Origin of the sequence: Curtobacterium sp. MCSS17_005 (genome assembly GCF_003234225.2) — a bacterium.
Lineage (GTDB): Bacteria > Actinomycetota > Actinomycetes > Actinomycetales > Microbacteriaceae > Curtobacterium > Curtobacterium flaccumfaciens.
The window spans coordinates 2326384-2557069 of the sequence record NZ_CP126258.1 but is presented as its reverse complement, the minus strand read 5'-3'; the positions used below and the strand labels follow the sequence as shown (position 1 = coordinate 2557069).

Sequence of the window (230686 nt, the reverse complement as noted above, 5' to 3'; positions counted from 1 at the left end):
TGCCGGCGCTGCACGCCCTGGCGGCGGCGGGTTCGGTCGCGCAGGCCCGGGTGCGGATGCCGGACGGCATGCTCCGCTCCGGTGCCCGGCTGCTGCGCCCCGGCGCCCTGCCGTGGTCGGACGACCGCGTCGACGCCGTGACCGGCGTCGACACCGTCTTCGCGGCGGACCAGCCGGTGCTCTCGGTGCCGGGGGCGGCACTGGTGCCGGCACCGTGCCTCCCGGACGAACGCATGACCCTGACGGCCTGGAGCCGCGCGGTCGCCGATGCCGACGGCGGAGCGGTGCGCGTCGTCGGCGAGGCGACCCGCTCGGTCGAGGCCGGTCGGACCGTCGACGCCGCGACCGTCGACGCGTTCACCGCCTGGCGCGACCGCGCGTCCGAGGGCGACGGTGTCGTCGCCGGACCGCCCCTGCCTCCCTGGGGCGCCCGGCCGGTGGCCCCGGCCGCGCGCGAGACCGGCGGTGACGCCGAACAGCTCACCTGGTCGCTCAAGATCGCTGCGCCCGCCGGGCCGGAGGGTGACGGCTGGGGCGACGTGCACTTCGCCGCCGAGCTCGCCGGAGCACTCGAGCGGCTGGGGCAGCGCGTCCGGATCGACCGACGCGACGCGCACGTGCGGGCCGACGATGCCTCGGACGACGTCACGCTGGTGATCCGGGGCCTCGACCGGGTGCCGCCGAACCCGGCGTCGGTGAACCTGCTCTGGGTGATCAGCCATCCCGACGACGTCGCCGACACGGAACTGCGGTCGTTCGACGCGGTGTTCGCGGCCGGGCCGGTGTGGGCAGCCGCGGCCGCTGCGCGTGCGGGTGTGCCGGTCCGGACCCTGCTGCAGGCGACCGAGCCGGCCGTGTTCGACCCGGGCGCACGCACGGCGACGAGCCCCGATGCCGACCACGTGGTGTTCGTCGGCTCGACCCGCGGCGCCGCGCGACCCATCGTGTCCGACGCGGTCGCGCTCGGTGCCGACCTGCGCGTGCACGGTCCGGGCTGGGGAGAGGTCGTCCCCGCGGAGTCGCTCGGCGAACCGTCGCTGACTCGGGCCGAGGTCGCGGCGGCCTACGCCTCGGCGCGTGTGGTGCTCAACGACCACTGGCCCGACATGGCCGCCGGAGGGTTCGTGTCGAACCGGGTGTTCGACGTGCTGGCGTCCGGGGGAGTCGTCGTGACCGACCCGGTGGCCGGACTGTCCGACGTGCTGGACGTGCCGACCCTCGAGGTGGCGGGCTCCCGCGACGCGCTGGCCGACCTGCTCGACCCGGCGCGCCCGTGGCCGTCGGCTGCCGAGCGGGCCGCCGTGGCCGAGCGCATCGCCGCCGAGCACTCCTTCGACGCCCGCGCCGCCGTGCTGCTGGCGGCGGCCCGCGCCGAGCGCGCGCTCCGACGCCGCAGGAACCAGCTTTCGGACACCGCACCGTGAAGATCCGTGGTGCTGTGTCCGGAACCTGGTTCCCGCGAGCGGGAGCTACTTGCGCGTCACCCAGCGGGCTCGGAGCGACAGGCCCGCGTGCAGGACCACGCGCAGGGGCCAGAGCCACCACGCCCGGTACTTCCGCGAGAGGAACCGGTACGCGCTGCGGTGGTGCTCGATCTCCATCCGGCGCCGGTTGGACGACGTCGAGTGGGCTCCGGTGTGGGTGACGACCGCCGAGGGCACGTACACGTTCGCCCGACCCGACCGACCGACGCGCTGCCCGAGGTCGACGTCCTCGAAGTACATGAAGTACGACTCGTCGAACCCGTCGAGCTCGCGGAAGAGCGACGTCCGGATGAGGAAGCACGCGCCGGAGAGCCATCCGGCCTCGCGCTCGACGACCTTCGTGGTGGACCAGTACCGCTGGCTCCACGGGTTCGCCGGCCAGAACCGCGAGAACGCCGCGTGGCCGAGGCCGGTCCGGAGCGAGGGGAGCTGCCGGGCGGACGGGTAGGTCTCGCCCTGGTCGTCGAGGATCCGGGGGCCGAACGACCCACCCGACGGCAACCGGTCGGCGGCGGCCACGAGTTCGTCGATCGAGCCCTCGCCGAGCACGACGTCGGGGTTCGTCACGAGCAGGAACTCCGGGCGCACGTCCGGCAGCACGTCGTCGAGGGCGCTCAGGGCCGCGTCGATCCCACCGCCGTAGCCGCGGTTGCCACCGGAGGACACCACGACGGCGCCGTACGACTCACCGATCGCCCGGAGTGCGTCGAGGTCGGCCGAGCCGTTGTCCGCGATGACGACGGCGACCGGGTCCTTCGAGGCGCCGGCGACGCTCGCCAGGAACGGCCGGATGGTCTCGCCGGTGTTGTAGGTGACCGTCAGCACCGCGACCCGGATCACCGCGCACCCCCGCCAACGGACTCGTAGGCCTCGACGTGCACGGCGGCGGTGGCGTCCCAGGTGAACTCGTCCGCCCGCGCCAGCGCTGCCGCACGGTGCGAGGCCACGAGTGCGGGATCGTCCAGCAGCGCCGTCATCGCGGACGCCAGCGCGGTCGCGTCGGGCTCGCTGTAGACGGCCGCGTCGCCGCCGACCTCGGGCAGGGACAGCCGCCGGGTGGTCAGGACGCACGCGCCGGAGGCCATCGCCTCGACCACGGGCAGCCCGAAGCCCTCGCCGAGGGACGGGTAGACGACGAACTCGGCACCGCCGAGGAACCCGGCGAGGTCCTCGAGCGGCAGGTAGCCGGCCTCGATGACGTGGTCGGTGGGCTGCAGGGCGTCGAGCCGCGCGATGGCCGACTCGTCCCAGCCGCGGGCCCCGGACAGCACGAGCCACGGGGTGTCCGAACCCGGACCACCGTCCGACCCGGCGGCCGCACGCGCGGTGCGCACGGACGCGTACGCGTCGAGCAGCGCCGTGACGTTCTTCCGCGGTTCGATGGTGCCGAGGAACGCGATCCACGGAGCACCCTCGGGCAGGGTGGCGGCGAGCCGGGCGTCCTCGATCGCTGCGACGTCCGGCTCGTGGAACACCGTGCGGTCGACGCCGAGCGGGGCGACCCGGACGTCGGCGCGGATGCCCCGCACGACCCGGGCGGCCTCGGTCGCGGTGGCGGCGCTCGGCACGATGACGACGGGACGGGTGCGCAGGGACCGGCGGCTCCACCAGGTGAAGAAGGTGCGCTTCAGGCGCGAGTGCCACTCCGGGTTCGAGAAGAACGTGGCGTCGTGCAGCGTGACGACGGACCCGCCGCGCCAGCCGAACGGGAACGTGTAGTGCGGGGAGTGCAGCACCTGCGCCCCGAGCCGACGGCCGAGCGCCGGCAGCCCGGTCTGCTCCCACAGGAACCGCAGCGGCACCGAATCGGTCCAGCCCGGCGCCGTGTGCACGGTCGCGTGCGGCGCGACGGCGGCGAAGTGCGGAGCGTGCACGGGGCGGACGACCAGGTGGACGTCGAGCGACGGGTCGGTCAGGTGCGACACGACCCCCTCGACGTAGCGTCCGACGCCGCCGAGCGCCTGCGGTACCGCGGTCCCGTCGACGAGGACGGTGAGCTGCGGCACGCGTGGTTCCTTCCGGGCGGGGACGTCGTGGCCGGGGCCGTCGACGGGGGAGTGTCCAGGATAGCCCGCTGCACTCATGCGCCCGGGTCCACGCTGCGGCGCGGGACGGACGCGCGCCGGGTCTCGCGCAGCCGCCTGGCGAGGTGGACCGGCAGGGTCCCCGCGACGTCCGCGAACGCCGTCAGGACGAGCCGCGCCTCCCGGCGGGTGCGACCGGAGGCCAGCCCGCGCAGGCCGCGCACCAGGGTGCGGGCGCTCGCCCGCGCGACGGTCAGCCACGGGGCGTGCCAGAGCGCGACGACGATGCGGTTGCGGGCGTTCCGGAAGACGAACAGCTCGCTCTGCACGCCGGACGACGCCGAGTGGTCGTGCTCGACGACCGCGTCGGCCGCGTGCTCGACGCGCCATCCGCGTCGGCGCAGCCGCCAGGCGAGCTCGGTGTCCTCGTAGTACATGAACAGGGACTCGTCGAGCAGGCCGACGTCGTCCAGGGCCGTGCGGCGCAGCGCGGACGCGCCGCCGGAGAACCCGAAGACGTCGACGTCGGCGACCCGGTCGACGGGCGCGAACCAGTCGCGGTCCATCCCGTTGCCGTCGCGGTCGACACGGACGCCGGTCGAGTTGAGCCGCACCTCGCCGTCCGCTGACGGCGTCCAGCGACGACCGTCGTGGTCGCGCAGCACGCGCTGGCCGGGTGCTGGCTCCACCCCGGCCGGGAGGCCCGTCCAGCGTCCGGCGAGCACGATGCGGCCCGTCACCGCGGCGACCTCGGGCCCGGCGTGCGCCAGGTGGTCGCGGAGCGCCGCGACGAAGCCCGGTGCGGGCACGGCGTCGTTGTTCAGGAGCACGACGACGTCGGCGTCCGTGTGCCGGATGCCGGTGTTGGCACCGGCCGCGAAGCCCCCGTTGTCGGCGCGTGCGATGACGGTCGCGTCCGGCAGGGCACGGCGGAGCACCGCGACGGAGTCGTCGGACGACCCGTTGTCGACGACGATGACGTCGTCGGCCGTGCCCTCGTCGAGCACGGCGCGGACGGCCGCGGTGGTCAGGTCGGCGCGGTTCCAGTTGACGACGACGACCGCGGTGCGGAGCGTGCCGTCGGCCCGGGGCGTCGCATCGGCACGGGACGTGCCGTCGGCGCGGGCCCCGGTGTCGCCGTCGTCCGGGGTCAGTCGAGCTCCTCGATCGAGGGTTCGGCGTAGACCGTGCCCACGGCGTGCTCGAACCCGGGGACCTCGAACGAGTCGCACTCCGGCATGTCGTGCAGGTGGCGGCCGGCCGAGTCCATCATCGACACGTTGATGAAGTACTTGCCGGTGCCGAACGCGGTGTCGGCGATCCGAAGGCGGAGCTTCCGGCGACCGTGCAGCGGCTGCAGTTCGAGGCCCATGATGCCGGTGGTGGTGCCGTAGACGACCTGGCCACCGGCGTTGTTGATCTGGACCGCGGCCTCCCAGTCGGCGATGCCGTCCAGGTGCTCGAACTCCATGTCCACGACGAGGTCGTCGCCCGGCATGACCTCGGCGCGGGGCTCCTTGCCGTCGACGTGCACGCTCGCGCCGATGACCTTGCCGCGGCCGACGGCGACGTCGGTGCTGAGCTCGCCCTGACGGCGTTCCTCGAGCACCTCGCGGAACATGCTCACGGCCTGGACGGGGTCACCGTCGTGCAGCACCTTGCCCTTGTTGAGCAGGACGACACGGTCGCACATCTCCTGCACCTGGCTGAGGGAGTGCGTGACGATGATGATCGTCTTGCCGGCCTCTTGGAAGGTGCGGATGCGGTCGAGGCACTTGCGCTGGAACGCCTCGTCGCCGACGGCCAGGACCTCGTCGACGAGCAGGACGTCGGGGTCGGTGTGCACGGCGACGGCGAACGCGAGCCGCACGTACATGCCCGATGAGTAGAACTTCACCTGGGTGTCGATGAAGTCCCCGATGCCCGAGAACGCCAGGATGTCGTCGAACTTCTCGTCGGTCTGCTTGCGGCTGAGGCCGAGCAGGCTCGCGTTGAGGTAGACGTTCTCGCGACCGGACAGGTCGGGGTGGAACCCGGCGCCGAGCTCGAGCAGCGCGGCGAGGCGACCGCGGCGGGACACCGTGCCGGAGGTCGGCTGGATGATGCCGCCGATCGCCTTGAGCAGGGTCGACTTGCCGGAGCCGTTCTGGCCGATGAGCCCGACGGTCGAGCCGGCCTGGATCGACACCGTGACGTCGTCGAGGGCCCAGAAGTCCTGACGGTGCTTCCGCCCGGCGCGGCCGAGCGTGACGATGCGCTCGCGCAGGGTGTTGTCCTTGCGGACCGTGAAGCGCTTGCGGACGTGGTCGATGACGATGACGTCGGGACGCTCGGCGGTCTCGTCGGTGGTCGTCGGGGCGACGGGGGTGCTGATGGCCATGGTCTAGAGCTCCTGCGCGAAGTTGCCCTGCAGGCGGGAGAAGATCCGCTGCGCACCGATGAGGCAGAGGAGGCCGATCACGAACGCGATCCCCAGCCGGAGCATCAGGTGGTCGGGGTACGTGACGTCGGCCGGGTCGTGCAGCCAGATCGCGTTCTGCAGGCCGAGCACCGACAGGGTCAGCGGGTTGTTCGTGTAGACGGTGAGGAGCCAGTCGGCGTTCACGGTGGCGACCACCCGCGAGTACGAGTAGACGATCGGCGAGGCCCAGAGCAGGACCATCAGGCCGACGTCGATGACGAACTGCACGTCGCGCAGGTACACGTTGAGCGCGGACAGCACCAGACCGATGGCCGCGCCGTAGACCAGGATCACGGCGAGCGACGGGATCAGGTAGACCAGGCCCTCGTGCCACGGGAAGACGCCGATGACGACCGTCGCGGCCAGCAGGATCGCGAACTGGATGGTGAAGTTCACCAGGGCCGCGCCCACGCTGGCGAGCGGGAAGACCTCGCGCGGGACGTACACCTTCTTGATCAGCCCGGAGTTGCCGACGATCGACCCGGTCGACCCGGCGACGATCTCGCTGAAGAGCGTGTAGGCGGTCAGGCCGGTGAAGACGTAGATCGCGAAGTTGTCGATGCCGTTGGCGGCGCCGAGGACCTTGCCGATGACGAAGTAGTAGATGAGCAGCTGGGTCAGCGGGCGCACGAGCGTCCACACGAACCCGAGTGCCGAGTCCTTGTACCGGGCCTTCAGGTCACGCCGGACGAGCATGCCGAGCATCTCGCGCTGCCGGAAGACGTCGCGCAGCTCACGGAAGGTCCCGCGGAAGGCGCTCGTCGGAGCGCCGATCACGACGAGGGGTTCCTTCGCGAGCGCGGTCATGCGGGCTTGGTCGACCATACGTCTCTTCGTTCGTGGGGGCAGGACCGGAACAGCATACTCACCGGGCCCGCGGGACGGGGTTGGGCGACGGTCGTCGTGCACCCCGAGTGGGGGTGATTCCGGCCGATCCAACCCTCAACCTTCACTTTCGAGTTACCGTTGTTGCAACCCGGACCCTTGTCAACATCCACAGGACGGCCCGTCAGCATGCTCCTCGCATCCAGGCCGATCGCTGCGTTCGCGGTGGTCGGTGCACTCAGTCTCCTCTTGGCCGGTTGTTCCGGTGGTGGCGACGACGCCACCCCGTCGCCGTCCGCGTCCGTCTCGCGCACCCCGAGTGCGACCCCGACGGACGACGACTCGGCGACCACGGCCCCCACCGACACGGCCTCGACGCCGACCGACGGTGCGTCTGACGACGGAGGCGACGACGCCGGCGCCTCCGACGACGACACCCCCGGTGCGTTCCCGGGCAGCGGCGCGACGAACCAGCCGGACACCGACCCGTCGGAGTACCCGGCCACGGCCGTCGTGACCTTCGCCGGCTGGGACACCGGGTCGAAGACCCTCCAGGCCGGCGGCCTGGTCTCCGGCACGACCGACTCGAGCGGGAAGTGCACCTTCACCGCGACGAAGGACGGCGTCACGCGCACCGCCACGAGCACCGCACAGGCGAGTGCCTCGTCGGTGAACTGCGCGCAGGTGTCGTTCCCCGCGGCGAAGGTGTCGAGCGGCACCTGGTCCGTCACCCTGACCTACGCCGTCGGCTCCGCGTCGACGACGTCCGACCCCCTGACCGCCGAGGTCCCGTGATGCGCAACCCCCGCACCCCCCGCACCACCCGTTCCCCCCGAGCAGTTCGCTCCCGTCGTTCCCTCCGGAGCTCCCTCGCCCTGGTGGCGGCCTTCGCCGTCGCGGTGAGCGGCCTGACCTTCGGCACGGTGCTCGCGGAGCAGACCACGACCCAGTCGGCCTCGGCCGCGGTCGCCTCGGACTTCGACCCGGGCAACATCATCAGCGACGCGAACTTCTACAACGGCTCGGCGATGAACGCCGCCGCCGTGCAGTCGTTCCTGACGAGCGTCGCGCCGAACTGCCGCAAGGCCTCCGGCGGCCCCGCCTGCCTCAAGGACTTCTCGCAGAAGATGAGCTCGATCGGCGCCGTCTCCGGGCGGTGCAGCGCGATCGCCGGCGGCACCAAGTCGGCCGCGACGATGATCGCCCAGGTCGGTGCCGCGTGCGGCATCAGCCAGAAGGTGCTCCTCGTGCTCCTGCAGAAGGAGCAGGGCATCGTCACGACGTCCTCGCCGACGTCCTACATGTACCTGCACGCCACCGGCTTCGCGTGCCCGGACACCGCCCCGTGCGACCCCGCCTACTTCGGCTTCGGCCAGCAGGTCTACGCCGCGGCGCTCCAGTTCAAGCGGTACCAGGCGTCACCGACCTCGTGGGCGTACCAGGCGGGCCGGACGAACTCGATCCTGCTCAACCCGAACGCGGCCTGCGGTCGGAAGTCCGTCTACATCCAGAACCAGGCCACCGCGAGCCTGTACATCTACACCCCGTACACCCCGAACGCCGCGGCCATGTCGAACCTCTACGGCTCCGGTGACAGCTGCTCGGCCTACGGCAACCGCAACTTCTGGCGCATGTACACCGACTGGTTCGGTGCTGCGGCCGGCGGTGGCAACCCCTACGGCGACGTCGACTCCGTGACCGCGACCTCCACCTCGTCGATCACGGTCACCGGCTGGGCGGCCGACCCGGACACCACCAACGCCCTGCGCGTCGCGTTCTACGTCGACGGCGCCGGCGCGAAGACCGTCACGGCGGACAAGACCCGGAGCGATCTCGCCGGCACGCTCGGCGCGAACAACACCAAGCACGGGTTCTCGGCCGAGCTGACCGGGCTGAGTCTCGGCAAGCACTCCGTCTGCAGCTACGCCATCAACCAGGGCCGCGGGGCGAACACCCTGCTCGGCTGCTACACCCGGACCATCACGAGCGCGGCACCCAAGGGCGTCCTCGACTCGGTGACCGGTGGCGTCGGCACGATCTCGGCGACCGGCTGGGTCCTCGATCCCGACTCGTCCAAGCCCGGCTCGTGGAAGATCCTCGTCGACGGCGTGAGCAAGGCGACCGGCACGGCGGACAAGACCCGCACCGACGTGGCGAAGGTCTACCCGGGCGTCGGCAGCACCCTCGGCTTCTCGAAGACGATCGGCGGCATCAGTGCGGGCACGCGCGCCGTGACGCTGTACGTGATGGACAAGCCCGGCACGAAGTACGTGAAGGTCGCGTCGAAGTCGGTCGTCGTGGACGCCCCGACCACCGGCAAGACCGGCAAGACCGGTGCCGTGCGCGGCTCGTACGACTCCGTCACCGGCGGCGTCGGCACCGCCACCGTGCGGGGCTGGGCGATCGACCCGGACGTCTGGGACCCCGTCAAGTACAAGATCCACGTCGACGGCGTGAGCACGGACAGCGGGGTCGCGGACGCCACCCGCACCGACGTCGAGGCGACGCACCCCACGTGGGGCTCCGACGTCGGCCTGACGCTCCGGCTCACCGGCCTGAAGGCCGGCAAGCACACCGTGCGCGTCTACTTCCAGGACCTGCAGGGCGGCAAGTACGTCAGCTTCGGCACCAAGTCCGTGACCGTGAGCGCTGCATCGACCGCCGAACCCGACGCGTCGGGGACGACCGGCAAGACGGGCAAGACCGGCTCGCTCAAGGGTGCGTTCGAGTCCGTCATCGGCGGCGTCAACAGCGCCACGGTGCGCGGCTGGGCGATCGACCCCGACGTCTGGGACCCCGTCGCCTACAAGATCCACGTCGACGGTGTCGCCATCGCACCCGGGACCGCGAACGCGAAGCGGACCGACGTCGAGGCCGTGCACCCGGCGTGGGGCTCCGACGTGGGGCTCGCCCTGAAGATCCCCGGGCTGACCGCCGGCACCCACACCGTGCGCGTCTACTTCCGGGAGCTGCCGAGCGGCACGTACAAGAGCTTCGGCACGAAGAGCGTGACGGTCACCGACCCGCCGACCACCGGCAAGACGGGCAAGACCGGCTCGGTCAAGGGCCTGTACGAGTCCGTCACCGGCGGCACGGGCACCATCACCGTGGCCGGCTGGGCGATCGACCCGGACGTCTGGGACCCGGTCAAGTACAAGATCCACCTGGACGGCGTGGCCGTCTCGCCCGGAACGGTCAACGCGACCCGCACCGACGTGCAGGCCGTGCACCCGGACTGGGGTTCGGACGTCGGGCTGTCGCGGAAGCTCACCGGGGTGAAGAAGGGCACGCACACCGTGCGCGTCTACTTCCAGGACCTGCCGAGCGGCACCTACAAGAGCTTCGGCACGAAGACCGTCACCGTGCAGTAGACGGTCACCACACGACGGACGGGAGGCCTGGTACCAGCTGGTACCGGGCCTCCCGTCCGTCTTGGGTCGCGTCGACAGCCGTCAGCGGCGCACGCGCCGCGCCATCAGGCCCACGCCGTGCAGCAGCCGGTACTCGGGGGAGCGCGTGAGGCCCTCGAAGCGGGCCGCGATCTGGTCGCGCTCCGCCTCGGCCAGGCGACGGGCAGTGTCGTACGCGCCGACCTTCTGCTCCGACTCGACCAGGCGCGCGTTGATGTCGTGCACGCCGGCCAGGTGGACGTCGCGGTCGTGCTCGGCCTGCCGGAGCGTCTCGCGCTGGGCGGTGGCCCACCGCAGGAACGCGCCACGCTCGCCGCTCCGGCCCGAGGCGGCCGCGACGGCGGCGTCGAGCGACGGACCGACCTGCTCGGCGCGGCTGCGGAACGAGTGCCGCTCGACCACGACGGCGCGGAGCCGGGCGACCAGGGCGGTGCGCTCGTCGCGGGGCATCGCGAGCACGCGCTCGAGCGAGTCGGCGTCGTCGAACACCGGCACGTCGGACAGGCCGAGCTCGTCGAGCCCGAGCGCGCAGTCGGTGACGGGCAGCGCCCCGGACGCGAGCGACTCGTACAGGCGGGAGTTCAGGGTGCCGAACTCGGCGGCCGGCTCGATGACGTCGTCGACGACGAAACCGGCGGCGCGGTAGACCTCGGGCAGGGCGAAGTAGGACACGGCCGGGCGGAGCTCGACGCCCGCGGAGGCCTCGACGTGGTCGACGTTCGCGGCGAACCAGACGATCGGTTCGGCCGGGGCGACCTCGGCCAGGACGTCCTGCACCCGGCGGCGGACGCCCCAGAAGTTGACCGTGGTCACGGCGCGGTCCGTGCGCTCGCGCGGTGCGGGGGCATCGGTGGTGAAGAGCTCGGTGTCGACGCCGATCGGCACCACCTCGACGGGGCCGGAGTACGCGGCCGCGATCGCGTCGCGGGCGATCCCGGACGACGTCCAGACCGCGTCGAACTCGTCGAGGTACGGCAGGGCTGCCCACTTGGCGGTCCAGTTCCGCACCCACGCCACCAGGGCGGTGCCGGCTGGGACGTACCCGGGCACGAAGGACTCGATCATGCTGACCACGACGGCGGTGTCGGCGGGGAGCTCCTCGCCCCAGCGCTCGAGCGGCCACATCGCGACGCCCCAGCCCTCGGCTCGGAGCGCCCGTGCCAGCCCGAGCGCGACGAACAGGTCGCCCTTGCCCTCGGCCGGGTCGGCGGTCGACACCGCGAAGCGGATCGTGCCGCGGGGGCCCTCGGCGTGCTCGTCGGCCGCGAGGGCCGCGTAGTCCTCGCGGAGGGGAGAGGACATGGGGGTGCTCGGGATCACTGCGGTCACGCACGCCATTCTGCACGAATCCGCAGCGGCGGCAGGGAGTCCCTGGGCGCGCCTTGTAGGGTGTCATCGGCCCGCGGCACCCCGTTGGCCAACCCATCGACCCGCGCCCGGTGCGCGGCAGCTGCTGGAGGAACTCGCGTGACAGAGCGCAAGCCGGGAGTCGTGTCCGTCATCCTCGTGAACTACAAGGGCACGGACGACACCCTGACGAGCATCGCGGAACTCCGCAAGCAGGACTGGCCGCAGGACAAGCTCGAGGTGATCGTCGTCGAGAACGGTTCGGGCCCCGAACACCTCGGGCGTCTGAAGGCCTCGAGCCTCGACTTCACCCTGATCGACGCGGGTGCGAACCTCGGGTTCACCGGGGGGTGCAACCTCGGCGTCGAGAAGTCCTCCGGCGAGGTCGTGGCGTTCCTCAACAACGACGCCCGCCCGGACACCGGTTGGGTGCGCGAGGCGATGGCCACCTTCGCCTCCGGTGCCGACATCGGCGCCGTCGCCTCGAAGGTCCTCGACTGGGAAGGCGTCAACGTCGACTTCACCGAGGCCGCGATGACCTGGTACGGCATGGGCTACAAGCCCTTCGCCGGGTCGCCGGACACCGGCCGGTGGGAGAGCGAGACCGACGTCCTGTTCGGCACCGGCGCCGCGATGTTCATCCGCGCGGAGCTCTTCGAGCAGCTCGACGGCTTCGACGACCGCTACTTCATGTTCTACGAGGACGTCGACCTCGGCTGGCGGCTCAACCTGCTCGGCTGGCGCTTCCGGTACCAGCCGAAGTCGGTCGCGTTCCACAAGCACCACGCGTCGATGAACAAGTTCGGCGACTTCCGCGAGACCTACCTGCTCGAGCGGAACGCGCTGTTCACGCTCTACAAGAACCTCGGTGACGAGCAGCTCGCCGCGGCGCTGCCCGGTTCCCTGGCGCTCGCCGTCCGCCGTGCCGTGGGCCGCGGGGAGCTCGACTCCACCGAGCTCGACCTGCGCAACCCCGGCGACGACAGCGTCCCGACGATCCCGGTGCCGAAGACGAGCATGGCGGGCATCTACGGCGTCGACCAGTTCGTCGAGCAGCTGCCGTCGATGACCGAGTCGCGCCGCCAGATCCAGGCGACCCGCGTCCGGTCCGACCGTGAGCTCCTCCGCCTGTTCGGCAACCGCGACGAGCCCGCGTACCCGATCGAGAACTACCTGGCCGGCTACGACAAGATCGTGCACTCCCTCGGCGTGCTCGAGGTCGGCACTCGTCGCCGCGTCCTCATCATCACGGGCGACTCGATCGGCGCGAAGATGGCCGGTCCGGCGATCCGGGCCACCCAGATGGCCAAGCAGCTGGCGTCCGAGCACGACGTCCGCGTGGTCAGCCTGACCCGTTCGTCGCCGATCGACCCGTCGTACGAGGTCGTCACGGTCCCGCACCGCCACCCGCGCCAGATGGTCGAGCACGAGGGCTGGGCCGACGTCATCATCGTGCAGGGCCACGCGCTCCGGCTGTTCCCGGTGCTCGAGTCGACCAGCAAGATCCTGGTCGTCGACGTCTACGACCCGCTGCACCTCGAGCAGCTCGAACAGGGCCGCAGCGACGACGTCGACAAGTGGAACCGCCAGATCCTCGACGCCTCGGACACGCTGAACCACCAGCTCGAGCTCGGCGACTACTTCATCTGCGCCTCGGAGCGCCAGCGGATGTTCTGGCTCGGGCAGCTCGCCGGCTCCGGCCGCGTGAACGCCCGCACGTACTCGCGTGACGCCGACCTGCGCTCGCTCATCGGCGTCGTGCCGTTCGGCCTGTCCTCGACGCCGCCGGTGCACGACCAGCAGCGCGTCAAGGGCGTCGTGCCGGGCATCGGCAAGAACGACAAGCTCGTCGTCTGGGGCGGTGGGATCTACGACTGGTTCGACCCGATCACCCTGGTCCGCTCGATCGCCCAGCTCGCCGAGCGCCGCCCGTCGGTGAAGCTCTTCTTCATGGGCGTGCAGCACCCGAACCCCGACGTCCCCGAGATGGACATCGTCGCGAAGGTCCGCGCCGAGGCCGACGCCCTCGGCCTCACCGGCAAGCACGTGTTCTTCAACGACCAGTGGATCCCGTACGAGGAGCGCGGCGCCTACCTGCTCGAGGCCGACGCCGGCGTCTCGACGCACTACGAGCACCTCGAGACCACCTTCTCGTTCCGGACCCGCATCCTCGACTACCTGTGGGCACGCCTGCCGATCGTCACGACGGCCGGCGACTCGTTCGGTGACCTCGTCGCAGAAGAGAAGCTCGGCATCACGGTGCACGAGCAGGACATCGACGGCCTGGCCACTGCGCTCGAGACGGCGCTCTTCGACAAGAAGGCCCGCACCGAGTTCATCGGCAACGTCGACCGCGTGCGCGAGCAGTTCACGTGGGAGAACGTCCTCGCCCCGCTCGTCGAGTTCTGCCGGAACCCGATCCGCGCTGCGGACAAGTCGGTGCGCGACACCACGGCGACGATCGAGCCGCACAAGATGCGCGTCCGCGTCCCGGAGCGCAAGAAGCTCTCCGGCGTCCGCTATGACCTCGGCCGTGCCGTGCACTACCTGCGCACCGAGGGTCCCCGCAGCGTCGCCGGCAAGGTGAAGCGGCGCCTGAACCGGTGACCCCGGCGGAGACCACCGCCCTCGTCATCGTCCCGACGTACGACGAGGCCGAGAACATCCGTGCGATCACCGCCGCCGTGCTGGCGGCGGTGCCCGGTGCCCACGTGCTCGTCGTCGACGACGGCAGCCCCGACGGCACCGGGGACATCGTGCGGTCCCTCGCGGCCGCGGACGACCGCGTGCACCTGCTCCAGCGCTCCGGCAAGCTCGGGCTCGGCACGGCGTACGTCGCCGGGTTCCGGTGGGGTCTGGAGCGCGGGTACCCGCTGCTGGTCGAGATGGACGCCGACGGCTCGCACCCCGCCGACCGGTTGCCGGCCCTGGTCGACGCCGTGACCGCGTCCGACGACGTCCTGCTCGCCATCGGGTCCCGCTGGGTCCCCGGTGGGTCGGTCGTCGACTGGCCGCTCCGGCGCCAGGCGCTCAGCCGCGGGGCCAACACCTACGCCCGCCTGGTGCTCGGGCTCGACGTGCGGGACATCACGGCCGGCTACCGCGTGTACCGCTCGTCGGCGATCGCGCGGATGGACCTCGGGTCGGTGGACTCGAAGGGGTACTGCTTCCAGGTGGACATGACGCTGCGCGTGGACGCCCTCGGCGGCCGCATCGTCGAGGTGCCCATCCGCTTCCGTGACCGCGTGCACGGGGTCTCCAAGATGAGCAGGTCCATCGTCCTCGAGGCGATGCTCCGCGTCACCCAGTGGGGCGTGCAGCGCCGCCTCGGTCGCCGCACGCGCCCGTAGCGCGCGCTCGCTCGCTTCGTGAGCAGGAACGGTCGGGTCGCCTCCGCGGAGGCGACCTTTCCTGCTCACGATGCGCGCGCCCGGAACGCTGGGCGTGACGGCCTGGAGGCGCGGTGCGCGGCCGCCACGGGCCTCCCGTCCGTCGGCGGGTCGCGCCGCACCGCGGCTACACGCGCGGCAGGTGCCGGCGCCACGAGCGGCGCCGCGCGGCGATCACGAGGACCGTCACGAAGAACATCAGCCCCGCACCGTGCAGCAGGTAGCTCTCCGCCGTGCTGGTGACGGCGAGCAGCACGAGCACGGCGGCCGGCCACACGTACGCCACCCCGGGGAACGTCGTCGCCGTCACCCAGGCACGCGCGAACGCGAGCAACGCGGTGATGCCCAGGATGAGCGTGCCCGCGAACCCGATCTGCAGCCAGGCGTCCACGAAGGCGTTCAGGCCCGAGGTGAACCGGACGCCGGCGGGGTCGATGAGCGTGACGTAGGGCACGACGGGCTCGGTCGGCCACGTGCCCACCCAGCCCCAGCCCTGGATCGGGTAGCGCTCCACCAGGACCCGGATCTGCGACCACAGGTCCGTCCGGGTGGCCGTGCCGCCGGCCGCCCCGATCTCGGCGAGCAGACGGTGCCGGGCGAGCACCCCGACGGCGAGCGTCAGCAGGACGACCGCACCGAGGACGCCGTTGACCACCGGTCTGGTCGCCGGTCGTGCGTGCCGGAGTGACCAGAGCGCCAGCGCGGTGACGGCGAGCGCGATCATCGCGAGCCCGGTGATGGGGGACTGCACGAGCATCAGGGCGATGACGGCGAGCGAGGTCGAGGCGATCGCGCGCCAGACCGTGACCGACCGGGTGAGGAACTCGACCACGAAGGTGACCAGGGCCATCGCGGCGATGAAGCCCATGAAGTTGCGCGTGCCGCCGATGCCCTGGATCGGGCCGCCGTACGCGATGTCGCCGCGGATGCCGAACGCCGGGAACGGGACGTCGAGGACCAGGCCGGACAGGACCTCGAGTCCGAGGGCCGTCACGAGCAGGATCCGGAAGGCGTCGCCCGAGGCCCGGATCACCTGCACCAGGTCGCGGCCGAGGGCCAGGTACAGCCCGAGGCCGATGAAGCACACGGTCTGCACCAGTCCGCGGAGCGCCACCCAGGAGTACTCGCTCCAGAGCACGCTCAACGCGCAGTAGCCGACGAAGGCCAGCAGCGAGAGGGGGAGGACCCCGTGCCACTCGATCCGGTAGCGCTGGCCGAGCAGGCTCAGCCCCGCGAGCACGAACAGCGTCACGAGCACCGCCCAGGTCCCCGCCCGGCCGACCAGGGCCTCGACGGTGGGCTGGCCGAACCCGAACAGCACGATGACCGTCGCGAGCGCCTGGCTGAACCGTCCACCGGCCGAGAAGCCGATCCAGGCGGAGAGGTACCGGCGCCCGAGCACCTGTCTGCTCACCCGGCCGTCCGTCACGCGTCCATCTTGGCGCACGACCTTGTGACGAGCACACCGCATCGCGGTGTGGCTGTATCGACGATGCGCGATGACCGAACTATCCTCACCGGATGGACCTCGCGCGCAGGGTCGCCGGCGTCCCCCTCGTCGCGGTCGTCCTTGGCCTGCTCACGACCGCCCTGGCCTGGTACCGGCTCGGCCCGGTGCCGCGGAACACCGTCTGGGCCGAGGACGGCGGCGTGTTCCTGCGCGAACGGATCGCGATGGGTCCCGTCGACACCCTGCTGCACCCCTACGCCGGGTACGTGCACCTGCTGCCCCGCCTCATCGTCGACCTCGGGTACGCGCTGCCGCCCGAGCGGTACGCGCAGGTGGTGGCGCTCGCCGCGTGCACGGTCGTCGGCGGGGTCTGCGCCCTGGTGTTCGTGCTGTCACGTGACGTCGTGCGACCGTGGCCCTTGCGGCTGGTGCTCGCCGCCGTCCCCGTCGTCCTGCCGCTCGCCCCGTACGAGATCAGCGGCAACGCGGCGAACCTGCACTGGTTCCTGCTCGTCCTGGTGCCGTGGGTCTTCGCGTGGCGTGCTCGGTCGTGGTGGGCGGCCGGGGCGCTCGCCGTGGTCGCGGGGGCGGCCGTGCTCACCGAACCGCTCACCGCCCTGTTCGCGCCCCTGCTGCTCCTCTCCTGGACGCCCCGTGGCCGTGCGCCCGGGCCCGCCGGCCGGTGGACCGCGCTGCCCGTCACAGTCGTCGCGGTCGTCGCCCTGGTGGTGCAGGGCGTGACGACCCTGACGAGCCCGCGGGTCCTCGCCACGGGGTCGCCGGCGGTGCGCGACGTGCTCGCGGGGTACCTGCTGCGCCCCGTGGCGGGTGCCTGGGACCCGGACCTCGGCGCGGTCCTGACGGCGGTGGTCGAGCACGGGTGGGCGGTGGTCGTGGTGCCCGCCGCCCTGCTGGTCGTCGTTCTGCTGGCGGCCGTCGTCGTCGGGCCTGCCCGCACCCGGTGGATGGTCGCAGCACTCACCGTCGGCTCGCTCGCGGTCTGGTGGGCGGCCGTGCTCGCCAACGACGGTGACGGCCTCCGCTGGTCGGCCCCGGTCGCCGCGCTGGCCGCCGTGCCGCCGCAGCGCTACGCCGCGGCCGCCGGACTGCTGCTGGTGAGCGCCACGGTGGTCGCCGCCGCCACGCTCGTGGACGCCCGCAGCTGGTCGCGGACGGCAGGACGGACGGGAGGCCCGGGTCGCCTGGTCGGCGCGCTGGCCGGCTGGTGCGTGGTCACCGCCGTCGTCGCGTCGGCCGTGCTGCACGTCGCGCCGACGGTCACGCGACGGAGCGACGGGCCGGTGTGGGCGGGACAGCTGCCGGCGGCGGTGGTGGCGTGCGACGCGGACCCGACGCTCCAGGTCGCCCGGGTGAAGTCGAACCCGTGGTCGTCCCCGGTGTCGTGCTCGTGGCTGTCGCGCTGAGGGAGCGTCCGGGTCAGCGCGTGCCGGCCCAGCGGAACTCGCGCTTGGCGGGCGGCGTGCGCGGACCGTCGCCGGTGGACACCGGTTCCTCGCCGGTCAGCACGATGCGCGTCTTGACGGCGAGCAGGGCGAAGAGCACCCAGTTCCCCTGGTAGAGCAGGCGGGACTCGGCGACGGACTGCACGAGCAGGGCGACGACGACCAGGAGCGGCAGGAGCGACACCGGGTCGAACGCCCGCGGACGCAGCGCGGCGTCGTACCCGATGCGGGTCGCGCAGGCCCACGAGCGGGACAGCGTCGTGACCACGTAGATCGCGAAGAGCACCAGGCCGATGATGCCGGTCTGCATCCAGACGTCTAGGTAGGCGTCGTGGGCCTGCAGGTACGTGACGCCCTTGCGCTGCGCCAGGTCGGCGAGCGTCGGGATGCCCGGCCACCAGTACCCGATCCAGCCCCAGCCGCCCACGGGGTGCTGGTCGATCAGGCCGAGCACCTTGGCCCAGATCTCGCCGCGCCCGGTGGCGTCCGAGCCCTTGCCGAGCATCTCGGACACCGGGCCGCGCAGCACGAACGCGGCGACGGCGACGACGACGGCACCCACCGCCAGCAGCAGGTAGCGCGGGGTTCGGCGCTCCGTCGGCACACGGCGCATCCAGACGGCGGCCAGTGCGACCACGGCGACCACGAGTGCGGCGGCGATGACCGTCGACGAGCGGGTGAGGACGAAGCCGACTGCCGCGACGACGAGCCAGCCGATCGCCTGGTTCCGGCGGATCCGACCCTCGGCGAACTGCACGGCGACCACGATCGCGACCAGCAGGGCCACCATCGCGAGCAGGTTGGCGTTGCCGGGCAGCCCCTGGATCCTGCCACCGGTGAAGAGCTCGGCGCGCGAGAAGTAGAAGGCGTCGGGGACGTCGCGGTCGCCGTAGTCCGTCCAGATCGGGGCGATCGGGTGCCGGACGAACACCGCGACGGCGGCCTCGAACAGGAGCGAGAGCATGAGGACCCAGCGGAGCGCGAGGCTCAGGGCATCGGTGATCCGGCGCCACGTCAGGGTCGAGGCGATCGTGAACGCCACGGCCGCGCAGATCACCTGCACGGTCAGGCTCGAGATCGTCGCGAAGCGCCAGTGCGACCACACCAGGGTCACCAGGCACCAGCCGAGGAACGCCCAGAGCGCCCAGGGGGTGCGGACGAGCGGTGGCTTCGCCCGGACCAGGATCGTGATGCCCCACGCCGCGACGAGGGCCCAGAGGACACCGGCCCCGACCCAGGTCAGGGTGTTCGGCACGGCGTCACCCGCGAACAGCACGAACAGGGTCGTCGCCCCGAAGGCGAACGCCTCGCGCTCCGGTACGGTCCCGCGCGCCAATGGCCAGGTGTTCGTCACGACGCCAGGCTACCGGCCGGTCGCCGTCCGCAGGACTCCACCGGCAGCGCCGGTAGGCTCTGGCCCATGTTCCTCGGCATCACGAACACCCCCCGCGACTACGCCTGGGGCTCGGTCACCGCGATCCCGGAGCTCCTCGGCCGCACCGTCACGGGTGCCCCGCAGGCGGAGCTCTGGCTCGGCGCCCACGCCGGCAGCCCCAGTGTCGTCGTCAACCCGGCCATGGTCGGCGGGGCCGACACGCTCAGCGACTGGATCGCCGACGAGCCGGAGACCGCTCTCGGTCCGGACCGCACCGGCCTGCCCTTCCTGCTCAAGGTGCTCGCGGCGGCGGCACCGCTCTCGCTGCAGGCACACCCGACCCCGGAGCAGGCAGAAGAGGGCTTCTCCCGCGAGGAGCGCGAGGGGATCCCGCTCGACGACCCGGCCCGCAACTACAAGGACCCGTTCCCGAAGCCCGAGCTCGTCGTCGCGCTGAGCGAGCGGTTCGAGGCGCTGAGCGGCTTCCGCCCGGTCGAGGAGACCCTGGCCGAGGTCCGCGTGCTCGACGCCGGCACCGGACGCCTCGGTCCGCTCGAGGTGCACCTGCTGCACGGGCTCGAGGACACCGTCCGCTGGCTCGAGACCGCCGACGAGTCCGCGCTCGCCGTGGTGCAGGCCGCCAGTGACCTGGCCGTCGCCCTCGACGACGACCTGCTCACCCCGAACACCGCGACCGTCCGCGACCTGGCGACCAGCTGGCCCGGCGACCCCGGCATCGTCGTCTCCCTGCTCATGCACCGGGTGACGCTCACCGCCGGGCAGGCCATGTACCTGCCCGCAGGCAACATCCACGCCTACCTCGACGGACTCGGCATCGAGCTGATGGCGCCGTCGGACAACGTGCTGCGCGGCGGGCTCACGCCGAAGCACGTCGACGTGCCGGAGCTCCTGCGGGTGCTCGACTTCACCGCGTACCCGGCACCGGTCCTCGAGCCCGAGCGCATCGCCCCGGGCGTCGACCGGTTCGCGCCGGACGGCGTCGGCTTCGCGCTGCTGCGGGTGGACGGCGACGGTCGCCCGGTGGGACTGAGCACCGGCGGGGTCGCCCCGCTCGTGGGGCCGTCGATCGCGATCTGCACCGAGGGCGTCGTCACGCTCGTCGGCGCGCAGTCGGCGACCCTGCTCCGCAAGGGCGAGTCGTGCTTCATCACCCCGGACGAGGGCGACGTGACGGTCGAGGCGGACTCCTCCGACGGCATCACGTCGACCGTGTTCATCGCCACCGGCGCCTAGGGGCGCGGACCGGCACCGGGAACGGCGCAGGGCCGCACGCCGTGGCGTGGACCCGCACACCGCCACCGGGGTGTCGCCGACGTCCGCTAGCGTGGCGAGCATGAGTTGGCTGGTCACCGGCGGTGCCGGGTACATCGGGTCCCACGTCGTCCGAGCACTGCGCTCGGCCGGCATCGACACGGTCGCGTTCGACGATCTGTCGAGCGGTTTCCGCGCGTTCGTCCCGGACGACGTGCCGTTCGTCGAGGGCACGATCCTCGACGGCGAGCTCGTCGCACGCACCCTGCGCGAGCACGAGGTCACCGGCGTGGTCCACGTCGCGGGGTTCAAGTACGCCGGCGTCTCGGTCGAGCGTCCGCTGCACACCTACGAGCAGAACGTCACCGGCATGGCGACCCTGCTGCGCGCGATGGCCGAGACCGGCGTCACCAAGGCGGTCTTCTCGTCCAGCGCGGCGGTCTACGGCACGCCGGACGTCGAGACCGTGGTCGAGTCCACCCCGAAGAACCCGGAGTCGCCGTACGGCGAGTCGAAGCTCATCGGCGAGTGGCTGCTGCGCGACATGGAGGTCGCCGCGGGCTTCACCACCACGTCGCTCCGGTACTTCAACGTCGTCGGCTCAGGGGAGCCCGACCTGTACGACGCCAGCCCGCACAACCTGTTCCCGCTGGTCTTCGACGCGCTGCTCGCCGGCCGGACCCCGCGGATCAACGGCGACGACTACGCCACCCCGGACGGCACCTGCGTGCGCGACTACGTGCACGTGGCCGACCTGGCGCACTCGCACGCGGTGGCCGCGCGGAAGCTCGAGGCGGGGGAGCCGCTCGAGCGTGCCTACAACCTCGGCAGCGGCGACGGCGTGAGCGTCCGGCAGATCATGGACGCCATGGCGGCGGGCACCGGGATCGCCTTCGATCCCGAGATCGCACCGCGGCGCCCCGGCGACCCGGCCCGCATCGTCGCGACCGGCGAAGCCGCCGCCCGTGACCTCGAGTGGGCCATGCGGCACTCCCTGGACGAGATGGTGTCGAGCGCCTGGGAGGCCCGTCGCAGCGCTTCCTGATCGCCTGAGGACGAGTCAGTTGTCCCCCGGAAGGCCCACCCGAGCGGTGCGACACGCCCAAACGGGGGACATGACACGCTGGAGCGGTCAGTGCCTTCTATGATCCGCGACTTGACTCAGGCGAATGACACCGCTGTAATTACAGGCAACGGCCGCAAGAGTTGGGGTTCGTTGTCGAGGCGGCAGGGGTGATCAGGGTGAACGGTTCCGAGTTCCACGCCGGAGTTCCGGAGGACTGGCACGTCGATCCCGTGGCGCTCGGCGTCCCGGGTGTCCGACGTCCGGAGACCGACGACGAGGAGAACCCGCTCGCCTGGCAGGTCGACTCGCTCTGCGCGCAGACCGACCCCGAGGCGTTCTTCCCCGAGAAGGGCGGCTCCACGCGGGAGGCGAAGAAGATCTGCACCTCGTGCGAGGTCCGGGCGCAGTGCCTCGAGTACGCGCTCGAGAACGACGAACGCTTCGGCATCTGGGGTGGCCTCTCCGAGCGTGAACGCCGCAAGTTGCGGAAAAGGGCGTAGCCGCCCCACCCCGTCCGGGAGGCGCGTGGAGCGCCTGTCCCGCACCGCGCAGTGAGCGCATCCAAAGGTTCACGGCGCGCCGCCGTCCGCACCCGACACCGCGCCTCCAGACCGTAGAGTGACGCCCGTCATGCAGCCCAGAGTCACCGCGATCCTCGTCGCCGCCAACGGGGCGGCCCACCTCGACCGGACCCTGGACGCGCTCGCCGCCCAGACCCGCCACCCCGAGAACCTGGTGGTCGTCGACGTCGGCACGACCGACGGATCGACCGCCGAACTGTCCTTCGGCGGGTCCGCGCAGCTCGTCCGGCTGCCCGCCGGCACCGCGTTCGGTGACGCCGTCCGCCAGGGCGAGCGCAGCGCGCCGCCCGCGGCGACCGACGAGCCGGTCGACGAGTGGCTGTGGATCCTCGGCCACGACAACGCGCCGGCACCGACCGCGCTCGCCGACCTGCTCTCCGCCGTCGAGATCGCGCCGTCGGTCGTCGTCGCCGGTCCGAAGCTCGTCGCCGACGACGACCCCTCGGTCATCCGCGACTTCGGCGAGAGCATGACCCGCTTCGGCCGGTCGATCGTGCTGGTGCAGGACGAGCTCGACCAGGGCCAGCACGACCGCAACACCGACGTGCTCGGTGTCGCCGCGGGCGGCATGCTCGTGCGCCGCTCCGTCTGGAACGAACTCGGCGGCTTCGACCCGGCGCTGCCGGACGTCGACGCGGCCCTCGACTTCTCGGTGCGGGTCCGCCTCGCCGGACACCGCGTCGCCCTCGTGCCGGGGGCCAAGGTCACCAGCGCCGGACCGATCGAGGAGTTCGGTCGCAAGCGCGTGTCCGAGGCGCGGCGCGTCCGGATGCACCGGCAGGCGCAGCTGCACCGCCGGATGACGTACGCGCCCGCCGCGCTGGTCTGGCTGCACTGGCTCACGCTCGTGCCGTTCGCGATCGGCCGCGCGCTCGGTCACCTGGTCGCGAAGCACCCCGCCGCCGTGGTCCCCGAGCTCTCCGCCGCGTTCGCCGTCGCGTTCGGCGGCGGCACGGGGCGCGCGCGCAAGAACCTCGCCCGCACGAAGAACCTCGGCTGGGCGGCCGTCGAACCGCTCCGCGTGAGCTGGCGTCGGGTGCACGAGCACCGCACCACCTCGCGGGACGTCGAACTCGCCCGGGCGGAGGACGCCCCGATCGCCCGGGCGTCGTTCCTGAGCGACGGCGGCATCTGGGTGGTCCTGGCCGCCGCGGTCCTGAGCGTCGTGACGCTCTACCCGCTGCTCGGGTCGCCGGCCCTGACCGGCGGGGGACTCCTGCCGCTCTCCGCGACCCCGGGACAGCTCTGGCAGAACGTCGGGTACGGCTTCCACTCACTCGGCACGGGCTTCACCGGCCCGTCCGACCCCTTCGCCGCGGTGCTCGCCGTGCTCGGCTCGATCGTGTTCTGGTCGCCGTCCACCGCGGTCGTGCTCGTCATGCTCGTCGCGTTCCCGCTGTCCGCACTGGGCGCCTGGTTCGCGGTCCGCAAGGTCACGACCCGCACCTGGGTGCCGGTCATCGGTGCGTCGCTGTACGCGATCGCCCCGTCGCTCGTCGGCGCGGTGACGACCGGGCACCTCGGCGCCGTGATCGCGCACCTGGTGCTGCCGTGGCTGTTCGTCGCCGTGCTCGAGGCGCACCGCTCATGGGCCTGGGCCTCGGGTGCGTCGCTCCTGTTCGCCGTCGTCGCCGCCTCGGCGCCGTCGCTGCTGCCGGTCCTGCTGGTCGGCTGGCTCGTGGCGCTCCTGGTCGGCTGGCGCCGGGCCCACCGTCGTCTGTTCATCCCGGTGCCGACCGCGGTGCTCTTCCTGCCGCTGATCCTGGCGCAGGCGGCACGCGGCAACCTGCTCGCCGTGTTCGCCGACCCGGGTGCGCCGTCCGCGACCCGGGCGCCGTCCGCGCTCCAGCTGGCCATCGGACAGCCCCTGCCCGACTGGAGCGGTTGGCTCCCCGCGACGTCCGGACTCGCGCTGGTCGCCACGGTCCTGCCGATCGTGATGGCCGTCCTCGCGCTCCCCGTGGCGGCCGCCGCGATCGGGGCGATGCTCGGCCACCGCTGGGCGGTCGCGGGCTCGGCGCTCGTCATCGCGCTCCTCGGCTTCGCCACGGCCTTCGCCGCCACCCACGTCACGGTCACCGGTGTCGGTTCGACCACCACCATCGTCTGGCCCGGCAGCGGTCTGTCCGTGTACTGGCTCGCCCTCGTGGTCGCGGCCTGCATCGGCATCGACGTGCTGCCGAAGGCCGCCCCGGTCACCGGGCTCGTCGCGACCGTGCTCGCCGGCGTGGCCGTGGCTCCGGCCTTCGCGGCGTTCTACCTCGGCACCGCCACGATCGAGCCGACCACCGGCCGGGTGCTCAGCGCGTACGTGAACGCCGAGGCCCAGGCGAACCCCGACGTCGGCACGCTCGTGGTCGTCCCGCAGGACGACGGTTCGCTCGCCGTCACGCTCGAGCGCGGGCAGGGCTCCACCCTCGACGACCAGTCGACGCTCGACGCGACCGCACTCCGGCTGAGCGAGTCCGGCGCACGGTTGACGACGCTCGCCGGCAACCTGGCGAGCCGCAGTGGGTACGACCCCCGGCCGGCGCTCCGCGAGCTCGGCGTGAGCTTCGTGCTCATCGACGACGCCGGTGACGACCCCGAGGCGCAGACGGTGCACGACCGGGCCGCCGGTGCGATCGGCCAGAACGCGCTCTTCACGAGCATCGGCGAGACCACCAACGGGCAGCTGTTCCACTACGAGGGCGAGGTCGACCGCACCCGCTCCGGCTCCGCGGCGACCCAGGCCACCCACGTGCTGTACCTCGTCGTGCTCGGCGTGGTCTTCGGTGCCGCAGCACTCCTCGCGGTCCCGACGGCCCCGCGCCGCCGCCGTGCCACCTCGAACGTCATCGAGGCCGAGGAACCCGCCACCACCTTCGACGAGGAGCGCGACGAATGAGCACCAACCCCTCCTCGGTCCGGCGCTGGATCGTCCGCGGCACCGCCACGGCCGTCGCCGTCGTCGTCGCCGCGGGTGCCGTCACCGCCGCCCACGCCATCGGCACCGAGTCCGAACCGGGTCGACCGGCCGGGCGCACCGTCACGCCGGTCCCCGCGGCCGCCGAGCGTGTCTGCGCCGGCAGTGCGCTGCGACTGTCCGACGACGCCGGCAACGACGCGACGCAGGCGAGCACCGTCGGCACCGCGACCGTCGCGACGGCGACGACCGGTTCGACGGTCGAGCGGTCCTCGCTCGACGCCTCGACCACCGGCGGCAGCGACCCCCGGCTCCTGACGGCCCCCGCTGGCGAGACGACGCCGCAGGTCGCGGGCAGCAGCTTCCAGAGCGTCTCGAGCGGCGACCTGGTGGGGGCGGGCGCTGCCTCGTGCGACGACCCGACCCAGTCCACGTGGCTCGTCGGCGGCTCGACGGAGACCGGTCGGACGAGCCTCGTCACGCTCTCGAACCCGACCGACGTGAACGCCACGGTCGACTTGACGATCTTCGACGGCTCGGGGACGGTCAGTGCGCCCGGGACCACCGGCATCGTCGTCGCGCCGAACACGCAGAAGGTCGTCCCGCTGTCGGGCTTCGTGTCCGACGCCGCCTCGACCGTCGTGCACGTCACGTCGTCCGGCGGGCAGATCGTCGCGCACATGCAGGAGTCCGTCGTCCGCACCCTCACCCCGGGCGGCTACGACATCGTCTCCGGTGGGGCCGCGCCGTCCCGCTCGCAGGTCATCCCCGCCGTCGCCCTCGCCGACGCGCAGGCCGCCCAGCGCGGCGACGACACGGCCGACGCGGCGCCGATCGTCCGGCTGTTCGTCCCCGGCACGAAGTCGGCCCGCGTCACCCTCGGCATCAGCACGGCCGACGGCGGCGGCACGACCGTCAACGCCACCGCCGAGCCCGGGGTCGTCACCGACGTCGCACTCGACGACTTCCCGGACGGCCGGTACTCGTTCACCGTCACCTCGACCGAGCCGGTCGTCACCGGTGCACGCACCACGACGCCGACCGACGGTGCCAGCAGCGGCACCGACCTCGGGTGGTTCGCCTCGGCCGAGCCGCTGGGGGACCGGACGATCACCGCCATCGCCCCGGGTGAGGGCGTGCGCCTGAACTTCGTGAACCCGACCCGTCAGGACCGCTCCGTCACGGTGCGGTCGGGCGACGAACGTCGGACGCTGAAGGTCCTGTCCGGTGCGACCGTGACGCTCCCGGTGCAGACCGCGAAGCAGCTCACGCTGACCGGCACGGAGGGCATCGTCGCGGGCGTGACCTACCGAGGGGCCGACGGCATCGCCGGGTTCCCGGTGCGGCCGGCGACCGACGTCTCCACCCCGGTCCGCGTCTACCCCTGACGCCAGGCGCGATCGGCCCGGCTCACCAGTGTCGGTAGCGGTCCGGTGCCAGGTCCCAGGGGTCCTTGCCGATCAGCTCGCCGACCGCGCGGAACACCGCGGTCTCGATGATGATGCGGCGGTCCGAGTCGTCCTTCTCGGGGCTCCGGTTCACCCGCTCGACGGGGATCCGGAAGACGGTCACGCGGCGGGTGTCGCGGTCGATCCGCCAGCGCGGCATCTCGTCCGGCAGGGTCGTGTCGCTCGGCATGTCCGCGACCTGGAACACGACGCCGGAGAGCTCCTCGGGCCAGAGACCGAGCAGGTAGTGCGCGCTGTCACCGACGATCCGGTCGAACGCCTCGGCGCGGGTGGTGATCGGCGCGAGCTCGGGCCCGGTCACGCTCGAACGCCCACCGCGGCCGTGCCGGGAGCGCCCCCGACCGCGGTCGACCGGGGTGACGAGGCGAGGCTTCCGACGCATCCCCACATCGTACGCGGGGACGGGTGCGCGCCGGACGCTCCGCTAGGCTCCCTGACGAGATGGACGTGCGGATCTGCAGCAAGGTGGCGTGTGCCAACAGCGCTTCGTCGACCCTGACGTACGACTACGGCGACTCCATGGTCGTCGTCGGGCCGCTGTCGACCCGGGTCGAGCCGCACGGCTACGATCTCTGCGCCCGGCACGCCGCCGCCCTGCGCGTCCCGCGCGGCTGGCAGGTGGTGCGGCGTGAGCCGCTGCGGCGCGACGCCGACTGACGGCTCGCGTCCGCGACGTGCCGCGGTGGTCGGACCGGAGGCCCGCGAGACGTGACCCGGATCTGCTGGTGATCCGCGCCTCCCGGCATGGAAGACTGGTGGGCATGCCCACCGAAACCCGCACCGCTGCTGCGTTCCGCGTCGCCGACCTGTCCCTCGCCGAGGCGGGCCGGCACCAGATCCGCCTCGCCGAGAACGAGATGCCGGGCCTGATGTCCCTGCGTGACGAGTTCGCCGCGTCGCAGCCGCTCGCCGGCGCACGCATCGCCGGGTCCCTGCACATGACGGTGCAGACCGCGGTGCTCATCGAGACGCTCGTCGCCCTCGGCGCGCAGGTGCGCTGGGCCAGCTGCAACATCTTCTCCACCCAGGACGAGGCCGCGGCCGCCGTCGCCGTCGGACCCACCGGCACCCCGGACGCCCCCGCCGGCGTCCCGGTGTTCGCGTGGAAGGGCGAGACGCTCGAGGAGTACTGGTGGTGCACCAGCCGCATCTTCGACTGGAGCGACGAGGCCGCCGCCGCGGGTGCCGACTGGACCGGGCCGAACCTGATCCTCGACGACGGCGGCGACGCCACGATGCTCGTGCACACCGGCGCCGACGCCGAGGCGGCCGGTGCCGCTCCGGTCGCCGAGCCGGACGCCAGCACCGAGTGGAAGATCGTGCTCGACACCGTCGCGAGGTCGCTCGAGACCTCGTCGGACCGCTGGACCCGCATCGCCGCCGACATCCAGGGCGTCACCGAGGAGACCACCACGGGCGTCCACCGCCTGTACGAGCTGTTCCGGAACGGCGAGCTGAAGTTCCCGGCGATCAACGTCAACGACTCCGTGACGAAGTCGAAGTTCGACAACAAGTACGGCATCCGGCACTCGCTGCCCGACGGCCTGAACCGGGCCACCGACGTGCTCATCGGCGGCAAGGTCGCCTTCGTCGTCGGCTACGGCGACGTCGGCAAGGGTGCGGCCGAGGCGCTCCGCGGGCAGGGTGCCCGTGTCATCGTCAGCGAGGTCGACCCGATCTGCGCGCTGCAGGCGGCGATGGACGGCTACCAGGTCGCGCGCTTGGCGGACGTCGTCGACACCGTCGACATGGTGATCACGTGCACCGGCAACCTGGGCGTCGTCGGGGTCGACGAGATGCTCGGGCTGAAGCACCTGGCGATCGTGGCGAACGTGGGGCACTTCGACAACGAGATCGACATGGCGGGACTCGAGGCGCTGCCCGGCGTCTCGAAGGTCGAGATCAAGCCGCAGGTGCACGAGTGGCGGCTGCCGACCGGGCGATCGATCCTGGTGCTGTCCGAGGGCCGGCTCATGAACCTCGGCAACGCGACCGGGCACCCGTCGTTCGTGATGAGCAACTCGTTCACGAACCAGGTGCTCGCGCAGATCGAGCTGCACACCCGGCGCGAGGAGTACCCGACCGGCGTGTACGTGCTCCCGAAGCACCTGGACGAGAAGGTCGCGCGCCTGCACCTCGACGCCCTCGGGGTGCAGCTGACGTCGCTGCGTCCGGAGCAGGCGGCGTACATCGGTGTGCCGGTCGAGGGGCCCTTCAAGCCGGACCACTACCGCTACTGAGCGCGGCGGGGCGGCCCGGGGCCGGCGGAGCCTGGTTCCGGACACAGCACCGTGGATCTCCGCGGTGCTGTGTCCGTTCCGCAGTGTTGCGCGGGGGCAGTCAGCGCGGCGCCGCGGTGCGCGTCAGCGCGGGAAGCCCGGCGGGGGCGCCGCCGCCGTCGCCCCCGCCGCGGTCAGCAGCTCCGCGCGGGCACCCAGCGCCCGGACGTCCCGACGACGCCGCAGCACGACGACCCCGGCCAGGAAGACCTCCGGCGGGACGGGCGGCACCGGGTGCGCGAATGCGGACACCTCGGCCGCCAGGGTCTGCGCCGCCGCCTCGCGCAGTTCGGGGCGCATCAGTGCAGCCCCGCGGAAGAACGCACCCAGGCGGTTCTCCAACCGCTGCGGCAGCGCCGACACGTCCGCGACGCCGGCCCAGGCCGTCAGCTCCGGGGGCAGCAGCACCTCGGGGTCCCGCTGCTTCGGCAGGCGTTCGTGCTGCACGATCGTGCCGGCGAGCAGGTCCCCGAGGCGCCGAGGCCGACTGCCGAACAGCGCGACGAGCAGGGCGACCGAGCCGAACGTCATCCAGAGCTCGAACAGGCCGACGAGCGACCGGGTGAAGGCGTGCCGGAACCCGATCGCGCCGCCGTCGAGCCGGACGACGCGGGTGCCGGTGGCGAACCGTCCGACGCTCCGCCCCTTCGTCACGGTCTCGACCGCCGCGGGGACCAGCACCAGCACGACGACGAGCAGCACGATGTTGAGCGCAGCACCCCAGGCTGGCTCGAGCCCCCTCGGCCAGAGCCGCCAGACGCCGAACAGCGCGAGCACGAACAGGACGAGGATGCACAGGCCGTCCAGCAGCGCGGCCGCGAGCCGCAGCACGAGTCCGGCGGGTTGGACGTCGAGCGCGACGCCCTCGCCCACCACCAGCTCGTCGGCGGTCTCGTCGAGGTCACGCGAGAACCGGGCGTCGGCGAGGTCACGCGGCGTGCGGGGCTTCGGCATGGGATCATTCTGTCGGAGATCGCGCGACCTGAGGGGGAACACGTGGACCTGGATGCCTACACCGAGGTGCACCGTGACCGGTGGCAGGAGCTCGACCGTCTGGCGCGTGCCCGGCACCGGTCCGGCGCGGACGTCGACCGGCTCGTCGCCGGCTACCAGGAGGCCGCGACCGACCTCGCCCGCATCCGGGGCGCCGCACCGCGCACCGTGACCGGTGACCGGCTCTCGCTGACGCTGTTCCGCGCCCGCCTGCGGTTCACGGGCACCCCCGTCGATCCACTGACCGCCGTCGCCCTGTTCTTCACGCGGCAGCTGCCCGCGGCGCTCTACCGGATCCGCTGGGTGACCATCTGGGTCGCGCTCGCGACGGTGGCGATCGCGGCGATCGTCGCCGTCTGGATCACCACCACCCCCGGTGCGACGGCGACGTTCGGCAGCGACGAGGCCCTGCGTCGGTACGCCACGCAGGACTTCGTCGACTACTACTCCGACCGTGGCCTCGGGGCCTTCACCGCGCAGGTCTGGACGAACAACGCCTACATCGCCGCGACGATGGTGGCGTTCGGCATCACCGGGGTCTTCGTGCCGTTCTCGATCATGCAGAACGCCGTCAGCCTCGGGGTCTCCGCGGCGATCATGCACTCCCAGGGCCGCTTGGCCGACTTCTTCCTCTACATCTCCCCGCACGGGCAGCTCGAGCTCTACTCGGTGTTCCTCGCGGGCGGTGCGGGGCTGATGATCTTCTGGTCGTGGGTGGCACCGGGGCCCGGACGCACGCGCGCCCAGGCCCTCGCCGAGGACGGCCGCGCACTCATCACCATCGCGATCGGCCTGGCCCTGACCCTGCTGCTGTCCGGCATCGTCGAGGGCGTGGTGACGCGGCAGGACTGGCCGTGGCCGATCAAGATCGGCATCGGCACGGTCGCCCTGGTCGCGGTGCTCACCTACCAGTGGGTGCTCGGCGGCCGCGCGTACCGAGCCGGGGAGCGCGGCGACCTCGAGGAGTTCGAGCGCGGTTCCACCGCCCTGGTGGCCGGCTGACGTCCGTCCCGGTTCAGAGCCGGCCGGTGGCCTTCGCCCGGATGTAGGCGTCGGCGACGAGCGGCGGGACCTCCGCCGGTGCGCCGCGCACGACCTCGGCGCCGGAGCGCCGTGCGACGTCGGCTGCACCGTCCGCGTCGAGCAGGGTGCGTTCGGCGGCCGCGCGTCGGTAGACGTCGCGCTCCGCGCCGGTCGGGAGGCCCGGCACCCGTCCGCCCCGTGCGGTGCGGATCGCCGTGGTCGGGTCCACCCCGCCGCGCGCCATCCGCTGGACGTCCGGGTCCTCGATGCTCGTCACGACGACCGCGTGCCGTCGGGACAGTCGGGGGAGCACGGCGAGCAGGTCGCCCGAGGCGCCGACGGAGTCGAGGCTCGAGGCGAGGACGACCAGGGCGCGCGAGGTCGTGATCGAGTCGACGAGCGCGGGGACGGATGCCCAGTCGGTCGCGGCGAGCCCGGGTTCGGCCATCGCGAGTGCCTCGCCGAAGCGCTGCACGACGTCGGTGCGGGTGGCGCCGTGCACGCGGTCGTGTGCGGTGTCGTCGAGGACCACCAGGTCGACGCGGTCACCGGCGGCGGCAGCGAGGGCCCCGAGGAGCAGCGCCGACTCGATGAAGGTGTCGAGTCGGGGTTCGTCGGCGACGCGGCCGGCACCCGCCCGGCCCGCGTCGACCACGACGACGACGCGTCGGTCGCGTTCCGGACGCCAGGTGCGGACGACGAGGTCCTGCCGCCGCGCGGTGGCGCGCCAGTCGATGGACCGCACGTCGTCGCCGCGCACGTAGTCGCGCAGCGAGTCGAACTCGGTCCCGTGCCCGCGGAGCTGCAGCGTGGTCTCGCCGTCGAGCTCGCGGAGCCGTGCCAACCGTGACGGCAGGTGCCGCCGGGAGCGGAACGGCGGCGTCACGACGAGTTCGCCCGGTGCCGCGACGACCCGCTGCCGTGCGGCGAGGCCCAGGGGACCGAAGGACCGCACGGCGACCCCGGTGGTGCGGCGTCGACCACGACGGAACGGTGTGAAGCGCATCCGGGCCGTCCGTCGCTCCCCGGCGGGTACCGTCATCCGGATCCGACGGGGACGGTGGCCGGCCGACGGCTCCCACATGTCACGGACCACACCGCGGACCGTCCGGGAGCCGTCGTTGGCGAGCACGAGGGTGCCGTCCGCGGTGCTGTCGCGTCGAGCGAGCCGGGGCATCCGCCGCTCCACGCGCACCCGTCGCAGGTCGGCGGCGAGCACGACGTCGAGCGCCGCGGCGAGCAGCACCACCCCGACCCACGCCAGACCGGCCCACCCGCTGCCGAGCAGCACGGTGGGCACGAGGGCGACGGCGAGGAGCGCGACGAACCGGCCGGAGACCGCCACTAGATCGGCACCCGCACCTGCTCGAGCACCTGCTGGAGCACGCCGTCGGCACCGACGCCCTCGAGCTCGGCGTCGGCGGCGACCCGCAGGCGGTGCCGCCAGACCGGCAGGGCCATGGCCTGCACGTGGTCCGGGGTGATCGCGTCGTAGCCGGTGAGCCAGGCCCAGGCCTTGGCGGCCGCGAGCAGTGCCGTCGCTCCGCGGGGGCTCACCCCGACGCGGACGGACGGTGCCTGCCGGGTGGCCCGGGCGAGGTCGACGATGTACGCGAGCACGTCGTCGCGGGCCCCGACGCCGCGGACGGCACGCTGCGCACGGACGACCTCGTCGACGCCGACCACCGGGGTGATGCCGGCCGACCGGACGTCGCGCGGGACGAACCCGTCGGCGTGGCGCCGGAGCACCTGCCACTCGACGTCGCGCGGCGGGATGTCGAGCGTCAGCTTCATCAGGAACCGGTCGAGCTGCGCCTCGGGCAGCGTGTACGTGCCCTCGAACTCGATCGGGTTCATCGTCGCGGCGACGAAGAAGGGGTCGGGCAGGGCCCGGGCGTCGCCGTCGACGCTCACCTGGCGTTCCTCCATGGCCTCGAGCAGCGCCGACTGGGTCTTCGGCGGCGTCCGGTTGACCTCGTCGGCGAGCAGGACGTTCGTGAAGACGGGGCCCTCGCGGAACGGGAACGTGCCGGTCGAGGCGTCGTAGACGAGCGACCCGGTGACGTCGCCGGGCATCAGGTCCGGTGTGAACTGGATGCGCTTCGTGTCGAGCGTCATCGCGGCGGCGAGGCTGCGGACGAGCAGGGTCTTCGCGACACCGGGGACGCCCTCGAGCAGCACGTGCCCCTGTGCGAGGAGTCCGACGATCATGCCGGAGACCGCGCCCTCCTGGCCGACGACGGCCTTGGCGACCTCGGTGCGGACCCGGCCGAACGCGTCGCGCAGGTCGGAGCCGGCCGCGGTCGCCGGGTCGTGCTCCGGTGCGGTGTGCTCGGTGGTGGCAGGGGGCAGGTCGGTCACGGTCGTGCTCCTGGTCGGTCGGGGTCGGAGGTCGGTCGGTCACCGGAGGTCGCCCGGCGGACGGCGCGTTCGAGGTCGTCGAGCGCGGCGGTGCCGTCGACGAGTGCACGGTCGTCGTCGGTGGTCCCGCCGACGAGCACGGCGCCGACACGGGTGTGCGGGATGCCGGTGGCCTGGGCCGCGGTCCGGACGACCTCGTCGACGTGGGCCGATCGGGGAAGTCCGAGCATCCGGCCGATGCGGCGGACGGCGGCGACGCGCAGGGTGTCGAGGGCGTGGGTGCGGTCACGGGTGCGGGCGTACATGCGGGCGCGACCCTCGGTGGTCTCGGCAGCACGGACGACGACGGGCAACCGCTCGACGACGAGCGGGCCGAGCCGTCGGCCCCGCCAGACGCCGGCTGCGACGGCGACGAGGGCGAGCAGTGCGAGGGCGCTCGGGACCCACGGCGGGGCGAGCTCGCCGAGGGTCGGTGCGGCGTCGGGGGTGCCGACGGCCGGGGTGTACCAGACGAGTAGCTCGTCGGCGCCGAGCAGCCCGAGGGCGAGTGCGGCGTTCCCGGCGGTGGCGATCGTGTCGTTCCGGAACGTCGAGGTCGTGCCGAGCAGTGTGACGTCGCCGCCCGGGGTCGTGGTGCGCACGAGGCCCCAGACCCGGGAGCCGCCCTCGCCGGTCGGCGCACACCGTTCGGCGTCGTCGTCGTCCACGGTGTACCCGGAGCCGGCGGTCGTCACCCGCGCCGCCGAGGCCGCCGCCGGGATCCCGCACGAGGCCGTCGAGACGGTGGCGTCACCGTCGATCTGGGCGGGCGGGTCGACCGGGAACCCGAGCAGCGCGTCGAGGCCGGCGCCGCTCGCGCTGACGACCACGACGTGCCGGGCCGTGCGGGCGATGCGTTCCGCGACGGCGGGGTCGAGCGCCCCGTCGGCGTCGTCGATGAACACCGTGCCGCCGTCGATCCCGCCGACGCCGTCGACGGTGTCGGTGACGGAGACCGCGGTGCCCCGCTGCTCGAGCACCCGGACCAGCGCGGCAGAACCACTGGCCGTCGTCGAGGTCGGGTCGAGTGCGCGCGGTGCGTCCGGGTCGGTGCCCTGCACGACGGCGGTCAGCGCGGCGAGCAGGACGCCGACCAGGACGATCGCGACCCAGAACCCGATGCGGAACCGGCGTCCCTCGGCCGGAGCCGGAGCCCGAGCAGGAGCCGGCCCGGCGCTCGTCCGCGTGGCGGTGTCGGTCGTCATGCCGGCACCACCGGTCCCTCGGCCCGGGCGGGCCGGGCCTGCCGGACGGTCCGCTCGGTGTCGAGCACGCGCAGGGCCGCGGCTTCGTCGGCGTCGGCACCGAGGTACCGGACCGCGTCGAAGGCGGTCGCTGCCGCGTCGAGTGCACCGGCCGACGCGGGGAACGGCAAGGTGCCCCGTGCGGCGATCGTCCGCGCGGTGGCTCCGGGCACGTCGGGCACCAGGTCGCGCTCGCCGAGACCCCTGGCGATCGCGCGGAACCCGTCGAGCACCGCTGCCGACCAATCGGCGCGACGGACGGCGGCCTGGGCCGCTTCGAGGAGTTCCCGGGCGGAGCGCAGGTCGTCGGCGTCGAACACCCCGCCGGTGTCACCGTCACCGGCCCGCGCGCGCCGGCGGGGGAGTCCGCGGGCGACGACGACGAGCACGACGACCGCGACGAGCACCACGATCGCGATCACCAGCGCGGTGCGGGCCGCCGCGGGGGAGTCGATGCCGTCGGCGCGGAGCGACCCGAGCCAGTCGAGGAAGGAGCGCGAGGCACGGTCCCACCACGTCGGCCGGGCAGCGTCGTAGGCGGACCGTTCGAGCTCGCGCTCGAGCAGGCGACGCGCCTCGTCCGGGTCGACCGCCGTCACGCGGAGCCGTTCGGCGGTGCCTGGCCCGGACCCTGCTGCCAGGGTTGCTGCTGCTGGCCGGGCTGCCAGGGTTGCTGCTGGTGACCGGGCTGCCACGGTTGCTCCTGCTGGCCGGGCTGCCACTGCTGCTGCCCGGGCCACGGCTGCTGCTGCGCCTGCCACTGCTGGCCAGCCCACTGCTGCTGCGGCGGCCACGGCGGGCGTGCGACGGGCTCGGACGGGGCGAACGGGTCGGTCGGCTGCCCGGAGTCCAGGTGCGATGCGATCCGCTGGTCGAGGGCCTCGGTGCGGATCCGCCGGTCGATGGCGAGGAACGTGGTGATCGAGGCGCTCAGCACGTCGGTGATGCACTGCACCGCGATCGCGAGCAGGCTGCCGACGACGATGGCGATGACCGCACCGGTGCCGGCTCCCGACGTGCCGCCCGTCTGCCCGAGGGGGTCGAAGGTGCCCCCGACGAGCACGGCGCCGATGGTGAGCGGGATCGACGCGATGGACGCCGCGAACCCGAACACGAGCTGCACGAGCAGCAGGATGCCGAAGGTCCGCCAAAAGGCCCCGCGGGTCAGGCGCCACGACTGTGCGGCTGCGGCGAAGACCGGTCGGCCCTCGAGCGCGATGGTCGGGACGGTGAGCACGAAGCGCGTGGCGAGCCACACGACGACGACACCGATGCCGAGCACGAACAGCACCAGCGCCAGCACGAACCACCAGGTGCCGGAGTCGGCGGCGCCCATGGCCGCGAACACCCCGAAGAACACGAGTCCGGCCAGGATCGCGAGGACCGCACCGGCCCCGATCTGCACGAGCATCCACGCGACGACGGACCACCGGCGGCCGGCGAGCAGCGCCCACAGCCCCCGGAACGTGGCGCGACGGCCGAGCACCCGCTGCCCGGTGTCGGCGGCGACCGGCGCCACCAGGAACCCGCGACCGAGGTAGGCGAGGAACGGCAGCACGACCGAGAGCAGTGCCGTGAGCGTCAGCGTGCCAGCGACCACCGAGTCGGCACCGCTGCCGCCGTCGAGGGCCGAGAACATCCGCGACTGCAACGCCTGCTGCCCGAAGGTGCTGGCAAGCGTCGAGAGCAGGCCGAGCACACCGCTCAGCAGCACGCTCCAGAGCAGCAGCACGCGGGCGTTCCGGCGGAAGACCGTGAACGCCCCGGCCAGGATGTCCCCGAGACCGAGCGGGCGCAGCGGGATCACCGGACGCGAGCCACCGGACGGACCGCCCGGTCGCCCCGGACCCGGCCCCGGGGCGGGCTGCGGCGGCACGGAGAAGCGGGGCGGGCCTCCAGGCTGGGGTCCTGGTCCCTGCGCCGGTCCGGACGCCGGCGGCGTCGGCGCACCCTGCTGCCCACCGCCCGGTGTGTGCCAATCGGACATGACTCCAGCCCCCTCGTCGTGTCGGACCGAGCCAGCGATGCACGGTCCACCCCCATCCTGGCGGAAAACCCGGCGCGGCGGGGCCTCGGCTATCGTGTGGGGACACGTGCCGACCACGGCACCCGCACGCCACCCGGAGTCCAGATCACATGACACCGCGCATCCTCGTCGTCGACGACGACCAGGCCCTCTCCGAGATGATCGGCATCGTGCTCCGCTCCGAGGGGTACGAACCCGAGTTCAGCGCCGACGGCAACGACGCCGTCGACGCGTTCCACGCCACCAAGCCGGACCTCGTCCTGCTCGACGTCATGCTGCCCGGCATCGACGGCATCGAGGTGTGCAAGCGCATCCGTGCCGAGAGCGGCACGCCGATCATCATGCTCACGGCGAAGAGCGACACCGCCGACGTCGTCCTCGGGCTCGAGAACGGTGCCGACGACTACGTCGTGAAGCCCTTCAACCCGAAGGAGCTCGTCGCGCGCATCCGGACCCGCCTGCGACCGAGCGCGTCCGACGCCACCGTCCTGCACGTCGGCGACGTCACGGTCGACGTCGCCGGGCACGAGGTGCGCCGCGGTGACACCGTGATCGCGCTCACGCCGCTCGAGTTCGACCTGCTCCGGGCGCTCGCCGAGAAGCCGAACCAGGTGTTCACCCGCGAGATGCTGCTCGAACAGGTCTGGGGCTACCACTACAAGGCGGACACCCGTCTGGTGAACGTGCACGTGCAGCGGCTCCGCGCGAAGATCGAGCACGACCCGGACAACCCGAAGACCGTCACCACGGTCCGCGGCGTCGGGTACCGCGCCGGAGGAGCCTGAGCACCGTGCCGCCCTCGACGCGCCCGTCGGGCTCGGCACGCTCCGGCCGGGCCGGCGGCGCCGGTGGGGCCGGCAGCACCACCGTCTCGATCGGCGTCGTCGACCGTAGCCGTCGCCGGATGCGGCGCTGGCTCCGACGCGCCTGGCGTCCGATCGCCTACCTGTGGCGGCGCTCGCTCATGTTCCGCTCGGTCGCCATCACCGTGATGACGACGGGGCTCGCGGTGGGGATCATCGGCACCGCGGTCATGGTGAGCATCTCGACGAACGTCTACTCGCAGCGCCGCGACCAGATCGAGTCGGAGTCCGCACGGGCCACCATCGTCGCCCAGGGGATCTTCGACGCGGCGACCGCGGCCGAGGACAACAACCAGTCCGAGCTCGAGACCCTGCAGAACGAGGCACAGCAGGCGATCCTGTCGAACACGACGAGTCCGGGCGGCACGAGCATCGCGATCGAGCGGAGCCCGGACCAGTCCACCCCGCAGACGCTGCAGACCATCGCCAGCCAGGACTTCCCGGACGCGGTGATCACCGATGCCCTGCGCAAGGAGGTCGCGCAGAACACCGGTCGGCTCAGCCTGCAGCCCGTCGAACTCGACGACGACGGGCGCCGGGTGCCGGGGCTCGCCGTCGGGTCCACGCTGCAGATCCCGAGCGCCGGCCAGTACGAGCTCTACCTGGTCTACGACCTCTCCGACGCGCAGCAGACCCTGGACTTCGTCTCCCAGACCCTCTCGATCGGCGGTGTGGCCCTGATGGTGCTCATCGCCCTGGTCACCTCGCTCGTCGTCCGGCTCGTCGTCGTGCCGATCCGCGGTGCCGCCGAGACGAGCCGGAAGATCGCCGCGGGGCGCCTCGACGAGCGCATCCCGGTGCGCGGCCAGGACGACCTGGCGACCCTGGCGCGGAGCTTCAACGGGATGGCCGAGGCGGTCAGCCGCCAGATCACCCAGCTCGCCGAGCTCTCCCGCGTGCAGCAGCGGTTCGTCTCCGACGTGTCGCACGAGCTCCGTACCCCGCTCACCACGATCCGGCTCGCCGGCGACATGCTCTACGACTCCCGGCACGCGTTCGAACCGTCGGTCGGCCGGTCCGCCGAGCTCCTGCACGCCCAGGTGGAGCGCTTCGAGATGCTCCTCGCCGACCTGCTGGAGATCTCCCGGTACGACGCCCAGGCGGTGCAGCTCGACACCGCACCCGTCGTCCCGGCCTCCCTCGCCGCGGACATCGTCGATGAGTTCCGCCCGCTCGCCGAACGCGCCGGCGTCGAGCTGCAGCTCGCGACCCCCGGCGGCCACACCACGATGCGGCTCGACGCCAAGCGGGTCCGCCGGATCCTGCGCAACCTCGTCGGCAACGCCATCGAGCACGGCGACGCGAAGCCCGTGCAGGTCGTCGTCGACAGCGACGCACGCACCGTCGCCATCGCCGTCCGCGACCAGGGCGTCGGCATGCCCCCGGAGGACGCCGCACGGGTCTTCGACCGCTTCTGGCGGGCCGACCCGAGCCGGAAGCGCACCATCGGCGGCACCGGCCTCGGCCTCGCGATCAGCCTCGGCGACGCGAAGCTCCACGGCGGGCGCATCGACGTGTGGTCCCGACCGGGCGAGGGCTCGACCTTCGTGCTCACCCTGCCCCGCAACGAGCAGAGCACCACCGCCACCTCGGCCATCCCGCTGCCCGAGCTCGACGAGTCGTACGACGGCCCCCGCGCCGTGCGAGAGGAGTCCTGATGCGCCACCGGATCCGCCACGTCCTCGCCGTCGTGCTCGCCGCGGTCAGCCTGCTCGCGGTCACCGCCTGCGCGGCCATCCCGACCGACGGTGCCGTGCGCACCGGGCAGACGATCAAGGACGAGTCGCTCTCGGGCGTCGACTTCCGGCCGGACAAGCCGATCACCGGGTCCGACCAGACGGCGATCCTCCGCGGGTTCATCGCCGCCGCCACCGGTGCCCAGGACAACTACGCGATCGCCCGGCAGTTCCTGGCCGCCGACTTCGCCCAGCAGTGGAACCCGCGGCAGGGCGTCACGATCCGGGACGGCAGCGGCACCGTCGAGCGAGCCGACGACCGCGAGCTGACCTACACGATGACGGCCAGCGCCACGGTCGACTCCGACGGGGAGTACACCCAGGCCGTCCGCCCGACCTCGTCGACGCTGACGTTCCAGTTCGTCCGCGAGGACGGCGAGTGGCGAATCGCCTACGCCCCGGACGGCATCATCCTGTCGCCGGTCAGCTTCGAGTCGGTGTTCCAGCCGCACGCGCTGTACTTCTACGACCCGACCTACCGCTTCCTCGTGCCCGACCAGCGCTGGTTCCTCGCACGCTCCTCCACGAGCACCCGCATCGCCAGCGCCCTGCTGGCCGGCCCCGCCGACTGGCTGAAGGGCGCCGTCGTCTCGTCGTTCCCGGAGGGCACCCAGCTGTCCCTCAACGCGGTGACGATCGACAGCGGCACCGCCCTGGTCGACCTGTCGAGCGACGCCCTGCGTGCGAGCACCGTCGACAAGGTCCGGATGCGCGAACAGCTCAGCAAGTCCCTCGCCTCGGTCGCCACCATCTCGTCGGTCTCGATGACCATCGAGGGCGCGACGCTGTCGGTGCCGGACTCCGGGGGAGCGGACGCCCAGCTGAACCCCGACGTCGACCCCCGACCCCTCGTCGACGAGGACGGCGTCGTCGGCTACGCCGCCTCGGGCACCGGCAAGGTCGCCGAGCTCGGCAGCGGCGTCGGGGCAGCGATCGCCGGCCTCGACCCGACCTCGATCGCCCTGTCGGCGTCCGGCACCACCGCGGCCGTCGGCAACCGGGACGGCGTCGTCGTCGTGCGCGGCAAGGACCGCCTGCGCGTCGATGCCCGCGACGACCTCGTCGCCCCCGCCGTCGACGACCTCGGCTTCGTCTGGGCGGGGCAGCAGTCCGACACCCGCCGCATCACGGCCTACGGCCTCGGCGGTGACCCCCACCAGGTGCGCACGACCCTGCCGCGCGGCGACCTCGTGTCGTTCCAGGTGTCCCGCGACTCCACCAGGGCACTCGCGCTCATCGAGACCGCGGACGGGCCCGGCCTGTACGTGATGGCGATCATCCGCGGGTCCGACCGGTCGCCGACCTCGTTCGGCGCCCCGGTCCGGGTGCAGGCCGCCAGCGGCACCGCGGTCGACGCCACGTGGGTGAACGACACCGACGTCGCCTCGGTCGGACAGACCACTTCCGGTCCGAACATCGTGCGCACCACCATCGGCGGCAAGTCGAGCACCCTGCCGAAGCCCGACGGGCGCGCCACCGCCATCAGCGGCGGCAGCGGCGGCGCGCTGCTGCTCCGGATGTCGAACGGCGACGTCCTGCAGTCCACCGGGGGTGGCTGGGACACGACGGGCGTCACCGCCGACGTGCTCGGCGTCCAGCGCTGACCCAACGGTCCTCCACACCCCACCCGGCCTGGAGGCCCGTCCACCGTCCGGCGCACCGGCCCACCGCCACCGCCCGGTCACCACCACAGTCGTGGCATGCCCCTTGATGACGCCCCCACCCCCTGGCGTGACTCCCTGCTCGCCGTGCTCGGGCTCTTCCTGCCCGTCGCCTGCCTGGGCTGCGGCCGCCAGGACCACGCGCTCTGCCCACCGTGCCGCGCGGCGCTCGCAGCACGGCCGGGGCGGGTCCGGCTGGTCGCCGGCGTCCGGCTCGACGCGGCCTTCGAGTACGAGGGGCTGGTCCGCACCCTGGTCCTCGAACTCAAGCTCCGCGGGCGGGTCGACGTCGCCCGTCCGCTCGGCGTCCGCTTCGGTGCACTCGTCCGTGCGGCGCTCGCCGCGGCCCCGGACGGCACCGTGGTGCTCCGGGTGCCGCCGTCCCGGGCGGGTGCCCGACGGCGTGGGTTCGACCCGGTGGTGCTGCTGCTCGCCCGTGGTGGTGTCCGGCACACGGGGCGCCTCGTCCGTACCCCGGCCGGACGCCGGCGATCCGGACCGGGGCAGAAGGAGCGGTCGGCGGTGGAACGCGTCGCCGCGACCGTCGGGACCCTGCGCGCGACCGGCGTCGACGGCCGCGACGTCGTGCTCGTCGACGACGTCGTCACGACCGGCGTGACGATGGCCGAGGGTGTCCGTGCCGTGCGCGCGGCGGGCGGGTGGGTGGTGCGCTGCGTCGCCGTGGCGAGCGTCGACGACTGACGCTCCGTGAACACCCGGTGGCCGCTGTGTGTCCGGTGAGCGTCCGGCGGACTCGCCGCCTCCCCGTGACGCCGACAGTGCACCGGGTCTAGCCTCGCGACAAGGCGTTCGGGTCGCCGGACGGAGGCGACGCGCCGACACTGGATGGGAGCCGCCACATGGACGTGACGATCACGGGCCGGAACGTCGGGGTCACCGACCGTTTCCGCACCTACGTCGAACAGAAGTCCGAGAAGATCGACGTGCTCGCCGACCGCGCCCTCGCCTTCGAGGTGCGCATCAGCCGCCACCACGAGAAGTCGAGCGGCAGCCAGGGCGAGGACCGCGTGGAGCTCACGCTGATCGGACCGGGGCCGCTCGTGCGGGCCGAGTCCGCGGCGTCGGACAAGTACGCCGCCTTCGACCTCGCCTTCGCGCGGATCATGGAACGCCTCCGTCGGGCGCGTGACCGCCGCAAGGTGCACCACGGTCGGCACCGCCCCACCTCGGTGGCCGAGGCCGCCGGCAGCGGCTTCGACGGCATGGGTGTCGTCCCGGCCGACGGCAAGCTCATCGAGGACGTCGCGACCGGTGCCGTCCCGGTCGTCGACCAAGAGACCGCCGAGGACGAGAACGAGGTCTACAGCCCGGTCGTCATCCGGCACAAGGTCTTCGAGGCCGCCCCGATGACGGTCGACGACGCCCTGTACTACATGGAGCTCGTCGGGCACGACTTCTACCTGTTCCTCGACGCCGAGACCCGCCGTCCGAGTGTCGTGTACCGACGCAAGGGCTGGGACTACGGCGTGATCGGCATCGACGAGGTGCCCGCCGGCCAGACGCCGGCCGCGGTCGACACCGACGCGGAGCGCGCAGCCGCGATCGCCTGATCCGACTCGGGGCCTCCGGTCCCGTACCGTGTGCGCGGTCCGTTCGCGGGCCGCGCACACCCGTGTCCGCGACAGCCGCGCCGCTCACAGCGCCGTGCGTTCGCGGGTTGCTAGCATGACTGGTCGATCGGGCGCGCAGGTCGCGCGCGACGACCTCGTAAGGAGTTCACGTGGCAAACGTGTTGGAGAAGGTCCTCCGCATCGGCGAAGGACGAACCCTCCGTCGGCTGAAGGCGTACGCCTCGGCCATCAACGACCTCGAGGACGACTTCTCGAGCCTCACCGACGAGGAACTCCACGACGAGACCAAGGAGCTGCGCGAGCGGTACGCCAACGGCGAGACCCTCGACGACCTCCTGCCCGAGGCGTTCGCCGCCGTGCGTGAAGCCGCCAAGCGGACCCTGGGCATGCGGCACTTCGACGTGCAGCTCATGGGTGGCGCTGCACTGCACCTCGGCAACATCGCCGAGATGAAGACCGGTGAGGGCAAGACCCTCGTCGCGACGACCGCCGCCTACCTCAACGCGATCCCGTCGCGCGGTGTGCACGTCATCACGGTCAACGACTACCTGGCGTCGTACCAGTCCGAGATCATGGGCCGCGTCTTCCGCGCGCTCGGCATGACCACCGGCTGCATCATCGCGAACCAGACCCCGGCCGAGCGCCGCGAGCAGTACGCCGCCGACATCACGTACGGCACCAACAACGAGTTCGGCTTCGACTACCTGCGCGACAACATGGCGTGGCAGGCGTCCGACATGGTCCAGCGCGGTCACTTCTTCGCCGTCGTGGACGAGGTCGACTCGATCCTCATCGACGAGGCCCGCACGCCGCTCATCATCTCCGGTCCGTCCTCGGGCGAGGCCAACCGCTGGTTCACCGAGTTCGCCTCGATCGCCAAGCGCCTCACCCCGGGCGAGGACTACGAGGTCGACGAGAAGAAGCGCACCGTCGGTGTCCTCGAGCCCGGCATCGAGAAGGTCGAGGACTACCTCGGCATCGAGAACCTGTACGAGTCGGCGAACACCCCGCTCATCTCGTTCCTGAACAACTCCATCAAGGCCGTCGCCCTGTTCAAGAAGGACAAGGACTACGTCGTGATGAACGGCGAGGTGCTCATCGTCGACGAGCACACCGGCCGCATCCTGATGGGCCGCCGCTACAACGAGGGCATCCACCAGGCGATCGAGGCGAAGGAGGGCGTCGAGGTCAAGGCCGAGAACCAGACCCTCGCCACCGTCACGCTGCAGAACTACTTCCGCCTCTACCAGAAGCTCTCCGGCATGACCGGTACCGCCGAGACCGAGGCGGCCGAGTTCATGTCGACCTACAAGCTCGGCGTCGTCCCCATCCCGACGAACAAGCCGATGCAGCGCATCGACCAGACCGACCTCGTCTACAAGAACGAGAAGGCGAAGTTCGAGCAGGTCGCCGAGGACATCGCGGAGCGCCACGAGAAGGGCCAGCCCGTCCTCGTCGGCACCACGAGCGTCGAGAAGTCCGAGTACCTGTCGAAGCTCCTCGCCAAGCAGGGCGTCAAGCACGAGGTCCTCAACGCGAAGAACCACGCACGTGAAGCCGCGATCGTCGCCCAGGCCGGCCGCTTCGGCGCCGTGACCGTCGCGACGAACATGGCCGGCCGTGGTACCGACATCATGCTCGGCGGCAACGCGGAGTTCCTCGCCGTGCAGGAGATGCACGCCAAGGGCCTGTCGCCGACCGAGACCCCCGACGAGTACGAGGCCGAGTGGGACGACGTGTTCGCCCGCGTCAAGGCCGAGGTCGAGGAAGAGGGCGACAAGGTCCGCGCCGTCGGCGGCCTGTACGTGCTCGGCACCGAGCGCCACGAGTCGCGCCGCATCGACAACCAGCTGCGTGGTCGTTCCGGCCGCCAGGGTGACCCGGGCGAGAGCCGCTTCTACCTGTCGCTGACCGACGACCTGATGCGCCTGTTCAACTCCGGTGCCGCCGAGAGCCTGATGGGCCGCTCGAACGTCCCGGACGACCTGGCGATCGAGAACAAGCTCGTCGGTCGTGCGATCCGGTCCGCCCAGGCGCAGGTCGAGGGCCGCAACGCCGAGATCCGCAAGAACGTCCTGAAGTACGACGACGTCCTGAACCGCCAGCGCGAGGCGATCTACAGCGACCGCCGCCACATCCTCGAGGGCGACGACCTGCACGACCGCGCGCAGTCGTTCCTCAAGGCCGTCATCGACGACGTGATCGACAGCCACACCGGCGAAGGCTCCCCGGACGACTGGGACCTCGACGCCATGTGGACCGAGCTCGGCACGCTCTACCCGATCTCGATCTCCATCGACGAGGTCATCACCGAGGCCGGCTCGAAGGGCAAGGCGTCGCGTGACTTCCTGGCCCGCGAGATCCTCTCCGACGCCAAGCTGGCCTACCAGCAGCGTGAGGAGCTCCTCGGCGACGAGGCGATGCGTGAGCTCGAGCGTCGCGTGGTGCTCTCGGTGATCGACCGCCGCTGGCGCGACCACCTGTACGAGATGGACTACCTGAAGGACGGCATCGGCCTCCGCGCGATGGCGCAGCGTGACCCGCTGGTCGAGTACCAGCGCGAGGGCTACGCCCTGTTCCAGACGATGATGGGGCAGATCCGCGAAGAGTCCGTGGGCTACCTGTTCAACCTCGAGGTCCAGGTGCAGTCCGACGGCGAGAACGCGGTCATCGAGGCCAAGGGTCTCGGCGAGGACGAGGTCTCCGGCCTCGAGTACTCGGCACCGTCGATCGACGGCGAGGTCGAGGTCCGCGACGAGAAGGGTCGCCTCGAGCAGGCCGCGACCGCCCGCGCGCAGCGCGCCCAGGCCGAGGCCGAAGCGGCCGCCGAGCCGGAGCAGGGTTCCGCGTTCGGCAACGCGGCCACGGCCTCCGGTCAGGCCGCGGCGAGCAACCGCGCCGAGCGTCGTCAGGCCGCCAAGAAGAACTAGCGTCGGCGCGCGAGCGCATCGTGAGTAGGAATGGTCGGGTCCCACCTCGGGACCCGACCATTCCTGCTCACCGAGCGTGACCGCCGACGGACGGGAGGACCGGTGGCAGCTGGCACCGGGCCTCCCGTCCGTCCGCACCCCGGCTACAGGACCCCGATCGCGGTCGCCTGCCACCGTCCGTGTCGCTCTTCGAGCCGCATGGCGACCGCCCGGGCGTGACTGCGCGCGTGCACGACCACCGTCGCCTCGGCGACGCCTGCCGCGGGGCGGCAGACGAGGACGCTGCCGACCCGGAGCACCGGGCGCCCGCGTGCCCGCCGACCGGAACCCCGGGCGTGCGCTGCCACCGCGGCTCGCTGCTGCAGGTGGCGCTGCACGTCGTCGCTGATCCAGCGGGCGATGCTGTCGACCTCCCGCGCGCCGGTGAGCACCTCGGCGACGCAGAGCCCGAGCGCCCGCGCGGTCGTCGCCGGGTCCGGGAGGCCGGTCGCCGCGGCGGGTTCCGGTGGCGGTTCGACGATCCGCAGCGGCGGTGGGTGCGCCGTCGTCGTCTCGTGATCGATGCGGCGTGCCTGCTCTGCCACCCCTGCCCCTTCCGTCGTTGGAGCGAGCGTATGGGGCGTGCGACATACGAAATACACACCGGTCCACCCTGTGGAGAGGGCGACGTTCTCCACAAGGCAGCGGACCTAGACTGGCTGGGTGTCGACCCTCAGTGACCTCGTCCTCGCGCAAGGCCGTTCCTCGGAAGCAGACGTGGAGTGGCTCCACCTGCTCGTGGGGGACTGGCAGCTCCTCGCCGACCTGTCCTTCGCCGACATGGTGCTCTGGGTCCCGACCGCCGAGGACGGCTCGTTCGTGGCCGTCGCGCACGCCCGGCCGAGCTCCGCGGCGACGCTGTTCTACCGCGACATCGTCGGCCAGGAGATCCGCGAGGAGTGGCGCGGCCAGGTGACCGAGAGCTTCGCCGGATCGCGCGTCGTCGACTCCGCCGAGCCGGACTGGTACGAGGACACCCCGACCCGCGTCCGCGCGATCCCGGTGCTCCGCCGCCTGAGCGCGAAGAGCGCCGAGACCACCGAGCGGCCGATCGCCGTCGTCACCCGGCACTCCAACCAGGACGAGATGCGGACCCCGAGCCGCCAGGAGCTCAACTTCACCGCGAGCGCGAACGACCTGTTCGGCATGATCGCCACCGGTGACTTCCCCGACCTCGGTGCACCGGCTGGTCCCCGTCGTGGTGCGCCCCGTGCCAGCGACGGCCTGCTGCGCCTCGACACCGCCGGCATCGTCACGTTCGCGAGCCCGAACGGCCTGAGCGCGTTCAACCGGATGGGCTTCGAAGGCGAGCTCGAGCGGAAGTCCCTCGCCGAGGTCACCACCGAGCTCATCGGCGCCCAGCTCGACGTCGACGAGTCCCTGCCGCTCGTCGTCACCGGCCGCGCGCCGTGGCGGGCGGACATCGAGTCGAAGGGCGTCACGGTGTCGCTCCGCTCGATCCCGCTCCGCGACCACGGTGAGCGCATCGGTGCCATCGTGCTCTGCCGGGACGTGTCCGAGCTGCGGCACCAGGAGCGCGAGCTCATCACCAAGGACGCCACGATCCGCGAGATCCACCACCGCGTGAAGAACAACCTGCAGACGGTGGCCTCCCTGCTGCGGATCCAGGCGCGTCGCACGCACTCGGACGAGGCGCGGACCTCGCTGCAGAACGCCATGCGCCGCGTCGCCGCCATCGCCGTCGTGCACGACACCCTGTCGAGCGGCCTCAGTCAGACGGTGGACTTCGACGAGGTGTTCGACTCGGTGCTCAAGCTCGTGACCGAGGTCGCCGCGTCGCACAACACCACCGTGCACCCGAAGAAGACCGGCGAGTTCGGGGTGCTGCCCTCCGAGGCCGCGACGCCGCTCGCCCTCGGACTCACCGAGCTCGTGACGAACGCCGTCGAGCACGGGCTGGACGGCCGTGACGGCGAGGTCGAGATCGTCGCCCGCCGCTTCGACGACCACCTGGAGATCGAGGTCCGCGACAACGGCGTGGGGCTCCCCGAGGGCAAGGTCGGCTCGGGGCTCGGCACGCAGATCGTCCGCACGCTCATCCAGGGCGAGCTCGGCGGCACCATCGACTGGCACACCCTGACGGGCAGCGGCACCGAGGTGACGATCACCATCCCGTTCCGCTGGTTGACCGCCCCCGCCTAGCCTCTGCACCGCCGAAACCAGGTTCCGGACACAGCACCACGGAGATCCACGGTGTTGTGTCCGGAACCTGGTTCCTCCGGTCGCAGCCGCCCCGCGCGCACGACGACGCCCGCCGCCCCCGAGGGGACGACGGGCGTCGTGGTGTCAGACGACCGGGGTCAGGACGCGCGGCGAGCGCGGGCGGCGCGACGCTTCAGCGCACGACGCTCGTCCTCGCTGAGACCACCCCAGACACCCGAGTCCTGGTTGTTCTCGAGTGCGTACTGCAGGCACATCTCGGTGACCGTGCAACGCGCACAGACCGACTTGGCCTTCTCGATCTGGTCGACGGCGGGCCCGGTGTTCCCGACGGGGAAGAAGAGCTCGGGGTCTGCGGTGAGGCAGGCAGCCTTGTCACGCCAGTCCATGTGTGGTGCTCCTTGATGTCGATGCTCGAACGGCAGGCCGGGGCCGTGGTTCGGGGGATCGGACCGCTGACCATGCATGCGGCATGGAGGGGACAACTGTGGGGAGGAGTCCGCAGGAAGCGTGTCTGACGCCCGCGAGACGCTCGGGGGAGGAGCGATGAACCACGGGAGACGCACACCACATCGTGCCGTCCAAACGACCTCCAATATCGTTCCATACTGGTAGGGCCAAATCAAGGGTTCCGATGCTGGAGGATCACTGTGCACGACGACACCCCGAACGACACTGAACCCTCCGCACCCGTCGCGCGCCGGTCGCCGGCGATGCTGGGGCTGCTCGCGGTGGTCGGCCTCGAGTTCCTCGCGCTGGTGGTCGTGACGGTCGTCCTGGTCGTCGAACTGGTCGTCGCCCCGGCCACGAGCATCGCCTCCGGCATCGCCCTCACCGTCCTCGTCGCCATCGCTGCGCTCTGGCTCGGTGCGCTCCTGAACGGTCTGTGGCAGGGCCGGCCGTGGGTGCGCTCCGGGATCATCGTCTGGCAGGTCCTGCAGGGCGCCATCGCGATCGGTGCATTCCAGGGCGTCTTCCGGGTCGCCGCGGTCGGCTGGGTGCTGCTCGTCCCGGCCCTGCTCGGCATCACGCTGGTGCTGTCGCGGTCGGTGACGGCCGCGCTCGCGCGTCCGGCCGAGTAGCGCGCGCCCCGCACTGGCCGACGCGCCAGCGGCGCGCGGCGCCAGCGCCGGCCGAGCCTGCGAGGCCGGTCTGCAGACCGGACACACTGGAGGCCCGGTGCCGGTTCTCGGAACGGGCACCGGGCCTCCGGTGCGTGGCCGGTCCTCAGACCAGGCCGAGCTTCTTCCGCAGGCTCGCCACGTGACCGGTCGCCTTGACGTTGTAGAGCGGCAGCTGCACGGTGCCGTCCTCGTCGACCACGATCGTGGACCGGATCGTGCCGGTGACGATCTTGCCGTAGTTGTTCTTCTCGCCCCAGGCCGCGTACGCCTTATGCACGGCGAGGTCGGGGTCGCTCAGCAGCGGGAAGGTCAGCGCCTGCTCGTGCTGGAACGTCTTGAGCTTCGCCTGCTCGTCCTTCGAGACGCCGAGGACCTCGTAGCCGGCGGCCTGCAGCGAGGACATGTTGTCGCGGAAGTCGCAGGCCTCGGTGGTGCAGCCCGGGGTGGACGCCGCCGGGTAGAAGTACACGATGACCTTCTTGCCACGAAGGGCAGCGAGGGAGTGCCGGGCGCCGTCCTGGTCGGGCAGTGTGAAGTCGGGGGCGGTGTCGCCGGGGACGAGACGGTCGGTCATGGTGCTCCTGTTCGCGTCGTGCGCCCACGAGTGGTCGTGGGCGCGCGAAACCCATGCTATTGTTGATTCCCGTTGCGGCACGGAAGCCGGAACATGCACCTCTAGCTCAATTGGCAGAGCAACTGACTCTTAATCAGTGGGTTCTCGGTTCAAGTCCGAGGGGGTGCACCGCAGGACGAACGCCCCGGCTCATCGAGTCGGGGCGTTCGTGCGTTCGCGGCAGGTTTCCACGCCGACGCGGAGACACGCCCGAGGTGTGCAGGAACCGCGAATTCAGTCGGCGGGCACGTCAACCGGCGCGGACGTCGACGATCCGCTCCTCGCCGACGACGGGTTGGAGCGAACCGGCCGACGCGGCGGCGAGGTCAGCCGTCAGGGCGCCGAGCGCCTCGTGGGGGACCCACACCTCGAAGGTCGCCGCCTGCCCGTACTCGGGCTGGCCGAGCGTCGCGTGGTGGTGCCGGACCCAGTCGCGCAGCACGTTGTCGAGGCGACCGGCGTCGCCGTGGGAGACGTCGAAGCGCACCTGCGTCAGGGCCTCGCGACGGACGAGGACCGCCGTGTCGAGCGCCTCGGACACCGAGGTCGAGTAGGCCCGGACCAGTCCGCCGGCACCGAGCTTCACCCCACCGAAGTACCGCGTGACGACCGCGACGACGTCGGTCAGCCCGCGGCGTCGCAGGACCTCGAGCATCGGGACGCCCGCGGTGCCGGAGGGCTCGCCGTCGTCCGAGGAACGGGCCTGGTCGCCGAGCACGCCGGTGACCATCGCCGTGCAGTTGTGCCGGGCGTCCCAGTACCGCCGGCGGACCTCGGCGATCACGCGGTCGGCGTCCTCGACCCCGGAGACCGGTGCCACGGTCGTGATGAACCGCGACTTCGTGATGACGATCTCGTGCTCGACCGGTGCCGCGACGGTGGCGGGGAAGCGGCGGGGCATGCCCACGAGGGTAGCGGCGCGCGTGCCGGGCGCCCGCGCTAGCATGGCGTCCACGCGCCGGACCCACAGGTCGCGCGGACACGGCTGGGGAGGAGTCCGGGATGGACACGGGTGATCTGAAGGGCGGGGCGCTCGACGCCGCCGAGCTCGCGCGCCGCCTCAACCTGCTCCTCGACTTCGAGGAGTCCCAGCGTGGCGCCCCGGTGCCGTTCTCCTCGATCGAGGAGTACGTCGCGGCCCACGGTGGGTCGCTGTCGCGGGCGAAGTGGACCTACATGCTCTCCGGCGACGGCCGCCGCAACCGCGACACCGAGCTCCTGCGCCTGCTGGCCGGGTACTTCGAGGTCGACGAGCGCTTCCTGCTCGAGGACAGCGAGGTACCGGAACGGATCGGTGCCCAGCTCGCCCTCGTCCGGTCCCTGCGCTCCGCCCGCGTGAGCGGATTCGCGGCCCGGACCTTCCCCGGTGAACTCTCACCCGACGCGCTGCGGCGCATCGCCGAGGTGCTCGAGGAGGAATCGCAGCGGGGGAGCGTCGCATGACCGACGCCCTCGTCGAGGCGTTCTGGGCTCGTGGTACTGCCGAGGGGTGGTCGGACGTCGACCAGGCCGTCGCCGCCGCCGCGGACGTCGTCGGCAAGCCGATCGTGGTGCGCGAGGAGTCGTTCCTGGCCGCCGAGCCCGTGTGCGGCTTCGTGGCCACCCTCGAGCACGCGCACCTCGTGATGATCTCACCGACGGCCTCGCCGACGTTCCGGTCGTTCGTCATCGGCCACGAGCTCGGGCACGTCCTGCACCGGCACCAGGAGCACGCCCCGCAGAGCGCATACATCCGCGACGTCATCCCCGACCTGCCCGAGTACAAGGTCGAGCGTGCGCTGGCCCGGGGCATGTTCTCGAACACCTACGAGCACGAGGCCGAGGTCTTCGCCGACCGCCTGGCCACCGTGATCCGCCAGCACCGCGGCCGCCCGAGCGCCTTCCGCGGGGTCTTCGGGTGATCATCGCCGTCGTCCAGGCGGTGCTCCTCATCGTCGGGACGATCGTGCTGTTGGTCCTGCAACGCGGGCAGGACCGCACGCTGGCGTTCACGTTCCTGCTCTTCGCCGCCACCATCGTGACGAACGTCGACCCGCTGTACCGGTGGCTCGACCCACGGCTCGGTGGGTTCAACGTCGTGACCGTCATCAGCGACTGCCTCATGGTGGCCGGCACGAGCACGCTGCTGTGGGGCGTGGCGAAGGCGGTCGGCGCGGCGCGGCCCTGGCTCCGGAACGCGGTCGTGGTGTCGTTCGCCGTGGTCGTCGTGGTGGTCGTCGTCGCGTTCACCGTGCTCGACAAGCCCGCGACGACGACGACCTTCATGCTCGACGCCGGCTCGCACCCGGCTGCCACCGTCTACTCGATCGCGCAGACCGTGTACCTCGGAGTGGCCCTCGGCGCCACGGGGTTCATCTGCGTGCTCCGGCTGCGCGAAGCCCGGACGACCACCGACCTGGTGGGGCTGTGGGTCCTGGTCCTCGGCGGGGTGCTCGGGGTCGTCCGCATGGTCGTGGTCGTCGTGATGGACGTCGCCCACGTCGCCGGCGACCTGGACGTCACGCACGCGCTCTCGCTGCCCTACGACGTCACCACGCCGGGGGCCGTGCTGTGCGTGGCGTCCGGCATGCTCCTGCTCGTCGTCGGGCACCGGATCTCCCGTCGCCGCCGTGCCCGCCGCGTGGACGATGCGCTCCGCCGCCTGGCACCGCTGCACGAACGGATCGGCGTGGACAACGCCTACCCGCCGACCGACGACCCGGCGACCCGGCTCAGCCGCCGCATCGTCGAGATCAACGACGGCGTCCGGGGTGCACGGGCGTCCCTGACCGACGCCGAGCGTGCCGCCCTCGCCGACGCCGAGGCCGCGCTCGAGACCGTGTAGTCCCTCGACGCTGCCGAACAGGCCGTGTACAGTCTGTAGCAAGTGCTACAGATCCTGTGGCCTGCCGGGTCGGGACTCGGCCGCGTTGGGGGCGGCCGAGCACCACCCGCCCGGCGTCGCCGTACCGGCATCGTCGCCGCGAACGTTCACTAGGATCGTCCCGTGCTCGTCTTCGCCGCAGTCGTCCTGTTCATCGGCGCCGTCTTCAACGTCGTCACCTGGCCGCGCTTCTTCCAGCGCGTCGCGAAGGACTCCCGTGCCCGCGACGCCGCCGGCAAGCCGACGACGTTCTACACGGTGCACCTCGTGCTCCTGCTCATCGCGCTCGCCATCGCCGTCGCGTCCGTGATCGCCGGGATCCTGCTGCTGGTCTGAGCACGCCGGGTCGGCGCGGCCCTGGTCCGGACCACCACCGGACGGGAGGCCCGTGGCGGCGCCGCCACGGGCCTCCCGTCCGCCCCGGGCACCGTCGCGAGCCGCGCTGGCGGGCCGCTTCAGCCCTGCTTCAGCGGGGCACGGCAGGATCGACCCCATGCGTGTGCTGGTGGTCGACGACGAGGTCCGGCTCGCCGACGGCGTGCGCCGCGGCCTCGAGGCCGAGGGGTGGGCGGTCGACGTCGCGAACGACGGCGTGGACGGTCTGTGGCACGCGCGTGAGTTCCGCTACGACGCGATCGTGCTCGACCTGATGATGCCCGGCCTGAGCGGCTGGGCCGTGTGCGCGCAGCTCCGCGCCGACGGCGACTGGACCCCCGTGCTCATGCTGACCGCCAAGGACGGCGAGTGGGACCAGGTCGAGGCGCTCGACGCGGGGGCCGACGACTACGTCACCAAGCCGTTCTCGCACCCGGTGCTCGTCGCACGGCTCCGGGCACTCGTCCGACGGGGTGCCCGTGAGCGCCCGACCGTGCTGACCCTCGGCGACCTGGTGGTCGACCCCGCGGCGCGCACCGTGGCCCGCGGCGAGACCCCCGTCGAGCTGACCAGTCGCGAGTTCGCCGTGCTCGAGTACCTCGCACGGCACCCGGGACAGGTCCGGTCGAAGCGCGACGTCATCGAGAACGTCTGGGACGTCGACTTCGAGGGCGACCCGAACATCGTCGAGGTCTACGTCGGGCACCTCCGCCGGAAGCTCGACCGACCGTTCGGGCGCACCGCGATCGAGACGGTCCGTGGCGCCGGGTACCGCTTGGCGGCGGACGGTGGCTGAGCGGCCGAAGCCAGGTGCGCGCGGAGTCGCTCCGGCCCGGTCACGGCGCGCCCGGTCGGTCCGGGCCCGCACCACGCTCGGCGCCGGGGTCGTCGTCCTCGCGGCGCTGGTGATCGGTGCCGTCACGTTCGTCGTCGTGCTGCGGCTCGTGCTGCTCGACGGCGTGCGGACCTCGGCCGAGGCGGGTCTCGAGCAGGTCTCCTCGCAGGTCGAGGCGGACGGTGCGGCCGCGGTGACCGGCTACGAGGACGTCCTGGTGCAGGTGATCGGCGGCGGCGGGGCGGTCCTGGCGTACGGCGAGGACGCCGACGGGGACGCCCTACCGACCGCCGACGAATCCCGGTGGACGCACGACGGCGAACGCTGGCTGCTCGTGGCGGACGACGTCGACCTGCCCGGCGGCGGTGAAGCGACGCTCGTCTACGGCGCCACGCTCGACCAGGCCGACACTGCGGTCCGCACCGCCGTCGTGCTCCTCGCCGTGGGGGTGCCCGTGCTGGTGCTCCTGCTGGTCGCGGTCACCTGGGCCGTCACCGGGCGCTCGCTGCGGCCCGTGGAGCGGATGCGCACCGAGGTCGAGACGATCCGGGCGGCCCGTCCCGACGCCCGGGTCGAGGTGCCCGACACCGGCGACGAGGTCGCCCGGCTCGCGAGCACCATGAACGCCATGCTCGACCGCCTCGAACGGTCCGCCGAGAGCCAGCGGCGTTTCGTGTCCGACGCCTCCCACGAACTCCGGTCGCCGATCGCGTCGATCCGGCAGCACGCCGAGGTCGCCGTCGCGCACCCGGAGCGGACCGAGGTGGCCGACCTCGCCGACGTCGTCCGGTCCGAGGCGGTGCGCCTGCAGGACCTGGTCACCGGGCTGCTCGAGCTCTCCCGCCTCGACGAGGGCGGTATCCGCACGCGGCGCCCCGTCGACCTCGACGACCTGGCGCTCGACGCGGTCGCCCGCGCGCGAGCACGGTCGACGGACGGTGTCGCGCCCCAGCGGCACGGCGACGCCCCGGTGGTGCGGGTGGACGGCTCGGCGATCTCGGCAGCGCGGGTCCTCGGCGACGAGCGCGTGTTGGCGGGGGTGGTCCGGAACCTCGTGGACAACGCCGTCCGGCACGCGAGCACACGCGTCGCCGTGTCGCTCACCGAGCACGACGGGTCCGCGGTGCTCACGGTCGACGACGACGGCACCGGAGTCCCCGAGGACGAGCGCGAGCGCGTCTTCGAGCGGTTCGTCCGTCTCGACGAGGCGCGCAGCCAGGACGCCGGCGGCGCGGGGCTCGGCCTCGCCATCGTCCGCGACGCCGTGCGGGCCCACGGCGGTGACACGACCGTGGTCACGTCGCCGCTCGGCGGCGCGCGGTTCGTCGTCCGCATCGCACTCGGCGGCTGAACAGGCGGCTTCAGGGCTGCTTCAGCACCCCGACGCGATGCTCGTCCACATGAACTCCCGTACCCAGCACCAGAAGTCCTCCGCCCGCCGCATCGCCGCGTTCGCCGCCCTGCCGATCGTCGCGGCGCTCGCCCTCACCGGTTGCGCCAGCGACGACTCGGACGACGACACCGGCTCGGCCGGCTCGTCGGCGACGGACTCGGCCGGCACCGGCACCGGCTCGTCATCGTCCGGCGTCGCGTCCGCCGGCTCGAACAAGACCCTGCTCGCCGCCGTCGCCACCGCACGCGGTGAGGTCGGCTCGGGCACCGTCATCTCGGTCGAGCGGGAGCAGGGCGCCTCCGCCTACGAGGTCCTGGTCGTGACGAAGGACGGCACCGAGCACGAGGTGCACACGAACGCCGACGGCACCTCGGTCGCCGGCACCCCGCAGACCGAGGCCGCCGACGCGGACGACAAGGCCGAGCACGAGCGCTTCGTCGCCGCCGCCGACCTGAGCGTCAAGCAGGCCGTCGACGCCTTCCAGGACCTGCACGCGGGGACCGTGACCGAACTCGGACTCGACGACCACGTCGGCACGGTCGTCTGGGAGGGCGACGTGCTCGACTCGTCCGGCACCAAGCACAGCGTGCGCATCGACGCCGGCTCCGGTGACGTCGTCACCGACCGCGTCGACACCGACGACTGACCCGGGCCCCGGCACCCGCGTCCTCAGGACTCCAGCGGCGGGCCGAGCACCTTCCGGATCGCCAGTGCCGCGAGCTGCTCGTCCGGGCTGTCCAGCAGCACCCGGTAGGTGTCCTGCCCCGCGAGGAACTCGACGCAGACGGCGTCCTCGTCGCACGGTCCGAGGCGCCACCCCTGCACCGCGTCCATCGGCACCGTCGTCCGCGTCTCGCGCTGGTAGTCGGTCTCGGCCTCGAGACGATCCGCGAACACCCGGAGGCGTCCGTAGGCACCTCGCCAGCTGAGCTGCAGGTCGAGGGTGGGAGAAGGAGAGCGGTCCGGCACCCGCTGATGGTAGCGACGGGTGCCGGACCGCTCGTGTTCGGCGCCGGGGGCCTTGCGTTCCGGGGACAAGCGGAGCGCTAGCTCCCGTCGCCGTCGCGTCGCACCGAGGCGGCGGGGTCGCGGACGCCGATCGGGTAGGGACCCGTGACGCCCTCGCGCAGGGCGGCGATGCGCAGGATGCGGTCACGCTGCAGGAACCACCCGACGATGAGCAGCGGGATCACGATGACGAGCGACGCGATCGTGTACGTGCCGACGGGGTAGTCGATCGCCATCAGCACGATGACCGAGGCGAGGAACGCCAGGGTGAGCCAGGCAGTGACGGGCGCTCCCGGTAGCCGGAAGGTGGGTTCCTTGGCGAGCCCCTGCTTGGCCCACTGGCGGAGCCGCATCTGGCACAGGATGATCGTGCCCCACGCCGTGATGATGCCGAGGCTGGCGATGTTCAGGGCGATCTCGAACGCCTGGCTCGGCACGAAGTAGTTCAGCACGACGCCCGCGACGGTGAACGCCGCGGTGAGCAGGATGCCGGCGTAGGGGACGCCGCCCTTCGACATCTTCGTGGTCCACTTCGGCGCCGAGCCGTTCATGCCCATCGAGTGCAGCGCGCGGCCGGTCGAGTACAGGCCGGCGTTGAGTGACGACAGTGCGGCCGTGAGCACGACGAAGTTCATGATGCCGCCGACGATCGACCCGACCTGCGGGTTGCCGAGCGACGAGAAGAACGTGACGAACGGGCTCTCGCCCTCCTTGTAGGCCGTGTACGGCAGCAGCAGGGAGAGCAGGATGATCGAGCCGACGTAGAAGACCGCGATGCGGAAGACCACGGAGTTGATCGCGCGGGGGATGACCTTCTCGGTGTTCTGCGTCTCACCCGACGCGGTGCCGACGAGCTCGATCGCCGCGTACGCGAACACGACGCCCTGGATCACGATGACCGCGGGGAGCAGCCCGTTCGGGAACAGCCCGCCGTTGTCGCCCCAGATCGTGAACCCGGTGCGCACGGCCTCGCCGCCGGCCTCGACCGGGAACGCGAAGACGAGCCAGATGATCGCGACGACGAGGAACGCCACGAGCGCGGCGACCTTGATCAGGGCGAACCAGAACTCGAGCTCACCGAACACCTTCACGGCGACCATGTTCGCGGCGAGGACGACGACCAGAGCGATCAGCGCCAGCAGCCACTGCGGTGCGGCGGTGAAGGCCGACCAGTACTGCAGGTAGATCGCGACCGCGGTGGTGTCGACGATCGAGGTCATCGCCCAGTTCAGGAAGTACATCCAGCCGGCGGCGTACGCGAACTTCTCGCCGTAGAACTCGCGGGCGTACGAGATGAACGACCCCGAGGACGGGCGGTGCAGCACCAGCTCGCCCAGGGCCCGGAGGATGAAGAAGGCGAAGATCCCGGCGACCAGGTAGGTCAGCGCGAGCGCGGGACCCGCGGTGTGCAGGCGTCCACCGGCACCGAGGAAGAGGCCGGTGCCGATCGCGCCGCCGATCGCGATCATCTGCAGTTGCCGGGGCTTCAGACCGTGCTGGTAGCCCTCCTGCTCGTGCGAGAAGTCGTTCGCCGGCGCTCGGCTGCCACCCGTGTCGTTCTGCGCTGTCATGCGCGACAACCTACATGCGCACCGGACCGGGCCGTCACGCAAACCCCGGTTCTGTCGAACCGCAGCTGCTGAACGTCCGCACAGCCGACGGCGGCCCGAACCTGGACGACGACCGTCGTCCGTTGCTTGCATGGAGGGATGGACATCCTCCTCCGACTCCTCGTCGCGATCGGGTTCGCCCTGCTCGTCACCGCCGTCGTCGCCCTCGTCCTGCACCTGGTCCTGCGGGCGATCGCGCGCCGGGAACGCTGGGCCGGCGTGCTCTCGCGACGGACGAAGCACCCCTTCCGCACCGTGCTGCTGGTGGTCCTGCTCTGGATCGCGTTCACGTCGAGCATCCCGCGGAACGCCGACGCGTACCCGTGGCGCGACGAGGTCACGCACGCCTTCCTGATCGTCACGATCGGGACCGGTTGCTGGCTCGCGTGCCAGGTCGCGATCTTCCTCGAGGACCTCGGGCTGCACCGCTTCCGCATCGACGTGCCCGACAACCGGCAGGCGCGTCGCATCCGCACCCAGGTGCTCATCATCCGGCGGCTCACCGTCGCCGTGCTCGTCATCATCGCGGTCGGCGCGATCCTGCTGACCTTCGACGGGGTCGAGGCGGCCGGCGCGAGCGTGCTCGCCAGCGCCGGTCTCATCTCCGTGGTCGCGGGCCTCGCCGCGCAGTCCACGCTCGGCAACGTGTTCGCCGGCATGCAGCTGGCGTTCTCCGGGTCGATCCGGGTGGACGACGTCGTCGTGGTCGAGCAGCAGTGGGGTCGGATCGAGGAGATCACGCTGACCTACGTCGTCGTGCACCTGTGGGACGACCGTCGGTTCGTGCTGCCGTCGACGTACTTCACGAGCACGCCGTTCGAGAACTGGACACGGACCGGCAGCGAACTGCTCGGCGCCGTCGAGTTCGACCTCGACTGGCGGGTGAGCCCGGCCGACATGCGGGCGGAGCTCGACCGGATCCTCGACACCTCGACGATCTGGGACCGCCGGGTCAAGGTGCTCCAGGTCACGGACGCCGTCGGGGGACTGGTCCGCGTCCGCATCCTCGTGACCGCACCCGACGCCGGCGGCCTGTTCGACCTCCGCTGCTACGTCCGCGAGGAGATGGTCGAGTGGATCCAGCGCACCCACCCGGACGCCCTGCCGGTCCAGCGGGTGCAGCTCACCGAGCCGGGTGCGGCGGCACCGCGCCGACGCGGACGCCCGGCAGAGGGGGACTCGCAGTTGTTCGGCGACGACGAGCGCGGTGCGCTCTTCACCGGACCGATCCAGACCTCCGGCATCCCGGAGTCCGAGCGCTGACCCGGTGACGTGACCGACGTGCCGTGCACGGGACGGCTGACGGACGGGAGGCCCGGTGCCAGCTGGCACCGGGCCTCCCGTCCGTCAGTCCGGTCGCGTCTGCGACCGCCTGCCGCGTCTCGACCTACTGGCGCGCCTTGACCGCGCGGTCGTCCTCGACGACCGTGCCGATCGCCACGATCGTCGTGGCGAGCCACGCGACCCAGGTCAGTGCGAGCCGCCAGTCACGCGGTCCCTGGCGGGTGGTCTGCAGCACGCTGTAGCCGCTGATGAGCGAACTCCACACCGCACCGTTGAACATGAACTTGCGCACAGAGGCCTCCTGTCGTCGTGCTGACAACGCTACCGGCCCGTACATTGGAGCGCCGCCGGTCACCCTGCCGCGGTGTCTGCCGGAGGAGTGTTCGTGCGCCAAGCGGTCATCGGAGCGGCCCTGCTCGTGGTCGGCGCGGTCTGCGTCGTGTTCGGGCTGCTGCCCCTCGACGACCTCGCCGTGCTCGCCGACCGGGTCCTGCCGGTCCTCGGGTTCGTGCTCGGGCTGACCATCGTCGCCGAGCTCGCTGCGGACGCCGGGGTGTTCGACCGCCTCGCCGACGTCGCCGCCCGGGTCGGTGGCGGGCGCACCATCGGCCTCTGGGGTGCGGTCGTCGTGCTCGCCGTGCTCTGCACCGTGTTCCTGTCGATCGACACCACCGCGGTGCTCCTCACTCCCATCGTCATCTCGCTCGCACGGCGCGTGGGACTACCCCCGATGCCGTTCGCCCTGACCACGGTCTGGCTCGCGAACACGGCCTCGCTGCTGCTGCCGGTGTCGAACCTGACGAACCTGCTCGCCGTCGACCGGATGGGGCTCGGTGGCCCGCTGCCGTTCGCCGGGCTGATGGCCTGGCCCGCGGCCGCCGGGGTGGTCGTGCCGTGCGTCGTCCTGCTCGTGGTGTTCCGCGGCAAGCTGTTCGGCCGCTACTCGCCGGTGTCCGTCCGCACGCCGAGCGACCCCGTGTTCTTCTGGGCGGCCTCCGCAGTGCTGGTCGCGCTCGTCGTCGCCCTGACGGCCGGGGTGACCGTGTGGATCGCCGCGGTCCTGGCCGCCGTGGTGCTCGTCGTGGTCGCGGCGTTCCGGTCACCGTCCGAACTCCGGGTGTCCCGCGTGCCGTGGTCGACCCTGCTGTTCGCCGCCGGGCTCTTCGTGGTGGTCGAGGCGCTGCACACGACGGGCATCACCGACCCGATCGTGCACGCGCTGCAGGGCGGCACCGGGACGGGCCCGCTGCTGCTGCTCGGCGGTGCGGGCGCGGTCGCCGCGAACGGCATCGACAACCTGCCGGCGTACCTGGTGCTCGAACCGGCCGCCGGGCACGAGGCCGTGCGGTACGCGGCGCTGCTCATCGGCGTGAACGCCGGCTGCCTCATCACGCCGTGGGCCTCGCTCGCGACACTGCTGTGGCACGCACGGCTTTCGGCCGAGGGGGTACACCTGTCGTGGGGCCGGTACATGGCGCTCGGGTGCGTCGTCGCGCCGCTCACCGTCGTCGCCGGGGTCCTGGCGCTCGCGCTCTGACGCCGGCGGAGCCCGGTGCCGAGGCGGTGCCGGTGCCGGTGCCGTGCGCGGTCAGAGCCAGTCGCGGGTCTTGAAGACGCGGTAGAGCACGAGCGACGACGCGGTGATGATCGCGAGCGACGCCCAGAGCCCGCTCCAGGCGCCCTCGCCCGGGAACTCGACGTTCTGCCCGAAGAAGCTCGTCACACCGGTCGGGATCGCGATGATCGCCGCCCAGCTCGTGACCTTCTTCATCACGGTGTTCTGCCGGTTCGACGCCAGGTTCAGGGTCGTGTCGAGCACGCTCGACACGGCGTCGCGGAGCTGTTCGACGGAGTCGGCGATCGAGACCAGGTGGTCCTCGACGTCGCGGAAGTACGGCCGGATGCCGTTCGAGATCGTCTCCGCGTCACCGTGCAGCAACGAGGCGACGCTGTCCCGCGTCGGGACGACCAGCCGCCGGAGCACCCCGAGGGTCTTGCGGAGCCGGAACGACCGCCGCTGGATCTGCTGCTCACGGGGGTCGCCCGGTTCGAACAGGTCGTCCTCGAGCGCGTCGATCTGCCGCTCCAGGTCCTCGACGGTGTCGGTGGCCCGGTCGACGACCGCGTCGAGCAGCGCCCAGACGAGCCAGGGCACGCCGTGTTCGGCGATGTCGGAGTTCGCCGTGAGCCGGTGTTCCATCGGGGTGGTGTCGACGTCGGACCCGTGGATGGTGACGAGCGCCCGTTCGGTGACGAAGGCCTTGACCTCGTGCGTGATCAGGTCACCCTCGTCGTCCGTGCCGCCCACGTCGTAGACGACCAGGAACAGGCTGTCCCGGTACCGGTCGAGCTTCGGGCGCTGACCGTGCTCGACGGCGTCCTCGACGGCGAGCGCGTGGATGCCGAGCTCCTCCTCGATCTGCTCGAGGTCGGCCGACGTCGGGTCGGTGTAGTCGATCCAGACGAAGGTGTCCGGATCGGCGACGAGGTCGGAGATCCGGTCGACGGGGAAGTCCCGCTCGACCGTGTCGCCCTTGCACCACGCCCGTGTCCTGACCATGCTCGTCAGCCTACTGAGACGGCCGACCCGGGAGGTCCGGGTCGGCCGTCGTGGTGCTGCCGAGCCGCTCAATCGGCTCCCGCTCAATCGGCTCCCGCTCGGTCGGCTCCCGCTCGGTCGGCTCCTGCTCAGTAGGCGGAGACGAGCTTGCCGTCCTGCACCTTCAGGTACTGGTTCACACTGAACGAGTCCTCGCCGCGCTTCTTGTCGCCCAGGTACGAGGTGTAGCCGTACGAGACGCTCCCGTCCTTCGTGCTCGTCACCATCACGGTGCCGGCGCGCGACGCCTCGACCTCCAGCTCGGGCATCGACGTGACGTCGTACTGCACGCCGCCGTCGGCGTCGTAGGGCCCGTACCAGGGGCAGCCGCTCAGGGCCCGGAGCTCGGTCTTCTCGGCGCAGTCGTCGATGAGGTCGGTCACGTACTGCTCGGCGTCCTGCTCGAGTGCCTTGGTCGCCTTCGGCGCGAAGTCGACGTAGCCCGACGTGACCGCGCCCACGGCGACCTTCTCGGTGCCGCCGGTGAAGTACTTCGTCCCGCCGACCGAGACCTGGTAGGTGCCGGGGTAGGCGAGGGACGTGAACGTCCCCTCGCTGATCTTCCCGATCTCCTTGCCGCCGACGGTGACCGGTGCGCCCTCGAGCACGTCGGAGGCCGTCAGGGTGACCTGCTGCGCCAGCGGCTGCGTGACACGCCACTCGTCCTTCACCAGGAACGAGGTGCCCGTGCGCCGCAGCGACACCTGGCCGGAGCGGTTCTTGCCGTCCTGGGTGTACCTCAGGGTGGCGATGGCGGTGTCACCGGTCCGGGCGACCCGGCCGACGCGGATGTCCGACGGGCGGTCCTTCGCGCTCCCGAGCACGTTCGAGTCGAGCATCGCTGCGTCGTCGGGGATCTCGCTCAGGTCGGCGGCGGTGTCGGCGTCACCGCTGGCGATGGCCTGCACGTAGGACTTCACGGTCGGCGCCGGACCCCAGACGTTGGCGCGGAGGACGCTCGTCGTGACCGCACCGGCGATGACGACGACGATCACCGCGCCACCGGCGATGAGCGAACGGACCAGGATCTTCTTGGCCCGCGGGGACATCGGTGCCGGAGCGGAGGCACCACCGCCGATGAACGGCTGCGACCCGTCGGCGGGTTGTGCGCCGTACGGGGGCAGCACGCCGGAGGGCGGCTGCGACCCGGACGCCGGCTGCGCGCCGGAGATCGACTGCACGCCGTACGCGGGCTCCTGGGCAGACCCGGCCGGCGGGTACTGCGCCTGCTGGTCAGCGGCCGGGGGAGTGTTCCACGCGGCGGCAGCGGGCGCGTCGGCGGCGACAGGCGCGCCGGGCGCAGCGGGAGCGCCGGGCGCACCGGGCGCGGCCGGGTCGGCGGTCGCGGTGGGCGCGACGGGAGCACCCTGGCCGGCGGCGGGCCCGGCCGGGAACGCCGGCGGCACGACGGGGCGGGGGTCCGCTCCGACCAGGCGGGACGTCCGGAGCACCACGGCTCCGCCGAGGCGGGGCAGGAGCACCGGGGCGAGGTACCGGGCGACGACCTCGATCGCGCCGCCCCACAGGGCGAAGACGATCGGCGTCCACGGCGCGATGCCGATCGACCCCGACCCGTCGACGGAGCTCGTGCTGCTCACCTGGTAGGAGACGACGCCGGTGCCGAGGACGAAGAAGAGCAGACCGAGTGCGAACCACACCAGCGGCGTGACGACCCAGTCGAGCGTGGTGCGGATCCGGTCGTTGCGGCGGACGGCGAGGGCGAGCCCGGCCGCGACCGAGGTCACGACGACGGACAGCACGACGAGCCAGGTCCAGCCGCCGGCTCCGCCGAACACCGAGGCGGTGTCGCTGGCGGACCCGAAGCCGGACGTCCCCACACCACCGAAGAACCCGAGCGCGGTCAGTGCGATCGCGACGTTGCCGAGCAGCAGCGGCAACGCGGAGCCGGAGGACGGCTGGGCGATCAGTGCGACGACGATGACGACGAGGGCGACCAGCACGACGAGGACCGTGAGCTGCGACGCGGCGACCCGGAGCGTGCCGAGCAGGCGGGCGGCGAAGACGTTGCGCCCGGCGAGGACGGAGGGCCGGGCGAGGAGTGCCGCCAGGGCCCCGATGACGAACGCGCCGAGGATGCTCCCGAAACCGACGGCGTGCACCGGCTCGATGACCGCGCCGGACACCGACGGGAACCGGATCGCGAACAGGCCGGCCGCGACGTTCGTGAGCACGGTGGTGACGAGGCCGGAGACCACCGCGGTGACGAGCACCTGCGTGCGGCCGAGGCCACGCGTGCGGATCCGACGGGTGAGCACGACGGCCAGGACGACCTGCGCGGCGAGCACCAGCGCGGGCACCACGGCGAGCGATCCCGAGCCGGAACCGAGGAACCCGATCGACCCGGACAGGTGCAGTCGGCCGAGGTCGGCGAGGGCCACGAGCTGCGCCGGCGCACCGAGCAGGACGCTCACGCCGGAGAGCAGGGACTCCACGTCGGGGGCCGAGCCCGCGCCGAGGTCGGTGCCGGACCCGGCGGACGGAGCGGCCGACCCGCTGCCGCCCGACGCGAGCAGTCCGACGGTGATGAGCAGCGAGAGCCCGGCGACGACGTACGCCGCGACCCAGCCGCCGACGGCGGCGAGCACGGCCGCCAGCCAGTCGCGACCGGACACGGACCGCAGGAAGCGACCGAACGCATCGGACGGCTGCGCGGCGGGGGCGGGCTGACCCGTCCACTGCTGCGGGCCTCCAGGCTGCTGCTGCCAGGCGGGCTGGCCGGGCTGCGACGGCGGGACGGGCTGGTTGGGCGGGTTCTCGCTCACGCTGGGGGTCCTCTCCGACCGGGAGGCCGGCGCCGCACTCCAGCACCCGTGTCCCCCCGACACGTGCTTGCAGCGTAGCGGAACCGCCGATCCGCCGTGAATGCGCTGTCCCCACGCTGGTAACTTCGGCAGCGCAGCCGGCGCACCACGCCAGCCGGCACACCACGCCTGCCGTCGTACCCGACGCACCGACGTACCCGACGCACCGACGCACCGACGCACCCGGCCCCGGCCGGGCGGAACGGAGATCACACCACCCCATGCCTGCAGACCGCACCGAACAGACCCGCTACTCGTTCGTCGTCGCCTCCAACCGACTCCCGGTGGACCGCGTCGTCGACCAAGACGGCAACGAGGGCTGGCGGCACTCGCCGGGTGGCCTCGTCACCGCCCTCGAACCCGTGATGCGCGCGAACGACGGAGCCTGGGTCGGCTGGGTGGGGCAGGCCGAGGTCGAGGTCGCACCGTTCGACAACGAGGGCATCCACATCGTCCCCGTCCCGCTCTCCGACGACGACGTCGAGGAGTACTACGAGGGCTTCAGCAACGACACGCTCTGGCCGTTGTACCACGACGTCATCGAGCACCCGAGCTACCACCGTGACTGGTGGAACGCGTACAAGCGCGTGAACGAGCGCTTCGCCGCGCAGATCGCCGAGATCGTCGAGCAGGACGGCATCGTCTGGGTGCAGGACTACCAGCTGCAGCTCGTGCCGGCCCTGCTCCGCGCCAAGCGCCCCGACCTGACGATCGGCTTCTTCAACCACATCCCGTTCCCGCCGGTCGGCATCTACGCGCAGCTGCCGTGGCGTGCGCAGATCCTCGACGGGCTGCTCGGCGCCGACGTCATCGGCTTCCAGCGCCACGACGACGCCAGCGACTTCCTCCGAGCGGTCCGGCACATCAAGGGCTACACGACCAAGGGCACCACGATCGACGTCCCGGTGGACGACCCGGCAGCCCCGCGCAGCCGCAAGGGCATCACGGTCCGCCACGTCGAGGCCAGGCACTTCCCGATCTCCATCGACGCCGAGAGCTTCGAGGCGATCGCCCGCAAGCCCGAGGTGCAGGAGCGTGCGCGCGAGATCCGCGAGAGCCTCGGCAACCCGAAGACGGTGCTGCTCGGCGTCGACCGGCTCGACTACACCAAGGGCATCCGCCACCGCATCAAGGCGTTCGGCGAGCTGGTGGAGGACGGCCGCATCGCGGTCGAGGATGCAACCCTGATCCAGGTCGCGAGCCCGAGCCGCGAGCGTGTCGACTCGTACGCGGCGCTCCGTGACGAGATCGAGCTGAGCGTCGGCCGCATCAACGGCGACCTCGGTGTCATCGGCCACCAGCCGATCTCGTACCTGCACCACGGCTACCCGCGCGAGGAGATGGTGGCGCTCTACCTGGCCGCCGACATCATGCTCGTCACCGCACTGCGCGACGGCATGAACCTCGTCGCGAAGGAGTACGTCGCCGCCCGGTTCGACAACGACGGGGTGCTCATCCTGTCCGAGTTCGCCGGTGCCGCCGACGAGCTCAAGCAGGCCGTGATCGTGAACCCGCACGACATCGGGGCGCTCAAGGACTCGATCGAGCGCGCCATCCAGATGCCGCGTCGCGAGCGGTCGACGCGCATGCGCGCGCTCCGCAAGCGGGTCCGCGACAACGACGTGGCGCGCTGGTCGCGCTCGTTCCTCGAGGCGCTCGACCGCCACGCGCCGCGGAACGCCCAGATCGACCCGTCCGCCGCCGACCCGCGCGAGCAGCACCGTGAGGCGCAAACCGACAACATGTCGATCTTCGACCAGGACGCCCAGTCCGCCAGGGCTGCCGAGGACACCCGGGAGTCACGTGATGACTGAGACCACCACCGACCAGTCCGCCATCGACGCGGCCCTCGAGACGCTCGCGGCTGCGCCGCGACTGATCGTCGCCCTCGACTTCGACGGCACGCTGGCCCCGTTCGCCGACGACCCCTCGCAGGTCGGGGCACTGCCCGGCTCGTGGGCGGCGGTCCTGACCCTGCACCGTGCGAAGGACACCGAGGTGGTGCTCGTGTCCGGGCGTCCGCTCGGCAGCCTGGCCGCGGTGACCCACGCACCCGAGGACATGGCGCTCGTCGGCTCGCACGGTGTCGAGTGGCGCGTGGACGGCCACGACGAGGCCGCGCTGAGTGACGTCGAGGTCGAGCGTGTGGCACGGATCGGTGCGGCGCTCGACGCGGTCGGCGAACGGTTCCCGGGCGTCGTCATCGAGCACAAGCCCGCCGGGCACGGGGTGCACACGCGCCGTGTCTCCGCCGAAGTGGCGGCCGAAGCCAACGCGGCGGCGAGCCACGCGGCGCACGAGGCCGACCCCGAGGTGCTCGAGCGCGGTGGCAAGGACATCGTCGAGTTCGCGGTCCGCCACGTCACGAAGGGCGACGCGATCGCCCGGCTCCGCGAGTTGCACGGCGCCGACGCGGTGTTCTTCGCCGGCGATGACGTCACCGACGAGGACGCCTTCCGCGTGCTCGGCGACGGCGACGTCGGGGTGAAGGTCGGACCGGGCCAGACCCGGGCCGGGTACCGCATCGCCGACCCGGCGGCCCTGACCGGGGTCCTGAAGCAGCTGGCGAGGCTCCGCGCGACGCGCTGACCAGGGTGATCCGGGCCTCCCGGCCGTCCTTCACCATGCGTACGCATGTTGTTGCGCAACTGGTATCCCAAACCGTCCTAGACTCCATCCATGCCTGATATCGACGTCAAGCCGCGCAGCCGGGTCGTCACCGACGGGATCGAAGCAACCACCTCGCGTGGCATGCTGCGGGCCGTCGGTATGGGAGACGAGGACTGGAGCAAGCCGCAGATCGGCATCGCGTCCTCGTGGAACGAGATCACGCCGTGCAACCTGTCGCTCGACCGCCTCGCACAGGGTGCGAAGGAGGGCGTGCACTCCGGTGGCGGCTACCCGCTGCAGTTCGGCACCATCTCCGTCTCGGACGGCATCTCGATGGGCCACGAGGGCATGCACTTCTCCCTCGTCTCGCGTGAGGTCATCGCGGACAGCGTCGAGACCGTCGTCAACGCCGAGCGCCTCGACGGCACCGTCCTGCTCGCCGGCTGCGACAAGTCGCTCCCCGGCATGCTGATGGCCGCCGCGCGCCTCGACCTGGCGAGCGTGTTCCTCTACGCGGGTTCGGTCATGCCGGGCTACGTGAAGCAGGCCGACGGCACGATGAAGGAAGTCACGATCATCGACTCCTTCGAGGGCGTCGGCGCCTGTAAGGCCGGCACCATGAGCGAGGAAGAGCTCAAGAAGATCGAGTGCGCCATCGTCCCCGGCGAGGGGGCCTGCGGTGGTATGTACACCGCCAACACGATGGCGAGTGTGGCCGAGGCCCTCGGCATGTCGCTGCCGGGCTCCGCCGCCCCGCCGAGCGCCGACCGTCGCCGTGACTACTACGCGCACCGCTCCGGCGAGGCCGTGGTGAACATGCTCGAGCACGGCATCACCGCCCGGCAGATCCTCACCAAGGAAGCCTTCGAGAACGCCATCGCCGTCGCGATGGCCCTGGGGGGCTCGACCAACGTCATCCTGCACCTGCTCGCGATCGCCTACGAGGCCGAGGTCGAGCTGTCGCTGGACGACTTCAACCGCATCGGTTCCAAGGTCCCGCACCTGGCCGACATGAAGCCCTTCGGCAAGTACGTCATGGTCGACGTCGACCGCAACGGCGGCATCCCCGTGATCATGAAGGCGCTGCTCGACGCGGGCCTGCTGCACGGCGACTGCATGACGGTGACGGGCAAGACCGTCGCCGAGAACCTGGCCGAGATCGACCCGCCGGCGCTCGACGGCGAGGTCTTCCGCACGCTCGACAACCCGATCCACGAGACCGGCGGACTCACCGTCCTGCAGGGCTCCTTCGCCCCGGAGGGCGCCGTGGTGAAGACCGCGGGCTTCGACGCCTCGGTCTTCGAGGGGCCCGCCCGCGTGTTCGACCGCGAACGTGCGGCGATGGACGCCCTGACCGAGGGCAAGATCGAGAAGGGCGACGTCGTCGTCATCCGCTACGAGGGTCCCAAGGGCGGCCCGGGCATGCGCGAGATGCTCGCCATCACCGCGGCCATCAAGGGCGCGGGCCTCGGCAAGGATGTACTACTCTTGACCGACGGTCGATTCTCAGGCGGCACAACCGGCCTGTGCATCGGCCACATCGCACCGGAAGCAGTGGACGCAGGTCCAGTCGCTTTCGTTCGTGATGGCGACCGCATCCGTGTCGACATCGCGGCTCGCTCGCTCGACCTACTGGTCGACCCGGCCGAGCTGGAGGCCCGCCGTGACGGCTGGGCCCCGCTGCCCCCGCGCTACACCCGCGGAGTCCTCGCGAAGTACGCCAAGCTCGTCAAGTCCGCCGCCCAGGGCGCGGTCACGGGCTAGCGTCCGACACCCGCACCACCGCCACCACTCAGGCAAGGACCACTCATGCCCACGGAAGCAACTCCGTTGTCCGCGGCCGCCGGTGCACGCCGGTCGCCGGAGATCCTGACCGGCTCGGGAGCCGTCCTCCGGACGCTCGAGCACCTCGGGATCACCGACGTCTTCGGCCTGCCGGGCGGCGCGATCATCCCGTTCTACGACGAGCTGATGGCGTCGACCACGATCCGCCACATCCTCGTCCGTCACGAGCAGGGCGCCGGCCACGCCGCCGAGGGCTACGCCTCGTCGTCCGGCAAGGTCGGGGTCGCCATCGCGACGTCCGGCCCCGGCGCGACGAACCTCGTCACGGCCATCGCCGACGCCTACATGGACTCGGTGCCGTTCATCGCGATCACCGGCCAGGTGTTCTCGACGCTCATGGGCACCGACGCGTTCCAGGAAGCCGACATCGTCGGCATCACGATGCCCATCACGAAGCACTCGTTCCTGGTCACCGACCCGGCCGACGTGCCGGCGACCCTCGCCGCGGCACACCTCATCGCGACGACCGGTCGGCCCGGCCCCGTGCTGGTGGACATCACGAAGGACGCCCAGCAGAAGTCGGCGCCCTACGTGTGGCCGCCCAAGATCGACCTGCCCGGCTACCGCCCGGTGACCAAGGCGCACGGCAAGCAGATCACCGCGGCCGCGCAGCTGCTGTCCGAGTCGAAGCGTCCAGTGCTCTACGTCGGCGGCGGCGTCATCCGCTCCCGTGCGACCGCAGAGCTCCTCCGCTTCGCCGAGGCGACCGGGGCGCCGGTCGTCACGACCCTGATGGCACGCGGCGCGTTCCCGGACTCGCACCCGCAGCACCTCGGCATGCCCGGCATGCACGGCACGGTGCCCGCGGTGCTCGGCCTGCAGGACAGCGACCTCATCGTCGCCCTCGGTGCCCGCTTCGACGACCGCGTGACCGGCAAGGCCGACGAGTTCGCGCCGGACGCCAAGGTCGTGCACGTCGACATCGACCCTGCAGAGATCTCGAAGATCCGCTTCGCCGACGTCCCGATCGTCGGTGACGCCCGCGAGGTCCTGGTCGACCTGCTCGACGCCTGGGGCGGCATCGCCGTCGAGGACCGCGCGTCCACCGACGAGTGGTGGGCGAAGCTCCACCAGCTCAAGACCGACTTCCCGCTCGGGTACGCCGAGCCGACCGACGGACTCCTCGCGCCGCAGGGCATCATCAAGCGCATCGGTGAGCTCTCCGGTCCCGAGGCCGTCTACGCCTCCGGTGTCGGCCAGCACCAGATGTGGTCCGCGCAGTTCATCAAGTACGAGCGGCCCAACGCCTGGCTCAACTCCGGTGGCGCCGGAACGATGGGCTACTCGGTCCCCGCGGCGATGGGTGCGAAGGTCGCACAGCCGGACCGTGTGGTCTGGGCGATCGACGGCGACGGCTGCTTCCAGATGACGAACCAGGAGCTCGCGACCTGCGTCATCAACGACATCCCGATCAAGGTCGCGATCATCAACAACTCGTCGCTCGGCATGGTCCGGCAGTGGCAGACGCTGTTCTACGACGGCCGGCACTCCTTCACCGACCTCGAGACGGGGCACGCCTCGCGCCGCGTCCCGGACTTCGTGAAGCTGGCCGACGCCTACGGTGCCCTCGGCATCCGCGTCGAGAAGGCCGACGAGGTCGACGCCGCGATCGAGCTCGCCCTGGCGACCAACGACCGCCCGGTGGTGATCGACTTCGTCGTGAGCCGTGACTCGATGGTCTGGCCGATGGTCCCGCAGGGCGTCAGCAACTCCTCCATCGAGTACGCCCAGGCACTCGCGCCCACCTGGGACGACGAGGACGCCGACATGACGGGAGAAACCGCATGAGCCACGTCCTCTCCCTCCTCGTGGAGGACAAGCCCGGTCTGCTGACCCGCGTCGCCGGACTCTTCGCCCGGCGCGGGTTCAACATCGAGTCGCTCGCCGTCGGCAACACCGAGGTGGACGGCCTCAGCCGGATCACGGTCGTCGTCGACGTCGAGGACCTCCCGTTGGAACAGGTGACGAAGCAGCTCAACAAGCTGGTGAACGTCATCAAGATCGTCGAACTGGACTTCTCGCAGTCGGTCCAGCGCGAGCACATGCTCGTGAAGGTGCGCGTCGACAACCAGACGCGCTCGGCGGTGCTCGAAGCAGTGAACCTGTTCCGTGCCCAGGTCGTCGACGTGGCGACCGACTCCCTGATCGTCGAGGTGACCGGCGACCCCGGCAAGATCCAGGCGATCCTCCGCGTGCTCGAGCCCTACGGCGTCAAGGAGCTCGCCCGCGCGGGTCTCCTCGGCATGGGCCGCGGACCGAAGAGCATCACCGACCGGGTGCGCTGAGCGCCCGTCACACCCTTCCCGGGCGCCGATGGTGCCCGGCACCGACCACAGAACCAAGGAGACACACCCTCGTGACTGACATCGTGTACGACGCCGACGCCGACCTGACGCTCATCCAGGGCAAGAAGGTCGCCGTCATCGGCTACGGCTCGCAGGGCCACGCCCACGCCCTCAACCTCCGTGACTCGGGTGTCGAGGTCAAGATCGGCCTGCAGGAGGGCTCGAAGAGCCGGCAGAAGGCCGAAGAGGCGGGCTTCGAGGTCCACACGCCGGGCGACGCCACCGCCTGGGCCGACGTCGTCGTCATCCTCGCGCCGGACCAGGTCCAGCGCATCGTCTACGCCGAGGACATCCGCCCGAACCTCAAGCCGGGCGCGACGCTCGTCTTCGGCCACGGCTTCAACATCCGCTTCGGCTACATCGAGGCGCCCGAGGGCGTCGACGTGTCGCTCGTCGCGCCGAAGGGCCCGGGGCACACCGTCCGCCGCGAGTACGAGGCCGGCCGTGGCGTCCCCGTGATCGTCGCCGTCGAGGTCGACGCCTCGGGTTCCGCCTGGGACCTCGCGTGGTCGTACTCCAAGGCCATCGGTGGCCTCCGCTCTGGTGGCATCAAGACGACCTTCACCGAGGAGACCGAGACCGACCTGTTCGGCGAACAGGCCGTCCTCTGCGGTGGCACCTCGCAGCTCATCCAGTACGGCTTCGAGACCCTGGTCGAGGCGGGCTACCAGCCGCAGATCGCCTACTTCGAGGTCCTGCACGAGCTCAAGCTCATCGTCGACCTCATCTGGGAGGGCGGCCTCACCAAGCAGCGCTGGTCGATCTCCGACACGGCCGAGTTCGGTGACTACGTCTCCGGCCCGCGGGTGATCTCGCCGGACGTCAAGGAGAACATGAAGGCGGTGCTCGCGGACATCCAGAACGGTGCCTTCGCGAAGCGCTTCATCGAGGACCAGGACGCCGGCGCACCGGAGTTCAAGGCGCTCCGTGCCAAGGGCGAGGGCCACCCGATCGAGGCCACCGGCCGTGAGCTCCGCGCGCTCTTCGCGTGGAAGCAGAACGACGGCGACTACGTGGACGGCTCGGCCGCGCGGTAGTCTTCCGAGAACCACTCGACCTGCGAGGCGGCGGTGCACCTGCACCGCCGCCTCGCGATGTGACCCGAACGTTATGCAGCAGCTCTTCTCCAGCCCCGACGCCGCGGACCGGCGTCCCTCCGCCGTGCGCGCGGACGATTCCCGACACCCGTCGGCCGTGCTGCGCACCCGCGGTCAGGACCGCCCCGACCAGCATGGGATGATCGTTCGATGGCGGTGACGAAGCGAGCGGTCCACATCGGCGCCGGCAAGATCGGGCGCGGGTTCGTGGGCCAGTTCCTCGTGGCGAGCGGCTACGAGCTCACCTTCGTCGACGTCGACGAACGCGTGGTCTCGGCCCTGAACGAAGCCGGCCGGTTCGTGGTGCACGAGGTCGGCGAGATGCCGGTCGAGCACCTCGTCTACGGGTTCCGTGCGCTCAGCAGCAAGACCGACCGCGAGCGCGTGGTGCAGGCCATCGCCGAGGCCGACGTGGTGACCACCGCGGTGGGCGCCCGCACGCTCCCGCTCGTCGCGCCGCTCATCGCCGAGGGGCTCGCGGCACGCCCGCTCGAGCGCGGTGACGTCACGATCGTCGCCTGCGAGAACGCGTTCAACGCGACCGACTCGCTGCACGCCAGCATCCGGCGCGCCCCCATCCTCGAAGACCGCGACATCGCCGCCGTCTTCGCGAACTGCGCGATCGACCGCATCGTCCCGGACCAGTCCGGGGTGCTCGGTCAGTCCGGCGGCCTCGACGTCGTGCTCGAACCGTTCTACGAGTGGGTCATCGAGCGCACCCCGTTCCTCGGCTCCGACGCCGAACCGCCGACGATCGAGGGCGTCACGTGGGTCGACGACCTGCAGCCCTTCGTCGAGCGGAAGCTCTACACGGTCAACACGGCGCACGCCACCGCCGCCTACCACGGCTACGTGCGGGGCATCCGGCTCATCCGTGAAGCACTCGAGGACGACGCCGTCCGCGCCGAGGTCGACGGGGTGCTCGCCGAGACCACCGCACTGCTGATCGCGAAGCACGGCTTCGACCCCGAGGACCACGCGCGCTACGTCGCCGCGAACCTCTCCCGCATCGCGAACCCGCACCTGCCGGACTCCACGGCGCGCGTCGGCCGCAACCCGCTCCGCAAGCTCGGCCGCCGTGAACGCTTCGTCGGCCCGGCGTCGCAGCTCGCCGAGCGCGGCCTGCCCGTCGAGCACCTGCTCGGTGCCGTCCGCGCGGCGCTCGCGTTCGACGACGAGAACGACCCGGAGTCGATCGAGCTGCACGCACTCCTGCGTTCCGGGGCGACCGCGCACGCGCTCACCGAGATCCTCACGGGCCTGATGGAGAGCCACCCGCTCTTCCCGGCCGTCCGCGACGTCGTCGCCGAGGTCCTGGCGACGCAGCCGGCCGACGTCTGACGTCGTCCTCCCGACCGGCGCTGGTCCTCCCGGTGTCGGGTCCCTCGTAGAATCGGGGCATGACCACGGCAGCATCCCCACCAGACGGGTCGATCGACCCGGACGTGCCGAACGCCGTCGACACCGACGACGCCGCCCTCAGCTGGGGTGACGCCGACGACGCCACCCACGTCGACGCGGCACACAACCCGGTGGCGGTGCGCGAGCGCGGCGAGCGGGACCCCGAGACGCCCGAGACCTCCGGCGCGCTCGTCGGGTTCGGCGTCTTCGGGGGCCTCTACCTGCTCTACACGGTGGCCTGGCTCCTCACCGCGTCGACCGCGTACGTCTCCGGCGTCGACACGGTCCTCACGCTCTTCGTCGAGGTGCTCCGCTTCCTCGCGATCCTCGCGCCGGCACTCTGGTTCACGGTGGTGCTCTGGGCGGCGCGCAGCAGCCGCACGCGGACCCGCCTGCTCTGGATGCTCCTCGGTGCCGTCGTGCTCTTCCCCTGGCCGTTCCTCCTGACGCGGAGCTTCGGGTGACCGGGGCAGTGCCGGCGACGACCCGCCGGAACAGTGCCCCCGTGGTCGCGAAGATCGTGGTCTGGGTCGTGTTCGCGGCGCTGTTCGCCTACATGACGGTGCAGGCCGTCGGCAACCTGACGCAGATCAACCAGCGGGTGGACGCCTTCAACGCGTTCCTCCAGACGACCTCGGGCGGCGACTCGCTGCAGACCAGCACCCCGTGGCTGTGGCTCGTGCTCGACATCCTCATCGCGCCGGTCGCGTTCGTCGCGGCGATCGTCATCACCCGGCGTTCGAGCCTGCCCGTCACGATCGCGGTGTTCGTGGTCGCCTTCGCGGGCGCCGGCGCCCTCTGGCTCGACCTCCAGCTGTTCGTCCCGACGCTGCTGGACTTCTGACGCGACCCGCCGACGGCCAGGAGGCACGGTGCGGCCCCGCCCCGTCCCTCCTGGCCGTCGTGTGGTTCTCCACAGGACCGCTCCCGCGGTCGTAACCACCGGCCCGCGTCGATAGCATGGTGGGATACCAACCGTCTCGAGTGAGGAAACAGCTGCTGTGTCGAAGCCGGTCGTCCTGATCGCCGAAGAACTCTCGCCCGCAACGGTCGACGCCCTCGGGCCCGACTTCGAGATCCGGAACGTGGACGGCACCGACCGTCCGGCGCTCCTGGCGGCGCTGTCCGACGCGCACGCCGTCCTCGTGCGGTCCGCCACCAAGATCGACGCCGAGGCGATCGCCGCGGCACCGGTCCTCAAGGTCGTCGCCCGTGCCGGCGTCGGCCTCGACAACGTCGACATCAAGGCCGCGACGACCGCCGGCGTGATGGTGGTGAACGCCCCGACCTCGAACATCATCTCGGCGGCGGAGCTCACGGTCGGGCACATCCTGTCGCTCGCGCGGCACATCCCGGCGGCCCACGCCTCGCTGGCCGCCGGTGCGTGGAAGCGCTCGTCGTACACCGGTGTCGAGCTCTACGAGAAGACCGTCGGCATCATCGGCCTCGGCCGCATCGGCGCGCTCATCACCCAGCGTCTGCAGGCCTTCGGCGTGACGGTCATCGCGTACGACCCGTACGTCACCACGGCACGTGCGCAGCAGCTCGGGGTCGAGCTCGTCTCCCTCGACGACCTGCTGCGCCGGGCGGACTTCACCACGATCCACATGCCGAGGACGCCGGAGACCCTCGGCATGATCTCGGACGCCCAGTTCGCCCTGATGAAGCCGACCGCCTTCGTCGTGAACGTGGCCCGCGGTGGCCTGATCGACGAGGACGCCCTGCACCGGGCCCTCACGTCGAACACCATCGCCGGTGCCGGCCTCGACGTCTTCGTCGCCGAGCCCCCGAAGGAATCGCCGCTCCTGGCGCTCCCGAACGTCGTCGTGACGCCGCACCTCGGTGCCTCCACCGACGAAGCGCAGGAGAAAGCAGGCGTCTCGGTCGCCAAGTCGGTCCGTCTCGCCCTCGGCGGCGAGCTCGTGCCCGACGCGGTGAACGTCGCCGGCGGGGTCATCGACCCGTACGTGCGCCCCGGCATCCCGCTCGTCGAGAAGCTCGGCCAGGTCTTCACCGCCCTGGCGACCTCGCCGGTCACGAGCATCGACGTCGAGGTGCACGGCGAGCTCGCCGAGTACGACGTCAGCGTGCTGAAGCTCGCGGCGCTCAAGGGCGTCTTCACCGACGTCGTCAGCGACCAGGTCTCGTACGTCAACGCCCCGCTCATCGCCGAGCAGCGCGGGGTCACCGTCCGCCTCATCACCGAGACCGACAGCCCCGAGTACCGCAACGTGCTGACGATCCGCGGTGCCCAGTCCGACGGCCCGGCGATCAGCGTGTCCGGCACGCTCACCGGCCCGAAGCAGGTCGAGAAGCTCGTCGAGATCAACGGGCACGACGTCGAGGTGCCGCTCGACCGGCACCACGTCGTCATGGAGTACACCGACCGTCCGGGCATCGTCGCGGTCTACGGCAAGGAGTTCGGCCAGGCCGGCATCAACATCGCCGCGATGCAGATCTCGCGCGAAGCCGCCGGTGGCCAGGCGCTGAGCGTCCTGACGGTCGACTCGCCCGTGCCGGCCGAGATCCTCGAGCACGTCCGCTCGGCGATCGACGCGTCCTCGCTCCGCGAGATCGACATCACGCTCTAGGGGAGTGGCGGACATGAGCAGCGCGCAGACGATCCGACTCGCGGTCATCCGTGGTGACGGCATCGGCCCCGAGGTCGTCGACGAGGCCCTGAAGGTCCTGCACGCGGTCCTGCCGGACGACCTCGTGGTGCAGGAGACCCCGTTCTCCCTCGGCGCCGCACGGTACCTGGAGACCGGCGACGTCCTGACCGACGACGACATGGCAGCGATCGCGCAGCACGACGCGATCCTGCTCGGAGCGGTCGGCGGCGACCCGCGTGACCCGCGGCTCGCCGGGGGCATCATCGAGCGCGGGCTGCTCCTCAAGCTCCGCTTCGCGTTCGACCACTACGTGAACCTCCGGCCGACGACGGTGCACCCGGCCGTCCCGACGCCGCTCGCCGACCCCGGCGAGGTCGACTTCGTGGTCGTGCGCGAAGGCACCGAGGGGCCCTACGTGGGCAACGGCGGTGCCATCCGGACCGGTACCCCGCACGAGATCGCGACCGAGGTCTCGTTGAACACCGCCTTCGGTGTCGAGCGGGTCGTGCGGTACGCCTTCGCGCTGGCGGACCGACGCCCGCGCCGGCACCTGACCCTCGTGCACAAGAGCAACGTCCTGGTGCACGCCGGAGCCCTCTGGCAGCGCACCGTCGCGGCCGTCGGCGCCGAGTACCCAGAGGTCACGGTCGACTACCAGCACGTGGACGCGGTCACCATCCACATGGTCCGCGACCCCGCACGGTTCGACGTCATCGTCACCGACAACCTGTTCGGCGACATCATCACCGACCTGGCCGGCGCGATCAGCGGCGGCATCGGTCTGGCGGCCTCGGGCAACATCAACCCGGACGGCACCTTCCCCAGCATGTTCGAGCCGGTCCACGGTTCCGCGCCGGACATCGCAGGTCAGCAGCTGGCCGACCCCACCGCCGCGATCCGCTCCGTCGCCCTGTTGCTCGACCACCTCGGTCGCGGTGACCTGGCGGCCGCTGTGACGACTGCGGTGGAGTCCGACCTCGCCGACCGGGGCACCACGCCGCGTCGCACGGCCGAGATCGGCGACGCGATCGCCGCCGCGGCCACGGCACGCACCACCACCGCCTGAGAAGGAGTCCTCCCCATGAGCACCGACACCGCCTTCGGACTCGAGTTCGCCAGCACCCCGTCCGCCGATCGCCGCGCGGCCGCCGAGCGCGAGCAGATCCTCGCCGACCCGGGCTTCGGCAAGCACTTCACCGACCACATGGCGACGGTCGAGTGGACGCTCGACGACGGCTGGCACAGTGCGTCGATCCACCCGTACGGGCCGCTGTCCCTCGACCCGAGCGCGAGTGTCCTGCACTACGCCCAGGAGATCTTCGAGGGGCTCAAGGCCTACCGGCACGCGGACGGTTCAGTGTGGTCGTTCCGACCGGACGCCAACGCCCGACGCTTCCAGCGGTCCGCCCGACGGCTCGCGCTCCCGGAGCTCCCGGTCGAGGCGTTCGTCGAGTCGATCCGGCAGTTGGTGCAGACCGACGTCGACTGGGTGCCCTCGGCGCCCGAGACCAGCCTGTACCTGCGGCCGTTCATGATCGCGACGGAGTCGTTCCTCGGGGTCCGGGCGGCACAGGCCGTCGCGTACCACTGCATCGCGAGCCCGGCCGGTGCGTACTTCACCTCGGGCCCGAAGCCGGTGTCGATCTGGCTGTCGACGCAGTACGCCCGTGCCGGCAAGGGCGGGACCGGTGCGGCGAAGACCGGCGGCAACTACGCCTCGTCGCTGCTGCCCCAGCAAGAGGCCTACGAGCACGGCTGCCAGCAGGTGATGTTCCTCGACTCGGTGGAGGGCAAGTACCTCGAAGAGCTCGGCGGCATGAACGTCGTCCTGGTCAAGTCCGACGGCACCCTCGTCACGCCCGACTCCGACTCGATCCTCGAAGGGATCACGCGTGACTCGATCCTGCAGCTGGCCGAAGACCGCGGCCTGACCGTCGAGAAGCGCCGGGTGACCCTCGACGAGTGGCGTGACGGCGTCGCCGACGGCTCGATCACCGAGGCCTTCGCGTGCGGCACCGCCGCCGTGGTGACCCCGATCGCCGAACTCCGGGGCGACGGTTTCACGATCGGTTCGCCGACCGTCGGGGCGGGGGAACTCACGATGTCCCTGCGCGACGAGCTCACCGACATCCAGTACGGCCGTCGTCCCGACCCGCACGGGTGGATGACCAAGCTGACCGACGCGTCCTGATCGAACGGCGGGCGTGGGTAGGGTCGAACGGTGAAGATCGCACGGTTCAGCAGCAAGGGTGAAGACCCCCGGTACGGCATCCTCGACGAGCGCGCTCTGGTGGTGCTCGCGGGAGACCCGATGTACCAGGGGTTCGAGACGACGGGGGAGCGCGTGGCACTCGCCGACGCCAAGCTCCTCGCCCCCGTCATCCCTCGGTCGAAGGTCATCGGCGTCGGGCTCAACTACTCGGAGCACGCCTCCGAGATGGACGAGCGTGCCGGCGACGACCCGGTGGTGTTCCTCAAGCCGAACACCTCGGTGATCGGTCCGGACGAACCCATCCGCCTCCCCGCCGACATCGGACGCGTCGACCACGAGGGCGAACTCGCCATCGTGATCGGCTCGCTCGCGAAGAACGTCCGGCGTGAGGACTTCGCGAGCGTCATCCTCGGCTACACGATCGCCAACGACGTGACCGCCCGAGACCTGCAGGCGCGCGACGGTCAGTGGACCCGGGCGAAGGGGTTCGACACGTTCTGCCCGCTCGGCCCCGTGATCGAGACCGAGATCGACCCGTCGGACATCCGCATCGAGACCCGTGTCGACGGCGACCTCCGGCAGGCGGCCTCGACGAACGAGATGGTGCACGACATCCCGTCGCTCGTCGAGTTCGTGTCCTCGATCTGGACCCTCCTGCCCGGTGACGTCATCCTGACCGGGACTCCGGCCGGCGTCGGACAGATCCGCGACGGCGAGATCGTCGAGGTCACCATCTCCGGCATCGGTTCGCTCAAGAACCCGGTCATCGCGCGGCACTGACAGCGCTCCCGATCGGCCCGTTCCCCCAGGTGGGGAGCGGGCCGTTCGTCGTTGCCGGGGGAGTACCCAACCGCGGCGCAGAGGGCGACACGCCCGGGATGTGGCCCGGCTTGGCGCTGCCGTTCACCTCTGCGTAAAGTAATCACTCGTTGCCGCTGAGGCGGAGAACGGAACGGCCGAGACGATCACCGGGTTGAACACCTGGAGATGCAGTCCGGACGGGGTCCCGCTCAGGCAACCAACTCCTCGGAAACACGACCTCTGGTTGTGCGCCCCCGGATGTTGTACAAGACGAATGCCTCTCTGGCGGAACCTGTGATGGGTCGAGCGGGGAGTGCGTCTGGTCCTTGAGAACTCAACAGCGTGCACATTGTCAATGCCAATTTATTGATTGACCTCGTGCCTGGTCGGCTTGCTGACCGGGTCATGAAGCAATTCCTTTTGGATTGAAGATTGTCAGTAGACAGTCAACAGTCAGAATCAACTCGGTCTGACACTTTCGGGTGTTGGGTCTGTATTTTTTTACGGAGAGTTTGATCCTGGCTCAGGACGAACGCTGGCGGCGTGCTTAACACATGCAAGTCGAACGATGATGCCCAGCTTGCTGGGTGGATTAGTGGCGAACGGGTGAGTAACACGTGAGTAACCTGCCCCTGACTCTGGGATAAGCGTTGGAAACGACGTCTAATACTGGATATGATCACTGGCCGCATGGTCTGGTGGTGGAAAGATTTTTTGGTTGGGGATGGACTCGCGGCCTATCAGCTTGTTGGTGAGGTAATGGCTCACCAAGGCGACGACGGGTAGCCGGCCTGAGAGGGTGACCGGCCACACTGGGACTGAGACACGGCCCAGACTCCTACGGGAGGCAGCAGTGGGGAATATTGCACAATGGGCGAAAGCCTGATGCAGCAACGCCGCGTGAGGGATGACGGCCTTCGGGTTGTAAACCTCTTTTAGTAGGGAAGAAGCGAAAGTGACGGTACCTGCAGAAAAAGCACCGGCTAACTACGTGCCAGCAGCCGCGGTAATACGTAGGGTGCAAGCGTTGTCCGGAATTATTGGGCGTAAAGAGCTCGTAGGCGGTTTGTCGCGTCTGCTGTGAAATCCCGAGGCTCAACCTCGGGCTTGCAGTGGGTACGGGCAGACTAGAGTGCGGTAGGGGAGATTGGAATTCCTGGTGTAGCGGTGGAATGCGCAGATATCAGGAGGAACACCGATGGCGAAGGCAGATCTCTGGGCCGTAACTGACGCTGAGGAGCGAAAGCATGGGGAGCGAACAGGATTAGATACCCTGGTAGTCCATGCCGTAAACGTTGGGCGCTAGATGTAGGGACCTTTCCACGGTTTCTGTGTCGTAGCTAACGCATTAAGCGCCCCGCCTGGGGAGTACGGCCGCAAGGCTAAAACTCAAAGGAATTGACGGGGGCCCGCACAAGCGGCGGAGCATGCGGATTAATTCGATGCAACGCGAAGAACCTTACCAAGGCTTGACATACACCGGAAACGGCCAGAGATGGTCGCCCCCTTGTGGTCGGTGTACAGGTGGTGCATGGTTGTCGTCAGCTCGTGTCGTGAGATGTTGGGTTAAGTCCCGCAACGAGCGCAACCCTCGTTCTATGTTGCCAGCGGGTTATGCCGGGGACTCATAGGAGACTGCCGGGGTCAACTCGGAGGAAGGTGGGGATGACGTCAAATCATCATGCCCCTTATGTCTTGGGCTTCACGCATGCTACAATGGCCGGTACAAAGGGCTGCGATACCGTAAGGTGGAGCGAATCCCAAAAAGCCGGTCTCAGTTCGGATTGAGGTCTGCAACTCGACCTCATGAAGTCGGAGTCGCTAGTAATCGCAGATCAGCAACGCTGCGGTGAATACGTTCCCGGGCCTTGTACACACCGCCCGTCAAGTCATGAAAGTCGGTAACACCCGAAGCCGGTGGCCTAACCCTTGTGGAAGGAGCCGTCGAAGGTGGGATCGGTGATTAGGACTAAGTCGTAACAAGGTAGCCGTACCGGAAGGTGCGGCTGGATCACCTCCTTTCTAAGGAGCATCTGGTCAGTGCTGGTCGCCCATTAGGGGTGGTTGGTTGCTGGTCCAGGCGCCTGTTTCGGACCGAACGTGTCCGACGGGTAGCTCATGGGTGGAACATTGACAGTGCAGTTGGGAGTGATGCTTCCGACCTCAGTACGCTCTGCTTGCAGGGTTGGGACGGGTCGAAGGTGGAGCGCTCAGCTGGTGCACGTTGTTGGGTCCTGAGGGACCAGGCTTCCCGCTGTCACGTGAGTGGTGGTGGGGGTTGGGCCTACGGGTCCTTCGTCGGGCCAGGGTGAACCTACCGTTGTGGTGGGGGAGTGCTGGTGCCGATCGTATGTTGAGAACTACACAGTGGACGCGAGCATCTTTGATTCGCGTCATCCATGATCAGCCTTTCGGGTTGTTGATTGGTGACGTTGGATCGCAATTTTAATCTTTGTGGTCAAGTTTCTAAGAGCAAACGGTGGATGCCTTGGCATCTGGAGCCGATGAAGGACGTAGAAATCTGCGATAAGCCTCGGGGAGCTGATAATCGAGCCTCGATCCGAGGATTTCCGAATGGGGAAACCCCGCCAGGCGTTTTGCGACCTGGTGACTCCCGCCTGAATATATAGGGCGGGTAGAGGGAACGTGGGGAAGTGAAACATCTCAGTACCCACAGGAAGAGAAAACAACATGTGATTCCGTGAGTAGTGGCGAGCGAAAGCGGATGAGGCTAAACCGATCATGTGTGATAGCCGGCGGGCGTTGCATGGTCGGGGTTGTGGGACACGTCACTCAGTTCTGCCGGACTGGGACGGTTACAGCGCATCATAGTCGAACCGGTTTGAAAGCCGGGCCGTAGTGGGTGCCAGCCCCGTAGACGAAATGGTGTTATGGCCGGATGTGTATCCCAAGTAGCACGGGGCCCGAGAAATCCCGTGTGAATCTGTCAGGACCACCTGATAAGCCTAAATACTCCCAGATGACCGATAGCGGACAAGTACCGTGAGGGAAAGGTGAAAAGTACCCCGGGAGGGGAGTGAAATAGTACCTGAAACCGTTTGCTTACAAACCGTCGGAGCCTCCTTAGTAGGGGTGACGGCGTGCCTTTTGAAGAATGAGCCTGCGAGTTAGTGATATGTGGCGAGGTTAACCCGTGAGGGGCAGCCGTAGCGAAAGCGAGTCTGAATAGGGCGTTTGAGTCGCATGTTCTAGACCCGAAGCGAAGTGATCTATCCATGGCCAGGTTGAAGCGACGGTAAGACGTCGTGGAGGACCGAACCCACTTCAGTTGAAAATGGAGGGGATGAGCTGTGGATAGGGGTGAAAGGCCAATCAAACTTCGTGATAGCTGGTTCTCTCCGAAATGCATTTAGGTGCAGCGTTGCGTGTTTCTCGCCGGAGGTAGAGCTACTGGATGGCCGATGGGCCTCAACAGGTTACTGACGTCAGCCAAACTCCGAATGCCGGTGAGTGAGAGCGCAGCAGTGAGACGGTGGGGGATAAGCTTCATCGTCGAGAGGGAAACAACCCAGACTACCAACTAAGGTCCCTAAGCGTGTGCTAAGTGGGAAAGGATGTGGAGTTGCACAGACAACCAGGAGGTTGGCTTAGAAGCAGCCACCCTTGAAAGAGTGCGTAATAGCTCACTGGTCAAGTGATTCCGCGCCGACAATGTAACGGGGCTCAAGCACACCACCGAAGTTGTAGATTTCGCACTATAGACAAGCCTTCGTGGTTCAGTCGTGCGGAGTGGTAGGAGAGCGTCGTGTGGCGAGTGAAGCGGCGGAGTGATCCAGCCGTGGACGCTACACGAGTGAGAATGCAGGCATGAGTAGCGAAAGACGGGTGAGAAACCCGTCCTCCGAAAGACCAAGGGTTCCAGGGCCAGGTTAATCCGCCCTGGGTAAGTCGGGACCTAAGGCGAGGCCGACAGGCGTAGTCGATGGACAACGGGTTGATATTCCCGTACCGGCGAACAACCGCCCAAGCTAATCCAGTGGTGCTAAGAGTCCTAACCCGGTACAACCGGATCCCTTCGGGGTGATGGTGGCCGGTCTAACGCTCGACCCCATGCTGGTGCGGTTAGCGTATGAACAGGTGTGACGCAGGAAGGTAGCTGAGCCAGGCGATGGTATCCGTAAGGTGAACCTGGTGTAAGGATGTAGGGCTGACGATAGGCAAATCCGTCGTCTGTGTGCCTGAGATCCGACGCGTACCCGTAAGGGGAAATCAGTGATCCTATGCTGCCGAGAAAAGCATCGACGCGAGGTTGCAGCCGCCCGTACCCGAAACCGACTCAGGTGGTCAGGTAGAGAATACCAAGGAGATCGAGAGAATCGTGGTTAAGGAACTCGGCAAAATGCCCCCGTAACTTCGGGAGAAGGGGGGCCGGACACGTGACCGGATTTACTCCGTGAGCGTTGAAGGCCGCAGAGACCAGTGGGAAGCGACTGTTTACTAAAAACACAGGTCCGTGCGAAGTCGCAAGACGATGTATACGGACTGACGCCTGCCCGGTGCTGGAAGGTTAAGAGGAAGGGTTAGCCTTTGGGCGAAGCTCTGAATTTAAGCCCCAGTAAACGGCGGTGGTAACTATAACCATCCTAAGGTAGCGAAATTCCTTGTCGGGTAAGTTCCGACCTGCACGAATGGCGTAACGACTTCCCAGCTGTCTCAACCGCGAACTCGGCGAAATTGCACTACGAGTAAAGATGCTCGTTACGCGCAGCAGGACGGAAAGACCCCGTGACCTTTACTACAGTTTGGTATTGGTGTTCGGAGTGGCTTGTGTAGGATAGGTGGGAGACTGTGAAGCGGGCACGCTAGTGTTCGTGGAGTCATTGTTGAAATACCACTCTGGTCACTTTGGATGTCTAACGTAGGACCCTGATCGGGTTCATGGACAGTGCCTGATGGGTAGTTTAACTGGGGCGGTTGCCTCCCAAAGAGTAACGGAGGCGCCCAAAGGTTCCCTCAACCTGGTTGGCAATCAGGTGGCGAGTGTAAGTGCACAAGGGAGCTTGACTGTGAGACTGACAGGTCGAGCAGGGACGAAAGTCGGGACTAGTGATCCGGCAGTGGCTTGTGGAAGCGCTGTCGCTCAACGGATAAAAGGTACCTCGGGGATAACAGGCTGATCTTGCCCAAGAGTCCATATCGACGGCATGGTTTGGCACCTCGATGTCGGCTCGTCGCATCCTGGGGCTGGAGTAGGTCCCAAGGGTTGGGCTGTTCGCCCATTAAAGCGGTACGCGAGCTGGGTTTAGAACGTCGTGAGACAGTTCGGTCCCTATCCGCTGCGCGCGTTGGAAATTTGAGAAGATCTATCCCTAGTACGAGAGGACCGGGATGGACGAACCTCTGGTGTGTCAGTTGTTCTGCCAAGGGCACCGCTGATTAGCTACGTTCGGACCGGATAACCGCTGAAAGCATCTAAGCGGGAAGCCGTCTTCGAGATGAGATTTCCATGCACCTTGAGTGTGAGAGGCTCCCAGCAGACTACTGGGTTGATAGGCCGGATGTGGAAGCGGGGACTAACGACCCGTGGAGCTGACCGGTACTAATAAGCCGAAGACTTGATAACACACTGATTTCCCGCACCTTGTGTGCGGGGCTCGCGTCCACTTTGTGGTTCCCGACAGACGATCGGGAATCGAAACTGAATACACCGCTCTGCCCTCCTCACGGAGGGCAGCAGCCGGGACAGCTTTGAGACCAAATGTACGATCTGGTCGAGAGTGTTCCGGTGGTCATAGCGAGAGGGAAACGCCCGGTCACATTCCGAACCCGGAAGCTAAGCCTCTCAGCGCCGATGGTACTGCAAGGGGGACCTTGTGGGAGAGTAGGACGCCGCCGGACTTAACGGAGAAACACCAGGGAACCCCTGACCATTCGTGGTCAGGGGTTTTCTGCGTTCTGCGGCCCGTCCACAAGGCAGGTGGGAGGGACAGGCTCCGCGGTAGGGTTGTCGGGTCATGACTGCGCCATTCACCACCGCCTCCGGCTCCGACATCCGCGTCCGCTTCTGCCCGAGCCCGACGGGGACCCCGCACGTGGGGCTCATCCGCACCGCGCTCTTCAACTGGGCCTACGCCCGCCACACCGGCGGCAAGCTCGTGTTCCGCATCGAGGACACCGACGCGGCCCGTGACAGCGAGGAGTCGTACGCACAGATCCTCGATGCACTCCGCTGGCTGCGGCTCGACTGGGACGAGGGCGTGGACGCCGGCGGCGAGCACGGACCGTACCGGCAGTCCGAGCGCACCGCGATCTACGACGACGTGATCGCGAAGCTCAAGGAATCGGGGCACATCTACGAGTCCTTCGTCACGCCGGACGAGATGGAGGCCCGCAACAAGGCCGCCGGTCGTGACCCCAAGCAGGGGTACGACAACCACGAGCGTGACCTGACCGACGCCGAACGCCAGGCCTTCCGCGACGAGGGCCGCGAGCCGGCACTCCGGCTGCGGGTGCCCGACCGTGACCTGAGCTTCGACGACCTGGTGCGCGGTGAGATCACCTTCAAGCAGGGCACGTTCCCCGACTTCGTGGTGGTCCGTCCGAACGGCACGCCGCTGTACACGTTCACGAACCCGGTGGACGACGCCCTGATGGGCATCACGCACGTGCTCCGGGGCGAGGACCTGCTGTCGTCGACCCCGCGCCAGATCGCCCTGTACGAGGCGCTGTACGAGATCGGCCTCGCGCCCTCCATCCCCGTGTTCGGACACCTGCCGTACGTGATGGGGGAGGGCAACAAGAAGCTCTCGAAGCGTGACCCCGAGTCGAACCTGTTCCACCACCGCGCCGCCGGCATGATCCCGGAGGGGCTCGTCAACTACCTGGCGCTGCTCGGCTGGTCGATCGGCCCCGACCGCGACGTGTTCTCGATCGACGAGATGGTCGCGGCGTTCGACGTCACCGACGTGAACCCGAACCCGGCCCGCTTCGACCACAAGAAGGCCGAGGCGATCAACGGGGACCACATCCGTCTGCTGGCGCCCGAGGACTTCCGGTCGCGCCTGCTGCCGTACCTGTCGGAGTTCATCAGCGACCCGGCGACCCCGGAGCAGCTCGAGGTCCTGACCAAGGCCGCCCCGCTCGTGCAGGAGCGCATGCAGCTGCTCGGCGAGGCGCCGGCGATGCTCGGGTTCCTGTTCACCTCCGACGCCGACCTGGTGGTCGAGGACGACGCGCTGGCCTCGCTCAAGGGCGACACGGCGACGGTCCTTGAGGCGAGCACCGCCGCGCTCGAGGGCGTCCAGGACTGGACCACCGAGGCCGTCGAGGGTGCGCTCCGTGCGGCCCTCATCGACGAGCTCGGCCTGAAGCCCCGCGTCGCCTTCGGCCCGCTGCGCGTGGCGGTGTCCGGACGCCGGATCAGTCCGCCCCTGTTCGAGTCGATGGAGATCCTGGGCAAGGAGTCCACCCTGACCCGGCTCCGCGCCCTCGCGGCACGCTGACCGACCGTGAGCAGCACGGAGCACGGTGTCCCGGTCGTGCACGACGTCGCGGTCATCGGCGCCGGTCCGGCCGGGCTGAGCGCTGCGCTCAACCTGGTCCGGGCGAAGCGCACCGTGCTGCTCGTCGACGCGAACCGACCCCGGAACGCCGCGACGCTCCGGTCGCACGGGTTCCTGACGCGGGACGGGATCTCGCCGCTCGAGCTCCGGAAGCTCGGGCGGACCGAGGTCGAGGGGTACCCGGAAGCGACGGTCGTGCAGTCGGTCGTCGACCTGGTGGCCCCGGACGCCGACACGGACACCTGGCGGGTGCACGGCTCGTGGCGCGGCACCGAGCTCGAGGCCCGCGCCCGGACGGTCGTCGTGGCGACGGGACTGCGTGAGGAGTTCCCGTCGCTGCCGATGCTCCGTGCGTTCTACGGCACGGCGGTGCACAGCTGCGTCGAGTGCGATGCGTACGACAAGGCCGGGCAGCCGCTCGCGTTCATCTGCGAGACCGACGACGTGGTCGACCGGGCGCTGCTCATCGCCGCGTGGACCGACGACCTGATCGTCTACACGAACGGGGTGGCGCCGCTCGACGACGCCGGCCGCGCTCGACTGGCGGCCGCGGGGGTCGTCGTGGACGAGCGGGTCGTCGAGGACCTCGAGGGCGATCGCACCGGCATGACCGGCGTCCGGCTCGCCGACGGCCACGTCGAGCCACGGACCGGCGGGTTCGTCCGACCGGTGTGGCACGCCGACCTCGACTGGCTGCGCACGAGCGGGAACACGACGACGAACGGCGACACGCCCGAGTCGCTCGAGGGGCTCCAGCGCGACACGCAGGGACTCCTCGTGGTCGACCGGGTGGGCCGGACGTCCGTCCCCGGGCTCTACGCCGTGGGAGACGTGACGCCTCCCGGGCCGGAGCAGCTCATCGTCGCCGCCGGACACGGAGCCGCGACCGCCGCCGCCGTGCACCGAGACCTGGTGGGTGGTCTTGCGGACCTCCGGGATGCTGTACAGTAGTTGATCGTGCCCCGGGTGACCGGGCCAGAAGGCCGACAGGCCTTTTGGGGTATGGTGTAATTGGCAACACAGCGGTTTCTGGTACCGTCGTTCTTGGTTCGAGTCCAGGTACCCCAGCACTCGACGAACAGCCCCCGGGATCTCCCGGGGGCTGTTCTCGTTCCGGGCGTGCTCGTTCCGGGCGTCCTCATCGGCGATGCACGGCTCATCCACGGTCGCACCACGGCTGATCCGGAGGTTGCGCGGAACCGCACGATCCCCCGAGCCGGGCGACCCGCCGTGCGGGACGCGCCCACAGCGGTGGTCCGGTCGTTCCGGAGGCGTACCGTCCGTGGCGGGCGCAGGCTGCGCCTCCCGGCCGGGTTGCGGTTCCCCGCACCGGGCCGTCGCCTGCTCGCGGGCGGGGGGAGTGCGGACCTACGGTCGGAGGACCGTCGCGGGAGTCGTGGCGGTCCGCTGCTGAGCACCCGAGGTGTCATCGTGACCTCCGTCGACCCGCTGACGACCGTCGATCCGTGGAACCACCCCGCAGCCGTGCCCGCGGCGGCCGACCACTCCGTACTGGACCGCTGGGACCGTGTGGTGGCACTCCGGGGCGACGCCGCCGCGCTCGCGGGGGACGGCCGTCCGTACACGTTCGCCGAAGCGGACCGGGCCTCGCGCGCGCTGGCCGCAGCCCTGGCCGTGACGCTCCGACCCGACGACCACAGCGGCGCCGGTGTCGGCAGCACCCCGGGCGGGGCGTCGAAGCCGGTCGGGCTGATGGCGGGACAGTCGACGGAGGCCGTGATCGGCATCCTGGCGCTGGTGCGTACCGGACGGACCGTGGTGGTGCTCGACGACCACCTGCCCGCCGCACGCCTGGCGCACGTGGCCCGCCTTGCCGGCGTCGACGAGATCCTGGCCGACGCCGATCGTGCGGTGCTGGCCGCCGACGTCGTCGCGGAACGGGACGGCCGGGTGCACGCACTCGGCGAGCTGCTGGACGCGGGTGAACCCGGCGCGGCCCCGTCGGCGGACACCGTCGGCGTGCGCCCCGGTGGGCGGGACCCCTTCGCCATCGTCTTCACCTCCGGCTCGACCGGCATGCCGAAGGGCGTCGTCCTGACGCACCGGCAGCAGATCGCCAACGCCGAGCAGGACGCGGTCGCGCTCGGCCTCGGCCCGGACGACCGGCTCGGTGTCGTCCTGCCGCTGTCGTTCGCGGCCGGGCTCCTGTTCTCGTTCGACACGTTGCTCTGCGGCGGCACCATCGTGCTGCTCGAGCCGCGTGAGCTCGGTGTCGAGCGGCTGCTCGGACGGTTCCGGGACGACGACGTGAACGTGCTCGTCTGCACCCCGCACCTGCTGCGCTCGATCATCGGGTCGCAGAACGCCCCCGGGTCGCACGGGACCGCAGCCGGGACCGCACCGGTGCTCGGCGGGCTGCGCTTCCTGATGACCACGGGCGAGTCCGTGACCGGGGCCGACCTCGCCGCGGCCCGACCCCACCTGGACCCGGACACGCTGCTCCTGAACGCCTTCGGCTCGAGCGAGACCGCCTGCGTCGCGTACTGCCCGGTGTCCCCGGGGGAGCCCGTGCCCGAGGGCGTCGTGCCCGCCGGGTGGCCGTTGCCCGGCAAGACGGTCCTCGTGCTCCGCGAGGACGGCAGCCCTGCCGACCCGGGGGAGACCGGCGAGCTCGTCGTGGTCTCCGACGCCCTGACCGCGGGCTACTGGGGCGCGCCGGAGAAGACCGCCGAACGGGCCGGACGCACCGGTGAGGCCGAGGCCGTCGCCGGCATCCCCGTCGGGACCCCGAGCTGGCGGCAGGGCGACCTGGCGCGCGTCGACCCCGACGGCCGGCTCGTGCTGCTCGGCCGATCCGACGACGCCGTGAAGGTCCGCGGGTACCTGGTCGAGCCGAGCGAGGTCGAGGCGGCGCTCCGCGCGGTCCCCGAGGTGCACGACGCGGTCGTGACGGCGCAGGTCGACCCCGGTTCCGTCACCCGGCTCGTCGCCTACGTGGTCGGTCGCCCGGGGCACCGCACCCCGGCACCGGGAGCGCTCCGACGGGCGCTCCGTGAGCGGCTGCCCGAGTACATGGTGCCGGCGTCGATCGTGCCGATGACCGAACTGCCGCGGAACGAGCGCGGCAAGGTCGACCGGGCCGAACTCCCCGGGGCGCCGAGCGTCGAGACCGAGATGGTCGAGGGCGAGTACGACCAGTGGGAGCTCGTCGTCGGGCAGATCTGGGCCGAGGTGCTCGGGCTTCGGGGCGTGCACCTGGACGAGGACTTCTCCGCGCTCGGCGGCGACTCGCTGTCCGCCGAGGAGATGCTCGCCGTCGTGCAGGACCGGCTCGGGGTCGACCTGCGCTCCTCGGACGTGCTCGAGCACCCGACCCTCCGCGCCTTCGCCCGACGGGTGCGGAGCGGGACGAGCGCGCTGCCGAGCCACCCCGACGTCGTGAAGGTGTCCGAGGCGCGCGAGGGCGGCCGTCCGCCGGTGTTCTGCTTCGCCGGTGGCGGTGCCCTGGCGCTGACGTTCCTGCCGCTCTCGCGGCACCTGCCCGCGCACGACCTGTACGCGTTCCAGCAGCACGCCCTCGAGCGCCGTGGGATGCCGGACTGGGACATCGAGCGGAGCGCCCGCCGCTACCTCGCCCTGATGCGCATCGTGCAGCCCCGCGGCCCGTACCTGCTCGTCGGGCACTCGCTCGGCGGACTCGTCGCGCTCGAGATCGCCCGGCTCCTGACCGAGAGCGGTGAGCAGGTGGAGCACGTCGTCCTGCTCGACACCTACCTGCCCCGCACGAAGTCCGAACAGGCCCGCCTGCACTTCGGCCGGATGGAGCCGCGCGACCAGCCGAACACCGCCGTCCGGGCCGTGCAGCGGGGGCTCGACCGCGCCGTCAGGCGGATCCTGCCCGCGGGTGTGCCGTACGGGGCGCTGTTCGCCAAGCGGCTCCGTGCGTACACCGCCGGCGTGCTGCGGCACGGTGGGCAGAAGGACTTCGACGCGTTCTTCGACCAGGCCGAGATCGTCACCAGACGCCACCACCCGACGCCGTTCCACGGGCGCGCCACCTACGTCCTCGCCGACGCCAACCCCGACGCCGCCGGGTGGTCCGCCCTGCTGCGCGGGCCCACCGAGATGGTGCGGATCGCGAGCGAGCACACGTCGCTGCTGCGGGAACCGCACGTCGCCGAGCTGGCGGTCGCGCTGCGGGCCGCCTTCGAGACGGCGGACGTGCCGCAGGTCTGAGACCGGCCCACGACCGGACGGGAGGCGCGGTGCCGGCTGGCACCGCGCCTCCCGTCCGCTCGTCCGGCGTCCACCACCCGTCGGCCGCCGCGCCGGACCGCGAACCTGCACGACCGTTGCGGGTTTCCGTATCCGCACCCGGGTGTCCGCAAGGGACCGCACCGCGCATTGACCCTCCCGCTGGCCACGGCGATGGTTGGAACCGCGGGGGAGAGTACCCACTCACCCGCGGCAAGCAGGCGGCGTCGTACCCGCGTCCCGCTGCTCGACCGACGACGGTCACCGTCGTCGATGCGTCATCCGAGGACGCGCCGCTCGTCTCGACGAGCCACCACCCGACAGCAACCCTGACCCGACAGGACCGCGCCATGCCCGCACGTACCGTTCGCCCTGCAGACCCGAGGGTCTCCGTCGTCATCCCGGCGCGGAACGAGGCCCGCAACCTCGAGATCATCCTCCCGAAGCTCCCGCCCGTGTACGAGGTGATCCTGGTCGACGGCAACTCCGTCGACGACACCATCGCCGCCGCCCAGCGCGTGATGCCCGACATCCGCGTCGTGCACCAGACCCGCAAGGGCAAGGGCAACGCCCTGGCCTGTGGCTTCGAGGCGGTCACCGGCGACATCGTCGTCATGTTCGACGCCGACTGCTCCGCGGACCCCGACGAGATCCCGCGGTTCGTCCAGGCACTCGTCGACGGCGCCGACGTCGCGAAGGGCACCCGGTACTCGCTCGGCGGTGGCAGCGACGACATCACGATCGTCCGGAACATGGGCAACCGCGGCCTGAACATGCTCTGCAACATCATCCTCGGCACCCGCTACAGCGACCTCTGCTACGGCTACAACGCCTTCTGGGCGGACGTCCTGCCGGAGATCGGTCTGCTGTCGTCCGAGCTGCCGAAGCCGGCCGACGGTTCGATGCTGTGGGGCGACGGGTTCGAGATCGAGACCGTCCTGACCTGCCGCTGGTCGGCCGCCGAGCTCGCGATCACCGAGGTGCCGAGCCACGAGAAGCTCCGGGTGCACGGTTCCAGCAACCTCAACGCCGTGACCGACGGCATCCGCGTGCTGAAGTCGATCATGCACGAGCGTCGTCGTGCCGCCATCGGCCGTGCCGAGGTCCGTCGCGCGGCGATGAGCGTCGTGCCGCCGGCCGAGCAGCTGGCCACGCCGACTGCTGCGCCCGTCGCTGCTGCGCCGGTTGCTGCTGCGCCGGTCGCTGCGTCCGTCGCGACCCCCGTCGCTGCGTCCGCCGTCGCCGGAGCAGCCGTCGTCGCGTCCGTCGTCGCCCTCGAGGAGGACGTCGCGTGACGACCGTCGCGGTCGTCATCTGCGCCTACACCCAGCAGCGCTGGGGTGACCTGCAGGACAGCGTCGAGTCGGCGAAGCGCCAGCCCGAGGCCCCCGAGGTCGTGGTCGTCATCGACCACGAGCCCGAGCTCCTGGCCCGCGCCGCCGCACGCTGGCCGGAACTCCGGGTCGTCCCGAACACCGAGGACCGCGGACTCTCCGGAGCCCGGAACACCGGTGTCGCCCTGACCGACGCTGACGTCGTCGCGTTCCTGGACGACGACGCCACCGCGGACCCCGACTGGCTCGGGCACATGCTCTCCGCGCTCGAGGACCCCGACGTCGTCGGTGTCGGCGGTCGTGCCACGCCGTCCTGGCCGACCGCGACCGGCCCCGGCCCGTACGCCGACGAACTGCTCTGGATCGTCGGGTGCTCGTACCGCGGGCTGCCCGAGACGCCTGGCGACGTCCGCAACGTCATCGGGTCGAGCATGGCGTTCCGTCGCGACGCGATCCTGCTCGCCGGCGGTTTCCGCTCCGGCATCGGCCGCGTCGGCAACCAGCCGCTCGGCTGCGAGGAGACCGAACTCTGCATCCGCATCGCCCAGGCCCGTCCCGGTGCGCGGATCCGGCACGAACCGCGCTCGAACGTCTCGCACCGGGTCTCCCCGGACCGCGTGACGATGCGCTACCTGCGCCGCCGCAGCTACTACGAGGGCATCTCGAAGGCCGTGCTGAGCCGTCGGGTCGGCACCGGTGACTCGCTCGCCAGCGAGTCGACCTACCTGACCCGGGTGATCCCGGGCGCCGTGCTGCGCGAACTGCGCCACGTCGGTCGTGGCGGAGGTCTGCGGGCGTACGCCATCGCGCTCTCCGTCGTCTCGACGGTCGCGGGCTACGCCGTCGGCCGGGTCCTCGGCACCGTCGTCGTGCGGACCCCGCCCGCACCCGCCCCGCTCCCGCAGCCGGTGGGCACACCGTGACCCGCGCGACCCTGGCGATGGTCCTCTCGCCGGTCGTGACCGGGCCGCTCGTCCCCACCTGGGACGGCGCGCTCTGGGTCGGCGAGGTCGACCGTGCCGACGTGCACGCGTCGAGCCACCGGGACGTCATCGCCCTGCAGGGATCGGCCGGGTACGGGCGTGCACGCCTGCTCGTCCGCGACCACGGCGAGCCGCTCGGCTTCGTCGAGGCCGAGATCACCGAACGCCGCCGCATCGGCGGCACCATCGACGTCCGCGCACTGCAGCGCGCGATCCGGCCCATGCCGGCACCCGAGCGTCGGCCGGCAGCAGGTCTGGTGCTGCCGTCCGTCACCGTGGTGCTCTGCACGGACGGCGCCGCCGGCACGACCATGCGGTCGGTGCTCGCGAACGGGCACCCCGACTTCGACGTCGTCGTCGTCTCGCACGGCGCCGACGACGGCGGTGTGGCGACCGTCGACATCGGCGGACGCCGCGTCACCACCATCCCCGCGCCCGACGGCGGCCTCGCCGCCGCGCGGAACGCCGGCCTGCTCGTCGCGACCGGCGACGTCGTCGCGTTCGTGGACGAGGGCGCCGTCGTGGACGGCGACTGGATCGCCGCGATCGCCCGCGCCTTCGCGGCCGACCCCGACGTGGCCTGCGTCACCGGGCTCGTGCCGAGTGCCGAGCTCCGGACGCCGGCGCAGCGCTGGCACGACGACCGCACCCCCGGCGGGCGGACGGTCCGTCGTCGGGTGTTCCGGCTCGACGACCCGGTCGACGACCTCCCGCTGCACCCCTTCGCCGCCTCGGCCTACGGCACCGGCGCGAACCTCGCCGTGCACCGCGCGACCGCGCTCCGGATCGGCGGGTTCGACACCGCCTTCGGGCCCGGCACCCGCGTCGGCGGCGGCGACGACCTCGACCTCTTCACACGACTGCTGTTCGCCGGATCCGCGATCGCCGTCGAACCGGCCGCGATCGCGTGGCAGCGATCGGCGGACGACGTCGCGTCGCTCCGCGCCGCCGCTGCCGCGCACGGCCACGGACTCGGAGCCTGGATGACCAAGAACGCACTCGACCGCGACACGCTGACCGCCTCGGTGGACGCGGTGCCGGAGGCCATCAGCGCCTTCGCACGCCTCGGCCTCGAGCAGGGCGACGACGCTGCCGACGCTGCTCCGGCGAACGGCCACGGGACGGGCGCCGCGCGCGACGCGGACACCGTGGACGGCGTGGACGGCCTGGACGCCGTCGACGCGGAGTTCGCGGCGACGAAGCGCCGGTTGCGTCGGGTCGAGCGGCGCTCCGTGCTCACCGCTCCGGTCCTGGCGCTCCGGGAACGCATGGGCGGCGCGGGGACGATCGACCGGACGGCGCACGGTCGCCACGAGCTGCAGCGCGGCCTCGACACCGCGGGTCCGGCACGACCGATCCCGGGTGGCGCGATGGGGCCGGCGGCGCGACTCGGTGCCGCCGCGATCGTCGTGCTGACGCTCGTGCTGGCCGCCGTCGGCAACGTCGTCGAGCTGCCCACGCTGCGGGCGAGCGCCGTCGCGGTCTTCCTGTTCGCGCTGCTCGGGGTCGCCCCGATGCTGCTCGTCCGTCCGATGTCCCTCGCACGGTTCGCCGTCCTCGCCGTCACCGGGTCGCTCGTCGGCACGATCGGCATCGGCTACACCATGGCGACCTTCCACATCTGGGCGCCGACGGTCCCCTTCGTCGGTGTCGTCGTGCTCACCGCGGCGGCGCTCGCCGTCTCGGTACCGCGTGACCTGGCGGAGCTCCGTCGCGCCGGCCTCGTGCACCGCGAGACCGCCCGGCCACGGTGGGGCACGACCGCCACCGTGACGGCGCTCTCGCTCGGCGGGCTCGTCGTCGTGGTCGTCGCCGCGCTCACCCACATGGGCGACCCGGTGCCCGCAGGCCTGTTCGGCTCGCTCGGCCCCGGCCTGGTCGTCGGTCTCGTGCTCGTCGTCGCCGCGGCGGTCATCGCCCTGGTCCGCGGCCGCGCGCTCGCCGTGCCCGTCGTCGTGCTCGGCGGCGTCGTGCAGCTCGCCCAGGCGATCACGTACGGCGTGCCCACCGTGACCGCCGCCGCGCGGCACATCGGTGTCGTCGAGTACATCCGCCAGTTCGGTGGGACCAACCCGTCGGCCGACATCTTCCAGACCTGGTCCGGCCTGTTCGCCGGCGCCGCCTGGGTCGCCGACGTCGGGGGCATCGTCAACACGATCCTCATCGCCGCGTGGGTGCCGGTCCTGCTCGCCTTCAGCACGACCATCGCGGTCGGGGTGCTCGCGGCGCACTGGTTGCCCGGCGCCCGTCGGCCGTGGATCGCAGCGCTGCTGACCGCGATGACCGGTTCGCTCAACACCACGTACTTCTCGCCGCAGTCGACCGGCATCCTGATGTCGATCGTGATCCTCGTGCTCGCCACCGGACCGCTGCGCGACGCCGCCGTCACCACCGCCGACGGCTCCGTCGCCGCCAAGCCGCGGGCACGGCGGGTGGGGCTCTCGCGGATCATCGCGATCACCCTCATCGGCATCGTGCTCGCCGTGACGCACCAGATCTCGCCGTACCTGACGGTCGCCGCACTCGTCACGCTCATCGTGTTCCGGATGCTCCGCCCCTGGTGGCTGCCCGTCGTCGTGCTCGTGCCGGCGGTGGTCTTCGCCGCGCTGAACGGCGACATCCTCGGACGGTTCCTGTCGCTCGCAGCGGTCGGACGCGTGCTGGACAACGTGCAGCCGCCCGCGCACGACATGACCGTCCTCCCGAAGCCGCTCGTCACGCGCCTGGCGTTCGACATCCCGGCAGCCGCGCTCGTGGTGCTCGGACTCATCGCCCTGGTGACCGTGCTGATGCGGCGCGACCGGACGCACTGGGCGCTCCTCGCCACCGCCGCGAGCCCGATCTCGCTGCTCGTCGCCACGAACTACGGCCAGGAGGGCGTCTTCCGCGTCGTGCTCTTCGCGACGCCGTGGATCGCGATCCTGGCGGCGGCGCTCCCCATGCCCGCCGGTCGGTTCGCCCCGGTCGGGGCGGTCCTGCAGCGGGGGATGCGTCCGTCCGCCGTGCGGTTCGCGGTCGCCGGAGCAGCGGTGGCGGCGCTCGTCGCGATCGGTGCGTTCGGGCAGACCTCGCTCGACTGGAACCGCGTGATGACCCGGAGCCAGTCCGCGGCGACGCAGTACTACGACCGCACGGCACCCGCGGGCTCCGTGATGCTGCTCACCGGTTCGGCCAACGCCGTCCCGAGCAACACCGGCGCACGGTACTTCGACGTGGGCTACCTGTCCCGCGAAGCACTCGGCCCGTACCCGGACCCGACCGGCGGCTACGACGCCGAGGCCGACCTGTCGAACGTGACGCGGGAGCTGGTCGTGAACTGGTCGGCCACCGGCTACTACGCCCTGGTCGCGGAGCCCTTCGGCGCCTACGACGAGCGGTACGGCTACCAGAGCGACGCCGACTACCAGGAGCTCGCCGCCGCCATGGCGTCCTCGCCCTACTGGAAGCGGGTCTGGTCGTCGGGGACGACCGCGATGTACGAACTGACGACGGAGGGCCTGCGCCATGCGACCGACTGAACCGACCTCCGACAGACCGCGACGGACGCGACGGGCCACCGTCGCGTCCGTCGCGGGCGTGCTCGCCACGGTGCTCGCCGTGCTGGTCGCACCGAACCTCGCCGTCCAGCCGGCCGCTGCTGCGGCGGCGGACTGCAGCGCCGGGCGGGTGCTCAACGTCGTCGCCCACCCCGACGACGACCTGCTCTTCCAGGGCACGGACCTGCGGAAGGACATCGACGCGGGGCGCTGCGTGCGGTCCGTGATCGTCACCGCCGGTGACGCCGGCAAGCCCGACTGGTACTGGCAGGAACGCCAGGTGGGGCTGATGGCCGCCTACGCGAGCATGGCCGGCGTCGACCCGGCGTCGACGACCGGCTCCACGACGGCCGCCGGACGGACGCTGCTCACGGAGACCCTGACCGCCGACCCGCGGATCAGCCTGGTCTTCATGGACCTGCCGGACGGCAACGTCGAGGGCAACGGCTTCTGGGCGAACGGCTACGAGAGCCTCCAGCGCCTGTACACGGGCGACATGGACACGCTGCACACCGTCGCGGACGCCCCGCACAGCGCCACGTACACGCTCGCGCAGCTCCGGGCGACGCTGCAGGGGATCGTGCAGGACTTCGCACCGACGGACATCCACACCCTCGACCACGAGGGCGAGTACGGCGACGGGGACCACAGCGACCACCACACGGTCGCGTACCTGACCGACCAGGTGCAGCGGCAGTACACCGGCGCGCACGACTTCACCGGGTACATGGGGTACCCGATCGCCGACCGTCCGGCGAACCTGACGACGGCCCAGACCCAGGCGAAGGCCGACGCGTTCTTCACCTACGCCGCCCACGACAGTGAGACCTGCGCGTCGTACCAGGCCTGCTCGGCGCGACCGGAGACCTCGTGGCTCAGCCGGCAGTACACCGCCGGCTCGCCGGTGCCGACGGACCCCACCGACCCCACTGACCCCACGGACCCGACCCCCACCCACACGGACGTGACGGGTTCGGCTTCGGTGACGGCGAGTGCGGAGAACCCGGCTGATGGTCAGACGGCCGTGAAGGCGGTCGACGGTGTGGTGAGCGGGTACCCGGATGCGCCGACGGCGGAGTGGGTCGCGCCGTCTGGTCGTGCGGGGACGTGGATCCAGCTCGGTTGGGCGGGGGCGACGGCGTTGGACGCGGTCGACCTCGCTGATCGGCCGAACGCGGTGGACCAGGTGCTGGGCGGGACGTTGACGTTCTCGGACGGCTCGAGCGTGATGGTGCCGGCGTTGAACAACGGTGGTGCGGTGCAGCGGATCACGTTCGCGGCGCGCAGTGTCACGTGGGTGCGGTTCACGGTGACGTCGGTGAGTGGTGGGACGCAGAACGTGGGCCTCGCCGAGATCCGCGCGCTGGCCCCGGCCGACACGACTCCGACTCCGACCCCGACGCGCACGGACGTGACGGGTTCGGCTTCGGTGACGGCGAGTGCGGAGAACCCGGCTGATGGTCAGACGGCCGTGAAGGCGGTCGACGGTGTGGTGAGCGGGTACCCGGATGCGCCGACGGCGGAGTGGGTCGCGCCGTCTGGTCGTGCGGGGACGTGGATCCAGCTCGGTTGGGCGGGGGCGACGGCGTTGGACGCGGTCGACCTCGCTGATCGGCCGAACGCGGTGGACCAGGTGCTGGGCGGGACGTTGACGTTCTCGGACGGCTCGAGCGTGATGGTGCCGGCGTTGAACAACGGTGGTGCGGTGCAGCGGATCACGTTCGCGGCGCGCAGTGTCACGTGGGTGCGGTTCACGGTGACGTCGGTGAGTGGTGGGACGCAGAACGTGGGCCTCGCCGAGATCCGCGCGCTGGCCCCGGCGAGCAGCAGCGGCGGTACGACGCCGACGCCGACGCCGACGCCGACGCCCACGCCGACGCCCACCCCGACGCCGACCCCGACCCCGACGCCCACGCCCGCTCCGGGCCTGCGGGACGTCACCGGCTCGGCGACCCCGACGGCGATCGCCGACAACCCGGCCGACGGCCAGACCGTCGCGAAGGCCGTCGACGGCGTGGTGTCCGGCCACCCGGTCGACCACACCGCCGAGTGGGCCGTGCCCTGGGGACGGACCGGCATCTGGATCCAGCTCGACTGGGCCGCCCCGGTCGCCCTCCAGCGCATCGTCCTGCACGACCGTCCGAACAGCGACGACCAGATCACGAGCGGCACGCTGACGTTCTCGGACGGCAGCCAGGTCGCCGTGGGTGAGCTCCCGAACGACGGCAGTGCCCGGACGGTCGACTTCACCGCCCGGAACGTCACCTGGGTGCGGTTCACCACCACCGGGGTGTCGAACAGCACGATCAACGTCGGTCTCTCGGAGGTCCGCGCATGGGCAGCTGGATGACCCCGGACGAGGACGGCCCCCGTCCCGTCGCCGAGCAGTCGGCCGCCGCGCACGGTGCCGCACCCGCGCACGGCCTCGGCGCCTCCCGCCACCGCACCCCGCTCCGGACACGAGGACGACGGGTCGCGATCGTTGCCGCAGCCCTGGTGGTCGCGGTCGGTGCCGTCGCCGCGGCGACCACCGGCACGACGTCCATCGGCCCAGGGCCCAGCGGGGTCGCGATGCCGACCGGCGACGGGGACGGCTGGAAGCGGGTGTTCTCCGAGGACTTCGACGAGTCCGCCCCGTCGGGCGGGTTCGAGGCGGCCTACGACGACCGGTTCACCGTCTACCACGGCTTCGCGGACACCGCGGGGACCGGTCGGTACCAGGCGTCCACGCTGAGCGCCCACGACGGGATGCTCGACATGCGCCTGCGCACGACGAAGGCGGGCACCCCGCTCGCCGGCGGGGTCGTGCCGCTCGTCGACGGACGATGGGGCGGACAGACCTCCGGCCGGTACAGCATCCGCATGAAGAGCGACGAGGTCGACGGGTACGGGGTGGCGGTGCTGCTCTGGAGCGACGAGAACGTCTGGGCGCACGGCGAGATCGACTTCCCCGAGGGTGCGCTCGGTGCGCCCGCCTGGCTGAACGTGCACTGCCTGGTCGACCCGGCCGAGAAGTGCATCCACCACGAGACCGACGCGTCGCTGGCCGACTGGCACACGTACACGATCGAGTGGACGCCCTCGCGGATGTCGTTCCTGGTCGACGACGAGGTCGTCGGGAGCACCACACAGGACATCCCCGTGGAACGCATGCACCTGGTCGTGCAGACGGGATCCCTCGAGGGCCTGCCGCCCCGGGACGCCGCCGGGTCGTTGCTGGTCGACTGGATGACGATCGACGTGCCCGCGGACGACGAGAGCCCCCAGGCCACGCTGCCGTCCACGGAACCCACCGCCGGCTGAGGGCGCCGAGCGCGGCGGGGACCGATGCCGTCGAGCCCGCCGCAGACCGGTGCCGTCGAGCCCGCCGCTGCCCGGCGCGCACCGGCACCGTCGAGCCCGGCCCGGTCAGCGCCGGGCGTGTGCGAGCAGCGCCAGCAGCAGCGCGCGCACGTGCGGCTCGCGCCCGTAGCGGTCACGGACCCACGCGCGGCACCGTGCGGCGAGGGACGGGTCGAGCTCGGCTTCGTCGAGGGTGTCGAGCAGCTTCTCCGCCAGTGCGTCGGGGTCGGCCGGGTCGACGGTGTACCGCGCCCAGTCGCCCGACAGGATCTCCCCGGTGCCACCCGATGCGGCGGCGACGACGGGACGGCCGGCGGACATCGCCTCGACCACGACCCGCCCGAAGCCCTCGGGCTCGATGGACGGCGCCACCACGACGTCGGCGGCGTGCAGGAGCGGGACGACGTCGTCCCGCTCGGGGAGCACGAGCACGGAACCGGCGGGAAGCGCGTCGATCGCGGCGTGCACGGCGTCGGCCTCTTCCGGGTAGAGCGCACCGGCCAGCACGAGGAGCGGCGCGGGCGCCGCGTGACCGGCCACGGGGGGAGTGGTGACCGGCACGCGTGCCGCAGCGGCCGTGCGGACGCGACCCCATGCCTCCAGGAGGGCGAGCACGCCCTTCGACCGGGTGAGCCGACCGTAGTAGAGCACCGTCGGGGTGCCCTCGGCGATGCCGAGTGCCGCGCGGGCGTCGTGCACCGATGCCGGGGTGGCGGCCGGGAACGCGTCGGTGTCGACACCGTTCGGCACGATCGTGATGCGGTCCGTCGGCACGCCGGACGCAGCCCAGGCACGTGCCATCGCGTGCGAGACGGCGAAGTAGCGGGTGCGGCCGCCGGCGATCGGACCGAGCCGCCGGTAGTTCGGCGCGTGGTGCAGGTGCACCGCGAGCGGGACTCCGGAGACGAGCGACGCGACCCGGCCGAACGGCAGGTACTCGGGCCGGTTCAACCAGAGGACGTCGAGGTGCGATCGGCGGATCCGCAGGCCCTCGCGGGCGAAGCGCCAGGCGTCGCGGAGCGCGGTGGTGATGCCGAACCGGTAGTCGGTGGCCTCCACCAGCTGCACGCCCATCGCCTCGTAGGGCGGCGGGCCCTCGGCCGCGCGCGGGGACTGGGCGTTCCGGTGCCAGACCTCGACCTCGTGGCCGGCGGCGACGAGCTCGCGGGTGTCCTCGAGCACACAGCGTTCGAGTCCGCCGGTGATGGCGAGTCCGGTCACCAGGACGCCGACGCGGAGTCGGCGGGAGCCGTCGTGTGCAGCCTGTCGCGGTCTCACGAGACACCACCCCTTGCGGTCTTCAGTCGGCGGAGGAACCAGGGGAGGCAGGCGACCACCCCGGCGATGCGGACCCAGTTCCAGAGCACGTCCTGCGGCAGGAGCAGGGACGCGGCGGCCACGACGAGCGCGGCGAGGGTCGTCAGGACGATCCGGGCCCCCGGTCCGCGCCACTCACGGCGGTCGGGCAGGGCCAGCAGCTGCATGGCGGCCAGGATCGCGTAGGCGACGACGGTGGCGAGGCCCGCGCCGGCGATGCCGAGCACGGGCACGAGCACGAGGTTCGCGCCGATGTTCACGGCGCCGGCGATCGCGGCGATCACCCCGACGGCGACACCGCGGCGTTCGACCAGGAGCAGGCGTCCGGTCGCACCGCTGGCGACGACGGGGAACGCGGTGATCGCGACGACGAAGACGACGACCGAGAGCTCCTGCACGCGGTACGACGCCGGGGCGAGGATCGGCAGCGCGACCGGTGACACCAGGGTCACGGCGAGCAGGACCGGTCCGAGCATCTTGTACAGCTCGTCGCGGGAGTGCATCGCGAGCTGCCGGCGGGCGACCGGGTCGCGGAGGGCGGCGAAGTGCGGCGCCCACGCCTGGTTGGTGAAGGTCAGGAGCAGGATGACGGCCGAGCCGACGACGTAGGCGATCTGGTAGCGGGCCACCTCGTCCGGGCCGAGCAGCCGCTGGACGACGATCCGGTCGCCGGCGTTCAGCACGAAGTACGACAGGTTGCCGAGGGCGATCGGCACGCCGAGGCGGAACGCCCGGGCGGTGGTCTTGCGGTCGAACAGGCCGGCGAGACGCGGGCGGGTCGCCGCGATGCCGATGACCATCGCCGCGCCCTGCGCGACGACGCCGCCCCACGCGTAGGTGGTCGCGTCGGCCTGCACCCAGGTGAGGAGCCCGAGGCCGATGACCGAGCCGCCGATCGAGGACAGCAGGCTCGTGACCGCGAAGACCCGGATGCGGTCCTGGGCGACGAGCAGCGCGAGGGAGATCTGCACGATGGCGGCGGGGCCGGTCCAGAGCACCGCGACGAGGAGCAGCGGGTGGTTGCCGACGAAGCCGGCGGCGTCGGCCCAGACCGGGATCGTGGTGAGTGCCGCGACGGTGACGACGATCGCGGTGACCATGCCGACGGCGAGCAGGCCGCGCGCCCGGCGGTCGTCGCCGTCCTCGGCCCGCTGCAGCACCGACGCCTGGTCGATGCCGAGGACGGCCAGGACGACGAGCGCCTGGTACAGCGCGATGGCCGAGGCGAGGACGCCGAACTCGGCCGGCGGCATGAGGTGTGCGAGCACCGGGGAGATGAGCGACGAGACGACGAGCTGCATCGACCAGACGACGACGTACAGCAGGCCGCGGCCGAACAGGACGGAGGCGCCCTTCCGCACCGCGACCGACCCGGTGTCGAGCGACTCGGGCACGGGTGCGATGGCTTCCGGGGCGATGGGCTCCCGGGCGATGGGCGCGGGTGACCCGGCCTCGCGCGCTGCGCGGGCCTCGCGGCGGGTCTGCGGGGGGAAGCTCACGGCGCGACCACCGTTGCCGGGTCCTGCCGTGCCGAGGCCGTCGCCGCGCCAGCACCCTGGCGCAGCCCGAAGGCTGCGTCCACGACGTCGAGCAGGTCACCGCTCCGGTCGGTCGAGAACTTCCGTGCGAACAGGTGCTGCACCTCGACGTCCGCGTCCGTCCGACGCTCGAGTAGCTGTCCCGCGTCGGCGACGGTCAACCACGGCGGGCTCTTCCGCGCGGTGCCGTCCCACCCGATCCACCAGAGCGGCTGGGAGACGTGCTCGTCGGCGAACCCCGGCGTCAGCGATGGCGAGTTGAGCACCGACGGTACGAAGGTCTCGTCGGCGACCCAGGTGCGCTGCCAGAACCGGACCAGGTCGGGGCGCTGGTCGACGGTGTCCACGACCGCGGCGGCGTGCCGGCGAGCGAGGACCTTGAGCTGTGAGCCCCCGGCGAAGGAGACGTTCGCCGGCACGCGACGGGGGACCGGCAGCCGGAGCATGTGCTTCCGCCACGCCCAGTGCCGGAACCGGATGCGGGAGATGCCGCCGTCACGGCCCCACGGTGCGAACGGCAGCGGGTTGACCGAGATGAACGACTCCTCGCGGTGCGCCTCGAGCAGGGCCGTGATCTCGGCGGGGTTCGCGAGCGGGTAGTCGCTGCCGGTCAGCACGGCCACGTGCGAGGCGTCGGTCTCGGCCAGGGCGGCCCGGTAGCCGGACACCTCGGCGGCGACGTTCTCCCAGCGTGCCCAGCCGGTCCGGATGCGGGGGAGCAGTCGGACACGGTCCGGCAGTCCGTCGGTCATGGCGCGGAACACCGTCTCGGGGGTGCGCGCGTCGCAGTGCAGGAACACCGGGAACGGGTCGAGCGCCTCGACGAGTCGGCGCACGTGTGCCGGGTCCTCGTGGGCGAGGACGATGCACGCGGGGACCGCGGGGGAGATGGCCATGGACGCGACGCTAACCGCGCCGTTCCGGGGCCGACAAGGCGACCCGTGCCCGTCTGCGGGGAAGCGGCGGTTTCCCGCACCGCCCCCGATCGATCAGTGCTCGGAGGACCTGATCAGCGCTTCTTGCGGAACTTCTGGCAGTCGCAGAGGGCGCAGTCCGTGCCCGGACGGTAGTGCTCGTGGGCGTCCTGCACGTGGCCGCAGACGCAGGTCACGGAGTCGACCACGAAGACGCTCTGTTCCGAGGGGAGCACGGCGCCGAGCTCGTCGGTGGGGCCCATCGACATGCGTCCTCCTCGTGCCCGGCGTGCTGCCGCCGAGTCGTCCTCACGATCCTACCGTCCGGGGGCGTGTGCTGGCGGCAAACCGCAAGTCGGACGACCGTCGCCGCAACCGCGGGCGGCCGCCGTTGACCCTGCAGCAGCCTCACCGGAGCATCGGACCATGACCGACCAGCAGGCCACCACCACCCGCGTGCTCACGCTCACGCCCGCGATGCCGTCCCCGGACGTGCCCGCCTGGGCCGGCGCGGCCTGGGTCGGCGCCGTCGACCGACAGGAGGCGCTCGCCGCGTCCGCCGTCGAACTCGCCGGCGCCACCGGCTTCCACCGCGCCCGCCTGCTCGTCCGTGACGGACGCGAGATCGCCGGGTTCGTCGACGTCAGCGTCGACACGGACGGCGGCGTGGACCCGGCCGAGCTGGGACCGGCCCTGCGCGCGCTGCGCACCACGGGCCTCCCGGCCGCCGCCGCGGGGACGCCGGTCGGACGCGTCTCGGTCGTCATCGGGACCCGCGACCGGCCGGAGGACCTGCGCCGCTGCGTGCGCTCGGTGCTCGCGTCCGAGCACGACGACTTCGAGGTGCTGGTCGTCGACAACGCGCCCACCACCACTGCCACCCGCGACGTGGTCACGTCGCTCGCGGACCCGCGGCTGCGGTACGTCCTGGAGGCCCGACCCGGCGTCTCGCGCGCACGGAACGCCGGACTCGCCCTCGCGTCCGGGGCCGTGGTCGCCTTCGTCGACGACGACGTGGTCGTCGACCGGCACTGGCTCGCAGCGCTCGCCGACGCGTACGCCCGCGACGCGGACGTCGTCTGTGTGACCGGCCTCGTGCCCAGCGGGGAACTCCGGACCCCCACGCAGCGGTACTTCGACGAGCGCGTCACCTGGGCGCGCAACACCGACCGCCGGGTGTTCCGGACGTCGGCGCCGCCGGCCGACCTGCCGCTGTTCCCGTTCTCCGTGGGCGCGTTCGGCACCGGTGCCAACATGTCGCTCCGCCGTTCGGCCGCGCTCGCCCTGGGCGGGTTCGACGTCGCGCTCGGTCCGGGCACCCTGGCCCGCGCCGGCGAGGACCCCGACCTGTTCACCCGGGTGCTGTTCTCCGGCGGCGCGCTCGCCGTGGAGCCCTCGGCCGTCGTCTGGCACAAGCACCGGCCGGACCGTGCGGCGCTGCGCTCGCAGGCGCTCGGCTACGGCACCGGTCTCGGCGCGTGGGTGGCGAAGCTCATGCTGCGACCGCGCACCGCACTGGCCGTGCTCCGTCGGGCGGTCGGGGCGCTGCGGCAGCTCGGCGCGCTCGGCCAGGGCACCGGTGCCGACGCTGACCAGGTGTCCGCCGCGGTGGACGCCGTGGGTGGGTGGCCGGTCGACGACGCGTTCCGCGAGGCGACGGCCGGCCTCAAGCGCGTCGAGCTCGTGGCGGCGCTGGGCGGACCGTGGCGGTACGTCGTCGGGCGGTCGCGGCGCGGGTGACCGCGGCGCGGGCGACCGCGCTCCGCGTGCGCGGCGCGCACGGCAGGCACCGCCTGCGCTGCACGCACGCACCGGAACGGACGGGAGGCCCGTGGCGACGCTGCCACGGGCCTCCCATCCGTCCGGTGCGGACGTCTCCTGCACGCCGCCTACGGGCGGAAGCGGCCCTCTTCGACCTCGCGCCAGAACCGACGGCTGCGGAAGTACGCCGCCGGACCCGCCGGGAAGCCGCGGAACTCGTGGTACGCCAGCGAGCGCGGGATCCGGGTCGTGGAGGCCTCGGTGATGCTCTCGGCCGCTGCGTCACGCCGGCCGGCCAGCCGTGACACGAGCTGCTTCAGCTTGATCTTGCCGGCGCGGGGCATCAGCCGTGCGAGCACGAGCGCGTGCCGGCGGTCCTTCGCGATGAGCTCGCACATCAGCGCCGTGAACCCGACGCCGTTCGAGTGGAGCTGCCCGTGCAGCCCGGCGAGGTCCTGCCGGTGCCGGTGGTGCACGACCGCGCGGGGTTCGAAGCCGATCCGGCCACCGCTCCACAGGATGTCGATGAAGATCGCCAGGTCCTCGCCACCGCGGGCGGGCACACCGGCACCGAGCACGGGGTCGAACCCGCCGACGGCGTCGAACGCCGACCGTCGGACCGCCCAGTTCGCGCCGGCGCCGTAGCCGCCGATGCCGTACACGGCGAAGTGCTTCTGCACCGAGCCGTCGGGTCGGACGGCCCGGGCCTGCGCGTGCCGCATGACCCCGGGGACGTCGTCCGGCACGATCGTCACCGGCTGGAAGGTGCGCTCGCCGCTGAAGCCGCCGTAGTACGCCTCGTACCAGATCTGCGCGGGGGTCTCGAGTTCGACGGGCAGGATCATCCCGGTGACCGCGGCGACCTCGGGCTCGCGGACGAAGCGCGTGCCGATGGACCGGAGCCACTGTGCGTCCACCCGGACGTCGTCGTCGGTGAACGCGATGATCTCGCCGTGCGCCGCGGCGACCCCGGCGTTGCGACCGGCGGAGCAGCCCGGACGGCGTTCGGTGACCAGCCGGACGTCGCGGCCCTCGAGCAGCCCGGGCAGGGCGTCGACCTCGGGCAGCTTCACGCGGTTGTCGACGAGGATGACCTCGTACCGCGGGTAGTCGAGGTGCTCGAGGAAGTCGAGCAGCTTCCGGATGTCCTCGACCCGGGTGACGATGGTCGACACGACGATCGAGATGAGCGGGAGCTCGAGGTCGGGGATCGGGGTCTCCGTCGCACCGGGGGTCCGTGCGAGGCCGTCCACCAGGGGCGCGATCGCGCGGGCGGCGTCGGCCGGGTCCGCGGTGAGCAGCACGTCGAGGGTGGTGACGGGGAAGCCGTCGCGGTAGCCGACGACGAGCGCGGAGGAACCCGACTCGTCGGCGACCAGGCGCGGCAGCGGAGCGTCGAGGTCGACGCTGACGACCCGACGGGGGCCGGGCACGGTGACGGAGGAGTGCAGGGTCATGGTCGGGACGCTACGACCGCCCGCGGTGTCCGGACAACGGACCGGACCAGCAGTGGCGGGGTTCGTGCGGGGTTCCGCAGTGCGGTGCGTGTGCCCCCGACGGGGGTGAGCGCTCACCCAGGAAGCCACGGGAACCTCATGGGTCACGCTCAGGTCACGGAACCGATGCAACCGGTTGCGCTCCCGCTGGACCGGGCGTAGCTTCCTCCACCAGCAGGCAGCGGCGCCTGCTCCAGGGCAGTGTCGTCGAACCCAGTCGATGCTCCCTGGTGATCTCAATGAGGAGACAACGCTGTGAAGACAACACGCTCCAGGGTGCGGTTCGCATCCGTTGCCGGGGTCGCCGTCATCGGCCTCGTGCTCACCGGCTGCTCGAGCGGGAGCTCCGGCGCCGGCTCGGACGACGCCGAGAGCGGCCAGGACAGCCGCGGCCCCATCACCTACGTGCAGGGCAAGGACAACTCGAACGTCGTCCGCCCGCTCATCGCGAAGTGGAACAAGGCCCACCCGGACGAGAAGGTCACCTTCAAGGAGCAGTCCGACCAGGCCGACCAGCAGCACGACGACCTCGTGCAGCACTTCCAGGCGAAGGACGAGAACTACGACGTCGTCGACGTGGACGTCGTCTGGACCGCCGAGTTCGCCGCGAAGAGCTGGCTGACACCGCTGACCGGCGACATGGAGATCGACACCTCGAAGCTCCTGCCGTCGACGGTGAAGACCGCGACCTACAACGACACCCTCTACGCCGCACCGCAGACCTCGGACGGCGCGCTGCTCTACTACCGCAAGGACCTCGTCAAGACGCCTCCCACCACGTGGAAGGAGATGATGGACGACTGCAAGATCGCGAAGGACGCCGGCATCGGTTGCTACGCGGGGCAGTTCGCGAAGTACGAGGGACTCACCGTCAACGCCTCCGAGGCGATCAACGGCTCCGGCGGTTCGGTGCTCGGCAGCGACGGTGCGCCCGACGTCGACACCGACAAGGCGAAGGCCGGCCTGCAGAACCTGGTGGACGCGTTCGAGGACGGGAACATCCCGGCCGAGGCGATCACCTACCAGGAGGAGCAGGGCCGCACCGCGTTCGAAGCCGGCAAGCTGCTGTTCCTGCGCAACTGGCCGTACGTCTACAGCCTCGCCAAGACCGACGGCTCGTCGAAGGTCAAGGACACCTTCGGCATCGCGCCGATCCCCGGTGCCGACGGCGTCGGTGCCTCCACGCTCGGCGGCCACAACGCCGCGATCAGCGTGTACTCGAAGCACAAGGCCACGGCGCACGACTTCCTCGAGTTCCTGACCTCGGACGAGACGCAGAAGTTCTTCGCGACCCAGGGCTCGCTCGCCCCGGTCGTCGGTGACCTGTACACCGACCCCGAGCTGACGAAGCAGCTGCCCTACCTGCCGACGCTCCTGAAGTCGATCGAGTCGGCGGAGCCGCGCCCGGTCACGCCGTTCTACCCGGCGGTCACGAAGGCGATTCAGGACAACACCTACGCGGCGCTCAAGGGATCGAAGTCGGTCGACGAAGCCATGAAGGACATGCAGGACGCCCTCAAGTCGGCGACCAGCAGCTAGCGGCTCACGCCGCTTGATGGACGGGAGGCCCGTGGCGGGGCCGCCACGGGCCTCCCGTCCGCCCCGTACTTGCGTTCCGACACCCCCGGCAAGGAGGCCGACACGTGTCAGCAGCAACCGAGATCCCCGCAGCCATCCCCAACCCGACGGGCATGGAACCGAAGCGCCAACGGCGCAAGGGCGGACTCAACGCCGAGCACGGCCGGTGGGCCGTGTACCTCATCGGCCCGACGATCCTGCTCCTCGCGATCGTCATCGGCTACCCGGTCGTCAGTGCGATCATCCAGTCGTTCCAGCTCGACCAGGGCCTCGACAAGGCCACCGGCCTGTTCGTGCAGGGCGGGTTCGCCGGCATCACGAACTACGCGCACTGGCTCGGCCAGCAGTGCGGCAACGTCACGTGCCCGCCCGGCAGCCTCGGTTCCCAGTTCTGGGTGTCGATGGGCAACACGTTCTTCTTCACCGTCGTCACCGTGCTCGCCGAGACGGTGATCGGCGTGTGGATGGCCATCATCATGAACCGCAACTTCAAGGGCCGCGCCCTCGTCCGTGCCGCGATCCTGGTGCCGTGGGCGATCCCGACGGCCGTCACCGCGAAGCTCTGGTACTTCATCTTCGACGCGAACGGCGTGCTGAACCACGTCCTCGGGCAGCAGATCCTGTGGACGAGCGGCGAGTGGGCATCCCGGTGGGCGGTCATCATCGCCGACACCTGGAAGACCACGCCGTTCATGGCGCTGCTCATCCTGGCGGGGCTGCAGCTGATCCCGGAGGAGGTCTACGAGGCGGGCAAGATGGACGGCGCGTCGACCTTCCAGCGCTTCGTGCTCATCACCCTGCCGCTCATCAAGCCCGCGCTGATGGTCGCGATCCTGTTCCGCGTGCTCGACGCGCTGCGCATGTACGACCTGCCCGCGATCCTCACCGGCGGTGGCGGTGGTTCCGGCAACGCCACCACGACCCTGTCGATCCTGGTCGTCGAACAGATCCGGCAGGGCTTCAACTCCGCGTCGGCCCTGTCGACCATCACCTTCCTGGTGATCTTCATCGTGGCGTTCGTCTTCGTCCGGTTCCTCGGCGCCAACGTCGTGCAGACGCAGGCCGCCCAGCAGAAGGGTGAACTCAAGTGACCCTCGCAGCAGACCGCCCCCGGTCCTCCGCAGCAGCACGCGACCGCGCCGTCGACCGCACCGAGGTGCGCGTGCGCCGCGACACCGGGCCGCGCATCCGCACGGCCGTGCAGGCGATCGTCATCGCCGTGTGGTGCCTCCTGCCGTTCTACTGGATGGTGGTGACGAGCTTCCGCGACGTCGGGTTCACGTTCGACGCCACCCCGTGGCCGACGCACGTCACGCTCGACAACTACGCGACGGCGTTCTCCACGTCGCTCGGCAACCACCTCGGTCGGGCGCTCGCCAACAGCCTGCTCATCGGTGGGGTCGTGACGATCATCGCCCTGCTCGTCGGCACCACGGCGGCGTACGCCCTCGCCCGGCTCGAGTTCCGCGGCAAGTCGCTCATCGCCGGCGCGATCCTGGCCGCGTCGATGTTCCCCGGCGTCGCCCTCATCTCGCCGCTGTTCCAGCTGTTCACCGACATCGGGTGGATGGGGTCGTACCAGGCGCTCATCCTGCCGAGCATCTCGTTCGTGCTGCCGCTGACCGTGTACACGCTCGCGTCGTTCTTCCGCGAGATGCCGTGGGACCTCGAAGAAGCAGCCCGCATCGACGGGTGCACCCGGGTGCAGGCGTTCCGCCGCATCATCCTGCCGCTCGCGGCGCCCGCGGTGTTCACCACGGCGATCCTGGCGTTCATCTCGAGCTGGAACGAGTACCTCATCTCGTCGCAGCTGTCGAGCGACGCGACCCAGCCGGTGACCGTGGCGATCGCCTCGTTCGCCGGGTCGCAGCCGCACCAGGAGCCCTACACGGCGGTGATGGCCGCCGGCACGATCGTCACGATCCCGCTCGTTATCCTCGTGCTGATCTTCCAGCGGCGCATCGTGGCGGGGCTCACCGCCGGCGGCGTGAAGGGCTGACGACCATGGCCCAGCGCGGACCCACCCGTCCCACCGCCCACATCGAGGAGTCGATCGGCTTCGTCGGGATGTTCGGCGTCCTGTTCCTCGGCGTCACGGTGTTCTGCGAGCTCACCGGGCGACCGGCGCTCGGCTGGGCGCTCACCCTGCTCGTGTGCGTGCTCGGCGTCGTCGCCCTGGACCGGTGGCGGGTCGCCGTCCTCCGCCGGACCGCACCGCAGGACGGCACGGGTGCGTCCGTGCCCCGGGGCATCGGCGCTGCGCCCGCGGTCGCCCCGGTGCACACGTCGGTCACCGACCCCACCGGTCGCCGACCCCGACCCGGCGCGGACGGACGGGTGCACCAGCACGCCGGCTGGGACGAGGTCGCACCGGCTGCACGACGGCCGGCGCGCCCCGCACGGGTGTCGCAACGCCGGGCGGACCGCGGCGTGCCCACGGTGGCGGCCCGACGGGGTGGACCCGACACACCGGCGGACGTGACACACGGCACGGACGGCTGACGGGCCTCCCGGGTCGCACCGATGGGGATCCAGGAGATCGCGACCGTCACGGGGCTGTCGAAGTCCACGGTGTCGCGGGCACTCCGCGGCATGTCGAACGTGGCGGACACCACGATCGAGCAGGTGCAGCGGGTCGCGGACGAACTCGGGTACGTCCCGAGTTCGGCGGCGGCCGGCCTCGCCACCGGGCGTCAGCGCGCCGTCGGGGTGGTCGTGCCCGTCATCGACCGCTGGTTCTACGTCAAGGCGCTCGGCGGTGTCGACGCGGAGCTCCGCCAGGCCGGGTACGACCTGGTCCTCTACAACCTCGGCGGCCCGGGCGGCGACCGCGACCGGGCGTTCCGACGCTCGATGCTGCGGCACCGCGTCGACGGCCTCGTGCTGCTCTCCCTGGTGCTCGACGCCACCGAACGGGCCGAGCTCGAACTCAGCCGGCACCCCATCGTCGTCATCGGCGGCCCGGCACCGGGCCTGCGGAACGTGGGCGTCGACGACCGCGAGGTCACCCGGATCGCGGTCGAGCACCTGCACAGCCTCGGCCACCGGCGCATCGCCTACGTCGGCGGGCAGGACGAGGCCGGCATGAACGTCGCCGTGCCGCACCTGCGGCGGGACGGGTTCCTCGACGCCGTGCGGTCGTCGGGACAGGCCGTGCCGGAACGGTGGTCGCTCGACGGCCGGTTCTCGTTCGCCGGCGGGACCGCCGCCGGAGCCGTGCTGTTCTCCGAGCCGACGTCGGAGCGACCGACGGCGGTGCTCTGCGCCTCGGACGAGATGGCCCTCGGCGTCCTGCTGGCCGCACGCCGAGCCGGCCTCGCGGTCCCGGAGGACGTGTCCGTGATGGGGATCGACGGCCACGAGTACGGCGCCACCGTCGGACTCACCACCGTCGCGCAGGACCCGGTGGCACAGGGGCGCACCGCTGCACGGGCGGTGCTCGCCGAGGTCGACGGCGGTGTCGCCGGCCCGATCGCGGCGGCACCAGCGCACCTGGTCGTCCGCACGACCACGGGCCCCCGCCCGCACGGTCCCGCGTAGGGTCGCCCGCATGGAGGTCACCAAACTCGAACACGCCTGCCAGGTCATCACCGAGGGGGACGCCCGCCTGGTCCTCGACCCGGGGAACTTCACCCGACCGGTCGACGCGACCGGGGTCGTCGCCGTCGTCGTCACGCACGAGCACCCGGACCACGTCACCTCCGAACAGGTCCGCCGGATCCTCGACGCGAACCCCGGTGCCGTCGTCATCGGACCGGAGGGGGTCCGCGCGGCGCTCGCCGAGGCGGACATCACCGTGGACGTCGTCACGGACGGTGACCACCGGACGGTCGGCCCCTTCGCGCTCACCTTCCACGGCACGCGGCACCAGCTGATCCACGCCTCGGTGCCGATCGTCGACAACACCGGCGTGCTCGTGAACGGCCGGCTGTTCCACCCGGGCGACTCCTACTCGGACCCGGGCGTCCCGGTCGAGGTCCTCGCGGCACCCGTCGGAGCGCCGTGGCTCAAGGTCGCCGAGATGATGGACTACGTCGCCGCGATCGCGCCGTCCCGCGCGTACCCGATCCACGAGGCCACCCTGTCCGAGATCGGCCTCGGCATGCACACGGGGCGGCTCCGCGAGGCCGTCGAGCCCGCCGGGTCGCTCGTCGTGCTGCGTCCGGAGGAGTCGCTCACGCTCTAGGGCTGCGCTGCGCGGCCGGGAGGCCCGTGGTGGCGCCGCCACGGGCCTCCTGTCCGCATCGTGTGCAGTAACGGTCGGGTCCGTGCGCCCGAGGCGACCATTTCTGCTCACGAAGCGCGGCGCAGTCGCGCCGCGATCAGGCGGTCGAGCGCCAGGGCGTCCCACGGAGCGTGCCGCTCGGCGTCGTTGTCGAAGTACACGTAGACGTCACGGCCGGCCTCGGCGTGCTCGAGGACCGTCGTCGCCCACCCGCCGAGCGCCCGGGGCGAGTACCCGTCGTGGTAGGTCCGGGGTGCACCGTGCAGCCGGAGGTACGCGAGCGGTGCCCCGGTGTCCGCCCGGAAGCGGGGGAAGTCGCCGGCGTGCGAGTCGACGAGGGCGACGCGGTGCCGACGCAGCACGTCGAGGTGCTCGTCGCCGAAGCCGGCGGCCCGGACCTCGAGCGCGTGGTGGATCGACCTCGCCGGTTCCTCGGGCACCACGAGACCGTCCGGTTCGCCGGGGACCTTGTCGTCGTGGTGGCGTGCGAGCTCAGCGGCGGCACCGTGCGTCCGGGGGAGCAGCCCGAGGAACGCGTCGAGCACCTCGGGCGTCGGCAGCAGGCGCTCGGGCAGCTGCCAGAGCACGGGCCCGAGGGTGTCCCCGAGCTCCAGCGGACCCGAGGCGAAGAAGTTCGCCAGCGCGGTCTCGACGTTCCGGAGCCGAAGCATGTGCGTGACGTACCGGCCGCCCTTGACCGCGAACCGGAACGGCTGCCCGCCCGAGGCCGCACGCCACGCCCGGTAGCGCGCCGGGCGCTGCAGCGAGTAGAAGGATCCGTTCAGCTCCACCGTCGGGAACCGCGACGCCACGTGCTCGAGCCACCGCCGCTTCGCGAGGCCCTCGGGGTAGAAGTCCCCACGCCAGCCGTCGTACTGCCACCCGGACAGGCCGATCCGGACCGTGGCCGAGGGGCTGCCGCCGACGTGTCTGGCCCGGGCGATCGCGTCGTGGTCCGCCGTCATCGACCCACCGTATGCCTGCTCCGACATGGCGGCACACCCGGGCGACACGCCCCGTTTTGGTGCGGATGCGAGCCTTGTGCAATACTTGTCGAGTTGTCGGAACGGCCCCATCGTATAGCGGCCTAGTACGCTGCCCTCTCACGGCGGTAACGCGGGTTCGAATCCCGCTGGGGTCACCACAGGTGACATGCTCCGAGTCCGACAACAGCCGCGGCCCCATCGTATAGCGGCCTAGTACGCTGCCCTCTCACGGCGGTAACGCGGGTTCGAATCCCGCTGGGGTCACCAGCACGCAAACCCCCGTCCAGCTCCGGCTCGACGGGGGTTTCGTCGTCTCGGCTAGCCTGGACCGTCCCCGTCGTCCGGGGAACGATCGCCTCGCGACGGGAGCACGATGTACGCCGAACGCCCACCGCACCTGCGCTGGAGGCTCGTCGCCCTCGTCGCCCTCGGCGGCGCGATCGGGACGGCAGTCCGCGCACTCCTCGCCGCGGCGTTCCCCGCGGACGACGGGATCAGCTGGACCATCCTCGCGATCAACGTTCTCGGGGCGTTCTGCCTCGGGTTCCTGCTCGACGCGCTCGCACGCCGTGGCCCGGACGTCGGTCGTCGTCGCGCGGTCCGGCTGTTCGTCGGCACCGGCGTCCTCGGTGGTTTCACGACCTACAGCACGCTCGCGGACGACACCGCGCAGCTGCTCGACCTGGGCCGCTGGTCGGCGGGCACCGGGTACGCCCTGCTGTCGGTCGTGCTCGGACTCGTCGCGGTCGTCCTCGGTCTGTGGGTCGCCGCGGCCACCCGGCCCCGCACCCGCCCCGAGCCGCTGCCGGACGCCCGATGAGCCCGGTCGAACTGGTCCTGGTCGCGGTCGGCGGGGGAGCCGGCGCCGCCCTGCGCTTCGTGCTCGACGGCGTCGTCAAGGGCCGCCTCGCCGGTTCCCGGTTCGCCGGGTTCCCGGTCGGGACCCTGCTCATCAACGTGTCCGGATCGCTCGTGCTCGGGGTCCTGACGGGCCTCGGGCAGGCGGGCGCCGTCCCCGCCTCGACGGTCGCTGTGCTCGGGACGGGCATGATGGGTGGGTACACGACGTTCTCGACGGCGAGCGTCGAGACCGTACAGCTCCTCCGATCCGGCAAGACCCGGCTCGCCGTCCTGAACGGCCTCGGGATGCTCGTCGTCTCGGTCGGCGCAGCTGCGCTCGGCCTCTGGATCGGAAGGAACTCATGACCTCGGAACGCCCCGGCGAACTCGTCCTCGTCCGTCACGGAGAGACGGAGTGGTCGAAGAGCGGGCAGCACACCGGCCGCACCGACATCCCGCTGACCGACAACGGTGTCGAGCAGGCGAAGCGCGCGGGCCGGTACCTCGGGGACCGGTCGTTCGCGCTGGCGCTGTCGAGCCCGCTGCAGCGCGCCCGTGACACCGCGCATCTGATCGGCGTCGAGCCGGAGCTCGACGAGGACCTGTACGAGTGGGACTACGGCGCGTACGAGGGCCTCACCACCCCGCAGATCAAGGTGCTGCGCCACGGGCCGTGGGACCTCTGGACCGACGGGGTCCCAGCCGGCGACACCCCCGGTGAGAACGCCGCCGAGGTCCGGGTCCGCGTCGAGCGCATCCTCAACCGTGCCCGACCGGTGCTCGCCGAGGGCCACGACGCGGTGTTCATCGCCCACGGCCACGTGCTGCGGGCGCTCGGTGCCGCGTGGATCCGGCTCGCGCCGCAGGACGGCGCCGTGCTGAAGCTCGGCACTGCCTCGGTCAGCATCCTCGGCTACGAGCACGGCCGCCCCGTCATCGACGCCTGGAACATCCAGCCGCGCGACTGACGCGGGGGTGGGGCGTGCGGTGGTCGCGACCACGTACGGACGGGAGGCCCGTGACGGCGCCGCCACGGGCCTCCCGTCCGCCGTCCACGCTCGTTCCTTCCCCTGTCACGCGCGATGGCGGGCGGAATCGGGCATTCCTGGTCGAAACGAACGACCAGGAACGCCCGCTTCGACCAGGTACGCCCGGTTCGACCAGGTACGCCCGGAACGACCAGGTACGCCCGGTTCGACCAGGTACGCCCGGTTCGACCAGGTACGCCCGGAACGACCGGGCGCGTCAGACGGTCCGGATCGCGCTCGTCGCACCCAGGGCACGGCCACGGCGGCGCTCGATCGCCCGCCCGACGAGCAGCAGCCCCACGCTGACCACGGCACCGAGCACGGTCTGCGCGATGCGGTCGAGCGCCAGCAGCTGGGGTGCCTCGGGCAGGCTCAACCACGACACCGCCAGGGCGAGCGGGGTGAGGAACAGCAGGCACACGGCGTAGTTCCGGGCCACGAAGATCTCGGCGAAGAACTGTCCGACGACGGCCAGCACGACGATCCACCACGCCGACGGCTCGAGCAGCAGGATGCCGACCGCGATGACCGTGCCGCCGATCGTGCCCACCACACGCTGCCCGGCGCGGACGACGGTGTGCCGCTGGCGGATCGCCGGCAGGGTCGAGACCACCGCGATGACCGCCCAGTAGGGGTGCCCGAGCCCGGGGATCGACTCCGCGACCGCGCCGGCGACGAGTGACCCGACGACGTTGAGCGCGACGGTCTCCCACAGGGCCGGCGTCCGCAGGACCGCGAGCGAGCGGTGCTTGCGCTCGGCCAGCGGGCGGAACCGGTGCGGGGCGTGCGGGTGGAACACCCGGCGGAGCACCGCTCCGGACATCGCGACGAGCCAGGCCCAGACCACCGAGCAGACGATGATCGTCGTGACGAGCGGGACGTCGGCCGGGCGCATCGGCACGAGTGCGGACACCACGAACGCGAACACCGGGAAGATCGGCTGCGCGGGGATCGCCCGGAGCGTGGAGAGGGTGCAGACCGCGACCACCAGGACGACGACGAGACCCGCGGCCTGCAGCCAGAGCGGCGACCCGAGGAGCCCGACCCCGATGCCGGCGAACATGCAGAGCGCCTGCAGTGCACCAGCGACACCGGTGGTGACGGCACGCTGCCGGTAGGGCTCGGTCGCACCGAAGATGGCGGTGAACCCGGCGAACATGGCGAAGGCGGCGTACCCCGGCATGCCGAGGGTGATGAGCAGCGCGAGCGGTGCGCCACCGGCGATCGCGGCGCGTGCCGCGCCCTCGAGGTTGATGGTCCGGGTCGAGTGCGCAGGTGTCGTCATGTCGTCACCATCTTCCCACCGCGACGGGTGTCGGGGAGTCGCCACGGGCCTCCAGGCTGTGCCGCCACGGGGTGACGGACCCGCGACGGGCGGGGTGCCGCGCGTTGGTATACCAATGGTAGAGTCGCCTGATCGGGCCGCGGTCGCGGCGCAACGACGAGGACGAGGAGGGCTGAGCTCATGGGAAAGACGCTCGCCGAGAAGGTGTGGGACGACCACGTCGTGGTCAAGGGCGAGGACGGCAACCCCGACCTCCTCTACATCGATCTCCACCTCGTGCACGAGGTGACGAGTCCGCAGGCGTTCGACGGCCTGCGGCAGGCCGGGCGACCGGTGCGTCGCCTCGACCTGACGATCGCGACCGAGGACCACAACACCCCGACGCTCGCCATCGACCGCCCCATCGCGGACCCGACGAGCCGGATCCAGATCGAGACCCTCCGTCGCAACTGCGAGGAGTTCGGTGTCCGGCTGCACTCCCTGGGCGACAAGGAGCAGGGCATCGTCCACGTCGTCGGTCCGCAGCTCGGCCTGACCATGCCCGGCATCACCGTGGTCTGCGGCGACTCGCACACCAGCACCCACGGGGCCTTCGGCGCGATGGCGTTCGGCATCGGCACGTCCGAGGTCGAGCACGTCCTCGCCACGCAGACCCTGCCGCTCAAGCCGTTCAAGACGATGGCGATCACGGTCGAGGGCACGCTGCGCCCGGGGGTGACGGCGAAGGACATCATCCTCGCCGTGATCGCGAAGATCGGCACCGGCGGCGGACAGGGCTACGTGCTCGAGTACCGCGGCTCCGCGATCCGCGCGCTCTCGATGGAGGGCCGCATGACGATCTGCAACATGTCGATCGAGGCCGGTGCCCGCGCCGGCATGGTCGCCCCCGACCAGACCACCTACGACTACGTGCAGGGCCGCGACCACGCGCCCACCGGTCAGGACTGGGACGACGCCGTCGCGTACTGGGAGACCCTCGCCACCGACGACGACGCCGTGTTCGACGCCGAGGTGTTCATCGACGCGGACGAGCTCGAGCCCTTCGTCACCTGGGGCACGAACCCCGGCCAGGGCGTCTCGCTGTCCGAGAGCGTGCCGGACCCGGCCGCCTACAGCGACCCCAACGACCAGGCCGCCGCACGCCGTGCCCTGGAGTACATGGACATCACCGCCGGCACCCCGATGAAGGACATCGCCGTCGACGCGGTGTTCATGGGCTCCTGCACGAACTCGCGCATCGAGGACCTGCGGGCCTTCGCGTCGATCATCAAGGGCCGCACCAAGGCCGACGGCGTCCGGGTGATGGTCGTGCCCGGCTCCGCGCGGGTTCGGCTCGAAGCCGAAGCCGAGGGGCTCGACAAGGTGTTCACCGAGTTCGGTGCCGAGTGGCGGTTCGCCGGCTGCTCGATGTGCCTCGGGATGAACCCGGACCAGCTGGCACCGGGGGAGCGCTGCGCGAGCACCTCGAACCGCAACTTCGAGGGTCGCCAGGGCAAGGGCGGCCGCACGCACCTGGTGTCGCCGCTCGTCGCCGCGGCCACCGCGGTGCGCGGCACGCTGTCCAGCCCGTGGGACCTGGAGACCGACGACTCGCTGGCGTCGATCACCGGCCGATCCGACGCGACGACCACCGCCACCGAGGGGACCTTCTGATGGACAAGATCACCACCGTCTCCGGCATCGCCGCGCCGCTCAAGCGGTCCAACGTCGACACCGACCAGATCATCCCCGCGGTCTACCTGAAGCGCGTCACGAAGACCGGCTTCGAGGACGCCCTGTTCGCCGGGTGGCGGCAGGACCCCGACTTCGTGCTGAACCAGGAGCGCTACCAGGGTGCCCGTGTGCTCGTCGCCGGCCCCGACTTCGGCACCGGATCCTCCCGCGAGCACGCCGTCTGGGCGCTCCGTGACTTCGGCTTCACGGTGGTCGTCTCGCCCCGTTTCGCGGACATCTTCAAGGGCAACGCGGGCAAGCAGGGCCTGGTCACGGCGATCGTGACCGAACCGGAGGTCGAGCGCCTGTGGGCCGCCATCGAGGCGAACCCGGGCATCGAGGCGACGGTCGACCTCGAGACGCAGCGCGTGTCGCTGGGGGATGTGGACGTCCCCTTCGAGATCGACGCTTACACTCGTTGGCGGTTGATGGAAGGGCTCGACGACATCGGGCTCACCCTCCGTGACGAGACCTCGATCACGGAGTTCGAATCCCGCCGCTCCAGTTGGCGGCCGAAGACATTGCCGGTGAAGTAGTGAACTCTCTCGTACAGGACGCAGCGGCCGCAGGGGCGCGCGTGGGCCTCAAGTCGGACGAGATCGTCATCCGCGGGGGCAAGCCGCTCGTGGGACGCATCGAGGTCCGTGGGGCGAAGAACCTCGCGACCAAGGCCATGGTGGCGTCGCTGCTCGGTGACACCCCGTCGATCCTCCGTGACGTGCCGGACATCTCCGACGTCAAGGTGGTCCGCGGGCTGCTCGAGGTGCACGGCGTGCGCATCACCGATCCTGCACGAGGCGAACTCATCCTCGACCCGTCGCGGGTCGAGTCGGCGCACTTCGCCGAGATCGACGCGCACGCCGGTTCGAGCCGCATCCCGATCCTGTTCTGCGGCCCGCTGCTGCACAAGCTCGGCGAGGCGTTCATCCCCGACCTCGGCGGCTGCCGCATCGGGGACCGCCCGATCGACTTCCACCTCGACGCCCTCCGCGCCATGGGCGCGGTCGTCGACAAGCAGGTCAACGGCATCCACCTGACGGCCCCGGACGGCCTGAAGGGCGCCTCGATCGAGCTGCCGTACCCGAGCGTCGGCGCCACCGAGCAGGTCCTGCTCTCGGCGACCCTCGCCAAGGGCGTCACCGAACTGCGGAACGCCGCGATCGAGCCCGAGATCATGGACCTCATCGCGATCCTGCAGAAGATGGGCGCCATCGTCTCGGTCGAGCCGAACCGCGTCATCTTCATCGAGGGCGTCGAGTCGCTCCGCGGCTACACGCACCGCGCGATCAACGACCGCAACGAGGCCGCGAGCTGGGCCTCCGCCGCGCTCGCCACCAACGGTGACATCTTCGTCGAGGGCGCGAACCAGCAGGAGCTCATGACGTTCCTCAACGTCTTCCGCAAGGTCGGCGGCGGGTTCGACATCCAGGAGGACGGCATCCGGTTCTACCGTGAGCTGGACACCCTGAAGCCCGTCGTCATCGAGACCGACGTGCACCCCGGCTTCATGACGGACTGGCAGCAGCCGCTCGTCGTCGCGCTGACCCAGGCCGACGGCCAGAGCATCGTGCACGAGACCGTCTACGAGAACCGCTTCGGCTTCACCGACGCGCTGAACGAGATGGGTGCCGACATCGTCGTGCACAAGGAGGGGCTGCCCGGCCACGACCGCCGTGTCGCCCGCCGCCCGTTCGAGCAGGCCGCCGTCATCACCGGTCCGACGAAGCTGCACGCCGCCAACGTCCGGGTCCCCGACCTGCGCGGCGGGTTCAGCCACCTCATCGCGGCGCTGACCGCCGACGGCGAGTCGCACATCACCAACGTCGGCATCATCAGCCGCGGCTACGAGCACTTCATCCCGAAGCTGCGCAAGCTCGGCGCCGACTTCGACTTCGCTGGATAGGCACAGTGCCGGCAGAAGGAAAAGGCGACGGTCTGGAGGCCCGTGGCGGCTCCGACGCGCAGGTCACGACCGGCCTCCCCGTGCGTGGGCGCCGGTGGCGCCGCGGTGAGCTGAACACCGCGTTCCGGATCGTCGCCTCGATCGTCATCCCGACGTTCCGGTTCTCGGCGCGCTACCACTGGCACGGCCCGAACCGCCTGCCGGCCGAGGGCGCGTTCGTGCTCGCACCGAACCACTTCACGAACATCGACCCCCTGGTCGTGGGCACCGCCGTGTACATCTCGAAGCGGGCGCCGCGGTTCCTCGCGAAGGCGTCGCTGTTCAAGGTCCCCGTGGTCGGCAAGCTCATGTCCGGCATGGGGCAGATCCCGGTCGAGCGCTCCGGCCGGACGCGCCTGAGCGACCCGCTCGGTGGCGGCCGGTCCCTGGTCGAGCAGGGCGGGGCGATCATCGTCTACCCCGAGGGCACGCTCACCCGCGACCCCGACCTGTGGCCGATGCGCGGCAAGACGGGTGCGGTGCGGATCGCGCTCGAGAACGACGTGCCGCTCATCCCGATGGCCCACTGGGGTACGCAGAACATCATGGCCAGGTACGGCAAGAAGCTCCGGCTGTTCCCGCCGTCCCGCGTCGATGTGATCATCGGTGACCCGGTCGACCTGTCGGCGTACCGCGGTCGGCAGATCGACCAGCAGATGCTCGGCGAGGCCACCGAACTCGTCATGCGCGAGATCACCGCGCTGCTCGAGGTGCTCCGTGGCGAACGGGCACCCGCGACCCGCTGGGACCCGGCGGCGAACAACCAGAAGGAGACCGGCCGGTTTGAGTGACCTCCGACCCCACGACGACCGACCAGACCCCGCCGCCGCGGCTCCGGGTGCCTTCGACACCGCCGCGATCCGGGTGGTCATGCAGTCGACCGACAAGCCCCGGGTGGCCGTGATCGGTGCCGGCAGCTGGGGCACCACGTTCGCGAAGGTGCTGGCCGAGGGCGGTGCGTCCACCGTGGTGTGGGCCCGACGCCCCGAGGTCGCGCGCGAGATCACCGAGACCAAGCGCAACTCGGACTACCTGCCCGGCATCAACCTGCCCCGCACCCTGACCGCGTCGACGTCCCTCGAGCGCGTGCTCGACGGCGCCTCGCAGGTGTACGTCTCGGTGCCCTCGCAGACCCTGCGCTCGAACCTCGCCGCGATCCGCGAGCTGCTGCCCGCCGACGTGCCGGTCGTCAGCCTCATGAAGGGCGTCGAGAAGAGCACGGGTCTGCGGATGAGCGAGGTCCTGCTGCAGGGCCTCGGCATCGACCAGGACCGCATCGCGGTGGCCAGTGGACCGAACCTGGCGCTCGAGATCGCCCGTCGGCAGCCGACCGCCGCCGTGGTGTCGTCGTCCTCGCTGGAGACCGCCACCGACGTCGCCGCCGTCGCGACGAACCCGTACTTCCGGTCGTTCATCAACACGGACGTCATCGGCACCGAGTTCGGCGGCGTGCTGAAGAACCTCATCGCCGTCGCGATCGGCATCGTCGACGGGGTCGGCTACGGCGAGAACACCAAGGCCTCGATCATCACGCGCGGCCTCGCCGAGATGACCGACTTCGCGGTGTCGCTCGGCGCGCAGTCGTCCACGCTGTCCGGGCTCGCGGGCCTCGGCGACCTCATCGCCACGTGCCAGTCACCGCTGTCGCGGAACAACACCGCCGGGCGGCTGCTCGGTCAGGGCTACCGGTTCGACGAGGTCGTCCGCCAGATGAACCAGACGGCCGAGGGGCTGGCCTCGGTCGCCCCGATCCTCGAGCTGGCCGCGGCGAACGGCGTCGACATGCCCATCGTCAGCCAGGTCGGCGAGGTCCTCGCCGGTAGGCTCGATCCGCGCAACATCGCGCCGCACCTCACCGAGACCGACGAGCCGCAGGGCGAGTGACCGGTCCCGCACCGAGTCACGAAGGGACTCCCGTGCCCACGATCCCCGAGGGAACCCCCATGCCCAGGACCACCGTCGCCGTGCTCTTCGGCGGTCGCTCGAGCGAGCACGAGATCAGCTGCGTGACCGCCGGCGGCATCATGGACGTCGTCGACCGGGCCGAGTACGACCTCGTGCCGATCGGGATCACCCAGGACGGTGCCTTCACGCTGCAGTCGGACGACCCGGCGCAGTGGACCATCCGCGACGGCGCGCTGCCGACGGTGCCCGACAACGGCACGCGGATCGCGTTCCCGACCTCGCCGGCCACCAACGAACTCGTCGTGTCCCACCCCGACGGCACCGTCACCGCGATCCCGGTCGACGTGGTGTTCCCGATCCTGCACGGCCCCTTCGGCGAGGACGGCACGATCCAGGGCCTGCTCGAGATCGCCGGGCTGCCGTACGTCGGCGACGGTGTGCTCGCGAGCGCCCTGGCGATGGACAAGCACGTCGCCAAGGCTGTCCTCGAGCACGCCGGACTCCGGGTCGCACCGTGGACCACCGTGCTCCGCCGGCAGTGGGCGGCCGACCCGGTGGACGTCGCCGAGACGATCGCCGCGCACGGCTGGCCGCTGTTCGTCAAGCCGGCTCGGGCCGGGTCGAGCATGGGTGTCTCACGCGTCGACGAGCCCTCGCAGCTGGGTGCCGCCATGGACCTGGCGTTCGAGCACGACTCCAAGGTCATCGTCGAGCCCCGTGTGATCGGGCGCGAGGTCGAGGTCGCCGTGCTCGAAGGCCGCGACGGTGTGCCGCGTACGAGCCTGCCGGGCGAGATCGTCGTGGCCGAGGACGGCTTCTACGACTTCGCCTCGAAGTACCTTGGCGGCGACGAATCGCTCCTCTGCCCGGCACCGCTGACCGAGGAGCAGACCGACGAGATCCGCTCCATCGGTGCCCGCGCGTTCGAGGCCATCGGTGGTTCGGGGCTCGCTCGTGTCGACTGCTTCCTGACCGACGACGGCTTCGTCGTGAACGAGGTCAACACGATGCCGGGCTTCACGCCGCTGTCGATGTACCCGCGCTGCTGGGCGGCGTCGGGAGTGTCCTACGGCGAGCTGATCACCGAGCTCATCGAGCTGGGACGCGTCGCCGTCCGCTGACCAGGCCGTGCTGGCCCCGTCGGCGCGCGAGCGTCAGGCGGGCGTCAGCCTTGCACGTCGTCCGGGTCGAGGCACTCGTGGCCGTCCTTCGGCAGTGACGACACGGCGTCGGACAGCTCCTGCACCACCGATGACGTGGTCTTCGTCGAGTCGACCACGACCTGCACCGCCGGTGACCGACCGAACGTCGTGAAGACGACCTGGTCGCCGCGGTCGTCGCGGATCCAGTCGACGCCGCCCTGTGAGAAGCACGGCAGGTCGGACACGGTGGGTACGGCGACGCCGCAGTGGTAGATCGCCACCTCGGGGTCGCCCCAGGCAGCGGTGGCCTGCGCGTTCGTGTTCCGCAGGTCGAACTTCGAGTCCACGGTCGCGGGCAGTCGGACCTGCACGGCGGCGCACGCCGCTGCGTTGGCCGACGGGGCGGCGGACATCGACACGGCGTTCGTGCACCCGGTCAGCCCGGCGGCGAGGGTGATCACGGCCCCCACGATCGCGAAGGTGCGAGGAGTGCGGCGCGCGGTGTCCATCGCCGTCCAGGCTACCGTTCTCGTGTGGATGCGACGGACGACGCCTGGGCTGGACCGACGGTGGGGGAGCTCGGCGAACTCGTCGTCCTCGACCGGATCACGAGCCGTCTGCCCGCGGGGACGCCGATCCTCGGCCCCGGTGACGACTGCGCTGTCGTCGCCGCTCCCGACGGCCGGTTCGTCGTGACGACGGACATGATGGTGCACGGTCCGGACTTCCGGTGGGCGTGGTCGTCGCCGACGGACATCGGCTGGAAGGCGGCCGCCACGAACCTCTCCGACGTCGCCGCGATGGGTGCTGTACCGAGCGGCCTCGTGATCGCTCTCGCCGCACCGCAGGACACCCCCGTGGCCGTCCTCGAGGGCATCGCCGACGGCTTCCGGCTCGCCGTCGACGCACTCGCGCCGGGGTGCGGGGTCGTCGGGGGAGACCTCTCCACCTCGGCGACGTTCACGGTGGCCGTCACCGCCTTCGGTGACCTGCTGGGCCGTGCGCCCGTGCTCCGGTCGGGCGCGAGCGTCGGCGACGTGGTCGCGGTGTCCGGCGAGCTCGGACGTGCCGCCCGTGGGCTGTCCCGACTGTTCCGCGACGGCATCGACGGACGGGGTGAGCCGGACCGTGCCGCGACGGTCGCGAGCGGCGCGGACCTCGACCCCGACGTCGGACGCCAGCGCCGCCCGGTGCCCCCGATCGCCGACGGGCCGCTCGCGGCCGAGGCCGGGGCCACCGCGATGCTGGACCTGTCCGACGGCCTGGCGATCGACGCCGGTCGGCTCGCCCGTGCCAGCCAGGTGACGCTCGAACTCGATGCCGCCACCGACCTCGACGAGGTCGCGCTGCACGGTGGCGAGGACCACGGACTGCTCGCCACGTTCCCGGCCGACGCGGTCCTTCCCGGGGGCTTCCGGCGCATCGGTGTCGTGCGGGAGCGCGGCGACGCGGACCTGCTGCGCGCCGGTGCCGCGGTGCCGACGACCGGCTGGGACCCCTACGCCGACTGGGACGGCGCCGCCGGCTGACCCGGCCCGGACGGTGCACCACCGTGTGGCGACAGAACACGCGTCGTTCGACTTGTGCACTGTCGCAGAGCGCGTGCACACGCGCAGAGCGCCTCAGCCGGCGGCGACGGCCTCCCACGCGATGGTCTCGCCGTAGCTGCGCTTGCTGAACGGCGCGAGCCCCGCCGGCCAGGTGGGCTCGGGGGAGCGTTTGCTCCGCTCGACCACGACGACGGCATCCGGCGTCAGCTTCGGCGCCAGGGCCTCGAGCACCTCGGCGAGCTCGTGCTCGGTGACGTCGTAGGGCGGGTCGATGAACACCAGGTCGAAGGTGCGGACGGTCCCGCGCAGGTACCCGAGCACCGGCTGCGGCTGCACGTCGATCCGGACGCCCGGCACCCGCTGCTGCACGGCCTTCGCGTTCGCCCGGCAGGCCTGCGCGGCGGCGGATGCCCGGTCGACCAGGACCACCTCGGCCGCACCGCGGGACGCCGCCTCGAGCCCGAGCGCGCCCGTCCCCGCGTACAGGTCGGCCACCGACGTGGCCTCGACGAGCCCCCGTGCCTCGAGCGACGAGAACAGCGCCTCGCGCACGCGGTCGCTCGTCGGGCGGGTGCCGGACTTCGGCACCCGGAGCGTCAGGGAGCCGGCGGCGCCGGCGATGATGCGGGTCATGCAGCCACCGTATCGGCCCGGCGGGTCCGGTCCGGTGTTCTCCACAGGCCGCTCGGGAGGCACGGGTGGGGTCGGTCGTGCCCGGTACCGTTGGAGCGTGGTCACCTCCGGAACCCCCGCTGCGCCGGCCGCGCCCGACCTCGGTCCGGCGCCGCTCGACGCGCGGCTCGCGAACGTGCTCGGCGGTCGGACGGCGACCGCGATCGAGAAGGCCTTCGGCTACCGCACGGTGGGGGAGTTCCTCGAGCACGCGCCCCGCCGCTACGCCGAGCGTGGTGCACTGACCGCCCTCGACTCGCTCGCGATCGGCGAACCCGTCACCATCGTGGCCGAGGTGGTCGACGTCCGTGAACGCACCATGCGCGCGCGCCGAGGCTCGATCCTCGAAGCGAAGATCGGCGACGGCAAGGGCCTGCTCACCCTCACGTTCTTCAACCAGGGGTGGCGCACGAAGGACCTCGTCCCCGGCGCCCGGGGCATCTTCTCCGGCAAGGTCAGCGACTACCGGGGTGCCCGGCAGCTCGCCCACCCCGACTACGAGCTGTTCGACCCCGACGACCCACGCGCCACGGCGGAGCCCGGTTCCGACGAAGCGATCCGGTGGTCGCGCCAGCCGATCCCGATCTACCCGGCGACGGCCTCGCTCACGTCGTGGCAGATCGCGAAGTCCATCGGGATCGTCCTCGACACCCTGCCGGACCTGCCCGACCCGGTGCCGGCGTCCGCGCGGTCCCGGCTCGACCTCGTGCCGTTCCGCCGTGCCCTCGAGCTGCTGCACCGCCCCGAGAAGGTCGCGGACTTCAAGCGCGCGCAGGACGCCCTGCGCTACCGCGAGGCGTTCGTGCTGCAGACCGCCCTGGTGCAGCGCCGGATCGCGGCCCGTCGCACCGCGGCCACCCCGCGCGTCGCCGCCCCCGGTGGCATCCTCGAGCGCTTCGACGCCACCCTGCCCTTCACGTTGACGGACGACCAGCGGGCCGTCGGTGCCGACATCGACCAGGACCTCGCCCACACCTGGCCCATGCACCGACTGATCCAGGGCGAGGTCGGTTCGGGCAAGACCCTCGTGGCGATCCGGGCGATGCTCACGGTGGCCGAGTCCGGCGGTCAGTCCGCGCTCATCGCCCCGACCGAGGTGCTGGCGGCCCAGCACCTGCGCTCCATCGTGAAGTTCCTCGGGCCGGACCTCGCCGCCGAGCTCCGCCCGGTGATCCTGACCGGGTCGCAGTCCACCGACGAACGTCGCCGGGCACTGCTCGCGGCGGTGTCGGGCAGCTCACGGCTGGTCGTCGGCACCCACGCGCTCCTGGGCGACCGGGTGGACTTCGCCGAGCTGGGGCTCGTGGTGGTCGACGAGCAGCACCGCTTCGGCGTCGAGCAGCGCGAGGCCCTCCGCACCAAGGGCACGACCCCGCCGCACGTGCTCGTGCTCACCGCGACGCCGATCCCGCGCACCGTCGCGATGACGGTGTTCGGCGACCTCGACGTCTCGACCATCACGGGCATGCCGTCGGGGCGCGCCGGCGTCGAGACCTTCACGGTCCCGCTGGCGGAGCACCCCGGATGGGAACCCCGGATCTGGTCCCGCATGGCCGAGGAACTCGCCAAGGGCCGCCAGGCGTTCGTCGTCTGCCCGGCCATCGACGACGCCCACACCGAGGACGACGGCGAGCCGGAGCCGGCCGAGGGCGAGGACGACACCCCGAAGCGCGCCCCGGCGACCGTGCTCGCGACCGCCGAGCGGATGCGCACCATGCCGGTGCTCGAAGGGCGCTCGATCGCGGTCCTGCACGGCCGGATGACCGCCGACGAGAAGGACCGCGTGATGACGTCCTTCGCCGCCGGCGACCTCGACGTGGTCGTCGCGACGACCGTGATCGAGGTCGGGGTCGACGTGCCGAACGCGGCGATGATGGCCGTCCTCGACGCCGACCGGTTCGGGGTCTCGCAGCTCCACCAGCTCCGCGGCCGCATCGGTCGTGGGCAGTGGGCCGGTGTCTGCCTGCTGGTCACCTCGGCCGAGCTCGAGACCACCTCGCGCGAGCGCGTCGACGCCGTGGCCGCCTCGGACGACGGGTTCGAGCTCGCCCGGGTCGACCTCGAGCTCCGACGTGAAGGCGACGTCCTGGGCGAACGGCAGTCCGGTGGGCGGTCCTCGCTCAACCTGCTCCGGGTGGTCGAGCACGCCGACCTCATCGTCGACGCGCGCGGAGAAGCGGAGCGCGTGCTCGAACCCGATCCCGAGCTCGAGGGGTCCCCGGCTCTCCGCGACGCCCTCGCCCGGCGTCTCGACGAGTCCGACGCGGCGTTCCTCGGCAAGAACTGACCCGGGGGCACAGCGTCGCGGGCGGTATCGTCGCTGCCATGGCGCAGATCGCGGTGGTCCCCGGTTCCTTCGACCCCGTCACCCTCGGGCACCTCGACGTCATCGGCCGCGCGGCCGGACTCTTCGACGAGGTGCACGTCCTCGTGGTGCACAACCCCGACAAGAAGCCGGCGATGTTCGAGGCGGTCGACCGGGTTCGGCTCATCAAGGACTCGCTGGTCGAGGTCGGCGCGCCTGCGACGGTCACGGTGGGCGAGTGGACGTCCGGGCTGCTGGTCGACTACTGCCGGCAGGTCGGGGCGAAGGTCCTGGTGAAGGGCGTGCGGTCCGGCGAGGACGTCGCATACGAGACCCCGATGGCCATCATGAACCGCCACCTGGCCGACGTCGAGACGGTGTTCCTGCTGCCCGAGGCGTCGCGGGCGCACGTGTCGAGCTCGCTGATCCGTCAGGTGTCGTCCCTCGGCGGTGACGTCACGCCCTACGTGCCGAAGACGGTCGCCGACGCGCTCGCGGCCCGCTGAGCACGCCCGCTGAGCACGCCCGCTGAGCGCGCCCGCCCAGTCCGCCCAGCACGCGCACTGCGCCCACCGCGTCCGGACACGCCTGTCGCCGCCTCGACTCTCGGCCCCGATCGCGCTAGGCTTGTCGATCGTGTCTTCCCCCGTGAACAGCCCCTACGCCCTGCGCGTGCGCGACCTCGCGCACCGGCCGGGTGAGATGCGCGAGCACTCGCTCGACATCGAGGTGCCCGACGCGATGGGGGCCGGTCTGATCGGCGTCCGACAGGGTGCCGAACTGCACATCGACGTCAAGCTCGAGGGCCTGCACGAGGGTGTCCTCGTGTCCGGACACGCTTCGGCCGACGCCACGGGGGAGTGCTCGCGCTGCCTCATCGACATCAGCGAACCGATCGAGGTCGATTTCGCCGAGCTGTTCGCGTATGATGCCTCGGAGGATTTCGACTTCTTCGTTCGCGATGACCACGTGGACACCGAACAGGTCGTTCGAGATGCGGTGGTGCTGTCGCTGCCGTTCCAGCCGGTCTGCCGACCGGACTGCCCAGGACTCGACCCGGTGACGGGCGAGCGTCTGGCCGACCTCGGCGAGCAGCCCGCTCGTCAGGTGCTGGATCCCCGCTGGGCAGCGCTCAGCGCGATCGAGCTCGACGACAGCACCGACGGTGACACCACCGCACCGAAGACCACCGAGGGCGAGGAGCGGGCCGAGACCGAGTAGGTCCCGACACCGCCAGCCCCCGTACCGACCACCGACCAACCGAAAGAGATTCACCATGGCCGTTCCCAAGCGCAAGCAGTCCCGTGCGAACACGCACGCCCGTCGTTCGCAGTGGAAGGCCACGCCGATCCAGCTCGTGAAGACGATCGAGAACGGTCAGGTCACCTACAGCCTCCCGCACCGCGCGAAGGTCGTCGAGGACTCGGCCGGCACGCCCCTGTACATGGAGTACAAGGGTCGCAAGGTCGCCGACGTCTGATCGGACCGAACGCATGACGACAACGTCCGGCGCTGCGGGGTCTCGCCCCGCGGGGCCGGACGTCGTTCGTCTGCAGGGCATCCTCGGGGCCGACATCGACCTCGAGCTGCTCCAGCTCGCCCTGACGCACCGCTCCTACGCCTACGAGCACGGGGGCATCAAGCACAACGAGCGCCTCGAGTTCCTCGGGGACTCGATCCTCGGCCAGGCCGTGACCGTGAAGCTCTACCGGTCGTTCCCCGACCTCGACGAGGGTGACCTCGCCAAGCGTCGAGCGAGCCTGGTGTCGACCGTGGCGCTGGCCGAGATCGCCCGGATGATCGGGCTCGGCCGCTACCTGCGCCTCGGCAAGGGCGAGGAACAGACCGGCGGCCGAGACAAGTCGTCGATCCTGGCCGACACCGTCGAAGCCGTCATCGGCGCGACGTACCTGTCGGCCGGCCCCGACCCGGCGACCGAGCTCGTGCTCCGTCTGGTCGAACCGCTCATGATCGACCCGGACCGCTTCGGCGCCGCGATGGACCCGAAGACGAGCCTGCAGGAGCTCGCCTCGAGCCGCTCGCTCGGCAATCCTGCGTACCGCGTCACCGAGACCGGCCCGGACCACGACAAGACCTTCATGGCGACGGTCGTCCTCCAGGGCGAGGACATCGCCACCGGCACCGGGTCGAGCAAGAAGGCTGCCGAGATGGCCGCCGCGCTCGACGCCTGGACCCGGCTGTCCGGCCGAGCGGCCTGACCGCGTGCCCGAACTCCCCGAGGTCGAGGTCGTCCGCGCCGGCCTCGAACCCGCCGTCAGCGGCGCGCGGGTCCTGCACGTCGACGTGGTCGACGACCGTGCCCTCACCCGGCACGACGGCCCCGCCGAGGACTTCGCCGACCGACTGACCGGTCGCACGATCGCCGCTGCCGTCCGCCGGGGCAAGTTCCTCTGGATGCCGCTGCAGCCCGAGCACGACGGGGACCGCCCCGAGGCACTCGTCGCCCACCTCGGCATGAGCGGGCAGATCCTGCTCGGCCGTGGTCGACCGGCGGCCAAGCACCGGCGGATCCTCATCGACGTCCAGCCCGCGGGCACCGACCGCTCGGGTGCGGCGGAGCCCCCGGTGGAACTCGAGTTCGTCGACCAGCGCACGTTCGGCTCGATGGCGATCGACGCGATGGTGCCGACGATCGACGGTGCTCCGGCCGGGTTCGGCGGGCAGGTCGACGCGATCGACCCCGATGCCGTGTGGCGCCGGTGGGTGCCCGGGCAGGTGTCGCACATCGCCCGTGACCCGCTCGACCCCGCGTTCGACGACGACCGGTTCACCGCGATGGCGCGGAAGCGGTCGAGCGGCATCAAGCGGGTGCTGCTCGACCAGGGCGTCGTGAGCGGCATCGGCAACATCTACGCCGACGAGTCGCTCTGGGCTGCGAAGCTGCACTACGACCGCGCCGCCGACCGCCTCACCCGTGCCGACCTGCGACGGCTCCTCGACGAGGTCCGCGCCATCCTGCGGCGGGCGCTCGAGGACGGCGGCACGAGCTTCGACGCCCAGTACGTCAACGTCAACGGGCAGTCGGGGTACTTCTCGCAGCGCCTGAACGTCTACGGGCAGCAGGGGAAGCCGTGTCCACGCTGCGGCACGACGATCGTGCGCGAGGCCTTCATGAACCGGTCGAGCCACATCTGCCCCGTGTGCCAACCCCGTCCCCGCGCCCGCACGCGTTAGCCTGACGCCAACCAGAGCATCCGGAGACCGCATGTACTTGAAGAGCCTGACCATCAAGGGGTTCAAGTCCTTCGCGCAGCCGACGACGTTCGCGTTCGAGCCGGGCGTGACGTGCATCGTCGGCCCGAACGGCTCCGGCAAGTCGAACGTGGTGGACGCCCTGGCCTGGGTGATGGGGGAGCAGGGGGCGAAGACCCTGCGCGGCGGCAAGATGGAGGACGTCATCTTCGCCGGCACCTCGACCCGCGGTCCGCTCGGTCGTGCTCAGGTGCTGCTGACCATCGACAACAGCGACGGCCTGCTGCCGATCGAGTACTCCGAGGTGACGATCGCGCGCACGCTGTTCCGCAACGGTGGCAGCGAGTACGCCATCAACGGCGAGAACTGCCGACTGCTCGACGTGCAGGAGCTGCTGAGCGACACCGGCCTCGGCCGTGAGATGCACGTCATCGTCGGGCAGGGGCAGCTCGACAAGGTGCTGCACGCCACCCCCGAGGACCGCCGCGGCTTCATCGAGGAGGCCGCGGGGATCCTGAAGCACCGCCGTCGCAAGGAGAAGACCCTCCGCAAGCTCGACGCGATGCAGACGAACCTGACCCGCCTGTCCGACCTGGCCGGTGAGATCCGGCGGCAGCTGAAGCCCCTCGGGCGCCAGGCCGAGGTCGCGCGCAAGGCCCAGTCGGTCGCCGCGGTCTTCCGCGACGCCAAGGCCCGAATCCTGGCCGACGACGTGGTGCGCCTGCGCCGCGAGCTGCACGACCACCAGGAGGTCGAGGCGGGCCGCAAGTCCGAGCGCATCGTCCTGACCGAGCGGCTCGACCAGACCCGGGTGCGCCAGCAGCACGTCGAGCAGAGCATGGTCGGCGACGACGTCGACCGCGCCCGCACCGTGGTGCACCGGCTCGAGAGCGTGCAGGAGCGCCTCCGCGGCCTGTCGAGCCTGGCGAACCAGCGCCTGATGTTCCTCGCGCAGCAGGCCGACGCCCCGCAGCAGGGCCCGACCGTCACCCAGGAGCAGGTCGCCGGGGTCCGTGCCGAGGCAGACCGCCTCGCCGCCCGCGCCGACGACATGCAGGGCGGCTCGGCGACGACCGCCCGCGCGGTGCAGGACGCACGCGCCGCGCTGGACGCCCTGGACGAACGCATCGCCGCCCAGGCTGCCCGGGTTGCGCAGCACGACCTCGAGGCGCAGCGGCTCGCCAGCGCCGTCGACGTCGCCCGGTCGAAGCGCGGTTCCGCCGTAGCCGACCGCGAGCGGCGGGAGCGGGCTCTGGCCGAGGCCGGGGAGCGTGCCGAGCGTGCCGCGGCGGCCCTCGCCGAACTCGGTGTCGACCCGTCCGAGGGCGTCGACGAGTCCGCGCTGGCGCAGACCCTGGAGCAGGCGCGCGCCGAGCTCGAACGGGCCCAGACCACGCGCGACGAGCAGCGCGACCGCCTCCACGCCCTCGAACGCGAGCGGGACGCCCTCGACGCCCGGGTCACCGCGCTCGGCATGTCGATCGAGGTCCGCCACGGTTCGCAGGCCCTGATCGACGCCGGTCGCGCGGGCATCGTCGGTCGCCTGGCCGACAGCCTGACGGTGTCGCCCGGGTTCGAGGCCGCGATCGCCACCGCACTCGAGGGACTCGCCGACGCCGTCCTCGCCGACGACCGCGGTGCGGCGCTCGACGCCGTCGACCACGCCCGCGCTGCTGACCTCGGCCGGATCGACGTCGTCGTCGCGGACGCCGCGGCCGTCACCACCGCCCTGCCCGAGACCCTGCCGGCCGGCGTCCGCCGTGCCACCGACCTGGTGCAGGGACCGCCGGCGCTCGCGTCGATCCTGCGCGACACGCTGGTCGCGGAGACCGACGACCTCGACCTGGAGGCCGTGCTCACCGCCGCCCCGCACGCCACGGTGGTCACGCGGTCCGGCGACCTCGTCCGTGCGGTCCGCGTGACCGGTGGCGGGGAGCGCGTGACCTCGCGCATCGAGCTCGTCGCGGAGCGCGACGACGCCGTGACGCGACGCGACGCGATCGCGACCGACGCCGAGGACGCGGCCACGGGCCTCCAGGCCGCGCGCAGCGCCGTCGAGGACGCACGCCGCCGTGCGGACGAGGCCGACGCAGCATCCCGCGCGTACACGCGGGCGAAGGCCGAGTACGACCGCACGAGCGCATCGACGCGGGCGAAGGCGGAGAACGCCGCGGCCGAAGTCGAGCGGCTGCGTGCCGCACTGGCCGAGACCGACGGCGCTGTCGAGACCGCCGAGGCGGTGCTGGCCGAGGCCGAGTCGGCGCACCGGGCCTTCACCGAGCAGGAGCGTCCCGTGGTCGACGCGTCCGAGCGTCCCGCGCTGCAGGACGCGCTCGAGACCGCACGGGCCGCCGAGGTCGAGCAGCGGATCCAGGTGGAGACCGTGCGTGAGCGGGTGCGCGCCGAACGGAACCGCGCCGACCAGCTCGAACGCCAGCTCGAGGCCGAGCGCGCCGCCGCCGAGGAGGCCGCCCGGCTCGCCGTCATCCGACGCGGCCAGATCCGGACCGCGGAAGCCGTGCTCGCCGACCTGCCCAGGGTGCTCGGTGCGGTCGACCGTTCGCTGGCCGAGGCCCGGGTGCAGCTGGCGACGGAGGAAGCCGAGCGGTCGAAGCGCAACACCGAGCTGCAGACCATCCGCAACGAGGAGCGCGAACTGCGCGACCGCCTGCAGACCATCACCGACGGCGTGCACTCGCTCGAGATGGAGATCTACGAGAAGAAACTGCACGTGTCCGGTGTCCTCGACCGGGCGCAGAGCGAGCTCGGGCTGTCCGAGGCCGTGCTGGTGGCCGAGTACGGGCCGCACGTGCCGGTGCCCGTCGACGTGCTCGTGGACCCGCGGGTGCGCGCGCGGAAGCACCGTGAGGCGGAGCGCGCAGCCGTGGCCGCCGCGGCCGAAGCCGCGGGCGTGACCGAACCGGAGGCACCGGAAGAAGCAACTGCAGAAGCAGGTCCCGACGCCGACGACCTTGCCCTCGTCGACGCGGAGTCCACGCTGCCCGGCGGCCCCGCCCTGCCCGAGTTCGACACCACCGACGAGGTCGACCCCGCCGACGTCGAGACCGTGCCCTACGTCCGTGCCGAGCAGGAGCGCCGGCTCAAGGCCGCGGAGCGCGACCTCGGGCAGCTCGGCAAGGTGAACCCGCTCGCGCTCGAGGAGTTCCAGGCGCTCGAGCAGCGGCACGCGTTCCTCGCCGAGCAGCTCGAGGACCTGCAGAAGACCCGGACGGACCTGCTGACGATCATCGACGAGCTCGACACGAAGATGCAGACGATCTTCGAGTCCGCGTTCAACGACACGAAGGAAGCGTTCGACGTCATCTTCCCGATCCTGTTCCCGGGCGGCTCGGGGTCGATCAACCTGACCGACCCGACCGACCTGCTCGGCACCGGGATCGACGTGCAGGTGAAGCCCGCCGGCAAGAAGATCGACCGCCTGACCCTGCTGTCCGGCGGCGAGCGGTCCCTGGCGGCGGTGGCGCTCCTCGTCGCGATCTTCACCGCGCGACCGTCGCCGTTCTACATCATGGACGAGGTCGAGGCGGCGCTCGACGACGCCAACCTCGGCCGCCTGCTGACCGTGTTCGAGCGGCTCCGCGAGTCGTCCCAGCTCATCGTCATCACGCACCAGAAGCGCACGATGGAGATCGCCGACGCCCTGTACGGGGTGTCGATGCGGCAGGACGGCGTCTCCGCAGTCGTCGGGCAGCGGGTGCAGAAGCGCGAGCCGGCGGACGCGGTCGCGTAGGCGCCCTGGTCGCGACCACGACAGACGACAGACGGCAGACGACAGACGGGAGGCGCGGTGCCAGCTGGCACCGCGCCTCCCGTTCTGTCAGGTGCGTCCGGACAGGACGCCGGGTCGCTACGCGCGACCGCGGATCGTCCGGAGCAGCCAGCCGATGACCGCCAGCAGGATGAGCACGATGCCCACCCAGAGCAGGAACTTCAGCGCACCGACGAAGATGCCGCTGAAGAGCAGGACGAGGCCGACGATGATCGCGATGATCAGCAGTGCGGGCATGAGGGTCTCCTATCCCTGGAACGAGACCGAGCAGATGCCCGGACCGTCAGGGACGCTACTCCTCGGCGTGCCGACGCGTTCGCTCAGCCGACGAGGTTCTGCACGAACACGTGCGGCGTGAAGCCCGTCAGGTCGTTGATGCCCTCGCCCTGCCCGATGAGCTTGATCGGGATGCCGGTCTTCTCCTGCACGCTCAGCACGAACCCGGCCTTGGCCGAGCCGTCGAGCTTCGTGATGACGAGGCCGGTCACACCGGCGCCCTCGATGAAGGCCTGGGCCTGGGCGAGTCCGTTCTGGCCCGTCGTCGCGTCGAGGACGAGCAGGACCTCGCTGATCTCGGTCTGCTTCTCGACCACGCGCTTGATCTTGGTGAGCTCGTCCATCAGGCCGGCCTTGGTGTGCAGCCGCCCGGCGGTGTCGATGACGACGATCTCGGTCTGGTCGCGGATCGCCTTCTCGACGGTCTGGTACGCCACCGACGCCGGGTCCTGCCCGGGCTGCGACGGACGGACGACGTCGACCCCGGCGCGCTGGGCCCACGTGGCGACCTGTTCGACCGCCGCGGCACGGAACGTGTCCGCCGCCCCGACGAGCACCGTGCGGTCGTAGGTCTTCAGGAACTTGGCGAACTTGCCGATCGTCGTGGTCTTGCCGACGCCGTTCACCCCGACGACGAGCACCACGGCGGGCCGCGCGCTGAGCTTCAGGGTGGTGTCGAGCTTGGAGAGCCGTTCCTCGAGGACCTCGCGGAGCATGCGCTGCAGGTCGGCGGGGTCGGTCGTGCCGTACCGGTCGACGCGGGCGTGCAGGTCCTCGATGATCTCCTCGGAGATGTCGGGCCCGAAGTCGGCGCCGATGAGGGCGGTCTCGAGGTCCTCCCACGTGGTCTCGTCGATCGTCTTGCGCTGGAAGAGGCCGCGCAGCCGTGTGGACAGTGACCAAGAACTCGCCATGCTCCCAGCTTAGAGCGCGGCACATGTCCGCTGTGCCCGGTATGCTCGGGATCACGAAGGGGAGTATTCCCTCTCGGTGACCCCGTCAGTACGGTCCGGAACGATCCGGCCCCGGGGCGCCGGTCGTGCGGCACCGGTTCCGGTGCCGAGCGACGGAAGAGACCTTCAGGCCTCGGCGTACCCGCACAGCAGCGGCGCGCCCTACCTGAAGGAAACCGTGGACGTCCCACTCTTCGTCTGGCTCATCACGATCGCCGGCATCCTCGCGCTGCTGGTGTTCGACTTCTACTCGCACGTGCGTACGCCGCACGTGCCCCAGATCCGCGAATCCGCGTTCTGGTCGGCCTTCTACATCGGCTTGGCGATCCTGTTCGGCATCGGGATCCTGGTGTTCGGCGGCGGGCAGGCCGGTGGCGAGTACTTCGCCGGCTGGCTGACCGAGAAGGCGTTGTCGGTCGACAACCTCTTCGTCTTCCTCATCATCATGTCGAGCTTCGCCGTGCCGAAGGAGTTCCAGCAGAAGGTCCTGCTGGTCGGCGTCGCGATCGCGCTCGTCGCCCGCGGTGTCTTCATCGCCCTCGGCGTCACGATCATCGAGAACTTCTCGTGGGTCTTCTACCTGTTCGGTGCGCTGCTGTTCTGGCTCGCCTGGTCGCAGGCCCGCAGCGGCAACGACCACGGCAGCGAGGGTGAATCCCGGCTCATCCGGATCCTCAAGCGCATCATCCCGACCTCGGACCACTACGACGGCGACCGCCTGACCACCCGCGTCGACGGCAAGCGGCTGTTCACCCCGATGCTGCTCGTCATGGTCGCCATCGGCCTGACCGACGTGCTGTTCGCGCTCGACTCGATCCCCGCGATCTTCGGGCTGACGCAGGACGCCTTCATCGTGTTCACGGCGAACGCGTTCTCGCTGCTCGGTCTCCGGCAGCTGTACTTCCTGATCGCCGGGCTGCTCGAGCGCCTCATCTACCTGGGTCAGGGCCTGGCCGTCATCCTGGCGTTCATCGGTGTGAAGCTCGTCTTCCACGCCATGCACGTCAACGAGCTGCCCTTCATCAACGGTGGCGAGCACATCGAGTGGGCGCCGGAGATCCCGATCTGGTTCTCGCTGGGCTTCATCGCGCTGACGATCGCGGTCGCCACGACCGCGTCGCTGGTGGTCTCGAAGCGCCGCCAGGAGCGCGGGCTCACCCCCACCGGCCAGCCGAAGGAGTCGGTCGAGGCCGACGCGAAGTAGTCGTCACCACCTGACGGACCGGAGGCGCGGTGCCAGCTGGCGCCGCGCCTCCTGTCCGTCACCGTGTCGGCCGGACGCATGGAGTTTCGGCCTGAGCGACAGTTCACGTGCTCCGCAGCCCGTGAAGTGTCGCTCAGCGCGAAACGCCGGCCGCCGAGCCGCGCGAGCCGCGCGAGCGTCAGACGGCCTGGCGACCAGGGGCCGCGTCGAGCAGGTGGGCCAGGTGCTCGGGCACCGAGCCGCCACGGGCCACCGTTGCCCGAGCCCACAGCCGGCCCGCGCGGTACGACGACCGGACCAGCGGTCCGGCGAGCACCCCGGCGAAGCCCATCTGCTCGGCGACCTGGCGGAGCTCGACGAACTCCTCCGGCTTGACCCAGCGCGCGACCGGCAGGTGCCGGGGCGACGGACGGAGGTACTGCGTCAGCGTGATGATGTCCGTGCCCGCGTCGTAGAGCCGCTGCAGGGCGTCCTCGATCTCGATGCGCTCCTCGCCCATGCCGAGGATCAGGTTCGACTTCGTGACGAGTCCGGCGTCGCGGCCCTGGGTGATGACGTCGAGGGACCGTTCGAACGTGAACGCCGGCCGGATCCGCTTGAAGATCCGCGGGACGGTCTCGACGTTGTGGGCGAAGACCTCGGGACGGGCGTCGAACACCGGGCCGAGCTGGTCCGGTCGCCCGTTGAAGTCCGGCACCAGGATCTCGACGCCGGTGCCGGGGGAGTGTTCGTGGATCGCCCGGATGGTCTCGGCGTAGAGCCAGGAGCCGCCGTCGGGCAGGTCGTCGCGGGCGACGCCGGTCACGGTCGCGTACCGCAGCCCCATCTCCGCCACGGAGTCCGCGACCCGGCGGGGCTCGTCGCGGTCGAGCGGTTCCGGCTTGCCGGTGTCGATCTGGCAGAAGTCGCAGCGACGGGTGCACTGCGAGCCGCCGATCAGGAAGGTGGCCTCGCGGTCCTCCCAGCACTCGAAGATGTTCGGGCAGCCGGCCTCCTGGCAGACCGTGTGCAGCTGCTTGTCGCGCACCAGGCTCGACAGCTCGCGGAACTCCGGGCCCTGCGTGGCACGGGTCTTGATCCACGCGGGCTTCGTCTCGATCGGGGTCTCGGCGTTCCGGGCCTCGACCCGGAGCATGCGGCGGCCTTCGGGGGCGAGGGTCATACGAGGGTCTCCTGTGGGGCGGGCGCGGTGCTGGTGCTCGTGCTGGTGCTGGGGGTCGTCGTGCTGATCCGGTGGCCGCTGTGCATGCCGTCGACGGCCTGTTGGACGCCGTGCGCTACCAGGGGTGCGAGGTCGTCGACGGTCACGGGAGCGAGCCCCACGTGCGCCGCCGCGGCGCTCAGCGTCGTGACCCCGGCGTCGGCGATGCCGCACGGGACGATCGCGGCGTAGGCGTCGAGGGCGTTGTCGCAGTTGATCGCGATGCCGTGGCTCGTCACGCCCTCGGCGACGTGCAGGCCGATCGCGCCGACCTTGGCGGCGGAGGAGCCGTTCGTGCCCGGCACCCAGGCGCCGCTGCGACCCGCGACCCGTTCGGCGTGCACCCCGACGGCAGCCGCGGCGTCGATGACGACCTGCTCCAGGTCGCGCACCCAGGCGACGACGTCGAGGGGTTCGGCGAGCCGGACGATCGGGTAGGCGACCAGCTGCCCCGGGCCGTGCCAGGTGATGCGCCCGCCACGGTCGGTGTCGACGACCGGGGCGCCGTTCGTCGGCAGGTCGGACGGTTCGGTGCGGCGTCCGGCGGTGTACACGGACCGGTGCTCGCACAGCACGAGGGCCCCGGGGGAACGGCCGGCGACGACGTCGGTGTGCAGGTCCCGCTGCAGGGCGAGGCCGTCCGAGTAGTCGAGGAGGCCGTGGTGGCGGACGATCTCGAGTTCCGGCATGGGCCGAGCGTACGACAGTTTCTGGACGGCGTCCAACAACCTGATGGGGGTCTCGACGACCATCGAGCTGTCCCGGCGAAGCCACCGCGACCCGCCGGGTACGGCTCCGCTGCGTGCACCGCTCGAACTGACCGAGGGTGTCCTCCTGCGGTGAACGGACCGGTGTCGTCGGCGGGAGCCTTGTAGAATCGACGGATCATGGCGCAATTCGGTTCACTCTCCGATCGGCTGACCGAGACCTTCCGCAATCTGCGGAGCAAGGGTCGGCTGACTCCGTCCGACGTCGACGGCACCGTCCGCGAGATCCGGCGGGCGCTCCTCGACGCCGACGTCGCGCTCGAGGTCGTCAAGGCGTTCACCGCATCGGTGCGCGAGCGTGCCCTCTCCGACGAGGTCAACCGCGCGCTCAACCCGGCGCAGCAGGTCGTCCAGATCGTCAACGAGGAACTCGTCGGCATCCTGGGCGGGCAGCAGCGACGGCTCGAGTTCGCGAAGAAGCCGCCGACGGTCATCATGCTCGCGGGTCTGCAGGGTGCCGGTAAGACCACCCTCGCGGGCAAGCTCGGCAAGTGGCTCAAGAAGGACGGCCACACCCCGATGCTCGTCGCGGCGGACCTCCAGCGTCCGAACGCCGTGCAGCAGCTGCAGGTCGTCGGCGAGCAGGCCGGCGTGCACGTGTTCGCGCCCGAGCCCGGCAACGGTGTCGGCGACCCGGTCAAGGTTGCCAAGAACGCCATCAAGGCCGCGATCGACCAGCAGTACGACACCGTCATCGTCGACACCGCCGGTCGACTCGGTGTCGACGCCGAGCTGATGAAGCAGGCCGCGAACATCCGCAAGGCCGTCGACCCGGACGAGGTCCTGTTCGTCATCGACGCGATGATCGGTCAGGACGCCGTCAACACGGCCCGCGCCTTCCAGGAAGGCGTCGACTTCACCGGTGTCGTGCTCTCGAAGCTCGACGGTGACGCCCGTGGTGGTGCTGCCCTGTCGGTGGCCAGCGTGACCGGCCGTCCGATCATGTTCGCGTCGACGGGTGAATCGCTCGACGACTTCGAGCCCTTCCACCCGGACCGCATGGCGAGCCGCATCCTCGACCTCGGCGACATCCTGTCCCTCATCGAGCAGGCGCAGGGCGCCTTCGACGAGGAAGAGGCACGCAAGGTCGCGGACAAGATCGCGACCGACAACTTCACGCTGAACGACTTCCTGCAGCAGATGCAGCAGCTCCGCAAGGCCGGCTCCATCAAGGGCATGCTCGGCATGCTCCCGGGAGCCAAGGGCATGCGCGAGGCGCTCGACAACTTCGACGAGCGCGAGATCGTCCGCACCGAGGCGATCATCCAGTCGATGACGCCCCAGGAGCGCGAGCTCCCGAAGCTCCTGAACGGTTCGCGTCGTCTGCGCATCGCGCGCGGTGCCGGATCGACGGTCACCGAGGTCAACGCCCTGGTCAACCGCTTCGAGCAGGCCGCCAAGATGATGAAGACCGTCGCCCGCGGTGGTGTGCCGCAGATGCCGGGCATGGGTCCGATCCCGGGCATGCACGGCGGCAAGAAGCAGCAGCAGGGCGGCAAGAAGAAGTCGAAGGTGGGCAACCCCGCCAAGCGCGCGGCCTTGGCTGCCGGCGCGGCGGCTGCGCCGCAGCAGGCCCCGCAGGGGTCCGGCCTCGGCCTCGGGGGCGCCAAGGGCGGCAAGGCACCGACCGAGGAAGAGCTCGCGTCGCTCCAGAAGTTCCTGGGTCGCTGACGCGGCTCGCGATCGCGACCACCTGACGGACGGGAGGCCCGGTGCCAGCTGGCACCGGGCCTCCCGTCCGTCGTCCGGTCGCGTCGCGACGTTCCTTCCCATCGCACGCGCGATGGAAAGTGGAATCGGGCGAGCCTGGTCGAAAGAAACGACCAGGTACGCCCGATCCGACCATGTATGCCCGGGGCGGTCCGGTCGCGGCTAGAGCGCTTCGCGGAACTCGGTGACCAGGTGGCGGACCACGGCGCGCAGGTCGCCGCCGTTCTCCTGCGCGACCTGCAGCTGCCGCTGGTACGAGGCGCCGCGCTCGATCATCGTGTCGAGGTGGTGCAGCTCGTCGAGGCAGCCGAGCCGTTCGGCGATCGGGTCGAGCCGCTGCACCAGGTCGTGCACCTCGTCGGTCACGAGCCGCTCGTCGCCGGCGACGTTCGTGATGATCTCGGCCTCCATGCCGTAGCGGGCCGCGCGCCACTTGTTCTCGCGGATGAACCACGGCTGCATGGTGGGCAGGGTCTCACCGGCGTCGAGCCGGTCCGAGCAGGCGGTGACCAGGCACTGCACGAGCGCGGTGACGGCGCCGACCTCGTGCAGGGTCGAGATGCCGTCGGAGACCCGGTTCTCCAGGGTGCCCCAGCCCGGCGACGGTCGGATGTCCCAGCGCAGGTCCTTCACGCCGTCGATGACGCCGGTGTGCGTGAGGTCGCCGACGACCTCTTCGAAGTTCGCCCAGGCGCCGAGCTGCGGCGGGAGCCCGCCGGTCGGGAGCTGCTGGAACATCAGGGCGCGGTTCGAGGCGTACCCGGTGTCGGTGCCACCCCAGAACGGGCTCGACGCGGTGAACGCCTGCAGGTGCGGGACGTACGCGAGCATCGCGTTCATGATCGGGACCGCCTTGTCGCGGTCGTCGATGCCGACGTGCACGTGCACGCCCCAGATGAGCATCTGGCGTCCCCACCAGCGGGTGCGGTCGATCAGGGTCGTGTAGTGCTCGCTGTCCGGGGTGATCTCCTGCTGGTCCCACACCGCGAACGGGTGCGTGCCCGAGCACATCACCTGGGCGTCGAGCGGTTCGGCGGCGTCGATGACCTCGCCGATGATGCCGGACAGCTCGCTCGTCGCAGCCCCCACCCGGTCGTGGACGCTCGAGACGACCTCGACCGTGTTGGTCAGCAGCTCCTCGGTGACGCGGTCGTGGTCACCGAGCCGCTCGTGCACGGCGGCGATGACGGCGGGGGCGCGGGGAGCGAGGTCGCCGGTGGACCGGTCGACCAGGGGGAGTTCCCACTCGACGCCGATGGTCGACGGGCGGGACTCGGTGAAGCGGATGTCCATGCCGTCCATCCTGCCCGGGTCCTTGTCGGACACGCACAACGAAGCGCTGTCCCGATCGTGCGGATCGTCCTGCAACTAGTTCCACTGTGGGCGTACCGTTGAAATGTTCCTACAGGGAAGAGGTACGCATGCAGTTGGTGGTGCGCGGGACGAACGCCCCGCTCGTCGGAGAACTCGACATCCCGGTCTCGAAGTACCACGCGCACCGCGCGCTGGTGCTCGCGTCGCTGGCGAAGGGGACGAGTGTCGTCTCCGGGGTCAGCGCGACGCGACAGGTGGAGTGGACCGTGGGCACGCTCCGCGCGCTCGGCGTCGATGTCAAACGTCGCGGGAACGCGTACCACGTGACCGGGCTGGGCGGCCGGTACCAGGCGACCGACGTCGTGGACCACGGTTCGCGGGGTGCCGACGGACTGCTCAACATGGGGTCCTCGGGCACCACGCTCTACTTCATGACCGGGCTCGCCTCGCTGGCCGACCGCCCGATGACCCTGTCGGGCATGAAGTACTTCCAGCGCCGCCCGATCAAGGCGTTGCTCACCTCGCTGACGCAGATGGGGGTGGAGCTCGAGGCGACGAACGACTGCCCGCCCGTCACCGTGCAGCCCAGGCGTCCGCGCGGCGGCGACGTGACGATCGCCGGCACCCTGTCGCAGTGGGTGTCCGGGCTGCTGCTGGTGGCCCCGTTCGCCGAGCACGAGACCCGGATCCACATCACCGGCGGGCGGCTCAACGAGCAGCCCTACGTCGAGCTCACCGTGCGGATGATGCGGCAGTTCGGCCTGACGGTCGAAGTCTCCGACGACTGGCTCGAGTACCGGATCCCGGCGGGCCAGCAGGCCACCCCGTACGACTACGTGATCCCGCCCGACATCGGGTCCGCAGCGTTCGGCATCGCGGCGGCCGGCACCCGCGAGTCGAACGTGCTGCTGCGCGGCATGACGGCCACGACGACGGCCGAGACGGACCACCCGGAGAGCGAGTTCCTGGATCTCGCGACCGCGATGGGCGTGCCGATGCGGATCGACGAGGAGACCGGCTTCGTCCGGATCGAGCACGACGGGTCCCCGCTCCGGCCGCTCGACGTCGACTGCCGTCCGATCCCGGACCTGCTGCCCGTGCTGTCGACGATGGCCACCTTCGCCGACGGCACGAGCCGACTGTGGAACGTGGCGCACATCCGCCTGAAGGAGTCCGACCGGGTGGCGGCGATGCTCCAGCTGAACCGGATGGGCGGCCGTGCCGAGCAGGGCGCGGACGAGCTGCGGGTCACCGGCGTCGGCGCGGCCGGGTTGCACGGTGCGGCGATGTCCTCGTTCAACGACCACCGTGCTGATGTCCCTCGCGGTCGCGGCGTCGAGTGCAGACGGGGTGTCAGGCCTGACCTACCCGCGTGCCTACCGGATCTCCTACCCGACGTTCCTCGAGGCGATGAACTCCGTCGGGCTCGACATGTCCGTCGGTGACCGGCTCGCAGCCCAGGTTGCGCGGGACGACCGCATCGACGCCGCCGAGGCCGACGGGGTCCGCACGCACCTCGGCACGCCCCTCGAGACGTCTGCGGCGCCCGAGTCGACCGACCAGCCGGTCGCGCAGCCCGCCGCACAGCCCGCCGCCCCGCAGCCTGCCGCCGCGCAGCCCGCCGTCGCCGTGCCCGAGCTCGCCGGCGTCGACGCCGACCCGCTCGTCCTGAGCGAGCGGGTCCGTGCCCTGTCCCAGACCGACCCCGACGGCCTGGCCGTGATCGAGGTCGGCGGTGCGACCCCCGCGAACACCACGTGGAAGGAGCTGCAGGACGAGGCCGACCGGGTCTCCGCCCTGCTGCTCGAACTCGGCGTGCGCACGGGTGAATCCGTCGCGATGCAGCTGCCGAACTGGCGCGAGTTCGTGTCGATCACCCTCGGTGCGATCCAGATCGGCGCCGTCGCGACCCCGATCATGCCGGTGTTCGGTCCCCGCGAGACCACGATGACGCTGGCGCGCTCGAAGGCCCGGGTGGTCTTCCTGCCGAACGTGTTCCGGAAGCGCCGTCCCGCGCTCGAACTCCTCGACGTCATCGACGAGGCCGCCGCGCAGGACCGCCGCCTGTCGCTCGAGCACGTCATCGTGCTCCGCGCCGAGGCCCGCGGGCAGGGGGACACCCCGACGAACCAGCCGCCGCTGCCCGCCGACGCCCTGGAGCGGGTGGTGGCGAGCGACTGGCACTGGCGCTACTTCGAGAACGCCCTCGCCGCCGTGCACGTCGACGTCGACGAGATCGCGTCGCACGCTCCCGGCCCGGACGACGTGTGCCAGCTGCTCTTCACCTCCGGCACCACGGGGGAGCCGAAGGGCGTGCAGCACCCGCACCGCACGCTCGGGCTCGCGACCGCCATGCACGTGGCCCAGTCCGGTCTGACCAGCGCCGACCGCATCTACATCCCGTCGCCGCTCGCGCACCAGACCGGGTTCCTGTACGGCATGCTGCTGGCGTTCCGGCTCGGTGCCCCGCAGGTCATCCAGCCGGTGTGGGACGGCCGCGTCGCACTCGAGCAGGCGTTCGGCGTCGCCCGGGCGTCCTTCGTGCAGTGCGCGACGCCGTTCCTGACCGACCTCGTCGACCTGGTCGAGGCCGGTGCTCCGCAGCCCGAGTCGCTCCGGATCTTCGTGCCCACGGGCGCCGCGGTGCCCCGCGCACTGGCCCAGCGAGCGAGCACGGTGCTCGGCAGCGCCATCCTCGGCGCCTTCGGGACGAGCGAGACGTGTCTCGGGGCCCTGTCCAGCCCGAGCGACGACCCCGCCGACGCGTACGGTCACGACGGCCGGGCGCTGCCGGGCATCGCGATCCGCATCGTCGACGACGCGGGGATCGAGCTGCCCGCCGGGACCGAGGGCAACTTCGAGCTGCACTCGCCGACGATGTTCGCGGGCTACCTCGACCGCCCGGACCTGACCGACGACGTGTTCACCGCGGACGGCTGGTACCGGACCGGCGACCTGGCGAAGGTCGACGAGAAGGGCTTCCTGTCGATCACCGGGCGCGTGAAGGACGTCATCAACCGCGGCGGCGAGAAGATCCCCGTCGTCGAGATCGAGAACCTGCTGTACCAGCACCCGCTGGTCACGGACGTCGCGATCGTGGCGATGCCGGACGAGCGGCTCGGTGAGCGTGCCTGCGCCTGGGTCGTGAACGCCCGCGCGGACGAGCCGCTCGACTTCGCCGGGATGCAGCAGTACCTCGACACAGCCGGCGTGAGCAAGTACTACTGGCCGGAACGACTCGAGTACACCACCGAGCTGCCGCGCAACGCGGTCGGCAAGGTCCAGAAGAACATCCTGCGCGAGCAGGCGGCCGCGCTCGTCGCGACGAAGGAGAACGAGACACGATGACGATCGTCGAGCAGACGAGCACGGGCTTCGACGAAGCCGCCTTCCAGCAGCTCAAGGCCGAGGTCACCGAGTGGGTCCGCGGCCCCGGCGAGGCGTGGGCGGACGAGATCGAGCGCACCGGCCGGGTCGCCCCCGAGCTGTTCCAGGAGCTCAAGGAGAACGGGTGGCTCAGCCTCGCCGCCCCGACGGAGCTCGGCGGACGGGCGATCCCGTTCTCGCGCTACCTCGAGATCATGGAGGTCGTCTCCCGCTCGCACGCCTCCATCCGCATGCTCGTGCACGTCATCAACGGCACCTGGCGCGCGATGGCCCCCTACGCGACGCCGGAGCAGATCGAGCAGGTCGTCAAGCCGTCCGTCGCGGGCGACACGCTCGTCGCGTTCACCCTGACCGAGGCCACCGCGGGCACCGGAGCGGACATCCGCACGACGGTCCGGCGCGAGGGCGACACCTACGTGATGAACGGCGAGAAGCACCTCATCACGTTCGGGGTCAAGGCCGACCACTGGCTCATCGCCGCTCGGCTGGAGGGCACCACCGGCCAGGACGGCACGGTCGCGTTCCTGATGCCGAACAGCGGGCTGCCGGGTGCCGAGGTGATCGACGACTCCGACACCATGGGCATCCGCGGCACCGACCACGCGATCCTGCGCTTCACCGAGACCCCGATCCCGGCCAGCGCCCGCCTGGGCGCCGAAGGGCAGGGCCTCGAGGTCGCGCTCGGCGGCTTCCTGCTGCCGAGCCGGGTGTCCGTCGCGATGAGCGCCGTCGGCCTCGCCGAGCGGGCGAACGAGCTCGCCGTCGAGTACGCCAACAAGCGCGAGACGTTCGGCAAGCGGCTCTCCAGCCGGCAGGCGATCCAGTTCTACCTGGCCGAGAACTACGCCGACATCGCCGCCGCCCGCGCCCTGGTGCTCGAGGCCGCTCGCGCCTACGAGGACGACCGCCCCGACGCCGGCACCCTGTCCAGCGCCTCGAAGATGGTCGCGGTCGACATGCTCGCCCGGGTCACCGACAAGGCCCTCCAGGTGCACGGCGGGCAGGGTTACTGGAAGCGCAACGCCATCGAGCGCGTCTACCGCGACGCACGCGCGCAGCGCTTCGAAGAGGGCACCAACGAGATCCAGAAGCTGATCGTCGGCCGCGCCGTCGTCACCGGCCAGGCCGGGTTCTAGACCGCAACCAACCACCGGACCGGAGGCCCGTGGCGGGTCCGCCCCGTGCCTCCCGTCCGTCTCCCACTCACCTGAAGGACCGCAGTGACCGACAGCACCAACGCACCCATCGCACTCAGCTCGCCCATCGCACTGATCACCGGCGCTTCGCGCGGCATCGGCCGCCTGCTCGCGCAGAAGCTCGGCCAGCGCGGCGTCACCGTCGTGGTGACGTACAAGGGCAACGCTGACCTGGCCGAGGAGTCCCTCGCCGACGTCAAGGCGGCCGGCGGCGACGGCATCACGGCGCAGGTGGACATCGAGCAGCCGGAGTCGATCGACGCCCTGTTCGACCTGGTGCGCGACACCTACGGACGCCTCGACATGTTCGTCGCGAACGCCGCCGCCAGCGCGTTCAAGCCCGTCGCCGACCTCAAGCTGCACCACCTCGACCGCAGCTACGCCACGAACGCCCGCTCGTTCGTGCTCGGCGCCCAGCGCGCCGCGGAGCTCATGGACCGGGGTGGCCGCATCGTCGTCGTGACCTCGTACGGATCACTCCGGGCGTTCCCGACCTACGCCGCACTCGGTGCCGCCAAGGCGATGAGCGAGGCCTACATGAAGTACATGGCGGTGGAGTTCGGTCCGCGTCAGATCACCGTCAACGCGGTCAACGGCGGCCTCATCGACACCGACTCGCTCGAGTACTTCTACACGAAGGTCCCCGGCCAGGCGTCGATGGACACCGTGCTCGAGAAGCTCCCGCTGCAGCGCCCCGGGACGGCCGACGACATGGCCGACGCCGTCGACTTCCTGCTGTCGGACAAGGCCGGGTACATCACCGGGCAGGTGCTCTCGGTGGACGGCGGTCTGACGGTCATCGCCCCGCCGTACTGGTCGGACACGACGTCGCCCCTCCGCGACGCGGTGCTGCCGGCCGACGCTCCGGGCGCGGACACCGCAGAATAGGCGCATGAGCAGCGTCGCTTCCGCCCCCGTCGTGCCGGAGTCCCTCCGGACCGTCGCGTCACCCTGGACCCTCGGCCCCCTGCACCTGGCGAACCGGGTGGTGATGGGGTCGATGCACACCGGGCTCGAGGTGCACGACGACGGCGGAGCCGGCATGGCCGCCTTCTACCGCGAACGGGCGGCGGGCGGTGCGGCGTGCATCATCACCGGCGGCATCGCGGTGAACGACGAGGCCCGTGGCGGTCCCGACTTCGCGGTGTTCGGCGTCGGGGGAGCCGACGAGCGGTTCCGGGTGGCGGTCGACGCCGTGCACGACGAGGGCGGGACGATCCTGGCGCAGCTGTTCCACGCCGGGCGGTACGCGCTCGCGTCGGGCATGGTCGACCGGCACGGCGACCCGCAGCGGGTGGTGGCCCCCTCGGCCCTGCCGTGGGCGGCCGCCCGCGGTGTGGTGCCGACCGAGCTGACGTCGGCCGAGGTCGAGCGGACCATCGAGGACTTCGCCGCCGCGGCCCGCACCGCCCGCGCGATCGGGTTCGACGGCGTCGAGATCATGGCGTCCGAGGGGTACCTGATCAACCAGTTCCAGTCGCCGCTGACCAACCTGCGCGACGACGAGTGGGGCGGCGATGCGGAACGGCGTCGGCGCTTCGCGGTCGAGGTCGTCCGGGCCGTGCGCGCCGCGGTGCCCGAGCTCGCCGTGACGATCCGGCTGTCCGGCGCCGACCTGATGCCCGGCTCGTCGACCGAGGACGAAGTCGACGCGCTCGTGCACGACCTGCTGCCGCTCGGGCTCGACGGCATCTCGGTCGGCATCGGCTGGCACGAGTCCCGGACCCCGACCGTGCAGGCCTCGGTGCCGCACGGGGCCTGGCTGGCGTACGCGACACGGATCGCCGCGGTGGTGCGCGCGTCCCCGTACCAGGACGTCCGCGTGATCGCGTCGAACCGGATGACGGACCTGCGCGACGGTGAGGCCGTGCTCAGCGACGGCCTGATCGACGCCGTCGCGCTCGCCCGGCCGTTCCTCGCCGACCCCGCCATCGTGTCGCGCTCGCTCGCGGGCGGGTTCGCCCTGGTGAACACCTGCATCGGCTGCAACCAGGCGTGCCTCGACCGCTCGATCATCGGCGCACCGGTGTCCTGCCTCGTGAACCCCCGTGCCGCCCGCGAGGTGACCTTCCCCGCCCGGCCGACCGCGGACCCGAAGCGCGTCGACGTCGTCGGTGGCGGGCCGGCCGGGCTCGCCGCCGCGGTGGACGCCGCCCGACGGGGCCACGACGTCACCGTCTGGGAGGCCTCGGACCGCCTCGGCGGCCAGTTCGGCCTCGCCGCGCTCGTCCCGGGCAAGGAGGACTACGCCGCCACGGTGCGGTCCGCCCGAGCCGAACTCGCGGAGCGGGGCGCCACGATCCACCTCGGACGTCCGGCCACGGCTCGGGACCTCGTCGACAGCGACGCCGTCGTGCTCGCGGCCGGGGTCGTCCCGCGGAGCATCGACGTCCCCGGCAGGGACCTGCCGCACGTGCTGTCCTACGAGCAGGCCCTGCGGAACGGCGTACCCGAGGGCACCGTCGCGATCATCGGCGGCGGCGGCATCGGCGTGGACACCGCGGCGTTCCTGACCGAGTCGCCCGACGAGGTCGTCCGGGCCGCCGAGTTCGCGGCCCGCTGGGACCTCGACGTGTCCGAGGAGCTCGTCGGCGACGTGCCGCAGCGGCTCCCCGCGGCACGGCGCACCACCCGACCGGGGTCGCAGGTGACGGTGCTCCGGCGTTCGGGCAAGTTCGGCCAGGGGATCGGCATCACCTCGCGGTGGGTCGCGATCGGCCGACTGCGGGACGCCGGGGTGCGGATGGTCGGCGGCGTGCAGGAGTACCTGCGCATCGAACCCGGGGTGCTCTGGATCCGCGACGAGCACGGGGACGAGGTCGGCGTGCCGGCGGACACCGTCGTGGTCTGCGCCGGGCAGGAGCGCGCGACCGACGCCGAGGGCGACGCGCCTGACGGACTCGCCACGGGCCTCCAGGCCGCCGGCGTGCCGTACGCCGTCGTCGGCGGCGCGCGGGACGCACGGAGCGTGGACGCGGTCCGGGCGACGTCCGAGGCCCTCGAAGCGGTGCGGCGCCTCGCTCCGTAGCGAGTCGGCTCGCATCACGGCCGGGAATCTGCAAGAATGAACGGTCGAATCGCCGCAGCTCGACCCTCTATCCAGCTGTGAGCGATCTCTCTCGAGCTTTCGCCGTGTGTGCCCCCACGCCCGCGGTTCCAGTTCAACCACAACGAAAGCAAACAGGAGCAATTGTGGCTGTCAAGATCCGTCTGAAGCGTCTCGGTAAGATCCGTGCGCCCTACTACCGCATCGTCGTCGCCGACTCGCGCACCAAGCGCGATGGTCGTGTCCTCGAGGAGATCGGTCAGTACCACCCGACCGAGGAGCCCTCGGTCATCAAGATCGAGTCCGAGCGTGCGCTCTACTGGCTCGGCGTCGGCGCGCAGCCGACCGAGCAGGTCGCGGCCCTCCTCAAGCTGACCGGCGACTGGGCCAAGTTCAAGGGCGAGAAGGACACCGAGTCCAAGGTCAAGGTCGCCGAGCCGAAGCCGGCCTTCCAGGTCGACTCCTCGAAGAAGGCCGTGCTCAAGCCGAAGTCGGAGAAGACGGCTCCCGCCGCCAAGGCCGACGACGCCGAGACCGCCGACGAGACGACCGAGGCGTAGTCCTTGCTCGAATCCGCGCTGACGCACCTCGTCAAGGGGATCGTCGATCACCCTGACGACGTGCGCGTCGCCAGCTCCACCTCCCCACGCGGCGAGGTCCTCGAGGTGCGCGTGCACCCCGAGGACCTCGGCCGCGTGATCGGTCGCGCCGGGCGCACCGCCAAGGCGCTCCGCACCCTCGTCACGGCCCTGGCCGACGGCAAGCGCGTGCGGGTCGACGTGGTGGACACCGATTCCTAGGGAGACGACCCAGCTCCGGGTGGGTCGGATCACGAAGGCGCACGGGCTCAAGGGCGGCATCAAGCTCGAGCTCTACACCGACGACCCGGATCGTCGGTTCACCCCGGGCGCCACCTTCACGCTCCAGGTCCCCGACGACTCACCGTGGTCGGGCAAGACCCTCGAGCTGGACGAACTCCGCTGGTACAACGGTCACCCCGTCGCGTTCTTCGCCGGGATCGACGACCGCACCGCGGCTGAGTCCCTGGCGCGCATCATCCTCTGGGTCGAGCAGGACGCCGATGCCGAGACCGGTGAGGACGACGCCTGGTACGACCACCAGCTCGTCGGGCTCAAGGTCCTGCGTGACGGCGTCGAGGTCGGCACGGTCGCCCGTGTGGACCACATGCCCGCCCAGGACCTGCTCGCGATCGACACGCCGTCCCGCGGCGAGGTCCTCGTGCCGTTCGTCTCGGCCATCGTGCCGGCGGTCGACATCGCGGCCGGTACCGTCACGGTCACGCCGCCGCAGGGGCTGTTCGAGGACCCCGAGGACACCTCGCGCCCCGAGACGGTCACGGACTAGTCCCCGTGCGGATCGACATCGTCACGATCTTCCCGGAGTTCTTCTCCGTGCTCGACGTGTCCCTGCTGGGCAAGGCCCGCTCCGGCGGACTGCTCGACCTGCACGTGCACGACCTGCGGTCGTGGACCACCGACCGGCACCGCACCGTCGACGACACCCCGTACGGCGGTGGCGCCGGCATGGTGATGAAGCCGGAGCCGTGGGCCCAGGCGCTCGAGGCGCTCTTCCGGCCCGACGGCTCGTCGACCCTGGTGGTCCCGACGCCGGCCGGCACGCCCTTCACGCAGTCGATCGCGCGGTCACTCGCGTCGACGTCGGAGCACCTCGTGTTCGCCTGCGGGCGGTACGAGGGCATCGACGCCCGCGTCTTCGAGTGGGCGTCGTCGCGCGCCACCGTGGTCGAGCTCTCGCTCGGCGACTACGTGCTGAACGGCGGCGAGGTCGCTGCGATGGCGATGATCGAGGCCGTCGGACGACTCGTCCCCGGCGTCGTCGGCAACCCCGAGTCGCTGGTCGAGGAGTCCCACGAGGACGGCCTGCTCGAGTACCCCTCGTACACCAAGCCCGCGTCGTGGCGCGGCCTCGACGTCCCCGACGTCCTGCTCAGCGGGCACCACGCCCACGTCGGTGCCTGGCGGCACGAGCAGCAGCTGGAGCGGACGCGGCGCGTCCGTCCGGACCTGCTGCCGCCCGCCTGACCGGCTCGCGCGTCTGACTGCTGGACGAGTTTCGGGCTGAGCGACACTCCTCGCGGTTCGTTCCGCGTGAACTGTCGCTGAGCACGAAACCGAGCCCCGCCGTGTCTGCCTGGAGGCGCGGGGCGGGCCCGCACCGTGCCTCCAGTCCGTCAGGCGGTCAGGTCGGCGCGCTGGGCGCGACGCAGGGTCAGGACCTCGGGGCCGGCCTCGGTGACCGCGACCGTGTGTTCGACGTGCGCAGCACGCGAGCCGTCGACGCTGCGCAGGGTCCAGCCGTCGTCGTCCTGGTAGAGCTCGTCGGTCGTCTGCATGAGCCACGGCTCGATCGCGACGACCAGCCCCGGTCGGAGCTTCAGGCCGCGACCCGGACGGCCGTCGTTCGGCACGTGCGGGTCCCCGTGCATGGTCCGACCGACGCCGTGCCCGCCGAACTGCAGGTTCACGTCGTGACCGGCCTCGTGTGCGACGTGACCGATGGCGTGCGAGACGTCGCCGAGCTTGTTGCCGGGAGTCGCCTGGGCGATGCCGGCGGCCAGCGCTCGCTCGACCGTGGCGATCAGGGCCTGGTCCTCGTCGCGCGGCGTGCCGACCTGGACGCTGACGGCGGAGTCCGCGACCCAACCGTCGACGCTCGCGGCGAAGTCCAGGCTCACCAGGTCGCCGTCCTGCAGGGTGCGGTCGTGCGGCAGGCCGTGCAGGGCGGCGTCGTTGACCGAGGTGCAGAGGTTCTTGCCGAACGGCGACATGCCGAACGACGGGTGGTAGTCGACGTAGCAGCTCTCCGCCCCGCGTTCGGCGATCATCCGGGCCGCGACGCGGTCGAGGTCGAGCAGGTTGACGCCGACGTCGACGGTCTCGAGCAGCTCGTCGAGGACGTCGGCCACGAACCGGCCGGCGACGCGGAGTCCGTCCAGCTCGGCGGGGGTGCGGAGTTCGATCATGGGTCCATCCTCGTCGTTTTGTCTCCTGGGCTCTCTGTGGCAGTATTGAACGCTGTGCCCTGGCTGGACTCTGCCACGGGGGAGTCGCCGACACCGGGCACGCACCACCACTTTCCGAACCTTCGATCCGCGGCGACCCGTGCGCGTCCGCAGAGAGTGAAACCCACCATGAGCCAGCTCCTCGACAACGTCGACGCAGCATCGCTGCGTACCGACGTCCCGGACTTCCGTCCCGGCGACACCATCAAGGTGCACGTCAACATCATCGAAGGCACGCGCTCGCGTATCCAGGTCTTCCAGGGAGTCGTCATCGGCCGTCAGGGCCACGGCATCGGCGAGACCTTCAAGGTCCGCAAGGTGAGCTTCCAGGTCGGCGTCGAGCGCTGGTTCCCGGTGCACTCGCCGATCATCGACCACATCGAGATCGTCACCAAGGGTGACGTCCGTCGTGCGAAGCTCTACTACCTGCGCGAGCTCCGCGGCAAGGCGGCCCGCCGCAAGATCAAGGAGAAGCGCGACGCCTGATCGCCTTCACAGTGAACGTCCGCGAGCCGGACGGCGCTGCGAGCCCCTCGTCCATGTACGGTTGTGCATCGACGGGGGGCTCTTCCCATTGCGGGGAGTCAGTGGTTCGAACGAGAGCGGAAATGACGGACACGACAGAGGATTCCGGGCGCAGGCCACGTGCCGAGAAGCAACGGAACGGAGTCCTCACATTCCTCCGCGACCTCGTCATCATCTTCATCGCGGCGCTGCTCGTGTCGTTCCTGGTCAAGACGTTCCTGATCCGGTCGTTCTACATCCCGTCGGCGTCGATGGAGAACACGCTGCAGATCAACGACCGGGTGATCGTCAACGAGCTCGTCCCCGGCGCGGTGGCGCTGAAGCGGGGAGACGTCGTCGTCTTCAAGGACCCGGGCGGCTGGCTCACCGGGTCCGAGGTGCCGAGCGTCACGCCGGACACCCAGCCTGCGAAGGCCATCGACTGGGCACTGACCCAGGTCGGTCTCGGCACCGGTGACAGCGACGACCACCTGATCAAGCGCGTCATCGGTCTGCCCGGTGACAAGGTGTCCTGCTGCAACGACCTTGGGCAGATGTCGGTGAACGGTGTGCCGATCAAGGAGCCGTACCTGAAGCTCCCCGCCGGTGCCCCGGCCTCGGCGACCGACTTCTCGGTCACCGTGCCGAAGGGCACCATCTGGGTGATGGGCGACAACCGGAACGACTCGAAGGACTCCCGGTACAACGGCGACACCCCGTCGAAGGGCTTCGTCCCGATGTCCGACGTCACGGGCCGCGCGTTCGTCATCTCGTGGCCGGCGAGCCGCTGGACGTGGCTCGACGACCACCCCGAGGTGTTCGCCGGCGTGGAGGAGCGCGACGAGTGACCGCCGTCCGCCCGTCGCTCCGGGTCGAGAAGCGTCTGCTCGCCGAGGGCCGCGTGACGGTCATCGGCATGGACGAGGTCGGCCGTGGCGCCATAGCCGGTCCGGTCGGCGTCGGTGTGGCCGCGGTGACGCTCGACATCGGTCGTGTGCCCCAGGGGCTCGCGGACTCGAAGCTGCTGTCGGAAGCGCGCCGCACCGACCTCGTGCCCGTCGTGCAGCGCTGGGCACGCACGGCGGTCGGCATGGCATCGGCGGACTTCGTCGATCAGCAGGGCATCGTCCCTGCTCTCGGCGCAGCCGGTGCGCAGGCGCTCGACTCCCTGGTCGCCGACGGGGTGTCCCTCGACGGCGCGGTGGTGGTGCTCGACGGCTCGTTCGACTGGTTGAGCCGCGCCCTGCCCACGTCGCTCCGTCCGGCCGCCGATCCGCTCGAGGTCGTCGTCCGGGTCAAGGCCGACCGCGACTGCGCCTCGGTGGCCGCGGCGTCCGTGGTGGCCAAGGTCGCTCGTGACGCGCTCATGATCTCCGCGCACGACGAGGCTCCGCACTACGGGTGGGTGTCGAACAAGGGCTACGGGTCGACGGCGCACTACGACGCGATCCGGGCGATCGGGGTGCACGCGCTGCACCGGAAGTCGTGGCTGCACCAGGCCTCGAGCGTCGCGCTGGACGGGTTCGACGAACTCGACGCCCTCGCCGCTTGAGTGCGTCGTCCGCACGAGCCTCCGTCGCCGTAGACTGTGGGCGCAATGGATGAGGACGAATTCGACGACTACGACCGCGAGGTCGAGCTGGCCCTGTACCGCGAGTACCGCGACGTGGTGTCGCAGTTCCGTTACGTGGTCGAGACGGAGCGCCGTTTCTACCTGGCGAACGAGGTCGAAGTCGTGCGCCGTGACACGGAGCACGACTTCTACTTCGAACTGACGATGAACGACGTCTGGGTCTGGGACGTCTACCGTTCCGATCGGTTCGTCAAGGGTGTCCGGGTACTCACGTTCAAGGACGTGAATGTCGAGGAACTCACGACGCGGGAACTCGAACTGCCGAAGGAACTCGCACTCGACGAGTGATCGTCAATTTACTTTCTCCTGCTTCTTTCTCGGGGAATCGCCGCTGATCCGGACCGCCGGGGAATTGTGCGCGCTATTCTGATGGGGAAATAACCGCCCCACGAACAGGAGCACCCCATGGCACAGAAGGTCACCGTCCAGCTCGTCGACGACCTCGACGATTCCCCCATCACCACCGGTGAAGGCCGGACGGTCGAATTCGCGTTCGACGGCTCGTCGTACGAGATCGACCTGTCAAACGACAACGTCGACAAGTTCCGCGAGGCGATCTCCGACTACATTGCCGCAGCGCGCAAGGTCTCCGGTCGTCGCACCGGCGGCGGTTCCGCCCCGAAGTCCGCCCCGAAGCGTGGCAACTCGGAAGAGCTCGGCAAGATCCGCGAGTGGGCCAAGGAGAACGGGTACGAGGTCTCGTCCCGCGGCCGCATCTCGACGCAGGTGCAGGAAGCCTACGCAGCAGCGCACTGACGCTCGTCGCAGCAGGACCCGGGTGATCTCGATCGCCCGGGTCCTTCTTCTTTCCTCCACAGAGGGCAATTCGCCCGTGCTGATTCCACAGACTCTCCGACTCCGCCGATCGGGGCGTTCGTTCCGGAGATCGTTGTCGTGGAGGCAACGACATGGAACAAGACGTGCAACGTCCACCGGGGCGGTCGCTCCGGAACGGTCGACTCGGACGATTCGGTGAAGAACGAGCGGTGGTCTGGCTCGAAGCGCGGGGATTCCGCGTGCTCGAACGGAACTGGCGATGTGCCCGCGGCGAGATCGACATCGTCGCGTGGGATTCCTGCACGCTCGCGTTCATCGAGGTGAAGACCCGTTCCGGGGCCGCGACCGGCCACCCGTTCGAGGCGATCACCGCTGCGAAACTCACCCGGATGCGACGACTCGTGCCCGAGTGGTTCGACGCGCATCCCGAGGTCTCGGCGCTCGCGGTCCGGGTGGACGTCGTCGCGGTCCACGTCGACGGGCCCCGCACCGTCGTCGAGCACCTGGCGGGTGTGCTGTGACCGGCATCGGGCGCGCTGCCGCGGTCGCGCTCCTCGGGGTCACCGGTCGACGCATCGAGGTCGAAGCGCACCTGACCAGCCAGCTCCCGGCGTTCAGCATCATCGGTCTGCCCGACACCTCGTTGGGTGAGGCACGGGAACGTGTGCGATCCGCGGCGGCGAACGCGGGGTGCCCGCTGCCCGCCCGCCGGATCACCGTGAACCTGACCCCGGCGGCGATCCCGAAACGCGGTTCGGGGTTCGACCTCGCCATCGCGATGGCCGTGCTCGCCGGTGCCGGTCTCGCGTCGGACGTCTCGGAGCGCATCGTCTACATCGGCGAGCTCGGCCTCGACGGGCGGGTGCGTCCGGTCCCCGGCGTGATCCCGATGTTGATCGCCGCGCGCGACGCCGGTGTGGACCGCGTCGTGCTGCCCGTCGGCAACCTGACCGAGGCCCGTGTGGTCGGCGGGGTCCGGATCCGGGGCGTGGACTCGTTGCGGGCGGCGGCGATCGACGCCGGGGCGCTCCTACCGACGGTCGAGGTCGACCCGGTGCTGCCGGTCCCGGTCACGGCTGTGCCGCGTCCCGTGGCCGAGCTGTCGGACGTCGTGGGGAACCCGGTCGGCGTCCGAGCACTCATCGCCGCGGCGGCCGGTGGACACCATGCCCTGCTGCTCGGGCCGCCGGGCGCCGGCAAGACCATGCTCGCCGAACGGCTGCCCGGGTTGCTGCCCGACCTCGACGACGAGACCGCGCTCGAGGTCGCCGCCGTCCGGTCCGTCGCCGGGCTGGGCCCCGCGTCGTGGAGCACGAAGCCACCGTGGGAAGCCCCGCACCACTCCGCGTCGGCGGTCTCGCTCATCGGCGGCGGATCCGGGGTCCTGCGCCCCGGAGCCGTGTCGCGCGCCACCGGGGGCATCCTGTTCCTCGACGAGGCACCGGAGTTCCCGCGGGCCGTGCTCGACGCGCTCCGGCAACCGCTCGAGTCCGGGCGGATCACGATCCACCGTGCGGCGGGAGCGGCCGAGTTCCCCGCACGCTGCCAGGTCGTCCTGGCGGCGAACCCCTGTCCGTGCGGCAATGCCGGTGGTGCGCACGGGCAGCCGTGCGAGTGCTCGCCGAGCACCGTCCGCCGGTACCTCGGCCGCATGTCCGGGCCGCTGCTCGACCGGATGGACATCCGGGTGCTGGTGCCCCGGGTGACGACGGGTCGGATGCGGGACGCGGACGGCAGCACCCCGACGACGGCGGTCGCGCGTGCGGCGGTCGCGGCAGCACGAGCCCGCATGGCGGAGCGACTGCACGGCACAGGATGGACGCGCAATGCCGAGGTCACCGGGACGTGGCTCCGAGCCGAGGGGCGAATTGAACCCGGGTCGACGGCGGACCTCGACCGCGCACTCGACCTCGGGACCCTGACGATGCGCGGGTGGGACCGTGTGATGCGCCTGGCGTGGACACTCGCCGACCTCGACGCGGTGGAGCGGCCAACAGCTGCGCACGTCCGGGGTGCCTTGGCCCTGCGGAGCGCGCTGTGATGCCGGCGGGCACGGAGCTCCTCGACATCGTGGCTCGCCTGCTCGGGCCCATCGGTGCCGCGGTGGATCCGGTGCAGGCCGCGGCACGGGTTGCCTGGTCGGCCATCGTCGAACCGGGGGACTCCGTCGCCGGAGAGCTCGTCAACGGCCTCGGACCCGAGCGCGCGCTCGGTGCGGTGCTGCTCGCCGCGGACGAGGACTTCGATTCGCTGCTGGGATGCTGCGTCGACGCCGAGGTGCCGGGTGCCGAGGACCCAGCGGTGCTGCTCGGCGTGCTGCAGACCGCGGTGGAACGCTGGCGGCCCCGATTGGCCGCTGTCGAGGTGGGCGACGTGCTCGCGGCGGCCGGCGCGGTCGGTGCCGGACTGCTGGTCCCCGAGAGCGACGGGTGGCCGCCCGCGATGGACGACCTCGGGCCGCACGCCCCGGTGGTCCTCTGGACGCGCAGCACGGGTGCGCGCCTCGGCGACGGGATGCCGGCGCTCGGGGTCGTGGGGTCCCGGGCGAACACGGTGGCCGGTGCTGAGGCCGCGGCGGAGATCACCTCGACGGCGGCTGACGCCGGATTCCGCATCGTGAGCGGGGGCGCCTACGGCATCGACGCGGTGGCGCACCGTGTCGCCGTCGCCGCCGGAACGCCCACTGTCGCCGTCCTGGCCGGTGGCATCGACCAGCTCTATCCCGTGGGGAACGCGCAGCTGCTCCACAACGTGGCGCGACAGGGGACGTTGCTCGCCGAGTCGGCTCCGGGGACGCGACCGACGCGGTGGCGTTTCCTCGCCCGGAACCGGCTGATCGCCGCGCTGGCCGACGTCACGGTCGTGGTCGAAGCGGGCGCCCGGTCCGGGGCGCTCAACACCGCCCACCACGCCGCACAGCTCGGCCGGCCGGTGTTCGCGGTCCCGGGAGCGTTCGCGTCCTCGGCATCGGTCGGGTGCCACCGGCTCATCGCACAGGGGCGGGCGCAGATCGTCGTGCACCCCGGCGATCCGGTCGCGGCGGCGAGACCGGCGACCGGGACGAGCGGGGGAGCGGTGCCGGACGAACCGCTCCTGTCCGGACGGCAGGACCCCGAGGTGCTCCGGGTGCTCGACGCGCTCGGTCGTCGCGCTCTGCCTGAAGCCGAGATCGCCCGTCGGGCGGGCATGTCGACGGCCGACGTCGCCGACGCGCTCGCCCTGGCGCAGCTGCAGGGACTCGTCGTCGCGAGCGGCGGCGGGTGGGGCCGGGCATGACGGTCGACAGCCGTACGCTGACGTCGTGGTTGCGCGGACGGACGGTCGACTGGTGGTGGCGGTGGACGCCTTCCTCGGGCATGCCCGGCACGCGCGGGGCCTCAGCGAGCAGACCCTGCGCGCGTACGCCAACGACCTCGAGCAGCTCGTGGCGTTCGCCGACACCCGAGGGGTCGACCGCGTCGCCGACGTCGAGCTCGAGCTCCTGCGTGACTGGCTGTGGGACGCCGACCACCGGGGGCTCGCCCGGTCGACGATCGCTCGGCGGTCCTCGTCCGTGCGGGCGTTCACGCGTTGGGCGAGCGAGACCGGGGTGACGACGACCGACGCCGGGGTCCGGCTCCGTGCACCGAAGGGCGGGGCGCACCTTCCTCGCGTCGTGTCAGCCGACCAGGTGCGCACTCTGCTCGACGGGCTCGGTGCCCGAGCGGCGACGGACGACCCGACGGCGCTGCGGGACCTGGCCCTGGTCGAGCTCCTGTACGCGGCGGCCATCCGGGTCAGCGAACTCGTCGGGATCGACGTGACCGACGTCGATCGCGGACGCCTGACCGTGCGGGTGCTCGGCAAGGGCGGCAAGGAACGCGTGGTGCCGTTCGGGGTTCCGGCGCGGGACGCACTCGAGGCGTGGCTCGAGCGCGGACGGACCGCCCTCGCCGCACGGGCGGAGGGACCTGCAGGCACGGCGCTGTTCCTCGGCGACCGTGGCGCCCGACTCGGCGTCCGCAGTGCCTACCGCGTGGTGGCGCGGTTGCTCGGTGACCTGCCGGGCGAGGGCCCGAGCGGGCCGCACACCTTCCGGCACACCGCGGCGACGCACCTGCTCGACGGGGGAGCGGACCTGCGCGCGGTGCAGGAGCTCCTCGGTCACGCCAGCCTCGGCACGACGCAGATCTACACGCACGTGTCGTCGGCGCGGCTGCGCGAGGTCTACCGGACGGCGCACCCGCGCGCCTGACGGTGCGCCGACGTGTGTCCCGGTCGGTTCCCGGTCAGTTTCCGATCGGTTTCCGGTCGGCTCGACTCATCCGGGCCAGGCCGACTCGGGCAGGAGCACCGGCCACTCAGGCGGCGGCAGGTACGCCGTCGGGTCGATGTAGCGACGGTCGACGCGAGCACCGAGGTGCAGGCACGGTGCCGACGCCGGACAGTGCCCGACCGAGACGCGCCCGACCGGCGCGCCCTGCACGACCTCGTCCCCGGCGGCGACCAGGGGTGTCACCGAGTCGAGGGTGCTGACCAGTCCGTCGCCGTGGTCGATCGTCACGACAGTGCGGCCGCCGACCGGGCCGGCGAACGCCACGGTGCCGTCGTCCACCGCCGAGGCAGTGCTGCCGAGGGCGGCCGGGACGTCGAGGCCCCGGTGGCCGACGGCGTAGTCCGAGGACGGTGCTTCCCACGCGCGCTCGACCACCCGCGATCCGGTGGGCCACACCCAGCGAGCCTCGACCCGGCCCGAATCGGTCGCAGTGCCCACCGACGCCCCGGCGCCCACCGACGCCCCGGAGCCCGCCGACGCCCCGGCTCCCGTCGACGGCGCGGCACCGGACACCACGGTCCAGCTCAGCACCGTCACGCCCAGCACGGTCACGCTCAGCACCGCCGCACCCACCACGGACAGCAGGACGGGACGCGCGCTCGATCGCATGTCCCCAGCCTGGGCGGTGGAACCCGGCCCCGGGGCGGGCGGGGGCGATCCGTGGAGGGGGAGTCGCGCCTCCAGGCCTGGGGAGGAACGTGCCGAGGACGGAAACGACAGAACCGACGTCGTACGACGGCGACAGTGTCGTTCCGCGTCGCCGCGCAAGGCCCGCGCCGTCCCGATCCCGCCCCGGTTATGACCAGATCCCGAGCGAGGAGTACAGTCGGGGCCGCTCCGGAACACGCAACGCCGCTCGGACGGCGAACCAGCCGACCGCCGGGGCACCGTGCTGCACAACTGCACGGCGGCAGAACCCAGGAGCATCGTGTCCACCACGACCACCGGGCACGGCGAAGACCGTGCGTTCAAGGGGAAGGTCACCCTGTTCGCCATCGCGGCGGCGGTCGGTGGCTTCCTGTTCGGCTTCGACTCGTCCGTCATCAACGGCGCCGTCGACGCGATCAAGGGCGAGTTCAACCTCTCCGACGCGGCCAGCGGCTTCGCGGTCGCATCGGCCCTGATCGGATGCGCGTTCGGCGCCTACTTCGCCGGCCGCCTCGCCGACCGTTACGGCCGCACCCGGATCATGTTCTGGGCCGCCGTGCTGTTCTTCGTCTCGTCGATCGGTTCGGCGTTCGCGTTCGCGACGTGGGACCTCGTGATCTGGCGTCTCGTCGGCGGTCTCGGCATCGGTACCGCCTCGGTCATCGCACCGGCGTACATCTCCGAGGTCTCCCCGAAGGCGATCCGCGGGCGGCTGGCCTCGTTCCAGCAGCTCGCGATCACGCTCGGTATCTTCGCCGCGCTCCTGTCCGACCAGCTCTTCGCCGTCACCGCGGGCAGCGCCTCGGCCGAGGTCTGGGGCCTGGCCGCCTGGCGCTGGATGTTCCTGGTCGGGGTGATCCCCTCGGTCGTCTACGGCGTCCTGGCGATCACGCTGCCGGAGTCCCCGCGCTACCTGCTCACCAAGGGCCGTGCTGACGATGCGCGCGTCGTGATGGGCAAGATCGTCCCGCGCGACACCGTGAACACGAGCCTGGAGGAGATCCAGGACGGCATCAAGAAGGAAGCCAACGAGAAGAAGGGCTCCATCCGGGGCAACCGCTTCGGGCTCCAGCCGATCGTCTGGGTGGGCATCATCCTGGCCGTGCTGCAGCAGTTCGTCGGCATCAACGTGATCTTCTACTACTCGACGACGCTCTGGCAGGCCGTCGGCTTCAAGGAAGAAGACTCGTTCCTCATCTCCACGATCACCTCGGTGGTCAACGTCGCCGTCACCTTCGTGGCGATCTTCCTCGTCGACAAGGTCGGCCGGAAGCCGCTGCTCGTCGCCGGGTCCGCGGGCATGTTCGTCTCGCTCACCATGGTCGCCATCGCGTTCTCGCAGGCGACGATCGTCGACGGCAGCCCGAGCCTCCCCGGCTCGTGGGGCGTCATCGCGCTGATCTTCGCGAACCTCTTCGTGGTGTCCTTCGGCGCCACGTGGGGTCCGCTCATGTGGGTCCTGCTCGGCGAGATGTTCCCGAACCGCATCCGCGCCACGGCGCTGGGCATCGGTTCGGCCGCCAACTGGATCGCGAACTTCATCGTGACGATCTCGTTCCCCGTGCTCTCGGGCTTCAACCTGACGGTCACCTACGGCATCTACGCGCTGTTCGCGCTGCTGTCGCTGTTCTTCGTCATCGCCAAGATCCCGGAGACCAAGGGCCGCTCGCTCGAGGAGATGGGCATCTCCGCCGACGGCGACACGGTGGACGCGAAGGCCTGATCGGCCGGTCGCGCACCGCGTCCGTTCCGCACGGATCGCAGGACAGGAGGCCCGGATCACGTCAGCCGCGAGGCGCGCGTGATCCGGGCCTCCCTTCTGTTAGCATCTATCCAGCAGCGTGCTGATGCGCGCTGACTTCGCGTGTCCACCAGGCCCTCACGGGCTCGGTACCCGACCACCGGTCCCGCTCTCGCGAGCGGGCGGTCGCGTGCCAGGACACCAGGGACCACGACCGACGGTCGTGATCGACACAACCGCAACAGGTCCGCAGCGACGTGCGAGAGCACGGCTGCGCGCCGAGAACACAGAAGGAGGACGGCACATGGCCGTCGTCACCATCCGCCAGCTGCTCGACAGCGGCGTCCACTTCGGACACCAGACCCGTCGGTGGAACCCGAAGGTGAAGCGCTTCATCCTCGCCGAGCGCTCGGGCATCCACATCATCGACCTGCAGCAGTCGCTGGCCTTCATCGACCGCGCGTACGACTTCGTCAAGGAGACGGTCGCGCACGGTGGCACGATCCTCTTCGTGGGCACCAAGAAGCAGGCGCAGGGCTCCATCGCCGAGCAGGCGACCCGCGTCGGCCAGCCGTACGTCAACCAGCGTTGGCTCGGCGGTCTGCTCACGAACTTCCAGACGGTCTCCAAGCGCCTCGCGCGCATGAAGGAGCTCGAGGAGATCGACTTCGACGACACGACGAAGGGCTTCACCAAGAAGGAGCTCCTCATTAAGAAGCGCGAGCTGGACAAGCTCCACAAGACCCTCGGTGGTATCCGCAACCTCACGCGGACCCCGAGCGCGCTCTGGATCGTCGACACCAAGAAGGAGCACCTCGCCGTCGACGAGGCGCAGAAGCTCGGTATCCCGATCATCGGCATCCTCGACACCAACTGCGACCCCGACGAGATCACGTACCCGATCCCGGGCAACGACGACGCGATCCGCTCCGTCGGCCTCCTGACCCGCATCGTCGCCGACGCCGCGGCCGAGGGCCTGAAGACCCGCCACAACGGTGGCGACGAGGACGAGGCCAGCGAGCCCCTCGCCGAGTGGGAGCAGGAGCTCCTCGGTGGCGAGACCGCCGCCACGACCGAGGCGCCCGCCGCCCCCGTCGAGGAGAACGACGCTGACGCGCAGGTCGCCGCGAAGGAGATCGGCGAGCCGATCGCCGACGAGGCGAAGAACGCGGAGCCGACGGCCGAGGCCGAGGCAGCCGCGGAGACCACCCCCGCCGAGTGAGTCGCCGGGGCGCCGGACCCCACCGGGTCCGGCGCCCCGACTGCACTCCACTCTCCACACACGTACAGTCCAGAAAGGACTCCAGTCAATGGCAAACTTCACCGCTGCTGACGTGAAGAAGCTCCGCGAGGACCTCGGCGCCGGCATGATGGACGCGAAGAACGCGCTCGTCGAGGCCGACGGCGACTACGACAAGGCCGTCGAGCTGCTCCGCATCAAGGGTGCCAAGGCCGTCGCCAAGCGCGACGACCGTGCCACCTCCGAGGGCGTCGTCGTCGCGACCTCCGAGAACGGCGCCGCCACGGTCGTCGAGCTCGCGAGCGAGACCGACTTCGTCGCGAAGAACGAGAAGTTCACGACCCTCGCCGACAAGGTGCTGGGCGCGGTCGCCGCTGCCGGTGCCGCCGACGTCGCTGCCGCCAACGCCGCACCGCTGGACGGCAAGACCGTCCTCGAGGTCGTCAACGAGTCGGCTGCCGCGCTGGGCGAGAAGCTCGAGGTCCGCACGGTCCGCCGTGTCGAGGGCTCGGCCTTCGAGATCTACCTGCACAAGACCAGCCAGGACCTGCCGCCGCAGATCGCCGTCGTCATCGCGTACGAGGGTGACAACGCCGCCGAGGCACGTTCGATCGCCCAGCACGTCGCGTTCGCGAACCCGACGTACCTGACCCGCGACGAGGTCCCGGCCGAGGCCATCGAGAAGGAGCGTGCGACCGTCGAGGCGATCACCCGCGAAGAGGGCAAGCCCGAGGCTGCGCTCCCGAAGATCGTCGAGGGCCGGGTGAACGCCTACATCAAGCAGGTGTCGCTCCTCGACCAGGACTACGCGAAGGACAACAAGATCTCCGTCGCGAAGGCCGCCGAGAACGCCGGCATCACGATCCAGGGCTTCGCCCGCGTCAAGGTCGGCGCGTAACGAACCCGTGACGGGGTCAGGAACCAACCAGGTTCCTGGCCCCGTTTTTCGCGCGCGCCGGCACGACACGCGCGCGACACATCCGCGAGTACATTTCCACGAGACCACGACGAAGGGTGCGGACCAGATGACCGACGAGAAGACCGGACGACGCCGCGTTCTGCTGAAGCTGTCGGGAGAGGCGTTCGGCGCCGGCTCCCTCGGGGTGAACCCCGACGTGATCGGCACCATCGCCAAGGAGATCGCCGTCGCCGCGCGCGAGGTCGAGATCGCGATCGTCGTCGGCGGGGGCAACTTCTTCCGCGGTGCCGAGCTCTCGCAGCGCGGCATGGACCGCGGGCGGGCCGACTACATGGGCATGCTCGGCACGGTGATGAACGCACTCGCACTGCAGGACTTCCTCGAGCAGGCGGGCGCCGCGACCCGCGTGCAGTCCGCCATCGCGATGACCCAGGTCGCCGAGCCGTACATCCCGCGGCGCGCCGAGCGGCACCTCGAGAAGGGCCGGGTCGTCATCTTCGGCGCCGGTGCCGGACTGCCGTACTTCTCGACCGACACGGTCGCGGCGCAGCGTGCGCTCGAGATCAAGGCGGACGAGGTCCTCGTCGCCAAGAACGGCGTCGACGGCGTGTACACCGCCGACCCGAAGAAGGACGCCTCGGCCGAGAAGCTGCACCACGTGACCTACCAGGACGCGCTGCTGAAGGGCCTCAAGGTCGTCGACGCCACCGCGTTCTCGCTCTGCATGGACAACGGCATGCCGATGCACGTCTTCGGCATGGAGGGCGAGGGCAACGTCCAGGCCGCGATCCGTGGCGAGCGCATCGGCACCGTCGTCAGCAACTGACCGCCGGCGCTGACTAGACTCGACGCCAGTACCGAAGGAGTAACACCGTGATCAGTGATGTCCTGACCGAAGCCACCGAGAAGATGGCGAAGGCCGTGGAGGTCGCCAAGGACGACTTCTCGACCGTCCGTACCGGCCGGATCAACGCCGCGCTCTTCCAGAAGATCCCGGTCGACTACTACGGCACGCCGACGCCGCTCGCGCAGCTCGCGTCCCTGCAGACGCCCGAGGCCCGCACGCTCATCGTCACGCCGTACGACAAGTCGGCACTCAAGGAGATCGAACGCTCCATCGCGACGTTCCCGAACCTCGGCGCCAGCCCGACGAACGACGGCGACATCGTCCGCGTGACGATCCCGGAGCTCACCAAGGACCGCCGCAAGGAGTTCGTGAAGCTCGTGCGGATGAAGGGCGAGGACCACAAGGTCGTCATCCGGAACATCCGCCGCAAGGCCAAGGACGACCTCGACGCACTCAAGGGTGAGATCTCCGACGACGAGATCTCGCGCGGCGACAAGGACCTCGAGGCCCTGACGAAGAAGCACGTCGACCAGATCGACGACGCGCTGAAGAAGAAGGAAGCCGAACTCCTCGAGGTCTGATGCGTCGCTCCGACCAGGGCGATGACCGCCCCACAGCAGAGCACGGGCCCGCGTCGAGCGGGCCCGTGAAGAAGGGGCTCCGTCAGGACTTCGATGCGCGCGCACGAGCGGCGCGCACCGACTTCGAGGCGCAGCTCCGCCAGCGCAAGGCCGACTTCGGCGCGCGCAACGAAGCGCTGACTGCGCGGACCGGGCGCAACCTGCCGGCGGCGATCGGCATCGCGCTCGCGTTCGCGGTCGTGATGCTCGGCACGCTGCTCCTCTGGCCGCCGTCCTTCATGGTCGTCGCGGCGTTCCTGCTGGGCGTCGGCGTCTACGAACTCACGAGCGCGATGCGGTTCGCCGGCCGCGACGTCCCGCGGATCCCGAGCGTCGCCGTCGCGATCGCGATCGTGCCGGCGGCGTTCCTGCTCGGCCAGGTGGCGGCGCTGTTCACCCTGCTCGGCGGCATCGTCCTGATCAGCGTCTGGCGACTGGTCGAGGTCGCCGTCGCGCGGCAGAAGCCCCCGGCCGGCAACGTCGCCCGAGACCTCACGAACGGGCTGTTCGTGCAGGCCTACATCTCGCTGCTCGGCGCATGCGTGGTGCTGCTCTCCGCCCAGCCGGACGGCAACCTCTGGGTGATCGGGTTCATCCTCGTCGTCGTCGCGGTCGACACCGGCGCGTACGCCACCGGGCTGAACCTCGGCAAGCACCCGATGGCACCCCGCATCAGCCCCAAGAAGACGTGGGAGGGCTTCGCCGGATCCGTGGCGGCGAGCATCGTCGTCGGCGTCCTGGTAGCCGTTTTCATGCTCGGGCTGCCCTGGTGGACGGGTGTCCTGCTCGGTGTGCTCATCTCCGGCTCGGCCACGCTCGGCGACCTGACCGAGTCGATGATCAAGCGTGACCTCGGCATCAAGGACATCTCGTCGTTCCTGCCCGGACACGGCGGCCTGCTCGACCGCATCGACAGCATCCTGCCGTCCGCCGCGGTCGCCTACGTGCTGTACCTGATCGTCATCCACTGACCGCCGGTGCCGGGCTGAACGCCGCACTCCGCGCGTCCAGGTTGTGCCATGGCCGGGGACTGGCAGAATGACGCCGTGGCCACCACCTTCCCGACCGCAGCCCGTTCCGCCCTCGGTTACGACGTCGACGAAGTCGAGCGTTTCCTCGAGGACGCCCGGCGCGCGTACTCCGCCGACGACAGCGCCCCCGGCATCGAGGCCGCGAAGATCCGCGCCACGGCGTTCTCGATGCGCAAGGGCGGCTACTCCACGTCGCACGTCGACGCCGCACTCGAGCGACTCGAGGACGCCTTCGCGGCCCGCGAGCGTGAGCGGGAGATGAGCGAGGTCGGCAAGAAGGCCTGGTACGCCGATGCGCGGACGAAGGCCTCCGACGTCGTGGCGCGGCTCGAGCGGCCCGACGGGCAGCGGTTCAGCCGGGTCAGCGTGCTCGGCACCGGCTACCACCCGAAGGACGTCGATGCGTTCGCCGCCCGGCTCGCCGGGTACTTCCGCGAGGGCAAGCCGCTCAGCCTCACCGAGGTCCGCTCGATCGTCTTCCGCCCGAAGCACGGCGGGTACCGCGAGGCGCAGGTCGATGCGCTGCTCGACGCCGTCGTCGAAGTGATGCTCGCTGTCCGGTGACGACGCGCTGTCCCCAGGTGCTTCGCTTTCCGTGATCGTTCCGTTACCCTGGTCCTACTCATGGGCAGGCACACGGCAGACTCAAGCTCCGACCGCGATACCCGCGAGCACCTCAGCCTCCAGGCTTCCGGTGAGCGCCGCGCGGCAATGCAGCGAACCCGCACGACGGAGACGTCGGCGTTCGGGGTGACCCCGCAGGCAGCGCCCGCGACGACGGGTCCGGTCGCCACGCCGAAGTCGGTGGCGGCGAACCGCGTCTCCGACGAGCGTGTGGCGTCCTTCGCCCACGATGCCCTGGTCGACGCCGACCAGCGTCCCGCGAAGCAGCGCACCGCGACGATGCAGCGCCGTGCGACGCCGAAGCTCGTCAAGCCCACCGCGTCGTCGGTGAACGCCGTCGCCCGCAAGCGCGCGGTCGCTCCGATGATGTCCTTCGTCGGCGTGTTCCTGTTCGTCGGCGGCTCGCTGTTCAACCCGCTGCAGGCCGACGTGGCACAGGCCGCCGTCGACACCCCGGTGCTCGTGAAGACGCCGCCGGCGCCGCAGCAGTACACCGCGCACGGCACCTACGCCGTGGCCGCTGCCGACCGTGACGGCTACGACGTCACCGTCCCGGCCCCGAAGGTCGTCAAGCCCGTCGTCGAAGAGGACGAAGCCGACGCCGAGACCACCGACGACAGCGCTGACGCCGCGGCCACCGAGACCCAGCCGGTCTCGGCCGCCAACACGCTCGCCGCCACCGCCGCGACGCCTGACCCGGGCAGCGCGCAGGCGATCGCCCTGCAGCAGGTCACGGCTCGTGGCTGGGGCACCGACCAGTACAACTGCCTGGTCTCGCTGTGGAACAAGGAGTCCGGCTGGCGGGTGAACGCCTACAACCCCAGCGGTGCGTACGGCATCCCGCAGGCCCTCCCCGGCAGCAAGATGGCCACGGCAGGCGCCGACTGGCAGACCAACCCGGCGACGCAGATCACCTGGGGTCTCAACTACATCGCCGGCGTCTACGGCACCCCCTGCGGTGCCTGGGGACACAGCCAGGCCAACAACTGGTACTGATCGGCTGCTCGGGTGCCGCGCAGCAACCGACCGCGGCGTCCCCGTGGTCGCGACGTCGAGCCTGACGAGGAGACCACCCTCGACCGGCTGATGAGCTCGTGGAAGCGCACCGAGGTCCGTCACGGTCGCGAGTACCAGGTGCAGCCGATCTCGGCCGCGTCGGCGCAGAAGGAGTACATCTGCCCGGGGTGCGGCGGAAGCGTCCTGCCCGGCACCGCCCACGTGGTGGTCTGGCGTGCGGACGGCGTGCTCGGCGATGCTGCCGACCTGGCGTCGCGCCGGCACTGGCACAACCACTGCTGGAGCATCGCATGACCGAGCACGACGTGACGCACGACACCGAGATCCGGTCCGCCACCGTGCTGCCGGCCCGTCGCACCGAGGTCGAGCTCGTCACGGACGACCACCTGACGCTCGTCGGTGAGCTCGCTGAGCCGGCCGACACCCCGGCCCGCGGGACCATCGTCACGCTCCACCCCCTGCCGACCGCGCACGGGTTCATGGACTCGCACGTGCTCAAGAAGGCTGCCGCACGATTGCCCGCCCTCGCCGACATCGCGGTGCTGCGGTTCAACTTCCGGTCCGTCACGTCGCCGCGCGGTACGTCGGAGGGCGTCTTCGGCGAGGGCGTGTCCGAGGGCTTCGACCTGCGCGCGGCGGTCGCCGAGATCGCCGACCGCGGCCTGCCGACGCCGTGGCTGGTGGGGTGGTCCTTCGGCACCGAGGTGATCCTCAAGCACGCGCTCGAACACGTCGAGGCCGGCACGGTCGCCGGGGTCGTCCTGCTGTCCCCACCGCTGCACCGCACCTCGGACGAGGAGCTCGCGCGCTGGGCTGTCGTCGGGGTCCCGGTCGTGGCGCTCGTCCCGGAGCACGACGACTTCCTGCAGCCCGAGGCCGCGGTGGCACGGTTCGCGCTCGCCCCGAACGTCCGGGTCGTGCCCGTGGCCGGCGCGAAGCACCTGTGGGTGGGGGAGCGGTACGTGCGGATCGTCCTCGACGCGATCACCGACCTCGTCGTGCCGGGCAGCGCCCCGCTGCCGACCCACTGGCCTGTCTGACGACGTCCGGAAGACGCCCTGCGGCCCGCCACCTGCACCAGGTGGGACGGCCTGGAGGCGTGGGGCGCGCCTCCAGGCCGTGGACCGTCAGCGGTCGGTCGCGTCCACGTCGTCGGCAGCGTCCGCAGCGGACGCTGCGGCGGGTGCCGTGCCGAGCAGGCCCGTGGCGTTCGTGAGGACCCCGCGGAGGTTCTCGAGGTAGCCCGCGACGGCTTCGCGTTCGGTGCGGATCGCCGCCAGGCGGTCCTCGGCCTCGGCGATGACGCCGGCGGTGCGCTCCTCGGCGTCGGCGACCATCCGGTGCACCCGGTCCTGCGCGTCGGCGACGATGGTGCGGGCGTGCTCCTGGGCCTCGGCCGTGCTGGTGCGCTCGAGGTCGTCGGCCTCCTGCTGCAGGCGTTCGGCGCGTTCGCGGGCCTCGGTCGCGCGGCGCGTGGCCTCGGCGAGCTGCAGGTTGGCCTCGTCCAGGTACTTCTGCGTCTCGGTGACCGTCTCGTGGTGCTTCCGCAGGTAGTCCTGCTCGGCGTCGTCGCGGCGGGAGGCGAGTTCCGACTCGAGCGTCGTGCGGGCCTCGTCGCGCTCCCGGGCGATCTCGGCGCGGACCTCGTCGCGCTCCTTGACCAGGGCGGCGCGGGCGGTGTCGATCTCCTGCCGCAGGGCGGTGCGCTCGGCCTCGAGCACCCCGAGCTCGGCGGTGCGACGGTCGGCGATCTCGGTGTCGACCTCGGCGTGCTCGCGCTCGCGTCGGGCGGCGATGACGTTCTCGTGCTCCCGGACGGCACGCTCGGCTGCCGCGTCGGCCTCGGCGCGCTCCTGCGCGATCCGGGCGTCGTGCTCCTCGAGCTCACGGGCGATCCGGTCGGCGGTCTCCTGCACCAGTCGTGCGTTCTCGACGCGGGTCTGCTCCTCGTCGACGCGGAGCTGCGCGTGGGCCGCCTCGATCTCCTGTTCGAGTGCGGTGCGGGCTGCTGCCAGTTCGCGGTCCCACTGGGCGCGGGCCGCGGCGAGTTCCTCGTCGAGCTCGCGGCGGCGGTCCGCGACCTCGGAGTCGAGCTCGGCGCGTCGGCGCGTGACCTCGGACTCGAGTTCGGCGCGACCGGTCTCGAGTGCCAGCGCGTGTGCCTGCTGCTCTTCGTCACGCTCACGGTGCCAGGCGGCACGGCCCTCGGTGACCTCGCGCTCCAGGGCCTCTCGCCGGGTCGTCTCCTCGCGGTCGAGGTCCTCGGTGCGGCGGGCGTGGTCGGCCTCGAAGACCGAACGGCGGTGCTCGGTCTCGCGGTCGAGCTCGGCGGCAGCGGTGCGGGCGTCGGCGGACTCGCGCTGGGCGATCTCGCGCAGCTCGGCGACCTCGTGCTCGACCTGGGCGCGCAGTGCGTTCGTCTCGCGGATGGCGACGGAACGGACCTCGGCGGCCTCGGTCACGGCGGCTCCGCGGATCGCGGCGGCTTCGTTACGGGCGTCCTGCGTGAGCAGACCGGCCTCGGCCCGGGCACGTTCGACGGTGTCGGCTGCCTCGGCGCGGGCGCGGGTCAGTTCGTTGGTGGCGCGGGTGCGGGCGTCCTCGAGGGTGTCGCGCGCTTCCTCCTGGGCCTCGCGGACGGTGCGCTCGGCTTCGGAACGGCTCGAGGCCCGGAGGCGCTGGGCGTCGATGTCCGCCTGGCTGATGAGGCGGGTCGACTGCTCCTCGGCCACACGCAGGGTGGACTCGAGGCGGGTGCCCAGTCCGCTGTACGTGGGGGTGCCGGCTTCGTCGAGCTCGCCCTGCAGTTCGGAGACCCGGGCCTGCAGGAGACGGATCTCCTTCGCGGCGTCGGCGCGGTCGTTGTTCGACTTGATGAGCTCGCGGCGCAGGTCGTTCAGCGAACGCTCCACCTCGTCGCGGCGGTACCCCCGCAGCTCGGTCCCGAACTCGGCCTCGTCGTTCGCCACGTGTCGCTCCTGGGTGCTCGGCGGAGGGCCCGGATCGGCCCGCGGTCGATTGTAGTGGCGGCCGGAGCGGGTCGTCTGAGTCCGGCGACAGCGCGGATTGATGCGCTGTCCAGCGTTGCTCGCTATCCTGAGTCGCTGATTCGCGCGCCGACATCCCCACCCCGGCGCGGTAGGGAGAGAGTTCGTGCGATTCGTCCTGGCGATCGTCAGTTTCGTCATCGGTCTGCTGCTCGTGGCGCTGGCGGTGGGACAGCGGACCGTGTTCGCGCCGCCGTCCTCGCTCGTGGCCGAGAGTTCGACGACCAGTTCCGCCCCGGTGACCGTGATCCCGGGGACGACGCTCAACGCCAACCCCGGCTACCAGCGCATCAACGTGTCCGGCTCCGGCAAGGTCTTCGCGGCCTACGGCAAGACCGCCGACGTCGACGCCTGGATCGGTGACGCCGAGCACACCACGCTCCGTTTCGACGCCGAGAAGGGCTCGCTGGTCGGGTCGACCTCGGGCAGCGAGACCAGCGTCCCGTCGCCGAAGGGCAGCGACCTCTGGTACCAGGAGTACGACGGTGCCGGGCAGTTCACCGTCCGCCTGCCGCAGGACGTCTCGGTCCTCGTCGTGAGCGACGGCAAGGCCGCAGCACCGAGCGACGTGTCCGTCACCTGGCCGCAGGACACCGCGACGCCGGCGGTCGGTCCGCTGCTCGTGGCCGGCGGCGTGTTCGTCCTCGGAGGCCTCGTGTTGCTCGTCCTCGCCTTCCTGCACCAGCGCCGTGGCCGCGGTCCCCGCCGTCGCAGTGGCGGGAGCCGCCCGCCGCGGGTGCGTGCGTCCCGTCGAGCCGCCGCCGCCGGTGCGCAGGTGCCGCGTCGCGGTCGTCGCGGCACGCGCGCACTCATCGGCGTCCCGGTGCTGCTCGTCGGCGCCCTGACCCTGGCCGGCTGTTCCTCGGACTACTGGCCGCAGGGCGGCGACCCGTCGCTCGCCACGCCGACCCCGACGGCCACCGCCACGGGGGCTGCGGAGACGACCGAGCCGACGGCTGCGACCAAGCAGCAGATCACCCGCATCGTGCAGCGCACCGCCGCCGTCGCCGAGCAGGCCGACGGGGCGCGCGACCGTGACCTGGTCCGGACCCGGTTCTCCGGAGCGGCGCTCGATCTCCGTCTGGCGAACTACTCGATCCGCGGCAAGGACTCGGACGTCAAGGCACCGCCGGCGATCTCGGCCGCGCAGGTGTGCGTCGCGCTGCCGCAGCAGACCGACACCTGGCCCCGAACGGTCTTCACGATCGTCGCCGAGGACTGTGACGCCAAGTCCGCGCCGCAGGCCCTGACCCTGGTTCAGGACACCGCCCGCGATCCCTACAAGGTGGCGTACGACGTCTCGCTCGAGGCCGACGCGAAGATCCCGAGCCTCGCCCCGACGACGATCGGTGCCGCACTGCTCGCGCCGGAGTCGAAGCTCCTGACGATCCAGCCCGACCAGGTCGCGACCGCCTACGGCGACATCCTGTCGAAGGACACCGCCAGCGAGTACGCCGACCTGTTCGCGACCGAGGGCGATGCGCTCCGCACCACCATCGGCAAGGCGTACAAGGACAAGAAGGCCAAGGCCCTGCCGGACACGGCGAAGATCGAGTACTCGTCCGAGGTGCCCGCCGACTCCGCCGTCGCCATCGCGACCGACGACGCCGGCGCCCTGGTCTCCGCGGACCTGGACGAGATCGAGAAGGTGACCCCGACCGCGTCGGGTGCCGAGGTGAACACCGAGGGTGCCGTCAAGGCTCTGTCCGGCGTGGACACCAGCAAGAAGGGCATCAGCGCGACCTACAGCGTCCAGCTGCTCTTCTACGTGCCGCCGGTCGCCTCGGATGGCAAAGTGGTCCTGCTCGGGTTCACACAGGGCCTGACCGCAGCGAGTGAGGTGCAATGAGCAACATCCCCCCGACCCCGTCCGGGCTCCGCGGAGCCGTGGACCTGTCGTCCCTCGTCGACCGTGCACAGCGGCCGCCCCAGCCGTCCGGTGCTCCCGCCCCGGCGGGTTCCGCCGGCGGAGCCGCGCCCGGCACCGAGGCCGGCGCCGCGAACGGTGCCGACCTGACCGTCCCGTCGCTCGTGATCGACGTCACCGACGCGACCTTCCAGGACGTCCTGGAGCTGTCGAACGTCGTCCCGGTCATCGTGGACATCTGGGCCGAGTGGTGCGGGCCGTGCAAGCAGCTCTCGCCGATCCTCGAGCAGCTCACCGCGGAGTACGACGGCCGCGTGGTGCTCGCCAAGGTGGACGCCGACACGAACCCGCAGCTCGTGCAGGCGTTCCAGGCGCAGTCGATCCCGACCGTCGCAGCCGTCATCGGCGGGCGCCCGCTCGGGCTCTTCGTCGGGGCACTGCCCGAGGCGCAGGTCCGGGACGTCTACGAGCAGGTGCTCCAGGCTGCCGAGCAGAACGGCGTGGCCGGTCGCGTGAGCGTCGACGGCGCAGCGGCCCCCACCGACGCCGAGCAGGGCGAGCCGGAGCCGGAGCCGCTCCCGCCGCACCACCAGGCCGCGTACGACGCGATCGAGCAGGGTGACTACGCCACCGCGATCGAGGAGTACAAGACCGCCATCCTGCAGGACCCGCACGACCAGATGGCCGTCGCGGGACTCGCACAGGTGTCGCTGCTCGACCGGCTCAACGGTCGGACAGCCGACGAGATCCGTGCGGCAGCAGCCGCCGGCCCGCAGGACGTCCAGGCACAGCTGGCGGTCGCCGACCTCGACATCTCCGGCGGGCACGTCGACGACGCCTTCGGGCGTCTTCTGGACCTGGTGCCGACGGTGTTCGGCGACGACCGTGAGGCCCTGCGCGTCCGGCTCGTCGAGTACTTCGAGCTCATCGGCAGCGAGGACCCGCGCGTCGTCGCGGCGCGCCGCCGCCTGGCGAACGCCCTGTACTAGCCCCGCACGAGACAGACGGGAGGCCCGGTGCCAGCTGGCACCGAGCCTCCCGTCTGTCAGTCGGTCGCGTCGAGGACGCTGGCCGGGCTACTGGGCCAGCTTCAGCCAGACGGCGCCGAGCGGCGGCACCACGAGGTGCGCTGAGGCCGGGCGGCCCGCCCACGGGGTGTCCTCCGCCGTGACGACGCCGAGGTTGCCGACTCCGGAGCCGCCGTACTCGGCAGCATCGGTGTTGAGCACCTCGTGCCACTCACCAGCGGTCGGCAGCCCGAAGCGACGCTCCACCGGCACGCCGGAGAAGTTCACGAACACTGCGACCCGGTCGTCGCCGTCCTTCCGGAGGAACCCGAGGGTCGAGTGCGGTGCGTCGCCGCCCTCGAGCCACTCGAAGCCGTCGGCCGTCGAGTCGTGCGTCCAGAGCGCAGGAGAGTCCTTGTACACGCGGTTGAGCTCCGCGACGAGGTCCTGCACACCGCGGTGGCCGGGCTGGTCGAGGAGCCACCAGTCGAGGCCCTTCGCCTCGGACCACTCGGCGGGCTGCGCGAACTCCTGGCCCATGAAGAGCAGCTGCTTGCCGGGGTGTGCCCACATGAACGCCAGGTAGGCACGCACGTTGGCGAGCTTCTGCCACTCGTCGCCGGGCATCTTGCCGTACAGGGACCCCTTGCCGTGCACGACCTCGTCGTGGCTGATCGGCAGGGTGAACTGCTCGCTGAACGCGTAGACGAACGAGAACGTGATCTCGTCGTGGTGGTAGCTGCGGTACGCGGGGTCGCGCTGCACGTACTCGAGCGAGTCGTGCATCCACCCCATGTTCCACTTCTGCCCGAAGCCGAGCCCACCGGCGCTCGTCGGCTGGGTCACGCCCGGCCACGAGGTGCTTTCTTCCGCGATCATGACGATGCCGGGGTAGCGCTTGTACGCCGTCGCGTTCGTCTCCTGCAGGAACGAGATCGCGTCGAGGTTCTCGCGGCCGCCGTGGATGTTCGGCAGCCAGTCGGTGCGGGAGTAGTCGAGGTACAGCATCGAGGCCACCGCGTCGACCCGCAGGCCGTCGATGTGGAACTCCTCGAGCCAGTACAGCGCGTTCGCGACCAGGAAGTTGCGCACCTGCGGCTGCCCGAAGTCGAACACGTAGGTGCCCCAGTCGAGCTGCTCGCCGCGGCGGGGGTCCGGGTGTTCGAACAGCGCGTAGCCGTCGAAGCGCCCGAGGGCCCACTCGTCCTTCGGGAAGTGCCCGGGGACCCAGTCCATGATCACGCCGATGCCCGCGGAGTGCAGGCGGTCGATCAGGTAGCGCAGGTCGTCGGGCGAACCGAAGCGCGCGGTCGGTGCGTAGTACCCGGTGACCTGGTAGCCCCACGAGCCGCCGAACGGGTGCTCAGCGAGCGGCAGGAACTCCACGTGGGTGAAGCCGGTGTACTCCATGTGCCCGATGAGCTGGTCGGCGACCTCGCGGTACGACAGGCCGGGGCGCCACGAGCCGAGGTGCACCTCGTAGACGCTCATCGGGGCGTCGTGCGTGGTGGTCTGGGCGCGGCGTTCCATCCATGCGGCGTCGCCCTCGGACCACGTGTACGTGGACTCGGTGATGACGGAGGCCGTCGCCGGCGCGATCTCGGCCTCGCGGGCGAACGGGTCGGCCCGCTCCACCCAGCCGGAGTCGGTGAGGATCTGGAACTTGTAGCGCTGCCCGACGACGGCGCCGGGCCAGAACAGCTCCCAGACGCCGAGGTCGCTCAGACGGCGCATCGCGGTGGTGCGGCCTTCCCAGCCCTCGAAGTCGCCGATCACGCGGACGGCGGTCGCCCGGGGTGCCCAGACGGCGAACGCGACACCGTCGACACCGTCGACCGTGCGGGCGTGTGCGCCGAGGTGGTGCCAGAGCTGCTCGTCACGGCCCTCGCCGAACAGGTGCAGGTCGAGCTCGCCGAGCGTCGGGGCGAACCGGTACGCGTCGTCGGTGGTCCAGGTGGCGTCGTCCTCGTCCGTGGACTCGTCGTAGTCGTACTCCGACTCGACGCGGTAGCGACCGAGCGAGTCGGCGGTGGCGCCGGCCCAGAGCCCGTCGCCCTCGTGCGTGAGCTCGATGTCGTCGCCGTCGGGGCGGACGATCCGCACCGCACGGGCCAGGTGCCGGACGACGCGGACGCTGGTGCCGCCGTCGACCGGGTGCGGGCCGAGCACGTCGTGTGGCTGGGACCAGCGGCCCTCGGCCACCTGCAGACGCAGCCAGTCCTCGATCGGAGCCGGACGCGGATCCGTGGCCGTACCGGCGGCGGCCGGAGCCGGGGCAGCAGCGGTGGGAGCAGCCGGAGCCTCGACGGAGGCCGGCCGGACCACGGGTGCGGCACCTCCGGTCGGGGCCGTCGGGGCGTCCGACGATGCCGCGGCTGCGACGGACGGCTGCCGCGGGTGCGTCGGGTCGGCTGGGTGCCCGGAGAGGGTGGCGGACTCCGCCACGCCGCGGTCGGGCGCCTCGCGCTGCACCGGCGGCGCGCCCGGCAGGTCCTCGTCGGGCGCGGAGACCTTCGGTTCGTACCGCGGCACGGCCGGCGGCGGAGGCGGCACCGGCGGGACGGCCGGTCCGCGCTTCGTGGGGTCGGTCGGTTCGGTGGTCATCGGTGGGGTCCTTCCACGACGAGCAGGTGCACGGGCTCCTGGAACGCGTCCAGGCGGACGTAGTTCGACGCGCCCCAGGTCCAGCGCTGACCGGTCACGACGTCACGGACGTCGAACAGGCCCTCGGTCGGCAGACCGAGTGCGGCGAGGTCCAGGTGCACGGTGGTCTCACGGGCGGAGTGCGGGTCGACGTTGGCGACCACGATCACGGTGTCGGGGCGTCCTGACCGGATGTACTCGCCCGACAGGTGCTTCGAGTAGACGACGATCGCCGGGTCCTCGGCGGCGTGCACGTGCAGGTTCCGCAGCTGTCGGAGCGCGGGGTGCGCCGCACGGAGGCGGTTGAGCATCGTGACGTACGGCGCGAGCGACGCCCCCTCGGCCTCGGCCAGGGCGAAGTCACGCGGCTTGTACTCGTACTTCTCGTTGTCGATGTTCTCTTCGGAGCCCGGTCGGGCGACGTCCTCGAAGAGTTCGTAGCCGGCGTACATGCCCCACGTCGGCGCCCCGGTGGCGGCGAGCGCCGCACGCACCTTGTAGCCGGCACGGCCGCCGAACTGCAGGTACTCGGTGAGGATGTCGGGGGTGTTCACGAAGAGGTTCGGGCGCAGGTAGTCGCTCGTCTCGTGCGAGAGCTCCGTGAAGTAGTCCTCGATCTCGTCCTTGGTGTTGCGCCAGGTGAAGTACGAGTACGACTGCTGGAACCCGGCTTCGGCGAGCGCGCGCATCATCGCCGGGCGGGTGAACGCCTCGGCGAGGAACACGGTGTCGGGGTGCTCGTCGCGGATCTCACGGATGACGCGTTCCCAGAACCAGAGTGGCTTGGTGTGCGGGTTGTCGACGCGGAAGATGCGGATGCCGAAGTCGATCCAGTGGCGCAGGACGCGCTCGACCTCGGTGACCAGGCCCTCGGGGTCGGTGTCGAACTGGATCGGGTAGATGTCCTGGTAGCGCTTCGGCGGGTTCTCGGCGGTCGCGATGGAGCCGTCGGCGCGCTGCGTGAACCACTCCGGGTGCTGCGTGACCCATGGGTGGTCGGGGGAGCACTGCAGCGCGAAGTCGAGCGCGACCTCCATGCCGGTGTTCTTCGCGGTCTCGACGAAGTCGCGGAAGTCGTCCTCGGTTCCGAGGTCGGGGTGGATCGCGTCGTGCCCGCCCTCGGGGGAGCCGATCGCCCAGGGGCTGCCGGGGTCGTTCGGCCCGGGCGTGAGCGTGTTGTTCGGCCCCTTGCGGGCGGTGGTGCCGATGGGGTGGATCGGCGGCAGGTAGATGACGTCGAAGCCCATCCGGGCGACGGCGGGCAGACGGCGCGCCGCGGTGCGGAAGTCGCCGCTCTTCCAGGAGCCGTCGGGGTTCTTCTTCGCGCCTTCGGAGCGGGGGAAGAACTCGTACCAGGCACCGACGCCGGCGCGGGTGCGTTCGACGTCGAGCAGCTGGGTGGCGGAGTGGGTCCGGAGCGAGGTGAGCGGGGCTTCCTCGACCTCGGCGACGATCCGCGGGTCGTCGACGGCGGCCAGGCGCTCGGCCGGGTCGAGGTCGGTGTCGCGGACGCGTGCGGCGGCACGGGTGGCGGCGGGGGAGTCGGTCTCCTCGGCCAGCCGGTCGAACAGCACGGCACCGTCGAGCAGGGTCGCCTCGGTGTCGACGCCGGCCGCGATCTTCAGGCGTGCGCCGTGCAGCCAGCTCGCCCAGTCGTCGGAGTACGACTCGACGTGCCACGTCCAGACGCCGACGTGGTCGACCTGCACCGTGGCTTCGTAGCGGTCGGTGCCGGGGGCACCGAGGGTCATGGGGACGGTGCGGGTTCCACCGTCTGGGCGTTCGAGGACGAGGTCGGCGCCGATGATGCCGTGTCCTTCTCGGAAGACGGTTGCACCGAACGTGATCACCTCGCCGTCGAATGCCTTGCCGGGGAAGCCGTTCGGCGTCCTCGGGGCGAGCTCGGTGATCGGGATGCGCCCGATCTTCGGGCGGCGGGGTCGGTCTGCGGTGGCCACGGAAGCGACGCTACCCGGCGAGCGGCTCCGCGTTCCCCGGAATCGGCCCGCTGTGGAGGGCCGGGCGCGCCGTGGAGCCTGTTGAGGACCGGACGGGAGGCCCGTGGCGGGGCCGCCACGGGCCTCCCGTCCGTCGGTCGGTCGCGACGCCGGGCCGCACCCGACTGCTCGGCGCTACGCCACCTCGAACAGGTGGATGCCGGGGCCGTAGGCGGTGAAGACCTGCCCGGCAGGTCGGAGGCGCTCGTGGTCGCGGTGCTTCTCGCTCGACCAGGCCAAGCGGTACCCGAGGACGTCCTCGCGTACCGGCAGCGTCAGGTCGCGGGTGCGGCCGCTGCCGTGCACGACCACCAGGACGCGGTCGAAGGGCTCGTGCTCCGGCGTCGACTCGACGAAGTACTGCAGCGCGCGGTGCACGGGCTGGTCCCAGCCCTCGATCGTCATCGGGTGCCCGTCCGGCCCGTACCAGGACATCCGCGAGGCCCCGGGGGTCTCCTGCCCCTCGACGCCGAAGCGGGTGGGGCGGAGCGACGGGTGCGCCTGCCGGAACCGGGCCAGCGCGGCGACGGCCTCGGTCATCGTCTCGGCGTCCTCGTCGTCGGACCAGTCCACCGGGGTCAGGTCGTCGGACACCACGTAGGCGTTGTTGTTGCCGTGCTGCGTGCGACTCCGCTCGTCGCCGGCGGTGAGCATCGGCACCCCGGCGGACAGCATCAGGGTCGCCACCAGGTTGCGCATCGACCGGCCGCGCGCGGCGCGGACCCCGCGGTCGGCGGTGTCGCCCTCGATGCCGTGGTTGAACGACCGGTTGTCGTTCGAGCCGTCGCGGTTGTCCTCGCCGTTCGCCTCGTTGTGCTTGCCGTCGTACGACACCAGGTCGAGCAGGGTGAAGCCGTCGTGCGCGGTGACGAAGTTGACGCTCGCCAGCGGGCCGCGGTCGGCGCCGAAGACGTGACGCGAGCCGGTCAGGGCTCCGGCGAGCGCACCGATCCCGGTCTGCGGCAGGCCGGTGCGGCGCTCCTCGGCGATGTCGGTGAGCCAGAACTGCCGGACCGTGTTGCGGAACCCGTCGTTCCACTCGCTCGTGCGGTGACCGGCCGCGCCGAACTCCCCGGTCTTCCAGCCGTCCGGGCCGACGTCCCACGGCTCGGCGATCACCAGGGTGTCCTGCAGGTCGGGGTGGTTCCGGATGCGCTCGAGCAGCGGGTGCGACGGGTCGAACCGGTGCTCGCCGTCGCGGGCCAGGGCGGCCATCAAGTCGAAGCGGAACCCGTCGACCTGCACCTCGCGCGCCCAGTACACCAGGCTGTCGAGGATGAGGTCCGCCGTCGCCTCGACCGAGGTGTCGAGCGTGTTCCCGCACCCGGTGGTGTCGTAGTAGGTGTCCCGGCGGGGTGGGTCGGTCTGCGCCCAGCGGTAGCGGTTCGCACCGTCGATGCCACGCAGGCTCGTCGTGGGACCGCCCAGGCCTTCTTCGGCGGTGTGGTTGTAGACGACGTCCAGGACGACCTGGATGCCGGCCTCGTGCAGCAGCCGGACCATGCCCTTGAACTCGCGCAGGACGGCGTCGGCGCCCTCCTGCTGCGCCGGTGCCGAGGCGTGGGCTGCGTGCGGGGCGAAGAACCCGAGCGTGTTGTAGCCCCAGGCGTTCTGGCGGCCGGCGTCGCGGAGCCACCGTTCGGTGTCGAACGCCTGCACGGGCAGCAGCTCGAGCGTGGTGACGCCGATCCGGTGCAGGTGCGCGATCGTGCTCTCGTGGGCGACCCCGGCGTACGTGCCGCGCAGGTGCTCCGGCAGGTGCGGGTTCGCGGCCGTCAGGGTGCGGACGTTCGCCTCGTAGACGACAGCACGGTCGAGCGGGACCTGCGGCTTCACGACGCCGCCCCAGTCGAAGGCGTCGTCGACGACGACGCTGGTCCAGCGTGGTCCGGCCGCTTCGTCGTCGCCGGTCGGCAGGATGCCCCGCGCGTACGGGTCGAGCAGTGGACGCGTCGGGTCGAACTCGTGCCGCGGCCCGACCGGCCCGTCGACGAGCAGGTGGTAGCGGTCGCCGGGCACGACCCCGGGGACCTCGCCGGTCCACTCGTCCGTGTCCGGCACCCGCTCGAGCGCGTACCGCGTCGGCCGCACGTCGGAGGGGTCGGCTCCGTCGGCGCTCCCCGCGCTCGCCACGACCAGGACGACGCCCGTCGCCGTCGCGGACCGCAGGGTGAACCGGGGGACGGTCCCGCCCAGGGAGAACCCCGGCGTCAGGTCGATCGCTATCTCGTGCACGCGACAAGGGTACGAGGACCGGCGCGTATCCTGGACACTGCTCTATCCAGGGGGTGCATTTGTCGGTCTACCTCGACCACGCCGCGACGACGCCGATGCTGCCGGAGGCGCTCGCCGCCTTCACCGATGCCCTGGGCACCGTCGGCAACCCGTCGTCCATTCACAGCGCCGGTCAGCGCGCGAAGATGCTGCTCGAGGACGGCCGCGCCGCCGTTGCCCGCTCGCTCGACGCCGATCCGGTGGAGGTCGTGTTCACCTCCGGCGGCACCGAGAGCATCAACCTCGCGGTGAAGGGCCTGTTCTGGGCTCGCCAGCGCGACCGCCAGCGGCCCCGCATCGTCGTCCCGGGTGGCGAGCACCACGCCACCGTCGACACGCTGACCTGGCTGGAGACGCACGAGGGCGCCGTCATCGACGTGGTCCCGTTGGATGCGCAGGGTCGCGTCGACCTCGCCGGACTGGAGGCGCGGCTCGCCGACGCCTCGGACGTCGCCCTGGTCACGTTCCTGTGGGCGAACAACGAGGTGGGCACCATCCAGCCCGTGTCACGGATCGTCGGGCTCGCGCACGCCGCCGGCGTGCCCGTGCACAGCGATGCGGTCGCCGCGTACGGGCAGGTGCCGGTGTCGTTCGTCGGGTCCGGCCTCGACGCCCTCAGCGTCTCCGCGCACAAGATCGGCGGGCCCGTCGGTATCGGTGCACTCGTGCTCGGACGGAAGGCCACCGTCGAGCCCCTCATCCACGGTGGGGGGCAGCAGCGGCAGGTGCGGAGCGGCACGCAGGACGCCCCGGCGGCTGCGGCCTTCGGTGTGGCGGCCAGCGCGGTCGTCGCCGAGCCGATGCCGCACCCGTCACTCGTCGCCCTGCGGGACCGCCTGGTCGCCGGGGTCCGTGCGGCCGTGCCGTCGGCGGTGCTGATGGGGGACCCGGTCGACCGGCTGCCGGGCAACGCGCACTTCACGTTCCCCGGGTGCGAGGGCGATTCGCTCCTGTTCCTGCTCGACGCCGCCGGGGTCGCGGTCTCGACCGGGTCGGCGTGCCAGGCCGGCGTGCCCGAGGCGTCGCACGTGCTGCTCGCGATGGGGCTGTCGGAGCAGGACGCCCGTGGTGCGCTCCGGATCACGCTCGGCCACACGACGACCGATGCCGACGTCGACGCGTTCTTGACGGCGCTGCCCGATGCCGTCGCCCGGGCCGGTGCCGCGGGGATGGCGTCGAGGGAGCCGCTGCTCGGGCGGTAGTGGTTGACTCCGGGCATGCTTCGTTCGTCCGCCGTGTGGGTCGTCTTCGCCCTGCTCGGCATCGTGTTCATCGGGGTCTCGGCCGCGCTGTTCACCCATCCGGGATCCCGGCCCTTCGGGTTCGTCACCTTCGTCTGCGCGGTCGTCGTCCTGGTCAGTGCCTGGGTGGGACACCGGCGATCCGGGCTGCGACGCTGACGCCCGTCCCCTGGCGGAGCAGGCACCGGCGGTCGCGCAGTCTCGGGCAGGTGGCGGCACTTCGGACGTGCTCACCGGGAGCGGCGAGGTGGACGGACGTCCGCCAGTAGCCTGAGTCCGTGACCACTCCGAAACCGCAGGGCAGCGCCGACCTGCGCCGGGAGCGCTGACCATGGCCACGAACAGCGGTGAGCACCACCCTCGGAACGGCACCCGGCCGGACAGCCGCTGGGCCGTCCCGATCCGTCGGGTCTTCCCCTGGTGGTACCTCGGCGGCGCGGTGGCGACGATGGCGGTCCTGATCGTGGTCGATCCCGACGGCAGCCAGGCCACGGTGGCCTTCTGGGGGCCGACGATCGGGATCGCGATCCAGGACCGTGAGAAAGCTGCGCGCGCTCGACTGGACCGCGGCCTCCCGGTCGACCGACGGTCGCTCCTGTCGCCTCCGTGGCTCGAACCGACGTGCGCGGTGTTGCTCACCGGCGTGGCCGTCGGACTCGGCATGCTCATCAACGCGCTCTTCGGGCACGGCACGTCCGTCACGACGTGGGTCGGAGCGGGGGTGTTCCTCGGGAGCGCCGCGTCGTTCGTCGCTCTCGTGCTGGTCCTGAGGAGCCGACGCCGCCGACGGTCGAGGGGCGCGGGCGGCCGGCCGGACGACGTCAGCTGAGGGTGCGCTCCGAGAGGAACCGCCCGGCTCGTCGGTACTGCACGGCCAGTTGCACGAGCCCGAGCACCATCGCGAACGACGCGACGAGCTCGATCAGCTTGATGGGCAGACTGTCCGTGCTCACCGCTGTCGATGCGGCGAACAGCATCACGGCGCCGAAGATCGGCAGGATCCCGAGCGTGGCTCGACGGTTCTGCACGGCGACTGCGGCGACGATGTCCGCGTGCTCGTCGTCGATCGGCTCCTTGCCAGCGATCTGACGCCGCACCGACCGCTGCTCCACACGGGAGAGCGGGCTGCTCACCGATCGCCAGCGAGTGACGTAGTGACCGGAGCGGAAGGCCCACACGAAACCGACGATGCCGACGACCAGCCCGAGCAGCAACAGCACGAGTTGGACGAGCAGCCGCACGCCACCGCCGCCACTCGCGTGGCTGCTCCCGGTGGCCGGCGCCAGCACCAGTGCCAGGACCACCCCGACCGCCCACGAGACCAGGACGAGTGCCCCCGCCCACACGAACACGCGCGTGCGGCGACGGCGGAGCCCGTCGTCACTCTGGCCGTCGGCGAGCCGGGCGGCGGCTGCCCAACGCTCGGCTCCGGCTGGTTCGGTTGCGGGGCTGGTCATCGTTCTGGTCCTGACGTCGAGAGTCTCTCGACCCTACGGGTCACGGTCGGTGCAGGTCGCGCGGGCGACTCCGGAAGCGACTGCCGTCTGATCCGCACGAGGGGATCGCGACCGACCCGCATCGTTGTGATACTTGGACATGCTCGAGTTGGTGAGACCGCAGACGGCGTTGTACGAGGCGTGGGCCGAAGCGCACGCCGAGTGGGGGCCGGGCGTGCACGAGGACGGGTTCGGGATCACCGCCCACGACGACGTCGGTGACGAGGACGGGTTCCGCACCTGGGTCGGCCGACTGCACGCCAGACCCGGGGCGCTCTGGTGGATCGTCGAGGACGGCTGCGTCCTCGGCGGGATCGCACTCCGGGCGCCGGGAGACGCGGCCGGCGTGCAGCGGTTCGGCCACGTCGGGTACGGGATCCGCCCGTCGGCGAGGGGCCGAGGCGTGGCGACCTGGGCGCTGGGCCAGGTGCTCGCGCACGCCTCGCGCGTCGGGATCGACCCGGTGATCGCCGTCTGCCGCGATGACAACGACGGCTCCATCGGGGTGCTCGAGCACTACGACGCCGTCCTGCTGTCGGCCGAGCGCCGCGGTGGCGTGCGGCTGCGACGGTACGCGATCGCCAGGTCGCACCGGAGACCCGGATGACGCGGCCGGGGCGGGAGTGCGAGGCGTTCGGAGGAAGACCGCGACCAGCGAGGCGGACCCGCACCGGGCCTCCCGGTCGGCCGAGTCGGACTCGCGCCGGTAGGATCGATGACCATGGTCGAACTGGACTTCACCGAGCAGCTCTCCGCCCTTCGCGAGACCTTCGGCAACATCCGCTCGGTGGTCGACGTCGACCGCCTGCAGCGTGAGATCGCCGACCTCAGCGAGCAGGCCGGGGCCCAGGACCTCTGGGACGACGTCGACCACGCGCAGCAGGTGACGAGCGCGCTCTCGCACCGCCAGTCGGAGCTGAAGAAGATCACCGACACCGAGCAGCGCATCGACGACCTCGAGGTGCTGGTCGAGATGGCGAACGAGGGCGACGACCAGGAGTCCGCCGACGAAGCGCTCGCCGAGCTCAAGGCGATCCAGAAGATGATCGGCGACTTCGAGGTGCAGACGCTCCTCGACGGCGAGTACGACGACCGTCCGGCGGTCATCACGATCCGCGCCGGTGCGGGTGGCGTCGACGCGGCGGACTTCGCCGAGATGCTCCTCCGCATGTACCTCCGGTACGCCGAGCAGCACAACTACAAGACCACCGTGATGGACACCTCGTACGCCGAAGAAGCGGGCATCAAGTCCGCGACGTTCGAGATCGACGCCCCGCACGCCTTCGGCACGCTGTCGGTCGAGGCCGGCACCCACCGCCTGGTGCGGATGTCGCCGTTCGGTGCCGCCGGCAAGCGCCAGACGTCCTTCGCCGCGGTCGAGGTCATCCCGCTCATGCCGGAGACCGCCGTCATCGACATCCCCGAGAACGACATCCGCGTCGACGTGTTCCGCTCGTCGGGCCCCGGCGGGCAGTCCGTCAACACGACCGACTCCGCGGTGCGCCTGACGCACATCCCGACCGGCACCGTCGTCTCGATGCAGAACGAGAAGTCGCAGATCCAGAACCGTGCTGCCGCCATGCGCGTGCTGCAGTCGCGCCTGCTCCTCCTGAAGAAGGAAGAGGAGAACGCGAAGAAGAAGGAACTCGCCGGCAACATCACGGCGAGCTGGGGCGACCAGATCCGCTCCTACGTCCTGGCGCCGTACCAGATGGTCAAGGACCTCCGGACGGAGCACGAGGTGAACAACCCCTCAGCCGTGTTCGACGGCGATCTGGACGGCTTCATCAACGCGGGCATCCGCTGGCGCAAGCAATCCGCCGCCGAGTAGGGGTTCGTGAGCCGCGCGCCTCGCTTGCTTTCCAAGCGCGGCGACCTACCCTGATCCGGTCATGATCAAATTCGACCAGGTCACCAAGGTCTACTCGGGCAACCCGAGTCCGGCGCTCGACAACCTCACCCTCGAGATCCTCAAGGGCGAGTTCGTCTTCCTCGTGGGCGCGTCCGGTTCCGGCAAGTCCAGCTTCCTGCGCCTCGTGCTCAAGGAGGAGAAGCCCACCAGCGGGCAGATCCACGTGCTCGGGCAGCGCCTCGGGTCCCTGGCATCGCGGAAGGTCCCGTACTTCCGCCGCAACCTCGGCGTGGTCTTCCAGGACTTCCGTCTGCTGCCGAACAAGAACGTCTTCGACAACGTGGCGTTCTCGCTGCAGGTCATCGGCAAGAGCAAGGGCTTCATCAGTGAGGCCGTGACCGACGTGCTGAAGCTCGTCGGTCTTGCCGGCAAGGCCACCCGCATGCCGCACGAACTCTCCGGTGGTGAGCAGCAGCGCGTGGCCATCGCCCGTGCCGTCGTGAACAAGCCGGCGATCCTGCTGGCCGACGAGCCCACCGGGAACCTGGACCCCACCACGTCCGCCGGCATCATGGCGCTCCTCGAACGCATCAACCAGGGAGGCACCACCGTGCTGATGGCGACGCACGACGCCAGCATCGTGAACCAGATGCAGCGTCGGGTCATCGAGCTCTCGAACGGCACCGTCCTGCGCGACGAGCAGTCCGGCGGCTACCAGACCCAGGCCGTCCCGATCCAGCGAGGCACCGTGTCCAACACCACCGGCATCCAGACGATCCCGGGGCTCATCCGATGAGGCTCGGGCTCGTCATGTCCGAGGTCGGCTCGGGCCTGCGGCGCAATGCGTCGATGGTCGTCTCCGTCGTCCTCGTGACCTTCATCTCCCTGACGTTCGTCGGTACGGCGATCCTGCTTCAGATGCAGATCAACCAGATGAAGGGGTACTGGTACGACCGGGCGCAGGTCGCCGTCTACCTGTGCACCGACACCGACACCACGGGCAACTGCACCGGCGCGAAGGCCACCGCCGACCAGCGCGAGCAGGTCCAGGCGCAGCTCGACTCGTCGACGCTCAAGCCGTACATCGAGAAGACCTACTACGAGAACCAGGACCAAGCCTTCACCCGGTTCAAGGAGCAGTTCAAGGACTCGGCCGCGACGGAGTTCGTCAAGCCGGAGTACCTGAACGAGACCTTCTGGGTGAACCTGAAGAACCCCTCGCAGGCCGACGTCCTGGTCGAGAGCCTGTCGAAGGTCGCCGGCGTGCAGAGCGTCGTCGACCAACGCGGGTACCTGCAGCCGATCTTCAACCTGCTCAACGCCTCGTCGTACACGGCAATCGGCATCGCGGCGCTCATGCTCGTGGCGGCGGTGCTGCTCATCGCGACGACGATCCGCCTGTCGGCGTTCAGTCGACGGCGAGAGCTCGGCATCATGCGGCTCGTCGGCGCGTCGAACCGGTTCATCCAGACACCGTTCGTGCTCGAGGGGGTGATCGCCGCCGCCATCGGAGCCGTCCTGGCCGGTGGCGCCATCACCGCCGTGGTCTGGTTCTTCGTCCGGAACTTCCTTGCGGAGCGCTTCACCGGCACGGCGTTCATCGGCATGGGGGACGCGGCCATCGTGGTCCCCGCGGTGATCGTGATCGGGGTGCTCCTCGCCGCGGCGTCGGCGTCGATCGCCATCCGCCGGTACCTGAAGGTCTGACGCACACAGCATCCGCGAGCGGGCGGCGCGCCGGGAAGGTGCGCCGCCCGCTTCGTGTTGAGTAGTCTGTAGGGCTGCGCGGAACCACTCACGCAGCGCACTGCACCGGTCACCATCGAGAGGAGTCGTCATGGCAAAGGAACGCGGGGAGAAGATCGTCGCGACGAACCGTCGCGCCCGGCACGACTACCTCATCGAGGACACGTACGAAGCGGGCATGGTCCTGTCCGGCACCGAGGTGAAGTCCCTGCGGATGGGGCGCGCGTCCCTGGTCGACGGGTACGCCTACATCGACGGCGGCGAGGCGTGGATCGACGCGGTGCACATCCCGGAGTACACCGAGGGCACGTGGAACAACCACTCGCCCCGACGGAAGCGCAAGCTGCTCCTGCACAAGCAGCAGATCGTGAAGATCTCGCACAAGACCGCGCAGGGCGGCTACACCCTCGTGCCGCTGCAGATCTACTTCCACGACGGTCGGGCCAAGATCGAGATCGCCGTGGCGAAGGGCAAGCGCGAGTTCGACAAGCGCCAGGCGCTGCGCGAGAAGACCGACAAGCGTGAGGCCGAGCGGGCCATGCGCACCCGGAACCGCGTCGGCGAGTAGCGCCGACGCGGTTCCTCGGCTAGACTGAGGGACTGCTCCGACAGGGGCATTGGCAACTCAACAGCGTGACAGCGGCTCGCACGTCCGGCCCGCATGGGGATGATCGGTTTCGACATTGCCTGTGTGCCGACGGGAAGCGGGCCGAGGACCCACGGTTATCTCGTAAACGATCCGTGGAAAACAACAAGTGCCAATTCCAAGCGCACTGACTTCGCTCTCGCTGCGTAAGCAGCCCAGCACATGAAGTCCGTCGGCCAGGTGACCGTCTTCTAACCTGATCCCGACGTCATCCAGAGGACTTGCTGCACGGTTGCGCCTCAGGGCCGTGCGGGACTTGCACTGAGACTGGGCCCGTCGTCCTAGAAGCCGGTAGCAAAGGGCGGGGCCGAGCAGAACGAACTATCCGGATACGCCCGTAGAAGACGTCGAATTGCAGCGATGGACGGGGGTTCGATTCCCCCCATCTCCACCATTCGCCGAACGACGAACCGCTGTCACGCTGCGCCACCTGAACGCCCCGGCACCGTCCCCTGGACAGTGCCGGGGCGTTCGCTGTTCCGCCACGTCCGAGGACTACGCTCCGGGGCAGGCGCGCAGAACACGCTCGCGTCGAACCCGAACGAGAGGTCAGAACGTGGTGCAGGAGATCGCGATCCGTGTCCGTCTGCGGGAGCAGGAACGAGTGGTGCTCAGCGAGTACGAGCGGATCGTGGGCTCCGTCGCCACGGTCGCCGCCCTCGCCGCATGGCTGCCGAACCCCGACACCCGCCTGGTCGTGCGCGGCCGCGGCGCGGAGCCGGTCCGGCTCGAGACCGTCACCTACGGCTCGGTGGTCGAGATGCTCGTCGTGCTCGACCAGCGCTCCGCCGGGGTCGAACGTGCCGCCGCCGCCATCGCCGCGCTCATCGTGTCAGTCCGCCACGAGCACGTCGCCGACGACGTCTCCGGGGTCGCCGGGGAACTCGATCGGCTCGACCGTGCTGCCCCGCGCGGACGTTCCGCCGTGGAACGCGCGCTGCGCACGTTCCTCGAGGGTGCGCGGTCCGACGTCCTCGAGCGCAAGACGACCACCCGGGTGCGGACCGCGCAGGCGTTGCTCCGGCTCGCCGAGGCGGACGCGGTGCTGTCGGTCGAACGGGTCGCCGATGCCTTGTCGCCCGTGCTCGAGGAGCACGCGGTCGACGTCGAGCTGGACACCGGGTCGGCAGTGGTCGTCGAGCCGATCGACGGGGTGGAGTCGCCGGAGACCGAGGCTGCCGACGCGGACGAGGACGCCGACGCTGACGCCGCGCAGGCGGAGCCGGAGGCCGCGTCGGCCGTCCTGCCGCTGCCAGCGGGTGCGGGGAAGGCGAAGTCGAAGAAGGACGACTCCAAGAAGAAGAAGGCCAAGAAGGACGACGAGAAGAAGAAGGCCAAGAAGGACGACGGCAAGAAGAAGGCCAAGAAGGACGACGAGAAGAAGAAGGCCAAGAAGGACGACGGCAAGAAGAAGGCCAAGAAGGACGACGGCAAGAAGAAGGCCAAGAAGGACGACGGCAAGAAGAAGGCCAAGAAGGACGACGGCAAGAAGAAGGCCAAGAAGTAGCAGGAGCGGCACAGCAGATCTCCGACCGGGGGTCCGTACCCTGGTGCGGTGCCCCCGGTCCCGCCCTCGTCGTCCTGGCGCGGGCTCGGCCGGGTCCTCGGCCGCAGGGCGAGCGCCCTCGCAGCAGCGGCCGTGGCGCTCGTCACCGCCGTCGGGACGCTGCGGTACCACCAGTTCCACGCCGGTGAGCCGAACCACGTCGTCGCGGTCGCGCTCGGGGTCGCCCTGATCGCAGCGGGTTCGGCCAGCGCCGTCGTGCTCCTCCGCCGGCCGGTTCCCGTCGCGGTGCCCCTCGGACTCGTGCTCCTCACCGTCGTGCTCGTCGTGGTCGCCCCGAGCGCCGCGTGGAGCGTCGTCCCGCTGGTGGTCTTACTGCAGACGACCATGCGGGTCGTCCCGGCCACGCTCGCCAGCGCAGCGGCGCTCGTCGTCGCAGCGGTCTCGGTGCCCCGCCTGACCGGGAACGACGACCCGGGGCTGCTCGTGGGGTGTCTGCTGTCCGGCTCGGTGTTCCTCGCCGCGATCGTCGTGTCGCGGGTGGCACTGCACGAGCGGTCGCGAACCGTCCGGCAGCTCGTCGCCACCCGCGCGCGACTCGTTGCCTCCGAGCGGCGGGCCGGTGCACTCGAAGCACGCCAGCACGTCGCCGCTGAGCTGCACGACACGGTGGTGCAGTCGGTGGCGGGCGCACTGTTCCTGACCGAAGCGGCGGAACGGTCCGGGGACGACGCCCTCGCGCAGCAGGCCCGCCGTGCACTGCGCAGCGCGGTCGTGGACACGCGCGCGCTCGTCGACGGCCTCGGAGCAGACCGACCGGAGGCCGGCGAGCCAGCGAACGGCGCGGCGGACGGGTTGACCGACTCGTTGACGGCCGCCCTCTCCACGGCCGCCGAGCGCGTGGGCGCCCGCTGGTCGGTGGTCGGGGAGCCGCAGACGGTGACCCCGATGCGTGCACTGGCTCTGCTGCGGAGCGCGCAGGGGGCGCTCGGCAACGCCGAACGGCACGCCGGCGCTTCGTCGATCTCGCTGGAGCTCCGGAACCAGGACGACTCGGTCACGGTCGTCGTCCGCGACGACGGCCGCGGCTTCGACCCGGGCCGGCCGTTCACGCCCGGGCCGACCGGGGGACACGGCCTGACGATCATGCGCCGACGACTCGAGGCCGTCGGGGGCACGCTCGGCATCCGCTCCGGCCCGGACGGTACGGTGCTGCGGGCGACCGTCCCGTTGGAGGAACCATGACCCGCGTCCTGCTCGTCGACGACCACCCGGTGCTCCGGTCCGGTGTCGCTGCGATCCTCGGGACCTTTCCCGACATCGACGTCGTCGCGTCGACGGGGGATCCGGAAGCCGTGAGCGCCCTGGTCGCCGAGGCGGCTCCGGACGTCGTCGTGCTCGACCTGGGCCTGGGGACGCGGAACGGCGTCGACCTGATCCCCGGACTGGTGCGGACCACGCGCGTGCTCGTGTTCACGGCCACGGGGACCGACGTGGCGATCATGCGGGCGCTCGATGCCGGGGCGACGGGGTACCTGCTCAAGGACGCCACCGCCGAGGAACTCGCCGCTGCGGTCCGAGCCGCCGCCACCGGGACCGCCGTGTACACGCGGGCCGTGGCGGAACGCATGCTCGACCGTGGTCGTCGACCGGACGAGACCCTGACCCCTCGTGAGCTCGACGTGCTCGAACTGCTCGCCGACGGCTCGACGAACCGGGTGATCGCGGGTCGGCTCTTCATGAGCGAATCCACGGTGAAGACGCACCTGGTGCGGGTCTTCGCGAAGCTCGGTGTCGACGGCCGAGCCGGGGCGGTGGCCGAGGCCACCCGACGGGGCATCATCGCCTTCGACGGCCAGGCGCACCCCGCACGGTCGCCCGACGACGTGACGACGTGACGACGTGACGACGGCGGGGCGACCGATGGTCGCCCCGCCGTCGTCACGATCGACTCAGCGCTGTCGGGTCACTGCACGACGCTGACGGGTCACTTCGTGATCGCGTCGAGCCCCGCCTGCGCGTACTCCTGGTCCGCGGCGCCCGACGGGGTGCCGCCGACACCGATGCCGCCGATGGAGGCCTCGCCCGCCTTGACCGGCACGGCCCCGGCGAGGAACAGCGTGCCGGGCAGGTCCTTCAGCCCGGCGTTGTCGCCCGTGGCGCGCTTCGCGAGTTCGGACGTCGGCGACCCGAACGCCGCGGCGGTGTACGCCTTCTGCCGTGATGCACTGATCGTGTGGGACGCGGCGTTCTCCCCGCGCACGAAGGCCTGCAGCTGGCCGTTGCGGTCGACGACCGAGACGCTGACGAAGCCGGCGCCGTCCGCCTCCGCGGCGGCGAGGGCGGCCGAGGCCGCCCGCACGGCGTCGGCGGAACTGAGCCGCTTCGACTCGACGACGGCGTCGTCGGTGACCGCGACGGTGCGGGCGTCCGTGGCGGTGCGGACATCGGCGAGGGCGCTGTTCGACGAGGTGACGGCAGCGCCGGCCGTGATGCCGGTGACGGCGAGGGCTGCAGCGGCGGTGGCGACGAGGGTGCGGGGGAGACGCATGGGGAGGACCTTCCGTTCGGTGTGGTGGGTCCAGCCTCGCGCCGACAGGTGGTGCGGCACATCGACCGTCCGGACCGCGGATCCGGACCGAACGGTCGACCGGGCGCCCGCAGCCGTTCCCGCTAGAAGTCGAACAGGTTCGCCCGGATCCCTCCGGCGCCGTACTCCCGTCGCAGGAGCCCTCGGCGCCGGAGCACCGGCACCAGGTCGCCGAACATCCGGTGGATCTGCGCCGGGTGCAGGTCGCCCGAGAAGATGATCCCGTCGTTGTCCGCGTCGCTGCCGAGTTCCTCGATGAAGTCCGCGAACTCGTCCGCGGTCCCGACGAACCCGGACCGCGATCCGGACCGCGACCCGGACCCCGAGCCCGGCGCGATCCGCCCCTGCTGCGCCTTGCGGGTGAGCAGCTCCCGCAGCGGTGCGTCCGGGGTGTCCCCGAGCAGCCCGCGGATCGTGCCGGCCGAGACGTGCTCGCCGAAGGTCCCGTCGGGCACCGGGGCGTCCAGGTCCAGCGCGAGCAGGTCGGTCTCGGAGTCGCTCGACCACGCGATCGCCGCCGCACGCAGCGCGTCGTCGGTGGGGTGCTCGGACGCCGCGACGATGCGGTCGGCCTCCTCCGGTGAGGACACGATCACGGGCTTGAGCACGAACAGGATCCGCAGGTCCGCGGCGGACCGCCCTGCGGCCTCGGCTGCCGTGATCACCCGGGCGCGGTAGTTCGTCACCGCGGCGGCGGACAGCGGTGCGAGTGCGAGCTGCACGTCCGAGTGGGTGCCGGCGAACGCGAGCCCTCGGCCCGAGCCGCCGGGGGAGACGACCACGGGGTCCGACGCCAGCGGCAGGGCGTTGAGCGGACCGTCGGCGGTGAAGTGGACGCCCTCGTGGTGGAACGCGTCGAGCGCGTCGCCGTCCGCGAAGTGCCACGAGTCCGGTGCGCCGACGTACGCGTCGCCCCACGACTGCCAGAGCCGGCGGAGCAGCGTGATCCACTCCTCGGCGCGGTCGTACGCCTGGTCGTGCGGCAGCGGCGGCAGGCCGGCGTGGCGTGCGCTGCCGACGTCGGTGACGACGTTGATGCCCAGACGGTCCGAGGACAGGTGCGCCAGGGTCGCGAACTGCCGTGCCGCCAGGTACGGCGGGGTGATGCCCGCGTTGACGGTCGGCGCGATGCCGATGTGCGAGGTCGCGGCGAACAGGTACGGGGCGAGCAGCAGCGGGTCGTGCTTCGGGCCGCCGTACGCCTGCCGGATGCGCAGGTCGAGGGTCGCGGGGGAGCCGAGCGAGACGGCGTCCTCGGCGATGACCAGGTCCATGCCGGCCTGCTCGAGCGTCCGCACGGACTGCTGGTACAGGTCCGGCTTCGTCCAGTCGTGGCCCCAGTCCCAGTCGGACCGTCCCCACGCCTGCGGGCCGAAGCCGCGCGAGAAGAAGTACCCGAAGTGCTGCAGCTCGGCCATTCAGCGCTCCTGCCGGTCGAGGGCCGGCCCACCGACTGCCGTGCGCTGCGCGTCAGACGCTCCACGTGCCTCCCGGCCGGCGGCGGCGTCTGCGGACCGCACCGCGGCGAACCCGCGTTCCAGGTCGCGGAGCAGGTCCGCGACGTCCTCGATGCCGACCGACAGGCGGATCAGGCCGTCGTCGATGCCCTGCTCCGCGCGTTCCTCCGGCGTGCGGCCGGCGTGCGTGGTGGTCGCCGGGTGCAGGATCAGCGAGCGGACGTCGCCCAGGTGGGTCATCCGGCTGAACAGCTGCACGGCGTCGATGAACGCCCGCGCGGCGGCTTCGCCACCGGCGAGCGTGAAGGCGAAGACGGACCCGGCCCCGCGGGGCAGGTAGCGCTGGGCGAGGTCGTGGAACGGACTGGAGGCCAGGCCCGCGTGGTCGACGCTCGTCACCTCCGGCTGCTGGTCCAGCCAGGACGCGACGGCCAGCGCGTTCGTGCAGTGGCGTTCCACCCGCAGCGACAGCGTCTCGATGCCCTGGCGGAGCAGGAACGCGTTGAACGGGGACGGCGCCGGGCCGATGCGTGCGGCGACGACGTCGCGGGCGAACACGGCGAACGCCCGGTTGCCGTACCGCTCGACGTAGCTCTCGCCGCCGAGGGACCGTTCGGGGCTGGTCAGGTGCGTCCAGCGCTCGGGGGCGGCGGTCCAGTCGAACCGGCCGCCGTCCACGACCACGCCGCCGAGTCCGGCGCCGTGCCCGGACAGGAACTTCGACGCCGAGTGCACGACGATGTCCGCACCGTGCTCGACCGGGCGCACCAGGTACGGCGTGGCGAGGGTGTTGTCGACGATCAGCGGGACGCCGGCGCGGTGTGCGGTCTCGGCGACGCCGGTGATGTCGAGGACGTCGTTCTTCGGGTTCGGGATCGTCTCGGCGAAGAACGCCTTCGTGTTCGGCCGGACCGCGGCAGCCCAGGCATCGAGGTCGCGGGCGTCGGTGACGAAGTCGGCCTCGATGCCGAGCCGACCGAGGTTCTGCAGCAGCAGCCCGCGCGTGCCCTCGTAGATGCTCCGGGCGCTGACGACGTGGTCGCCGGCCTGCAGCAGACCGAGGAACGCCACGGTCGCCGCCGCCTGACCGCTGCCGACCAGGATCGCCTGGACACCGCGTTCGAGCAGCGCCACGCGACGCTCGACGTCGGCGTTCGTGGGGTTGCCGAGGCGCGTGTAGGTGTAGCCGTCGTCGGTGTCGGCGAAGCGGTCGCGGGCCTGGTCGAAGTCGTCGAACAGGAACCCGGAGGACATGTGGATCGCGGGGACCCGGGCGCCGTGCCCGGCGTCGGGCACGAAGCCGCCGTGTACCTGCTCGGTCGCGAAGCCGTGGTCGTCGGTCGCCATGGGACACCTCCGGGGGTCGTCTGGCGGTAGCCTCGCAGCCGCTCGGCGCGGACAGGCGATTGCGGCCCCCTGTTACGCGCGCACAGCCTCAGACGAGCGCGAGGACCCCGGCGACGACGGTGTCCCAGACCTGGAGCAGCGGCTCGCGTGCCAACCACACGGCGACGGCGTTCACGGCGACGAACAGCACGAACCACAGGGACGCCGGCACCCGCATCTCCGCCGCGGCGATGTGGAAGTCGGTCTGCACCCGGGCGCCGGTGACCAGCCAGCGACCGACCTGCACCACCGAGCGCAGGCCGTCGACGACGAAGAACGCCCCGACGGCTGCGACCACCAGGACGGTGGCCTCGGACGGGCGGACGGCCACCCACAGGGCGAGCGCGTCGAAGCCGAGCACGACGAGCAGGCCGAACCAGTTCCGGACGAACGCCAGCGCGACGAGCCCGATGACCGCCAGCACCACCATTGGCAGCCAGCGGGAGCCGTGCAGCACCCCGGTCACCAGGAGCACCCCCGCCCACAGGGGTGCGCTGTAGCCGGCGTACAGGTTCAGGATCCGCACGAGCCACCGGATGCCGCCGGGCACCCGGCCGAGCTGGACCCAGGCCTCGCCGGACCCGTCCGGGTGCAGCTCGATCCGCTGGATCCGCCCGCCGAACGGCACGACGACGATCGCGTGCCCGACCTCGTGCGCGATGGTCGCGGCGATGCGGGCCACGCGGCCGACGAACGGCACGAACGGCAGGACGGCGCCGACGAGGAGCGCGACGAAGACGAGGGGCGGGGCTGCGGTGGTCAAGTGACCAGCATCGCAGCCCCGCCCAGGAAGACCCTGCGGGATACGGTCAGGGGAGCACGGGCGTCGTCAGCACCACCGTGACCAGGACCACGGTGCCGGCGATCGCCAGGGCGGTGAGGACGGCGAGGAAGACCGTCAGGCGGTTCACGCGTCGGCGCCCGGCTATTCGACCGTCACCGACTTCGCGAGGTTCCGGGGTTTGTCGACGTCGCACCCGAGCTGCAGGGCGAGTTCGCGGGCCAGCATCTGCAGCGGTACGACGGCCTCGAGCGGACCCCACGGCGCGGTCATCGCACCCCAGGCCAGGTCGCCGGTGCCACGGCGGCCGAGCGCGGGGATGTCCGCCGACTCGCCGCCGATCGTGATGACGAAGCCGCCACGGGCCCGGACCTCGGCGATCGCCGACTGGATCTTCGGCTCACCGTGGTCGATGACGACCACCGGGGTGCCGTCGTCCACCAGCGCGAGCGGCCCGTGCTTGAGTTCGCCGGCGGGGTAGGCCTCCGCCCAGCGGTAGCTGAGCTCCTTGAGCTTCAGAGCGCCCTCGGCGGCGTACGGCAGCCCGGCACCGCGGCCGAGGAACAGGAAGCCCGTCGCCTCCTTGACGCTCGACACCAGCAGCGGCATCCGCTCGGCGGACACCCGCGCGGCGTGCTCGATCCGTGCCGGCAGGTCGAGCAGCTCGTCGACGAGCACCTGCGCGCGCGACGGTTCGATCCGGCCGGAGGCCACCATCGCGGAGATCATCGCCGCGACGCCGACGACGACCTGCGCCGTGAACGTCTTCGTGGCGGCGACCCCGATCTCCGGGCCGGCGTGGCAGTCCAGCACGGCGTCGGCCCGTCGGGCGAGAGAGGAGTGCATGTTGTTCGTCAGCGCGAGCACCGGGTGGCGGTCCTCGAACCGGTCCAGGGCGCGGAGCACGTCAGCGGTCTCACCGGACTGGCTGATCGCGACGACGAGGGTGCCCGAACCGAGCACGGCCTGGTCGGCCTCGCTCGCGACGACGATGTCGGTCGGCACGCCACCGATCCCGCGCAGTGCGGTCGCGATCACCTGGCCCGCGTTCAGCGACGTGCCGCAGGCGACGATCGCCAGCCGGTGGAAGCCGGCCAGACCGAGGCCCACCCACATGCTGCCGTCGGCGGTGCGGCGGGTCACCCGGTCCAGGATCGTCGCGACGACGTCGGCCTGCTCGTCGATCTCCTTCGCCATGTGGTCGGTGTGGTCGCCGAGGTCGAGTGCGGCGGCGGCGAACGGGGACGGCGTGGGGAACGGCACGGGCACCGTGATGCCGTCGGACGACCAGGTCCAGGCCTCACCGAGCTCGACGACGTCGCCGTCGCGCAGCGCCACGAACGTCTCGCACCACTCGGCGATCGCGCCGATGTCGCTCGCCACGAAGTCACCGCGGCCGGAGCGGGCGACGACGAGCGGCGAACGGTCCGCGGCCACGACCATGCGGCCGTCCCGGGCGTCCAGGACCACGATCGCCCACGAGCCCTCGAGCTGCGCCGTCGCGATCTGCACCGCGAGCATCAGGTCCGGGTCGACCGCCAGGGCCCGCTCGACCAGGTGCGCGATGACCTCGGAGTCGACGTCGGACCGGAAGCGGTGGCCCTGGGCCTCGAGCGTCTGCCGCAGCCGCTCCGCGTTCTCGATGATGCCGTTGTGCACGATCGAGATCCGGCCCGTGCAGTCGGCGTGCGGGTGCGCGTTCGCCTCGCGAACGGCACCGTGCGTGGCCCAGCGGGTGTGACCGATGCCGACGCCGGTGAGTGCGTCACCCGAGCGTGCAGCGACGAGTGTTCGCAGGTCGCCGACGCGGGAGACCGAGCGGATCGTCTCGGTGCGGCCGACGGCCGTCCGGACGGCGATGCCGGCGGAGTCGTACCCGCGGTACTCGAGTCGTTCGAGTCCGTCGAGCAGGTAGGGGGTCGCGTCGTCAGACACGCGGGCCGCGATGATGCCGCACATCGGCTGTCCCTTCGGGGGAACGAGGGTGGGTGGAACGGGGAGGTGGGACTGGTGCGGCACCGACCGCCGTCGGGTCTGCCGCGCGTCCGGGGCCTCCCGGCCCGGGAACCGACGCCCGTCCTCGGATCAGGCGAGGACGGACGTCGGTGTCGTTGGGCCGAGGGGTTCGGGTACCGGACGGGGTACCGCGGGCTGGCCCCCGGGGGAGGGGCACGGCGGTCGGTGCAGGAGAAGCCTCACCCGCCGCCGACCACACGGCAACACCCGTCGGACGCTCTTGCGGTTCCCCGCGTGCGGGGGCACACCGCGCTGCGGTCGCGTGCGGACTCCCGCAAGCGCCGTCGCACCAAGCGAGGGACGACGGACAGGAGGCCCGGTACCAGCTGGTACCGGGCCTCCTGCGCGGTCTTCGCTCTGAGCGACGCGCCAGCGGCGCGCGGACCCAGCGCCGGGCGAGCCTGCGAGCCCGGTTGGATGTGTCTCTCCTACGTGAGGAGCGCGACCAGGTGCGATCGCGACCGCGCGCCGACCTTGCGGTAGATCTGCGTGAGCCGCAGTTCCACCGTGCGCTGCGACATGAACAGCGACGAGGCGATCTCGCGGTTGCGGTAGCCCTCGGTGACCTTCTGCACCACCGCACGCTCCTCGGCGGTCAGTGACGTGAGCACCGCGGACGCGTCGGGGGCGCTGCGCGGCGTCCCGGGGAACGCCGGCGAGAGCACCGGTGCGGACCGGATCGACGACGAGCCCGTGCCGAACTGCGGCATCGCCGCAGCCGGCGCCGGGGTCACCAGCGGTCGGCGCAGGCCGGCCGCCTCGTACGCCGCTGCGGCCGCCGCACCGAGGCGCGGACGCTCCGCCGGGTTGCCGACCGCGGCCAGCGCCGCGAACGTGCGAGCCCGCTCGTACTGCGAGTCGTGCGGCTGGAACAGCTCCAGCGCACGGCGACGAGCCGTCTCGCGGGTGGTGTCGTCGGCGACGAGCGCGAGGCTCCGCGCCAGCACCAGGGCACCCCAGCGCCCGGGACGGGCATGGTGGTCCGCCGCCAGGCGGGCCGTGATCGTGCGCGCGTCGTCGATCCGTCCGAGGCGCACGTACGCCTCGACCAGGTCGCCGAGGTGCCGGAGCACCGCGGGGTTCCGGAGCGACCGACCGATGGCGTCGGCGGCCTCGAGCGCCGTGGCTGCCTCGTCGAGGCGGCCGTCGAGCAGCAGGACCTTGCCGCGGAGCGCGTGCAGCTTCGCCGTCGCACCCCAGAGCCGACTCGTCGAACGGTGCTCGAGGCACCGGTCCACGACGTCGAGCGCCTCGGCGGAACGGCCCTCGGCGAAGTGCCGCCACGCGACGGCGATCGCCCGGGAGGGCTCACGCAACCGCTCGGCGACGGACGAACCGGACTCCCACACGTCGATCGCGCGGAGCGCCTGCCGGAAGTTCCCGGAGCGCACCTCGTTCTCGGCCGTCAGGTAGCGCGCCGCCTCGGTCCACACCGCCGCGGTCTCCTGGCCCCGGGCGAGCACGAGTGCGAACACCCGTCGCGCGCTCCGGTAGCGCTCGCCGATGCTCAGCGCGTGAGCGAGGAGCAGCAGGGCCGGGTCGGACATCGCCACGAGCTCCGACGTCGCGAGCCCGTCGTGCAGCTCGGTGTCGGGCGGCAGCACGCCGTCCACGGCGGCGATGAGCTCCCGCGCGGTCGTCGTGATCTCGAGGGTGTGCGCGGACGCCGAACCCTCGAGCGGTTCGATCCGGTGCAGCAGGTCCTTCGCCTGGTCGAGCTCCCACGCCTCGGCACGGAAGCACGCCACCATGGCCATCAGCCCGGCGACGGCGTCCACCTCGGCCGGGTCGGTCGCGTCGACGGGGACGAGCAGTTCGTCCGCGTGCACGGCATCACCGCTGAGGTACTCGGCCGAGTACTGCAGGCGGAGCCGGCGGACCTCGTTCGGCGTCGTCCGGAACGGACGGAGCGCCGCGAGGTACCGACCAGCGAAGCCGAGCAGGCGCTTGCCGAGCATGGCCTCCGCGACCCCGAGGAGCGCGACGTGCTCGTCCTCGGTCCCGCCACCGATGTGCAGGGCACGCTCGGTCAGCGCGATCGCGGCGTGCACGTTGCCGTCCACGACGTACGACCGTGCGGCCTGGAGCAGCGCGACCACGTCGGGGACGTCGTCGACGAAGCTCCGGTGCCACGCGGCCGACCGCGGGTCGGTCTCCGCGCTCGCCGTGGCCAGCTCGGCGTGTGCCGCACGACGGTCACGGGCGGGCATCCGCCAGTAGAGCGCGGAACGGACCAGCGGATGCCGGACGGTGACGCTCTGCCCGCGGACGGTCGCGAGACCGGCCCCGACCAGGTCGTCCAGCTCGTCCCGGTCCCACGCCGTGGTCTTCGCGACGGGCACCAGGGCGAGCTTCGCGAGGACGTCCAGATCGCGTCCCGCGGCGGGCCCGAGTGCGAGTGCCGCGATGGCCTCGGTCGTCGGAGTGGGTCGGAGCGGGAGCACGATCGGCTCCGCGCCGGTGAGCTGCTCCCGGGTGAGCACCGCGAGCTGTTCGCGGAGCGCGCCGGGGTTGCCACCGGTCTCCTCGGCGAGGACAGCGAGGACGCCGTCGTTCGCCTCGGCCGGTGCCATGGCCCGGGCGAGGACCAGGGCCTCGTCCGAGGGCAGCGGTTCGATGCGCAGGGTCGGCAGGGCCGCGAGCGGACCGTCCGACGGCACCGAGCGGACCGTCGCCACGACGCGCAGGGCGGTGCCCGCGAGTCGTCCGGCGAGGAACGCGATGAGTTCCTGGCTCTCCGCGTCCATCCGGTCGAGGTCGTCGATGAGGACGAGCGTCGGCGGGAGGGTCAGGGCGTGCACGGCGTCGAGGAAGTCGTGCGCCGCCGCCAGCCCGGCCGTCACGGCGGCCGCGGTCCCGCCGGCCTGCAGCAGGTGGGCGATGTGTGCGGTCGCTCGTGGGTCGTCGAGCGCGGTGAACAGGGAGGTCACCCCGGCCAGTGGCCAGCGGGATTCACTCCCGTTGACACCGACCCGGACGACGGGGAGGGAAACGCGGTTCGAGACCGCGTCGAGGACGCTGCTGCGTCCGGAACCAGGGTCGCCGACCACGACCATCGCGGACTCCCGTGGGAGCACTGCGAGGGTCGCGATCCGGTCGACCTCGAGACGTCGACCGGTGAGTGCCATGACTCACCGGCCTCCGGGTCCGGAGGCGGATGCTGCGAGGAGGGCGTCGGCGAACACGGGGGTCGCTGCGACGGGGCGCACTGAGGCGGACCGGACTGCTGCACGGCGGGTGACCGTGGCGGAGTGCGGACGAGCGGCGGCGACTGGGCGCGCGCCGGAACTGTCGTGGATTGGATGCGGTCGACGAGTGTGGGTGCACTCGGTTCCGCTCGGGAACGATGATGTCATCGTCTGTATCACCCCTCGGGTTAGGGTCTTCGGACGAACACGACCGGTCTGTTCCGCCGTCCGGATCTAGGGAATCCGAGAGCATCACGTGACCTGCCGTCTGGAGCACGATAACTCAGGTACCGGCCCGCCGAGCGGACTCGCGCCGACGGATGTCCAGAACCGTGCCCCCAGTACGGGGGGCCACGAGGGGGGTGTGGCACCCGCCCTCTGCACCCCGATCCGGGTCCGCCTGACGGAACCGGGGTACAGCTCTGTCCGGACCTCGTTCGTCCTCGCAGGTGTAGCCAGGACGGGATGTCCAACGCTGAACCGACCGACGCCCGCCTCGATGACCGCACCCGGTGGCGCGCCTTCGCCGTGTGCGTTGCGGTGGCGGCCCTGACGATCCTCGACCTGTCCAAGGTGAACGTCGGGCTGCCCTCGATCGAGCAGTCCCTCGGGGCCACCAGCTCGTCGCTCCAGCTCATCGTGGCGGGGTACGCGCTGGCGTTCGGCCTCGCCCTGGTGCCCGCGGGTCGGCTCGGGGACCTGAAGAGTCGGCGCGTCATGTTCATCGTGGGGCTCAGTGCGTTCACCGGATCGAGCCTGCTGTGCGCCGTCGCACCGAACATCGAGGTCCTGATCGTCACCCGGATCCTGCAGGGGTTCGCCGCCGGGATCCAGATGCCCCAGGTCATCGGACTGGTACAGCAGCTGTTCCGCGGGCCGGAGCGTGGCCGCGCCTTCGGGCTGTTCGGGGCCATGATCGGCATCTCCACCGCCCTCGGGCCGACCATCGGCGGGGGCCTCATCGCGATCGGCGGCGAGGAGTCCGGCTGGCGGCTGCTGTTCTGGATGAACGTGCCCCTCGGGATCGCCGCACTGCTCTTCGCCGTCCGCCTGCTGCCGAAGGGCGCGCAGGGGAAGGCGCAGGACCGCGAACTGGACGTCGTCGGCATCCTGCTGCTCGGCGCCGCCATCATCACCCTGATGCTGCCGTTCGTGCTGACCAGCGGCGGCGGTGGTTCCGCGACCCGCTGGTTCTGGCTCGTCGGGTTCGCGGTGTTCCTCGTGCTGTTCGTGCTCTGGGAGCAGCGGTTCAAGCGGCAGGGCAAGTCGCCCGTGGTGCACTTCGAGCTGTTCCGGCTGTCGTCGTACCGCAACGGCCTGTCGATCGTGGCCGTCTACTTCGCGGCGCTGCCGGCGTCGTTCCTCATGGTCACGCTGTACCTGCAGGAGGGCCTCGGGCTCTCGCCCCTGTTCGCCGGCATGGTGAGCATCCCCTTCGCCGCGACGAGTGCGGTGGGCTCCTACATTGGCGGACGGATCGTCGACCGGGTCGGGCGGGCGCTGGTCGTCGCCGGGCTCGGGATGGTCGTCGTCGGCTTCCTGCTGCTCATGGTCGCCGCGGTCGCCACCCCGCCGGATGTCACCCCGTGGGCGATGGCGGGCGCGTTCCTGGTGGGCGGACTCGGTGGCGGGTTCGTGGTGTCGCCGAACCAGACCCTGACCCTGGCCGAGATCCCCGTCGAGCAGTCCGGGGTGGCGGGGTCGATGCAGCAGCTCGGGCAGCGTGTCGGCACCGCGATCGGCACCGCGGTCGCGACGAGCATCTTCTACGGGATCGTGCGGAGCGAGGCGGCCGGGTCGGGATCCGGCGGGTCGGGCGGTCGTCTCGACGCGTACCACGACGCCTTCCGCAGCGGCACGACGTTCACGGTGTCGCTGATGGGGCTCGCGCTGGTGCTGGCCGGCGCGGACCTGGTGGCGCGTCGTCGGGCGGCGCGGCGGTCGGACGGGGAGTCCGAGGGCTCGGACGCCGCTGCTGAGTCCGCCGACCGGACCGGCGCGCCGGGGTCCGTCGAGCGGGGCTGACCGGCCCGCCGACCGTGCCTAGGCGTCGCGGCGGATGACCTCGACGACGGCGTCGTGCACCAGGCCGTTCGAGGCGAGCGCGCTGCCGTGCCACGGCCCGGGGTCGCCGTCGAGCGAGGTGAAGCGGCCGCCGGCCTCTTCGACGATGGGGACGAGGGCCGCGATGTCCCACGGCTTCAGGTCCGGTTCGCCGGCGACGTCGAGGACGCCCTCGGCCACCATCATGTAGGACCACATGTCGCCGTAGGCCCGGGTGCGCCAGACCCGGCGCGACAGGTCGACGAGCGGCTCGAGGCGGTCGTCGTCGTCCCACTGCTGGATGCTGTTGTAGCTCAGGCTCGCGTCGGCGAGCTCGGACACCCCGGAGACCCGGAGCGGCCCTTCCAGCGAGAACGCGCCGGAGCCCTCGGCCGCCCACCAGCGCTTGCCGAGGGCGGGCGCACTGACGACGCCGAGCACCGGGCGGCCGTCGACCGCGAGCGCGATGAGGGTCGCCCACACCGGCACGCCGCGCAGGTAGTTGGCGGTGCCGTCGATCGGGTCGACCACCCACTGCCGGTGCCCTTCGCTGACGGCCTCTGCACCGGTGTCCGCCGTCGTCTCCTCGCCGAGGAACGCGTCGTCCGGTCGCTCGGCGGCGAGTCGCTCGCGCAGGGCCCGTTCGACGGCCTGGTCGGCGTCGGTGACGTGCGTGCTGTCGGCCTTCTTCGTCACGTGCAGGTCGGCGGCACGGAAGCGCTCGAGGCTGATCGCGTCGGCGGTGTCGGCGAGGGAGCGGGCGAAGTCCAGGTCGGCGCTGAGGTCCACGTCGCCCAACCTACCGTCGCTACGCGGCGACGACCTCTTCCTCCTCGAGCCGGGTGACCTCGCGCTCGCGGGCGATGCGGGTCCGGCGGGCGACGAGTCCGTGCACGACGACGCAGAGCAGGAGCGCGGCGGCCAGCCAGAGGGCGAGCACGAGCGACGACCGGCCGAGCGAGGCGTCCGGGAAGTACTGCAGGTCCTGAGCGGCCTGCAGCCATGCGGCACCGCTCCAGAAGGTGTGCAGCGCGGCGAAGAACCCGGGCTGGAACGCCGGCTGGAAGATCCCGCCGGACGACGTGAAGTTCAGCATCACGAACAGCATCGTGAGGATCGGGGTGGTCCACCGGCCGAGCACGGGGTGCAGCCCGACGCCGAGCGCGACGATGATCGCGTCGTAGAGCCAGGCGAACAGGAACACCTGCCAGTGGTGGGTGGTGATGACGCCGTAGATCGGTCCGGCGACGATCACGCCGATGCCGGCGACGACCCCAGCGGTGGCGAGCCCGATGACCGCGGTCCACACGGCACGGAGCTTCGTCGCGACCGAGGCCACGGCGATCGCGGACGCGTACCCGCCGACGCTCAGGGCCACGAGCAGGAAGAACAGCCCCTGGCCGGTGGTGTCCTGGTCGCCCGTGGGTACGACGTCGACGACCCGGAACGGCACGTGCTGGTCGTAGGCGATCGGCAGGAACACCTTCTGCGCTGCGCTCGCGGTGGTCTCCGACGCGGCGGTCGAGACGTAGAGCGTGGCACCCGTCGCCGTCGGTGCGTACACGGCGGCGAGGTCGCGGTCGCGCACCTGCTGCTCGGCCGCCTTCGTCGAGGCGACGACGTGGGCCACGAGTGCCCCGTCGGACTGGTCGGTCACGGTCTGGGCGAACACCTGGGTGGCCGCGCCCTGGCCGACGATGCCGACGGGCAGTTCCTGCGGGGCCGGGGCGTGGAAGGCACCGAGGTAGGCCAGGCCCATGCCGGCGGCCAGGAACAGCGGCACGAGGATGTGCGAGGCGAACGTCAGCAGCACGCGACCGAGGCCGGCGGGGCGCAGAACGCTGTCGGACCGCTGCGGCTTCGGGGCTCGTGGGGACTTGTGGGTGGGGGAGTGGTGCGCGTGCGACGTCGTCGTCGTGCTCGGGGACGGGGCGTCGACAGTGGGGGTCGGCGCAAAGTTGTACTTTGCAACTTCAGACACGACCGCAACTGTACAACCCCGATGCGCGCTTGTCGACGCCGGCCCGGCGTCGAGGCATTGTCCGGTGCGAGGTTGCACACTCCGTGCGAGGCCCGCGAGCCCGCACGGAGTGCACGACCTCGCACCGTTCGTGCGCCCCTCGCACGGTGCGAGGTCTGCTCCGTGCGAGGGGCGCGGGAACCGGAGTGGTCACGACTCACCGCGCGCCGGCGCTCGAGTGGTCACGAACTGTCGAGTGCCGCGTCGCCAGTCGACAGTTCTTGACCGCTCGACGCACACACCGCGGGGTGTCGTGACAGCCGCCGCCGCCGCCCAGCCGCCGACGAGCCGCCGACCAGCCGCCGACCGCCGACCCGCAGCCGACAAACGCCCGCCAGCACCGCCCGCGGCCTACTCGGAACCGGGGTCGGACGCGCCCATTCCGGTCAGCAGCGCCCGGAACGAGTCGAGCCGCTCGACGCCGGTCGGCCCCAGCTCCCCGTCCTGCACCCGGTCGACGATCTCCCAGTCGTGCGCCTGCGCCAGCGGGATGCCGTCCCGCGCGGGCAGCACCGGCACGGCGTGCGACGCGAACGCCCGGAAGACGTTCGCGGGGTCGACGTGCCCCAGGCCGAACGACCGCACACCCGGCGTGTCGATGATCCATCCGCCGTCGCGGACCCGCAGCGCGATCGACGACGACGACGTGTGCCGCCCGCGACCCGTCACGGAGTTCACGACGCCGATCGCCCGCGTCGACCCGGTCAGGGCGTTCACCAGCGTCGACTTGCCCACACCGGAGTGCCCGACGGTCACGGTCACCTTGTCGTCCAGCAACTCGTGCAGCGCCTCGAACGGGACGTCGTCCGATCGGCTCGTGATGATCCTCAGATCGAGGCACGCGAAGTGCGCCAGGAACGCAGCCGGGTCGGCGAGGTCGGTCTTCGTGATGCAGAGGATCGGGTCGAGGCCGGCGTCGAACGCGGCCACCAGGTACCGGTCGATCAGGCGTGTGCGCGGCTCGGGGTCGGCGGCGGCCACCACGATGAGCATCTGGTCGGCGTTCGCCACGATGACGCGCTCGACCTCGTCGGAGTCGTCGGCACTCCGCCGCAGCAGGGTGGTGCGCTCGGCGACCTTCACGATGCGTGCCAGCGAGCCGGGATCCCCGGAGATGTCCCCGACGAGCGACACGTGGTCGCCCGTGACGACGGACTTCTTGCCGAGCTCGCGGGCCTTCGTCGCGGTGATGACGTGGTCGTCGATCAGCACGCCGAACCGCCCGCGGTCGACGTTCGTCACCCACCCGACGGGGGCGTCGTCGTACGTCGGCCGGGTCTTCGTGCGCGGTCGGTTGCCCTTCGGGTTCGGGCGCACCCGCACACTCGACTCGTCGTACTGCCCGTACGGCTCGTCCGCGTCGGAGTCGTCACCGTCGGCGTCGTCCCACCAGCTCATGCGTCAGTCCCCACTCACCGGTACAGCGGACACCGAGGACGCCACGAGCGCGGCCCACAGCTCCGGGAACTGCGGCAGCGTCTTCGCGGTCGACCCGATGTCGTCGACGGCGACGCCGTCGACGACGAGGCCCACGATCGCCCCCGCGGTCGCCATCCGGTGGTCGTCGTACGCGCCCCAGGCGCTGCCGTGGAGCGGCGCCGGCTCGATCCGCAGGCCGTCGTCGAGTTCGTGCACCGCGCCTCCAGACCGGTTGAGGTCCGCCGCCAGCGCGGCCAGACGGTCCGTCTCGTGCCCCCGCAGGTGGCCGATCCCGGTGATCTCGCTCGGGCCGTCCGCCAGCGCGGCCAGCGCGACGAGCGCCGGGGCGAGTTCGCCGCCGCGGCTCAGGTCGAGTTCGAGACCCGGCAAGGAGGCCCCACCCCGGATCCCGACGCCGCCGTCGACGACCAGGTCGTCACCGTCACGAGCCACGCTCGCCCCCCACAGGGGCAGGAGCGTCTCGAGGTCGGCACCGACCTGCGTCGTCTCGGTGGGCCAGGTGCGGATGCGCACCGTGCCGCCGGCGACGAGCGCGGCGACCGCGAACGGCGCGGCGTTCGACAGGTCGGGCTCGATCGTGACGTCACGCGCGCCGATCGGGCCCGGGTGCACGACCCACTCGCCGACCGACGGCTCGTCGACGCGGACGCCGCGGGCACGGAGCGCCGCGACGGTCATCTCGATGTGCGGCATGCTCGGCAGGCGTTCGCCCACGTGGGTGAGGTGCAGGCCCTCGTCGAAGCGGGGCGCCGACAGCAGCAGGCCGGAGACGAACTGCGACGACGCCGACGCGTCGATCGTCAGGGCGCCGCCGCGGACCGAGCCGGTGCCGGTGAACGAGAACGGCATCGAGCCGCCGCCGTTGTCCGTGACGTCGACACCGAGGTCGACGAGTCCCTGCACGATGGCGTGCATCGGTCGCTTGCGGGCGTAGGGGTCACCGTCGACCGTGACGGGCCCGACGGCCAGGGCAGCGAGCGGCGGCAGGAAGCGCATCACGGTGCCGGCCAGCCCGCAGTCCAGGCGGACGTCGCCGCGCATCGGGGCGGGCGTGATCCGGAGGTCCGGGCCGTAGGGGTTCGGGGCGGTGCCGGCCGCCGGCTCGAGCTCCTCGATGCCGACGCCGAGCGCCCGGAGGCCCGCGATCATCAGCGCCGAGTCACGGGAGTGCAGCGGGAGCCGGATCGTCGAGGGGCCGTCCGCGAGGGCCGCGAGCACGAGCTCCCGGTTCGTCAGCGACTTCGACCCGGGCAGCGCGACGTCGCCGCGCAGCGGACCCCCTGCGACCGGGGCGATCCAGGGGTCGGCGGGCTGGGCCCCGCTGTGGGAATGTGTCGTGTCTGCCATCGGTTCACCAGGGTACTGAACGCACCGGGAGGATCAGTGGCGACAGCAACACTCGCACGAGAGCGGACCGGCACGGCGACCGTGCTGACCGCGGTGCCGACGACGCTCGGCACGCTCGGCCTAGACTTGGCGGCGATGACGACCGACGAACCGCAGGCAGCTCCGCACCACCTGGTCGACGAGACCGAGGTGCAGCTCGACGCCGTCGAAGAGGAACACGAAGCCCTCGACGACGCCGCAGACGAGCCGGTGGACGCGAAGACCGTCTCCGAGGCGGAGCTGCGGTCCCTGTTCGAGGACCAGGCGCTGCCCTTCATGGACCAGCTCTACGGTGCGGCCATGCGGATGACCCGCAACCCGGCCGACGCGTCGGACCTGGTGCAGGAGACGTTCGTCAAGGCCTTCGCCGCGTTCGGTCAGTTCAAGCAGGGCACCAACCTGAAGGCCTGGCTGTACCGGATCCTCACGAACACGTTCATCAACACGTACCGCAAGAACCAGCGGAACCCGTACCAGGGCACCATCGACGAGCTCGAGGACTGGCAGCTCGGCGGCGCGGAGAGCGTCACCCAGTCGATCTCCGCCCGGTCCGCCGAGGCCGACGCGATCGACCACCTGCCGTCCTCCGCCGTGAAGGACGCACTGCAGGCCATCCCGGAGGACTTCCGGATGGCCGTGTACTTCGCCGATGTCGAAGGCTTCTCGTACCAGGAGATCGCCGACATCATGAAGACCCCCGTGGGGACGGTCATGAGCCGCCTCCACCGTGGCCGCCGGCTCCTCCGTGGGCTCCTGGCGGACCACGCCCGTGAGACCGGCATCGTCCCGGACGCAGCGTCGACGGCGACGATGCGTGGACGGGGACGAGGCGCGGCACAGACGACGAAGGCAACCGCGGCCACCGGTCGCACCGGACGGAAGGACGCACGATGAGCGGCTGCGACTGCTCGAAGGCGAAGGCCGAGCTCGAGGAGTTCCTGCACGACGAGCTCCGGCACGAGGACGCCGCGGACATCCGCGAGCACATGGACGGCTGCGAGGACTGCCAGACCGAGCACCGCGTCGGCGTCGTGCTCATGGAGACCGTGCGTCGTGCCTGCAAGGAGACCGCTCCCGACCAGCTGCGCAGCGAGATCCTCGCGCGCATCCGGGTGGAGCAGGCGACGCACTGACGGCACGCCCGTCCGGGGCGAGCGGGTCCGCGGGATCATCTCCCTCGGGCGTGGTGCTCGCGGACGGCTGCGGGTGTCAGCACGGTCGGGTGGACTCGTACGGTGTCGATCGACCCGACGAAGGTGTCGACGGTCGGTGTGTTCGGCCAGGTGGGGTCGATGAGCCCGTGGCCGGCTCGCCAGAACCCGTTGTACGCCGCTGCGGCTGCGACGTCGGACCGTGCAGCGACCAGGGCGCCGTCGAGCCACAGCTCGAGCTGACCCGGTCGGAACTGTCCGACGGCGTGGTGCCACGACGAGTCGTCGACCCGGGCAGTGCTCTGCACGACCTTCGCGACCGTGCCGTCCCAGACCCCGAACACCAAGCGTCCGTCCGGTCCGGTGTAGAAGTTCCGGTCGTAGGCGCTCGTGGCGCCCGTCGCCCTCTGGGCGAAGCCGATGATCCGGCCCTGTCGGTCGGTCCGGAACCACAGTTCGAGCGCGAAGACCTGCGGCGCCGCTCCTGCGGTCTTCGTGTGGACCACGCCGTCGGCACCGGAGCCCGACCCGAAGCTGATGAACGGGTTCTGGTCACACGAGCCGTCGACCCGGGTGACGCCGGCGCCGAGCGTCCCGTCACGCCCGAGGTCCGACGTGTCCAGCACGGTGGGGCCGTTCTTCTCGGCGAAGTCCCACGCGAGTGACGTGCCGGGCGCCGGCTGGTGGAAGCACCCGAAGCCGCCGGTGCCGAGCGCCGAAGCGGTCCCGGTCGAGCCGCTGAACCCGGCGCCCGCGCCCGCGCCAGCGCCGGCTCCGGCTCCGGCTCCGGTGAGCAGGGTGAGCGTGATGGCCGCTGCCGTGAACACAGCGAACGGCGTGGTGGTCGACGTCGGGGTGGTGACGGTCGCCGTCCGGGGCTCCGCGACGACGGGCGAGTGGAGGTCACGGCGCGGCGTGCCGCAGGTGTGGCACGGGCGACCGGCGACGATGTCCCGATCGGCCCGCCCGGCGACGACGAGCACGGCGGTGACGACGCCGGCCAGCAGCAGGGAGGTCCAGTCGCCCCCGCGGATCCAGACGCCCGGCAGCCCGATCCACGGGAACCGCAGCACCCCGACTCCGAGGACCGCCGCGGGTTCGACGGCCGTGCGGTCGGCCGTCGGGTTCGCGTCCCCGCGCAGACGCAGGGCGCCGTCCGATTCGATGCGCTCGAGCCGGTGCAGACGGAGACGATCGCGGTGGTCGGGGTCCTCGACGAGCAGCACCCGTCCGGCCTCGAGGTCGTCCGGGTCGACGGGCATCGCGGCGACGACGTCCCCGGTCCGGATACCGGGGGCCATCGAGTCGGAGACGACCGTCGTGACGTGCCACCCGAACGCCGCGGGGAGCGACGCCCACAGTGCGAGCAGCAGCACCGACCAGAGGATCGTCCGCGCCGAGACCGCGAGGAGCAGCCGGGGCAGGTCGCCGACGCAGCGGACGTGACGGCGGGTGGCGACGTTCGGCATCGGCTGCTCCTCGGGTCGGGCGGGACGGGCGGGTCGGACGGTTCTGGCGGGACGGATCGGGACGGGAACGGGGATCAGTCGGTCTGCGCTTCCCACACGAACGTGGTGCCGGCCTCGGACGACTGCACGGTGTTCGGTGCGCCCTCGCCCAGGTCGTAGCTGAAGCGGTAGGTCGTGCTCGCCGTGCCCGTCGTGGGCTTCCACGCGTCGACGCCGGTGCCGAAGGACTCGGACGCCATGAGGTCGGCGAGCGTCCCGTCGTGCACGGTCGTCCCCGTGGTGAAGGTGCTGCAGTCGCCCGCGGTGCCGAGGCTGCCGCGCTCGACAGTCAGCCCGACGTGCTCGGCGAGGGAGTCGGCGTCGGCTGCGTCTGCGGCGTAGAGCTTCACGGTCGAGGCGTTGGTGGTGTTCGCCGTCACCGTGATGCAGTTCGAGCCGGCGGACCCGGGCACCAGGTCGTCGACGTCGAACATCGCGACGCCCTGGTCGTCGTCGGTGAGGGAGACGGCACCGGTGCGCCAGCTGTTCGCGGCGTTGTCGGTGCTGCTCGAGAAGGCGGCGTACGAAGCCGTGGCGATGAGTGCGCCGCTGGCGACGACGGCGAGCGGGAAGGCGATCCAGGCGGCGGTGCGGCCGTGGCGGGAGGTGATGTGCATGGCTGTCCTGTCGGTCGGTTCACCCGGCGGGTGATATGACAGCAGCGTATATGAATATCAGTTGTTATGGAACCCCGTCGCAACACGACCGACGGCCCGGGTAGGTTGGCCGACATGACCCTCTCCGTCGAGTCGACCACCACCTGGTCCGACACGGACGTCGCCGACGTCGCCGCCCTCGTCCGCCTGCTCGGTCACGACGTCGACGACGCGTCGATGCGCGCCCGCCTCGACCGGCTCACCCCCGAAGCCGGCCACCGCACCTGGGTGGTCCGCGGTGACGACGGCCGGGTCGTCGCCGTCGCCGGCGCGCAGGTCACGTGGGCGTACGCCAGCGACGAGCCGACGGCGCAGCTGCTGCTGCTGGTCGTGGACGACACGGCCAGGAGGCTCGGCACCGGTTCGGCGCTCATCGGCACGTTCGAAGCATGGGCGGTCGAGCAGGGCGCCCGTCGCCTCAGCGCCGTCAGTGCGGCCGCGACGGACAGCGCGCACCGGTTCTACCAGAAGCGCGGGTACCACGACGCCGGGGTGCGGTACACGAAGATCGCGTAGCGCCGCCTTCCTGGCGAACGTCGAAGCGCCCCGTGCAGGAGTCCCTCGGACTCCCGCACGGGGCGCTTCCCCGTGACTAGGCCGACGCGCTCAGCGCCGTGTCGATGACGTCGGCGGCCTCCTGCGCGGAGCGCTTCGAGGACCCCGTGGCCGGTGCGGCACTCGCCGAGCGGGCCGCGACGGACAACGGGCGACCGCCCAGGTGCGGTGACAGGTTCATGCAGACGAACGGCCAGGCGCCCTGGTTCTCCGGCTCCTCCTGCGCCCACACGACGTCGGCGTCCGGGTAGCCCGCCAGGACCTCGAGGATGCGGTCGAGGGGGAGCGGGGCGAGCTGCTCGAGGCGGACGAGTGCGACGTCGGTGATGCCGCGCTTGTCGACCTCGGCACGCAGGTCGTGGTGCACCTTGCCGGAGTGCAGCACGACGCGGCGCACGGCACCCTTGTCGGTGATCCGAGCGTCGTCCAGCACGGGCTCGAACGTGCCCGTCGTGAAGTCCTCGACCGCGCTCGTCGCCTGGCGGAGCCGGAGCATCGCCTTCGGGGAGAACACGACGAGCGGCTTCTGCGGACGGGCCCAGGCCTGTCGGCGGAGCAGGTGGAAGTACGACGCCGGGGTCGACGGGCGCGCGACGATCATGTTGTCCTCGGCGCACAGCTGCAGGTAGCGCTCGATGCGCGCCGACGAGTGGTCCGGCCCCTGACCCTCGTACCCGTGCGGCAGCAGCAGGACGAGGCCGGAGCGCTGCCCCCACTTCTGCTCGGCGGACGAGATGAACTCATCGATGACGATCTGGGCGCCGTTCGCGAAGTCGCCGAACTGTGCCTCCCAGAGCACGAGGGACTCGGGGCGCTCCACCGAGTAGCCGTACTCGAACGCCATCGCCGCGTACTCGCTCAGCAGGGAGTCGTACACGTAGAACCGGGCCTGGTCCTCGGTGAGGTTCGACAGCGGCAGCCATTCCTGGCCGTTCACCCGGTCGTGGAACACCGACTGGCGCTGGACGAACGTGCCGCGTCGGGCGTCCTGTCCGGCGAGGCGGACGGGCTTGCCCTCGACCAGGATCGACCCGATCGCCATGAGCTCGGCCATCGCCCAGTCGATGCCGCCGTTGCGCGTCATCTCGGTGCGCTTGGTCAGCAGCTGCTGCAGCTTCGGGTGGATCGAGAACCCGGCGGGCGGGTTGCTGTGTGCGTCGCCGATCGCCCGGACGAGCTCTTCGGACACGGCGGTCTCGTGCACCTCGACCTCGGAGTCGTCGCGCTGCGCGGCCGGGCGTTCGAGCCCCTGCACCGCACCGTCGTCGTCGACCTCGATGACCGGGATGGTGCCGGTCTGTGCCTCGTGCGTCTCGGCGAAGGCGCGTTCCAGGCGGTCCTGGAAGTCGCGGTGCGCCTCGTCGTACTCCTCTTGCGTGATGTCACCGCGGCCGACGAGGGCCTCGGTGTACAGCGTGCGGACGGAGCGCTTCGCCTCGATGAGGTTGTACATCAGCGGCTGCGTCATCGAGGGGTCGTCGCCCTCGTTGTGCCCACGACGGCGGTAGCAGATCAGGTCGATCACGACGTCGCGGTGGAACTCCTCGCGGTACGCGAAGGCGAGTTCGGCAACGCGGGCGACGGCCTCGGGGTCGTCACCGTTCACGTGGAAGATCGGCGCCTGGATCGTCTTCGCGACGTCGGTGGAGTACACCGAGCTGCGCGCGGACTCGGGCGGGGTGGTGAACCCGACCTGGTTGTTGATGACGAGGTGGACCGTGCCGCCGGTGCGGTACCCGCGGAGCTGCGACATCTGCAGCGTCTCCACGACCACACCCTGGCCGGCCATCGCCGCGTCGCCGTGCACGAGCACGGGGAGCACCCCGAAGCTGCCGGGGGCCTCGCGGTCCTGCTTGGCGCGGACGATGCCCTCGAGCACGCCGTCGACGGCTTCGAGGTGGGACGGGTTCGCGGCGATCGTCACCGGGATGCTCGAGCCGTCGGACGTGCGGAACACGCCCTCGGTGCCGACGTGGTACTTCACGTCGCCGGAGCCCTGTCCGGACACCGTGCCCGGCAGCGAGGACCCCTCGAACTCACGGAAGATCTGCCCGTAGGTCTTGCCGGCGATGTTCGTCAGCACGTTGAGGCGGCCGCGGTGAGCCATGCCGATCGCGACCTCGGCCAGCCCGGCTCCGGCGGCTTGCTGGATCAGGGTGTCGAGGAAGGCGATGGTGGACTCGCCGCCCTCGAGCGAGAAGCGCTTCTGGCCGACGTACTTGGTCTGCAGGAAGGTCTCGAACGCCTCGGCCTCGTTGAGCTTGCCGAGGACGCGGAGCTGCTCTTCCTTCGAGGGCTTCGAGTACGGCACCTCGATGCGTTCCTGCACCCAGCGACGCTGTTCCGGGTCCTGGATGTGCATGTACTCGATGCCGACCGTGCGGCAGTAGGCGTCGCGCAGGATCCCGAGGACGTCGCGCAGCGGTGCCGAGGTGGTGCCGGCGAGCCCACCGGTGACGAACTCGCGGTCGAGGTCCCAGAAGGTCAGCCCGTGGCTCTCGATCTCGAGGTCGGGGTGCGTGCGCTGGCGGTACTCGAGCGGATCGATGTCGGCCATCAGGTGTCCACGGACGCGGAAGCTGTTGATGAGCTCCTGCACGCGCGCGGTCTTGTTCACCCGGTGTGCCAGGTCGACGTTGATGTCGTTCGCCCACTGGATCGGCTTGTAGGGGATCCGGAGCGCGGCGAAGATGCCGTCGTAGAAGCCGTGCTCGCCGATCAGACGCTCGTGCACGTGCTTGAGGTACTCGCCCGAACCGGCGCCCTGGATCACGCGGTGGTCGTAGGTGCTCGTCAGGGTGATGGTCTTGCCGATGCCGAGCTCGACCAGGGTCTTCGACGCCGAGCCCTGGAACTGTGCCGGGTACTCGAGGGCCCCGGCTCCGATGATCGAGCCCTGCCCCTTCGTCAGACGCGGGACCGAGTGCACCGTGCCGATGCCACCCGGGTTGGTGAGCGAGATCGTCGTGCCCTGGAAGTCCGCCGGGGTGAGCTTGTTGTCGCGGGCGCGCTTGACGAGGTCTTCGTAGGCGGAGAGGAACTGGCCGAACGTCAGGGTCTCCGCGCGCTTGATGCTCGGCACCAGGAGCGAGCGGGTGCCGTCCTTCTTCGGGACGTCGATCGCGATGCCGAGGTTGACGTGCGCCGGGGCGACGACGAACGGCTTGCCGTCGCGTTCCTCGTAGAAGACGTTCTGGCTCGGGAAGTCCTTGATCGCCTGCACCATCGCCCACCCGATCAGGTGCGTGAAGGAGATCTTGCCGCCGCGGGCGCGTCGCAGGTGGTTGTTGATGACGATCCGGTTGTCGATCATCAGCTTCGCCGGGATGGTCCGGACGCTCGTGGCGGTCGGGACCGTCAGCGAGGCGTCCATGTTCGACGCCAGCGTCTTGGCCATGCCCCGGAGGGGGGTCGCCACGTCCTCGTGGGTCTCCTCGTGGTCGTCGGCGGCGTCGTTCGCCTCGGCCGGGATCGGCTGCGGGGCCGGCTGGCGCGAGGTGGTCTTCGCCTGGATCGGGCCCGACTTCGCCTCGCCCGGGGTGTCCCCGGTGGCCGGCTGCTGTGTCGAAGACTGCTGCTGGGCCGGTCCCTGCTGTGCCGGCGCCTGCTGCGCGGGGGAGTCCGCCGGAGCCGGAGCGTCACCGACCTGCGTGCGGTGGTAGCTCTCGAGGACCGGCCACCAGGACTTGTCGACCGACTCCTTGTCCGCGACGAACTGCTCGTAGAGCTCGTCGACGAGCCACTCGTTCGCCCCGAATTCGCCCGCGGTCTCGTCCGTTCCGGTCAGATGGCTCGACACAGCCGATCGCCCACTCTCCGTCGATAGATGCTCGTGTGTGTCGTGCGGAGCAACCCTGCGCCGCACAGGTGCCAAGCCTAGCCGCTCCGACATGTCCGTTCCGTGTCAGCCGCGGCGCGAGTCGGCAGCCCCCGAGCACCCGGTCGGGGCCCTGACGGGAGCCGTACAGTGGAGCGCATGAGGTTCTACGAGACGCGGCCGACGCACGACCTGACCTACTCCGACGTCTTCCTCGTCCCGAGCCGTTCCGGCGTGACGAGCCGCTTCGACGTCGACCTCGCGGCGAACGACGGCAGCGGTGCCACGATCCCGATCGTCAGCGCCAACATGAACTCCGTCACCGGCCCCCGGCTCGCCGCCACCCTGGCCCGCCGCGGTGGTCTGGGCGTGCTGCCGCAGGACATGCACCTGCAGGACCTCGACGCCGCGATCCGCTGGGTGAAGGACCAGCCGGTCGACTTCGACACCGCCTACGACATGGGTGCGCAGACCACCGTCGCCGAGGCCCTCGAGCAGCTCCTGCCGGTGGCCGGCCGTGGTGTGGTCGTCCGCGACGCCGACGGGGAGTACCTGGGCTGCGTGCCCGCGACCCGCCTCGGCACCGCCGGCCCGGACGCCGTCCTCGGTGACCTGCTGCACGGCGCCTCGACCGCGATCGACGCCGAGGACGCCGGCACGCCCCGGCACGTGTACGACGTGCTCTCGGCCGCCGAGGTCGACTTCGCGCCGGTGATGCGGCACGGCCGGGTCGTCGGCACCACGAGCCAGACGAGCGCGATCCGCTCCGACATCTACACGCCCGCCGTCGACGGTTCCGGCCGGCTCCGGGTCGCCGCCGCGCTCGGCATCAACGGCGACGTCGCCGCCAAGGCGAAGGCACTGGCAGCCGCGGGCGTGGACGTCCTGGTCCTCGACACCGCGCACGGCCACCAGGACGGCATGCTCCGCGCACTCCGCACGGTCGCGTCGCTGCAGCTCGGCATCCCGCTCGTCGCCGGCAACGTCGTCACCGCCGACGCCGTCGCACACCTGGTCGGGGCCGGAGCGGACATCATCAAGGTCGGCGTCGGCCCTGGTGCCATGTGCACCACCCGCATGATGACGGCCGTCGGTCGTCCGCAGTTCTCCGCCGTGCTCGAGACCGCGGCGGCGGCCCGCTCCCTCGGCGCGCACGTCTGGGCGGACGGCGGGGTGCGCTACCCGCGCGACGTCGCCCTCGCGCTGGCAGCCGGGGCGTCCGCCGTGATGATCGGCTCGTGGTTCGCCGGCACGCTCGAGGCCCCGGGTGTCCTGCGTCGCGACTCCGCGGGCAAGGCGTACAAGGAGAGCTGGGGCATGGCGTCGGCCAAGGCCGTGCGTGAGCGGTTCGAGCGGCTCGACCCGTACGAGCGTGCCCGCAAGGCGCTCTTCGCCGAGGGGATCTCGTCGTCGACGATCTACCTCGACCCGGAGCGCCCGAGCGTCGAGGACCTGCTCGACATGATCACCACCGGCGTCCGCAGCTCCGCCACCTACGCGGGCGCGTCGTCCCTCGCCGAGTTCTCCGAGCGAGCGCTGGTCGGCATCCAGTCCGCCGCCGGGTACGAGGAAGGCAAGCCCCTGCCCGTCAGCTGGTAGCGCGGACGGGGCGCGCGTCGCTCTGGGTGCGACCACAGACGGACGGGAGGCCCGTGGCGGTGTCGCCACGGGCCTCCCGTCCGTCTGCCGGTGCGTCTACCGGCGTCGGGTCGCGTCCTCGACCTCGCCCACCAGTTCTTCGAGGATGTCCTCGAGGAACAGCACGCCGATCGTGCGGCCGTCCGCGTCGAAGGCGCGGGCCACGTGGCGCCCGGCGGCCCGCATGGTCGCGAGCGCGTCCTCGAGGTCCATCTCGGTGTACAGCGAGATGAGCTGACGGATGCGCTTCGGCGGCACCGGGTCGTCGAACTCGTCCGGCCGCAGGTCAATGACGTCCTTCACGTGCACGTAGCCCGTGGGGGAGCCGTCCTCGCCGACGAGCACGTAGCGGGAGAACCCGCGCTGCGCCACGGCGTGCTCGACGTCGGCCGGGGTGGCGTCGTCGGGCAGGGTGACGAGCTCGGCCATCGGCACGGCGACGTCACGGACCTTCTTCTCGGTGAACTCGAACGCCAGGGCGAGTTTGCCGTCGTCGGTCAGGGTGCCCTCGCGGCGGGACTGCTCCACGATGGTCTGCACCTCCTCCACCGTGAACGCGCTCACCGCTTCGTCCTTGGGCTCGACGCGGAACAGCCGCAGCACGGCGTTCGCGACCTCGTTCAGGCCGACGATGACCCAGTGCAGGCCGTGGCCGATGTACCAGAGCGTCGGGACGAGCAGCAGTGCGGCGCGGTCCGGCATCGAGAACGAGATGTTCTTCGGCACCATCTCGCCGAAAACCACGTGCAGGAACGACACGAGCAGCAGCGTGAACACGAAGGCCACCGTGCCGATCACCTCGGCACTCCAGCCCGTCAGGTGCAGCGGGACCTCGAGCAGGTGGTGGATCGCCGGCTCGGACACGTTCAGGATGAGCAGCGAGCAGACCGTGATGCCGAGCTGGGTCGTCGCGAGCATGCGGGTGGCGTGCTCCATCGCCCACAGCGTCATCTGCGCGGCCTTCGAGCCCTCTTCGGCGCGGGGCTCGATCTGCGAGCGGCGTGCGGAGATGACCGCGAACTCGGCCGCGACGAAGTACGCGTTGCCCATCAACAGGACGACGAGCCAGAAGATGCCCCACCAGTCGGAGCTCATCGGGTGCTGCCCTTCGTCGTGGTGGCCGCGGCCTTCGTGGTGGTCGGGGTGCTCTTGGTGGACGGGATGATGATCGCGGTCGCCGCCGTGTCGGTCGACGGGCGCGTCGGGGTCCAGCGGATGCGGTCGATCCGACGGCCGTCCAGCCGCTCGACGCGGAACACGCCGCCGTCCAGGGGCACCTCGTCGCCGACGACGGGCAGACGGCCCAGCGTCGACATGACGAACCCGCCGACGGTCTCGTACGGGCCCTCCTCGGGCACCTTCACGCCGGCTCGGTCCTCGAGCTCGTCGGGACGCAGCAGACCGGGGAAGGTCAGCCAGTCGCGGGAGCGGACCACGTCGATGCGGGCGCGGTCGTGCTCGTCGGAGACCTCGCCGACGATCTCCTCGATCAGGTCCTCGAGCGTGACGACCCCGGCGGTGCCGCCGTACTCGTCGACCACGATGACCATCTGGTAGCCGCGACCGCGGACCTCGGCGAGCAGGGTGTCGCCGGGCATGGTCTCCGGCACGCGTTCGGCGTCGGTCATGAGGGCCCCGACGGGGACCTCCGGACGCTTCTCGCGCGGCACGGCGACGGCCTGCTTGACGTGCACGATGCCGACGACGTCGTCCGCGTCCTCCTCGATGACGGGGAAGCGGCTGAAGCCGGTCTTGCGGGCGAGGGCGATGACGTCCTCGGCGGACTCGGACACGCGGATGGTGGAGAGCCTCGGGCGCGGGGTCATCACGTCGCTGGCGCTCAGCTCGGAGAACGAGATGGTGCGCTCGAGGAGCGTCGCGGTGTCCTGTTCGAGCGAGCCCTCCGACGCCGAGCGGCGGAGCAGCGAGGTGAGTTCCTCGGCGCTGCGGGCACCGGAGAGTTCCTCCTGCGGCTCGATGCCCAGCGACCGGAGCACGGCGTTCGCGGTGCCGTTCAGCAGCGCGACGGCGGGCTTGAAGACCGTCGTGAACGCGATCTGCAGCGGGACCACGAGCCTGGCGGTCTGCAGGGGCAGCGCGAGCGCGAAGTTCTTCGGCACGAGCTCGCCGAGGATCATCGACAGCAGGGTCGCGATGACGAGCGCCACGATCGAGCCGACGGTCTCGACGATGCCCTCCGGCAGGTTCATCGCCAGGAACGGCGCCTCGAGCAGCTTCGCGATCGAGGGTTCGAGCAGGTAGCCGGTCAGCAGCGTGGTCAGCGTGATGCCGAGCTGTGCGCTGGACAGGTGCGTCGAGGTGACCTTCAGCGCGCCGATGACCGGTGCGAGGCCGGCTTCACCGCGGTCGCGCCGCGCTTCGACGTCGGCGCGGTCGAGGTTGACCAGCGCGAACTCGGACGCGACGAAGACACCCGTGCCGAGGGTCAGCAGGATGCCGCCGATCAGCATGACGATGTCGATCGGACTCATGATTCACCCCCGTTCGCGCACAGGGATGACGTGCAGCTCACCGAGTGAGCGGCGGATGAGTGAGGCGAAGAACTATTCGGGGGATCGTCCACAGTGCTGCCAATCGTACTGCCTGCGCGGTCGCTGGACCGTGAATCCGTACAGAACCGACCGCGCCTAGGCCGTGATCCGCGCGCGGTGGTACTGCTGCGGCTCGTAGTCGACCGGCACGCGGAGTTCGACGGCGGCACGGAGCGCGAACGACGGGTCGCGGAGCATCTCGCGACCGATCATCACGACGTCGGCCAGGCCGGTCGCGACGATCTGCTCGGCCTGGAACGCCTCGGAGATCATGCCCACGGCGATCGTCGGGATGCCGGCGTCGCGCTTGATCGCCGCCGCGTGCGGCACCTGGTAGCCGGGGCCGACCGGGATCGGCGCGCTCGCGACGTTGCCGCCGGTGGACACGTCGGCCAGGTCGGCACCGTGCTCCGCGGCCCAGCGGGCGACCACGGTGGTCTCGTCGAGCGTGAGTCCGCCGTCGACCCAGTCGGTGGCCGAGAACCGGACGACGATCGGGAAGCCCTCGCCGACCTCGGCCCGCACGGCGTCGACGACCTCGAGCAGCGCGCGGGCACGGTTTTCGAGCGAGCCGCCGTACTGGTCGGTGCGCTGGTTGCTCAGCGGCGAGAGGAACTGGTGCAGCAGGTAGCCGTGGGCCGCGTGGATCTCGACCAGGTCGAACCCGGACTCCACCGCGCGGCGGGCGGACTGCGCGAAGGCGAGGGCGACGACGCGGATGTCCTCCACCGCGAGCTCGCGCGGGACGTCGTAGCCGTCGAAGGCCACGGCCGACGGCGCGACCGTGGTCCAGCCGCCCTGGTCGGCGGGGACGGTGCCGTGCGTGGTGTCCCAGGGGCGGTAGGTCGACGCCTTGCGACCGGCGTGCGCCAGCTGGATGCCCGCCGCGGCGCCCTGCTCGTGCAGGAAGTCGACGATCGGCTTGAACGCGTCGCGCTGCTGGTCGTTCCACAGCCCGAGGTCCTGCGGGGTGATCCGTCCCTCGGGCACGACGCCCGTCGCCTCGACCACGACCGCGCCGGCGCCGCCCTTGGCGAACCCGCCCAGGTGCACGAGGTGCCACGGCGTCGGGACGCCGTCCTGCTGGTCCACCGAGTACTGGCACATCGGGGAGACCCAGATGCGGTTGCGGACGGTCAGGTCACGGACGGTGATCGGGTCGAACAGGGCGTGCGTCACGCGGGCTCCTCAGAGGACGGGTGCCGGCGCCTCGGCCAGTTCCGTCAGGAACGACCGCAGCGACGCCGGCGACGTGTAGTGGTGGCCGACCGCCCCGATCGCTTCCGCACCGGTGGCGTTCTCGGCCCTGTTGTCCACGAACACCATCTGACTCGGGTCGATTCCCAAGCGCGCACAGGTGTCGCGGTAGATGGATGCCGCGGGCTTCAGGACGTGCTCCTCGGCGCTCACCACGACGGTCTCGAACAACGAGCCCATCGGGGAGCGGCGGTACGGGTCGCCGAAGTCGAAGCCCGCGTTCGAGAGCAGGGCGACACGGGTGCCGGCGTCGTGCAGCTCCTCGACGATCTCGAGGGTCTCCGGCTCGACCTCGAACCACCCGGTGAAGTCGATCGCCCAGAACCGGTGGATCTCGGAGATGCTCCAGGTCCGTCCGGTCCGTTCCGCGATCGCACGCCAGTACGCCACGACGGACAGGTCGCCGCGGTCCAGGTCGTGCCGGAGCTCCTGGTACACCGGGAACAGCTCGTCGGCCGGGACCCCGGTGGCGGCCACGAGGGCGTCCCGCGAGGCGTGCGGCGTCCGGCTGATCACCTCGCCGTAGTCGAAGACCACCACGCGACCAGGCAGGAACAGGCTCATGTGCTCCACCGTAACGTGGGGCCGGTGAACGACTTCGTGCCCGTCCGACCGTCCGATGCCGCCGCGTGGGTCACCGCCCCGACGGGGGAGTCCACCAAGTACCGCCGCGGGGTCCTCGGCGTCGCGACCGGCTCCGACCAGTACCCCGGCGCCGCGGTGCTCGGGGTCGACGCCGCCGTGCACACCGGCGTCGGCATGGTCCGGTACGTCGGACCGTCACGCGCCACCGACCACGTGCTCACCCGCCGCCCCGAGGTCGTGTCCGGCGTCGGCCGCGTGCAGGCCTGGCTCGTCGGCTCCGGCATCTCGGCGCCGTCGCTCGCTGACCTGGACGAGACGACGGCGTCGGGCTTCTCGCACGCCTCCGACGACGGCGTGCCGGTCGTCGTCGACGCCGGGGCGATCCCGCTCGTCGACCTCGGGTCGCTCGCCGTGCTCACCCCGCACGCCGGTGAGCTGGCTTCGTTCCTGGGAGCCGATCGCGCCGAGATCGAGCAGGACCCGGCCGCCGCGGCGCTCCGCGCGGCCGAGCAGACCGGCAGCGTCGTGCTGCTCAAGGGGGAGCGGACGCACGTGGTCACCCCGGACGGGTCGGTGCGGCTCGTCGCTGCATCTGCGACGCCGTGGCTCGCGGCGGCCGGTGCCGGGGACGTGCTCGGCGGGGTGCTCGGGGCGCTCGTCGCCGCGCGGCAGGGCTCCGTCGAGGCGGCCGGGTCGTCGCTCGCCCCGTCGGACCTCGCCCACCTGGCCGCGTCGGCCGCGGTGGTGCACGGACTCGCGGCGCGGCGGGCGTCCGGTGGCGGACCGTTCCCGATGACGACGCTCATCGCCGAGCTGCCGGGGGTCGTGCGGGACCTAGTGGTGGACGGCGACGCGCGCGGCTAGTCGGCGACGTGGAACGACGGTGTCGACGTCGTACGACATCGGCTTCGTCGTTCGTTGCAGGCGCGGACTGTTGCGGGTGCGTGGGAGCGACAGCGTCGAGGTCGTACGACATCGGCTTCGTCGTTCGTTGCGGGCGCGGGGTGACGACAGTGTCGGTGTCGTACGACGTCTGGTTCGTCGCTCCTTGCAGGCGCGCACAGTCACGTGCGCGGGGTGACGACAGTGTCGGTGTCGTACGACATCGGTGGTGTCGCTTGTTGTCGACGCGAGCGTGGGACGGACGGGAGGCGCGTGGCGGGGTCGCCACGCGCCTCCAGGCCGTCGGCGGTCACGTCACGGGCGTGACGCGCGTCGCGGACGTCAGCTCGCGGGGGTCGCGTGCACCAGGAACTCGACGGAACCGTCGTCGTCGACCTTGACGAACCCGAGGCTCGGGGCCTGCACGCCGTAGTCCGAGAAGGTGATCGGGACGGAACCGGAGATGTCGACGCCGTCGCCGTTCAGACCGACCTGCAGCTTCGCGGTGACGGCCTTCGTGACGCCGTGCAGGGTGAGCTTCCCCGAAGCCGTCACGGTCGTCGTGTCGGAGCCGCTCGGGACCGCGTCGGCGATCGGACCGGTGAGTTCGAAGGTGGCCTCGGGGAAGGCCGCGGCGTCCATCGCGGAGTCGCGGAAGTAGGCGTCGCGCTGGTCGGAGTCGGTGGTGATGTCGGCGACCTGCACCGCGATCTTCGCGGCGGTGATGCTCGTTCCGTCGACGGTCGCGGTGCCGGAGACGCTGTCGGTGCGGCCGGTGACGGTGACGTCGGAGCCGTTCAGGACCTCGTGGACGCGGTACCCGGCCTCCGAGTCGCCGCCGACCGTCCACTCGCCGGACAGGTCCGTGTCGTCGAGGGTGGAGGCCTCACGGGTGGCGGCGACGGACGGCGCGGCCGAGGCCTTCGCGTTCTCGTTGCTCGTGTAGACGTTCGTGAAGACCACCGCGCCCACGACGCCGAGGACGACGACGGCGGCGATGAGGGAGATCCAGATGACGGCCTTGCGGCGCTTGCGCGGGGTGTCGGAGGTCACGAGCAAAACGGTGACACGTCATGCTCGGGAGACCCTGAGTCCGTGGCAGCGATCGCCCTCGGTCCGGCCGCTACGCTCGTCCGGTGCAGAGGACCTCGACCCGGTGGCTCGAACTCGCCGGCTTCGTCCTGGCGTTCGTCGCCGTGCACGGGTTCCTGTGGTGGCTGACCCTCGTGTCGGCGAACCTGCCGCTCGGTGACGTGACGATCACCTACAGCCGCTGGATCGAGACCGGGCGGACCGCTGACTTCTGGGTCGGTATCGACGGCGCATGGGTGTACCCGATCCTGGCGATCGTGCCGATGGCGGCAGCGGCGCTCGGGGGCGTCGCGTCGATCGGTACCGGCTGGCTGCTGCTGATGGTGCTGCTCGATGCCGTGGCGTGCGCGTTCCTGTGGCGGTTCCGGGCGCGCGTGGGGTCGTCCGACCGCTTCGGCGTGCACGGCGTGCGGGTCGTCTGGTGGTGGCTGCTGTTCCTGCTCGCGCTCGGGCCGATCGCGCTCGGTCGGATCGACACCGTCGCGACGGTGTTCGCGCTGGTGGGCGTGGCGTTCGTCGCCTCGAGGCCGGCCGTCGCCTCCGCGCTCTTCACCGCCGGCGCGTGGACGAAGGTGTGGCCCGCGGCGCTCGTCGCGGTGCTGCTGCTCGTGCGCCGGGGACACCGCCGGGGTGTGCTCGCCGGAGCCCTGGTGCTGAGCGCCCTGATCGTGCTCGTCGACGTGCTGTGGGGCGGTGCGCCGTACCTGCTGTCCTTCGTCGGTGAGCAGACCGGCCGTGCGCTGCAGATCGAGTCACCGCTCGCGACGCCCTTCATGTGGGCCGCGGCCTTCGGCGTCCCCGGAGCGGCGGTGTTCTACGACCAGGAGATCCTGACCTTCGAGGTGTCCGGTGCCGGCACGTCCGCCGCCGCCGCGGTGTCGACGCCGCTGATGGCCGTCGTCGTGGTGGCCGGGGTCGTGCTCGCGCTCTGGGCCGCGCGCCGGGGTGCCCGTCGGGCCGAGCTCGCGCCGGTGCTCGCGCTGCTGCTCGTGGCCGCGCTCATCGCGACGAACAAGGTGGGGTCGCCGCAGTACATCGGCTGGTTCGCGGTGCCGATCGTGTGGGGGCTCGCCGCCGGCACCCCCAGTGCGCGCCGGTTCGTGCCGATCGCCGTGACCGCGCTGCCGATGGCCCTGCTCACGCAGGTGATCTACCCGGGCTACTACGACCAGTTGCTCGGCGTGCAGCCGTGGATCCTCGTGGTGCTCACGGTCCGGAACGTGCTCGAGGTGGCGATCCTGGTGTGGAGCGTCGTCGTGCTGGTGCGGATGGGGCGGGCTGCGGGGTCCGGACGGGTGTCGGCGCGCTCGTCGCCGTCCGTGCGCGACCAGCCCGAGCCGGGCAGGATGGACGCATGATCGTCGCCTTCTCCGTCGCTCCGTCCGGTGGTCCCGCTGCAACGTCCGACGGGTCCGTGCACGACGCCGTCGCGGCCGCCGTGCGCGTGGTGCGCGAGAGCGGGCTGGCGAATCGCACCTCGTCGATGTTCACCGAGATCGAGGGGGAGTGGGACGAGGTCATGGACGTCGTCAAGCGTGCCACCGAGGCCGTCGGCGCGTACGGCACGCGGGTGTCGCTCGTGCTCAAGGCCGACATCCGACCCGGGCACACCGGCGAGATCGACGGCAAGCTCGAACGGCTCGAGGCCGCGCTCGGCGAGTAGTGGTCAGCGGCGCCGACGCGGACGCCTGCGGCGACGGGGGTCGGTGCCGAGGACCGCGGCGACCGTCAGCAGGACGAGGCCGGCGACCGCGAACACCACGACGACGACGATCCCGAGTGGGTCGGTGACGTCCTCGCAGTTCGCGGGCGCGCCGGCGGCGCAGGAGGCCAGGACGGTCGTGACGGTGGGCACGTCGTCATCCTGCACCGCAGCGTCGACCGACACGCCGGAGCGGTCCCTCGGATGTCGGTGGCCGGGTGTCTCATGGTCTGCATCGAGCCACTTCCGGTGGCCTGCGAGACGACGATGAGGAGCGCGTGATGATGCACGACGGCTGGTGCCCCGACTGCGACCTGCGAACGGTCGTCATCGACACGGACGAACAGGGCGAGAACGCCTGGGCGACCTGCGCGGAGTGCGGCACCGGATGGGTGCACCGCGACGAGCTGCCCGAGCAGGCCCCCGCACGGACCCGCACCCCGGAGCGCCAGGCGGCCTGAGCTCCAGCGGGCTTTCGCTGGTCCGTTGGAGCGGTCTACACTCGATAGACCAGGACATCACGGCCGCCCCGTCCGGTGGGGTGCTGCACCGTCGTCCCGCTCCGCCCGCACGAGAACAGGCCCCATGTCACAGCTCACGCCTGCGCGTCGCACCCTCGCGCTCATCTCGCTCGCCCTCGGCGGGTTCGCCATCGGCTCGACCGAGTTCGTCGCGATGGGGCTGCTGCCGAACATCGCGCAGGCCCTGCTCCCCGAGCAGTACGGCATCGACCCCGACGCGGGGATCGCCCACGCCGGCTGGCTCGTCAGCGCCTACGCCCTCGGGGTCGTCGTCGGTGCGCCGACCATCGCGGCGATGTCGGCCCGGTTCCCGCGCAAGGGCCTGATCCTCGTGCTGCTCGTCGGGTTCGTCGTCGCGACGATCGCCAGCGCGCTGCTGCCCTCGTTCGGTCTGGTGCTCGTCGCCCGCTTCGTCGCGGGTCTGCCGCACGGCGCCTACTTCGGCATCGCGTCGATCGTCGCCGGCGACATGATGGGCCCGGGCAAGCGCGGCAAGGGCATCGCCATGGTGCTGCTCGGCCTGTCGGTCGCGAACGTCGTCGGGGTCCCGGCGATCACGTGGGTCGGACAGGTCGCCGGGTGGCGGGTCGCCTACGGCGTCGTCGCCGCGCTGTTCGCCCTGACGTTCCTGGCCATCGCGGCCTTCGTGCCGAAGAGCGCCCGCGACGAGCACGCCACGATCGGCCGTGAGCTCCGGGCGTTCCGCGTGCCGCAGGTGTGGATCGTGATGGGCCTCGGTGCTGTCGGGTTCGGCGGGTTCTTCGCGGTGTACTCGTACATCTCGCCGCTCGTGCAGAACGTCACCGGGATGCCCGAGTCGTTCGTGCCGATCGTGCTCGTCGTCGTGGGCATCGGCATGGTCGTCGGCGGGGTGCTCGGCGGACACCTGGCCGACCACAGCGTGAAGCGCACGATCTACGTCGGCATGTTCGCGCTCATCGGCGCCCTGCTCATCACCGTCCTGACGGCGCAGTGGCTTTGGGGCATGCTGCTCGGCGCGTTCCTGCTCGGGGCGACCTCGTCGGCGATCCCGCCGGCGGTGCAGTCGCGCCTGATGGACGTCGCCGGGGACGCCCGCACGATCGCGGCGGCGCTGAACCACTCGGCGTTCAACATCGGCAACTCGATCGGTGCGGCCCTGGGCGGCGCGGTCATCGCGGCCGGCTTCGGGTTCCTCGCACCGGGCTGGCTCGGCATCGGCCTGGCGCTGCTCGGCGTCCTGGTGACGATGGTCAGCTACGCGGTCGAGCGGCGGAGCACCCGTCGTGCCGCGGTCCGCTCCTCGTCACCCTCCACCGGTCCGATCACCGCACCGGTCCCGACGGCCTGACACGCGGGGTGCACGCACGCACCCACCGGACGGGAGGCCCGTGGCGACGCCGCCACGGGCCTCCCGTCCGTCGTGCGGCGCGGCCACCGCACATGGTGAGCAGCAATGGTCGGGTCCCGTGACGGGACCCGACCATTGCTGCTCACGAAGCGAAGCGAAGCGCAGCAGTCGCTAGAGCCCCAGGGGGCTGCCGTCCTGCACGATGATGCCGTCGGTGATCGCACGCTTCCGGAGCGCCACCTTCGTGCCCACGTCGAAGCCCGCGACGCGGTACTTCTCGCGGATGCGCTTGAGGTAGCTCTTCGCGGTCTCCTCGGAGATGCCGAGCTGGTAGGCGACGCTCTTGACGGGCTCGCCACCGCCGTACAGGGCCATCACGCGACGCTCCTGGGCGCTGAGCTTCGGGACACCGCCGACGTCGCCGCTGTTGATGGCGAGGTCGAGTTCGGCCGAGACGTACTGCTCGCCGCGCTGGGCGGAGCGGATCGCCTCGACGATCATGTCCGCGTCCTCGCTCTTGACCAGGTACCCGAGGGCGCCGGCGCCGAGGGCCTCGCGCACGACGTTCGGCTCCGAGTACGTGCTCATCACGACGGTCTTGACGCCCGCGGTCTTGAGCGTCGAGATCTTCAACGACACCGGGATGGAGTCCTTGAGGTCCAGGTCCAGCAGCACCACGTCGACCGGGAACGCCGGGCTCGTCAGGAGCTCGGGCCAGGTCGTGACGGCCGCCACCAGGGTGATGTCGTCGGCGGCGTTCCGGATCCACTCCGTGAGCGCGCCGAGGAGCATCCTGTGGTCGTCGACCAGTGCGAGTCGGATCGGTTCCTCTGGAGTCGCCATGCTGGCGTCCTTTCTCGGTGCGGATTGCACGGCCGATCCTAGGAGGATGCGGGCCGGAAGTCGGTGAGGCGTGCGGGTGTCCGGCGGCTACATCGACGGATGTCGGTTCACGACGCAGTGCGCGACGATGTGCAGCGTGCCGTCCCGGACGGACTCGGTGTACGGCCCGATGCGCTGCAGGGCACTCCAGGCCGTCGGACCGAGGCTGCGCCGGGGCACGCCGCGGGACTCGATGACGACGGGCACGTCCATCGTGTCGTCGCTGACCGGGTGACCGTCGGACCCGATCGGGCCGAGGGTGACGGAGACGACGGGCATGCCGGGCTGCGCGGTGCGGCCGTCGCCGACCATCTGCCAGATCGCCTGCAGCAACCCGTCGCGCTGTGCGGGGGAGAGGTGCCCGGCCAGGGCGGTCGGGTCCGCGACGCTGACAGAACGACCGAGGTGGTCGGACTCGGTGATCGCGTGGTACAGCCAGGTCTCGCGGCGTCCCTCGATCAGGTGCAGGCGGAGCTCGGTGGCGAGTGACGCGGCGACGGAGCTCGAGGCGTCGGACAGTGGCAGCGGGTCGGTGCCGTTCGCGACGGCGTCGAGCAGCTTCTCGGCGGCCAGGTCGAGCCGGGCGAGCTCGTCCGAGGCGAGCATGCCGACGGCGAACTGCGGTGCCTGCACGTTGCTCTGCACGAGCACCCGGTCGAGTTCGCGCTGCACGAGCTGGCGGAACCGCTGCACGACGTACAGCGCGAGCGCCGGCGGCACGACGACGAGCGACAGCAGGGACACGATGCCGGGCATGGTGTCGTTCGTGATCGGCGTCGACGCGACGGCCATCGCGATGAACGCGAGGCCGAGCACAGCGATGGCGGCTGCGACTTCCCGGGCGGGTCGGAGCGTGGCGATCGGCAGCAGGGCGAATCCCGCGGCCATCGAGGCGGTCGCGGTGTGCGCGATGTCGTGCTCGGGCCAGATGCCGATGAAGTCGAGCGTGACCACGCACGCCAGCACGACGCAGATCAACGCGAAGGCCGGACCCGTCAGGCGTTCGCCGTAGGTCAGGACGCTGAGTCCGACCCCGACGGCGGCGACGACGTAGAGCCCCCAGGCGACCGCGGGCAACCACGGGTCGGAGTACTCGTTCCAGCGCACCAGGAAGAACGCGATGCCGGCGACGGCTTCGATCGCGGTGAGGACCGCGGCGCCGAGGCCGAGGTAGCCGGCACCGAGCGAGGCGCCGGGCTTCGCGGCCTGCCGCAGGGACCGGGCGCCGGTGGACGTCGACGGGAGCCCTCTGGCCTGCCGGCGCTCGCTGGTCCGGTACCGCTCGCGCGCCTCGCGGCGGGTGCGGGGTGCGGGCGGAGCCGTCTCGCCGGGCAGGCTGCGGCCGATGGTGTCCTCGGGGACCCGGGTCATCGCGGTGCCTCCAGGACGACGGTGGTGCCGGAGCCCGGCGCGGAGAAGAGCTTCGCGTCGCCGCCGACCTCGCGCAGGCGGTTCACGACGCTCTCCTTGAAGCCGAGTCGCTCGGCACTGACGGTGGTGAGGTCGAAGCCGACGCCGGAGTCGGTGACCATCGCACGGACGACCTCGTTGTCGTGGACGATCGTGACGTGCGCCTCGCCGACGCCGGCGTGCCGACGGACGTTCTCGAGGCACTCGCCGAGCGCGAGCAAGAACGCGTCGAGCACGTTCGACGGCAGCAGGACCTGGCCGGTGCCGTGCCAGCTGACCTCGAGCCCCATCCGGCCGAAGCGCTGCTTGACCGATTCGAGGGTCTGCCCGAGGGGCGATTCCTCTTCTCGCGTGAGCGAGTAGTCACCGGACTGCGAGGGCTGCGGGGTCGCACCGAGGCGCAGGTGCCGCAGCAGTCGGGCGTCCTCGGCGGCCTGC

197 protein-coding genes, 4 tRNA genes, 3 rRNA genes and 1 other RNA gene (2 of these 205 running past the window's edge) are annotated in these 230686 nt (G+C 71.2%); 138 read left to right on the top strand and 67 right to left on the bottom strand.

Features of this window, described 5'->3' with window-relative positions:
- On the top strand, positions 1–1424 hold the 3' portion of the coding sequence (locus DEJ20_RS12185; protein ID WP_146245439.1) for a glycosyltransferase family protein. It extends 307 nt beyond the left edge of the window; 1424 of the gene's 1731 nt are visible here — the last part of the coding sequence; the start codon falls outside the window, past its left edge; it ends in the stop codon at positions 1422–1424.
- 45 nt (positions 1425–1469) lie between these two features.
- On the opposite strand, the gene DEJ20_RS12180 is transcribed toward DEJ20_RS12185, so the two are convergent.
- The 5 genes from DEJ20_RS12180 to DEJ20_RS12160 all read right to left on the bottom strand — a co-directional run bounded on the left by DEJ20_RS12180 (position 1470) and on the right by DEJ20_RS12160 (position 6794).
- The gene (locus DEJ20_RS12180) at positions 1470–2324 is read right to left on the bottom strand and encodes a glycosyltransferase family 2 protein (RefSeq protein ID WP_111235515.1); all 855 of its coding nucleotides are present in this window, start codon (positions 2322–2324) and stop codon (positions 1470–1472) included.
- Positions 2321–3490: a glycosyltransferase family 4 protein gene (locus tag DEJ20_RS12175; protein ID WP_220034995.1), complete on the bottom strand. Its 1170-nt coding sequence runs from the start codon at positions 3488–3490 to the stop codon at positions 2321–2323. The genes DEJ20_RS12180 and DEJ20_RS12175 overlap by 4 nt, the downstream gene beginning before the upstream one ends.
- Positions 3491–3564: 74 nt before the next feature.
- Positions 3565–4740 carry a glycosyltransferase family 2 protein gene (locus DEJ20_RS12170; protein WP_220034994.1) on the bottom strand — a complete coding sequence of 392 codons (1176 nt, stop codon included), beginning with the start codon at positions 4738–4740 and terminating at the stop codon, positions 3565–3567.
- Positions 4659–5888 carry an ABC transporter ATP-binding protein gene (locus DEJ20_RS12165; RefSeq protein ID WP_111235513.1) on the bottom strand — a complete coding sequence of 410 codons (1230 nt, stop codon included), beginning with the start codon at positions 5886–5888 and terminating at the stop codon, positions 4659–4661. Before DEJ20_RS12165 ends, DEJ20_RS12170 begins: the two co-directional genes overlap by 82 nt.
- A 3-nt stretch (positions 5889–5891) precedes the next feature.
- Positions 5892–6794: an ABC transporter permease gene (locus DEJ20_RS12160; protein WP_111235512.1), complete on the bottom strand. Its 903-nt coding sequence runs from the start codon at positions 6792–6794 to the stop codon at positions 5892–5894.
- Positions 6795–6983: 189 nt separating this feature from the next.
- Here DEJ20_RS12160 and DEJ20_RS12155 point away from each other — a divergent pair, with 189 nt between their 5' ends.
- Both DEJ20_RS12155 and DEJ20_RS12150 read left to right on the top strand, forming a co-directional pair.
- Complete coding sequence (locus tag DEJ20_RS12155) at positions 6984–7589, top strand: hypothetical protein (protein WP_111235511.1); 606 nt, start codon at positions 6984–6986, stop codon at positions 7587–7589.
- 83 nt (positions 7590–7672) lie between these two features.
- Entirely contained in the window at positions 7673–10165 is a 2493-nt protein-coding gene (locus DEJ20_RS12150) for a hypothetical protein (RefSeq protein WP_111236607.1), read from the top strand.
- An 81-nt stretch (positions 10166–10246) separates the two neighbouring features.
- Here DEJ20_RS12150 and DEJ20_RS12145 read toward each other — a convergent pair whose 3' ends face one another.
- On the bottom strand, positions 10247–11533 hold the full coding sequence (locus tag DEJ20_RS12145; protein WP_181431653.1) for a glycosyltransferase family protein: 1287 nt from the start codon (positions 11531–11533) through the stop codon (positions 10247–10249).
- 138 nt (positions 11534–11671) lie between these two features.
- Here DEJ20_RS12145 and DEJ20_RS12140 point away from each other — a divergent pair, with 138 nt between their 5' ends.
- Together DEJ20_RS12140 and DEJ20_RS12135 are read left to right on the top strand one after the other, a co-directional pair.
- On the top strand, positions 11672–14158 hold the full coding sequence (locus tag DEJ20_RS12140; protein WP_111236605.1) for a glycosyltransferase: 2487 nt from the start codon (positions 11672–11674) through the stop codon (positions 14156–14158).
- On the top strand, positions 14155–14901 hold the full coding sequence (locus DEJ20_RS12135) for a polyprenol monophosphomannose synthase (protein ID WP_111236604.1): 747 nt from the start codon (positions 14155–14157) through the stop codon (positions 14899–14901). Before DEJ20_RS12140 ends, DEJ20_RS12135 begins: the two co-directional genes overlap by 4 nt.
- A 166-nt stretch (positions 14902–15067) precedes the next feature.
- Here DEJ20_RS12135 and DEJ20_RS12130 read toward each other — a convergent pair whose 3' ends face one another.
- Complete coding sequence (locus tag DEJ20_RS12130; RefSeq protein ID WP_146243540.1) at positions 15068–16369, bottom strand: O-antigen ligase family protein; 1302 nt, start codon at positions 16367–16369, stop codon at positions 15068–15070.
- Between the two features lie 92 nt (positions 16370–16461).
- Here DEJ20_RS12130 and DEJ20_RS12125 point away from each other — a divergent pair, with 92 nt between their 5' ends.
- A complete protein-coding gene (locus DEJ20_RS12125) occupies positions 16462–17814 on the top strand; it encodes a hypothetical protein (RefSeq protein ID WP_111236603.1) in 1353 nt (450 codons plus the stop codon).
- Between the two features lie 13 nt (positions 17815–17827).
- Here DEJ20_RS12125 and DEJ20_RS12120 read toward each other — a convergent pair whose 3' ends face one another.
- Positions 17828–19207 (bottom strand): O-antigen ligase family protein, encoded by a 1380-nt coding sequence (locus tag DEJ20_RS12120; RefSeq protein ID WP_146245505.1) that lies wholly within the window; start codon positions 19205–19207, stop codon positions 17828–17830.
- Between the two features lie 66 nt (positions 19208–19273).
- Here DEJ20_RS12120 and manA point away from each other — a divergent pair, with 66 nt between their 5' ends.
- The 5 genes from manA (at position 19274) to DEJ20_RS12095 (ending at position 26440) form a co-directional block, all read left to right on the top strand.
- Entirely contained in the window at positions 19274–20482 is a 1209-nt protein-coding gene (manA, locus tag DEJ20_RS12115; RefSeq protein ID WP_111236601.1) for a mannose-6-phosphate isomerase, class I, read from the top strand.
- 100 nt (positions 20483–20582) lie between these two features.
- On the top strand, positions 20583–21545 hold the full coding sequence (gene galE, locus DEJ20_RS12110) for a UDP-glucose 4-epimerase GalE (protein ID WP_110861386.1): 963 nt from the start codon (positions 20583–20585) through the stop codon (positions 21543–21545).
- 188 nt (positions 21546–21733) lie between these two features.
- Complete coding sequence (locus DEJ20_RS12105) at positions 21734–22066, top strand: WhiB family transcriptional regulator (RefSeq protein WP_081827389.1); 333 nt, start codon at positions 21734–21736, stop codon at positions 22064–22066.
- Between the two features lie 130 nt (positions 22067–22196).
- Positions 22197–25034 (top strand): glycosyltransferase, encoded by a 2838-nt coding sequence (locus tag DEJ20_RS12100; protein ID WP_146245504.1) that lies wholly within the window; start codon positions 22197–22199, stop codon positions 25032–25034.
- A complete protein-coding gene (locus DEJ20_RS12095; RefSeq protein WP_111236599.1) occupies positions 25031–26440 on the top strand; it encodes a DUF5719 family protein in 1410 nt (469 codons plus the stop codon). The genes DEJ20_RS12100 and DEJ20_RS12095 overlap by 4 nt, the downstream gene beginning before the upstream one ends.
- A gap of 22 nt (positions 26441–26462) precedes the next feature.
- On the opposite strand, the gene DEJ20_RS12090 is transcribed toward DEJ20_RS12095, so the two are convergent.
- A complete protein-coding gene (locus tag DEJ20_RS12090; protein WP_111236598.1) occupies positions 26463–26903 on the bottom strand; it encodes a metallopeptidase family protein in 441 nt (146 codons plus the stop codon).
- Between the two features lie 59 nt (positions 26904–26962).
- On the opposite strand from DEJ20_RS12090, the gene DEJ20_RS12085 reads away from it, so the two are divergent.
- Together DEJ20_RS12085 and ahcY are read left to right on the top strand one after the other, a co-directional pair.
- Entirely contained in the window at positions 26963–27178 is a 216-nt protein-coding gene (locus tag DEJ20_RS12085) for a DUF3499 family protein (protein WP_111236597.1), read from the top strand.
- Between the two features lie 104 nt (positions 27179–27282).
- The gene (gene ahcY, locus DEJ20_RS12080) at positions 27283–28761 is read left to right on the top strand and encodes an adenosylhomocysteinase (protein WP_111236612.1); all 1479 of its coding nucleotides are present in this window, start codon (positions 27283–27285) and stop codon (positions 28759–28761) included.
- A 123-nt stretch (positions 28762–28884) separates the two neighbouring features.
- Here ahcY and DEJ20_RS12075 read toward each other — a convergent pair whose 3' ends face one another.
- The gene (locus tag DEJ20_RS12075; RefSeq protein ID WP_111236596.1) at positions 28885–29754 is read right to left on the bottom strand and encodes an RDD family protein; all 870 of its coding nucleotides are present in this window, start codon (positions 29752–29754) and stop codon (positions 28885–28887) included.
- A 42-nt stretch (positions 29755–29796) separates the two neighbouring features.
- Here DEJ20_RS12075 and DEJ20_RS12070 point away from each other — a divergent pair, with 42 nt between their 5' ends.
- Complete coding sequence (locus tag DEJ20_RS12070) at positions 29797–30795, top strand: stage II sporulation protein M (protein WP_111236595.1); 999 nt, start codon at positions 29797–29799, stop codon at positions 30793–30795.
- A gap of 13 nt (positions 30796–30808) precedes the next feature.
- On the opposite strand, the gene DEJ20_RS12065 is transcribed toward DEJ20_RS12070, so the two are convergent.
- The 5 genes from DEJ20_RS12065 to DEJ20_RS12045 are packed head-to-tail and all read right to left on the bottom strand — an operon-like array spanning position 30809 to position 36267.
- The gene (locus DEJ20_RS12065; RefSeq protein WP_111236594.1) at positions 30809–32161 is read right to left on the bottom strand and encodes a DUF58 domain-containing protein; all 1353 of its coding nucleotides are present in this window, start codon (positions 32159–32161) and stop codon (positions 30809–30811) included.
- Positions 32161–33168 (bottom strand): AAA family ATPase, encoded by a 1008-nt coding sequence (locus DEJ20_RS12060; protein ID WP_375334838.1) that lies wholly within the window; start codon positions 33166–33168, stop codon positions 32161–32163. Before DEJ20_RS12060 ends, DEJ20_RS12065 begins: the two co-directional genes overlap by 1 nt.
- Positions 33169–33173: 5 nt before the next feature.
- A complete protein-coding gene (locus DEJ20_RS12055; RefSeq protein WP_111236593.1) occupies positions 33174–34421 on the bottom strand; it encodes a DUF4350 domain-containing protein in 1248 nt (415 codons plus the stop codon).
- On the bottom strand, positions 34418–35059 hold the full coding sequence (locus DEJ20_RS12050; RefSeq protein WP_111236592.1) for a DUF4129 domain-containing protein: 642 nt from the start codon (positions 35057–35059) through the stop codon (positions 34418–34420). Before DEJ20_RS12050 ends, DEJ20_RS12055 begins: the two co-directional genes overlap by 4 nt.
- Complete coding sequence (locus DEJ20_RS12045; protein WP_111236591.1) at positions 35056–36267, bottom strand: glycerophosphoryl diester phosphodiesterase membrane domain-containing protein; 1212 nt, start codon at positions 36265–36267, stop codon at positions 35056–35058. The genes DEJ20_RS12050 and DEJ20_RS12045 overlap by 4 nt, the downstream gene beginning before the upstream one ends.
- A gap of 329 nt (positions 36268–36596) precedes the next feature.
- On the opposite strand from DEJ20_RS12045, the gene mtrA reads away from it, so the two are divergent.
- The 6 genes from mtrA to secA all read left to right on the top strand — a co-directional run bounded on the left by mtrA (position 36597) and on the right by secA (position 45268).
- Positions 36597–37271, top strand: a complete 675-nt coding sequence (gene mtrA / locus DEJ20_RS12040; protein WP_017888813.1) for an MtrAB system response regulator MtrA — start codon at positions 36597–36599, stop codon at positions 37269–37271.
- Positions 37272–37276: 5 nt separating this feature from the next.
- Positions 37277–39007 carry an MtrAB system histidine kinase MtrB gene (gene mtrB, locus DEJ20_RS12035; protein ID WP_258377270.1) on the top strand — a complete coding sequence of 577 codons (1731 nt, stop codon included), beginning with the start codon at positions 37277–37279 and terminating at the stop codon, positions 39005–39007.
- Positions 39007–40689 (top strand): LpqB family beta-propeller domain-containing protein, encoded by a 1683-nt coding sequence (locus DEJ20_RS12030; RefSeq protein WP_111236590.1) that lies wholly within the window; start codon positions 39007–39009, stop codon positions 40687–40689. Before mtrB ends, DEJ20_RS12030 begins: the two co-directional genes overlap by 1 nt.
- 96 nt (positions 40690–40785) lie before the next feature.
- Positions 40786–41448, top strand: a complete 663-nt coding sequence (locus tag DEJ20_RS12025; protein ID WP_111236589.1) for a ComF family protein — start codon at positions 40786–40788, stop codon at positions 41446–41448.
- 158 nt (positions 41449–41606) lie between these two features.
- Entirely contained in the window at positions 41607–42317 is a 711-nt protein-coding gene (hpf, locus tag DEJ20_RS12020) for a ribosome hibernation-promoting factor, HPF/YfiA family (RefSeq protein WP_111236588.1), read from the top strand.
- Between the two features lie 170 nt (positions 42318–42487).
- On the top strand, positions 42488–45268 hold the full coding sequence (gene secA, locus DEJ20_RS12015) for a preprotein translocase subunit SecA (protein WP_111024364.1): 2781 nt from the start codon (positions 42488–42490) through the stop codon (positions 45266–45268).
- A 143-nt stretch (positions 45269–45411) separates the two neighbouring features.
- On the opposite strand, the gene DEJ20_RS12010 is transcribed toward secA, so the two are convergent.
- The gene (locus DEJ20_RS12010) at positions 45412–45852 is read right to left on the bottom strand and encodes an Rv3235 family protein (RefSeq protein WP_111236587.1); all 441 of its coding nucleotides are present in this window, start codon (positions 45850–45852) and stop codon (positions 45412–45414) included.
- Between the two features lie 118 nt (positions 45853–45970).
- Here DEJ20_RS12010 and DEJ20_RS12005 point away from each other — a divergent pair, with 118 nt between their 5' ends.
- Positions 45971–47470 carry a sensor histidine kinase gene (locus tag DEJ20_RS12005; protein ID WP_027466510.1) on the top strand — a complete coding sequence of 500 codons (1500 nt, stop codon included), beginning with the start codon at positions 45971–45973 and terminating at the stop codon, positions 47468–47470.
- A gap of 158 nt (positions 47471–47628) precedes the next feature.
- Here DEJ20_RS12005 and DEJ20_RS12000 read toward each other — a convergent pair whose 3' ends face one another.
- The gene (locus DEJ20_RS12000) at positions 47629–47877 is read right to left on the bottom strand and encodes a WhiB family transcriptional regulator (RefSeq protein ID WP_017888820.1); all 249 of its coding nucleotides are present in this window, start codon (positions 47875–47877) and stop codon (positions 47629–47631) included.
- A gap of 261 nt (positions 47878–48138) precedes the next feature.
- Here DEJ20_RS12000 and DEJ20_RS11995 point away from each other — a divergent pair, with 261 nt between their 5' ends.
- Positions 48139–48570, top strand: coding sequence for a hypothetical protein (locus DEJ20_RS11995; RefSeq protein WP_111236586.1), 432 nt, complete (start codon positions 48139–48141; stop codon positions 48568–48570).
- A 145-nt stretch (positions 48571–48715) separates the two neighbouring features.
- Here the strand turns inward: DEJ20_RS11995 and bcp are convergent, their stop codons facing one another.
- Positions 48716–49186, bottom strand: coding sequence for a thioredoxin-dependent thiol peroxidase (gene bcp / locus DEJ20_RS11990; protein ID WP_111236585.1), 471 nt, complete (start codon positions 49184–49186; stop codon positions 48716–48718).
- A 95-nt stretch (positions 49187–49281) separates the two neighbouring features.
- On the opposite strand from bcp, the gene DEJ20_RS11985 reads away from it, so the two are divergent.
- Positions 49282–49354, top strand: a tRNA-Lys gene (locus DEJ20_RS11985).
- Positions 49355–49475: 121 nt separating this feature from the next.
- Here DEJ20_RS11985 and DEJ20_RS11980 read toward each other — a convergent pair.
- Positions 49476–50126 (bottom strand): YigZ family protein, encoded by a 651-nt coding sequence (locus tag DEJ20_RS11980; protein ID WP_258377269.1) that lies wholly within the window; start codon positions 50124–50126, stop codon positions 49476–49478.
- A 101-nt stretch (positions 50127–50227) separates the two neighbouring features.
- Here DEJ20_RS11980 and DEJ20_RS11975 point away from each other — a divergent pair, with 101 nt between their 5' ends.
- The 7 genes from DEJ20_RS11975 (at position 50228) to DEJ20_RS11945 (ending at position 55337) form a co-directional block, all read left to right on the top strand.
- The gene (locus tag DEJ20_RS11975; protein ID WP_051596928.1) at positions 50228–50668 is read left to right on the top strand and encodes a hypothetical protein; all 441 of its coding nucleotides are present in this window, start codon (positions 50228–50230) and stop codon (positions 50666–50668) included.
- Complete coding sequence (locus DEJ20_RS11970) at positions 50665–51126, top strand: ImmA/IrrE family metallo-endopeptidase (RefSeq protein ID WP_111236584.1); 462 nt, start codon at positions 50665–50667, stop codon at positions 51124–51126. Before DEJ20_RS11975 ends, DEJ20_RS11970 begins: the two co-directional genes overlap by 4 nt.
- Positions 51123–52049 carry a hypothetical protein gene (locus DEJ20_RS11965; protein WP_111236583.1) on the top strand — a complete coding sequence of 309 codons (927 nt, stop codon included), beginning with the start codon at positions 51123–51125 and terminating at the stop codon, positions 52047–52049. Before DEJ20_RS11970 ends, DEJ20_RS11965 begins: the two co-directional genes overlap by 4 nt.
- Positions 52050–52211: 162 nt before the next feature.
- Entirely contained in the window at positions 52212–52424 is a 213-nt protein-coding gene (locus DEJ20_RS11960) for an SCO4848 family membrane protein (protein WP_027466517.1), read from the top strand.
- Between the two features lie 157 nt (positions 52425–52581).
- Complete coding sequence (locus DEJ20_RS11955) at positions 52582–53259, top strand: response regulator transcription factor (protein ID WP_111089168.1); 678 nt, start codon at positions 52582–52584, stop codon at positions 53257–53259.
- Positions 53252–54649 (top strand): sensor histidine kinase, encoded by a 1398-nt coding sequence (locus DEJ20_RS11950; RefSeq protein ID WP_111236582.1) that lies wholly within the window; start codon positions 53252–53254, stop codon positions 54647–54649. Before DEJ20_RS11955 ends, DEJ20_RS11950 begins: the two co-directional genes overlap by 8 nt.
- Positions 54650–54698: 49 nt before the next feature.
- Entirely contained in the window at positions 54699–55337 is a 639-nt protein-coding gene (locus tag DEJ20_RS11945; RefSeq protein ID WP_181431652.1) for a PepSY domain-containing protein, read from the top strand.
- A gap of 23 nt (positions 55338–55360) precedes the next feature.
- On the opposite strand, the gene DEJ20_RS11940 is transcribed toward DEJ20_RS11945, so the two are convergent.
- Positions 55361–55660, bottom strand: a complete 300-nt coding sequence (locus DEJ20_RS11940) for a hypothetical protein (protein ID WP_146245503.1) — start codon at positions 55658–55660, stop codon at positions 55361–55363.
- A gap of 77 nt (positions 55661–55737) precedes the next feature.
- Positions 55738–57270: an amino acid permease gene (locus tag DEJ20_RS11935; RefSeq protein WP_111236579.1), complete on the bottom strand. Its 1533-nt coding sequence runs from the start codon at positions 57268–57270 to the stop codon at positions 55738–55740.
- A 138-nt stretch (positions 57271–57408) separates the two neighbouring features.
- Here DEJ20_RS11935 and DEJ20_RS11930 point away from each other — a divergent pair, with 138 nt between their 5' ends.
- Entirely contained in the window at positions 57409–58572 is a 1164-nt protein-coding gene (locus DEJ20_RS11930; RefSeq protein ID WP_111236578.1) for a mechanosensitive ion channel family protein, read from the top strand.
- A gap of 124 nt (positions 58573–58696) precedes the next feature.
- Here the strand turns inward: DEJ20_RS11930 and DEJ20_RS11925 are convergent, their stop codons facing one another.
- The gene (locus DEJ20_RS11925; RefSeq protein ID WP_027466522.1) at positions 58697–58885 is read right to left on the bottom strand and encodes a hypothetical protein; all 189 of its coding nucleotides are present in this window, start codon (positions 58883–58885) and stop codon (positions 58697–58699) included.
- A gap of 93 nt (positions 58886–58978) precedes the next feature.
- Between DEJ20_RS11925 and DEJ20_RS11920 the strand changes: the two genes are divergently transcribed.
- Entirely contained in the window at positions 58979–60130 is a 1152-nt protein-coding gene (locus DEJ20_RS11920; RefSeq protein WP_111236609.1) for an SLC13 family permease, read from the top strand.
- Positions 60131–60181: 51 nt separating this feature from the next.
- Here DEJ20_RS11920 and DEJ20_RS11915 read toward each other — a convergent pair whose 3' ends face one another.
- Both DEJ20_RS11915 and DEJ20_RS11910 read right to left on the bottom strand, forming a co-directional pair.
- Positions 60182–61153, bottom strand: coding sequence for a magnesium transporter CorA family protein (locus tag DEJ20_RS11915; protein WP_071246402.1), 972 nt, complete (start codon positions 61151–61153; stop codon positions 60182–60184).
- A 128-nt stretch (positions 61154–61281) separates the two neighbouring features.
- The gene (locus tag DEJ20_RS11910) at positions 61282–63975 is read right to left on the bottom strand and encodes a Cif family virulence factor (RefSeq protein WP_111236577.1); all 2694 of its coding nucleotides are present in this window, start codon (positions 63973–63975) and stop codon (positions 61282–61284) included.
- A gap of 260 nt (positions 63976–64235) precedes the next feature.
- On the opposite strand from DEJ20_RS11910, the gene otsA reads away from it, so the two are divergent.
- From otsA to DEJ20_RS11785, 25 genes are all read left to right on the top strand, one after another.
- The gene (gene otsA / locus DEJ20_RS11905) at positions 64236–65828 is read left to right on the top strand and encodes an alpha,alpha-trehalose-phosphate synthase (UDP-forming) (protein ID WP_111236576.1); all 1593 of its coding nucleotides are present in this window, start codon (positions 64236–64238) and stop codon (positions 65826–65828) included.
- Positions 65821–66603: a trehalose-phosphatase gene (gene otsB, locus DEJ20_RS11900; protein ID WP_111236575.1), complete on the top strand. Its 783-nt coding sequence runs from the start codon at positions 65821–65823 to the stop codon at positions 66601–66603. Before otsA ends, otsB begins: the two co-directional genes overlap by 8 nt.
- A gap of 90 nt (positions 66604–66693) precedes the next feature.
- The gene (gene ilvD / locus DEJ20_RS11895) at positions 66694–68388 is read left to right on the top strand and encodes a dihydroxy-acid dehydratase (protein ID WP_071405815.1); all 1695 of its coding nucleotides are present in this window, start codon (positions 66694–66696) and stop codon (positions 68386–68388) included.
- A 45-nt stretch (positions 68389–68433) separates the two neighbouring features.
- On the top strand, positions 68434–70257 hold the full coding sequence (locus DEJ20_RS11890) for an acetolactate synthase large subunit (protein ID WP_027466529.1): 1824 nt from the start codon (positions 68434–68436) through the stop codon (positions 70255–70257).
- Entirely contained in the window at positions 70254–70754 is a 501-nt protein-coding gene (gene ilvN, locus DEJ20_RS11885) for an acetolactate synthase small subunit (protein ID WP_017888842.1), read from the top strand. Before DEJ20_RS11890 ends, ilvN begins: the two co-directional genes overlap by 4 nt.
- 71 nt (positions 70755–70825) lie before the next feature.
- Positions 70826–71851, top strand: coding sequence for a ketol-acid reductoisomerase (gene ilvC, locus DEJ20_RS11880; protein WP_027466530.1), 1026 nt, complete (start codon positions 70826–70828; stop codon positions 71849–71851).
- A gap of 210 nt (positions 71852–72061) precedes the next feature.
- A complete protein-coding gene (locus DEJ20_RS11875) occupies positions 72062–73252 on the top strand; it encodes a mannitol-1-phosphate 5-dehydrogenase (RefSeq protein WP_111056057.1) in 1191 nt (396 codons plus the stop codon).
- Positions 73253–73311: 59 nt separating this feature from the next.
- Positions 73312–73776, top strand: coding sequence for a hypothetical protein (locus tag DEJ20_RS11870; RefSeq protein WP_146245502.1), 465 nt, complete (start codon positions 73312–73314; stop codon positions 73774–73776).
- A gap of 41 nt (positions 73777–73817) precedes the next feature.
- Entirely contained in the window at positions 73818–74156 is a 339-nt protein-coding gene (locus DEJ20_RS11865) for a hypothetical protein (RefSeq protein ID WP_110865396.1), read from the top strand.
- 157 nt (positions 74157–74313) lie between these two features.
- Complete coding sequence (serA, locus tag DEJ20_RS11860) at positions 74314–75903, top strand: phosphoglycerate dehydrogenase (protein WP_111236573.1); 1590 nt, start codon at positions 74314–74316, stop codon at positions 75901–75903.
- A gap of 13 nt (positions 75904–75916) precedes the next feature.
- A complete protein-coding gene (locus tag DEJ20_RS11855; protein WP_111236608.1) occupies positions 75917–76990 on the top strand; it encodes a 3-isopropylmalate dehydrogenase in 1074 nt (357 codons plus the stop codon).
- 15 nt (positions 76991–77005) lie between these two features.
- Positions 77006–78115 (top strand): branched-chain amino acid aminotransferase, encoded by a 1110-nt coding sequence (locus DEJ20_RS11850; protein WP_027466537.1) that lies wholly within the window; start codon positions 77006–77008, stop codon positions 78113–78115.
- A 30-nt stretch (positions 78116–78145) separates the two neighbouring features.
- Complete coding sequence (locus DEJ20_RS11845; RefSeq protein ID WP_027466538.1) at positions 78146–78916, top strand: fumarylacetoacetate hydrolase family protein; 771 nt, start codon at positions 78146–78148, stop codon at positions 78914–78916.
- Positions 78917–79437: 521 nt separating this feature from the next.
- Positions 79438–80959 (top strand): 16S ribosomal RNA (locus DEJ20_RS11840).
- Positions 80960–81393: 434 nt separating this feature from the next.
- Positions 81394–84521, top strand: a 23S ribosomal RNA gene (locus DEJ20_RS11835).
- A gap of 158 nt (positions 84522–84679) precedes the next feature.
- A 5S ribosomal RNA gene (rrf, locus tag DEJ20_RS11830) occupies positions 84680–84796 on the top strand.
- Together the 16S, 23S and 5S rRNA genes form the textbook arrangement of a ribosomal RNA operon.
- 116 nt (positions 84797–84912) lie before the next feature.
- Positions 84913–86400: a glutamate--tRNA ligase gene (gene gltX / locus DEJ20_RS11825; protein WP_111236529.1), complete on the top strand. Its 1488-nt coding sequence runs from the start codon at positions 84913–84915 to the stop codon at positions 86398–86400.
- Between the two features lie 6 nt (positions 86401–86406).
- Positions 86407–87411, top strand: a complete 1005-nt coding sequence (locus tag DEJ20_RS11820) for an NAD(P)/FAD-dependent oxidoreductase (protein ID WP_111236528.1) — start codon at positions 86407–86409, stop codon at positions 87409–87411.
- Between the two features lie 45 nt (positions 87412–87456).
- Positions 87457–87528: transfer RNA gene (locus DEJ20_RS11815), tRNA-Gln, on the top strand.
- 363 nt (positions 87529–87891) lie between these two features.
- Positions 87892–90657, top strand: coding sequence for a non-ribosomal peptide synthetase (locus DEJ20_RS11810; RefSeq protein WP_181431644.1), 2766 nt, complete (start codon positions 87892–87894; stop codon positions 90655–90657).
- Between the two features lie 368 nt (positions 90658–91025).
- Positions 91026–91970 (top strand): glycosyltransferase family 2 protein, encoded by a 945-nt coding sequence (locus DEJ20_RS11805; protein ID WP_111236526.1) that lies wholly within the window; start codon positions 91026–91028, stop codon positions 91968–91970.
- Positions 91967–92932 carry a glycosyltransferase family 2 protein gene (locus DEJ20_RS11800; RefSeq protein ID WP_111236525.1) on the top strand — a complete coding sequence of 322 codons (966 nt, stop codon included), beginning with the start codon at positions 91967–91969 and terminating at the stop codon, positions 92930–92932. The genes DEJ20_RS11805 and DEJ20_RS11800 overlap by 4 nt, the downstream gene beginning before the upstream one ends.
- Positions 92929–96510: a glycosyltransferase gene (locus DEJ20_RS11795; RefSeq protein ID WP_111236524.1), complete on the top strand. Its 3582-nt coding sequence runs from the start codon at positions 92929–92931 to the stop codon at positions 96508–96510. The genes DEJ20_RS11800 and DEJ20_RS11795 overlap by 4 nt, the downstream gene beginning before the upstream one ends.
- Positions 96511–96568: 58 nt before the next feature.
- Positions 96569–98878: a PIG-L family deacetylase gene (locus DEJ20_RS11790; RefSeq protein WP_181431643.1), complete on the top strand. Its 2310-nt coding sequence runs from the start codon at positions 96569–96571 to the stop codon at positions 98876–98878.
- Positions 98863–99831 (top strand): glycoside hydrolase family 16 protein, encoded by a 969-nt coding sequence (locus DEJ20_RS11785; RefSeq protein ID WP_111236522.1) that lies wholly within the window; start codon positions 98863–98865, stop codon positions 99829–99831. The genes DEJ20_RS11790 and DEJ20_RS11785 overlap by 16 nt, the downstream gene beginning before the upstream one ends.
- Positions 99832–99936: 105 nt before the next feature.
- On the opposite strand, the gene DEJ20_RS11780 is transcribed toward DEJ20_RS11785, so the two are convergent.
- From DEJ20_RS11780 to DEJ20_RS11765, 4 genes are all read right to left on the bottom strand, one after another.
- On the bottom strand, positions 99937–101148 hold the full coding sequence (locus DEJ20_RS11780) for a glycosyltransferase family 4 protein (RefSeq protein WP_181431642.1): 1212 nt from the start codon (positions 101146–101148) through the stop codon (positions 99937–99939).
- On the bottom strand, positions 101145–102686 hold the full coding sequence (locus tag DEJ20_RS11775) for a lipopolysaccharide biosynthesis protein (protein ID WP_111236520.1): 1542 nt from the start codon (positions 102684–102686) through the stop codon (positions 101145–101147). The genes DEJ20_RS11780 and DEJ20_RS11775 overlap by 4 nt, the downstream gene beginning before the upstream one ends.
- Positions 102683–103621, bottom strand: a complete 939-nt coding sequence (locus DEJ20_RS11770) for a beta-1,6-N-acetylglucosaminyltransferase (RefSeq protein ID WP_111236519.1) — start codon at positions 103619–103621, stop codon at positions 102683–102685. The genes DEJ20_RS11775 and DEJ20_RS11770 overlap by 4 nt, the downstream gene beginning before the upstream one ends.
- Before the next feature lie 113 nt (positions 103622–103734).
- Complete coding sequence (locus tag DEJ20_RS11765; protein WP_155896838.1) at positions 103735–103908, bottom strand: hypothetical protein; 174 nt, start codon at positions 103906–103908, stop codon at positions 103735–103737.
- 157 nt (positions 103909–104065) lie between these two features.
- Between DEJ20_RS11765 and DEJ20_RS11760 the strand changes: the two genes are divergently transcribed.
- Positions 104066–105379: a glycosyltransferase family 2 protein gene (locus DEJ20_RS11760; RefSeq protein ID WP_146245497.1), complete on the top strand. Its 1314-nt coding sequence runs from the start codon at positions 104066–104068 to the stop codon at positions 105377–105379.
- Between the two features lie 149 nt (positions 105380–105528).
- Here DEJ20_RS11760 and DEJ20_RS11755 read toward each other — a convergent pair whose 3' ends face one another.
- Positions 105529–106857, bottom strand: a complete 1329-nt coding sequence (locus tag DEJ20_RS11755) for a glycosyltransferase (RefSeq protein ID WP_111236517.1) — start codon at positions 106855–106857, stop codon at positions 105529–105531.
- A 294-nt stretch (positions 106858–107151) separates the two neighbouring features.
- On the opposite strand from DEJ20_RS11755, the gene DEJ20_RS11750 reads away from it, so the two are divergent.
- From DEJ20_RS11750 to DEJ20_RS11725, 6 genes are all read left to right on the top strand, one after another.
- Positions 107152–108435, top strand: a complete 1284-nt coding sequence (locus tag DEJ20_RS11750; RefSeq protein WP_111236516.1) for an ABC transporter substrate-binding protein — start codon at positions 107152–107154, stop codon at positions 108433–108435.
- 152 nt (positions 108436–108587) lie between these two features.
- Positions 108588–109565, top strand: a complete 978-nt coding sequence (locus DEJ20_RS11745) for a carbohydrate ABC transporter permease (RefSeq protein WP_111236515.1) — start codon at positions 108588–108590, stop codon at positions 109563–109565.
- A gap of 65 nt (positions 109566–109630) precedes the next feature.
- Complete coding sequence (locus DEJ20_RS11740) at positions 109631–110473, top strand: carbohydrate ABC transporter permease (protein WP_241660376.1); 843 nt, start codon at positions 109631–109633, stop codon at positions 110471–110473.
- A 5-nt stretch (positions 110474–110478) separates the two neighbouring features.
- Entirely contained in the window at positions 110479–110976 is a 498-nt protein-coding gene (locus DEJ20_RS11735; protein ID WP_111236514.1) for a hypothetical protein, read from the top strand.
- Positions 110977–110997: 21 nt separating this feature from the next.
- A complete protein-coding gene (locus DEJ20_RS11730) occupies positions 110998–112014 on the top strand; it encodes a LacI family DNA-binding transcriptional regulator (protein WP_111236513.1) in 1017 nt (338 codons plus the stop codon).
- A 10-nt stretch (positions 112015–112024) separates the two neighbouring features.
- Positions 112025–112660 (top strand): MBL fold metallo-hydrolase, encoded by a 636-nt coding sequence (locus DEJ20_RS11725; protein WP_111236512.1) that lies wholly within the window; start codon positions 112025–112027, stop codon positions 112658–112660.
- A gap of 107 nt (positions 112661–112767) precedes the next feature.
- Here the strand turns inward: DEJ20_RS11725 and DEJ20_RS11720 are convergent, their stop codons facing one another.
- Positions 112768–113664: a DUF72 domain-containing protein gene (locus DEJ20_RS11720; RefSeq protein ID WP_111236511.1), complete on the bottom strand. Its 897-nt coding sequence runs from the start codon at positions 113662–113664 to the stop codon at positions 112768–112770.
- Positions 113665–113767: 103 nt separating this feature from the next.
- Here DEJ20_RS11720 and DEJ20_RS11715 point away from each other — a divergent pair.
- The 5 genes from DEJ20_RS11715 (at position 113768) to DEJ20_RS11695 (ending at position 115493) form a co-directional block, all read left to right on the top strand.
- Positions 113768–113843, top strand: a tRNA-Glu gene (locus DEJ20_RS11715).
- A gap of 33 nt (positions 113844–113876) precedes the next feature.
- Positions 113877–113952 (top strand) — tRNA-Glu (locus tag DEJ20_RS11710).
- 106 nt (positions 113953–114058) lie between these two features.
- A complete protein-coding gene (locus tag DEJ20_RS11705) occupies positions 114059–114505 on the top strand; it encodes a fluoride efflux transporter FluC (RefSeq protein WP_111236510.1) in 447 nt (148 codons plus the stop codon).
- Positions 114502–114891, top strand: a complete 390-nt coding sequence (gene crcB, locus DEJ20_RS11700; protein WP_027465909.1) for a fluoride efflux transporter CrcB — start codon at positions 114502–114504, stop codon at positions 114889–114891. The genes DEJ20_RS11705 and crcB overlap by 4 nt, the downstream gene beginning before the upstream one ends.
- The gene (locus DEJ20_RS11695) at positions 114888–115493 is read left to right on the top strand and encodes a histidine phosphatase family protein (protein ID WP_027465908.1); all 606 of its coding nucleotides are present in this window, start codon (positions 114888–114890) and stop codon (positions 115491–115493) included. Before crcB ends, DEJ20_RS11695 begins: the two co-directional genes overlap by 4 nt.
- A 277-nt stretch (positions 115494–115770) precedes the next feature.
- Here the strand turns inward: DEJ20_RS11695 and DEJ20_RS11690 are convergent, their stop codons facing one another.
- Positions 115771–116838, bottom strand: coding sequence for an FUSC family protein (locus DEJ20_RS11690; RefSeq protein ID WP_111236509.1), 1068 nt, complete (start codon positions 116836–116838; stop codon positions 115771–115773).
- Positions 116839–117018: 180 nt separating this feature from the next.
- On the opposite strand from DEJ20_RS11690, the gene leuC reads away from it, so the two are divergent.
- The 6 genes from leuC (at position 117019) to DEJ20_RS11660 (ending at position 123519) form a co-directional block, all read left to right on the top strand.
- A complete protein-coding gene (gene leuC, locus DEJ20_RS11685) occupies positions 117019–118491 on the top strand; it encodes a 3-isopropylmalate dehydratase large subunit (protein ID WP_111236508.1) in 1473 nt (490 codons plus the stop codon).
- A complete protein-coding gene (leuD, locus tag DEJ20_RS11680) occupies positions 118491–119087 on the top strand; it encodes a 3-isopropylmalate dehydratase small subunit (protein WP_071244876.1) in 597 nt (198 codons plus the stop codon). Before leuC ends, leuD begins: the two co-directional genes overlap by 1 nt.
- Entirely contained in the window at positions 119087–120454 is a 1368-nt protein-coding gene (murA, locus tag DEJ20_RS11675) for a UDP-N-acetylglucosamine 1-carboxyvinyltransferase (RefSeq protein WP_071405672.1), read from the top strand. The genes leuD and murA overlap by 1 nt, the downstream gene beginning before the upstream one ends.
- 5 nt (positions 120455–120459) lie before the next feature.
- Complete coding sequence (locus DEJ20_RS11670) at positions 120460–121284, top strand: lysophospholipid acyltransferase family protein (RefSeq protein ID WP_111047099.1); 825 nt, start codon at positions 120460–120462, stop codon at positions 121282–121284.
- 79 nt (positions 121285–121363) lie between these two features.
- Positions 121364–122377, top strand: coding sequence for an NAD(P)H-dependent glycerol-3-phosphate dehydrogenase (locus DEJ20_RS11665; protein ID WP_031259730.1), 1014 nt, complete (start codon positions 121364–121366; stop codon positions 122375–122377).
- 59 nt (positions 122378–122436) lie between these two features.
- The gene (locus DEJ20_RS11660; RefSeq protein WP_111236507.1) at positions 122437–123519 is read left to right on the top strand and encodes a D-alanine--D-alanine ligase family protein; all 1083 of its coding nucleotides are present in this window, start codon (positions 122437–122439) and stop codon (positions 123517–123519) included.
- A 44-nt stretch (positions 123520–123563) separates the two neighbouring features.
- On the opposite strand, the gene DEJ20_RS11655 is transcribed toward DEJ20_RS11660, so the two are convergent.
- Positions 123564–124049: a DUF3515 family protein gene (locus DEJ20_RS11655; protein ID WP_111236506.1), complete on the bottom strand. Its 486-nt coding sequence runs from the start codon at positions 124047–124049 to the stop codon at positions 123564–123566.
- A 24-nt stretch (positions 124050–124073) separates the two neighbouring features.
- On the opposite strand from DEJ20_RS11655, the gene thiL reads away from it, so the two are divergent.
- On the top strand, positions 124074–125069 hold the full coding sequence (gene thiL, locus DEJ20_RS11650; protein ID WP_111236505.1) for a thiamine-phosphate kinase: 996 nt from the start codon (positions 124074–124076) through the stop codon (positions 125067–125069).
- Positions 125070–125162: 93 nt separating this feature from the next.
- Here thiL and DEJ20_RS11645 read toward each other — a convergent pair whose 3' ends face one another.
- On the bottom strand, positions 125163–125723 hold the full coding sequence (locus DEJ20_RS11645) for an RsmD family RNA methyltransferase (RefSeq protein WP_111236504.1): 561 nt from the start codon (positions 125721–125723) through the stop codon (positions 125163–125165).
- Positions 125724–125820: 97 nt separating this feature from the next.
- On the opposite strand from DEJ20_RS11645, the gene DEJ20_RS11640 reads away from it, so the two are divergent.
- The 7 genes from DEJ20_RS11640 to DEJ20_RS11610 all read left to right on the top strand — a co-directional run bounded on the left by DEJ20_RS11640 (position 125821) and on the right by DEJ20_RS11610 (position 135031).
- Positions 125821–128049, top strand: coding sequence for an ATP-dependent DNA helicase RecG (locus tag DEJ20_RS11640; RefSeq protein WP_258377265.1), 2229 nt, complete (start codon positions 125821–125823; stop codon positions 128047–128049).
- 38 nt (positions 128050–128087) lie between these two features.
- The gene (gene coaD / locus DEJ20_RS11635) at positions 128088–128573 is read left to right on the top strand and encodes a pantetheine-phosphate adenylyltransferase (protein WP_111029143.1); all 486 of its coding nucleotides are present in this window, start codon (positions 128088–128090) and stop codon (positions 128571–128573) included.
- Between the two features lie 142 nt (positions 128574–128715).
- Positions 128716–129288 (top strand): YceD family protein, encoded by a 573-nt coding sequence (locus DEJ20_RS11630; protein WP_071405664.1) that lies wholly within the window; start codon positions 128716–128718, stop codon positions 129286–129288.
- Positions 129289–129343: 55 nt separating this feature from the next.
- Positions 129344–129547, top strand: coding sequence for a 50S ribosomal protein L32 (gene rpmF, locus DEJ20_RS11625; protein WP_017888273.1), 204 nt, complete (start codon positions 129344–129346; stop codon positions 129545–129547).
- A gap of 13 nt (positions 129548–129560) precedes the next feature.
- Entirely contained in the window at positions 129561–130286 is a 726-nt protein-coding gene (gene rnc / locus DEJ20_RS11620; protein ID WP_173034235.1) for a ribonuclease III, read from the top strand.
- Between the two features lie 4 nt (positions 130287–130290).
- A complete protein-coding gene (gene mutM / locus DEJ20_RS11615; RefSeq protein ID WP_071405663.1) occupies positions 130291–131262 on the top strand; it encodes a bifunctional DNA-formamidopyrimidine glycosylase/DNA-(apurinic or apyrimidinic site) lyase in 972 nt (323 codons plus the stop codon).
- A 31-nt stretch (positions 131263–131293) separates the two neighbouring features.
- On the top strand, positions 131294–135031 hold the full coding sequence (locus DEJ20_RS11610; protein WP_111236503.1) for an AAA family ATPase: 3738 nt from the start codon (positions 131294–131296) through the stop codon (positions 135029–135031).
- Positions 135032–135148: 117 nt separating this feature from the next.
- Here the strand turns inward: DEJ20_RS11610 and DEJ20_RS11605 are convergent, their stop codons facing one another.
- Positions 135149–135307, bottom strand: coding sequence for a hypothetical protein (locus DEJ20_RS11605; protein ID WP_171907827.1), 159 nt, complete (start codon positions 135305–135307; stop codon positions 135149–135151).
- A gap of 83 nt (positions 135308–135390) precedes the next feature.
- Positions 135391–136260, bottom strand: coding sequence for a signal recognition particle-docking protein FtsY (gene ftsY, locus DEJ20_RS11600; protein WP_017888268.1), 870 nt, complete (start codon positions 136258–136260; stop codon positions 135391–135393).
- Positions 136261–136477: 217 nt separating this feature from the next.
- Here ftsY and DEJ20_RS11595 point away from each other — a divergent pair, with 217 nt between their 5' ends.
- On the top strand, positions 136478–137503 hold the full coding sequence (locus DEJ20_RS11595; RefSeq protein WP_111236502.1) for a TerC family protein: 1026 nt from the start codon (positions 136478–136480) through the stop codon (positions 137501–137503).
- Between the two features lie 178 nt (positions 137504–137681).
- On the opposite strand, the gene lipA is transcribed toward DEJ20_RS11595, so the two are convergent.
- Both lipA and lipB read right to left on the bottom strand, forming a co-directional pair.
- Positions 137682–138665 carry a lipoyl synthase gene (gene lipA, locus DEJ20_RS11590; RefSeq protein WP_111236501.1) on the bottom strand — a complete coding sequence of 328 codons (984 nt, stop codon included), beginning with the start codon at positions 138663–138665 and terminating at the stop codon, positions 137682–137684.
- Positions 138662–139393: a lipoyl(octanoyl) transferase LipB gene (gene lipB, locus DEJ20_RS11585; RefSeq protein ID WP_111236500.1), complete on the bottom strand. Its 732-nt coding sequence runs from the start codon at positions 139391–139393 to the stop codon at positions 138662–138664. Before lipB ends, lipA begins: the two co-directional genes overlap by 4 nt.
- Between lipB and DEJ20_RS11580 the strand changes: the two genes are divergently transcribed.
- Both DEJ20_RS11580 and ffh read left to right on the top strand, forming a co-directional pair.
- Complete coding sequence (locus tag DEJ20_RS11580; RefSeq protein WP_181431641.1) at positions 139392–139547, top strand: hypothetical protein; 156 nt, start codon at positions 139392–139394, stop codon at positions 139545–139547. The two genes, lipB and DEJ20_RS11580, sit on opposite strands and share 2 nt — an antisense overlap.
- Before the next feature lie 44 nt (positions 139548–139591).
- On the top strand, positions 139592–141142 hold the full coding sequence (gene ffh, locus DEJ20_RS11575; protein WP_027465889.1) for a signal recognition particle protein: 1551 nt from the start codon (positions 139592–139594) through the stop codon (positions 141140–141142).
- Between the two features lie 201 nt (positions 141143–141343).
- Here the strand turns inward: ffh and DEJ20_RS11570 are convergent, their stop codons facing one another.
- Positions 141344–142483 (bottom strand): glutamate--cysteine ligase, encoded by a 1140-nt coding sequence (locus tag DEJ20_RS11570; RefSeq protein WP_181431646.1) that lies wholly within the window; start codon positions 142481–142483, stop codon positions 141344–141346.
- Between the two features lie 119 nt (positions 142484–142602).
- On the opposite strand from DEJ20_RS11570, the gene DEJ20_RS11565 reads away from it, so the two are divergent.
- From DEJ20_RS11565 to trmD, 9 genes are all read left to right on the top strand, one after another.
- A complete protein-coding gene (locus DEJ20_RS11565; protein WP_258377264.1) occupies positions 142603–143940 on the top strand; it encodes a 3-phosphoshikimate 1-carboxyvinyltransferase in 1338 nt (445 codons plus the stop codon).
- The gene (locus DEJ20_RS11560) at positions 143906–145843 is read left to right on the top strand and encodes an AMP-binding protein (protein ID WP_349815007.1); all 1938 of its coding nucleotides are present in this window, start codon (positions 143906–143908) and stop codon (positions 145841–145843) included. The genes DEJ20_RS11565 and DEJ20_RS11560 overlap by 35 nt, the downstream gene beginning before the upstream one ends.
- Complete coding sequence (locus DEJ20_RS11555; RefSeq protein WP_111236499.1) at positions 145840–147018, top strand: acyl-CoA dehydrogenase family protein; 1179 nt, start codon at positions 145840–145842, stop codon at positions 147016–147018. The genes DEJ20_RS11560 and DEJ20_RS11555 overlap by 4 nt, the downstream gene beginning before the upstream one ends.
- A gap of 84 nt (positions 147019–147102) precedes the next feature.
- The gene (locus tag DEJ20_RS11550; protein WP_111236498.1) at positions 147103–147966 is read left to right on the top strand and encodes an SDR family oxidoreductase; all 864 of its coding nucleotides are present in this window, start codon (positions 147103–147105) and stop codon (positions 147964–147966) included.
- 4 nt (positions 147967–147970) lie between these two features.
- Positions 147971–150106, top strand: a complete 2136-nt coding sequence (locus DEJ20_RS11545; protein ID WP_111236497.1) for an oxidoreductase — start codon at positions 147971–147973, stop codon at positions 150104–150106.
- A gap of 164 nt (positions 150107–150270) precedes the next feature.
- Positions 150271–150684: a 30S ribosomal protein S16 gene (rpsP, locus tag DEJ20_RS11540; protein ID WP_027465884.1), complete on the top strand. Its 414-nt coding sequence runs from the start codon at positions 150271–150273 to the stop codon at positions 150682–150684.
- A gap of 3 nt (positions 150685–150687) precedes the next feature.
- Positions 150688–150924, top strand: a complete 237-nt coding sequence (locus tag DEJ20_RS11535) for an RNA-binding protein (RefSeq protein ID WP_017888258.1) — start codon at positions 150688–150690, stop codon at positions 150922–150924.
- Positions 150925–150943: 19 nt separating this feature from the next.
- On the top strand, positions 150944–151489 hold the full coding sequence (rimM, locus tag DEJ20_RS11530; protein ID WP_171907871.1) for a ribosome maturation factor RimM: 546 nt from the start codon (positions 150944–150946) through the stop codon (positions 151487–151489).
- A gap of 5 nt (positions 151490–151494) precedes the next feature.
- Positions 151495–152187, top strand: a complete 693-nt coding sequence (gene trmD, locus DEJ20_RS11525; RefSeq protein ID WP_111236496.1) for a tRNA (guanosine(37)-N1)-methyltransferase TrmD — start codon at positions 151495–151497, stop codon at positions 152185–152187.
- A 149-nt stretch (positions 152188–152336) separates the two neighbouring features.
- Here trmD and map read toward each other — a convergent pair whose 3' ends face one another.
- Positions 152337–153128, bottom strand: coding sequence for a type I methionyl aminopeptidase (gene map, locus DEJ20_RS11520; RefSeq protein WP_111236495.1), 792 nt, complete (start codon positions 153126–153128; stop codon positions 152337–152339).
- A gap of 168 nt (positions 153129–153296) precedes the next feature.
- Between map and rplS the strand changes: the two genes are divergently transcribed.
- The 9 genes from rplS to DEJ20_RS11475 all read left to right on the top strand — a co-directional run bounded on the left by rplS (position 153297) and on the right by DEJ20_RS11475 (position 160315).
- A complete protein-coding gene (rplS, locus tag DEJ20_RS11515) occupies positions 153297–153653 on the top strand; it encodes a 50S ribosomal protein L19 (RefSeq protein WP_017888254.1) in 357 nt (118 codons plus the stop codon).
- A 122-nt stretch (positions 153654–153775) separates the two neighbouring features.
- The gene (gene lepB / locus DEJ20_RS11510) at positions 153776–154519 is read left to right on the top strand and encodes a signal peptidase I (protein WP_027465880.1); all 744 of its coding nucleotides are present in this window, start codon (positions 153776–153778) and stop codon (positions 154517–154519) included.
- Positions 154516–155223 (top strand): ribonuclease HII, encoded by a 708-nt coding sequence (gene rnhB / locus DEJ20_RS11505; RefSeq protein WP_181431640.1) that lies wholly within the window; start codon positions 154516–154518, stop codon positions 155221–155223. The genes lepB and rnhB overlap by 4 nt, the downstream gene beginning before the upstream one ends.
- 45 nt (positions 155224–155268) lie before the next feature.
- Positions 155269–155592 carry a DUF2469 family protein gene (locus tag DEJ20_RS11500; RefSeq protein ID WP_111236494.1) on the top strand — a complete coding sequence of 108 codons (324 nt, stop codon included), beginning with the start codon at positions 155269–155271 and terminating at the stop codon, positions 155590–155592.
- A gap of 117 nt (positions 155593–155709) precedes the next feature.
- Positions 155710–156060, top strand: coding sequence for a histone-like nucleoid-structuring protein Lsr2 (locus DEJ20_RS11495; RefSeq protein WP_017888250.1), 351 nt, complete (start codon positions 155710–155712; stop codon positions 156058–156060).
- A 152-nt stretch (positions 156061–156212) separates the two neighbouring features.
- Positions 156213–156602 carry a YraN family protein gene (locus tag DEJ20_RS11490; protein WP_111236493.1) on the top strand — a complete coding sequence of 130 codons (390 nt, stop codon included), beginning with the start codon at positions 156213–156215 and terminating at the stop codon, positions 156600–156602.
- Positions 156599–158122, top strand: a complete 1524-nt coding sequence (locus DEJ20_RS11485) for a YifB family Mg chelatase-like AAA ATPase (RefSeq protein ID WP_111236492.1) — start codon at positions 156599–156601, stop codon at positions 158120–158122. The genes DEJ20_RS11490 and DEJ20_RS11485 overlap by 4 nt, the downstream gene beginning before the upstream one ends.
- Positions 158122–159357: a DNA-processing protein DprA gene (dprA, locus tag DEJ20_RS11480; RefSeq protein ID WP_111236491.1), complete on the top strand. Its 1236-nt coding sequence runs from the start codon at positions 158122–158124 to the stop codon at positions 159355–159357. Before DEJ20_RS11485 ends, dprA begins: the two co-directional genes overlap by 1 nt.
- A 25-nt stretch (positions 159358–159382) precedes the next feature.
- The gene (locus tag DEJ20_RS11475; protein WP_111236490.1) at positions 159383–160315 is read left to right on the top strand and encodes a tyrosine recombinase XerC; all 933 of its coding nucleotides are present in this window, start codon (positions 159383–159385) and stop codon (positions 160313–160315) included.
- Positions 160316–160381: 66 nt separating this feature from the next.
- Here the strand turns inward: DEJ20_RS11475 and DEJ20_RS11470 are convergent, their stop codons facing one another.
- On the bottom strand, positions 160382–161005 hold the full coding sequence (locus tag DEJ20_RS11470) for a murein hydrolase activator EnvC family protein (RefSeq protein ID WP_146245496.1): 624 nt from the start codon (positions 161003–161005) through the stop codon (positions 160382–160384).
- A 319-nt stretch (positions 161006–161324) separates the two neighbouring features.
- Here DEJ20_RS11470 and DEJ20_RS11465 point away from each other — a divergent pair, with 319 nt between their 5' ends.
- The 10 genes from DEJ20_RS11465 to DEJ20_RS11420 all read left to right on the top strand — a co-directional run bounded on the left by DEJ20_RS11465 (position 161325) and on the right by DEJ20_RS11420 (position 170123).
- Positions 161325–162767, top strand: coding sequence for a sugar porter family MFS transporter (locus DEJ20_RS11465; RefSeq protein WP_258367097.1), 1443 nt, complete (start codon positions 161325–161327; stop codon positions 162765–162767).
- Positions 162768–163089: 322 nt separating this feature from the next.
- On the top strand, positions 163090–164007 hold the full coding sequence (rpsB, locus tag DEJ20_RS11460; RefSeq protein WP_027465874.1) for a 30S ribosomal protein S2: 918 nt from the start codon (positions 163090–163092) through the stop codon (positions 164005–164007).
- 88 nt (positions 164008–164095) lie between these two features.
- Positions 164096–164923 (top strand): translation elongation factor Ts, encoded by an 828-nt coding sequence (gene tsf / locus DEJ20_RS11455; RefSeq protein ID WP_027465873.1) that lies wholly within the window; start codon positions 164096–164098, stop codon positions 164921–164923.
- A gap of 127 nt (positions 164924–165050) precedes the next feature.
- Entirely contained in the window at positions 165051–165770 is a 720-nt protein-coding gene (gene pyrH / locus DEJ20_RS11450) for a UMP kinase (RefSeq protein ID WP_027465872.1), read from the top strand.
- A gap of 47 nt (positions 165771–165817) precedes the next feature.
- Positions 165818–166372, top strand: coding sequence for a ribosome recycling factor (gene frr, locus DEJ20_RS11445; RefSeq protein ID WP_111236533.1), 555 nt, complete (start codon positions 165818–165820; stop codon positions 166370–166372).
- 65 nt (positions 166373–166437) lie between these two features.
- Positions 166438–167382 (top strand): phosphatidate cytidylyltransferase, encoded by a 945-nt coding sequence (locus DEJ20_RS11440; protein ID WP_111236569.1) that lies wholly within the window; start codon positions 166438–166440, stop codon positions 167380–167382.
- Positions 167383–167457: 75 nt separating this feature from the next.
- On the top strand, positions 167458–168006 hold the full coding sequence (locus tag DEJ20_RS11435; protein ID WP_181431647.1) for a DivIVA domain-containing protein: 549 nt from the start codon (positions 167458–167460) through the stop codon (positions 168004–168006).
- A 147-nt stretch (positions 168007–168153) separates the two neighbouring features.
- Entirely contained in the window at positions 168154–169062 is a 909-nt protein-coding gene (locus DEJ20_RS11430; RefSeq protein ID WP_258377267.1) for an aggregation-promoting factor C-terminal-like domain-containing protein, read from the top strand.
- A gap of 12 nt (positions 169063–169074) precedes the next feature.
- Entirely contained in the window at positions 169075–169377 is a 303-nt protein-coding gene (locus DEJ20_RS11425) for an Rv1322 family protein (RefSeq protein ID WP_110863985.1), read from the top strand.
- A complete protein-coding gene (locus tag DEJ20_RS11420) occupies positions 169374–170123 on the top strand; it encodes an alpha/beta hydrolase (protein WP_111236535.1) in 750 nt (249 codons plus the stop codon). The genes DEJ20_RS11425 and DEJ20_RS11420 overlap by 4 nt, the downstream gene beginning before the upstream one ends.
- Positions 170124–170210: 87 nt before the next feature.
- Here the strand turns inward: DEJ20_RS11420 and DEJ20_RS11415 are convergent, their stop codons facing one another.
- On the bottom strand, positions 170211–172052 hold the full coding sequence (locus DEJ20_RS11415) for a coiled-coil domain-containing protein (RefSeq protein ID WP_111236536.1): 1842 nt from the start codon (positions 172050–172052) through the stop codon (positions 170211–170213).
- A 184-nt stretch (positions 172053–172236) separates the two neighbouring features.
- Here DEJ20_RS11415 and DEJ20_RS11410 point away from each other — a divergent pair, with 184 nt between their 5' ends.
- Both DEJ20_RS11410 and DEJ20_RS11405 read left to right on the top strand, forming a co-directional pair.
- Positions 172237–173979, top strand: coding sequence for a DUF8094 domain-containing protein (locus DEJ20_RS11410; RefSeq protein WP_111038568.1), 1743 nt, complete (start codon positions 172237–172239; stop codon positions 173977–173979).
- Positions 173976–174986: a tetratricopeptide repeat protein gene (locus DEJ20_RS11405; RefSeq protein ID WP_111236537.1), complete on the top strand. Its 1011-nt coding sequence runs from the start codon at positions 173976–173978 to the stop codon at positions 174984–174986. Before DEJ20_RS11410 ends, DEJ20_RS11405 begins: the two co-directional genes overlap by 4 nt.
- An 87-nt stretch (positions 174987–175073) precedes the next feature.
- Here DEJ20_RS11405 and glgB read toward each other — a convergent pair whose 3' ends face one another.
- The 3 genes from glgB to DEJ20_RS11390 all read right to left on the bottom strand — a co-directional run bounded on the left by glgB (position 175074) and on the right by DEJ20_RS11390 (position 181879).
- Positions 175074–177608 (bottom strand): 1,4-alpha-glucan branching protein GlgB, encoded by a 2535-nt coding sequence (gene glgB, locus DEJ20_RS11400; protein WP_111236538.1) that lies wholly within the window; start codon positions 177606–177608, stop codon positions 175074–175076.
- Positions 177605–179605: an alpha-1,4-glucan--maltose-1-phosphate maltosyltransferase gene (locus tag DEJ20_RS11395; protein WP_181431648.1), complete on the bottom strand. Its 2001-nt coding sequence runs from the start codon at positions 179603–179605 to the stop codon at positions 177605–177607. Before DEJ20_RS11395 ends, glgB begins: the two co-directional genes overlap by 4 nt.
- Before the next feature lie 174 nt (positions 179606–179779).
- Positions 179780–181879 (bottom strand): glycogen debranching protein, encoded by a 2100-nt coding sequence (locus DEJ20_RS11390; protein ID WP_111236539.1) that lies wholly within the window; start codon positions 181877–181879, stop codon positions 179780–179782.
- 59 nt (positions 181880–181938) lie between these two features.
- On the opposite strand from DEJ20_RS11390, the gene DEJ20_RS11385 reads away from it, so the two are divergent.
- From DEJ20_RS11385 to DEJ20_RS11375, 3 genes are all read left to right on the top strand, one after another.
- Positions 181939–183120 carry a cysteine desulfurase family protein gene (locus tag DEJ20_RS11385; RefSeq protein ID WP_111236540.1) on the top strand — a complete coding sequence of 394 codons (1182 nt, stop codon included), beginning with the start codon at positions 181939–181941 and terminating at the stop codon, positions 183118–183120.
- A gap of 15 nt (positions 183121–183135) precedes the next feature.
- Positions 183136–183318: a hypothetical protein gene (locus DEJ20_RS11380; RefSeq protein ID WP_111236541.1), complete on the top strand. Its 183-nt coding sequence runs from the start codon at positions 183136–183138 to the stop codon at positions 183316–183318.
- A gap of 172 nt (positions 183319–183490) precedes the next feature.
- Complete coding sequence (locus DEJ20_RS11375; RefSeq protein WP_111236542.1) at positions 183491–183988, top strand: hypothetical protein; 498 nt, start codon at positions 183491–183493, stop codon at positions 183986–183988.
- On the opposite strand, the gene DEJ20_RS11370 is transcribed toward DEJ20_RS11375, so the two are convergent.
- On the bottom strand, positions 183981–184616 hold the full coding sequence (locus tag DEJ20_RS11370; protein ID WP_111236543.1) for a hypothetical protein: 636 nt from the start codon (positions 184614–184616) through the stop codon (positions 183981–183983). The two genes, DEJ20_RS11375 and DEJ20_RS11370, sit on opposite strands and share 8 nt — an antisense overlap.
- Positions 184617–184767: 151 nt before the next feature.
- On the opposite strand from DEJ20_RS11370, the gene DEJ20_RS11365 reads away from it, so the two are divergent.
- The 9 genes from DEJ20_RS11365 (at position 184768) to DEJ20_RS11325 (ending at position 192301) form a co-directional block, all read left to right on the top strand.
- A complete protein-coding gene (locus DEJ20_RS11365) occupies positions 184768–185262 on the top strand; it encodes a GNAT family N-acetyltransferase (protein ID WP_220035034.1) in 495 nt (164 codons plus the stop codon).
- A gap of 114 nt (positions 185263–185376) precedes the next feature.
- On the top strand, positions 185377–186486 hold the full coding sequence (gene prfB, locus DEJ20_RS11360) for a peptide chain release factor 2 (protein WP_110863996.1): 1110 nt from the start codon (positions 185377–185379) through the stop codon (positions 186484–186486).
- A 61-nt stretch (positions 186487–186547) separates the two neighbouring features.
- Positions 186548–187303, top strand: a complete 756-nt coding sequence (gene ftsE / locus DEJ20_RS11355; protein ID WP_017888215.1) for a cell division ATP-binding protein FtsE — start codon at positions 186548–186550, stop codon at positions 187301–187303.
- Positions 187300–188214, top strand: coding sequence for a permease-like cell division protein FtsX (gene ftsX, locus DEJ20_RS11350; protein ID WP_027465852.1), 915 nt, complete (start codon positions 187300–187302; stop codon positions 188212–188214). The genes ftsE and ftsX overlap by 4 nt, the downstream gene beginning before the upstream one ends.
- A 130-nt stretch (positions 188215–188344) precedes the next feature.
- Positions 188345–188821 (top strand): SsrA-binding protein SmpB, encoded by a 477-nt coding sequence (gene smpB / locus DEJ20_RS11345; protein ID WP_027465851.1) that lies wholly within the window; start codon positions 188345–188347, stop codon positions 188819–188821.
- Positions 188822–188916: 95 nt separating this feature from the next.
- Positions 188917–189293: a transfer-messenger RNA gene (gene ssrA / locus DEJ20_RS11340) on the top strand.
- A 162-nt stretch (positions 189294–189455) separates the two neighbouring features.
- A complete protein-coding gene (locus tag DEJ20_RS11335; protein WP_181431649.1) occupies positions 189456–190406 on the top strand; it encodes a hypothetical protein in 951 nt (316 codons plus the stop codon).
- A 48-nt stretch (positions 190407–190454) separates the two neighbouring features.
- Positions 190455–191648 (top strand): sensor histidine kinase, encoded by a 1194-nt coding sequence (locus DEJ20_RS11330; protein ID WP_111236545.1) that lies wholly within the window; start codon positions 190455–190457, stop codon positions 191646–191648.
- On the top strand, positions 191645–192301 hold the full coding sequence (locus tag DEJ20_RS11325) for a response regulator transcription factor (RefSeq protein WP_111236546.1): 657 nt from the start codon (positions 191645–191647) through the stop codon (positions 192299–192301). The genes DEJ20_RS11330 and DEJ20_RS11325 overlap by 4 nt, the downstream gene beginning before the upstream one ends.
- 89 nt (positions 192302–192390) lie before the next feature.
- Here the strand turns inward: DEJ20_RS11325 and DEJ20_RS11320 are convergent, their stop codons facing one another.
- From DEJ20_RS11320 to DEJ20_RS11295, 6 genes are all read right to left on the bottom strand, one after another.
- Complete coding sequence (locus DEJ20_RS11320; RefSeq protein ID WP_111236571.1) at positions 192391–192954, bottom strand: GlcG/HbpS family heme-binding protein; 564 nt, start codon at positions 192952–192954, stop codon at positions 192391–192393.
- A 122-nt stretch (positions 192955–193076) separates the two neighbouring features.
- Positions 193077–194411, bottom strand: a complete 1335-nt coding sequence (locus tag DEJ20_RS11315; protein WP_111236547.1) for an LLM class flavin-dependent oxidoreductase — start codon at positions 194409–194411, stop codon at positions 193077–193079.
- Complete coding sequence (locus DEJ20_RS11310; protein ID WP_111236548.1) at positions 194412–195797, bottom strand: O-acetylhomoserine aminocarboxypropyltransferase/cysteine synthase family protein; 1386 nt, start codon at positions 195795–195797, stop codon at positions 194412–194414. It abuts the gene before it with no gap.
- An 88-nt stretch (positions 195798–195885) separates the two neighbouring features.
- Complete coding sequence (locus DEJ20_RS11305; protein WP_181431650.1) at positions 195886–196599, bottom strand: M50 family metallopeptidase; 714 nt, start codon at positions 196597–196599, stop codon at positions 195886–195888.
- A 162-nt stretch (positions 196600–196761) separates the two neighbouring features.
- Positions 196762–198576 (bottom strand): glutamine--fructose-6-phosphate transaminase (isomerizing), encoded by a 1815-nt coding sequence (gene glmS / locus DEJ20_RS11300; RefSeq protein ID WP_111236550.1) that lies wholly within the window; start codon positions 198574–198576, stop codon positions 196762–196764.
- 485 nt (positions 198577–199061) lie between these two features.
- Positions 199062–201761: a helix-turn-helix transcriptional regulator gene (locus DEJ20_RS11295; RefSeq protein WP_111236551.1), complete on the bottom strand. Its 2700-nt coding sequence runs from the start codon at positions 201759–201761 to the stop codon at positions 199062–199064.
- Positions 201762–202286: 525 nt separating this feature from the next.
- Here DEJ20_RS11295 and DEJ20_RS11290 point away from each other — a divergent pair.
- Positions 202287–203846: an MFS transporter gene (locus tag DEJ20_RS11290; protein WP_111236552.1), complete on the top strand. Its 1560-nt coding sequence runs from the start codon at positions 202287–202289 to the stop codon at positions 203844–203846.
- An 18-nt stretch (positions 203847–203864) separates the two neighbouring features.
- On the opposite strand, the gene hisN is transcribed toward DEJ20_RS11290, so the two are convergent.
- From hisN to aroA, 4 genes are all read right to left on the bottom strand, one after another.
- Complete coding sequence (hisN, locus tag DEJ20_RS11285) at positions 203865–204653, bottom strand: histidinol-phosphatase (RefSeq protein WP_111236553.1); 789 nt, start codon at positions 204651–204653, stop codon at positions 203865–203867.
- A gap of 19 nt (positions 204654–204672) precedes the next feature.
- Positions 204673–205845 carry an ABC-2 transporter permease gene (locus DEJ20_RS11280; RefSeq protein ID WP_146245500.1) on the bottom strand — a complete coding sequence of 391 codons (1173 nt, stop codon included), beginning with the start codon at positions 205843–205845 and terminating at the stop codon, positions 204673–204675.
- A 390-nt stretch (positions 205846–206235) separates the two neighbouring features.
- Positions 206236–207282: a ribosome small subunit-dependent GTPase A gene (rsgA, locus tag DEJ20_RS11275; RefSeq protein WP_111236554.1), complete on the bottom strand. Its 1047-nt coding sequence runs from the start codon at positions 207280–207282 to the stop codon at positions 206236–206238.
- 3 nt (positions 207283–207285) lie between these two features.
- Complete coding sequence (gene aroA, locus DEJ20_RS11270; RefSeq protein WP_111236555.1) at positions 207286–208671, bottom strand: 3-phosphoshikimate 1-carboxyvinyltransferase; 1386 nt, start codon at positions 208669–208671, stop codon at positions 207286–207288.
- Positions 208672–208752: 81 nt separating this feature from the next.
- Between aroA and DEJ20_RS11265 the strand changes: the two genes are divergently transcribed.
- On the top strand, positions 208753–209604 hold the full coding sequence (locus DEJ20_RS11265; RefSeq protein WP_111236556.1) for a sigma-70 family RNA polymerase sigma factor: 852 nt from the start codon (positions 208753–208755) through the stop codon (positions 209602–209604).
- A complete protein-coding gene (locus DEJ20_RS11260) occupies positions 209601–209843 on the top strand; it encodes a zf-HC2 domain-containing protein (RefSeq protein ID WP_027465838.1) in 243 nt (80 codons plus the stop codon). Before DEJ20_RS11265 ends, DEJ20_RS11260 begins: the two co-directional genes overlap by 4 nt.
- A gap of 35 nt (positions 209844–209878) precedes the next feature.
- On the opposite strand, the gene DEJ20_RS11255 is transcribed toward DEJ20_RS11260, so the two are convergent.
- Positions 209879–211330 carry a LamG-like jellyroll fold domain-containing protein gene (locus DEJ20_RS11255; RefSeq protein WP_111236557.1) on the bottom strand — a complete coding sequence of 484 codons (1452 nt, stop codon included), beginning with the start codon at positions 211328–211330 and terminating at the stop codon, positions 209879–209881.
- A 74-nt stretch (positions 211331–211404) separates the two neighbouring features.
- Positions 211405–211986 carry a hypothetical protein gene (locus tag DEJ20_RS11250; protein WP_111236558.1) on the bottom strand — a complete coding sequence of 194 codons (582 nt, stop codon included), beginning with the start codon at positions 211984–211986 and terminating at the stop codon, positions 211405–211407.
- 114 nt (positions 211987–212100) lie between these two features.
- On the opposite strand from DEJ20_RS11250, the gene DEJ20_RS11245 reads away from it, so the two are divergent.
- Complete coding sequence (locus tag DEJ20_RS11245) at positions 212101–212541, top strand: GNAT family N-acetyltransferase (protein ID WP_027465835.1); 441 nt, start codon at positions 212101–212103, stop codon at positions 212539–212541.
- Positions 212542–212617: 76 nt separating this feature from the next.
- Here the strand turns inward: DEJ20_RS11245 and DEJ20_RS11240 are convergent, their stop codons facing one another.
- A complete protein-coding gene (locus tag DEJ20_RS11240; protein WP_181431651.1) occupies positions 212618–216379 on the bottom strand; it encodes a multifunctional oxoglutarate decarboxylase/oxoglutarate dehydrogenase thiamine pyrophosphate-binding subunit/dihydrolipoyllysine-residue succinyltransferase subunit in 3762 nt (1253 codons plus the stop codon).
- A gap of 177 nt (positions 216380–216556) precedes the next feature.
- On the opposite strand from DEJ20_RS11240, the gene guaB1 reads away from it, so the two are divergent.
- Positions 216557–217996: a GMP reductase gene (guaB1, locus tag DEJ20_RS11235; RefSeq protein WP_111236559.1), complete on the top strand. Its 1440-nt coding sequence runs from the start codon at positions 216557–216559 to the stop codon at positions 217994–217996.
- A gap of 96 nt (positions 217997–218092) precedes the next feature.
- Here the strand turns inward: guaB1 and DEJ20_RS11230 are convergent, their stop codons facing one another.
- From DEJ20_RS11230 to DEJ20_RS11215, 4 genes are all read right to left on the bottom strand, one after another.
- Entirely contained in the window at positions 218093–219130 is a 1038-nt protein-coding gene (locus tag DEJ20_RS11230) for a hemolysin family protein (protein ID WP_027465832.1), read from the bottom strand.
- The gene (locus DEJ20_RS11225; RefSeq protein ID WP_111087819.1) at positions 219127–220527 is read right to left on the bottom strand and encodes a hemolysin family protein; all 1401 of its coding nucleotides are present in this window, start codon (positions 220525–220527) and stop codon (positions 219127–219129) included. Before DEJ20_RS11225 ends, DEJ20_RS11230 begins: the two co-directional genes overlap by 4 nt.
- Positions 220528–220683: 156 nt before the next feature.
- The gene (locus DEJ20_RS11220; protein ID WP_111236560.1) at positions 220684–221766 is read right to left on the bottom strand and encodes an NADH:flavin oxidoreductase/NADH oxidase; all 1083 of its coding nucleotides are present in this window, start codon (positions 221764–221766) and stop codon (positions 220684–220686) included.
- A gap of 9 nt (positions 221767–221775) precedes the next feature.
- A complete protein-coding gene (locus DEJ20_RS11215) occupies positions 221776–222408 on the bottom strand; it encodes an HAD family hydrolase (protein ID WP_146245501.1) in 633 nt (210 codons plus the stop codon).
- 24 nt (positions 222409–222432) lie between these two features.
- Here DEJ20_RS11215 and DEJ20_RS11210 point away from each other — a divergent pair, with 24 nt between their 5' ends.
- The gene (locus tag DEJ20_RS11210) at positions 222433–223293 is read left to right on the top strand and encodes an ADP-dependent NAD(P)H-hydrate dehydratase (protein ID WP_111236562.1); all 861 of its coding nucleotides are present in this window, start codon (positions 222433–222435) and stop codon (positions 223291–223293) included.
- Positions 223294–223653: 360 nt separating this feature from the next.
- Here the strand turns inward: DEJ20_RS11210 and DEJ20_RS11205 are convergent, their stop codons facing one another.
- The gene (locus tag DEJ20_RS11205) at positions 223654–224364 is read right to left on the bottom strand and encodes a YceI family protein (RefSeq protein WP_111236563.1); all 711 of its coding nucleotides are present in this window, start codon (positions 224362–224364) and stop codon (positions 223654–223656) included.
- A gap of 83 nt (positions 224365–224447) precedes the next feature.
- Between DEJ20_RS11205 and DEJ20_RS11200 the strand changes: the two genes are divergently transcribed.
- Entirely contained in the window at positions 224448–225761 is a 1314-nt protein-coding gene (locus DEJ20_RS11200) for a glycosyltransferase 87 family protein (protein WP_111236564.1), read from the top strand.
- The gene (locus tag DEJ20_RS11195) at positions 225758–226066 is read left to right on the top strand and encodes a thiamine-binding protein (RefSeq protein ID WP_111236565.1); all 309 of its coding nucleotides are present in this window, start codon (positions 225758–225760) and stop codon (positions 226064–226066) included. Before DEJ20_RS11200 ends, DEJ20_RS11195 begins: the two co-directional genes overlap by 4 nt.
- Before the next feature lie 3 nt (positions 226067–226069).
- Here DEJ20_RS11195 and DEJ20_RS11190 read toward each other — a convergent pair whose 3' ends face one another.
- On the bottom strand, positions 226070–226258 hold the full coding sequence (locus DEJ20_RS11190; RefSeq protein WP_146243492.1) for a hypothetical protein: 189 nt from the start codon (positions 226256–226258) through the stop codon (positions 226070–226072).
- Between the two features lie 128 nt (positions 226259–226386).
- Between DEJ20_RS11190 and DEJ20_RS11185 the strand changes: the two genes are divergently transcribed.
- On the top strand, positions 226387–226566 hold the full coding sequence (locus tag DEJ20_RS11185; protein WP_071404570.1) for a hypothetical protein: 180 nt from the start codon (positions 226387–226389) through the stop codon (positions 226564–226566).
- A gap of 124 nt (positions 226567–226690) precedes the next feature.
- Positions 226691–227956: an MFS transporter gene (locus DEJ20_RS11180; protein ID WP_111236566.1), complete on the top strand. Its 1266-nt coding sequence runs from the start codon at positions 226691–226693 to the stop codon at positions 227954–227956.
- A gap of 171 nt (positions 227957–228127) precedes the next feature.
- Here the strand turns inward: DEJ20_RS11180 and DEJ20_RS11175 are convergent, their stop codons facing one another.
- The 3 genes from DEJ20_RS11175 to DEJ20_RS11165 form a co-directional block, all read right to left on the bottom strand.
- Positions 228128–228799: a response regulator transcription factor gene (locus tag DEJ20_RS11175; RefSeq protein ID WP_017888182.1), complete on the bottom strand. Its 672-nt coding sequence runs from the start codon at positions 228797–228799 to the stop codon at positions 228128–228130.
- An 87-nt stretch (positions 228800–228886) separates the two neighbouring features.
- Positions 228887–230209, bottom strand: coding sequence for a hypothetical protein (locus DEJ20_RS11170; protein ID WP_111236567.1), 1323 nt, complete (start codon positions 230207–230209; stop codon positions 228887–228889).
- Positions 230206–230686, bottom strand: partial view of a sensor histidine kinase gene (locus tag DEJ20_RS11165; RefSeq protein ID WP_111024826.1) — the end only. Its footprint extends 677 nt past the window's final position; only the last 481 of its 1158 coding nucleotides appear in the window; its start codon lies beyond the right edge, outside the window; its stop codon occupies positions 230206–230208. The genes DEJ20_RS11170 and DEJ20_RS11165 overlap by 4 nt, the downstream gene beginning before the upstream one ends.

Excerpts from the sequence above, each read along its gene's own strand:
- DEJ20_RS12165 (WP_111235513.1), bottom strand. The coding sequence starts at position 5,888 with ATGGCCATCAGCACCCCCGTCGCCCCGACGACCACCGACGAGACCGCC.
- DEJ20_RS12160 (WP_111235512.1), bottom strand. The coding sequence starts at position 6,794 with ATGGTCGACCAAGCCCGCATGACCGCGCTCGCGAAGGAACCCCTCGTC.
- DEJ20_RS12155 (WP_111235511.1), top strand. The coding sequence starts at position 6,984 with ATGCTCCTCGCATCCAGGCCGATCGCTGCGTTCGCGGTGGTCGGTGCA.
- DEJ20_RS12125 (WP_111236603.1), top strand. The coding sequence starts at position 16,462 with ATGGACCTCGCGCGCAGGGTCGCCGGCGTCCCCCTCGTCGCGGTCGTC.
- manA (WP_111236601.1), top strand. The coding sequence starts at position 19,274 with ATGTTCCTCGGCATCACGAACACCCCCCGCGACTACGCCTGGGGCTCG.
- galE (WP_110861386.1), top strand. The coding sequence starts at position 20,583 with ATGAGTTGGCTGGTCACCGGCGGTGCCGGGTACATCGGGTCCCACGTC.
- DEJ20_RS12100 (WP_146245504.1), top strand. The coding sequence starts at position 22,197 with ATGCAGCCCAGAGTCACCGCGATCCTCGTCGCCGCCAACGGGGCGGCC.
- DEJ20_RS12095 (WP_111236599.1), top strand. The coding sequence starts at position 25,031 with ATGAGCACCAACCCCTCCTCGGTCCGGCGCTGGATCGTCCGCGGCACC.
- DEJ20_RS12090 (WP_111236598.1), bottom strand. The coding sequence starts at position 26,903 with ATGCGTCGGAAGCCTCGCCTCGTCACCCCGGTCGACCGCGGTCGGGGG.
- DEJ20_RS12085 (WP_111236597.1), top strand. The coding sequence starts at position 26,963 with ATGGACGTGCGGATCTGCAGCAAGGTGGCGTGTGCCAACAGCGCTTCG.
- ahcY (WP_111236612.1), top strand. The coding sequence starts at position 27,283 with ATGCCCACCGAAACCCGCACCGCTGCTGCGTTCCGCGTCGCCGACCTG.
- DEJ20_RS12075 (WP_111236596.1), bottom strand. The coding sequence starts at position 29,754 with ATGCCGAAGCCCCGCACGCCGCGTGACCTCGCCGACGCCCGGTTCTCG.
- DEJ20_RS12055 (WP_111236593.1), bottom strand. The coding sequence starts at position 34,421 with ATGACGACCGACACCGCCACGCGGACGAGCGCCGGGCCGGCTCCTGCT.
- mtrA (WP_017888813.1), top strand. The coding sequence starts at position 36,597 with ATGACACCGCGCATCCTCGTCGTCGACGACGACCAGGCCCTCTCCGAG.
- DEJ20_RS12030 (WP_111236590.1), top strand. The coding sequence starts at position 39,007 with ATGCGCCACCGGATCCGCCACGTCCTCGCCGTCGTGCTCGCCGCGGTC.
- DEJ20_RS12025 (WP_111236589.1), top strand. The coding sequence starts at position 40,786 with ATGCCCCTTGATGACGCCCCCACCCCCTGGCGTGACTCCCTGCTCGCC.
- hpf (WP_111236588.1), top strand. The coding sequence starts at position 41,607 with ATGGACGTGACGATCACGGGCCGGAACGTCGGGGTCACCGACCGTTTC.
- DEJ20_RS12000 (WP_017888820.1), bottom strand. The coding sequence starts at position 47,877 with ATGGACTGGCGTGACAAGGCTGCCTGCCTCACCGCAGACCCCGAGCTC.
- bcp (WP_111236585.1), bottom strand. The coding sequence starts at position 49,186 with ATGACCGACCGTCTCGTCCCCGGCGACACCGCCCCCGACTTCACACTG.
- DEJ20_RS11980 (WP_258377269.1), bottom strand. The coding sequence starts at position 50,126 with ATGCCCCGCCGCTTCCCCGCCACCGTCGCGGCACCGGTCGAGCACGAG.
- DEJ20_RS11975 (WP_051596928.1), top strand. The coding sequence starts at position 50,228 with ATGGACACGGGTGATCTGAAGGGCGGGGCGCTCGACGCCGCCGAGCTC.
- DEJ20_RS11970 (WP_111236584.1), top strand. The coding sequence starts at position 50,665 with ATGACCGACGCCCTCGTCGAGGCGTTCTGGGCTCGTGGTACTGCCGAG.
- DEJ20_RS11955 (WP_111089168.1), top strand. The coding sequence starts at position 52,582 with ATGCGTGTGCTGGTGGTCGACGACGAGGTCCGGCTCGCCGACGGCGTG.
- DEJ20_RS11945 (WP_181431652.1), top strand. The coding sequence starts at position 54,699 with ATGAACTCCCGTACCCAGCACCAGAAGTCCTCCGCCCGCCGCATCGCC.
- DEJ20_RS11935 (WP_111236579.1), bottom strand. The coding sequence starts at position 57,270 with ATGACAGCGCAGAACGACACGGGTGGCAGCCGAGCGCCGGCGAACGAC.
- DEJ20_RS11930 (WP_111236578.1), top strand. The coding sequence starts at position 57,409 with ATGGACATCCTCCTCCGACTCCTCGTCGCGATCGGGTTCGCCCTGCTC.
- DEJ20_RS11915 (WP_071246402.1), bottom strand. The coding sequence starts at position 61,153 with ATGGTCAGGACACGGGCGTGGTGCAAGGGCGACACGGTCGAGCGGGAC.
- otsA (WP_111236576.1), top strand. The coding sequence starts at position 64,236 with ATGCCTGCAGACCGCACCGAACAGACCCGCTACTCGTTCGTCGTCGCC.
- otsB (WP_111236575.1), top strand. The coding sequence starts at position 65,821 with ATGACTGAGACCACCACCGACCAGTCCGCCATCGACGCGGCCCTCGAG.
- ilvD (WP_071405815.1), top strand. The coding sequence starts at position 66,694 with ATGCCTGATATCGACGTCAAGCCGCGCAGCCGGGTCGTCACCGACGGG.
- DEJ20_RS11890 (WP_027466529.1), top strand. The coding sequence starts at position 68,434 with ATGCCCACGGAAGCAACTCCGTTGTCCGCGGCCGCCGGTGCACGCCGG.
- ilvN (WP_017888842.1), top strand. The coding sequence starts at position 70,254 with ATGAGCCACGTCCTCTCCCTCCTCGTGGAGGACAAGCCCGGTCTGCTG.
- DEJ20_RS11875 (WP_111056057.1), top strand. The coding sequence starts at position 72,062 with ATGGCGGTGACGAAGCGAGCGGTCCACATCGGCGCCGGCAAGATCGGG.
- DEJ20_RS11870 (WP_146245502.1), top strand. The coding sequence starts at position 73,312 with ATGACCACGGCAGCATCCCCACCAGACGGGTCGATCGACCCGGACGTG.
- DEJ20_RS11855 (WP_111236608.1), top strand. The coding sequence starts at position 75,917 with ATGAGCAGCGCGCAGACGATCCGACTCGCGGTCATCCGTGGTGACGGC.
- DEJ20_RS11850 (WP_027466537.1), top strand. The coding sequence starts at position 77,006 with ATGAGCACCGACACCGCCTTCGGACTCGAGTTCGCCAGCACCCCGTCC.
- gltX (WP_111236529.1), top strand. The coding sequence starts at position 84,913 with ATGACTGCGCCATTCACCACCGCCTCCGGCTCCGACATCCGCGTCCGC.
- DEJ20_RS11805 (WP_111236526.1), top strand. The coding sequence starts at position 91,026 with ATGCCCGCACGTACCGTTCGCCCTGCAGACCCGAGGGTCTCCGTCGTC.
- DEJ20_RS11785 (WP_111236522.1), top strand. The coding sequence starts at position 98,863 with ATGGGCAGCTGGATGACCCCGGACGAGGACGGCCCCCGTCCCGTCGCC.
- DEJ20_RS11770 (WP_111236519.1), bottom strand. The coding sequence starts at position 103,621 with ATGGCCATCTCCCCCGCGGTCCCCGCGTGCATCGTCCTCGCCCACGAG.
- DEJ20_RS11765 (WP_155896838.1), bottom strand. The coding sequence starts at position 103,908 with ATGTCGATGGGCCCCACCGACGAGCTCGGCGCCGTGCTCCCCTCGGAA.
- DEJ20_RS11760 (WP_146245497.1), top strand. The coding sequence starts at position 104,066 with ATGACCGACCAGCAGGCCACCACCACCCGCGTGCTCACGCTCACGCCC.
- DEJ20_RS11755 (WP_111236517.1), bottom strand. The coding sequence starts at position 106,857 with ATGACCCTGCACTCCTCCGTCACCGTGCCCGGCCCCCGTCGGGTCGTC.
- DEJ20_RS11745 (WP_111236515.1), top strand. The coding sequence starts at position 108,588 with ATGGAACCGAAGCGCCAACGGCGCAAGGGCGGACTCAACGCCGAGCAC.
- DEJ20_RS11735 (WP_111236514.1), top strand. The coding sequence starts at position 110,479 with ATGGCCCAGCGCGGACCCACCCGTCCCACCGCCCACATCGAGGAGTCG.
- DEJ20_RS11730 (WP_111236513.1), top strand. The coding sequence starts at position 110,998 with ATGGGGATCCAGGAGATCGCGACCGTCACGGGGCTGTCGAAGTCCACG.
- DEJ20_RS11725 (WP_111236512.1), top strand. The coding sequence starts at position 112,025 with ATGGAGGTCACCAAACTCGAACACGCCTGCCAGGTCATCACCGAGGGG.
- DEJ20_RS11720 (WP_111236511.1), bottom strand. The coding sequence starts at position 113,664 with ATGACGGCGGACCACGACGCGATCGCCCGGGCCAGACACGTCGGCGGC.
- DEJ20_RS11705 (WP_111236510.1), top strand. The coding sequence starts at position 114,059 with ATGTACGCCGAACGCCCACCGCACCTGCGCTGGAGGCTCGTCGCCCTC.
- crcB (WP_027465909.1), top strand. The coding sequence starts at position 114,502 with ATGAGCCCGGTCGAACTGGTCCTGGTCGCGGTCGGCGGGGGAGCCGGC.
- DEJ20_RS11695 (WP_027465908.1), top strand. The coding sequence starts at position 114,888 with ATGACCTCGGAACGCCCCGGCGAACTCGTCCTCGTCCGTCACGGAGAG.
- DEJ20_RS11690 (WP_111236509.1), bottom strand. The coding sequence starts at position 116,838 with ATGACGACACCTGCGCACTCGACCCGGACCATCAACCTCGAGGGCGCG.
- leuC (WP_111236508.1), top strand. The coding sequence starts at position 117,019 with ATGGGAAAGACGCTCGCCGAGAAGGTGTGGGACGACCACGTCGTGGTC.
- leuD (WP_071244876.1), top strand. The coding sequence starts at position 118,491 with ATGGACAAGATCACCACCGTCTCCGGCATCGCCGCGCCGCTCAAGCGG.
- DEJ20_RS11665 (WP_031259730.1), top strand. The coding sequence starts at position 121,364 with ATGCAGTCGACCGACAAGCCCCGGGTGGCCGTGATCGGTGCCGGCAGC.
- DEJ20_RS11660 (WP_111236507.1), top strand. The coding sequence starts at position 122,437 with ATGCCCAGGACCACCGTCGCCGTGCTCTTCGGCGGTCGCTCGAGCGAG.
- DEJ20_RS11655 (WP_111236506.1), bottom strand. The coding sequence starts at position 124,049 with ATGGACACCGCGCGCCGCACTCCTCGCACCTTCGCGATCGTGGGGGCC.
- DEJ20_RS11645 (WP_111236504.1), bottom strand. The coding sequence starts at position 125,723 with ATGACCCGCATCATCGCCGGCGCCGCCGGCTCCCTGACGCTCCGGGTG.
- coaD (WP_111029143.1), top strand. The coding sequence starts at position 128,088 with ATGGCGCAGATCGCGGTGGTCCCCGGTTCCTTCGACCCCGTCACCCTC.
- rpmF (WP_017888273.1), top strand. The coding sequence starts at position 129,344 with ATGGCCGTTCCCAAGCGCAAGCAGTCCCGTGCGAACACGCACGCCCGT.
- rnc (WP_173034235.1), top strand. The coding sequence starts at position 129,561 with ATGACGACAACGTCCGGCGCTGCGGGGTCTCGCCCCGCGGGGCCGGAC.
- DEJ20_RS11610 (WP_111236503.1), top strand. The coding sequence starts at position 131,294 with ATGTACTTGAAGAGCCTGACCATCAAGGGGTTCAAGTCCTTCGCGCAG.
- DEJ20_RS11605 (WP_171907827.1), bottom strand. The coding sequence starts at position 135,307 with ATGCCCGCACTGCTGATCATCGCGATCATCGTCGGCCTCGTCCTGCTC.
- ftsY (WP_017888268.1), bottom strand. The coding sequence starts at position 136,260 with ATGGCGAGTTCTTGGTCACTGTCCACACGGCTGCGCGGCCTCTTCCAG.
- lipA (WP_111236501.1), bottom strand. The coding sequence starts at position 138,665 with ATGACCCTCGCCCCCGAAGGCCGCCGCATGCTCCGGGTCGAGGCCCGG.
- DEJ20_RS11580 (WP_181431641.1), top strand. The coding sequence starts at position 139,392 with ATGGGCCGAGCGTACGACAGTTTCTGGACGGCGTCCAACAACCTGATG.
- lipB (WP_111236500.1), bottom strand. The coding sequence starts at position 139,393 with ATGCCGGAACTCGAGATCGTCCGCCACCACGGCCTCCTCGACTACTCG.
- ffh (WP_027465889.1), top strand. The coding sequence starts at position 139,592 with ATGGCGCAATTCGGTTCACTCTCCGATCGGCTGACCGAGACCTTCCGC.
- DEJ20_RS11570 (WP_181431646.1), bottom strand. The coding sequence starts at position 142,483 with ATGGACGGCATGGACATCCGCTTCACCGAGTCCCGCCCGTCGACCATC.
- DEJ20_RS11565 (WP_258377264.1), top strand. The coding sequence starts at position 142,603 with ATGCAGTTGGTGGTGCGCGGGACGAACGCCCCGCTCGTCGGAGAACTC.
- DEJ20_RS11560 (WP_349815007.1), top strand. The coding sequence starts at position 143,906 with ATGAACTCCGTCGGGCTCGACATGTCCGTCGGTGACCGGCTCGCAGCC.
- DEJ20_RS11555 (WP_111236499.1), top strand. The coding sequence starts at position 145,840 with ATGACGATCGTCGAGCAGACGAGCACGGGCTTCGACGAAGCCGCCTTC.
- DEJ20_RS11545 (WP_111236497.1), top strand. The coding sequence starts at position 147,971 with ATGAGCAGCGTCGCTTCCGCCCCCGTCGTGCCGGAGTCCCTCCGGACC.
- map (WP_111236495.1), bottom strand. The coding sequence starts at position 153,128 with ATGATCGAACTCCGCACCCCCGCCGAGCTGGACGGACTCCGCGTCGCC.
- rplS (WP_017888254.1), top strand. The coding sequence starts at position 153,297 with ATGAGCCAGCTCCTCGACAACGTCGACGCAGCATCGCTGCGTACCGAC.
- lepB (WP_027465880.1), top strand. The coding sequence starts at position 153,776 with ATGACGGACACGACAGAGGATTCCGGGCGCAGGCCACGTGCCGAGAAG.
- DEJ20_RS11500 (WP_111236494.1), top strand. The coding sequence starts at position 155,269 with ATGGATGAGGACGAATTCGACGACTACGACCGCGAGGTCGAGCTGGCC.
- DEJ20_RS11495 (WP_017888250.1), top strand. The coding sequence starts at position 155,710 with ATGGCACAGAAGGTCACCGTCCAGCTCGTCGACGACCTCGACGATTCC.
- DEJ20_RS11490 (WP_111236493.1), top strand. The coding sequence starts at position 156,213 with ATGGAACAAGACGTGCAACGTCCACCGGGGCGGTCGCTCCGGAACGGT.
- dprA (WP_111236491.1), top strand. The coding sequence starts at position 158,122 with ATGCCGGCGGGCACGGAGCTCCTCGACATCGTGGCTCGCCTGCTCGGG.
- DEJ20_RS11470 (WP_146245496.1), bottom strand. The coding sequence starts at position 161,005 with ATGCGATCGAGCGCGCGTCCCGTCCTGCTGTCCGTGGTGGGTGCGGCG.
- rpsB (WP_027465874.1), top strand. The coding sequence starts at position 163,090 with ATGGCCGTCGTCACCATCCGCCAGCTGCTCGACAGCGGCGTCCACTTC.
- tsf (WP_027465873.1), top strand. The coding sequence starts at position 164,096 with ATGGCAAACTTCACCGCTGCTGACGTGAAGAAGCTCCGCGAGGACCTC.
- pyrH (WP_027465872.1), top strand. The coding sequence starts at position 165,051 with ATGACCGACGAGAAGACCGGACGACGCCGCGTTCTGCTGAAGCTGTCG.
- DEJ20_RS11430 (WP_258377267.1), top strand. The coding sequence starts at position 168,154 with ATGCAGCGAACCCGCACGACGGAGACGTCGGCGTTCGGGGTGACCCCG.
- DEJ20_RS11420 (WP_111236535.1), top strand. The coding sequence starts at position 169,374 with ATGACCGAGCACGACGTGACGCACGACACCGAGATCCGGTCCGCCACC.
- DEJ20_RS11405 (WP_111236537.1), top strand. The coding sequence starts at position 173,976 with ATGAGCAACATCCCCCCGACCCCGTCCGGGCTCCGCGGAGCCGTGGAC.
- glgB (WP_111236538.1), bottom strand. The coding sequence starts at position 177,608 with ATGACCACCGAACCGACCGACCCCACGAAGCGCGGACCGGCCGTCCCG.
- DEJ20_RS11380 (WP_111236541.1), top strand. The coding sequence starts at position 183,136 with ATGCTTCGTTCGTCCGCCGTGTGGGTCGTCTTCGCCCTGCTCGGCATC.
- DEJ20_RS11375 (WP_111236542.1), top strand. The coding sequence starts at position 183,491 with ATGGCCACGAACAGCGGTGAGCACCACCCTCGGAACGGCACCCGGCCG.
- DEJ20_RS11370 (WP_111236543.1), bottom strand. The coding sequence starts at position 184,616 with ATGACCAGCCCCGCAACCGAACCAGCCGGAGCCGAGCGTTGGGCAGCC.
- prfB (WP_110863996.1), top strand. The coding sequence starts at position 185,377 with ATGGTCGAACTGGACTTCACCGAGCAGCTCTCCGCCCTTCGCGAGACC.
- ftsE (WP_017888215.1), top strand. The coding sequence starts at position 186,548 with ATGATCAAATTCGACCAGGTCACCAAGGTCTACTCGGGCAACCCGAGT.
- ftsX (WP_027465852.1), top strand. The coding sequence starts at position 187,300 with ATGAGGCTCGGGCTCGTCATGTCCGAGGTCGGCTCGGGCCTGCGGCGC.
- smpB (WP_027465851.1), top strand. The coding sequence starts at position 188,345 with ATGGCAAAGGAACGCGGGGAGAAGATCGTCGCGACGAACCGTCGCGCC.
- DEJ20_RS11325 (WP_111236546.1), top strand. The coding sequence starts at position 191,645 with ATGACCCGCGTCCTGCTCGTCGACGACCACCCGGTGCTCCGGTCCGGT.
- DEJ20_RS11320 (WP_111236571.1), bottom strand. The coding sequence starts at position 192,954 with ATGCGTCTCCCCCGCACCCTCGTCGCCACCGCCGCTGCAGCCCTCGCC.
- DEJ20_RS11315 (WP_111236547.1), bottom strand. The coding sequence starts at position 194,411 with ATGGCCGAGCTGCAGCACTTCGGGTACTTCTTCTCGCGCGGCTTCGGC.
- DEJ20_RS11310 (WP_111236548.1), bottom strand. The coding sequence starts at position 195,797 with ATGGCGACCGACGACCACGGCTTCGCGACCGAGCAGGTACACGGCGGC.
- glmS (WP_111236550.1), bottom strand. The coding sequence starts at position 198,576 with ATGTGCGGCATCATCGCGGCCCGCGTGTCTGACGACGCGACCCCCTAC.
- DEJ20_RS11295 (WP_111236551.1), bottom strand. The coding sequence starts at position 201,761 with ATGGCACTCACCGGTCGACGTCTCGAGGTCGACCGGATCGCGACCCTC.
- DEJ20_RS11290 (WP_111236552.1), top strand. The coding sequence starts at position 202,287 with ATGTCCAACGCTGAACCGACCGACGCCCGCCTCGATGACCGCACCCGG.
- rsgA (WP_111236554.1), bottom strand. The coding sequence starts at position 207,282 with ATGAGCTGGTGGGACGACGCCGACGGTGACGACTCCGACGCGGACGAG.
- aroA (WP_111236555.1), bottom strand. The coding sequence starts at position 208,671 with ATGGCAGACACGACACATTCCCACAGCGGGGCCCAGCCCGCCGACCCC.
- DEJ20_RS11260 (WP_027465838.1), top strand. The coding sequence starts at position 209,601 with ATGAGCGGCTGCGACTGCTCGAAGGCGAAGGCCGAGCTCGAGGAGTTC.
- DEJ20_RS11255 (WP_111236557.1), bottom strand. The coding sequence starts at position 211,330 with ATGCCGAACGTCGCCACCCGCCGTCACGTCCGCTGCGTCGGCGACCTG.
- DEJ20_RS11250 (WP_111236558.1), bottom strand. The coding sequence starts at position 211,986 with ATGCACATCACCTCCCGCCACGGCCGCACCGCCGCCTGGATCGCCTTC.
- DEJ20_RS11245 (WP_027465835.1), top strand. The coding sequence starts at position 212,101 with ATGACCCTCTCCGTCGAGTCGACCACCACCTGGTCCGACACGGACGTC.
- guaB1 (WP_111236559.1), top strand. The coding sequence starts at position 216,557 with ATGAGGTTCTACGAGACGCGGCCGACGCACGACCTGACCTACTCCGAC.
- DEJ20_RS11230 (WP_027465832.1), bottom strand. The coding sequence starts at position 219,130 with ATGAGCTCCGACTGGTGGGGCATCTTCTGGCTCGTCGTCCTGTTGATG.
- DEJ20_RS11225 (WP_111087819.1), bottom strand. The coding sequence starts at position 220,527 with ATGAGTCCGATCGACATCGTCATGCTGATCGGCGGCATCCTGCTGACC.
- DEJ20_RS11215 (WP_146245501.1), bottom strand. The coding sequence starts at position 222,408 with ATGAGCCTGTTCCTGCCTGGTCGCGTGGTGGTCTTCGACTACGGCGAG.
- DEJ20_RS11195 (WP_111236565.1), top strand. The coding sequence starts at position 225,758 with ATGATCGTCGCCTTCTCCGTCGCTCCGTCCGGTGGTCCCGCTGCAACG.
- DEJ20_RS11185 (WP_071404570.1), top strand. The coding sequence starts at position 226,387 with ATGATGCACGACGGCTGGTGCCCCGACTGCGACCTGCGAACGGTCGTC.
- DEJ20_RS11180 (WP_111236566.1), top strand. The coding sequence starts at position 226,691 with ATGTCACAGCTCACGCCTGCGCGTCGCACCCTCGCGCTCATCTCGCTC.
- DEJ20_RS11175 (WP_017888182.1), bottom strand. The coding sequence starts at position 228,799 with ATGGCGACTCCAGAGGAACCGATCCGACTCGCACTGGTCGACGACCAC.
- DEJ20_RS11170 (WP_111236567.1), bottom strand. The coding sequence starts at position 230,209 with ATGACCCGGGTCCCCGAGGACACCATCGGCCGCAGCCTGCCCGGCGAG.